Source organism: Wolbachia endosymbiont of Folsomia candida (genome assembly GCF_001931755.2).
Lineage (GTDB): Bacteria > Pseudomonadota > Alphaproteobacteria > Rickettsiales > Anaplasmataceae > Wolbachia.
This window is the reverse complement of the sequence record NZ_CP015510.2, coordinates 1,614,800-1,801,626: the sequence shown is the minus strand read 5'-3', so window position 1 is coordinate 1,801,626 and position 186,827 is coordinate 1,614,800. Positions and strand designations below refer to the sequence as shown.

Annotated in this window: 160 protein-coding genes, 4 tRNA genes and 3 pseudogenes (1 of these 167 cut by a window edge); 87 read left to right on the top strand and 80 right to left on the bottom strand. The window is 34.2% G+C overall.

From position 1 onward, the window contains the following. Positions 1 to 177 precede the first annotated feature (177 nt). The 3 genes from ASM33_RS08245 to glmS all read left to right on the top strand — a co-directional run bounded on the left by ASM33_RS08245 (position 178) and on the right by glmS (position 3,421). Complete coding sequence (locus ASM33_RS08245) at positions 178 to 933, top strand: type I glutamate--ammonia ligase (RefSeq protein WP_110409594.1); 756 nt, start codon at positions 178 to 180, stop codon at positions 931 to 933. A 185-nt stretch (positions 934 to 1,118) separates the two neighbouring features. Next, complete coding sequence (gene yajC, locus ASM33_RS08240; RefSeq protein ID WP_110409595.1) at positions 1,119 to 1,571, top strand: preprotein translocase subunit YajC; 453 nt, start codon at positions 1,119 to 1,121, stop codon at positions 1,569 to 1,571. Between the two features lie 29 nt (positions 1,572 to 1,600). Continuing rightward, positions 1,601 to 3,421: a glutamine--fructose-6-phosphate transaminase (isomerizing) gene (gene glmS, locus ASM33_RS08235; RefSeq protein WP_110409596.1), complete on the top strand. Its 1,821-nt coding sequence runs from the start codon at positions 1,601 to 1,603 to the stop codon at positions 3,419 to 3,421. Between the two features lie 52 nt (positions 3,422 to 3,473). Here glmS and ASM33_RS08230 read toward each other — a convergent pair whose 3' ends face one another. After that, the gene (locus ASM33_RS08230) at positions 3,474 to 4,460 is read right to left on the bottom strand and encodes an integrase core domain-containing protein (protein WP_157956349.1); all 987 of its coding nucleotides are present in this window, start codon (positions 4,458 to 4,460) and stop codon (positions 3,474 to 3,476) included. A gap of 100 nt (positions 4,461 to 4,560) precedes the next feature. Next, on the bottom strand, positions 4,561 to 5,736 hold the full coding sequence (locus ASM33_RS08225; protein WP_110409597.1) for an aspartate aminotransferase family protein: 1,176 nt from the start codon (positions 5,734 to 5,736) through the stop codon (positions 4,561 to 4,563). A 66-nt stretch (positions 5,737 to 5,802) separates the two neighbouring features. Here ASM33_RS08225 and ASM33_RS08220 point away from each other — a divergent pair, with 66 nt between their 5' ends. Beyond that, positions 5,803 to 7,230 (top strand): sensor histidine kinase, encoded by a 1,428-nt coding sequence (locus ASM33_RS08220; RefSeq protein ID WP_110409598.1) that lies wholly within the window; start codon positions 5,803 to 5,805, stop codon positions 7,228 to 7,230. A 97-nt stretch (positions 7,231 to 7,327) separates the two neighbouring features. Here ASM33_RS08220 and ASM33_RS08215 read toward each other — a convergent pair whose 3' ends face one another. The 5 genes from ASM33_RS08215 to ASM33_RS08200 form a co-directional block, all read right to left on the bottom strand. After that, positions 7,328 to 8,575 carry a hypothetical protein gene (locus tag ASM33_RS08215; RefSeq protein ID WP_110409599.1) on the bottom strand — a complete coding sequence of 416 codons (1,248 nt, stop codon included), beginning with the start codon at positions 8,573 to 8,575 and terminating at the stop codon, positions 7,328 to 7,330. 181 nt (positions 8,576 to 8,756) lie between these two features. Further along, positions 8,757 to 8,966 carry a hypothetical protein gene (locus ASM33_RS08450; RefSeq protein WP_157956405.1) on the bottom strand — a complete coding sequence of 70 codons (210 nt, stop codon included), beginning with the start codon at positions 8,964 to 8,966 and terminating at the stop codon, positions 8,757 to 8,759. 221 nt (positions 8,967 to 9,187) lie between these two features. Next, positions 9,188 to 9,991 (bottom strand): PAS domain-containing protein, encoded by an 804-nt coding sequence (locus ASM33_RS08210; protein ID WP_110409600.1) that lies wholly within the window; start codon positions 9,989 to 9,991, stop codon positions 9,188 to 9,190. An 82-nt stretch (positions 9,992 to 10,073) separates the two neighbouring features. Then, the gene (locus tag ASM33_RS08205) at positions 10,074 to 10,991 is read right to left on the bottom strand and encodes an FKBP-type peptidyl-prolyl cis-trans isomerase (protein WP_110409601.1); all 918 of its coding nucleotides are present in this window, start codon (positions 10,989 to 10,991) and stop codon (positions 10,074 to 10,076) included. Further along, on the bottom strand, positions 10,984 to 11,784 hold the full coding sequence (locus tag ASM33_RS08200; protein WP_110409602.1) for a polyprenyl synthetase family protein: 801 nt from the start codon (positions 11,782 to 11,784) through the stop codon (positions 10,984 to 10,986). The genes ASM33_RS08205 and ASM33_RS08200 overlap by 8 nt, the downstream gene beginning before the upstream one ends. An 83-nt stretch (positions 11,785 to 11,867) precedes the next feature. Between ASM33_RS08200 and acpP the strand changes: the two genes are divergently transcribed. From acpP to ASM33_RS08185, 3 genes are all read left to right on the top strand, one after another. Beyond that, positions 11,868 to 12,128 carry an acyl carrier protein gene (gene acpP / locus ASM33_RS08195; protein WP_110409603.1) on the top strand — a complete coding sequence of 87 codons (261 nt, stop codon included), beginning with the start codon at positions 11,868 to 11,870 and terminating at the stop codon, positions 12,126 to 12,128. A gap of 13 nt (positions 12,129 to 12,141) precedes the next feature. Continuing rightward, complete coding sequence (fabF, locus tag ASM33_RS08190; RefSeq protein WP_110409604.1) at positions 12,142 to 13,413, top strand: beta-ketoacyl-ACP synthase II; 1,272 nt, start codon at positions 12,142 to 12,144, stop codon at positions 13,411 to 13,413. 131 nt (positions 13,414 to 13,544) lie between these two features. Then, complete coding sequence (locus tag ASM33_RS08185; protein ID WP_110409605.1) at positions 13,545 to 14,345, top strand: hypothetical protein; 801 nt, start codon at positions 13,545 to 13,547, stop codon at positions 14,343 to 14,345. Between the two features lie 62 nt (positions 14,346 to 14,407). Here the strand turns inward: ASM33_RS08185 and tldD are convergent, their stop codons facing one another. Next, positions 14,408 to 15,838: a metalloprotease TldD gene (gene tldD / locus ASM33_RS08180; RefSeq protein ID WP_110409606.1), complete on the bottom strand. Its 1,431-nt coding sequence runs from the start codon at positions 15,836 to 15,838 to the stop codon at positions 14,408 to 14,410. A gap of 62 nt (positions 15,839 to 15,900) precedes the next feature. Here tldD and ASM33_RS08175 point away from each other — a divergent pair. The 5 genes from ASM33_RS08175 to ASM33_RS08160 all read left to right on the top strand — a co-directional run bounded on the left by ASM33_RS08175 (position 15,901) and on the right by ASM33_RS08160 (position 17,805). Next, positions 15,901 to 15,984, top strand: a tRNA-Leu gene (locus tag ASM33_RS08175). A gap of 43 nt (positions 15,985 to 16,027) precedes the next feature. After that, on the top strand, positions 16,028 to 16,198 hold the full coding sequence (locus ASM33_RS08445; RefSeq protein ID WP_157956404.1) for a hypothetical protein: 171 nt from the start codon (positions 16,028 to 16,030) through the stop codon (positions 16,196 to 16,198). A 39-nt stretch (positions 16,199 to 16,237) separates the two neighbouring features. Next, positions 16,238 to 16,627, top strand: a complete 390-nt coding sequence (locus tag ASM33_RS08170) for a hypothetical protein (protein WP_157956403.1) — start codon at positions 16,238 to 16,240, stop codon at positions 16,625 to 16,627. 14 nt (positions 16,628 to 16,641) lie between these two features. Then, positions 16,642 to 17,313 carry a hypothetical protein gene (locus ASM33_RS08165; protein ID WP_110409608.1) on the top strand — a complete coding sequence of 224 codons (672 nt, stop codon included), beginning with the start codon at positions 16,642 to 16,644 and terminating at the stop codon, positions 17,311 to 17,313. 93 nt (positions 17,314 to 17,406) lie between these two features. Continuing rightward, on the top strand, positions 17,407 to 17,805 hold the full coding sequence (locus ASM33_RS08160) for a hypothetical protein (protein ID WP_110409609.1): 399 nt from the start codon (positions 17,407 to 17,409) through the stop codon (positions 17,803 to 17,805). A gap of 100 nt (positions 17,806 to 17,905) precedes the next feature. Here ASM33_RS08160 and ASM33_RS08975 read toward each other — a convergent pair. Next, a pseudogene (locus ASM33_RS08975) lies at positions 17,906 to 18,873 on the bottom strand (IS110 family transposase). A 275-nt stretch (positions 18,874 to 19,148) separates the two neighbouring features. Between ASM33_RS08975 and ASM33_RS08145 the strand changes: the two are divergent. Both ASM33_RS08145 and ASM33_RS08140 read left to right on the top strand, forming a co-directional pair. Further along, entirely contained in the window at positions 19,149 to 20,135 is a 987-nt protein-coding gene (locus ASM33_RS08145; protein WP_157956349.1) for an integrase core domain-containing protein, read from the top strand. A 160-nt stretch (positions 20,136 to 20,295) separates the two neighbouring features. Next, the gene (locus ASM33_RS08140) at positions 20,296 to 23,847 is read left to right on the top strand and encodes a collagenase (RefSeq protein ID WP_110409611.1); all 3,552 of its coding nucleotides are present in this window, start codon (positions 20,296 to 20,298) and stop codon (positions 23,845 to 23,847) included. A gap of 161 nt (positions 23,848 to 24,008) precedes the next feature. On the opposite strand, the gene ASM33_RS08135 is transcribed toward ASM33_RS08140, so the two are convergent. Further along, complete coding sequence (locus ASM33_RS08135) at positions 24,009 to 25,181, bottom strand: porin (protein WP_110409612.1); 1,173 nt, start codon at positions 25,179 to 25,181, stop codon at positions 24,009 to 24,011. 158 nt (positions 25,182 to 25,339) lie between these two features. Here ASM33_RS08135 and ASM33_RS08130 point away from each other — a divergent pair, with 158 nt between their 5' ends. Further along, the gene (locus ASM33_RS08130) at positions 25,340 to 25,894 is read left to right on the top strand and encodes a GNAT family N-acetyltransferase (RefSeq protein WP_110409613.1); all 555 of its coding nucleotides are present in this window, start codon (positions 25,340 to 25,342) and stop codon (positions 25,892 to 25,894) included. On the opposite strand, the gene secD is transcribed toward ASM33_RS08130, so the two are convergent. The 4 genes from secD to ASM33_RS08110 all read right to left on the bottom strand — a co-directional run bounded on the left by secD (position 25,891) and on the right by ASM33_RS08110 (position 29,671). Beyond that, entirely contained in the window at positions 25,891 to 27,501 is a 1,611-nt protein-coding gene (secD, locus tag ASM33_RS08125) for a protein translocase subunit SecD (protein WP_110409614.1), read from the bottom strand. The genes ASM33_RS08130 and secD overlap by 4 nt on opposite strands. A gap of 79 nt (positions 27,502 to 27,580) precedes the next feature. Next, positions 27,581 to 28,219 (bottom strand): hypothetical protein, encoded by a 639-nt coding sequence (locus ASM33_RS08120; protein ID WP_110409615.1) that lies wholly within the window; start codon positions 28,217 to 28,219, stop codon positions 27,581 to 27,583. Positions 28,220 to 28,456: 237 nt separating this feature from the next. Beyond that, entirely contained in the window at positions 28,457 to 28,813 is a 357-nt protein-coding gene (locus ASM33_RS08115) for a hypothetical protein (protein WP_237342918.1), read from the bottom strand. A gap of 363 nt (positions 28,814 to 29,176) precedes the next feature. Continuing rightward, a complete protein-coding gene (locus ASM33_RS08110; protein WP_237342917.1) occupies positions 29,177 to 29,671 on the bottom strand; it encodes a hypothetical protein in 495 nt (164 codons plus the stop codon). Positions 29,672 to 29,819: 148 nt separating this feature from the next. On the opposite strand from ASM33_RS08110, the gene hemC reads away from it, so the two are divergent. The 3 genes from hemC to ASM33_RS08095 all read left to right on the top strand — a co-directional run bounded on the left by hemC (position 29,820) and on the right by ASM33_RS08095 (position 32,135). After that, entirely contained in the window at positions 29,820 to 30,698 is an 879-nt protein-coding gene (gene hemC / locus ASM33_RS08105; RefSeq protein ID WP_110409616.1) for a hydroxymethylbilane synthase, read from the top strand. Further along, on the top strand, positions 30,689 to 31,573 hold the full coding sequence (gene murB, locus ASM33_RS08100) for a UDP-N-acetylmuramate dehydrogenase (RefSeq protein WP_110409617.1): 885 nt from the start codon (positions 30,689 to 30,691) through the stop codon (positions 31,571 to 31,573). The genes hemC and murB overlap by 10 nt, the downstream gene beginning before the upstream one ends. 238 nt (positions 31,574 to 31,811) lie before the next feature. Beyond that, on the top strand, positions 31,812 to 32,135 hold the full coding sequence (locus ASM33_RS08095; RefSeq protein ID WP_110409618.1) for a hypothetical protein: 324 nt from the start codon (positions 31,812 to 31,814) through the stop codon (positions 32,133 to 32,135). Between the two features lie 51 nt (positions 32,136 to 32,186). On the opposite strand, the gene ASM33_RS08090 is transcribed toward ASM33_RS08095, so the two are convergent. The 3 genes from ASM33_RS08090 to ASM33_RS08080 are packed head-to-tail and all read right to left on the bottom strand — an operon-like array spanning position 32,187 to position 34,075. Continuing rightward, positions 32,187 to 32,516, bottom strand: a complete 330-nt coding sequence (locus ASM33_RS08090; RefSeq protein ID WP_110410543.1) for a MerR family transcriptional regulator — start codon at positions 32,514 to 32,516, stop codon at positions 32,187 to 32,189. Next, positions 32,509 to 32,829, bottom strand: a complete 321-nt coding sequence (locus ASM33_RS08085; RefSeq protein ID WP_110409619.1) for an integration host factor subunit alpha — start codon at positions 32,827 to 32,829, stop codon at positions 32,509 to 32,511. Before ASM33_RS08085 ends, ASM33_RS08090 begins: the two co-directional genes overlap by 8 nt. A gap of 49 nt (positions 32,830 to 32,878) precedes the next feature. Then, positions 32,879 to 34,075, bottom strand: coding sequence for an MFS transporter (locus ASM33_RS08080; protein WP_110409620.1), 1,197 nt, complete (start codon positions 34,073 to 34,075; stop codon positions 32,879 to 32,881). 334 nt (positions 34,076 to 34,409) lie between these two features. Between ASM33_RS08080 and ASM33_RS08075 the strand changes: the two genes are divergently transcribed. Further along, positions 34,410 to 34,847 (top strand): SH3 domain-containing protein, encoded by a 438-nt coding sequence (locus ASM33_RS08075; protein WP_110409621.1) that lies wholly within the window; start codon positions 34,410 to 34,412, stop codon positions 34,845 to 34,847. A 132-nt stretch (positions 34,848 to 34,979) separates the two neighbouring features. Next, positions 34,980 to 36,788 carry an aspartate--tRNA ligase gene (gene aspS, locus ASM33_RS08070; protein ID WP_110409622.1) on the top strand — a complete coding sequence of 603 codons (1,809 nt, stop codon included), beginning with the start codon at positions 34,980 to 34,982 and terminating at the stop codon, positions 36,786 to 36,788. 65 nt (positions 36,789 to 36,853) lie between these two features. On the opposite strand, the gene ASM33_RS08065 is transcribed toward aspS, so the two are convergent. Both ASM33_RS08065 and ASM33_RS08060 read right to left on the bottom strand, forming a co-directional pair. After that, positions 36,854 to 37,840, bottom strand: a complete 987-nt coding sequence (locus tag ASM33_RS08065; RefSeq protein ID WP_157956349.1) for an integrase core domain-containing protein — start codon at positions 37,838 to 37,840, stop codon at positions 36,854 to 36,856. A 244-nt stretch (positions 37,841 to 38,084) separates the two neighbouring features. Beyond that, positions 38,085 to 40,142, bottom strand: a complete 2,058-nt coding sequence (locus ASM33_RS08060) for a hypothetical protein (protein ID WP_157956402.1) — start codon at positions 40,140 to 40,142, stop codon at positions 38,085 to 38,087. Between the two features lie 299 nt (positions 40,143 to 40,441). Between ASM33_RS08060 and ASM33_RS08050 the strand changes: the two genes are divergently transcribed. Together ASM33_RS08050 and ASM33_RS08045 are read left to right on the top strand one after the other, a co-directional pair. After that, positions 40,442 to 41,245 (top strand): hypothetical protein, encoded by an 804-nt coding sequence (locus ASM33_RS08050; protein ID WP_110409625.1) that lies wholly within the window; start codon positions 40,442 to 40,444, stop codon positions 41,243 to 41,245. A 188-nt stretch (positions 41,246 to 41,433) separates the two neighbouring features. After that, positions 41,434 to 41,850 (top strand): hypothetical protein, encoded by a 417-nt coding sequence (locus ASM33_RS08045; RefSeq protein WP_110409626.1) that lies wholly within the window; start codon positions 41,434 to 41,436, stop codon positions 41,848 to 41,850. On the opposite strand, the gene ASM33_RS08040 is transcribed toward ASM33_RS08045, so the two are convergent. After that, positions 41,843 to 42,373: a Na+/H+ antiporter subunit E gene (locus ASM33_RS08040; protein WP_110409627.1), complete on the bottom strand. Its 531-nt coding sequence runs from the start codon at positions 42,371 to 42,373 to the stop codon at positions 41,843 to 41,845. The two genes, ASM33_RS08045 and ASM33_RS08040, sit on opposite strands and share 8 nt — an antisense overlap. 97 nt (positions 42,374 to 42,470) lie before the next feature. Between ASM33_RS08040 and smpB the strand changes: the two genes are divergently transcribed. The 5 genes from smpB (at position 42,471) to putA (ending at position 48,131) form a co-directional block, all read left to right on the top strand. Continuing rightward, entirely contained in the window at positions 42,471 to 42,920 is a 450-nt protein-coding gene (gene smpB, locus ASM33_RS08035) for an SsrA-binding protein SmpB (RefSeq protein ID WP_110409628.1), read from the top strand. Position 42,921: 1 nt separating this feature from the next. Next, positions 42,922 to 43,263, top strand: a complete 342-nt coding sequence (locus ASM33_RS08495; protein ID WP_162297613.1) for a hypothetical protein — start codon at positions 42,922 to 42,924, stop codon at positions 43,261 to 43,263. Further along, positions 43,254 to 44,042 carry a prolipoprotein diacylglyceryl transferase gene (lgt, locus tag ASM33_RS08025; protein ID WP_110409630.1) on the top strand — a complete coding sequence of 263 codons (789 nt, stop codon included), beginning with the start codon at positions 43,254 to 43,256 and terminating at the stop codon, positions 44,040 to 44,042. Before ASM33_RS08495 ends, lgt begins: the two co-directional genes overlap by 10 nt. Positions 44,043 to 44,169: 127 nt before the next feature. Further along, positions 44,170 to 44,826: a DUF4395 family protein gene (locus ASM33_RS08020; protein ID WP_110409631.1), complete on the top strand. Its 657-nt coding sequence runs from the start codon at positions 44,170 to 44,172 to the stop codon at positions 44,824 to 44,826. Between the two features lie 164 nt (positions 44,827 to 44,990). Further along, positions 44,991 to 48,131, top strand: a complete 3,141-nt coding sequence (gene putA / locus ASM33_RS08015) for a bifunctional proline dehydrogenase/L-glutamate gamma-semialdehyde dehydrogenase PutA (protein ID WP_110409632.1) — start codon at positions 44,991 to 44,993, stop codon at positions 48,129 to 48,131. Positions 48,132 to 48,247: 116 nt separating this feature from the next. Here putA and ASM33_RS08010 read toward each other — a convergent pair whose 3' ends face one another. Beyond that, positions 48,248 to 49,372: an ankyrin repeat domain-containing protein gene (locus ASM33_RS08010; protein ID WP_110409633.1), complete on the bottom strand. Its 1,125-nt coding sequence runs from the start codon at positions 49,370 to 49,372 to the stop codon at positions 48,248 to 48,250. Between the two features lie 102 nt (positions 49,373 to 49,474). Further along, entirely contained in the window at positions 49,475 to 50,305 is an 831-nt protein-coding gene (gene dapD, locus ASM33_RS08005) for a 2,3,4,5-tetrahydropyridine-2,6-dicarboxylate N-succinyltransferase (protein ID WP_110409634.1), read from the bottom strand. 63 nt (positions 50,306 to 50,368) lie between these two features. Between dapD and ASM33_RS08000 the strand changes: the two genes are divergently transcribed. Then, positions 50,369 to 50,797: a zinc-ribbon domain-containing protein gene (locus tag ASM33_RS08000; RefSeq protein ID WP_110409635.1), complete on the top strand. Its 429-nt coding sequence runs from the start codon at positions 50,369 to 50,371 to the stop codon at positions 50,795 to 50,797. A gap of 160 nt (positions 50,798 to 50,957) precedes the next feature. Here the strand turns inward: ASM33_RS08000 and ASM33_RS07995 are convergent, their stop codons facing one another. Beyond that, complete coding sequence (locus tag ASM33_RS07995; protein ID WP_110409636.1) at positions 50,958 to 51,332, bottom strand: hypothetical protein; 375 nt, start codon at positions 51,330 to 51,332, stop codon at positions 50,958 to 50,960. 300 nt (positions 51,333 to 51,632) lie between these two features. On the opposite strand from ASM33_RS07995, the gene ASM33_RS07990 reads away from it, so the two are divergent. Further along, positions 51,633 to 53,378 carry a type I secretion system permease/ATPase gene (locus tag ASM33_RS07990; RefSeq protein WP_110409637.1) on the top strand — a complete coding sequence of 582 codons (1,746 nt, stop codon included), beginning with the start codon at positions 51,633 to 51,635 and terminating at the stop codon, positions 53,376 to 53,378. Here the strand turns inward: ASM33_RS07990 and ASM33_RS08775 are convergent. Both ASM33_RS08775 and ASM33_RS07980 read right to left on the bottom strand, forming a co-directional pair. Beyond that, positions 53,375 to 54,229 carry a hypothetical protein gene (locus ASM33_RS08775; protein WP_237342916.1) on the bottom strand — a complete coding sequence of 285 codons (855 nt, stop codon included), beginning with the start codon at positions 54,227 to 54,229 and terminating at the stop codon, positions 53,375 to 53,377. The two genes, ASM33_RS07990 and ASM33_RS08775, sit on opposite strands and share 4 nt — an antisense overlap. Positions 54,230 to 54,482: 253 nt before the next feature. Beyond that, a complete protein-coding gene (locus ASM33_RS07980; RefSeq protein ID WP_110409638.1) occupies positions 54,483 to 55,061 on the bottom strand; it encodes a hypothetical protein in 579 nt (192 codons plus the stop codon). 143 nt (positions 55,062 to 55,204) lie between these two features. On the opposite strand from ASM33_RS07980, the gene ASM33_RS07975 reads away from it, so the two are divergent. Together ASM33_RS07975 and pyrE are read left to right on the top strand one after the other, a co-directional pair. Continuing rightward, a complete protein-coding gene (locus ASM33_RS07975; protein ID WP_110409639.1) occupies positions 55,205 to 56,389 on the top strand; it encodes a dicarboxylate/amino acid:cation symporter in 1,185 nt (394 codons plus the stop codon). 2 nt (positions 56,390 to 56,391) lie between these two features. Next, on the top strand, positions 56,392 to 57,006 hold the full coding sequence (gene pyrE, locus ASM33_RS07970; RefSeq protein ID WP_110409640.1) for an orotate phosphoribosyltransferase: 615 nt from the start codon (positions 56,392 to 56,394) through the stop codon (positions 57,004 to 57,006). Between the two features lie 90 nt (positions 57,007 to 57,096). Here pyrE and ASM33_RS07965 read toward each other — a convergent pair whose 3' ends face one another. Genes ASM33_RS07965 through purC form a run of 3 tightly spaced genes read right to left on the bottom strand, consistent with a single transcriptional unit; the run spans position 57,097 to position 59,614 of the window. Beyond that, entirely contained in the window at positions 57,097 to 58,203 is a 1,107-nt protein-coding gene (locus tag ASM33_RS07965; protein ID WP_110409641.1) for an FtsW/RodA/SpoVE family cell cycle protein, read from the bottom strand. Next, entirely contained in the window at positions 58,200 to 58,898 is a 699-nt protein-coding gene (gene ubiE / locus ASM33_RS07960; RefSeq protein WP_110409642.1) for a bifunctional demethylmenaquinone methyltransferase/2-methoxy-6-polyprenyl-1,4-benzoquinol methylase UbiE, read from the bottom strand. The genes ASM33_RS07965 and ubiE overlap by 4 nt, the downstream gene beginning before the upstream one ends. Next, the gene (gene purC, locus ASM33_RS07955; protein ID WP_110409643.1) at positions 58,880 to 59,614 is read right to left on the bottom strand and encodes a phosphoribosylaminoimidazolesuccinocarboxamide synthase; all 735 of its coding nucleotides are present in this window, start codon (positions 59,612 to 59,614) and stop codon (positions 58,880 to 58,882) included. The genes ubiE and purC overlap by 19 nt, the downstream gene beginning before the upstream one ends. Before the next feature lie 153 nt (positions 59,615 to 59,767). Here purC and trmD point away from each other — a divergent pair, with 153 nt between their 5' ends. Then, positions 59,768 to 60,472: a tRNA (guanosine(37)-N1)-methyltransferase TrmD gene (gene trmD, locus ASM33_RS07950; protein WP_110409644.1), complete on the top strand. Its 705-nt coding sequence runs from the start codon at positions 59,768 to 59,770 to the stop codon at positions 60,470 to 60,472. Positions 60,473 to 60,476: 4 nt separating this feature from the next. Beyond that, entirely contained in the window at positions 60,477 to 60,854 is a 378-nt protein-coding gene (gene rplS / locus ASM33_RS07945; RefSeq protein WP_110409645.1) for a 50S ribosomal protein L19, read from the top strand. Here the strand turns inward: rplS and ASM33_RS08435 are convergent. Further along, positions 60,847 to 61,056 carry a hypothetical protein gene (locus ASM33_RS08435; protein ID WP_157956400.1) on the bottom strand — a complete coding sequence of 70 codons (210 nt, stop codon included), beginning with the start codon at positions 61,054 to 61,056 and terminating at the stop codon, positions 60,847 to 60,849. The genes rplS and ASM33_RS08435 overlap by 8 nt on opposite strands. Next, positions 61,007 to 61,636: a GNAT family N-acetyltransferase gene (locus ASM33_RS07940; RefSeq protein WP_162297612.1), complete on the bottom strand. Its 630-nt coding sequence runs from the start codon at positions 61,634 to 61,636 to the stop codon at positions 61,007 to 61,009. The genes ASM33_RS08435 and ASM33_RS07940 overlap by 50 nt, the downstream gene beginning before the upstream one ends. A gap of 265 nt (positions 61,637 to 61,901) precedes the next feature. Between ASM33_RS07940 and pstA the strand changes: the two genes are divergently transcribed. The 3 genes from pstA to ASM33_RS07925 all read left to right on the top strand — a co-directional run bounded on the left by pstA (position 61,902) and on the right by ASM33_RS07925 (position 64,925). Beyond that, a complete protein-coding gene (pstA, locus tag ASM33_RS07935) occupies positions 61,902 to 63,152 on the top strand; it encodes a phosphate ABC transporter permease PstA (RefSeq protein ID WP_110409647.1) in 1,251 nt (416 codons plus the stop codon). 6 nt (positions 63,153 to 63,158) lie between these two features. After that, a complete protein-coding gene (locus tag ASM33_RS07930) occupies positions 63,159 to 63,956 on the top strand; it encodes a phosphoribosylformylglycinamidine synthase subunit PurQ (protein ID WP_110409648.1) in 798 nt (265 codons plus the stop codon). A 93-nt stretch (positions 63,957 to 64,049) separates the two neighbouring features. Then, the gene (locus ASM33_RS07925) at positions 64,050 to 64,925 is read left to right on the top strand and encodes a hypothetical protein (protein ID WP_110409649.1); all 876 of its coding nucleotides are present in this window, start codon (positions 64,050 to 64,052) and stop codon (positions 64,923 to 64,925) included. Between the two features lie 76 nt (positions 64,926 to 65,001). On the opposite strand, the gene ASM33_RS08845 is transcribed toward ASM33_RS07925, so the two are convergent. Both ASM33_RS08845 and ASM33_RS07920 read right to left on the bottom strand, forming a co-directional pair. Beyond that, positions 65,002 to 65,130 carry a hypothetical protein gene (locus ASM33_RS08845; RefSeq protein WP_257791000.1) on the bottom strand — a complete coding sequence of 43 codons (129 nt, stop codon included), beginning with the start codon at positions 65,128 to 65,130 and terminating at the stop codon, positions 65,002 to 65,004. Positions 65,131 to 65,149: 19 nt separating this feature from the next. Further along, entirely contained in the window at positions 65,150 to 66,109 is a 960-nt protein-coding gene (locus tag ASM33_RS07920; protein WP_110409214.1) for an IS5 family transposase, read from the bottom strand. Positions 66,110 to 66,401: 292 nt separating this feature from the next. On the opposite strand from ASM33_RS07920, the gene ASM33_RS07915 reads away from it, so the two are divergent. After that, entirely contained in the window at positions 66,402 to 66,848 is a 447-nt protein-coding gene (locus tag ASM33_RS07915) for a hypothetical protein (protein WP_157956399.1), read from the top strand. 42 nt (positions 66,849 to 66,890) lie between these two features. Here ASM33_RS07915 and ASM33_RS07910 read toward each other — a convergent pair whose 3' ends face one another. Continuing rightward, positions 66,891 to 67,892, bottom strand: coding sequence for an LD-carboxypeptidase (locus ASM33_RS07910; protein WP_237342980.1), 1,002 nt, complete (start codon positions 67,890 to 67,892; stop codon positions 66,891 to 66,893). Positions 67,893 to 68,039: 147 nt separating this feature from the next. Here ASM33_RS07910 and ASM33_RS07905 point away from each other — a divergent pair, with 147 nt between their 5' ends. The 4 genes from ASM33_RS07905 to uvrC are packed head-to-tail and all read left to right on the top strand — an operon-like array spanning position 68,040 to position 73,597. Next, entirely contained in the window at positions 68,040 to 68,786 is a 747-nt protein-coding gene (locus ASM33_RS07905; RefSeq protein WP_110409652.1) for a phosphatidylglycerophosphatase, read from the top strand. Positions 68,787 to 68,842: 56 nt separating this feature from the next. Then, positions 68,843 to 69,682, top strand: a complete 840-nt coding sequence (locus tag ASM33_RS07900) for a glycine--tRNA ligase subunit alpha (RefSeq protein WP_110409653.1) — start codon at positions 68,843 to 68,845, stop codon at positions 69,680 to 69,682. Between the two features lies 1 nt (position 69,683). Beyond that, positions 69,684 to 71,795, top strand: a complete 2,112-nt coding sequence (gene glyS, locus ASM33_RS07895; protein WP_110409654.1) for a glycine--tRNA ligase subunit beta — start codon at positions 69,684 to 69,686, stop codon at positions 71,793 to 71,795. Next, positions 71,780 to 73,597 carry an excinuclease ABC subunit UvrC gene (uvrC, locus tag ASM33_RS07890; protein WP_110409655.1) on the top strand — a complete coding sequence of 606 codons (1,818 nt, stop codon included), beginning with the start codon at positions 71,780 to 71,782 and terminating at the stop codon, positions 73,595 to 73,597. Before glyS ends, uvrC begins: the two co-directional genes overlap by 16 nt. A 71-nt stretch (positions 73,598 to 73,668) precedes the next feature. On the opposite strand, the gene ASM33_RS07885 is transcribed toward uvrC, so the two are convergent. Further along, complete coding sequence (locus ASM33_RS07885) at positions 73,669 to 74,532, bottom strand: hypothetical protein (RefSeq protein WP_110409656.1); 864 nt, start codon at positions 74,530 to 74,532, stop codon at positions 73,669 to 73,671. 373 nt (positions 74,533 to 74,905) lie between these two features. After that, positions 74,906 to 75,873: pseudogene (locus ASM33_RS08970) on the bottom strand (IS110 family transposase). 275 nt (positions 75,874 to 76,148) lie between these two features. On the opposite strand from ASM33_RS08970, the gene ASM33_RS07870 reads away from it, so the two are divergent. Then, positions 76,149 to 77,135 (top strand): integrase core domain-containing protein, encoded by a 987-nt coding sequence (locus ASM33_RS07870; protein WP_157956349.1) that lies wholly within the window; start codon positions 76,149 to 76,151, stop codon positions 77,133 to 77,135. A 57-nt stretch (positions 77,136 to 77,192) separates the two neighbouring features. Beyond that, on the top strand, positions 77,193 to 77,723 hold the full coding sequence (locus ASM33_RS07865; protein ID WP_110409657.1) for a hypothetical protein: 531 nt from the start codon (positions 77,193 to 77,195) through the stop codon (positions 77,721 to 77,723). A gap of 142 nt (positions 77,724 to 77,865) precedes the next feature. Here ASM33_RS07865 and ASM33_RS07860 read toward each other — a convergent pair. Together ASM33_RS07860 and ASM33_RS08430 are read right to left on the bottom strand one after the other, a co-directional pair. Next, a tRNA-His gene (locus tag ASM33_RS07860) sits at positions 77,866 to 77,941 on the bottom strand. A gap of 36 nt (positions 77,942 to 77,977) precedes the next feature. Then, positions 77,978 to 78,151, bottom strand: a complete 174-nt coding sequence (locus tag ASM33_RS08430; protein ID WP_157956398.1) for a hypothetical protein — start codon at positions 78,149 to 78,151, stop codon at positions 77,978 to 77,980. On the opposite strand from ASM33_RS08430, the gene ASM33_RS07855 reads away from it, so the two are divergent. The 3 genes from ASM33_RS07855 to ASM33_RS07845 all read left to right on the top strand — a co-directional run bounded on the left by ASM33_RS07855 (position 78,096) and on the right by ASM33_RS07845 (position 81,902). Continuing rightward, entirely contained in the window at positions 78,096 to 79,217 is a 1,122-nt protein-coding gene (locus ASM33_RS07855) for a protein-disulfide reductase DsbD family protein (protein WP_458695031.1), read from the top strand. The two genes, ASM33_RS08430 and ASM33_RS07855, sit on opposite strands and share 56 nt — an antisense overlap. 281 nt (positions 79,218 to 79,498) lie before the next feature. Next, the gene (locus ASM33_RS07850) at positions 79,499 to 80,467 is read left to right on the top strand and encodes an IS110 family RNA-guided transposase (protein WP_110409333.1); all 969 of its coding nucleotides are present in this window, start codon (positions 79,499 to 79,501) and stop codon (positions 80,465 to 80,467) included. A 310-nt stretch (positions 80,468 to 80,777) separates the two neighbouring features. Continuing rightward, on the top strand, positions 80,778 to 81,902 hold the full coding sequence (locus tag ASM33_RS07845) for an IS4 family transposase (protein ID WP_110409390.1): 1,125 nt from the start codon (positions 80,778 to 80,780) through the stop codon (positions 81,900 to 81,902). Positions 81,903 to 82,094: 192 nt separating this feature from the next. Here ASM33_RS07845 and gatA read toward each other — a convergent pair whose 3' ends face one another. Further along, complete coding sequence (gene gatA / locus ASM33_RS07840; RefSeq protein ID WP_110409659.1) at positions 82,095 to 83,555, bottom strand: Asp-tRNA(Asn)/Glu-tRNA(Gln) amidotransferase subunit GatA; 1,461 nt, start codon at positions 83,553 to 83,555, stop codon at positions 82,095 to 82,097. 171 nt (positions 83,556 to 83,726) lie between these two features. On the opposite strand from gatA, the gene ASM33_RS07835 reads away from it, so the two are divergent. Beyond that, on the top strand, positions 83,727 to 87,233 hold the full coding sequence (locus tag ASM33_RS07835; RefSeq protein ID WP_110409660.1) for a DEAD/DEAH box helicase family protein: 3,507 nt from the start codon (positions 83,727 to 83,729) through the stop codon (positions 87,231 to 87,233). A 131-nt stretch (positions 87,234 to 87,364) separates the two neighbouring features. After that, on the top strand, positions 87,365 to 88,543 hold the full coding sequence (locus ASM33_RS07830; protein WP_110409661.1) for a multidrug effflux MFS transporter: 1,179 nt from the start codon (positions 87,365 to 87,367) through the stop codon (positions 88,541 to 88,543). A 239-nt stretch (positions 88,544 to 88,782) separates the two neighbouring features. Here the strand turns inward: ASM33_RS07830 and ASM33_RS07825 are convergent, their stop codons facing one another. Then, positions 88,783 to 89,259: a hypothetical protein gene (locus ASM33_RS07825; RefSeq protein ID WP_110409662.1), complete on the bottom strand. Its 477-nt coding sequence runs from the start codon at positions 89,257 to 89,259 to the stop codon at positions 88,783 to 88,785. 218 nt (positions 89,260 to 89,477) lie between these two features. Here ASM33_RS07825 and ASM33_RS07820 point away from each other — a divergent pair, with 218 nt between their 5' ends. Together ASM33_RS07820 and ASM33_RS07815 are read left to right on the top strand one after the other, a co-directional pair. After that, complete coding sequence (locus ASM33_RS07820) at positions 89,478 to 91,076, top strand: ABC transporter permease (protein WP_110409663.1); 1,599 nt, start codon at positions 89,478 to 89,480, stop codon at positions 91,074 to 91,076. A 110-nt stretch (positions 91,077 to 91,186) separates the two neighbouring features. Continuing rightward, complete coding sequence (locus tag ASM33_RS07815; protein WP_110409664.1) at positions 91,187 to 91,948, top strand: ABC transporter permease family protein; 762 nt, start codon at positions 91,187 to 91,189, stop codon at positions 91,946 to 91,948. Between the two features lie 214 nt (positions 91,949 to 92,162). Here ASM33_RS07815 and ASM33_RS07810 read toward each other — a convergent pair whose 3' ends face one another. The 5 genes from ASM33_RS07810 to ASM33_RS07790 form a co-directional block, all read right to left on the bottom strand. Further along, entirely contained in the window at positions 92,163 to 92,762 is a 600-nt protein-coding gene (locus tag ASM33_RS07810) for a hypothetical protein (protein WP_110409665.1), read from the bottom strand. 217 nt (positions 92,763 to 92,979) lie between these two features. Then, on the bottom strand, positions 92,980 to 96,069 hold the full coding sequence (locus ASM33_RS07805; protein WP_110409666.1) for an FAD-dependent oxidoreductase: 3,090 nt from the start codon (positions 96,067 to 96,069) through the stop codon (positions 92,980 to 92,982). Between the two features lie 95 nt (positions 96,070 to 96,164). Then, a complete protein-coding gene (locus ASM33_RS07800) occupies positions 96,165 to 97,136 on the bottom strand; it encodes an RluA family pseudouridine synthase (protein ID WP_110409667.1) in 972 nt (323 codons plus the stop codon). Next, entirely contained in the window at positions 97,124 to 99,112 is a 1,989-nt protein-coding gene (locus tag ASM33_RS07795) for a hypothetical protein (protein WP_110409668.1), read from the bottom strand. The genes ASM33_RS07800 and ASM33_RS07795 overlap by 13 nt, the downstream gene beginning before the upstream one ends. Positions 99,113 to 99,147: 35 nt before the next feature. Then, the gene (locus ASM33_RS07790; protein WP_237342915.1) at positions 99,148 to 101,394 is read right to left on the bottom strand and encodes a ComEC/Rec2 family competence protein; all 2,247 of its coding nucleotides are present in this window, start codon (positions 101,392 to 101,394) and stop codon (positions 99,148 to 99,150) included. Positions 101,395 to 101,455: 61 nt separating this feature from the next. Between ASM33_RS07790 and ASM33_RS07785 the strand changes: the two genes are divergently transcribed. After that, positions 101,456 to 101,532, top strand: a tRNA-Met gene (locus ASM33_RS07785). Positions 101,533 to 101,840: 308 nt separating this feature from the next. Here the strand turns inward: ASM33_RS07785 and hemE are convergent. After that, positions 101,841 to 102,839: a uroporphyrinogen decarboxylase gene (hemE, locus tag ASM33_RS07780; protein ID WP_110409669.1), complete on the bottom strand. Its 999-nt coding sequence runs from the start codon at positions 102,837 to 102,839 to the stop codon at positions 101,841 to 101,843. Positions 102,840 to 103,260: 421 nt separating this feature from the next. Here hemE and ASM33_RS07775 point away from each other — a divergent pair, with 421 nt between their 5' ends. Continuing rightward, positions 103,261 to 104,085, top strand: a complete 825-nt coding sequence (locus ASM33_RS07775; RefSeq protein WP_110409670.1) for a transporter associated domain-containing protein — start codon at positions 103,261 to 103,263, stop codon at positions 104,083 to 104,085. Positions 104,086 to 104,169: 84 nt separating this feature from the next. Here ASM33_RS07775 and rsmA read toward each other — a convergent pair whose 3' ends face one another. Then, positions 104,170 to 104,961 carry a 16S rRNA (adenine(1518)-N(6)/adenine(1519)-N(6))-dimethyltransferase RsmA gene (rsmA, locus tag ASM33_RS07770; protein ID WP_110409671.1) on the bottom strand — a complete coding sequence of 264 codons (792 nt, stop codon included), beginning with the start codon at positions 104,959 to 104,961 and terminating at the stop codon, positions 104,170 to 104,172. A 290-nt stretch (positions 104,962 to 105,251) separates the two neighbouring features. After that, complete coding sequence (locus ASM33_RS07765; protein WP_110409672.1) at positions 105,252 to 106,220, bottom strand: IS110 family RNA-guided transposase; 969 nt, start codon at positions 106,218 to 106,220, stop codon at positions 105,252 to 105,254. Positions 106,221 to 106,683: 463 nt separating this feature from the next. Here ASM33_RS07765 and purN point away from each other — a divergent pair, with 463 nt between their 5' ends. Continuing rightward, entirely contained in the window at positions 106,684 to 107,250 is a 567-nt protein-coding gene (gene purN, locus ASM33_RS07760; protein WP_110409673.1) for a phosphoribosylglycinamide formyltransferase, read from the top strand. Between the two features lie 267 nt (positions 107,251 to 107,517). Here the strand turns inward: purN and ASM33_RS07755 are convergent, their stop codons facing one another. Beyond that, the gene (locus ASM33_RS07755) at positions 107,518 to 108,045 is read right to left on the bottom strand and encodes a hypothetical protein (protein ID WP_110409674.1); all 528 of its coding nucleotides are present in this window, start codon (positions 108,043 to 108,045) and stop codon (positions 107,518 to 107,520) included. Positions 108,046 to 108,259: 214 nt separating this feature from the next. Then, the gene (recF, locus tag ASM33_RS07750; protein WP_110409675.1) at positions 108,260 to 109,333 is read right to left on the bottom strand and encodes a DNA replication/repair protein RecF; all 1,074 of its coding nucleotides are present in this window, start codon (positions 109,331 to 109,333) and stop codon (positions 108,260 to 108,262) included. 224 nt (positions 109,334 to 109,557) lie between these two features. On the opposite strand from recF, the gene ASM33_RS07745 reads away from it, so the two are divergent. Then, positions 109,558 to 110,487: a molecular chaperone DnaJ gene (locus ASM33_RS07745; protein ID WP_110409676.1), complete on the top strand. Its 930-nt coding sequence runs from the start codon at positions 109,558 to 109,560 to the stop codon at positions 110,485 to 110,487. Here ASM33_RS07745 and ASM33_RS07740 read toward each other — a convergent pair. Together ASM33_RS07740 and ASM33_RS07735 are read right to left on the bottom strand one after the other, a co-directional pair. Beyond that, entirely contained in the window at positions 110,472 to 111,905 is a 1,434-nt protein-coding gene (locus ASM33_RS07740) for a bifunctional folylpolyglutamate synthase/dihydrofolate synthase (RefSeq protein ID WP_179947420.1), read from the bottom strand. The genes ASM33_RS07745 and ASM33_RS07740 overlap by 16 nt on opposite strands. After that, the gene (locus ASM33_RS07735; RefSeq protein ID WP_110409677.1) at positions 111,902 to 112,504 is read right to left on the bottom strand and encodes an MlaC/ttg2D family ABC transporter substrate-binding protein; all 603 of its coding nucleotides are present in this window, start codon (positions 112,502 to 112,504) and stop codon (positions 111,902 to 111,904) included. Before ASM33_RS07735 ends, ASM33_RS07740 begins: the two co-directional genes overlap by 4 nt. 116 nt (positions 112,505 to 112,620) lie before the next feature. Here ASM33_RS07735 and ASM33_RS07730 point away from each other — a divergent pair, with 116 nt between their 5' ends. Then, a complete protein-coding gene (locus ASM33_RS07730) occupies positions 112,621 to 113,133 on the top strand; it encodes a DNA-3-methyladenine glycosylase (protein WP_110409678.1) in 513 nt (170 codons plus the stop codon). 3 nt (positions 113,134 to 113,136) lie between these two features. Here ASM33_RS07730 and ASM33_RS08425 read toward each other — a convergent pair whose 3' ends face one another. From ASM33_RS08425 to ASM33_RS07720, 3 genes are all read right to left on the bottom strand, one after another. Continuing rightward, on the bottom strand, positions 113,137 to 113,301 hold the full coding sequence (locus ASM33_RS08425) for a hypothetical protein (protein WP_157956396.1): 165 nt from the start codon (positions 113,299 to 113,301) through the stop codon (positions 113,137 to 113,139). 45 nt (positions 113,302 to 113,346) lie between these two features. Next, entirely contained in the window at positions 113,347 to 114,216 is an 870-nt protein-coding gene (locus ASM33_RS07725; RefSeq protein WP_110409679.1) for a hypothetical protein, read from the bottom strand. A gap of 119 nt (positions 114,217 to 114,335) precedes the next feature. Then, positions 114,336 to 114,701 carry a glutaredoxin gene (locus ASM33_RS07720; RefSeq protein ID WP_110409680.1) on the bottom strand — a complete coding sequence of 122 codons (366 nt, stop codon included), beginning with the start codon at positions 114,699 to 114,701 and terminating at the stop codon, positions 114,336 to 114,338. Between the two features lie 69 nt (positions 114,702 to 114,770). Here ASM33_RS07720 and ribF point away from each other — a divergent pair, with 69 nt between their 5' ends. The 5 genes from ribF to ASM33_RS08555 all read left to right on the top strand — a co-directional run bounded on the left by ribF (position 114,771) and on the right by ASM33_RS08555 (position 119,194). Continuing rightward, on the top strand, positions 114,771 to 115,697 hold the full coding sequence (gene ribF, locus ASM33_RS07715) for a riboflavin biosynthesis protein RibF (protein WP_110410546.1): 927 nt from the start codon (positions 114,771 to 114,773) through the stop codon (positions 115,695 to 115,697). Beyond that, positions 115,694 to 116,164: a signal peptidase II gene (gene lspA, locus ASM33_RS07710; RefSeq protein ID WP_110409681.1), complete on the top strand. Its 471-nt coding sequence runs from the start codon at positions 115,694 to 115,696 to the stop codon at positions 116,162 to 116,164. Before ribF ends, lspA begins: the two co-directional genes overlap by 4 nt. Positions 116,165 to 116,243: 79 nt before the next feature. Then, positions 116,244 to 117,587 carry a M16 family metallopeptidase gene (locus tag ASM33_RS07705; protein ID WP_110410547.1) on the top strand — a complete coding sequence of 448 codons (1,344 nt, stop codon included), beginning with the start codon at positions 116,244 to 116,246 and terminating at the stop codon, positions 117,585 to 117,587. Beyond that, on the top strand, positions 117,574 to 118,893 hold the full coding sequence (locus tag ASM33_RS07700; RefSeq protein ID WP_110409682.1) for a M16 family metallopeptidase: 1,320 nt from the start codon (positions 117,574 to 117,576) through the stop codon (positions 118,891 to 118,893). The genes ASM33_RS07705 and ASM33_RS07700 overlap by 14 nt, the downstream gene beginning before the upstream one ends. 145 nt (positions 118,894 to 119,038) lie before the next feature. Then, positions 119,039 to 119,194 (top strand): GIY-YIG nuclease family protein, encoded by a 156-nt coding sequence (locus ASM33_RS08555; protein WP_179947419.1) that lies wholly within the window; start codon positions 119,039 to 119,041, stop codon positions 119,192 to 119,194. A 213-nt stretch (positions 119,195 to 119,407) separates the two neighbouring features. Here the strand turns inward: ASM33_RS08555 and ASM33_RS07695 are convergent, their stop codons facing one another. The 3 genes from ASM33_RS07695 to ASM33_RS07680 all read right to left on the bottom strand — a co-directional run bounded on the left by ASM33_RS07695 (position 119,408) and on the right by ASM33_RS07680 (position 123,468). Next, positions 119,408 to 120,679: a Tol-Pal system protein TolB gene (locus ASM33_RS07695; RefSeq protein WP_110409683.1), complete on the bottom strand. Its 1,272-nt coding sequence runs from the start codon at positions 120,677 to 120,679 to the stop codon at positions 119,408 to 119,410. Between the two features lie 9 nt (positions 120,680 to 120,688). Beyond that, the gene (locus ASM33_RS07690) at positions 120,689 to 122,323 is read right to left on the bottom strand and encodes a ribonuclease J (protein ID WP_110409684.1); all 1,635 of its coding nucleotides are present in this window, start codon (positions 122,321 to 122,323) and stop codon (positions 120,689 to 120,691) included. A 446-nt stretch (positions 122,324 to 122,769) separates the two neighbouring features. Beyond that, positions 122,770 to 123,468 (bottom strand): alpha/beta hydrolase, encoded by a 699-nt coding sequence (locus ASM33_RS07680; RefSeq protein ID WP_110409686.1) that lies wholly within the window; start codon positions 123,466 to 123,468, stop codon positions 122,770 to 122,772. A gap of 136 nt (positions 123,469 to 123,604) precedes the next feature. Here ASM33_RS07680 and ASM33_RS07675 point away from each other — a divergent pair, with 136 nt between their 5' ends. Further along, a complete protein-coding gene (locus tag ASM33_RS07675; RefSeq protein ID WP_110409687.1) occupies positions 123,605 to 124,780 on the top strand; it encodes a cysteine desulfurase family protein in 1,176 nt (391 codons plus the stop codon). Positions 124,781 to 124,885: 105 nt separating this feature from the next. Beyond that, the gene (locus tag ASM33_RS07670; protein ID WP_110409688.1) at positions 124,886 to 125,641 is read left to right on the top strand and encodes a hypothetical protein; all 756 of its coding nucleotides are present in this window, start codon (positions 124,886 to 124,888) and stop codon (positions 125,639 to 125,641) included. Between the two features lie 39 nt (positions 125,642 to 125,680). On the opposite strand, the gene ASM33_RS07665 is transcribed toward ASM33_RS07670, so the two are convergent. Continuing rightward, a complete protein-coding gene (locus ASM33_RS07665; protein ID WP_110409689.1) occupies positions 125,681 to 126,190 on the bottom strand; it encodes a Smr/MutS family protein in 510 nt (169 codons plus the stop codon). A gap of 96 nt (positions 126,191 to 126,286) precedes the next feature. Here ASM33_RS07665 and rlmB point away from each other — a divergent pair, with 96 nt between their 5' ends. The 7 genes from rlmB (at position 126,287) to folD (ending at position 131,615) form a co-directional block, all read left to right on the top strand. Next, on the top strand, positions 126,287 to 127,051 hold the full coding sequence (gene rlmB, locus ASM33_RS07660; protein ID WP_110409690.1) for a 23S rRNA (guanosine(2251)-2'-O)-methyltransferase RlmB: 765 nt from the start codon (positions 126,287 to 126,289) through the stop codon (positions 127,049 to 127,051). A gap of 71 nt (positions 127,052 to 127,122) precedes the next feature. Continuing rightward, complete coding sequence (locus tag ASM33_RS07655; protein WP_110409691.1) at positions 127,123 to 127,836, top strand: Bax inhibitor-1/YccA family protein; 714 nt, start codon at positions 127,123 to 127,125, stop codon at positions 127,834 to 127,836. Further along, entirely contained in the window at positions 127,837 to 128,373 is a 537-nt protein-coding gene (locus tag ASM33_RS07650) for a cytochrome c oxidase assembly protein (protein WP_110409692.1), read from the top strand. It abuts the gene before it with no gap. 131 nt (positions 128,374 to 128,504) lie between these two features. Then, positions 128,505 to 129,788 (top strand): HlyC/CorC family transporter, encoded by a 1,284-nt coding sequence (locus ASM33_RS07645; protein WP_110409693.1) that lies wholly within the window; start codon positions 128,505 to 128,507, stop codon positions 129,786 to 129,788. Positions 129,789 to 129,801: 13 nt separating this feature from the next. Further along, entirely contained in the window at positions 129,802 to 130,068 is a 267-nt protein-coding gene (locus ASM33_RS07640; protein WP_110409694.1) for a DUF2312 domain-containing protein, read from the top strand. Then, the gene (locus tag ASM33_RS07635; protein WP_110409695.1) at positions 130,061 to 130,723 is read left to right on the top strand and encodes a UbiX family flavin prenyltransferase; all 663 of its coding nucleotides are present in this window, start codon (positions 130,061 to 130,063) and stop codon (positions 130,721 to 130,723) included. The genes ASM33_RS07640 and ASM33_RS07635 overlap by 8 nt, the downstream gene beginning before the upstream one ends. Positions 130,724 to 130,727: 4 nt before the next feature. Then, positions 130,728 to 131,615, top strand: a complete 888-nt coding sequence (gene folD / locus ASM33_RS07630) for a bifunctional methylenetetrahydrofolate dehydrogenase/methenyltetrahydrofolate cyclohydrolase FolD (RefSeq protein WP_110409696.1) — start codon at positions 130,728 to 130,730, stop codon at positions 131,613 to 131,615. Between the two features lie 22 nt (positions 131,616 to 131,637). Here folD and ASM33_RS07625 read toward each other — a convergent pair whose 3' ends face one another. Further along, positions 131,638 to 132,417 (bottom strand): exodeoxyribonuclease III, encoded by a 780-nt coding sequence (locus ASM33_RS07625; protein ID WP_110409697.1) that lies wholly within the window; start codon positions 132,415 to 132,417, stop codon positions 131,638 to 131,640. Next, positions 132,417 to 133,124: a uroporphyrinogen-III synthase gene (locus ASM33_RS07620; RefSeq protein ID WP_110409698.1), complete on the bottom strand. Its 708-nt coding sequence runs from the start codon at positions 133,122 to 133,124 to the stop codon at positions 132,417 to 132,419. The genes ASM33_RS07625 and ASM33_RS07620 overlap by 1 nt, the downstream gene beginning before the upstream one ends. A 479-nt stretch (positions 133,125 to 133,603) precedes the next feature. Between ASM33_RS07620 and ASM33_RS08965 the strand changes: the two are divergent. Beyond that, positions 133,604 to 134,589, top strand: a pseudogene (locus ASM33_RS08965) (IS110 family RNA-guided transposase). A 225-nt stretch (positions 134,590 to 134,814) separates the two neighbouring features. Here the strand turns inward: ASM33_RS08965 and ASM33_RS07605 are convergent. From ASM33_RS07605 to ASM33_RS07580, 6 genes are all read right to left on the bottom strand, one after another. Beyond that, a complete protein-coding gene (locus ASM33_RS07605; protein WP_112477251.1) occupies positions 134,815 to 136,752 on the bottom strand; it encodes an FAD-dependent oxidoreductase in 1,938 nt (645 codons plus the stop codon). Positions 136,753 to 136,889: 137 nt separating this feature from the next. Further along, positions 136,890 to 139,349, bottom strand: coding sequence for an endopeptidase La (gene lon / locus ASM33_RS07600; RefSeq protein ID WP_110409701.1), 2,460 nt, complete (start codon positions 139,347 to 139,349; stop codon positions 136,890 to 136,892). A gap of 14 nt (positions 139,350 to 139,363) precedes the next feature. Continuing rightward, the gene (clpX, locus tag ASM33_RS07595) at positions 139,364 to 140,641 is read right to left on the bottom strand and encodes an ATP-dependent Clp protease ATP-binding subunit ClpX (protein WP_110409702.1); all 1,278 of its coding nucleotides are present in this window, start codon (positions 140,639 to 140,641) and stop codon (positions 139,364 to 139,366) included. Next, positions 140,641 to 141,267 (bottom strand): ATP-dependent Clp endopeptidase proteolytic subunit ClpP, encoded by a 627-nt coding sequence (gene clpP / locus ASM33_RS07590; RefSeq protein WP_110409703.1) that lies wholly within the window; start codon positions 141,265 to 141,267, stop codon positions 140,641 to 140,643. Before clpP ends, clpX begins: the two co-directional genes overlap by 1 nt. Before the next feature lie 11 nt (positions 141,268 to 141,278). Further along, a complete protein-coding gene (gene tig, locus ASM33_RS07585) occupies positions 141,279 to 142,622 on the bottom strand; it encodes a trigger factor (RefSeq protein WP_110409704.1) in 1,344 nt (447 codons plus the stop codon). Between the two features lie 156 nt (positions 142,623 to 142,778). Further along, a tRNA-Leu gene (locus ASM33_RS07580) sits at positions 142,779 to 142,860 on the bottom strand. 145 nt (positions 142,861 to 143,005) lie between these two features. On the opposite strand from ASM33_RS07580, the gene ASM33_RS07575 reads away from it, so the two are divergent. From ASM33_RS07575 to ASM33_RS07560, 4 genes are all read left to right on the top strand, one after another. After that, positions 143,006 to 143,605, top strand: coding sequence for a BON domain-containing protein (locus ASM33_RS07575; RefSeq protein WP_110409705.1), 600 nt, complete (start codon positions 143,006 to 143,008; stop codon positions 143,603 to 143,605). 363 nt (positions 143,606 to 143,968) lie between these two features. Then, positions 143,969 to 145,030, top strand: coding sequence for a glutathione synthase (gene gshB / locus ASM33_RS07570; RefSeq protein WP_110409706.1), 1,062 nt, complete (start codon positions 143,969 to 143,971; stop codon positions 145,028 to 145,030). Between the two features lie 225 nt (positions 145,031 to 145,255). Next, positions 145,256 to 147,808: an AsmA family protein gene (locus ASM33_RS07565; protein ID WP_110409707.1), complete on the top strand. Its 2,553-nt coding sequence runs from the start codon at positions 145,256 to 145,258 to the stop codon at positions 147,806 to 147,808. A 98-nt stretch (positions 147,809 to 147,906) separates the two neighbouring features. After that, complete coding sequence (locus ASM33_RS07560) at positions 147,907 to 148,593, top strand: hypothetical protein (RefSeq protein ID WP_110409708.1); 687 nt, start codon at positions 147,907 to 147,909, stop codon at positions 148,591 to 148,593. A gap of 171 nt (positions 148,594 to 148,764) precedes the next feature. Here ASM33_RS07560 and ASM33_RS07555 read toward each other — a convergent pair whose 3' ends face one another. Then, positions 148,765 to 150,015 (bottom strand): MFS transporter, encoded by a 1,251-nt coding sequence (locus ASM33_RS07555; RefSeq protein ID WP_410543255.1) that lies wholly within the window; start codon positions 150,013 to 150,015, stop codon positions 148,765 to 148,767. A 165-nt stretch (positions 150,016 to 150,180) separates the two neighbouring features. Here ASM33_RS07555 and ASM33_RS07550 point away from each other — a divergent pair, with 165 nt between their 5' ends. The 3 genes from ASM33_RS07550 to ASM33_RS07540 all read left to right on the top strand — a co-directional run bounded on the left by ASM33_RS07550 (position 150,181) and on the right by ASM33_RS07540 (position 154,048). Beyond that, a complete protein-coding gene (locus ASM33_RS07550) occupies positions 150,181 to 151,245 on the top strand; it encodes an ankyrin repeat domain-containing protein (protein WP_110409710.1) in 1,065 nt (354 codons plus the stop codon). Between the two features lie 156 nt (positions 151,246 to 151,401). Beyond that, a complete protein-coding gene (locus ASM33_RS07545) occupies positions 151,402 to 153,660 on the top strand; it encodes a hypothetical protein (protein WP_110409711.1) in 2,259 nt (752 codons plus the stop codon). A 103-nt stretch (positions 153,661 to 153,763) separates the two neighbouring features. Beyond that, positions 153,764 to 154,048 (top strand): hypothetical protein, encoded by a 285-nt coding sequence (locus tag ASM33_RS07540; protein ID WP_110409712.1) that lies wholly within the window; start codon positions 153,764 to 153,766, stop codon positions 154,046 to 154,048. Between the two features lie 28 nt (positions 154,049 to 154,076). On the opposite strand, the gene murJ is transcribed toward ASM33_RS07540, so the two are convergent. The 5 genes from murJ to ASM33_RS07515 all read right to left on the bottom strand — a co-directional run bounded on the left by murJ (position 154,077) and on the right by ASM33_RS07515 (position 159,236). After that, positions 154,077 to 155,564: a murein biosynthesis integral membrane protein MurJ gene (gene murJ / locus ASM33_RS07535; RefSeq protein ID WP_110409713.1), complete on the bottom strand. Its 1,488-nt coding sequence runs from the start codon at positions 155,562 to 155,564 to the stop codon at positions 154,077 to 154,079. A 66-nt stretch (positions 155,565 to 155,630) separates the two neighbouring features. Next, positions 155,631 to 156,824 carry a pyridoxal phosphate-dependent aminotransferase gene (locus ASM33_RS07530; RefSeq protein WP_110409714.1) on the bottom strand — a complete coding sequence of 398 codons (1,194 nt, stop codon included), beginning with the start codon at positions 156,822 to 156,824 and terminating at the stop codon, positions 155,631 to 155,633. A gap of 155 nt (positions 156,825 to 156,979) precedes the next feature. Then, positions 156,980 to 157,708, bottom strand: a complete 729-nt coding sequence (locus tag ASM33_RS07525) for an IS4 family transposase (protein ID WP_110409534.1) — start codon at positions 157,706 to 157,708, stop codon at positions 156,980 to 156,982. Beyond that, complete coding sequence (locus tag ASM33_RS07520) at positions 157,702 to 158,103, bottom strand: hypothetical protein (protein ID WP_110409715.1); 402 nt, start codon at positions 158,101 to 158,103, stop codon at positions 157,702 to 157,704. Before ASM33_RS07520 ends, ASM33_RS07525 begins: the two co-directional genes overlap by 7 nt. 308 nt (positions 158,104 to 158,411) lie before the next feature. Continuing rightward, positions 158,412 to 159,236 (bottom strand): CPBP family intramembrane glutamic endopeptidase, encoded by an 825-nt coding sequence (locus tag ASM33_RS07515; RefSeq protein ID WP_110409716.1) that lies wholly within the window; start codon positions 159,234 to 159,236, stop codon positions 158,412 to 158,414. Between the two features lie 279 nt (positions 159,237 to 159,515). Between ASM33_RS07515 and metG the strand changes: the two genes are divergently transcribed. Further along, positions 159,516 to 161,060 (top strand): methionine--tRNA ligase, encoded by a 1,545-nt coding sequence (metG, locus tag ASM33_RS07510; RefSeq protein WP_110409717.1) that lies wholly within the window; start codon positions 159,516 to 159,518, stop codon positions 161,058 to 161,060. 110 nt (positions 161,061 to 161,170) lie between these two features. Further along, entirely contained in the window at positions 161,171 to 162,157 is a 987-nt protein-coding gene (locus tag ASM33_RS07505; RefSeq protein ID WP_157956349.1) for an integrase core domain-containing protein, read from the top strand. Between the two features lie 57 nt (positions 162,158 to 162,214). Here ASM33_RS07505 and mutS read toward each other — a convergent pair whose 3' ends face one another. Then, on the bottom strand, positions 162,215 to 164,626 hold the full coding sequence (gene mutS / locus ASM33_RS07500) for a DNA mismatch repair protein MutS (protein ID WP_110409718.1): 2,412 nt from the start codon (positions 164,624 to 164,626) through the stop codon (positions 162,215 to 162,217). A 237-nt stretch (positions 164,627 to 164,863) separates the two neighbouring features. Between mutS and ASM33_RS07495 the strand changes: the two genes are divergently transcribed. Then, complete coding sequence (locus ASM33_RS07495; protein WP_110409719.1) at positions 164,864 to 165,568, top strand: hypothetical protein; 705 nt, start codon at positions 164,864 to 164,866, stop codon at positions 165,566 to 165,568. Between the two features lie 138 nt (positions 165,569 to 165,706). Here the strand turns inward: ASM33_RS07495 and ASM33_RS07490 are convergent, their stop codons facing one another. Beyond that, complete coding sequence (locus tag ASM33_RS07490) at positions 165,707 to 166,540, bottom strand: hypothetical protein (protein WP_110409720.1); 834 nt, start codon at positions 166,538 to 166,540, stop codon at positions 165,707 to 165,709. Positions 166,541 to 166,766: 226 nt separating this feature from the next. On the opposite strand from ASM33_RS07490, the gene carB reads away from it, so the two are divergent. Continuing rightward, positions 166,767 to 170,309, top strand: a complete 3,543-nt coding sequence (gene carB / locus ASM33_RS07485) for a carbamoyl-phosphate synthase large subunit (RefSeq protein ID WP_110409721.1) — start codon at positions 166,767 to 166,769, stop codon at positions 170,307 to 170,309. Positions 170,310 to 170,336: 27 nt separating this feature from the next. On the opposite strand, the gene ASM33_RS07480 is transcribed toward carB, so the two are convergent. Further along, a complete protein-coding gene (locus tag ASM33_RS07480; RefSeq protein ID WP_157956349.1) occupies positions 170,337 to 171,323 on the bottom strand; it encodes an integrase core domain-containing protein in 987 nt (328 codons plus the stop codon). Positions 171,324 to 171,487: 164 nt separating this feature from the next. On the opposite strand from ASM33_RS07480, the gene ASM33_RS07475 reads away from it, so the two are divergent. The 4 genes from ASM33_RS07475 (at position 171,488) to ASM33_RS07460 (ending at position 178,099) form a co-directional block, all read left to right on the top strand. Beyond that, positions 171,488 to 171,868 (top strand): hypothetical protein, encoded by a 381-nt coding sequence (locus tag ASM33_RS07475; RefSeq protein WP_110409722.1) that lies wholly within the window; start codon positions 171,488 to 171,490, stop codon positions 171,866 to 171,868. A 69-nt stretch (positions 171,869 to 171,937) separates the two neighbouring features. Beyond that, entirely contained in the window at positions 171,938 to 174,289 is a 2,352-nt protein-coding gene (locus ASM33_RS07470) for a VirB4 family type IV secretion/conjugal transfer ATPase (RefSeq protein ID WP_110409723.1), read from the top strand. Further along, positions 174,270 to 177,263 (top strand): hypothetical protein, encoded by a 2,994-nt coding sequence (locus ASM33_RS07465; RefSeq protein ID WP_110409724.1) that lies wholly within the window; start codon positions 174,270 to 174,272, stop codon positions 177,261 to 177,263. The genes ASM33_RS07470 and ASM33_RS07465 overlap by 20 nt, the downstream gene beginning before the upstream one ends. Before the next feature lie 95 nt (positions 177,264 to 177,358). Next, complete coding sequence (locus tag ASM33_RS07460) at positions 177,359 to 178,099, top strand: ComF family protein (protein ID WP_110409725.1); 741 nt, start codon at positions 177,359 to 177,361, stop codon at positions 178,097 to 178,099. On the opposite strand, the gene ASM33_RS07450 is transcribed toward ASM33_RS07460, so the two are convergent. The 5 genes from ASM33_RS07450 to ASM33_RS07430 form a co-directional block, all read right to left on the bottom strand. Next, a complete protein-coding gene (locus tag ASM33_RS07450; protein WP_410543254.1) occupies positions 178,089 to 179,906 on the bottom strand; it encodes a Mur ligase family protein in 1,818 nt (605 codons plus the stop codon). The two genes, ASM33_RS07460 and ASM33_RS07450, sit on opposite strands and share 11 nt — an antisense overlap. Beyond that, positions 179,875 to 181,116 (bottom strand): cystathionine beta-lyase, encoded by a 1,242-nt coding sequence (gene metC, locus ASM33_RS07445; RefSeq protein ID WP_110409726.1) that lies wholly within the window; start codon positions 181,114 to 181,116, stop codon positions 179,875 to 179,877. Before metC ends, ASM33_RS07450 begins: the two co-directional genes overlap by 32 nt. A 7-nt stretch (positions 181,117 to 181,123) precedes the next feature. Further along, positions 181,124 to 181,408 carry a BolA family protein gene (locus ASM33_RS07440; protein ID WP_110409727.1) on the bottom strand — a complete coding sequence of 95 codons (285 nt, stop codon included), beginning with the start codon at positions 181,406 to 181,408 and terminating at the stop codon, positions 181,124 to 181,126. A 240-nt stretch (positions 181,409 to 181,648) separates the two neighbouring features. Continuing rightward, positions 181,649 to 183,556 (bottom strand): molecular chaperone DnaK, encoded by a 1,908-nt coding sequence (gene dnaK / locus ASM33_RS07435; protein WP_110409728.1) that lies wholly within the window; start codon positions 183,554 to 183,556, stop codon positions 181,649 to 181,651. A gap of 252 nt (positions 183,557 to 183,808) precedes the next feature. After that, the gene (locus ASM33_RS07430) at positions 183,809 to 184,600 is read right to left on the bottom strand and encodes a hypothetical protein (RefSeq protein WP_110409729.1); all 792 of its coding nucleotides are present in this window, start codon (positions 184,598 to 184,600) and stop codon (positions 183,809 to 183,811) included. A 170-nt stretch (positions 184,601 to 184,770) separates the two neighbouring features. Between ASM33_RS07430 and ASM33_RS07425 the strand changes: the two genes are divergently transcribed. Both ASM33_RS07425 and secA read left to right on the top strand, forming a co-directional pair. Then, entirely contained in the window at positions 184,771 to 186,363 is a 1,593-nt protein-coding gene (locus ASM33_RS07425) for an ankyrin repeat domain-containing protein (protein WP_110409730.1), read from the top strand. A 101-nt stretch (positions 186,364 to 186,464) separates the two neighbouring features. Then, positions 186,465 to 186,827, top strand: the beginning of a protein-coding gene (secA, locus tag ASM33_RS07420) for a preprotein translocase subunit SecA (protein ID WP_110409731.1). It continues 2,286 nt past the right edge of the window; the window shows 363 of its 2,649 coding nt (coding positions 1–363); the start codon lies at positions 186,465 to 186,467; the stop codon falls past the right edge of the window.

The window sequence follows — 186,827 nt, the reverse complement described above, 5'->3', positions numbered from 1 at the left end:
GATCATTTTATTTCAAGAAGGTGAAAAAATTGTAAACTTCGCTTGTCGTCTAGGGTTAGAGCGTGCTGTTAAAAATAATTGTATATTCCACCTAAATAAGATGTTAAATTTATTGGGAAATAAGTAAAGTATTAATATAAATATAACTAATCTAGTATGGATTACTGAAGTAAATTTATGACTATATTAAGTAATTTAAATTATCATGTCATATTCGGCATTGAGTTAGAATTTTATATTGAAGGAATAGAAGAAGATTTATTCCTAAATAGCATTGGAGATAAAATTGTTTCACTTGGATTTTCTTGTGAGAGAGAAAGTTCTATACATCAATATGAGGTGAAAAGTGGTTGTTATAATAATCGCAACAATTTAACTAAGCATTTTGAGCTAGTAAAAGGATTGCTTTCTGAGATAGTACAAAAACTTGGTGGTAGTATCTCTTTTAAAGCAAAACCCTATTTGGATAGAGCAGGCAGCGCATTAAATGTGCATGTTAACTTAGTTGATTCAAACAACAATAATTTATTTTATAGCGATGAACATAAATATAGTGATTACCTACTTCATAGTATTGGCGGATTATGTGCAATGATGAAAAAACATATGTCAGTTTTTGCTCCAAACGATGATTCTTATTTAAGGTTTCAATATCCAGATATTCACACTCCAACTACAGTGAGCTGGGGCGTAAATAACAGAACTGCTGCGATAAGAATACCTGATTTTGCTGGCAATTTTGAGAAATGTCGCTTAGAACATCGTGTTCCTGGAGCAGATTGTAATCTTGAAAAAGTCCTTGAAGCAATAATTGAAGGCATAATTTTTGGTATAGAGAATAAAATTGCCCCACCAAGCAGAATATACGGGGTTGCATCTGATCCTCAATATAAAATGGAGAAACTACCATTGGATATTATATCAAATCAATAAATTGTAAGAATATTAGCTTTGTGTAGTGTATCTCATGTTTTACTCTTTGAATTTAAATACTTAATTATTGTATATAATTTTTAATATTACGAGTTTATCAGAGTTCTACTCTTGACATAGCATAGTATTATAATTAATACTTAAATAGATTTGCTTAAATTTATTGTTAACAATTAGGATTGAATATGTTTATTTCTGAAGTATTTGCAGCAGATGCGGCTAGTAATGCATCGAGCGTTGGTGCATCTTTTGCTAGCTTTATTCCATTGGTTTTAATATTTGCAGTGTTTTATTTTCTTATTATTCGACCACAGCATAAAAAGCTGAAAGAACACAAAAAAATTATAGATCAAATAAAACGTGGTGATATGGTCATTACCTCTGGTGGTATAGTAGGTGAAGTTATCAAGGTTGATGAAATAAATGCACAATTCGTAATAGAGATATCACCGAAAGTTGAAATAAAAGTTCTAAAATCTGCTATATCTGAAGTCTTAAATAAAAATGCAAACCAGTCCCAAAAACCAACAAGCACTCCTGTTGAAAAAGATAAAACAGAAAAGGATAATAAAAAAAACAAAGGTAAGCAAGTAGGCGGTGCAAAGGAAAAAGACAATAAAGGAAAGAAGGCTTCATAACTTAAAAATTCTTGTTTGGTGCTTTATTTGTGTGTGGAATATTAGGTGTAGTTAGTAATGGTGATTCAGTAGTACAAACTTTATTGACTGGATTACAGAAGTTGGAGTATAGAGGTTATGATTCTGCAGGCATAGCCATCATAAATAAGGAAGGTGAAATAGAAGTTAAAAAATCAGAAGGTAGAGTTGAAAAGCTCTGCAGGATCATAAATGATAGCAAAATATCCAGCAGCACAATTGGCATAGCCCATACTCGCTGGGCTACACATGGTGTCCCAACTCTTAAAAACGCTCATCCAATTCATACAAATAAGGTTGTTGTTGCTCACAATGGCATAATTGAAAATTATAACTTACTAAAAAAGGATCTAGAAGAGAGAGGAATCCTTTTTAATACTGATACTGATACTGAAGTTATACCAAACATATTGACTTTATATCTGAGTGAAGGATTGTCTCCCATTGATGCTTTGTTCAAGTGTTTGAATAATCTACACGGCTCATTTGCTTTAGTTTTATTGTTTGCAGAATATCCAGACACTTTATTTGTTGCAAAAAGAAATTTACCTTTAGCAATAGGTTATAACTGTGGTGCGGTGTTTGCTGCATCCGACTCTAATACCCTAAGTTCATTTGTGGAAAGAGTATCGCATTTGGAAAATGGTGATATTGCAGTAATAAAATTTGGTGAGGTTGAAATATACAATAATGGTATACAGGTTGAACGTAGCATAGAGAGTAATAGTCTGAACAATTTTTTAATCAGCAAAAATGGTTACTCTAGCTTTATGCTAAAAGAAATTTTCGATCAGCCATGTGCTTTAAATAACACGATAAATCAATTTTACAAAAAATATAAATCTGTTCTATTTGAAAACAAGGAATTATTTTCTGAACTTTCTCATATTACTATAATTGGATGCGGTTCATCTTATTTTGCTGGACTAATAGCTAAATATTGGCTGGAGAGTATAGCTCGCATTCGTGTCCATTTAGAAATTTCATCGGAGTTTAGGTACAGTAATGCTCACTTGGAGAAAGGAGGTGTTGGGTTATTTCTTTCTCAATCTGGAGAAACTGCAGATACTATGGAGGCATTACGTTACGCGAAATCACAAGGGCAAACTATTATCAGTATAACTAACACGCCCAGTAGTAGTATAGAAAAAATATCAGATATTGTATTACATACTCTGGCTGGACCAGAAATTGGTGTTGCCTCAACAAAAACATTCTCAAGCCAGCTCGCTATTTTAATGTGCTTTGCAGTTGAGCTTGCAAAGATAAAAGGTGTCTTAAATGAAAACAATTTAAAGCAATTAAGTAACGCTATCAATTCCATTCCTGAGTACGTTGAATATGTTTTAAACATTCAGAAAATACAATGTGTAGCAAGTAACATCTTGAAATATAACAACGTTATTTTAATTGGCAGGGGAAGTTCATATGGAGTTGCGATGGAAGGCGCTCTAAAAATAAAGGAGCTTTCATATATTAATGCCATTGGTATTGCAGCAGGAGAAATGAAGCATGGTTCAATTGCTCTGATAGACTCCACTGTACTTGTTATAGCAATTATTCCTTACGATGACTTATTTTTTAAAACGCTGTCTAACATACAAGAAATAGTTACAAGGAATGGCAAAGTAATTGCTTTCAGCGATAAGCAGGGAGAGCCATTTCTAAAAGATATTTGTGAAGACGTAGTCCAACTTCCTGAAGTTGACAGTTTTATCTCTCCTATTATTTATAATGTTGCTATGCAACTTCTTGCTTACTTCACCGCAGTTGAAAAAGGATTAGATGCTGATCACCCAAGAAATTTAGCTAAATCCGTTACGGTTGAATAGTTAGAGCTACCCCAGTACCGATTAATAACATCGTCATCCCTGTAAAGGTCAACTAATTCATTGACAAATTTTGCAAAAAGCTCAAAGGAGTAATACCTCCAAGAGCTTGATGCGGCCTGTGTTCATTGTAATAAATTAAATATCTAAACAATTCATCCTTAAATTCTTGAACGGTCTCAAACGTTGTTCCCTCAATCAAATCATCATTTAAAGTCCGCCAAAAGCGCTCTACTTTGCCATTTGTTTGTGGTCTATATGGCCTTGTATATAAATGCTTTAAGCCAATTTCAACTAACATTCTTTCAAATGGATGTCCATCCAAATTACTTCTTGATGCAAACTCTGGTCCATTGTCTGTCATTACTTCTTTGAACTGAATACTGTAACTTTGCTTTATATAATTAAAACATCTGAGCACTGCAAACATTACATTCAGACTCTGAATATTTTCTAAAACTTCTGCCCATGCTATACGGCTTGCATCGTCTATTACACACACTAAATAGTATCTTTTGCTCTCATTTATTATCATATCTTTACTCAGATAATGACAGTCTATATGTGCCAATTCTCCAGCTTTTTCCCTGATTATCTTTCTCTTCACCTCTTTTTCTTTTGTGCTCAACTTATTCATGCCGGCTCTCTTAATAATATTATATATACCAGATGGAGAAGGTGTTTTGTTGCCCAACTTTTTTGCTAGTATAGCACAAATTTCATATTTATTTATCCCTTTTTTCCGCTCCTCTATAACTGCTTTTTCTATTTCAATATCTGTTCTTCTACTTTCCCATCTTGGACCTCTTTTTCTTGGTAAAAACTCTTTTTCTAATCCGCTATTTCTATACCTATTATAATATTTACAGAATGTTTGTCTGTTGATTCCATTAGCGTGATAAAAATCGCCTACAAATCTATAAAATGGATGCTTTTTTGCCTTTGTTTGCTCATATTCTTTGATCAAAAATCTCCATTTACTTTGGTAATTTCTCTCTAAAGTTTTATCTTCTGTGTTTCTTCTCATACCTAACTCCCTCAAAAATGTTTCTTTTATCTTAACATTTTTGTCATCGAATTAGTTGACCTTTACAGGGATGACGATATTATTAATCGGTAAATCTTACTTATTTCAGCTATATCTAGCCAGAAAATTTCTCAGATAAGTATTTGCTCAAAATCTCAACGCCTGCATCAATTTCTTTTTCAGTGATAATGAGTGGTGGAAGAATTCTCACAACGTTATCAGACGTTACTCCAACTGTTAGCAATCCACGGTGACTTAACTCGTCCGCAAATTTTTTGTTATCTGTTTTCACTTTCATTCCAAGCATTAGCCCAATACCTCTCACTTCTTCTATTATTGAAAATTTTCTAGCTAGATCTTCTAACTTGCTTTTTAAGTACTTACCTCTAGCTTCAATGTTTTCTAAAAAATCGGCCTTAAGCAATTCATCAAGGACAGCATTGCCAACTGATGTTGCAAGCGGATTGCCACCAAAAGTAGAGCCGTGCATGCCAACCGCCATGTACTGAGCTGCTCTTTCAGTTGCAAGGCAAACCCCAAGTGGAAAGCCACCTCCGATTCCTTTCGCAAGAGCGCACATGTCAGGCTTCACTCCTATATTCTCATACGCAAATAATTTTCCTGTTCTACCAGCACCACATTGTACGCAATCGAAAAATAACAATATGTCATTTTCGTCGCATAATTCCCTTAATCCCTTTAGAAAGGTTTTGTCCATTACTTTAACGCCACCTTGCCCTTGTATTGGCTCTATTAATATAACACCTATACCATTTGAAATTGCTTTTTTCACGCTTTCAATATTGGGTTCAACGTTATCACACCAATCAATATAAGGGTTAAGCAATTCGGAAAAATTTCGTTTGTCATTTGCCGCACAAGTTAAAAAAGTTCTTCCATGAAATGCACCATGAAATGTCAAAATTCTGTGACGATTTTTGTTCCCTTTTCCGTTTTGATAGGCCCTAGCAATTTTTATCCCAGACTCTACAGCTTCTGATCCAGAGTTTGTAAAAAATACTGTGTCAGCAAAACTGTTAGTTATTAACCTTTTTGCAAAGTGATTAGCAGTTGGTATATTATAGGTGTTTGATATATGCCACAACTTTTCTCCCTGCGTTTTAAGAGCGCTAATTAGTTGTGGATTAGCGTGACCTAAACTATTAACAGCTATTCCAGAATGAAAATCTATGTAGCGCTTACCATCAACATCGTACAAATATACACCTTCGCCATAAGAAAAATCTATGTTAATAGGAGAATAAACTGGTAAGTTAGGAGAAATCGTCATAAAAATATGATATATTAAACTTTATTGTTAATAACATAAAAACAGCTGTTTTACAATGAGAAGGATATGTATAAGCCAAGTAAATCGATATTTTCTGTAATAAAAAAAGACGGACACGTAAGAATCGCCTTGTTACTTTTGTCAATTTTGATACTTTTATCTAGCGTTATATACTGTAACTATTCGCTAAAAAGCAACTTGCTTTCTTCTTACCGTTCCTCAAATATAAACTTAAAGACTGCACTTGAAAATAGCATATTCAAAAAATATCACTATTTGCTCATGGAAAAACACCATGTTGAATATAAAAATCTTGATTATATAAACCAATTAGTAAAATTCCGCGCTGAATTATTGCAGTTGACCGGCAAAATAAGCAATATGAGCCTAATATTGTATGATCAAAATAATAGAATTATGTTCAATAGCTTCAATAGTCAGGATGATGATTATGAACAATTACTTACAAATAATGAGATTGATAAATTATTAAATGGTCAAGAGATATTCTATACTATGGACAATAGGCTTATTTCTATTTTTCCTATCTCATATGAGAACACGATAAAACCATCGTTTTTTTTGAAGGTCTTTCGAAGCTATAACCATTCTTACGTTATGGTATATAGTCTGTTCTTAACTTCCATAAGCATATTATTAGTAATTCTAATGCTAATAATGTATTATTTAAATGCCTCTAATACTCAAATGCTAGTTAAGCAACATAAAACTAATATCGAGTTACAGCAAATAAAAGAAACATTGGAGCAAGAAAATGCAAATAAGCTAAAGTTTTTTGCAAGCGTTACGCATGAGTTACGCACACCCCTCAATGCTATTATTGGGTTTGCAGAACTGATTAAGAATGACACCTTAGATTCGATGGATAATTCACAATATAAAGAGTATGCAGACGATATATATAATGCAGGAGCGCACTTACTTAGCTTGATTAATGATGTGCTGGATTTTTCAAAAGCAGAGTCAAGTAGTTTAACGGTGGAAAAAGTAAAATTTAACCTGAATAAAATAATAGACTCATGTTTGGATATGTTACTGCCCAAGTTAAAAGAAACCGGGATCAATTTAAAAAAAGAGATACCTAATAAACAACTATTAGTTATTGCAGACCCAAAGAGAATGAAGCAAGTGATGATAAACTTATTATCAAACTCAATTAAATTCACTCCAAAAAATGGTTTGATCAGAATGGTGATTAATGAGTATACAGAGAAAAATTTATTAACTATTGAGTTTCATGACAATGGAATAGGGATAATGCAGCAGGATATATATAAAGTTATGTCTGTTTTTGGTCAAGCGGATTCAGGGTATAGAAACGAAGGAACAGGCATCGGATTACCACTCAGTAAGAAGTTAGTGGAATTAATGGGCGGAACTTTCGATATAAAAAGTGAAGCAAAACTTGGCACTACGATAACGTTGAATTTCTTTTATGAAGAACAAACCTGTGAGAACTTGATTGATTTTTAGCTTGGAGTCTAAAACCGCAGCCTCTAGCCAACTAAGCAAGAACTGCGGTTTAAATGGTAGAAGAAAAGGTAGAGATGGCTCTACCTTTTGTTGCTATTTACGATGATTTTACTGATAGGCCATTAAATTTTCCTACAAATGCACTAGAAACATCGGTATCGTCCAAGAATGAAGGGAAGAGTCCTTTAGCTTTTGTTTCAAAGTTAGCTTCATTAATGTTGTCAGCTGAGTCAGCTTTTTCAGCAATTTTAGCTTCGTTAGCACCAACACGAACTGTAAGTCCAGCAACTTCCTTCCTTAATCCATCAGTAGTAGTCTTACCCACAACACCTTCAAGATCTGTGATAGCCTGCTCATTATCAGTAACTTGCTGAGTCAATGATTTACCATTTTTAGGACCTGCTAATGTCTCTTCGGCAGTCTTCACGCGATTGCCAAGATCAGTAACTTTTCCAGATATTCCAGTATCAGTGCTCCCATCACCCATAACAGTCTTCTTAAGAGCTGTGTGACTAGTCTCGTTGATTGTCACGCGACCTTCAACAGCAGTAACTTGTGCAACTAATCCCATATTGTTCTTCGTACCATCACCATTTAATTTAACTTCGTTAGCACCCACGCGCTTTTCAAGAACTGTAACAGTAGGTGAGTTCTTAATTTTCCCCTCCAGTTCATTTGCCTTAACTAGTTCTTTAGTTGCATTATTCAGCTGATCTGTAGTAGCAAAAGCTACACCATTTACAGCATCCTTAACGGCTGTTTGAGCCATGTCTCCAACTACTGCCTTAGCTTCTTGTGTAGCTACGTCCTTAGCCATTACCTTAGCTTGATCTCCAAGTAATCTGGTGCCCTCGGCTCTAATTGCTGCCTTAGCTACATTTTCAGCTATTGTCTTAGATGCTTGATTCTGAGCTTCAGCTTCTCCCTTAGATTTCTCAGCCGCTTGAGCATATTCTCCAGCTTTTCTAGAGTGACCTTCGGCTCCTTCAGCTAATGTTTTAGCTCCTTCTATTCCCACCGCTAGTTCCTCATTCTTATACATTTGCTGATATACAGAAACAGCATGTGCTACAGAAAATGCCACTACTAAAACTAAAGATATAATCGCAGGAGCATTGGCAAAAAATCCAATAAATCCTAAAAATGCAGGTAACGCTGCAACCCCAATCGCTCCAGTAGCAATCGATATTGCCATTGCTGCCGCTATTGCACATGCAAGAGAAGAGACAACTGATACACTCATCTCTATTATAGGTGCAGTGTTTTTCCATTTTCTTATTCTTATGCTTGGTCTTGTACTTGTTTTAACTTGTTCGTTCTTATTATTTTCGTTAGGTTGTCCCATAATAAACTCTCTTTTAATATAAGGTTAATAAAAGTCGAATGTATGTTAATAAAATACGCATGTCAACATGTTTTTTAACGCTATTCTTTAAAAAGTATACATTTTTAACAAACTCTAGTAGGCTCCGTTGAATTGCCTATTGCATAGGCGTATTAAAGGTTGTATTTTGCTACCATATGACTTAATCCACTGCTGTACGAACTTCTAGTTTAATGCATATAACCGTTGATGTCATTCGGCTTTGTTTCATAGCTACAGAAAGATTTGAAGTTATTAATAAAACTTCCCCTTTTTTCGTCATCCAAGTGCATTGACACTTGGATCCAGCAAGCAAAGGTTGCATATAACACGTTGTTGGCATTGAAAATGTACAAACAGATTCTAGCGTCACGCGCTAGAATGACAAAGGCGTGTAGTATTTTTGAGCTATGCAACAAAGCCGGATGACACCCTTGGTTGATACTTAATACCAGTCCTATCGCTTTGCGAGATGTTCGTACAGTTGTGTGCTTGACACTTGGATGGCAAGAAAGGGGCTACTCGGATAGACAACTGCTTGTTTTCAAAAATTGTTTAAATATTACTGATTCTATTCGATAAGCCTTACCTATTTTAGTTATATATTGTGGAAGTGCCCTTTTGAACTATATTGCCATAAATTATTGATATATCTGATAATTTTTTCTCTGAGAGGCGCTTATTGATAGCAGAATGTATACGGTTAATTATTTTACGTGTATCATTCGCATTGCAGTTAACTAAAATGAAAAGCATTTTATTCTCATTAATATATCCTAGAAAGTCATCACTACGGCAATTTTTATGAAAATGCTCTATAACAATTTTCAGTGCATCGTGTGTATCATCGTTACTATTTAAGCCAATCACGCCTATAGCTGCATTAATTTGATATTGAAAAGCGAAGTTTAATATAACATATAGCTCTAGAACGGAGGATTCGTTGTCTGGTATATTGAACGAGTCGTGGTTTTTATATTTTTTACTCATTAGATATTTATCTCTAAATATTCCTAATTTGTGGGAAAAGCTGATATCACGTATCAATAGTTCATAATTTATCTTATTATTAGTAAATTGTGTAGTGCGGAAAACTTTTACTTTTGTCTTTACGTTTTCTCCTTTTGCATCAATTAGAGAAAAATCTATCACTTTGGGTAATATATCAAGTAAATCATGGCCATTTTCTGTATAATCCAAATAATTTTTGATATTATCAGCTGCTCTTGTACTTAAGATATCAATTAATGGTTTATTAAGTAAATTCTCGCTCTTGTATTTTAACAAATCACTTGCAGCCTGGTTTAACCCTAAAATTAACACAGTTTTTTTATCATTATCCTGGCAGATGGAAATCACAGCATCATTTTTCCTCCTTGCAGTTATGAAATCACTCATACTTTTGTTTTATATAATACATTTATAAGTATAATAAAATTATATTAAGTTTTATTTACTTGTTAATATATTTAATTAGGCATTATGGAAGCTGTTCTTCAATGTCTAAGGTTAAAGTAATGATTGAAATATCCTTCTCATTAAAATCTATGTCTTTTATTGACATATCATCAGTAATATTTAAAAGATCAGGTGGAGAAATAATAGTTCTGTTATTACCAGTTTTCATTCCTATAACCCCAAGCTCTATAGCAAGAGGTACTTTTTTATTACCTACTTTAAATTGCGCTGTTTGGTTTTTGATTATATATTTTCCGTTACTCTCACTCACACTATATTTAACCGATATTTCATCACCACATGTTACTTGCTTTCCCGACTTATTAACTAAGTCATTAAAAATCATAAGATCATTTGCTGAGTCTGGATATTGATCCTTTACTTCGATAAGTTTGACATAATAAGAATTGAAATTTGTTTTGTTGTTACTACCAGGATTGTTGATTGTAACTACACGCTCTCCTCCTTCTTTCATCCCAATTACCCCTAAACTCATCTCTTTTAGTTTGTCTTGACCTATTTCCAAAGTAACATCAGAAACTTGATTAAGGAGTGGAAGCGTTGTTGCTAGATTATTATTCTGTATTTTATACATTTGTAACAGCACTTCCTGGCCGCAGAAAGCTTTGCTACCATTACCTTCGCTAATCTCATAAAAATTTATTGCACTTTCTTCTTTTTGTTGTATTATGGCTTGCAAGTATTCTGTCAGCCCATGCTTGTGGATGTATCTATCAAGAGCTGATTCAAGCATGGGTTTCACTAGATAGTATGCTATTGTTTGTATTATACCATCATGTGTGGCATTTATTTCATAAAGCTTATCCTTTTTTTCTGGCTTATCTTTATTTATATAAACAATGGTGAAAACAAAAGCAGAGGTTAAAGTAAGAATTATTACCATGTAGATAAGCAACTGTAATGTAATTTTCCTAATCATCTTTTTTTATTTGATTTAATAAAGTATATAAGTAATCAGTATTTCCCGAAAGCATACTCAAGTTATTCAAAGCCTGTGCAAATAAGTTATCTATATAATCCTCTACTCCACTTTGACCAGCCAGATTATTTGCTTTATCTTGTTTATAATCTTCGATGTCATCCTTAGCTTGAAAAATAAGCCCTAGGTTTACTCCGTAATTATACAATGCTTTTCGGTGTTCGTTCGTAGCATCACCCATTATAGCACCTATTTCGCATGAAGCTGCAAATAGTTTTGCGGTTTTCATCAAATGGATTTTTTTTATCTTGTCAAAGTCTATGTGCTGGTTATTAATGTCTAAAATCTGCCCTCCTACCATTCCATTAGTGCCTATTGCCTGAGAGAGCACTTTTATAATTGCGCAGCATTTGGTGCTGTCTTCATTTAGCGAAGATAACACTTCAAAAGCCAGAGTTAGCAGTGCATCTCCAGCAAGAATTGCTGTTGCTTCATCGAATTTTTTGTGGCAGCTTAGCTGGCCGCGACGAGTGTCACTATTGTCCATACACGGTAAATCATCATGTATAAGGGAGTAAGTGTGGATAAATTCAATTGCTGCAGCAACTGGTATTACTTTTTCAGCTTGCACATTAAATATTTCAGATGAAGCTATAACCAAAAATGGACGTATATACTTTGCTGGTGCAAGTAACATGTAACGCATAGCTGATATAAGCTTATCCTCCTTGTTTTCTGGTAAGTGCTTATTTATTTCTGCAACAAGCAAATTTTTTATCGTTTCATTTAGCATCTTTCAAGTTTATTAATATTAATTATATTGCAAACATAAAAATTTTTTATAACATCAAATAATAGGTTATTTTTTGGTAAAAAATGAACAGCGGAGTAGCAAAAATCACTAGAGAAGATATAGAAACAAAAGTAAAAAGGATTATGTTGGAGCACATTAGTAAGGATGTAGAAAAATTCGGTAGCTCTTCGAAATTATCAGATCATGGCACAGATAGTTTGGACGCAGTTGAAATAATCATGGCAGTGGAAGAAGAATTTGGAATAGAGATTTCAGATGAAGATGCGCAGAAAATGGAAACCATGGAACAAATAGTTGAGTACATTATTAATAAAAAAGGCTAATAGTTAGTGTTAAATGAGCAGAAGAGTAGTAGTTACTGGTATTGGCTTGATCACTCCGCTAGCAGCGGACGTTAAAAATACTTGGACCAAGCTAATAGCTGGTAAGTCTGGTATAAAACCAATAAATACAGATAGATTTGATTCTTCTGATCTTGCTTGCAAGGTTGCAGGGCAAGTGCCAGTACAATCAGATGGTACTCAGCACTATTTTAATCCCATAGATTATATTTCTGAAAAAGATCTAAAAAGGACGGATCGTTTTATTCACTACGGTATTGCAGCAGCTATTCAAGCAGTAGATGATTCATTAATTTTGGAAGACCAAAATATCAATCGAGAGCGTGTTGGTGTAACTATTGGCTCTGGTATAGGTGGGCTTCCCTCAATTCAGGAAAACGTTATCACTATGCAGGAAAAGGGTCCAAGACGCGTAAGTCCATTTTTTGTTCCTGCAAGTTTAATAAACTTAATATCAGGACATGTTTCTATTAAGTATGAATTTACAGGTCCAAATGATTCTGCAGTCACAGCATGTGCAACAGGTGCGCACGCAATTATAAATTCAGCAAGAGCTATAAAACTTGATGAAGCAGATATAATGATTGCAGGGGGAGCAGAAAGTGCACTGTGTAGAGTTGGAATTGCAGGTTTTGCATCGATGAAGGCATTATCAACTAAATTTAACGATAATCCAGAAGAAGCTTCAAGACCATGGGACGAAGAACGTGATGGATTTGTCATGGGTGAAGGCGCAGGTGTTTTGGTGCTGGAAGAATATGAGCATGCAAAAAAGAGGGGAGCAAAAATATATGCTGAGCTGAATGGATATGGACTCACAGGAGATGCACATCACATAACTGCACCACACCCGGAAGGAAGAGGTGCATTTAAAGCAATGGAGCTTGCTCTTCAAAGCGCACAAATCGACTCTAACAAAATAGGGTATATAAATGCACATGGTACTTCAACACCACTTGGAGATAAAATCGAAGTAATAGCAATGAAGCAACTATTTGGTGATTACGCTTATAAAATACCAGTTTCTTCAACTAAATCCTCTATAGGGCACTTGCTTGGTGCTGCAGGAAGCGTTGAGGCAATATTCAGTATTCTTGCATTAAATAGTGGTGTTATTCCGCCGACTTTAAACTTACATAACCCATCAGAAGGGTGTGATTTAAATTTTGTACCATTTAAAGCTCAGGAGCATAAAATTCAATATGCACTTTCTAACTCATTTGGTTTTGGTGGTACCAACGCATCGCTCATTTTTGGACAAGTGTAGTTTACCTTCTTGCACTCACCAGGCTGATCAACTTCATGATCCTATTATTACGGAAATCAATTCTATATCTTTATTAATATAATATTAACACTAAAATGTTAATATATTAACTTTATTAAGGAGTAATTATCATGATAAAACATTATAGCAGTAATCCACATAAGCCAGCCAAATATTATCCTCAAGAATCCTCTTATGCACGAGGAGGTGGGCTGATCGACAATTTCTTTGGCATAAGTAAAGCAGCACAAGAGGCTGCAGAAACAGTTATGGACAAAATGGGTGACGCGTTAAAGGCATCAGCCAGAGAAGTTGGTAGAGAAGAAGCTAGAAAAATGGGCGACGAGTTAAGGGCATTAGCTAGAGAAGCTGGTAGAGAAGAAGCTAATAAAAAAGCCCATGAGATAGAAAAAACCATATTAAATTCTGTTAGTAAGACAGTAGAAAATACAGCAAAAATTGCTAGAGAGACAGCTGAAAAAGCAGTCAAAAATGTAGGGCCGGAAGTTGCAATTTTGCTGAAGCCAGGAGTAAACCTTCAGGTAGAGAAATCAGTAAAAGAGTTTTGCGCAACAAAAATTGAAAACCTAATCAAGCCTGAGATAGAAAATAAAATAAGTGAGTTTATTACTGAAGCCAGAATGGAAAAGGAAGTAAATAGCATTTTACAGTCTGTACGTATAAAAGCGCTTAGTGTTTTAGATAATCATACTCAAAGAGTAGAGAACTATTTTAACCAAGCTAAACTTAATGTTGATAAACAACTTCAATCTTTGAATGATAATGTGGAAAAATTTAAGTGCGACCTTGCAGAAACAAAGTCTGATATTTTAAAGGCTGGTGCACAAAGCTTTCATGAAAGTGCAGCGTCATTGAATGTTATGGCAGACCAGGCAACATGTGGAAGTCATCAAGATCCAATGTATTTTTAACTATAACTTAAGAGTTCTTGTATTATGCAAGAACTCTGTGAGTTTCGAAAGAAGTCTATTATTTACACCTCGGTTCCACCAACAGTTATTGAATCAACTTTAAGCGTTGGCTGACCAACTCCAACTGGTATGCTTTGTCCATCTTTTGAACATGTACCAACTCCAGGGTCTAACTTAAGATCATTGCCAATCATAGATACTTTTTTCAGCACTGTTGGACCATCACCAATTAGTGTTGCTCCCTTAACAGGTTGTGTGATTTTGCCATTTTCTATTAAATAGGCTTCTGAGGAGGAAAAAACAAATTTTCCAGATGTGATATCAACTTGTCCACCACCAAAATTTACTGCATATAGTCCTTTTTTTACACTAGATATAATTTCTTCTGGCGTATTCTTTCCAGGTAACATATAAGTGTTTGTCATACGTGGCATAATCACTTCTTTGTAACTTTCTCTTCTGCCGTTACCAGTTGGATTAACACCCATGAGTTTAGCGTTCATGTGATCCTGCATATAGCCCTTAAGAATCCCGTCTTCTATCAATACATTGTAGCCAGATGGAGTACCTTCATCATCTATGCTAATAGAACCACGTAAATTAGGCAGGGTTCCATCATCAACTACTGTGATACCACTAGCTGCTACTTGCTTACCCAAAGAATTTGAAAATGCTGAAACTTCTTTGCGATTAAAATCACCCTCGAGCCCATGACCTACAGCTTCGTGTAACAATACTCCAGGCCATCCAGAACCTAAAACAACTGTCATTTCCCCAGCTGGAGTTGGGATTGCCTCAAGATTTATCGATGCTTGCTTTAATGCTTGATTTGCGACGTCTTTCCACTTCTTCTCGGAAACAAATTCACTATAAGAGTCTCTTCCTCCATGCCCTGCAGAACCCCTTTCAATTTGACCATTTTTCTCTAAAATAACCAGCACATTAAAACGGACTAGAGGTCTTATGTCGCTTAATCTGTGTTCACCTTCTTTTATTATTTGCACAACTTGCCATTCACCACTAAGAGTTATTTTTACTTGCTTTACAGAACTATTTTTAGATCTTATATATTCATTAACTTCACTCAGTAGTTTAATTTTTGAATTTAAATCTATTTCATTGATTGGATTAACTTTTGAATATAAATTTTTTCTTTCTTCATTTAAGTTTATTGAATTTGTTTTACTCAAATCAGTTGAGTGCTTTACTATAGATGCTGCATTGCTGATTTCTTTTTCACTAATCTCAGAAGAACAAACGAAAGATGTACTATCACCACAAAAAGACCTTAAACCAAACCCCCTTCTAGTGTTTAAATCCACATGCTTTAATATATTATCATCAAAAAGCAGAGACTCTGATTGGCAAAACTCTAAAAATAGCTCACCACCATCACTGTTGCTCAAAGCACTATTGACTATCTTGTACACATTATTAATATTAACATTGTTTTGAGCAAAAAATATTTGATCTAGGTTTATATTTTCTAACATTATTTTTTAACTAAACATCGTTTAAGTATATTATTTAATTTTAACACAGTAAACTATAAAAAGCCCGGGTGGCGGAATTGGTAGACGCGCTAGCTTCAGGTGCTAGTAACTTTTAAGTTGTGGAAGTTCAAGTCTTCTCTCGGGCACTCTTAGATTAGACTTCTTTCGAAACTCGCTTGTGTGAGGCAAGTGCTAGGAGCACGCGGAGCAGAAAACCGCAGTGTATTGAACATACATGAGGATTTGAGCACCGAAGCGACAACGCAATTTCCCACAGAAGTAGAGTTTCGAAAGAAGTCTATTGCATATTTATTTCTTTCTTTAATATTATCAATAAAAAATCGACTCTTTTATAAATAAACGTTATAATAGATAATTAACATTGTAATATAATTCGATATGGAAGATTTATTAAATTTTTTTCATGATAATAATTTTTTCGAGGAAAATGCCAACTACGTAATGTGCATGGGAGATGAATGTATGGTCGCTGTTGGAAAAGACGAAAGTTCAATTTCATATAAACACTATGACGTACTTTCAGATGACGCAATACGCACAGAGACAATCTCTTTTAATGTGGAATCTCTTAAGGTATTAAAATGTGGTCACACTAACGTACCAATAAGTCCCTGGTGTAGCGCTTGGTGTGTAGTACATACCATAGATGAAAGCAAAGGCTGGTCTTATGATAGTGAAGGTAAAGTGACATTTCATGTAACATCAAGCACAAGTGGAAAAGAACCAATCACTGTGAGTATTAAAAAAATAAACTATATGATTCACTAAGAAAGTACTGTGTTATGCGTAATAAAAAAGATTGGTTAGCATATAGAAAGAAAATGCGAACTTATTTAAAACATTTAGTTACTGCATCATCTATTATTCTTCTTGCTGGGTATATAGCAACATCAGTTTTTGGTATTTCTAGCATCAGCGTATACCTTGCTATTGCTGGTGTTACAATAAGTGCAATTTCACTTGCTTTAAATGTATGGTCACTAATTGATCATTTTCAAAAGCATGATGCTAATAAGCAAATTGGAATAGAAAATAGACTTCTTTCGAATCTCACTTGTGAGAGACAAGTGCTAGGAGCACAAGAGGAAAACCGCACTGTATTGAACATACATGAGGATTTGAGCACCGAAGCGACAACGCAATTTCCCACAGAAGTAGAATGTCGAAAGAAGTCTAATACTTCAAAGCAAAAGAAAAAGTTAACAAGGATTTGTTTGGACATAGCATCCAGTGTTTCATTTTTGGTAGGAGGTGCTATACCTTTAATCTTGAGTACAGCTTCGTATGATGTTTCCATTATCTCTTTCGTTTCTACATCTTTTTTTATTGTAGGTTGTGCTGTCATGGCAGTAAATGTTGCTCTGTGGTGTACAGATAGCAAATTACAGAAAGAAGAAAACAATAACGTTCAAATTGAGCAGCATTCTTTTTCAGGAGTTGAAAAAGGGGCTTAATGACTAGATATGCTAATAAATTAATATTTTATTGACTTATATAGAAATATTGTCTATTATATTAATAGTTTAGTAATAAAAGGAGTAAGTATTATGACAGATTTTATAGATTTTTTTAATAGCCACGGTCAAGACTTTTTTAATGACGGTGATTATTACACTATATCTCAATATAGTGTAGATAATAATGGAAGTGAACACACTACTACATATTCAATGAAGTATGATACATGTGGATTAAAAGACTTGTCGTTTGGAAATTGGTCTGAAATGTCCAGTGGCGGAGAAACGCATATTATAATGTTTCTACCAGACTCTCCGGAAATGGAAGAAATTATGTGTGATAAAGAGTTGAATCATTGTGATCTCAACAACTATACATTGGATGGAGGAGCTTTATCTTTGGATGGAAAAGAGGTAACATTTAATATGATTCCAAAAGAAAACAACCCCTCTAAGGAGTTCGATACTATCAGTATTAGAAGAGTATAATAGAATAGAATTCTTTCGAAACCATGTCATCTGAGTAGCTGACTACTCAGATCCAGGAAAAAAAGATAGATCCCAGATACTGTCTTTGATGTCAAACAAATTATCCAACTAAATTACAATTAAATGGTTGATTGTTTTTAAGAATACCAAAAAAGACATGCATTAATTTTCTCATTAACGCAAGGACTATGACTTTTGGGCATTTACCTTTACTTGCTAGACGCTGACAAAATTTTTGAAAATGATTATTATGGTTTTTGACTACTATAGCTGGCATATAAAGGGCTTTTCGGACGCGCTCAGATCCTATTTTACATATGCAACTTCTCTTACTTACAGACGATCCAGATTCATAATGTCCTGGATTTAGACCAGCAAAAGCTGTAAATTGCTTAGCATTGTCAAAATTATCAACCGCTGGCATTTCTGCAATAACAGCAACAGCAGTAAGATGTCCTATACCTTTTATAGTCTTGAGGTTTTCTACCATATTTTTTAGATGTGGTAGTGATTTATATGCTCATTAATTTCTGTTTCGAGAACAATAATTTGCTCCTCTATTGCCAAAATTACCTTAGATATAGCTTCTTTGCAGCTGGAATGCATATTTTCATTTTCCAAGCGGTTCATCTGTTGCAATTTATCATTTTTTAGCGATTGCATACAACGGTAAAGATCTCTTAAATGCCTCATTTCAGGTGCAATTGGTTTCCAAAGAGCAGGTTTATTCGCAATACAAAATCTAGCTATCATAGCTGCATCTGATTTATCTGTTTTATTTCTGAGCAGCTCACTTTTGCCAAAAGCCTTGATTTGAGCCGGGTTTACTATACTAACATTATGCCCTAAATCGTGCATAAAAGTAGCCAAATCTTCCCCATACCAGCTAGTTGCCTCAAGACACAGATGAATAAGATTTGCTCCATGGCCATTGCACCAAACCACAAGCTTTGCAAAGCCATCCTGATTATTTTGAAAGACTTTGTGTCGTTTTTTATTGTCCATCAGCAAACAAACATCAAATTTCTTTTTTGAAATATCCACACCCAAAATAGCATTTACTTGCATAAAATTACCTCCAAGACTATAAATAAACTGAGAGTTTAGACTAACCTTGTAATACGGGATATAATTCCAAAGATACTGTTCAGTCTTTTAACTCTATGGGAGGGGAGCAAAATCTGGAATTCGGCCTTATTGGCGTTAGTGTCAAGTCGGCTTCACCCTTCCTGCGTGGTATTTTAGCTCTAATGCCTCACATCATAAAGATACAAGTGTTACGCACTGGGATTGTAAAGGTCAACTAATTCGATGACAAAAATGTTAAGATAAAAGAAACATTTTTGAGGGAGTTAGGTATGAGAAGAAACACAGAAGATAAAACTTTAGAGAGAAATTACCAAAGTAAATGGAGATTTTTGATCAAAGAATATGAGCAAACAAAGGCAAAAAAGCATCCATTTTATAGATTTGTAGGCGATTTTTATCACGCTAATGGAATCAACAGACAAACATTCTGTAAATATTATAATAGGTATAGAAATAGCGGATTAGAAAAAGAGTTTTTACCAAGAAAAAGAGGTCCAAGATGGGAAAGTAGAAGAACAGATATTGAAATAGAAAAAGCAGTTATAGAGGAGCGGAAAAAAGGGATAAATAAATATGAAATTTGTGCTATACTAGCAAAAAAGTTGGGCAACAAAACACCTTCTCCATCTGGTATATATAATATTATTAAGAGAGCCGGCATGAATAAGTTGAGCACAAAAGAAAAAGAGGTGAAGAGAAAGATAATCAGGGAAAAAGCTGGAGAATTGGCACATATAGACTGTCATTATCTGAGTAAAGATATGATAATAAATGAGAGCAAAAGATACTATTTAGTGTGTGTAATAGACGATGCAAGCCGTATAGCATGGGCAGAAGTTTTAGAAAATATTCAGAGTCTGAATGTAATGTTTGCAGTGCTCAGATGTTTTAATTATATAAAGCAAAGTTACAGTATTCAGTTCAAAGAAGTAATGACAGACAATGGACCAGAGTTTGCATCAAGAAGTAATTTGGATGGACATCCATTTGAAAGAATGTTAGTTGAAATTGGCTTAAAGCATTTATATACAAGGCCATATAGACCACAAACAAATGGCAAAGTAGAGCGCTTTTGGCGGACTTTAAATGATGATTTGATTGAGGGAACAACGTTTGAGACCGTTCAAGAATTTAAGGATGAATTGTTTAGATATTTAATTTATTACAATGAACACAGGCCGCATCAAGCTCTTGGAGGTATTACTCCTTTGAGCTTTTTGCAAAATTTGTCAATGAATTAGTTGACCTTTACAGATGCTTATATTTTACATTTTGCATATAAAATTAATTGCTTATACCTTTTTACTAAAATGCAAATTATACTAACGTGAAAATTCACACTTTCTTAGAAAGATCATTTTATGCTTGGTCTAAAGAGTTAACAATTTGGAGGCTAAAGCTATGGCGATCAATCGACAAGCAAATAAAGGTATAACTAAAGAAGATTATTTTAACAACAATGGCAAAGGATTCGATTCACCATATATTATAAAAATTAATGATTTGAATATTAAAGTAGAAGTCTATTCTCACAATTTAAGAGCAAGTAAAATTGCTAAAGCTGAAAGTGAGATCAGAGAAACAGCCTCTAATTTTAAAAGTGCTTTTGGGTTAGAACGCAGCGGCTCAGAACAAACATTTAAAATTTACATGTTTGATGATAAAGCTGACTACACCAACCTTGGTGGAAATGAAGATTTTGATTTCAGACTTGGTAATGAGGGTGGTAAAATTTACTACAGAGGAGAACCAGGAAAATTTGTTGAAATGTTTGTCTATCAACAAGGTGGAGTTTACAATCTTCAACATGAATTTGCACATGGGTTAACTTACTATGCTACAGGAGGTAAATCTTTGCCTACGGTATTGATGGAGGGTATTGCAGATTATTTTGAGCATCACTCCGATCATAAATTCAATTCTCAAGGGTCAAGTATTGATAGAACTGAAGGTTCAAAGCTGGATTTGAGCAAAATTTTGAATTTGGAGTATTCAGCTAACAGCGAAGAAAATAGCTTGGTATATAAAACAGGTCAAGCATTGGTAATGTATTTACAAGAAAAACATCCAAACTTGCTAAGTGATTATCTAAGCGCTTTAGGTGCAGGTGATTCAGGTAAGTCACAAAATTTCTTAAACCAAATAACGCAGCATAATGATGACTTTAAAGATTGGCTCAGTTCTAATAATACAGAAACTGCAATGAGAGAAATAAATGCTCTGCAAGTAACAAAAGGAGAATATATAGCAACTAAAAAAGAAGTAGTAGACGGGGAAATTAAAGATGTATCTTACTATAGAGCAAATATTGAAAAAATGAATGGCGATGAAGTAGGAAGTTTTTCTCCTGTAGAACACACGTCATTTCATGATGTTATTCGTGCAACTAACAAAGCAACAGGTGATCTCTTACAGATATCAAAAGGAGAGTATAGTTTTTTAAAAGTAGTAAGTACTCTCGATGGAAAGTATAAGATCACTTATTCTAATAAAGATGGAGGTGAATATAAAGATAGCCAAGAATATAAGAAGCAGGTTGTGAAATTATTATCAAAATATGATGAAAATATAAAACAAACTTACGATGATGGGTTAAAAGATCTGAATCAACAAAGGCCAGTGAAATATGCTGAAATAAATGCAGAATATCGCGAAGGAAAAATTTCTTACGAGGAATATTCAGACAAACATCGTTCAATTCCTTCTTGGTATGAGAAATCAAAAAGCTCCTTACTTGATGAGATGATAAAAACTGGTTTAAAGCAAGTAAAAGCAACCAAGGGCACTGATGCTGAGAAGATATTAGAAGAATTAATTTGTATTGATCCAAATTTGATAAGAAGTGCAAGCCATATTGATCTACAAGAAGGTAAAATATTTACTTTAAAAGCTCTTGGCCAAGGAATGGATGGAGCACTATCTTTATACGATGGCAATACAAAGCTTGGAGAATTATTAAGCGAAACTGGATTGTTTAAGCAAGTTGAAGGCAGCAATAAAGAATCTTTCTTTTTTGGAGATACATTACATGGCCTGTATGTAAAATATGATGGTGGCGCTTATATGGCAATTACAAAAGAGGGTGGTCAGTATAAAGCATCTCTTATAGATGGGAGAAAGGTTCAAAGTGATGAGTATTTTGATAAGCCTCACTTACATGAAAATGAATTGTTAAGCCCGAGTGTTAATCATATTCAACAAGAAGATCTAGAGTCTTTATTGCTTAAAGACACTGAGATTTTAGATCACAAAGATTCAAAACATGCTCAATATTCTGACGAGCAAAAGGCAAGTGGAGTAATAGTAGAAAAAGGAAGATTGTTAGACAATAAAGGAACAGATAGAACAGATGATGATGTACACGAAGCAGTTGTGAAGCAAGGAGATGAAGCGTTACATGCCTTCAAAAATATGGGGTTTTATGTGCGTGAAGAAGTTATGGATGAAGCAGGTAATGTTACTCACGAAAGCGCATTATTTATTCATGATTATGGAGCAAATGTAAGATTTCAATTCCCAAACAGTATTACTCACCTGAAATTAGTACAAAAAGGTGGGGAATATAAGCTTGTTCCAGCGACAAGAGATGGTAACGAACACCCTGAAGGTATGCCAGATATATCAGATGAGTATAGATATATTGACCCAGTGTTTGCACATGAATATGAGACGAGAGAGTATTCTCATAAACATGTAAATATAGGCCTTATAAATTTTGATAAATATAGCCCTGGTAAGCTTTTCGCTGTTAAACATGATCCAAATGATTACAGCATACAGAGAAACTCTAGCGGTGAAATAGTTCGATCAAATGGACAGGCATATTTTACTAAGGTAAAATTATTTGATGGTGATGAAGAAGTGGGCATGCTATCTAATAATTTTCATAATTTCAAAGGTAAAATATTCTTTTCTGCTGATTATAATTACAGCTATAACGATTTCTTGGCATCTGTCTCTCCTCAAGTTGAAGTGGAAGATATGGAAGATGGAAGTAAGAAAATAACTTTTGATCAGGGTAAGGGTGATATAGGTGATACTAATAGAGGGTATACAGACCATCAGAGGATATTTACAAAAGGGAAGCAAGCTGAAACCCAAAAACAACAAGTAAGTAAGGAGCAAGATAATCCAGAATATGATACGCCAGAAAGTTTCAGTTATGGCACTCCTGGTGTTATTGCACAAGTTGCTAGTGATGCTTGGAGTGGTATATCTGATTGGTGGTCAGGTAGCAAGCAGGAAGAAAAGTCTGAAGCAAAAATAGTTACAGAGAGCAAAACTCATAGCGGGCAGTCATCGTTGCGAGGCTTAGCAGGAATGAGCAGAGATGATGAAATGCAGTCTGATCAACCACAGCAAGGTTTATCAAAATCAACAAGACCAGTGGCACATAAACAAGAACAGGTGGTATTGAAAGATACAATCTTAAAAATAGAAAAGAGCCGTGATCAAGATTCAGATGGAAAGCACAAGGTAAATGTTGTTATAGATTACAATGACATAAAATCCTTGTATCACAGAGCGGAAGGAGCAGACAAGCAATCTGTCTTAAAATTTTGGCATAAATTGCATGCATCAGAATATAAGGTTGGTGTTTTACCAGAAGAAAAATACTACTTTAAAGATAGTAAATTCGTAATTCATGATAGTGATGCAAAGAAACTTGTAGTGTTACCTGCAGATAAAATATCTATCAAGATAATGAAGCTTGGAGCTGACTATGATCTTGTTATAACTAATGAGAATGGTAAAGTGATAGGCGATGTTAGTAGAGTTGATCATTTAAACTATGAATTACTGTCAGATGCAAGTGGTTTTAGCTTAGAAACATTCGATAGTATAGAGCTATCTGATCTACATAGTGAATATGACTCTTACCTAATCAGTGGCTTGGGAGGAAAAATGTTTGATTGTCCAAGTTATCATAATCATGATCACGACTTAATCTAATAAATATGTGGAGCTAACTTAGTAACGATTAATAACCTAGTCATCCCGCTGCTTGTTAGCGGGATCTACGCTGAGATACCGCGAATAAATCGCGGTATGACGTCGGGAAATCTTACTTATTTCAGCTATACATAAAGGTTGCTGCTAGAATGCAGCAACCTTTATTTGAAGGTGAATTTTAATCCGGCAAGAAACACATAACCATTGTTGCTAAATATTATTTGTGGTTCTTTTGTGTCAAATTTTACAATATCTAAATAGTATGAAGTACCCAAAACAAATGGATATTCAAGGCTTACAGCGTATGATGTTAATTCGTTTTTGCCCAAATTAGCAATCTCCCTACCACTATTGAAATATGTTAAGCTCAATTTACGAGAATCAGAATGGTAAGCAACTCCTGTATTCATATAGTATGTGTTGGTTGTTTCAGGACTAAGCTTTCTACCTGACTTACCACCATTACCATACGAGAAAATATAATTAAGATTAAAGAACTTTACGTTCAAACCGAAATTCCAGTGTAGTAGTTGATTATTACATTGACGATTAGGTGGTTCACTTTTACAGTCAGTGAAATTTTCCCTTGCAAATTCACCAGTTAAGGCAGTAGTAAAATTTATGTCATCTGACAGACTATTGTAGTAAGAAAGACCTGCGCCGATTAGGTTGTTATATCCTAAATTACTTTTCCCAGGAACATAGCTAAGTCCTAACTGAAAATTATAAAATTCAGGAGATATATAGCTTATTACCGGTTGTGCTAACTCTAATTTTAATCCATTATACTCACTATAGATATTAGGTTTTACCCAAAAAGCGTTATCTTTATCATATCCACTTCCATCAGCTTTTTTGTGCTCACCACGCAAATTTGCATAATTTGCCCAATCACCATTCACTCCTCCACCTGCTGCGTAAATCTTTGAAGTATTAATTAGCATATCCTGACTAACTAAACTTCTTTTGCCATATTCAATTGATCCAAGTCCCAGATTTTTAATGATAAAATACCACTCTTCTAGATCCAGTTTTTTTATATCGAGTGCTTTTAGATTTGCAATACTAGAAGCTCCTACTTTGACATTAAATCCCATTTGAGTGCTTGGATAAACACGTTGTAGATAAAGAAAGCGCATGTTTGAGCAACTTGAAGTCTTGTATTTAGCATCATAACCAAAAGGCCCTGTTTCATGGACATAGCCAAATTTTAAATCCATTTTTGCATCTAGTGCTGCATAAAATATTCCCTTATCAAGAATGACTCTGGCGTTAGCATTATTTTGTGAGAATAATAATAAAAGTAGTGCTATCAGGTAGTATCTTAACCGCATAAGTAATATTAAATTTGTACGAAAATGGAATTAAATTTCAGTTTAAACCTAATATAGATAAAAAACAACTGTAAAGGAATTAAACTTCTTGCATAATCAATGTATCGTAAGAGGAGAATAGAAAAGATAATAGCTTGAAAAATTTTTATGAGGAACACATGAACGAAAATATAACATTTGAACCATTAAAAGAAGAACACTTCCAGCTATTGCTCAGATGGTTAAAAACACCTCATGTGAAAAGATGGTGGGATACGGATATCAATTGGACAATAGAGCTGATTGAGAAAAGATATGGTAATTACGTAAAAGGATTTAAGCGTTTGGTGCTTGCAACGCAAGTGATTGAAAAATCCATGCATGCTTTTATTATTAATTTTAATAAGACTGCTATTGGCTATATTCAATTCTATAATAAACATGACTTTCCACCTGAGCAGGGATATGATGCTTCAGATCTTCCAGATAGCTGTGCTGCAATAGATTGGTATATTGGAGAGCTGGATTATGTAGGTAAGGGCATTGGTTCACAAGCTTTGGATATATTTTTGAATGAATTTGTCTTTAAAATTTTTGAAAACGTCTTTGTTGATTCTGAAACAGCAAATATTGGTGCGATTCGTGTTTACGAAAAAGTTGGGTTTAAAAAAATTAGGGAAGATAATAGTGTAACTTTGATGATTAAAAATAATACTAATGGTATTTTACATTAAAGAATCAATTTTTTAGGATTCACGCATAGCTCTATCAAAAGCTTTGTGACTGTGATTGCAGAAAACATCGAACATAAAATTCCTATTGATAAAGTGACGGAAAAACCTCTTATTGCTCCACTGCCAATAATAAACATTATTCCTGCAGCAATTAATGTTGTGATGTTTGAGTCCAGTATGGTTTTTATCGCATTTTTAAACCCTTCTTCAATAGCACGTTCCACTCTCTTGCCAGATTTGATTTCCTCACGAATTCGCTCAAATATTAAAACATTTGCATCAACTGCCATACCAACAGTGAGTGCAATACCAGCAATTCCAGGCAGAGTTAGAGTCGCTTCAAGCAGTGTCAGAATTAATAATATGAGAATTACATTAAAAAGTAATGCAACAGAGGCTAATAAGCCTAATTTACCGTAAATAATAATTATAAAGAAAGATACAGCTATTATAGAAATTATGGCTGCCATTTCTCCTGCTTTTATTGACTCTTCTCCGAGACTCGGACCAATATTTTTCTCTTCAATTATTTTAAGCGGCGCTGGCAGTGCTCCAGATTTTAAAAGTATTGCAAGTTCGCTTGCTTGTTTTTCAGTGAAACTGCCACTAATTTCTCCTTCTCCATTTAAAATAGGTTCACGTATCTGTGGCACAGTTAAGATTGTATTGTCCAAAACAATCGCAAAAGGTTTTCCAACGTTTTCTTTAGTGATTTTTGCGAATTTTTTACTTGCTGTGCTGTCAAATTTAAAATGTACTGCTGGTTTACCAAGAGAGCCAAATCTAACTGATGCATTAACAAGTGCATCACCACCTATTTCAGTTTTGCGAAATATTGGATAAGAATTACCTAAAGAATCTTTAAGTAAAACAGTGGTTTCATGATCTATATCCTGTATCTTAGCCACATTATTGTTCGCCAAATGGAAACTTAACTTAGCTGTTTTGCCAAGCAGAGATTTTATCTGTTCAGTATTATCCACTCCAGGCACCTGCACTAATATTTTGCTCTGTCCCTGCTTTTGCACGCTCACTTCTTTTGTTCCAAGCGTATCCAAGCGCCGCTGGACATTATTTATCGATTCTGCAGCTATTTCACTGATTAAAGAGCTTTTGTAATGAGGCTTATACGAAATGAAAATAGAAGAGTCTTTTTTACTCAGCTCTAAATTAGGATCCATTTTACTAATTAATACAGATGCTTTTTTATAGTCATCGGGGTTGCTTAATTTGACAATTACTTTTTCACCAGCCCCATCTGGTGTCATTCCAGCGCGTGATGCTGGAATCCACACCTCTTTTTTCTGGATCCCAGCTGAAATAACAGGTGATTTTGCAAGAGGTTCGTTTTGTATATCACACTTAATATTTTTTGCTAGTAACGCTTCTTTTATCTCATCAGCTAGTATACCTAATTTTTCTTTGAAGTAGAAATCTAAGTCTATATTCAGGAGTAAAGATGCTCCTCCTTTCAAATCAAGACCCAAATTTATTCTCTTTGTTGAAATAAAAAACTTATTATCAAAAAAATTTGGCAGTACCATATATAAAGACAGCAGACAAATTAGTAATACTGAAATCGATTTTACTATAAGCCTGCTGAACATAAGTTATAATTTAAAATTATAGAACTGATTGTAAACTAAATAATTATTTACTACAAGACAGAGGTGATAATAGGATATCTTATTTATTCTCACTAAATTGTATGTTCCGCATTTGGTTAATAGCAACCTCATCAATATTACAGTTTACTTTTTCTGTTGGAGAAAGGCATTTAGCTATATAATCAACTGCATTATTGGCAATCCATAGTGCTCCCAATACCGCCACAACTGTAATAGTTCCTATTGCTGCACCTTGTAACGCAGATGAACCTAAAAAAGCAGCTGAGCAACCCTTGATTAACATCGTAGAAGGAAAAACAGCATTTGCAACTGTTGCAATGCCAGCTCCTAACATAAAATTTACTCCTGCTCCTATACCAACTCCAAATGCAGTGGGAATAACAAAATTTATAACTAATTTGGTGAAATTTTTATACTCCCATAATAATTCTAAATTTTTGCATCCCGATAATGATTCGTTTGGCTTTCTTATTACAACGGAATCAACAAAGAACAGTACTGAGAATAAAGTCAATAGACAACCCAAAAATCCACCAGTCAATAAAGCAACTGCTAATGCTGAAGATGTATAACGTGCAATAATAACTGCCATACCTGATCCAAAGAATGCTCCGATTGCTCCGCAACACATAAACTTTGTAAAAAGAGACGCTTCGCTACCATGACCATGATATGGTCTATTGTCCGATACTAACATAAAATACCCCATTAATTATTAGTTAAATATCTTTACTGTACTATGCTCATTATAGAAGAGTCAACAACTGAATTGGAAATAACAAAAAATAGACATAGAATACAAACATGTGACTTGAAATGAAATATATGCTAAAAAGACAGCAGACAAATTAGTAATACTGAAATCGATCTTACTATAAGCCTGCTAAACATAAACTATAATTTAAAATTATAGAACTGATTGTAGATAAAATAGCTATAAACTACAACACAATGATGGATCGTCTTCCTTTTCCTTTGAAGAAAAGCGTTCAATTACAGGTGATATAATAAACCCTTCCACAGAGGCTGTTACAAAGAAACCTGCAAGTGGTGCTATAGCTCCTATTACTGCACCTACCAAAGCTGGTGACCCCATTGCAAGCATTACGCCAGGGAATATAGCATTTGCGGCTGCAGCAAAGCCAACTCCAATGAGACCGCTTGTAGCTGTCCAAGCGACCAGGGCAAACATTTCCTTTAAATCTGCTCTTCTACCATTTCCTTCACATAACTTTTTTAATAATGATAGTATAGAAAAAGTTAAAAAAAGTGCAGGAACTATAGAACCCAAAACTCCACCTGCGATCAAAGGTGATAAAACTCTAGAACTTAGCCAAAGACCTTATAAAGAGCCAATTACTGCCACTATTACTAATATTTCTCCTAAAGAAATCAATGCATCTTCAATGTTCTTATCCATAATAACCTCTCAATGTTTACCTAACAACTTCAATAATGGCATTAAAAATCAAAAATTGTCAAGTTGCAATAATGAGCTTGATTTATGCCTATAAGATTACTTAAAGTACGTGGAATCTATAATTATAATATTTCATACAGCAGACAAATTAGTAATACTGAAACCGATTTTACTATAAGCCTGCTGAACATAAGCTATAATTTAAAATTATAAAACTGATTGTAGGTAAAATAGCTATAAACTACAACACAATGATGGATCGTCTTCCTTTTCCTTTGAAGAAAAACGTTCAATTACAGGTGATATAATATACTCACTCACTTGGTCAGGTAGAAGGAAACCTGCAGTTGGTGCTATAGCTCCTATTATCGCGCCTACCAAAGCTGGTGACCCAATTGCAAGCATGACACCAGGAAACATAGCATTTGCGGCTGCAGCAAGACCAACTCCAATTAGACTGCTTGTAACTGTCCAAGTAACTATGTGAGTCGCACGTTTTAAAGCTATTTCTTTAAGATCTATATCACCTAACTTACTTAATGCTATAATCTGAAAAGTTGAAAAAAGTGCAGCAATTGCAAAACCCAAAATTCCACCTACAACCAAAGGTGATAAAACTCTGGAGCTAAGCAAAAGTCCTTGTAAAGAGCCAATTACTGCCCCTACTACTAACATTCCACTTAAAACAATAATAGCAACCCATGGATATTCATTATTTTGTCCATTCATAATAGCCTCATTAACACTTATCTAAATAATGCTAATATTAGCATTATAATTTAAAAATTGTCAAGATATTTAAGAATTGTCAAGTTGCAATAGTGCGCTCGATTTGGAACAATATAAATAATCAAACATATGACTTGAAATAAAATACATGCTAATAAGAATAGGAACCAGAGGAAGCGACCTTGCAATTGCCCAGGCTTTGGAGGCAAAACAGAAATTGCTGAGTTTCTTTCCTGATTTATCTACTCAAATCATTAAGATAAAAACTTCTGGGGATAAATACGCCAGTGCAAACCTTGCTGAGATAGGTGGTAAAGGGTTATTCATCAAAGAAATTGAAACTGAATTACTTGAGAATAATATAGATATAGCGGTTCACTCGCTGAAGGATATGCCTGCATTTTTTTCGAAAGATTTAACAATTCCCTGTATTTTGGAAAGGTTGAGTCCAAATGATGCATTTATTTCTCATAAGTATAATAGCCTTGAGGATTTACCACAGCAGGCCACAATTGCTACTTCTTCAATCAGAAGAAAAGTTCTGTTGCTAGAGCTGAGGCCAGATTTAAATATAGTACCACTACGTGGAAATGTAACCACTAGGCTGCAAAATCAAAATTTTGATGGAATAATTTTAGCTGAAGCTGGACTGATAAGATTAGAAAAACATCACTTAATCACAGAAGTATTATCACCAAAAATAATGCTCAGTGCAGTGGGGCAGGGAGCAATTTGCATTCAATGTAGGAAAAATGATGTAAAAGTTATCGATCTTTTAGAGAAAATTAATAATAATAAGTCTTTTATGAGAGTGAAGTCAGAACGTAGTTTTATGAAGACAGTAAATGGTTCATGTTTTACACCACTTGCAGCGTTGGCTGAATATGTGGATGAGAATATGCTCAATCTTCATTGTATGCTAGCAAATGAAAAAAACGTATACTTTACTGAGCGCACTTCTTTTGTGGAAGATGCAGAAAAAATGGGCGTAGATGCAGGATTAGAGTTGAAATCAAGATGCTTATAAGCTTACCTAAAGTACGTGGAGTCTATCGTTATAACGTTTCAATGTCTAAAATGACATGGCTCAGTGTCGGTGGGCAGGTTGACGTATTATTTAAACCAAGTGATATCGAAGACCTAACGTGCTTGATTAAAAACACTGAATTGCCAATTAGTGTGATTGGTGCAACATCTAATATAATCGTTCGAGATAGCGGTATTAGAGGAATAACAGTAAAACTAGGTAAGGAATTTGCATATATCGAGTATAAGGGTAACAACACTATTGTTGCTGGTGGAGCTGCGCTGCTCAGCAATCTTGCTTACTTTGCGGGAAATCAGCAAATTAGTGGTTTGGAGTTTTTAGCTGGAATTCCTGGAACGGTTGGTGGAGCAATAGAAATGAATGCAGGCGCATACGGCAGTGATATTGGAAGTGTTGTGCAGTCTATAAAAGCAGTAAATTTACATGATGGAAACCTATATGAATTCTTAAGTGAAGAGATGAGTTACTTTTATCGTGGACATAGCCTAAAAGGAAGTTGGATTTTCGTTGAAGCTGAGTTTAAAGGGGCAAGCTCGGAACCTGAATTGATAGCACAAAAAATGAAGGAAATTATTCACAAAAAAAATAAAAGTCAGCCAATAGCTGGAAAAACTGCTGGATGCATATTTAAAAACCCAAAAGACTATCAAGCATGGGAATTGATTGATCAATCTGGATGTCGAGAACTTGGTATAGGTGGAGCTAAAATTTCAGAGAAGCATTGCAACTTTTTATTAAACCATAATAACGCAACTGCATCTGATTTAGAGAATCTTGGCAACAAGATACAAGAAATTGTGAAAAATAAGTTCAATGTTGAGCTTGAGTGGGAGATAAGAGTCCTGGGAAGCTAAAAATAGATTACTGTTGCATCAAGCAATATGAAAGAATTTGCATAATAATAAGCTTTCCTAGATTTTTGAAAAATAAAATCAATAGCAGCGTTAATATCTAGCAAGAAAATCTGTTACCTTTTAAATCACCCAGTAAAACTTATACATAAACAACTAAGTGATAATATTTATACCAAGATTGACATATTATTAATAGCTTTGTGCTAGAATATCGATGATTATTAATTTGGTATATATTATGGTTAATAAAATAATAAAAACTCACTCTGTAAATAATGGTTATGTAAAAAATACATTAACCCTTTCAACAGAAGAAAATAGTGCAACAAATAAAGCGCAAACTCCACAATACAACCACTCTCCAGCATTTCATGGTCCCAATGCTCCAGCTGCCTATGGTTTTTGGGATGATTTCGGGAAAGAACTCTTGAATTTTGGAAACGGAATAGTAAAAGGAATAACTAGACCAGATAAGGTAATATCAGAATTACTGGGAGCTCCTACAGCTGAATCTACTAATACTCCTGACATTACATCACATATTGAAGTAACATTCTTTTAATAAGCTTCTTTATCTCTATTGTACCGCAGTTTATTCTGCGGTATTTTGTGATTACTCTTCAGCACCTACTTCATTAATTAAATAATCCCTTAAATCCTTAAGTTCTTGCAATACATTCTCTAAATACTTTCCGTCATGACTGACTTTAATATCGTTATTAAATTCCTTTTGTGCCCCTCTTATTGTGTATCCTTTATCGTATAGCATACATTTTATTTTCTTTATCACTTCTATGCATTTATGGTCATATAGCCTTCTTCCTTTACGCTTTATAGGCTCAATTTGATGAAACTGACTTTCCCAAAATCTTAAAACATGTTGTTCTAAATGTAGGTCTTCAGCAACTTCTCCAATCGTATAGAATAATTTTTCCTTATCCATTAAATCTATCATTATTTATTAATCTTTTTATATTCCCTGAAGGCTTAAAAGAAATTGAATTTCTTTCTGGAATTATCACTTTCTTTGATGTCTTTGGCACATTTCCTGGCCTTGCTTTCTTTCTCTTAACCACAAACGTCCCAAACGATTGTATTTTCACTTTTTTATCTTTTGCCAGGCTTGTTCTTATTTCATCCAATATATCCTCTATTATTGCAGCAGAGTCTCCCTTTGAAAATCCTATTTCTTGATTTATAATTTCAACTATTTTTGCTTTAGTTACTGTCATTTCTTTTAATTTAGTGTGGTCCATAATCTATAAATACCAACTATGAAAATACAATATAGCAATCAACTTGTAGTTAAGCTACTGTATTTTTAGGATATGTCTCTTTTGTTGCATAATTTAAAACGCTAGCAATTGCTAGCATTACAAATATTGCAAAAAGCGCCATCTGATGGTCTGTAAAAAGCGCTAACATTGACACTATAATTCCGCTGGCAATAAACATAAACCCATTGATGATAGACGATGATGTGCTAATGTATCTTCGTTTTACAATCTCACTACCAACTGTAAAATTGAGCATATGTCCACCTGCAGCAAATCCAAACATTAACATACAAGAGTACACTATGTTAACTGTTAAATGACTGCATAATAAAATAATAATTGAGATGCCTTGCAATGCAGCGAAAGCAGAGATTACATGCCTTCTATTTTTGAATAATTTTGAGACTCGATCTGCAATCGGTGCACCAGCTGCAAGGCCAAGCCATAATATTGCAGTTGCTGTACCAAGTTGAACAGAGTCAAGCCCTGCAGTGCTAAGTAATCTTGGAGCCCATAAGGTATTAAGTGCTAAAAATGTTCCAAAAGTGATAGCACCAACTATTGAAGTTATCCATATATCTTTTAATTTTAGTACTGTTAACATAGAATATATTACTACTTTTATAGAGCCCTTTATCGTATATTTTTTTGAATTTTTCTCTAGAAATGCGTTTGAGCGAAGAGACGTAAATATCAACGTTATTAAACCAAATAACATTATATATATAATAAGATTTTTCCAGTATACCCCCATGGAAAGTAGACCAGAGAATGATATTTGAATTACTAAAGCAGAAAGACTTGAAATTGTCTGCACAAATGAAAACATCAGTCCGAATTCAGTAATCGGAAAACATACGCTACTCACATAAGCAGCACTAACAAAACCAAATGATGCTCCAGTTGCAAGCAAGATTTGAGATAAAATTAAATAGGAAAAACTGTTACCATAGATAAGTAAAATGAATCCTAGAATCATGGTTGATAATGAAAAAAAATAAACTTTTCTAATTGAAAAAATATTGAACATTGACCCACTAAAAAATTGTAAGATAGCGAAAGTCCAAGTATATAATAAATTAGCAAGTGCAATTTGTGTAATTGTGAGCCCAAGCTCTTCTTCCAGATTGACACTTATAAAAGTATATATTATTTGCATGTTGCTAAATATAACAACTAAGTTACTAACTATCCAAATGAGCCATGCTTTAGTTCTATCTTCCATAAGGTTCTTGTGGTTACATTGTATGATACAAACTTCTAAAATCATACGCACAACTTGGCTTCTTTTGAAGCTATTTTAACCAGACTATTTGATGGATAGTATAAAAAATTACTTTGGTTACTCAACTTACCTCATTATAATAATAATAGAGGTATTTCTAGAGCTCAAAAATCTATCTCCGTCTGCGCAGGCTTTTCAATTATTTTCTTCAGTTTGAATGCAATGTATCCTATTCAGTGTGTATGGGCGCGCACATATGCTTAATCTCTGTCTCATGTGCATTGCATTCTTTCTGAGTTTTGTGGAATAGTTATGGATCAAGTTATAGGATAACATGGTTTGGAATAAGTTTATTATCATATTACTTTCATTGTTTAGTTTCAGCTTATCCGCTGGTAACTTTTCTTCAACAAAATCAAGCAAGATCAACATGAGAACAGGACCAGGATTTCACTATCCAGTCAAGTGGATATACACTTGCAAGAATCTCCCTCTTAAAGTCATAGAAGAATTTGAAAATTGGAAGAAAGTCTGTGATATAAATGAAGACTGTGGATGGATAAAAAGCAATCTGCTGAGCGATAAACCTTATGCAATGATCATGGAAGACACTTTTGGCTATAAAAAGCAGAGTGCTGATAGCAAGATCACTATGAAAATAGATAAATCTGTCATAATGAGAGTAGAAAAATGTAATGGAAAATGGTGCTTATTGTCTGCATTGAATCGCAAAGCATGGGTGCAGAAAGAGTACATATATGGAATTGACTAAGATTCAGTTATAATTTAACTTACAATTTCTGACAGTATAACTACAAGCACTATTTATTTCAGTAACAGTTTAGGCTTGTGCATAATAAGGTTTATTTCTATACTTTTTAAAGAATTTAGAGTGAAAATAAATATGAATTGCTATAAAACTCATACGTGTAATCAATTGCAAAAAAATGATGTAGGAAAGGAAGTAACACTTTCAGGATGGCTTTATCGCAAACGCGACCATGGCAATCTAATTTTTGTGGACCTTAGAGATTTTCATGGCATTACTCAGCTGGTGTTTAATAATGATAAAGATTTTTTTGATCAGATCTCAACCTTAAAGTCAGAAAGTGTCATTACTGTTAAAGGAGTAGTAACAGCCAGAACTGAAGACACAGTAAATAGCTCTATTGCAACCGGTGCAATTGAAGTGGTAGTGAGTCATTTGCATGTTGAATCAGAAGTTGAGTTTCATAGTGACGAGGAAATAGCAAAGGAAGAAAGAAGCATATTAGCAAGCATTGCAGGTGAGCAAGAATACCCGGAAAATATGAGGTTTAAGTATAGATTTATTGACCTAAGACGTGAAAAAGCCAGAAATAACATTATTCTGCGTTCACAGGTTGTTGCAGAGCTCCGGAAGCTCATGATAGAACAAGGGTTCTTAGAAATTCAAACTCCGATACTCACTGCTTCATCACCCGAAGGAGCACGTGACTATTTGGTGCCAAGCAGATTAAATCCTGGTAAGTTTTATGCATTGCCACAAGCTCCACAAATTTTTAAGCAGCTCCTTATGGTCTCTGGATTTGATAAATATTTTCAAATTGCACCATGTTTTCGTGATGAGGATGCAAGAGCTGACCGCTCTCCAGGTGAATTTTACCAACTAGACCTTGAAATGTCCTTTGTTACTCAAGAAGATATCTTTCAGATTATTGAGTCTGTTTTATATAGTGTATTTGCTAAATTTTCTAAAAAGTCTATTGAGAAAAATTTTCCACGTATTACCTATAAAGAGGCAATGCTGAAATATGGCTCTGATAAGCCAGATTTACGAAATCCACTACTCATCAGTGACGTTACAGAAATTTTTCGTGATTCAGAGTTCAACATTTTCAAAAAAAATGTCGAGTGTGGTATGGTAGTAAGAGCAATTCCGGCTCCCAAAACAGCAAAAGAACCACGTAGCTTTTTTGATAAAAAAATAGAGCATGCACAAAAAGAATTCGGTGCAAAAGGTCTTGGGTATATAACTTTTGATGATGACGGATCTGCAAAAGGGCCGATTGCTAAATTCCTTGATGAGAATAGGCTCAATCAAATTAGAGAGATGACAAATATAAAACCAGGAGACAGTGTATTTTTCACATCGGGCAAAGAAGATGAGGCGGCAACAATAGCAGGAAAAGTACGTACTCTTCTTGGATCAGAACTCAGTCTTATAGATGACAATGTCTTCAAATTTTGTTGGATTACTGATTTTCCATATTTCTTTTATGATGAAAAAAACAAAAAGATCGATTTTTTTCACAATCCATTCTCTATGCCGCACGGTGGTATGCAAGATTTAGAAGAAAAAGATCCGCTAGAGATTATTGCTTATCAATATGATTTTGTCTGCAATGGAATAGAGCTATCAAGCGGGGCAATTCGTAATAATAAGCTGGATATTATGTATAAAGCTTTTTCCATTGCAGGCTATAATAAAGAAGAAGTTGACGCAAAGTTTGGAGCGCTTGTGCGTGCATTTAGATTTGGTGTTCCACCTCACGGCGGTATAGCACCTGGGGTTGATAGAATGGTTATGCTGCTTGCAGATGAGCCAAACATTCGCGAGGTAATCTGCTTTCCGATGAATCAGCAAGGTGAAGATGTATTAATGGGTGCTCCTTCTAAAGTGGATAATGGTCATTTAAAGGAGTTGTCTTTACAGGTTATCACTCAAGAGTAGATCACTTGCATAACATTATTTTAGCAACTTAAACTACCTTAAGTTGTCATCCCTGTAAAGGTCAACTAATTCATTGACAAATTTTGCAAAAAGCTCAAAGGAGTAATACCTCCAAGAGCTTGATGCGGCCTGTGTTCATTGTAATAAATTAAATATCTAAACAATTCATCCTTAAATTCTTGAACGGTCTCAAACGTTGTTCCCTCAATCAAATCATCATTTAAAGTCCGCCAAAAGCGCTCTACTTTGCCATTTGTTTGTGGTCTATATGGCCTTGTATATAAATGCTTTAAGCCAATTTCAACTAACATTCTTTCAAATGGATGTCCATCCAAATTACTTCTTGATGCAAACTCTGGTCCATTGTCTGTCATTACTTCTTTGAACTGAATACTGTAACTTTGCTTTATATAATTAAAACATCTGAGCACTGCAAACATTACATTCAGACTCTGAATATTTTCTAAAACTTCTGCCCATGCTATACGGCTTGCATCGTCTATTACACACACTAAATAGTATCTTTTGCTCTCATTTATTATCATATCTTTACTCAAATAATGACAGTCTATATGCGCCAGTTCTCCAGCTTTTTCCCTGATTATCTTTCTCTTCACCTCTTTTTCTTTTGTGCTCAACTTATTCATGCCGGCTCTCTTAATAATATTATATATACCAGATGGAGAAGGTGTTTTGTTGCCCAACTTTTTTGCTAGTATAGCACAAATTTCATATTTATTTATCCCTTTTTTCCGCTCCTCTATAACTGCTTTTTCTATTTCAATATCTGTTCTTCTACTTTCCCATCTTGGACCTCTTTTTCTTGGTAAAAACTCTTTTTCTAATCCGCTATTTCTATACCTATTATAATATTTACAGAATGTTTGTCTGTTGATTCCATTAGCGTGATAAAAATCGCCTACAAATCTATAAAATGGATGCTTTTTTGCCTTTGTTTGCTCATATTCTTTGATCAAAAATCTCCATTTACTTTGGTAATTTCTCTCTAAAGTTTTATCTTCTGTGTTTCTTCTCATACCTAACTCCCTCAAAAATGTTTCTTTTATCTTAACATTTTTGTCATCGAATTAGTTGACCTTTACAGGATGACAGGAGGAGTGCTAATGAAATGACACCAAAGGTTGATGTTTTTGGTTTACTTTCTCGCTAAATTAGACGTTCGTACAGCTGTGGATTTATTTGCGGTATGACGTCGGGAAAGCTTACTTGTTATAGCTATATGAAAAAGTTCACGTGGAATAAAAATGAACCTTGTGGCGTGAGAACTCACATTCATTATAAACTTGACTGATAGTGTTGAGTTGAATAACTCTTTGGTTCTGTTATAAGTTGTTCTATGCCTAGCTCTTGTAAGCGCGTACTTTGACCATCATTAGCAAATATTTTCTCTAAATCAGGTCCAACAGTTTTTTCAAGATCATTTAATAATTTTTGATCATGACCATATAAATACTCAAGAGATTTCACCAAATCGTTCCACACTTGTGTATCATCAAGTAAATAACGAGCATTAATACTATTAATTCGACCTGCATGATATAAGGTTAAGGCAAATCTGAAGTTCCTGTCTATTTTTTTTGCATCAAAATTTTCATTTGTATATAAAGTAATAACATCATCGTCGCTTAATAATTTACAATCAAATATGGTATTAGCTAATTCTATATTACCCTTTATACTGTTTAGTATCTTAGCAAATTTAGCAGTAGAAGAATTATCAACAACCGATTTAGAAACATCTGGGCGTCTGGATAGTATATTGCGTACAATGTTCTCATCAGGAGAATCTAATCTACTTTGATTTTGAATTGAATTATTAGAATAACGTTGTGTAATATCAGCACCAAAGTTTCTAAAACCATCTGGATCTTTACTAAATTTATCAATTAGTGATTGCAACTCCTCAGCCGATTCAATGGAATTTATTCCACAAATAAACTGTCTTGAATTTAATAAAGAAATGCAGGAGCTATCACAAGATGGATCAAATATGTTTGGTAACTTACTTTTTATTAAAACAAGGAATTTTTCCTTATCCATGTATTTAACATCCTTATCTATCTGAAATTTAAGGCAATGACCATTCTCTGCAGCTATAAAATTAGCCGAGATTAATGAAAGTTGATCAAAAGTTACATGTTGAAGAGATTTTAAGCGCATTAGGTAGATGTGAATAGTGTAGCTATTACCACTATTTAATAATAGCGAAAATCTTTCAATATTAATAGAATTTATTTCCTCCATTTTTTTTTCATTTTCTAACAATTTTGTAAGATAAACAGATATCAAACTATTGTTATTGCTAAGTAGCATTTCCCACTTCTCAGGAGCAATAGATTCTATTGCTCTTACTGCTTTTGTGCTTTCTAACAATTTTACAAGCGCATCGTTTCGGAGATTATTGTTATTAAGTAGTATTTTCAACTTCTCAGTAGTAATAAGCCCTATTGAGCGTACTGCTTGTGTATTACGTAACAATTCGCTAAGCCCATAATTTTCTAGATTATTGCTATTAAGCAATATTCCCCACTTCTCAGTAGTAATAAGTCCTATTGCGCGTACTGCTTCTTTATTATCTAACAATCCGTTAAACCCATGAAATTCAAACTTATTGCGATTAAGTAGCATGTTTAACCTCTCAGCGTGCACAGGACTTAGTGCACGTACTGCTTGTATCTTTTCTAACAATCTTATAAAGGAATCACAATCTGTAAAATTCTTGTTATCAAGCAGGGCTTTTAACGTTTCAGCGCGCATAGAATTTATTAGATCTACCACTTTCCAGTTACTTAATAACTTTTTAATATAAAGTTTATTATCGCTGTTGAACCTACTGTTATTAAATAGCATATCCCTCTTTTTAGCATCAATAGAATTTATTGCATCAACCTGCTCTTTAGTTTTTATTGAAGATTGAATGTCAGCTAAATCTAACTCGCTTTTAGCAAGTATTTTTAGCATTTCAGAATTAATAGAAGTTGCATTTGAACATGCAAATAAATCTAAAGTCCGTGAAAAGCTTATGCCATCTTTACGTAATTCTTTAAATAGTGTTCTATTATCTTCATTAAACAGTTTCCGAACTGCAATGGTATTATTTATACTAATTGGAGTTAAGAATAGAGAAGAAAGTCCCAAAGAAATGCAAAGGGAAATACTTACTATAGGTGTAACTGTTGCTAATAGGGGAGATAATAACGAAGATAACAGTACTATAGAGATTAGAATAGCACACAAAAAAAAGATCCTAATCTTACTTTTTTTAATTAACTCTAGATGACTCTTTTCATAACTTCCCAAACTTGCTATTGTTTTACCTATATTCATATCCATACCATTTTATTTACAATGTTAATGTCAATATATAATATTTTAAGATAAAAGTCAATTGTTTACTTTATAATCATTTTAACTTAAGGTGTATGAGTGGAGCTTATACAGCGCGTCTTAAATCAACTTGATATATAGTTTTAGATTGAATCCCTATAGAGAATTTTAATAGCGAGCACCAACATAAAGAAAATATAATCTTATGGTAAGGAGAGTCAATTGCATTAATGAACTCTTTGTGCTATATTACAACAGGTATGAGTTAAAATAATTTTTAACTTTGGGTTTTTTAGGGAAGTAATGTGCTTCAAAGTACACAAAAGACAAAAAAGAGGATTGCATTTGATATAGTAACGCTTGGTTTAAGAGGAGTACTCTTGTGTATCGAGGTGTTATTGAAATTTACCTGCAATCTTACAGCAAATAATATATATAAATTACAAGTTACTGGGAATATTCTTAGATTACTTATACTTCCAGCTACCATACTTTATTTATTTGATTCAATAGACACTTTATTAAAGAATGGTCAAAACCCTAAAAAAAACGTAGAAAAAATAGAAGTTATAGCCAAAAAATTAGCAATAATTGGATTATGCCTATTCATACTAATAAATGTTAACTATCGTGCAAAATTCTTTTTTGAAGAAGTATTTATTCGCAATAAAAAAGCTAACAAAGACGATTATTATGTGCCATTGCTAGACCCGACTATAGTCCATTATCTTTTTCTGACAGCTGCAATTTTATTCTTAGTTTCAAGCATGATACAGTGTTACTCTGCATATGATAAAGCGTATGGCAGTAGTAATGGCAGCTATGAAGATAAGAAGTCTTTTTATAAAAGCGTATGTTTCTTATTGCTTGATTTAGCGATCTTTCTTACTGAAACATTGGGTTACGAATTAATGTCAGGTCGCAAGGTGCCACTCTCACCAGATGTTATATATGATTTTGAGCTACCTAATGTGCTAAATAGGATTAGAGACGTTTTTTATTTGCAATCGTCGTTTTACAGCTTAATAGAGCAACCCGGCAGCTCACTCGATAACATAGAAATCACTAGAGGTGACGGTAGTGATTTATCTCCTTCAATGCGTACTTAATGTTCAGTCTAAATTAAATATTTATTAATATATATTTTTAATAAATTAACTTTAATGTTTAATTTTAGCAATATTATGCTATTTTTAAGAAATATACTATTCTAAGTATATATTTTTGTAATTGCATTATCATTTATTTAACAAAGTATGAGTATAATTTGTTCACTGAATTAAATGGAGAAAGTTGAATGAGCAAACTACCAAATAACGCAAAAATAAGTAAATCTCAGGTTACTCAATGGGAAGCGATAAAAAATTGTGAATATGCTGACAATTGCTTATCAAAAATAGTAATTTTATATGTTATCAAGATAACTGAGCTATCAGACTTTTATACAAATGATGAACCTGAAATCAATACTATTTTAGCAAAAGTAAGCGTAACAAGTGAAAATATATCTTGCAATAAAGCTACAGCTATTGAAGTTTTGGAAGATATTTTTCCATATAAATTTAACAGCAAGAAAAAAAATAACATATCAAGATTAGAAGATTTGTACAACTACTTATACTCTATTATTGATAGCGGTATTCCAAAAGAAATGCTTGAAAGCCTTATAAAAGAATATAAGGATGCTGTTAACCTGTTTAAGACAATCACTTAGTTGAACGTAATGTTTTTAAGACTTTGTTTTCTATTTCAGAAATGCCAGTTTCAAGACTTTTATCTATCAAGCATATTGTAGACAAATACGTTTGTTTTTTGTTTTCTACGTCGATAGTTAAAGTTCCTGGGGTGATTGTCACTGAGTTGGCAAATAACGCAATGCTTTCATCATTGTGCCCTTTGCATTTCTTTAGGATGATAATTGGCTCAAGTTTGGGCTTAATTTGTAGTACCTTTTTTGTTACATAAATGCTTGATAGGATCATTTGGTACATCAGCCATGGTATATAACTTATTAGCCTATAAAATGACAGTTTGCTCGTACCATTTAAGATTTGACTTAGAGAGCTTTCAGCGTTTATCAATCGCCCAAAGACAAATAGCGTGAATACAGAAGAGGCTATCCCACACAAGATAAAAAAAGGCTCAAAATAGCCAGACAATATAGTCCATAGAGCAAATAAAGTTATAAAAGATAGAGAAAAAAACTTGATCTCTTTCCTAAAATTGAGATTTTTCATGGTCTATGATATAACTCAAATGACCCTTTAAGGAAAGATATATTATGAATTAAGTCAAAAATCCTGTAATATATAGGCTTAAAGATATCCTTCAGATATGGAAGTTATTACAGAAAATAGAAAAGCAAGATTTGAATATTTCATCTTAGAAGAGTTTGAAGCTGGTATGGTTTTATTAAGCAGTGAAGTGAAGTCACTCAGAGAAAGAAAAGCAAACATTTCTGATGCTTATGTAATTGAAAAAAATAGTGAAATATGGCTGCATAATATGCACATTGCAGAATATAAAGCTGCGAATCGAAAAAACCATAAGCCAAAAAGAGAACGCAAACTACTCTTGCATAAAAAGGAAATAAATAAATTGATTGGCCAAATTAAAACTGCTGGCATTACTGTTGTGCCACTTTCGATCTATTTTAATGACAAAGGGCTAGCAAAAACTAAAATTGCTATAGTAAAAGGAAAAAAACTTTATGATAAACGAGCAACCATAAAACAAAGAGAGTGGGATCGTGAAAAAAGCAGATTATCTAAAAATGATTTATAATATGGCTGATGCAAACCGAAATTGGCTAGATTTAAGTTTTTATCAGTACCTCTTTTTGTCATCTCAACAGCTATCCTTTGTAATCCGAGTAGCACACCTTTTGTCATCCCAGTGGCCTACCATCTTGTCATACCAGTGCTTTTTTTTCCTGTCATCCCAGTGTGTGACACTGGGATCTAGGTGTAAAAATATTTACACATTAGGCAGTGAGCAACATATTTTAGGAACATATATCAAAGGTAATATCCATGGTGAAGATAAGATGGATCCCAGTGTCACGCACTGGGATGACAGTATTCACTTGGATACAGGAATCCCATTCAAGCTAGTTATATGTCTTTAAACCCAATAATTTTCAGCATCGGTCCTGTATCTGTATACTGGTATTCTTTAGCATATGTTCTAGGTATAATATTTGCATATTGGTATTTACATAAGCTCGATAACCAAAAAATATTCACTAAGAATTTTTACGATTCATTATTAACATTTACTATTGTAGGAATTATCATTGGTGGTAGACTCGGCTATGTGTTGATATATGAACCAGGTTTTTATATAAGTGATCCTACCCAGATATTAAAGACCTGGGAAGGTGGAATGTCCTTTCATGGTGGTGCTATAGGGGTTTTGTGTGCAGTGATAATTTCATGCAAAAGACATAATATTCCTATATTTTACACACTAGACCTAGTCTCTTGCGGAATCCCTGTAGGTCTGTTTTTGGGTCGCATAGGAAATTTTATCAACGGAGAATTGTTCGGTAGGGTAACAAACATGCCGTGGGGCATGGTGTTCCCAGAAAGTGGTGATAATTTGCTACGTCATCCAAGTCAGTTGTATGAAGCATTTTCTGAGGGGTTGTTGCTCTTTATAGCTGCAAATTCACTGTTTTTTCTAACAAGGATAAGACTATTTCAAGGCGCATTAACTGGTGTTGTAGTGATGTGGTATGGAACAGCACGCTTTTTAATTGAATTTTTTCGTGAACCAGATTATCAGATTGGTTACCTATGGCTTGATTTGACTATGGGGCAACTGCTTTCGATACCTATGATTTTGCTGGGAATGATTGTATATTTAGGTGCATTAAGCTTGAAATTTAGGTGTACGGCCCAATAATTGCTCCTTTGATGGTAGCTCATTATCCATCGTACTTTGAGGCTGTATATCTATGTCCTGGTTGTCCATGATTGACTTAGTGCCGATTTTATGTTAACATTTAGTTATTTATTAAAAATTAGTAAAAATGAGTAGAACAAAAATCATAGTAGCAAGCATTATGGTTGCTCTAGCTTCAGCTGGACTCTCGGCAAGTTTATACATGTTTTATTTTGGTATGATCAATTTTTGGATCCTACCAGTTGTATCCGCAGTTTATGGTCTTTTCTGGGCTATCAACAAAGTAGCTCAAAATAGTGAAAAAGATTTTAGTCGAAGTTATGCAATTAAGCTCTATGCTGTAGCTTCAGTGATCTTTTTCCCACTTGCAGCTTTATATTTCCCATCTGTTGTGATTCAGGTATATGTATTATTAGGTATGGCAAGTTTAGCTAGCAACATATATGAACTTTATAAAGGAGAACGAAGTAAAAGTGTATTAAGTCTTATTGAAACACTCATAGAAAATCCTCAAGAATTTAGAAAAGAATTATCACTTTTAAAGCCTTCTCGTTTTGAGCAAATAGCATTCGGTGTTCTTTACATATTTGCTATGGTTGCATGTTTTACTGTCAGCTCAGACATACTTATGCTAATCTTTACTGGAATCTGTATTTTTAGTGCTATTGTTGAGTCGATAAAAGATATTGCATTACCTAAAAGCAAATTAGAAAATGTGTCAGATGAAAACGCTTTAAGCCAAGTAAATGAACTAGCATTAGCTCAAGGAGTGCAAGGTGCTTGAATGGTCAAAACCTAAATTAGCTTTACTTATTTTCTAATATGATTTATTCAGCGAAGTTATTTGCTGCACTTTCTGCTTTAATAAATAACAATTTGCTCTGCGCAAAGTTATGATATAATTCTACCATGCATATGGTGTCGAAATATTTTTGGAGATAGTGATATATGATAAGCTCTATACAAGAACCTAACGAACTTAGGAAACGTTTACAAGGATTTTATCGTACTGATGAAAAAAGTTATGTACGTTATCTTGTAGAAAAAGCAGAGCTTTCAGCTGATTCAAAAAGTAGAATTTATAATATTGCAAAGCAAGTTATTGAAAAAATCAAACACAATAAATTAAGTATTGTAGATTCCTTCATGCAGCAATACTCGCTTTCCAATGATGAAGGAATAGCATTGATGTGCCTTGCTGAATCGCTACTTAGAATACCAGATGATTATACAATAGACGAAATAATCAAAGATAAAATTGCCAATCAGGAATGGAATAAGTATCTAGGGCATTCTTCTTCATTGTTTGTCAATGCTTCTACATGGAGCTTGATGATAGGCAGCAGTATATTAAGAGATAATGAAGGTGATTCGAAGTTCTATTACGCAATTTCTAAATTACTTAAAAATTTAGGAGAGCCGATTATTCGCAAAGCAGTAAAACAAGCAATGTCTATGCTTGGTAATCATTTTGTTGTTGGAGAAACCATAGAAGAAGCTTTAAGGTATGCAAAACTAGATGACAATAGTAAGTTTTTATGCTCTTTTGATATGCTTGGCGAAGCTGCTCACACAGCTGAAGATGCAGAAGAGTATTTTAATTCATACATGCACTCAATAAAAGCTATAGGTGCGACCACTGAAGTGGATGATTGTTTTAAATCCCATGGAATTTCAATAAAATTGTCTGCTTTACACCCACGTTATGAATTTGGTCAATTTGACCGAATTGCTGGTGAGATATTTACTAAGGTTTTAGAGCTCTGTCGTGAGGCAAAAAAATATAACATTTCTCTATGCATAGACGCAGAAGAAACAGAAAGACTCGAAATGTCCTTAATCTTATTTGAACAATTGCGTCTTGATGCATCACTCTCTGAGTGGGAAGGGCTTGGCTTGGCTATACAAGCATATCAAAAACGTGCTTTATCTATCCTGGACTTTGTAGAGGATGTTGCCATTCGATCAAATCATAAAGTTATGGTTAGGCTTGTCAAAGGTGCATATTGGGATTCAGAAATCAAGCGTACGCAAGAATTGGGGTTAAATGATTACTCAGTGTTTACAAGAAAAAGCTATACTGACGTAGCTTTCCTTGCCTGTGCACAGAAGCTTTTAAGCAAGCCAAACAATTTTTACCCATGTTTTGGAACTCATAACGCCTACACTTTTGCTTCTATAATGGAGCTTGCTGATAAAAATCATCCTGGGTTTGAATTTCAACGCTTACATGGAATGGCGAAAGACTTATATGATTATGCAATGTCAGAACTTGCGACAAACCTTAGCTGTCGTGTCTATGCGCCTGTTGGTAAACATAGTGACTTACTTCCTTACCTTATAAGACGCCTTCTTGAAAATGGAGCCAATAGTTCCTTTGTTAATCAAATAAATGACCCTAACGTTAAAATTGATGAGTTAATTTCAGATCCACTGGAAAAAGCTATAAGTTTCAATTATGAATCTCATCCGGGTATTCCATTACCACAAGATATTTTGGGACCAGAAAGAAAAAATTCCTTTGGAATGGATATTAGTGATTCCGTAATAATCTCACAATTTGCAGAAGATATAAAGAGTTTTAGTGAAAAAAAATGGCAAGTTGGGCCAATAATTGACGGACAGCCACTTTTTGATGATACCAAATTTACTGAAGTGGTGAATCCTGCACATTTGGAGCATGTAATAGGAGAAGTGTCAAATGCAACAAGTGATCAAGCTTTAAATGCTCTTGAAATAGCCAATAGTGCGTTTTCTACATGGCAGAGCACTCCAGCGGAAGAACGTGCTAAACACTTGGAAAAAGCTGCAAATTTACTTGAAGAAAGAATGAAAGAGTTAATTTACATTCTGATTGTAGAAGCGGGAAAAATTTTATCTGATGCAATAGCGGAAGTAAGAGAGGCAGTGGATTTCTTACGTTACTACGCAATGATAGCAAAAAATGAACTGAGTGAATGGAAAAAACTGCCAGGTCCATCTGGTGAGGATAATTTCATTTTTTTTGAGGGTAGGGGAGTTTTCCTGTGTATATCACCATGGAATTTTCCACTTGCTATTTTTCTTGGGCAAGTTTCTGCTGCACTTGCAGCAGGTAACACGGTGCTTGCAAAACCAGCAGAGCAGACACCTATTATTGCCTATGAAGCTGTTAAAATACTACATGAAGCTGGGATACCAAAAAATGTGTTACACCTCATTCCTGGGGATGGTGGATATTTAGGTAAAACATTAGTTCCAGACAATAGAATTGCAGGAGTAGCTTTTACTGGATCAACACACACTGCTCAAATAATTAATAAAATGCTTGCAAATAGGGATGGTCCTATTGTTCCACTTATTGCTGAAACAGGAGGGCTCAATGCTATGATAGTTGATAGTTCTGCTCTTTTAGAGCAAGTGGCTATGGATGCTTTGCTTTCTGCGTTCAAGAGTAGCGGTCAGCGCTGTTCTGCCCTTAGAGTGCTGTTTATTCAAGAGGATATAGCAGAAAAGCAGATAAAAATGATATGCGGTGCGGCGCAAGAATTAAAAATTGGAGACCCCGTGGAACTTAGCACTGACATTGGTCCAATTATTGACAAGGCATCCATGGATATGTTAACTAAACATACAAAAAAAATGTCGGAGGATAAAGATTCAAATCTCTTATCTAAAGTACCTATGGATACAAATTCTCATAATGGGCACTTCTTTCCTCCATATATTTATGAAATACAAAAAATTTCACAATTAAAACAAGAAGTGTTTGGTCCTATTTTACATATTATACGTTTTAATAAGTCAAATTTGAATGAAGTTATAAATGATATAAATAGTACTGGATATGGACTCACGTTTTCTTTGCAGAGTCGTATACAAAGTCAAATTGACACTATAAGTAAAAAAATATCAGTCGGAAATGTATACATCAACCGTAATCAGATAGGTGCAGCAGTTGGCATACAACCATTTGGTGGTAGAGGACTATCTGGCACTGGGCCAAAAGCTGGCGGCCCTAATTATCTACAGCGATTTTCTACAGAAAAAGTTGTAAGTGTCAACACTACAGCATTTGGTGGTAACACCACACTTATGTGTTTGGATTGATTTGTAAATATGCCAACCAAATCTTTCGAATGCTTAAAATACAAAGCAATGGCAGAATTTTTTTGCTGCAAGACTTCCATAGAAAGCACAAAGGCCCCTTAGGGCCTTTGTATTAGTTAAAGAATTGTGCAGGGCCATGCTCGACGTAGTTCAGTCTTTATTTTATCAAGGTTGCTCATCACTTTGTTAGCTTGATGTTGTTCAGTCTTTGTGTTATCAAAGTTGTTCATCATCTGCTTAAACACACGTACTTTCAATGTTTCAGGATCATGTCTTGTTTCAACATCGTCAAAGCGTACAAAATTCATTAAAGTCATTCCTGTTCCTTTCAGCTCTTTGAAGTCATTTTCGTGTATATTAAGGAAATTTCTTATACCAGCAAAGTTTGTATCATCAAAAAGTGCAAGATTATCAGGATTACCTGGTTTATAATGTTCTGATAAGATCTTAATGAATGGCAGATGATTATGTAGAAAAATTTTTTCTTTCACATCATTAGCTTTATTAATTAACATACAAGCATATTCTGGATATTGCTCTTTTAAACTATCCGAATCATCAAACTTATTACGTACATTTTCGTTTTTCTCCCAAATGCTAATTAATTTATTAATGTTATTTTCTTGCAAAAAGTCATGTAATGGTTTATTTTCTCTTCCAAGCTTTTTGACTTCTTCCTTACATTTGTCAAAACTTTCTTTGTAGCGACTAGCGATATCACTATTATAGTCCTCCTGTTGAGAAGGATCTTTAAGTTTATTTTTTAACTCTAAATTCTCTTGGCTTACATCTAAACCAGCAACCTCTCGCTTTGCTATATGTTGTACTATGAGCTTAGCAAGCTCAAAATTACCGTCCTTAATGTGGAATTTTAGTGGTGTGTTAGCCTTATCATCATCTGTTGGAACCTCATGAGCAGAGGATATAACATTAACATACGCTCCATGATCTAGAAGTTCTTTAGCAATGTTTAAACCATTTTCATCATTATTACACAAAAAAATTGGTCTTATCATATCATTAGGATTGCCATTAGGTTTAGCCCCATGTGCTAAGAGCATTTGCACAATTTCTAAGAGATTGTCATTAACAGCAGCACAAAGCACTGTACCATATATACTATCAGTATAATAATTAACATCAGCTCCAGCTTTTATCCACCTTACAATTCGATTGACGTCACCTTCTCTAACAGCAGCAAAAAGTTGTTTATTTAGTCGTCTTTGTTCTATTCCATTCATAATTTACTCCTATAATTTCATTGATATATTCATTTAATAATTTATAATAAATTTTAAATATTTATTAAAATATTAACATATGTAAGAATAGATGTCAAATTTTTAATCTCTTAGTATTTCATTTATAGAGATTTTTGATCGTGTTTTTTCATCCACTTTTTTGACTATAACTGCACAATACGTTGAAACATTGTTTTTAGATGGAGTAGACCCTGACACTACTACAGAATAAGGTGGCACCTCGCCATAAGATATTTTGCCAGTTTCTCTATCGATAATTTTTGTTGATGCTCCAATAAACACACCCATACTGAGAACTGATCCTTCTCTTACTATAGCGCCTTCTGCTACTTCGCTACGTGCTCCAATAAAGCAATTGTCTTCTATAATAACTGGTGAAGCTTGAATAGGCTCAAGCACCCCTCCTATTCCTACTCCTCCGGAAATATGGCAATTTTTCCCTATTTGCGCGCAGCTACCAACTGTTGACCATGTGTCTATCATTGTTCCTGAACCGATATATGCACCAACGTTGATAAAGCTTGGCATTAGAACAACATTTTCACCTATGTAAGCAGATTGGCGCACAAAACACCCAGGAACCGCTCTGATTTTTGACTGGCGAAACCTTTCCTCATTCCATTCATTAAATTTATTGTTGATCTTATCAAACCACCAACTTTTCTCATGGGTATGGTTTATTATTTTGCTTTCTTCAGTTAAAAAATGTAATAATATTGCCTGTTTTATCCATGTGTGTACTACCCAATCTCCACTTGATGTTTTTTCTGCTACTCTAATTTTGCCATTATCTAACAGTTCGATTACTTCCCTGATTATTATTCTCGCTGCTTTTTTCAGGCTGCAGTCACTAAGCTTCTCTCTATTTTTCCAGATATTTTCTATATCATTCTGTATTTTTTTTAGTTCCATCTATTATATATTGATATTAAATTTACTGGTCTGTATATTGTTACTACTTTATACGTAAGTGCTATGAAAATACAATGTCATAATTGTACTAAAACTTACTTAGTAGCTCCTGACCAAATAGGTGAATCTGGAAGAAAGGTAAAGTGTACGAACTGCAACCATACATGGCATGAACACCTAAAAGAAATACCAGGTAAACCGCGTATCACTTGCATACAGGAAAAAAAAGTCAGTAACAGAAATTTTTTACAGAATTTAGTTTTCACTACTTTAGCTTTTGCAGCAGTTACAGGGTTATGCGTTATAATTGCTAATGACATTTTTCCCAGAGAAATGAATAAAATGTATAAAACAATTGCTACATATAAAGATTCAATAAGCTATAGATTAGGATATAAAAAAGAGCGGACAAGTAGCTCAAACGTAAAAAGGCTTGCTGCACAAAAATTTTATCAAGATTACCTTTTCCTGTCTAACTCAAGGTCTAGTTAATAATATTCGGATTTAGGGTTTTCTAGTCTGATTATAATGGTAATGGTTAGATGAGAAATATGTTGATCACAAGAAAAAAATAACAGACGACTTTATGAATAGTATAATTTCAAATTGATTAGAGTGTAACCCACCGCCTTATAGACGATGGGTGTTTAGTTTAAGTCCACTGATTACTTGCATTGAGATCAAGCGCTTCTACTACTTGCTCAAGCATAGATTGTACATCTTTAACTTCATCTGATAATTGATCAAGGTGATCAGTATTTTTTTCAATCAATTCATCATAATCATTGAATTTTATATTCAGTTGTGGAATTAGCTCTTTATTAATTCTTGCCGTTGCTGTGTCAGAAAGGTTTTTAACAAACTCTCTTTGTGCAACTTTATGTTTAGTGCTTTCATAGTCTTCAGGAGCAGAAGGTGCTGTAATGTCATGTACTATTAGTTTATTTGCATAAGGCGATTGTTCCTCTGAGTGCAATGCTTTTCTTAAGAGAGTGAAAAGCTCTGAATCTTTTGTAGTTTTAACCATATAAATTACCTGTAAAAATTAATAATATATATTAATTATAATATAAAATAATTAAGATTTTAACAATTAGGCTATCACATGCAACTGGTTCAAGATAATCGTTTGTGGTAATAGACCATCTTATGAGTAATCTAATAAGAAGATTTACAAAAGTAGCGTAAAAATGTAGAAATAAAATGGTTAGATAGAAATGTGTTAATAACAGAAGTAGAGCAGTAACTTAAAGTAAATTAGCTGTAGTTAATGTTTTAGTAATAAAGATCGTATACGGTGCATTAAGTAAAATCAAAGAGGAAGATTGTGGAAATTACGCCATCGGCAAAAAAAGAGCTAAAACAAAGTACACTTAAGGTCTGTATAGACAAATGTACAAGTGCATTTTGGTTTATTTTTTGGTTCAGTTCAGGGATCAATTTGTTAATGTTATTCCTGCCGCTTTATACCTCTCAGGTGCTTGATCGCGTGATATCAAGTGAAAGTGTGTCAACATTAACCATGCTTACGCTTATTACTTTAGCTGCATTTGGATGTTCTGCAATGCTTGAGACCTGTCGATATTTAGCCATGGCGAAAATAGGTGACTGGATTGACAAAACCGCAACACCAGATTTGATAGTAAGATCAATCAGATTAACATCAGTACAGAGCTCAACCTCAAGTGGTGAAGCAATACGTGATCTTGGAGTAATCAAAAATTTTATTACAGGAAATGGTATATTTTCGTTATTTGATGCTCCGTGGTCGCTTATCTACCTGATTATAATTTTCATGATACATACCTCTACAGGATTTATTGCCATTAGTGGAATTATTATATTACTTGCTATGGCTTTTTGGAATGAGCTTGCCACAAAAAGAATATTACAAGAAACAAATGAAGAGACTATACGTAACATCAATGCCATAGACGTTGCAACGAGAAATGCAGAGGTAGTTGAAGCTATGGGTATGTCTGAGTATATAGTTTCTGATTGGTGTAAAAGAAATGATCAGAACCGTGCAATGCAAGTTAAAGCACAAAATCGCTCTAATTTGATTACCGGGATAACTAAGTTTTTGCGTTCAACTTTGCAAATATCAGTAATTGGAACAGGTGCATTACTTGCAATTACAGCTCATAAAACTGCTGGTAGCATCATTGCTGCCTCAATTTTGATGGGTAGAGTATTAGCACCATTTGATGCTGCAGTTCATACCTGGAAGTTTTTAAATCAGGCTAGAATGTCATATGCAAGATTGACAAGGCTTATATTAACTTCACCGAAAAGAGATCAAACTATGGCTTTACCAGAGCCAGAAGGGAAATTAGAGTTTGATAGAGTATTTTTCACTCCTTACGGAAGTAATAAACCGACAGTAAAAGGTGTGTCATTTGTTATAGAACCAGGAGATATAGTTGGCGTGATTGGTGCTAGTGCTTCTGGTAAATCTACCATTGCAAAGCTAACTGTTGGCGTATGGAAGCCAATATCTGGTGTGGTAAGACTAGATGGTGCTGATGTATACACTTGGAATCGAGAAAATTTTGGTAATTATGTTGGCTACCTACCTCAAGACATTGAGCTATTTAACACTAGTGTCAAAGCTAATATTGCTCGAATGAAGCCAGATCCAAATCCTGAGGAGGTAATAAGAGCAGCAAAAATTGCTGGCATACATGATTTAATATTAAGCCTACCAAATGGATATGATACAACAGTAGGAGGGCCTGGCGGAGTTATACTTTCTGGCGGACAAAAGCAATTACTTGGACTTTCTAGGGCTTTTTACGGTAATACAAAACTTTTAGTACTTGATGAACCAAACGCTAACCTAGATAGCAACGGAGAGTCATGCTTAATTAATGCAATTGGCATTGCAAGAAAACAAAATACTACTACATTGATCGTAACTCATAAGCTACCTTTATTGTCAGTAGTGGATAAAGTAATTTTAATGTCCGATGGTGTCGTTTACGCTATGGGGCCAAGAGATGAAATTTTAAGCAAGCTAGTTGCTCCATCGCCAAATGCTCAAGAGGATAAACGCTCTTCAATGAACAGTTAATTCCATGAATATGTCATGTTTGACTGATTTTTTCTTGAAGAAAAGCATTCTGTTACTTTTTCCACTACAGGTGATATAATATAGCTATTTGCTTTTTCAACTGCAAATAACCCTAGTACAGGTGCTATAGCTCCTATTACCGCACCTGCTAAAATTGCTGGCCCAATACTTAACATTACACCAGGAAAAACAGCATTTGCAGTTGCGCCAAGACCTATGCCGGTTACAGCACCAAGAGAGTGCATGGAAACACAGAAGTTAATCCTGTCTTGTGTTGATTTTCCCCAAAGCATACTGGATCCAGCAAATAATATTCCAGAAATAGCACCAACAATTCCACCGATAACCAAAGGCGACAAAGCTACAGCGAAACTTAACGCAAAAACTGTACTAGCCCCTATTACAGCTCCTCCTAATACTTTTCTTTTTTGATATTCCAATTGAGTTGTAAACTCTATTCCTATTATCAATGCTGTTGCTACTAATAGTGGTGACACAACCACTATTACTGCACCTGCTAAAGCAGTTGACCACATCCCTACTACGCCTGGAAGATAAGAGGTTACAATTATACCTCCAATTATAGCACTAGCTAATGAAAAAATGCTTCCAAGAATCAACATTTCTTTGTCTTGGTCCAGATTCTTTTTCTGTGTATAAAAGTTATATAATGATATGCCCAGAACTATAATCGTGAAAAGTGCTGGTACAGCAGAACCTAAAATTCTACCTAAAGTGAGAGGCGATAAAGTTGTAAAGCTTAGCCCAAAACCTCCAATAGCCCCTATTGCAGCGCCTACTCCTATATATATTCCAAGATTCAAAAAAAGTTCTTTAGTTTCTTTACGCATATTACCCTCATTAAATGCCTAATTAATGCTAATATTAGCAATTTCATGTAAAATTGCAAATTATTTTTATTACCAGTGATTTTGCCTGATTCCTTCAGTTTGGCATATCTGGCTGATTTTCCTTTGAAGAAAAGCACTCTTTTACTTTTTCAGATGCGAACAACCCTAGTACAGGTGCTATAGCTCCTCCAAAACAATGCCAGTTACAGCACTTAGTTTCAACGCTTTAAGTTGTCTTTATCTATATTACCCTCTATTTAATTAATCTAAAATTCAAAGAATGATGAGATTGCTCAAAAACACTAGAAGGTTGTTCATCAGCACTGTCACTTAATGAACTATCGGTGTCTGAGCTATCTGTAAAATAACGTCTATATTCTCCTACAGTGTTATTATCACATTCATTTTTTGTCTTTGAGGAAGAACATTCGAGCACTTTTTTAGCTGCAGATATTAATAAATATGATGAACAAAATCCTGCTATTGGTGCTATAGCTCCTATTACTGCACCCACTAAAGCAGGTGACCACATTCCGAGCATTACACCAGGGAAAATTGTGTTTACAGCTACACCAAGGCCAACTCCTATTGCAGTACTAGTAACACAAAAGCTAGATAAAAACAAAATAGCTTCATTGTTTAGCGCACCCTTTAGCCATACGTCATAGGCAAGCCATCCGGCTACTACTATTGCAGCTATAGCACTAACAACCCCACCCATAATTAAAGGTGACGAAGCTATAAAACTTAACCCAAAGCTTTCAATAGCTCCTATTGTGGCAGCTACTCCTGCAAAAAAGCTTATACCTATAATGATTTCCTTATTTTTCATGTACTCTTTCCCTAACAACCTTTAAATAATGACAATATTAGCATTTTTATTACAATTTTACAACGTTTTTTATCGATTCGATTTCAAGATAGACTTAAGTACCATATTGACCATATAATGTTACTTTGAAGTTTTATTTTTCAATGCATAAGCTTGCAATACTCTTCTCTATAATATTTGCAGTCATTGCCTATTACTTTAATAATGAGATTATATTTGAAGTAGCAAAGCTATTCAGTGACATATTTATCAGCTTGTTAAAATTGATAAGTTTGCCTTTAGTTTTTCTTTCTATAGTTTCTACAATTTCTGGGCTCAAAGATTCAATTGAAATTAAAGTGCTGGTGAGAAAAACGCTATTTTACACTCTATTTACAACTATTATAGCTGCATTTGTTGCGTTATCCTTCTACTTATTAATAGATCCAGTAAGGAAAAATTTTATAAGCAATACTATAGAAAGTGTGAATGGCAATAACCATAGCTATTTTTCATATTTAAAGTCGCTTATTCCTTCGAATTTTGTGCAAGTTTTTCTTGAGAATAATATTATTGGTAGCATATTGATCGCTTTCTTGATGGGCGGAGCTATTATCTCGCTCTCAAGAGAAAAACAGGAGATATTACACCAAGTGTTCTCTGCACTTTTTGATGCGTTATTAAAGATCGCTCAATGGTTATTAAAATTTATTCCAATTGCTGTCTGGTCCTTTATTACGTGTTTTTTGTATGAGCTGAAAGGTGATAACGAATTCCGCAGCCTGTTATGGTATTTTGTTTGCATAATGTCTGCAAATTTTGTGCAAGCGTTTCTGATTTTACCTTTACTCATGTGGTATAAAGGCATATCACCAATTCAAACGCTGAGAGGAGTTATGCCGGCACTCACACTTGCGTTTTTTTCTAAATCATCAAGTGCAACGCTGCCAACAACCATAGACTGTGTACAGAATAAACTAAATGTACCAAAGAAGTTAACGTCCTTTATTTTACCAATATGCACAACAATTAACATGAATGCGTGCGCTGCATTTATTCTGATCACTGTGATGTTTGTTGCAGAAATGAATGGGTATACTTTTTCCTTAAGCGAAATGTTTATATGGATTTTTTTAGCTACAGGGGCTGCAATTGGTAACGCTGGAGTTCCAATGGGGTGCTATTTTATGGCAACAAGTTATCTCGTATCAATGAACATTCCTTTGCATATTATGGGTCTTATTTTGCCTCTTTATACAATAATCGATATGTTTGAAACTGCAATAAATGTGTGGTCTGATGTTTGTGTGACTCAGATAATCAATAAAGAATGTAATAATGAAAGTTAAAAATGATGTTAGACGAAAATAATCAAATAATAAAAGAATTTAAAGAAGCTGAAGCTATTTTGCAGGGTCATTTCGTGCTGTCCTCTGGGCTCCATAGTGATACGTATATACAATGCGCCAAGATTTTTGAAAATCCAATCAGAGCCATGAAAGTCTGTGCGTTATTGGTGGACAAAATAAAAAAGGAATTGGGTGATACTTTGAATTCAATAGACTTGATATTATCTCCTGCGATTGGTGGAATAATTGTGGGTTACGAGATTGGCAGACAGCTTGGAATAAGGACGATATTTTGTGAACGTGTGAGTGGCAAATTCGAACTGCGCCGCGGATTTGAAATTAAAAAAGGTGAGAAAATATTACTTGTTGAAGATGTAATCACCACAGGCAAATCTTCCCTTGAAGCAGTAAAATGCGCAGAAGATATGGGTAGTAAAGTAATTGCAGAAGCTTCTCTTATAAAAAGAAGTAGTGAAACGAAATTACCTTTTCCTGTTATACCACTTATTGAGCTAAATATTAAAAACTACAGTGCAGAACAGCTTCCAAATGAATTAAAGCAAATACCTATAACCAAGCCTGGAAGTAGGGAATATTTAAGCTCTTCTGCAGAGTAGCACTATTGCTCATCGTATGGTAAAGAAACTGGTGAGCATCGATGGAAAATCGATAGCAGGATTTTCTTGTATCCAATTTAAAGGAAATTCCTATGACATATTAATGGTACGCTCTCGAAATCCTAATTTAATAGACTGATTCCTGCTAAAAGATAGCATTATACCAAGTGTAATACTTGAAGACAGTAGGGACGATCCACCATAACTAAGGAATGGTAAAGTTATGCCGGTAGTAGGGAAAACACTGAGTGTCACACCTATGTTGATTATAAATTGTGTAATAAATTGAATTGATATACCAAAAATCACCAGTAAGTTAAATAATTCACTTTCCCTATATGCAATGTAAAGCAGCCGTATTGCAATGATCCCAAATAGTGTTAATGCAACCAAACACATAATTAAGCCAAACTCTTCTGCTAAAACAGAAAATACAAAATCTGTATGACAATCGGGAAGGAACATTTTTACACTACCTTCACCTGGTCCAACACCAGTTAAATGGCCTCTTTTAAATGCTTCCAGTGACTTTATAACTTGAAAATTATCACGTTGCGTGAAAAAAAGAAAATTATAAACTCTTTGTTTTACGTGTGGAAGATAAAAATAAGCTGCTGTAATGCCTGTTGTCACTATTCCTCCTATGCACATAAAGTATACAAATGAAATACATGCAATAAACATCAGGCCCATCCAAGAATACGTCAAGAGCATAGACATACTAAAGTCAGGCTGTAAAATCAATAACACAAAAACTAACAGAAATATTATTATTGATATCTGTACTTTAAACTTCATTTGGCTAGCTAAGATGCTTGCTATAACAACAGAAAAAAATGGCCTCATAAATTCAGATGGCTGAATCGATATTTTGAAAATATATAGCCATCTTTTTGCTCCTTTTGCTTCTGTACCAAGCATTATTACAATTATCATTAGAATTACAAATAAAGTGAAACTCATAAACGATAGATTCAGTATGGTCTTTGTGCTCAGAAAAGAAAATGTCATTAGGGTAACAAGTGAGAGAGCTATATAGATTATGTGGCGTTTTATAAAATAATCCTGTGGTAAAGAAAGACGCTGTGCAACTGCAGGACTTGCTGAATAAACAAGAATGAAGCTTATAGTTAGCAAAAAAAACACTGGTACAATGAGGTAATAGTCTAATGTTCTATACCAATGTTTAATATTCATTTTGTTCCAAAATGTAATGCTACTATTCCGTAACTCACATTATTAAACTTCACATCCTTAAAACCGACATCTTCAATTTCTTTTTTGAAATCAACCTGAGTTGGAAACTCCCTTATACTCTTCACCAAGTATTCATATGAACTTTGATCTTTAGCAATAGCGCTGCCAATTTTTGGAATTACTTTAAATGAATATAGGTCATAAATTTTGGTAAATGCCTTATTTTGATAATGCATAGGAGCAAATTCTAAACAAATGAATTTCCCATTGGGTTTTAGCACTCTATGCATCTCACTCAGGGCTTTTTTCCGATCAGAAACATTTCGAATACCAAAAGCTATGGTACAATAATCAAATTCAGAATCTGCAAATGGCAAACTCTCTGCACTTGCACACACCCAATTGAAGCTTAGTTGGTTTAAATTTATAGATTTATCACGCCCTTTGTTCAGCATATTTTGGTTTATATCGCATATCGTAATTCTGCTACTAGGACTTTTTTTTGCTATTCTTATTGCAATATCTCCAGTTCCACCTGCGACGTCTAAAATCTTAGCATTCTCAGAAAAATGTATACTACTTACCATTTGATCTTTCCAAAGCCTGTGCATGCCTAAGCTCATTATGTCATTCATTATGTCATAACGATCTGCTACGGAGTCAAATACTTCTTTAACTAACTGTGATTTATCCATAACGTGACTGATAATCTTTTTGCAACTTCTAAATATGCTTCCTTCAGATTGCCTAAATTCAAGCGAAAGACGTCTTTATCTAGCTTCTGATTAGTGTTTTTATCCCACAACCTGCAGTTATCAGGGCTGATTTCGTCAGCCAAAACGATTTCTGTGCTATCATTTATTAACCTGCCAAATTCTAACTTGAGATCAACTAAATCTATGCCTGCATTTGAGAATAAATCAATTAGAATTTCATTGATCTTTAAAGTTGTGGACTTGACCTCATCCATTTCTCTACTGGTTAGCCAACCAAAATATAGTACGTGATTTTCATTCACCATTGGGTCAGCAAGGTCGTCGTTTTTATAAAAAAACTCAATTATAGGAGATGTAAGTCTCTCTCCTTCTTTTATATTAAAACGTTTACAAAAACTTCCGGCTGCTATGTTTCTTACTACAACTTCAAGAGGTATGATTTTTAACTTTTTAACCAATTGTTCTCTTTCATTCAGAGCTTTTATAAAGTGTGTGCTAATTCCTGATTCTTGGAGCTTTTCCATGATAAAAGCGCTAATACGATTGTTAATTATCCCCTTACCTTCGATGATTTCATATTTTTCCTTATTGAAAGCTGTAACATCATCTTTGAAGTGCTGCACAACAGTTAATGAGTCTTCTGTTGCTATAATGGTTTTTGCTTTGCCTTCGTAAATGATTTTATTCGATGACATGACTAATTTAACTGTATATCATAATAAGGTTTAGATTTCTTTTCTATCATTCCAGTACGTGACACTGGGACCCGGGAGAAGTTTGTGGACCCCAGTGTCACGCGCTGAAATGACACTAAGAATTTATTATATCAACATAATTTAAAAAGATAAATGACATTTAGTGTTACAGTACTAACAATATTTCCAGAAATGTTTCCTGGGGTTTTAAACTACTCTCTTGCAGGAAAAGCATTAGAAAAAAAAATATGGGACCTTGAAGTGGTGAATATTCGTTCTTTTGCTAAGGATAAACATTTAACAGTAGATGATGTGCCATATGGAGGTGGGGCAGGAATGGTTATGCGTCCTGACGTTGTGGGTGATGCAGTAGATAGTGTACTTTCCGCTCATCAAAACACTAAATTTGTTTACATGACTCCATCTGGCAGACAGTTCAATCAGGGAATTGCAAAAGAGTTAATAGAGCTTTCTCATATAACAATATTATGTGGTCGATTTGAAGGTGTTGACCAAAGGATAATTGATGCGTATACTCCTTATGAGTTAAGTATTGGAGATTATATACTTTCTGGAGGTGAGCCAGCCGCAATGGTGGTTCTTGATGCATGCATCAGGCTTCTTCCAGGTGTAGTAAATAATACCGATAGCATTGCTGAAGAAAGTTTTAGTTATAGTGGTGGTATGCTTGAATATCCTCAATATACCAAACCTCAGCAGTGGATGGGATATAAAGGAAAGGAATATAAAGTGCCTGAGGTTCTGTTATCTGGCAATCACAAAAAAATAAGTGATTGGAGACAGAAGCAGTCTCAAGTGATAACAAAAAAGCGTCGGCCTGAATTATTAAATGGATAGATAAATGACAAATTTACTTGAAAAATTCAATAAGCAACAAATGCAAGTGTTAGCTAAGGAAATACCAGAATTTCGCCCTGGTGATGATTTGAAAATTACTTTTAGAGTAGTTGATGGTGCAAGTGAGCGTACACAGATATTTGAAGGTGTGTGTATATCAAAAAGAAATCGTGGGTTACATTCTTCCTTTGCGGTTAGAAAAGTGAGCCATGGAGAGAGTATAGTGTCTCAATTTTTTGTTTATTCTCCCGCAGTGGTTTCAGTGCAGGTGACAAGAAAAGGAAAGGTGCGTAGAGCAAAACTATATTATCTCTGCAAACTATTTGGAAAAGCTGCGAGAATCAAAGAGCGTACTACTTATATCAAAAAGAAATCTAAGTAGATATAACAGAGAGTGATATCGATTGTGTCATCTCAGAGCTTTCTCTTGTCATCCAAGTACGCCTCTTTCCTGTCATCCCAGTGCGTGACACTGGGATGACAAAGAAGAGCCTTGGATGACAGAAGAGAGGTGCACTGGGACACTTGAACCAATTATCTGGAAGAAGTGATATCCTTTTTATAATAATTGCGTGAATGACCAAATTTTTCCTGTTCATCATACTTATGCATTTTACAGGTGTTCTCAAGGATTCTTACTGATGCGGGATTGTCTGGCCTAGCTACTGCAAAAATAGAGGTGAATTTTTCTCCTTTCGGATTGTCAGATTTTTTGTTAACTCTATAGTCTCTTTGTACAACTTCGGCAACCCAGCTATTTACAACAGCTCCAACAGCTTCGCTACCATAGCCTTGCTTCCAATTTTTCTTTGCAAATAAATAAGCTAATTCTGATTGACCAACTTGTTCACCATAACCAGCTACAACTTGCCCTACAAAACTATCATCATCATTTTTTCGTACTGTAAGCGAAGAAAAGGCATCGTTTTTTTTGTACCTCTCAACCCACGTGTCTACTCTTTCTTTGGCATACTGTAAATTTTGAGTACTACCAGTTGCATAAAGTTCCATTACAGACCTATCAGACCACAGATTGTCATAGTACGTTTTTGCATCTTCTGCTGTAACAGATTCTAGGGTTAACCTTTCAGTGTCAACTCTGACATTTAATTTGTTGTTGTCATCCAGCTCAAAAGAGACGTCTGCTCTTGTTTCATTTTTCATAGAATATTCACTTAAAATAATGCTAGCTATAGCATATCTTGTTACAATTGCAATATACAAAAGATATTCCTCACTTTCTAAAAATCTGTTATATTGAATACGGTTACTAATGGCAGGGTTTTATCCTTGATCAGCTAAATAGCTTTTTACAATGCATTTAGCAGCTAATTTTTCTGTCGCTATGCCATTCCTACATCGCGCGCCACTTGCGCAATAAAAAAGAGAGTGCTTGATAAAGATGCTTTAAATGGAAAATACAAGATAAATGAGTATAAAGAAAAAATTCCTTAAGCTACTTAAGTCCAAGCGTGTACATGTTCGTATAAAAAGGAAAAATAAAAAGAACAAAGCGCTACGCTTCTGCTCTTTCATGGCACTAGTTATTTCTCTTGGTTGCCCTATATGTATACTGCTCAGTATATTAGTAAATTCATATAGTGCTTTGACGGTCACAAAAATTTTATTGCCAGTTGAAGTAAGTGATCATTTTTTTTCAATAAATAATCCTCGTGATTTGCGTCATGAATCCATTAGTTTGCTTGATAATTCTCTACGCAATGTCTTTGAAGGAACTGATTTTAAAGACAATGATGAAATTTTAAGTCGTAATTCTTACAAAGAGCTAGAGAATTTTTTTCATAATCAAACAAGAGATAGCTATAAGAATGAAGTTTGGTTCACTGCATCAAGCACAATCAATGCAATAAATAAAGGTAAGTATCTGGACATTCATTATACTAAACTGCTTGATTGGTTAAAGGAAAAAGGTAGAGTACGAAAATTTTTCAATAAGTCTTTATTCTTGAAATCTGATTCTCGTGAACCAGAAAATGCAGGAATTTTAGGAGCACTGATTGGCTCGCTAATGACAATTATAGTGTGCTTAGGATTAGCAATGCCTATAGGAATTATGTCTGGCATCTATCTTTATGAATTTATGCCTAAAAATAGGCTGATCACTAATATTATAGAAGTTAGTATCAACAACCTCGCTGCAGTTCCTTCGATAATATTTGGCGTAGTGGGTTTAACTCTCTATCTTGGTATATTTGGACTGCCACGTTCTTCGCCACTTGTTGGTGGCATGACTCTTTCATTTATGATGCTACCTAATATTATCATTGCAACAAAAAATGCTTTTGCTAACGTTCCGATTGCAATAAAAGATGCAGCGTTTGCGCTCGGCGCACCTCATATTAAAGTTATATTAGACCATTCTCTACCGATTGCATTACCGAGAATCATACATGGTGCTGTGCTTGCTATTGCAAGAATCTTAGGTGAATCTTCGCCGCTACTCATGATAGGTATGGTAGCGTTTATAGCCGATACACCAAAATCTTTTTTTGATCCTGCAACTGTTTTGCCTGTACAGATATATATATGGTCAAGCAGCCCTGAAATCGCATTTGTCGAACTTGCAGCTATCGCAATTATAGCTTTATTATTGGTATTGTTTGCGTTAAATTTAATAGCAAATTTTGTAAAAAAGAAATTTGAATTTTTTAATTTTTAATAACTCATGAAAATTATTGTTCTATATGGTTATGGCTTAAACTGCGAAAAAGAAACCGCATTTGCATTTATGGAATGCAGCAGAAAACTTGGCATCAGCAACGTGCAAGTGAAAATTGTTCACATTAATGAAATTATAGATAATCCAAGCGAATTAAAATCAAGCAACATACTCGCAATTCCAGGAGGTTTTTCTTATGGTGATGACACTGGTGCTGGTAACGCATTTTCTTTACGCATTAAAAATAATTTGTCAGAGGAATTTCAAGAATTTTTATCTGAAGACAAGCTTGTTATAGGAATATGTAATGGATGTCAGATATTAGTAAAGTTGATTCCAGAATTCTCTAATTTAGCCTTAATCCATAATGATATAGGTAATTACCAATGTCGCTGGGTAAAAGTTAAAGTGAATCACAAAAGTAATTCTGTTTGGCTAAGTGGTTTGAATGAACTATATCTTCCAATCGCCCATGGAGAAGGAAAGTTTTTTATGGATCAAAGTACTTTAGATCAATTAATCGAAAAAAATTGCACAGCATTACGTTATATAGATGATAATAGTAGCTACGCTAACCTGCAATTTCCTCATAATCCAAACGGATCAATATACGATCTGGCAGCTTTATCGGATAAAAGTGGAAGAATATTAGCTTTAATGCCTCACCCAGAAAGAGCAATGTTTTTTACTCAGCAAGACAATTGGCCTCTTGAAAAAGAGAAATGCAAACGTTCTGGAGTTGCTATACCAAAATATGGTGACGGAATGCTCATTTTTGAAAATGCATTGAAATATTTTCATTAAATCTTAAAATAATTAAATATTATGTTAAAATTAACATAATATTAATAAATATATACTAAAATATTAACCAGTATTATCAACTTGGTATGTATTATGGTTAAAACAATAAAAAAGACTTATTCTGTAGGGAATGATAAAGTAACAAGAACAATAACTCTCTCAGAAGAATCTCCTACTTCTCAATCTTCAGAATCTTATTCTCACTCTCCATATGATATTGATCGTGACATTCCTATTTTCAGATCTCCTTTAAAATCTTATTCTCACTCTCCATATAATAGTGACATGCCTGGTCCCAATCCTCCATATAGCTCTAATACTCCTGTTGGGTATGGTTTTGCTAATGACGGTATTGGTGATGGTTCTGGTATTATAAAAGGCATAGGTTTTGGTAGGTTTAGCGATCTTGGTGAGATAGATTCCTCTCAATCTCCAACATCTTATAGCTCTGATACTCCTGTTGGATATGGCTGCTTCGAGGAGTTTTTTGGTAACACCGTTCCTGAGTGGGCAAGGGGGAGATCAGCTGAACATAGACCTAATCTTGTAGGAACTGACAATCCTCTTCCCCATCAATCTCCAGCGTCTTATAGCTCTAATACTCCTGTTAAGTATGGTTTGATTGATGACACTATTCGTGCAGCTTTGGATGTGATAAAAGAAATAGGTGTTGAGAAGTTTTGTAATTCTTGCAGCTGGATGAAAATGCTGGGTATAACTACTCCTACAATTGATAAGCTTTATGGTGCTTGCGACTTGATGAAAAAAATGGGTTTTCTGGCTTCTCCTACAGCTGAATCTGGTGATCAGTCTAGTTACACTAAAGTTGGATATAATGGTATATATGGGGGAGGAAATCCTGATTCTATTATGCCTTGCACTAAAGTTGGATATGATGTTGTGTGTCCGGATGGTATATATTATAGAGTTCCTATGGTTATGCCTGATTATCCCGAAGACTACATCTGAATCTAATGATACTTCTATATATTACCATAATGAAGTAGTATCTTAATAGTTCTACTCTATTTTTTCTCTTTATAATTTACTCAATCACTACCAGGCAAATCTGGTAGTGATATATTATACTTCTTGCAAAACCATCTGTCATCCCAGTAACCCTCCTCTTGTCATCCCAGTACTTGATAGGCTTTGTTGCATAGCTAGTTGGCATCAGGTAGTATATGATAAGTTCATGAGGCTACCTGAAATTTAGCCATACCTATATCAGTAAATTTATTCAGCAAATAGCACTTGAGTAGCAGTTCCTTCTCACGATTAACCTCAGATTTATTCCTAAAACTAAACCCAAATATTTGCTTTAATCGCGAAAAGAATGCTTCTATGTAGGATCTTTTTCCATATCCTACCTCCTTTTTCCATTGCTTTATTTTCTCTATTGTATCTCCATCAAACGATCTTATTAACCTAACTGCAGTATTTCTTTGGGCCATATAATCCAAATTCTGATGCTCTACTGCATCAATTTTTGGTGGTATTTTCGTTTTTATTCTAAGCTTGTAACATTGCTGATAAATCATGGCTCTGTCATATGCACCATCTGCATATAACGTTTCTATTTTACCATAATCATTTTTCATCAGCTTACTAGCTGCCCAGTGGTCAGGATAATATAGTTCAGTGTATTTTAAATCCATAACTTTTTTGCTGCTTATATCTAACATTACATGCATTTTTCTTGCTTGTTCTCTCCCTCTGTATTGTCTCACTTCATTATTTTTTTTGTTATGGCCAGCAGTAGTGTTATAGATGCCAATACCAGTGCTATCTATAGCAATTTCAATATTTTCCATATTATTTTTATCAACCCTGTTGTCATTAATCTTAATATTCAGTTTTTTAAATCTTCTTGAGGCCTGTGAATAGCTGATGACTTGTAGGCTTTTTCCTATTTGCTCGAGGTATCCTTTTATAAATCCTACCGTTTGCCTCAGGCCAATCCTAAATAGATAAGTTATTATATGAACTAAAATCACAACTTTATCGGTGTAAATATTATTGCCACCTGCTACTTTTGGTCTATTTTCGTGCCAATTTTCAATGGCGTCGTTGATGTAATGAAAAATATTTCCCCTTTCTTGAAGAAATTTGTTATATTCACTTTGGTTACTGACTTTCATTTTGACTGGCATATTTTTCCTTTGGCGGTTAAATGGCCATTTTATAATGAATTTAGTCAGTAACTTCCAGCTTTTTTCTCCCTAGCTATGCAACAAAGCCTACTTGATACTGGGATCCAGCAAGAAAATAGGTGGATTCCAGCGTCACGCGCTGGAATGACATCGAACCAAGATGCTCATTTTTGAAAATGCACTGAAATATTTTTGCTAAATCTTAAAATAATTAAATATTATGTTAAAGTTAACATAATATTAATAAATATATATTAAAATATTAACTAATATTGTCAGTTTGGTATGTATTATGGTAAAAAGAATGTCAAAGACTTATTCTGTAGAGAATGGTCACGAAAAAAAAGAAGTAACCTTCTCAATAGAAGAACCTCTTCCTTCTCAATCTCCAACGTCTTATAGCTCTGATACTCCTGTTGGATATGCATGGATGTTTGGTTGGTTCGAAAAGTCTCTTTTTGATGAAATTGCTAATAAGTGGGAGAATTTATTTGCACATAGACCTAATCTTGTAGGGACTGACATTCCTCTTCCTTCTCAATCTCCAACGTCTTATAGAAAAGAAGCTAGTGTCTGTAGGGATGAATGTAAAGGCCCTTATGTGGAGTGTCTAGAAGCATGTAATCGTGATAAGGATTGTGAGGACTACTGTAAAGCAAAGGTTTCTGGTTGTATGAGATCATGTTTACAGAATAGAGATGAGCCTAATGATGCCCCTGTGGATTATTATAGCGAATAATGTTTTAATAATTCTTACTCTGTTTTTTATCTTATAATTTATTTAATCACTGCCAGGTTTGCCTGGTAGTGATATATTCTGCACATCCATAAAAAACAAACCTTCTTTTTCACCTTGAACGCTGATAACAGTATGAGTATTAAGTGGTAAAGGATCATTTATATGCCCATGGCCTATTCCTTGAATTGTGAATACTGGAAAATCAACACTTTTTGCGAACCTATCTTTTACAATTTCAACTAGATTATCATTACCTGATTTAATAAAATCACCAAAGATTACAGCACATATTCCACCCAAAACATTTGCTTGTCTTAAGTGATCTAAACTGCGCTCTATTGCATATGGATAGGCTCCTATATCCTCTAAAAATAGAATTTTACCTTTTGCATTTATTTGCCAAGTAGTTCCTATACTATTTTCAACTAGAGTTAAATTACCGCCAACGATTTTGGACTCTAATCTACCATTTTTTATTTTTGTACCATTACTAATCATCTTTAAATTATCAAATCTAATAGAATTTTGATGGCCAATCATTAATTCTTTTAATTTTTGAACAGAACTTTTGGCAACGGAGTCATTCACTATCATCTCAAGCATAGTACCATGAAGAGTTTGCCAATCGTATTTAACTTGTAGATAAATATGTAAAGCAGTTATATCGCTATAGCCTATAAGAATTTTTTTGTTTTTAGCGATCTTTTCTTTTTTATCATTGGATAGTCTTTCCAGGTAGGGAATCAATCGAGAAGCACCCTTTCCTCCTTTGATACACCAGATTATTTTACTATCATCGGTTAGTGCATCAACTAAGTCATTCGCTCTAAATTCATCAGAATTTGAATAAAATGGATTGTCATTACTGTATATTTTATTTGAGATATGAGCATTGAGGTCCAGAGATTCTACATAACTTTTGATATTAATCAGCTCTGAATCTTTTCCCTTACAAGAAGGTGCAATAATATCCACTTTGTCTGTTGCATAACTATATTGGTTAGCACACAAAATGAAAGTAAAATATAAAAGGCGAATGATCAAGAGATGCATAAAAAACTATTATGACGAAAGCAATTATAATGCATAATATAGAACTTGTTTCTCAAAAGCGAGTTTCATAAAGAGAGCTATTGATAAGTTGATTATAATAAAGTATTATCAACACTATTGTTAAAGCATGTGGTGAGTATGGGGATTTTTTCAACAATTTTAGGAAGGATGCTTGGTAAAATCTTTCCTGCCAAAACAGTAAGCTCTTTTTTAGGAGTAGGGTATTTACCAGGTTGGCAGAATTACTGGGCTTCTTTTTTTATATTATTTATTGTCGATATGATACTGCTTCTTACATATGGGGGTGAGTATCTATTATATAAAATGCCAGGCTCTGGAATAGTTGTAGCTGCTATTTTTACAAAATTAGCAGTGGTTATGTTGGCTATACAAGTGATTGCAATATTTATTTTTCACGCTCAGGACCCTTCAGCAAATAGCGGTGAAAATATAGTGATACATCTGGCGTCAGGACAAGTGCTGACCGTAGCGCTTTCAATGCCAGCAATAATGTCAATTTATTATACTGTGAGTAAACTTTATGGAGGTATATGTAAAGAAATACTACAATGCCCTTTTTGGTTTAACGATTTGATGCATTGCGTCTTTTTTCTTATGGTACCTTACGTATTTTTTAATATCGTAGAAGTGATAAAGCCATGGCCAATAGGTACAATCCAGCTTGGCTATAACAATGCAATATCAATAACATTTGAAGGGATTTTCCACGTGTTTTATGCAGCAATTTTACTGTATCTAACAGCATTTATATTTTGCGATTTAACTATGCATAATGCTATTGTCCTAAATAACAGTATAATCCAGCATGTACAAGAAAACTCAGAGGTTCTTAGTAATTATTTACATAATGTTATTAAAAAATAAACATTGAATATTCTTTGTTTATTTATATATTTAGTATAAAAGAGTGTACGATTTGCGTGAATTTACAAAGCATAATAAAAGAGTTACAGGATTTTTGGTCTAGTCAGGGGTGTACAATACTTCACCCATATACATCTGAAGTTGGCGCTGGAACACTCCATCCCGCCACAATTATGTCATCAATTGACACAAAACCAACAAAAATTGCATATGTGCAACCAGTAATCAGACCTGCAGATGGTCGCTATGGTGATAATCCTAATCGATTATACCAACATCATCAATACCAAGTTATAATAAAACCATCTGGTAACAACCTGCAGGAAGTCTATTTAGATAGCCTAAAAGTTCTTGGGGTATCAACGGAAAAATATGATATCAAATTTGTTGAAGATGACTGGGAAAATCCGAGTGTTGGCGCATCAGGGCTTGGTTGGGAAGTTACATGCAATGGAATGGAAGTAACGCAACTTACTTATATACAGCAGGTTGGAGGGATTGAATGCCACATGATTCCCGGGGAAATTGCATATGGACTAGAGCGTTTGGCAATGTGCATACAAGATGTAGATGATGTTTACGATATAGTTTGGAGTGATAACGGTGTAACTTATGGAGATATTTTTAAACAAAGGGAATATGAGTTTTCTTGTCTGGCCCTGGATTATTATGATACTAAAGTAGTATATCAACAATTTGAAGATACAGAAAAATTATGTAAGTTTCTTATCGCAAAAGAGCTACCAGTAGCAGCTTATGACCAGTGTATCAAAACTAGTCACCTACTTAACCTGCTCGATGCAAGAGGTGTGCTTGGTGTAAATGAGCGTACAGCGTATATTGGCAGAGTGAGAGAGATGACAAAAAAGTGTTGTGAATTATACATGAGTAAATAGGATGCAGTTATTATTTGAATGTCTTTCAGAAGAAATACCATCAAGAATGCAGAACTCAGCTGCAACTCAGGTTAAAAGTTATATTACCAACGCTTTTAATAAAAATAGTGTAAAATTTACATCAATAGAGGTTTTCATAACGGCACGTCGCATAACTCTATTTGTCGATAATATAAATGCTTTAGAGCTAAAAGATTTTAACAGTGAAATTAAAGGACCAAATGTTAATGCGCAAGAAAGTGCTATCGAAGGATTTCTAAGAAAAAATCAGAAAAATAAGGCGGATTTGCTCGTTCGCAAAGTAAATAACGAGGATTTTTATTTCATCAAAAGGGAGAGCTGCTCATTTAACATCAAAGAGTTCCTCAAAAACCAACTAGAAGAAATGTTAAAAAATTTCTCTTGGCCAAAAAGTATGAGGTGGGGTGAAAGAAAAGAAAGATGGATTAGACCAATTAGAAGTATTTTATGCATTTTGGATGGTGAGGTAATACCTGTATCTTTCGCTGGAATTACAGCATCTAATGTAACATATGGCCATCGATTCCTCGCAAATGATGGAGAATTGACTATCAAAGAACCTAAAGATTACTTTGCACTACTAGAAAAAAACAATGTAATTCTTCAGGTTGATAAAAGAAAACAATTTATATTGGATCAAATCAACAAATTTACAAAAGAGCAAGGTTTAGAGCTTGAAAAAAATGATTACTTATTAAATGAATTAACAGGGCTTATAGAATGGCCAATAGTGCTATTTGGTAAAGTAAATCAGGAAAAATCATTTGGGTTACCAAATGAAGTAATACTTAGTATAATTAACACACAGCAAAAATATCTTGCACTAAGTAAAGGGAAGGAAATTTTATATTTTGTAACTGTTGTTAATGTGAGCAACGATAAAGTTGTTAAAGGGCATGAAAAAATATTAGAAGCACGTCTTGCTGATGCACAATTTTTAATATCGCATGATAAAAAATGTAACTTAGATTATTATGTCAAAAAATTAGATTCGATATTATTTCATGCTTCGCTTGGCAGCGTTGGAGAAAAAGTAAAGCGCATTACAGCTTTGTCAAAATATATAGCTATATGCATTCCAGGTGCATCACTAATTAAAGTTGAGCGTGCTGCGTGTTTGGCAAAAGCTGATTTGGCAACATCAATAGTAAGGGAATTTCCAGAGCTACAAGGAGTAATGTGTGGGTATTATGGTGCTTATTTTCAAGAAGATAAGGAAGTAGTAGAAGCTGTTACTGAGCATTATAAGCCAATAGGACAAGAGCAAGAATGTCCTAAATCTCCATTAACAATTGCTGTATCCATTGCTGACAAAATAGACAGCTTAACTGGTTTAATTGCAGCAGGTGAAAAGATCTCCGGCTCCTATGATCAATTCGGTTTGCGGAGAATAGCTATTGGTATAATTAGAGTAACGCTTGAAAATAATTTACGCATTCCAATCAAGCTATTGATAGATAAGGCAGTGTCTTTGTATCCAAGGAGTGTATTTAGCAAAGATACAACGTTAGTTGATCAGGTCAATAAACTAAATAGAAAGCAAATTGCGGAAAAAGTATTCGAGTTTTGCTTAGAAAGGTTTAGAGTTATCTTAAAAAACAAGGAGATAAAGCAGGATATCATAGATTCTATACTCCTTCAAAACGGTGTTAGTGACTTATTAACAGCAGAAGAGCAAATCACAATACTGGACCGCTGCCTTGATACAACAGAAGGCGATCAGATACTCAGCGTATATAAAAGGGTTAGCAACATAGTAAATAAAGCAGAAAAAGGTGATAATATCACTTATAGCACATCTTACAGTAAAAGATTTTTAATCGAAGATGAGGAAATTGCACTATCAACTTATGCTATAACTGCCAATGAAAACATTAAACAGGCAACAAAAAATAACCATTTTAATGCAGCACTTGGCGAACTCGCTGGTTTTGCTCCGCTTATTAATCAATTTATGGACGCTGTAAAAATCAATTGTGATTCTAATGAACTAAGAAAAAATAGGTTGTCTTTACTTGCAAGTGTTGTTTCTATATTTCACTCAGTAGCAGATTTTAGCCTCATACAAGTCAAGCAATGGGCTATGTCATAAACGTTCAGGCAATAGAAGAGCAAATCAAATTATCTCCACAATCTTGTGGTGTGTACAAAATGATTGGGGATAAGAATAAGGCTTTATACGTTGGCAAAGCAAAAAAATTGAAATCTAGGTTATCTAGTTACCTTCAATTTGAAAATCTTTCTGAGCGAATCAGAGTCATGCTTTCACAAGTAATCAAAGTTGAGATCTTTATAACTGAAAACGAAATTGAAGCCTTGCTTCTTGAATCACAGTTAATAAAGTCGCTCAAACCTACTTATAATATTGTACTTACAGATGGAAAATCTTACCCATATATAACAATTTCCAAACACGTTTATCCAAGGATAGCAAAATATAGAGGCAAATTTAAGAAGGACGAATTTTACTACTATGGGCCATTCCCTTCTGCTGCTGCTGTTAAGAACACTATATTGTCGTTGCAAAAAGCTTTTCTCCTCAGAGTCTGTTCAGATCAATATTTTTCCTCAACAAAAAGACCATGTATTGAATATCAAATTAAGCGCTGTTCAGCGCCATGCGTAAATAAAATCACAAAAGAGGATTATTGCCAATCAATGAAACAAGCACAAGATACACTGCTTGGAAGGAATAAGGAAGTGCAAAAACAGTTACTTTCCACAATGGAAAAGTGTAGTAGTGAAATGAATTATGAACTTGCTGCTGTATACAGAGATAGGGTAAAATTCCTTCAACAAATTCAGATGAAAGCTGTTGACTTCTCTTTTGAGGAAGATGCAGATTTCTTTAGTATTGCACGTGAAGAAGATTTAGCGTGCATTAATGTGTTGTCATTTAGAAATAAATGTAACTATGGAAGCGTTCCTTACTTTGTTGAAAACTGCGGCGATCATTCAAATAATGAAATTTTATCCACCTTTTTGGTCAATTTATATAATCCAATTAACATACCACAAGATAAAATTTACGTTCCTGATTTTGTTACGGATAATGAAATCATAGAACAAGCTCTGCAAAAAATTACGCACAAATCAATAAAGGTTCTGCACACAAAGAGTAACGAAGAGCGTGATTTATTAAAATTTGTTTACAATAACTCTCAGCATAGTTTAGAGCAGAAGCTTATAGAGTATAAAAATAATCTAGAAAAACTTGAAGATCTTAGCAAAATCTTCTCATTATCTAATATTCCAAAACGTATCGAAGTTTATGATAACAGCCATATATCTGGAAACCAGCAAGTTGGTGTAATGGTTGTTGCAGGGCAGGAAGGCCTATTAAAAAGTGAATATAGAAAATTTACTATTAAAGAGGAAATTTCAGCTGACGATTATAAGATGATGAAAGAAGTGCTGACCAGACGTTTCTCCGGCAAGATAAAAGACATAATACCAGACTTTCTACTGATTGATGGTGGTCCTGGACATGTCTCTATAGTGCAAGATGTGCTGCAAACGTTAAATATTAATGTTCCTTTTGCTTGCATGGCAAAAGGCCCTGATCGCAACACAGGAAATGAAAGATTTTATATGCCAAATAGAGAAGAATTTAGTCTGGAAAATGACAGTAAAGTTATGCTTTACTTACAATCGTTACGTAATGAAGCTCACCGCTTTGCAATAACTACGCACAGAAAAAAACGCGACAAGCAATTTATAGTTTCAAGCTTAAGCAAAATACCAGGTATTGGTAACAAAAGAAAAAAAGCATTAATGTCTTATTTTGGTTCAGTAGAAAATATGAGCAAAGCTTCTCTAGCTGAGATTCAAAATGTATCTGGGATCAGTAAAGGTTTAGCAGAAATTATCTTAAAACATGTGAATGGACGATAGATCCCAGTGCCAAGGCACTGGGATAACAAGACTAGGACAATGACATGAGTAGTTGATACGTTACCTTTTTTTTACTTATGACACGCAGCGCAAACTTTATGTTCTTGTGTTGCTACACCTATTAGATTTGTTAAAGGCGGTTGTGAAACTTTTAATGTTTCTGAATTTTTTTGTAATTGTGACCCTAACGCTTCATGTAAAGGTTTTGCTTCATACTGCCGTCCTACTCTAACATTATTTGCAGCCAATTGTTCTGGAGTAACACCCTTACCCTCAACAAGTTCCACACGACCATTATCATGAATATTAATTTTAATGTTACATTCCTTTCCTTCAACATACCACTTAAGAGTCATTTGATACGACCCATTGGCTACTTCATAAATTTTTACTCCATTTTCATCAATCCGTAAACGTATTCCTCTTGTGTTACTTTTATCAGGCAGACAAAATGTAATTGTTCTTACATTGTATCTTTTGCAGACATCACCATTTAGAAGATCTGTCATGTTTATTTCTTTTGCATTATCACTGAGTACAACTCTTATGACAGGTTTAACGCTATTATCTTCATTTTTGCTTTCTTTGACTTTTATAGATTTCGCAGTATTGTTTTTTATATTTTTTGATATCTCTTCTTTAATTTGTTCAACAACTTTGCCTATAATCTCCTTACCGTTATACTTATTCTCTTCAGCAGTGTACCTATACATACCATCACTGTTCTTATGAATATGAGGTTTTGTGCTTACTTTGTTAGTGGTATTAGTAGAAGGATTATTCTGTGATATAAAGAAATTCTTCCATTTTTCTTCATCATCAAGATTAACACATTTGCATTCCTCTGTTTGTGAAGTTTTTAAAACAGCTGCAGAAGCTGATTCAATATTGGTATTTACCTCAGAAATTAAAGATATACTTTCACTACCTATCATATATGCCCCCTATGTATAACATGTAGCTGTTAGCATATCATTATCAGTTCGCTAGTCAACAGACTTGAAGAAATATATTTTTAGTATTTTGGATTGTATAGCTATGATAATTCGACGTCATACCGCGAATAAATCCACAACTGTACGAACGTCTAATTTAGCGAGAAAGTAAACCAAAAACATCAACCTTTGGTGTCATTTCATTAGCACTCCTCCTGTCATCCGGCTTTGTTGCATCGCTTAAAAATACTACACGTTTTTGTCATTCCAGCGCGTGACGCTAGAATCCATTTCCGTATTTTCAATGCCAACGACGTATTATATGCAACCTTCGCTTGCTAGATCCCAGATACTGTCTTTGATGTCAAACAAATTATCCAACTAAATTACAATTAAATGGTTGATTGTTTTTAAGAATACCAAAAAAGACATGCATTAATTTTCTCATTAACGCAAGGACTATGACTTTTGGGCATTTACCTTTACTTGCTAGACGCTGACAAAATTTTTGAAAATGATTATTATGGTTTTTGACTACTATAGCTGGCATATAAAGGGCTTTTCGGACGCGCTCAGATCCTATTTTACATATGCAACTTCTCTTACTTACAGACGATCCAGATTCATAATGTCCTGGATTTAGGCCAGCAAAAGCTGTAAATTGCTTAGCATTGTCAAAATTATCAACCGCTGGCATTTCTGCAATAACAGCAACAGCAGTAAGATGTCCTATACCTTTTATAGTCTTGAGGTTTTCTACCATATTTTTTAGATGTGGTAGTGATTTATATGCTCATTAATTTCTGTTTCGAGAACAATAATTTGCTCCTCTATTGCCAAAATTACCTTAGATATAGCTTCTTTGCAGCTGGAATGCATATTTTCATTTTCCAAGCGGTTCATCTGTTGCAATTTATCATTTTTTAGCGATTGCATACAACGGTAAAGATCTCTTAAATGCCTCATTTCAGGTGCAATTGGTTTCCAAAGAGCAGGTTTATTCGCAATACAAAATCTAGCTATCATAGCTGCATCTGATTTATCTGTTTTATTTCTGAGCAGCTCACTTTTGCCAAAAGCCTTGATTTGAGCCGGGTTTACTATACTAACATTATGCCCTAAATCATGCATAAAAGTAGCCAAATCTTCCCCATACCAGCTAGTTGCCTCAAGACACAGATGAATAAGATTTGCTCCATGGCCATTGCACCAAACCACAAGCTTTGCAAAGCCATCCTGATTATTTTGAAAGACTTTGTGTCGTTTTTTATTGTCCATCAGCAAACAAACATCAAATTTCTTTTTTGAAATATCCACACCCAAAATAGCATTTACTTGCATAAAATTACCTCCAAGACTATAAATAAACTGAGAGTTTAGACTAACCTTGTAATACGGGATATAATTCCAAAGATACTGTTCTGTCTTTTAACTCTATGGGAGGGGAGCAAAATCTGGAATTCGGCCTTATTGGCGTTAGTGTCAAGTCGGCTTCACCCTTCCTGCGTGGTATTTTAGCTCTAATGCCTCACATCATAAAGATACAAGTGTCACGCACTGGGATTGTAAAGGTCAACTAATTCGATGACAAAAATGTTAAGATAAAAGAAACATTTTTGAGGGAGTTAGGTATGAGAAGAAACACAGAAGATAAAACTTTAGAGAGAAATTACCAAAGTAAATGGAGATTTTTGATCAAAGAATATGAGCAAACAAAGGCAAAAAAGCATCCATTTTATAGATTTGTAGGCGATTTTTATCACGCTAATGGAATCAACAGACAAACATTCTGTAAATATTATAATAGGTATAGAAATAGCGGATTAGAAAAAGAGTTTTTACCAAGAAAAAGAGGTCCAAGATGGGAAAGCAGAAGAACAGATATTGAAATAGAAAAAGCAGTTATAGAGGAGCGGAAAAAAGGGATAAATAAATATGAAATTTGTGCTATACTAGCAAAAAAGTTGGGCAACAAAACACCTTCTCCATCTGGTATATATAATATTATTAAGAGAGCCGGCATGAATAAGTTGAGCACAAAAGAAAAAGAGGTGAAGAGAAAGATAATCAGGGAAAAAGCTGGAGAATTGGCACATATAGACTGTCATTATTTGAGTAAAGATATGATAATAAATGAGAGCAAAAGATACTATTTAGTGTGTGTAATAGACGATGCAAGCCGTATAGCATGGGCAGAAGTTTTAGAAAATATTCAGAGTCTGAATGTAATGTTTGCAGTGCTCAGATGTTTTAATTATATAAAGCAAAGTTACAGTATTCAGTTCAAAGAAGTAATGACAGACAATGGACCAGAGTTTGCATCAAGAAGTAATTTGGATGGACATCCATTTGAAAGAATGTTAGTTGAAATTGGCTTAAAGCATTTATATACAAGGCCATATAGACCACAAACAAATGGCAAAGTAGAGCGCTTTTGGCGGACTTTAAATGATGATTTGATTGAGGGAACAACGTTTGAGACCGTTCAAGAATTTAAGGATGAATTGTTTAGATATTTAATTTATTACAATGAACACAGGCCGCATCAAGCTCTTGGAGGTATTACTCCTTTGAGCTTTTTGCAAAATTTGTCAATGAATTAGTTGACCTTTACAACTTTATCTTATAATAATTTCATAGTTATTTTTTAAAGGATTATTATGGCACGCAATTTCCCACGATCAGATATGAAACAAAATGCGCTTGTAAATACGCCTCGCTTTCCAGTATTAAATAAAAAAGGAGAAGCAAGTACTTACTTTCATGATGAGTCTGATGAATATGGAGAAGAAGATATTGAACAAGGCCTTCGCGTGAAACACGATCCAAGAGAAGGAGAAGCAAGCACCTACAGTCCGTATCATTCTCATTGGCACCATGATCCTGATTATGATAATAGTTTTGATTGCAACTTCTGCCAGGATGATATTAAGAATGGTAATGAGCCCTCTCCTGGGCGTACATGGTTGGAAGAATCGCATGAAGAAGGAGAAGCAAGTACTTACCGTTCACATGCTCAACGTCCACATGCTCACCCTGGCGGTCCGTACCATTGTAAAAAACGCCATTATGATGATGAAGGAGAAGAAAGTACTTACGTTTCTGGTTTCGAGATTAGTTCTGTTCTTATATTAACCCAAATGGATGATGAGACGGCTGCTGATCGTACAATAACCATAACTTTTGATTAGAAAGCAATAGAAAAGCCAAGAAAATAGGATAAACTCAGGAAATATTTGAAAATTAAATGAGGTTACCGATACTAATCTCATATAAGACTGCAATTGCTTCTGGATTTTTTAATAGTCCAGAAGTTGCAAATAAATCTTCGCATGGGGCGAACGACCAGGATTGAACTGGCGACATTCAGTACCACAAACTGACGCTCTACCAACTGAGCTACGCCCGCCACATATAAAAATTTTTAACATACTAGTGCAAATAGTCAATTGATTATTTCAGCCAACTCCTTTACTCTAAGCTCTGGTGTGGTTTGCATTATAGTAATGGAATTTCTAATAAATTTAGCATTTGCATTCATTGGCGGTGTGATACTCAATTGTATGCCTTGCGTTTTTCCAGTTCTTTCTCTCAAAGCAATAGCAATACTGAATGACACAAAAGACCCAATTAAATTAAGATTAAATGGTATAACCTACACCCTTGGAGTATTGACTAGCATGTTGATATTATCCTTAGTGTTACTCACGTTACGTAATATAGGCTATTCAGTGGGCTGGGGTTTTCATATGCAGTCCCCTATTTTTGTACTAATATTACTATATGTAATGTTTGCAATAGGCTTATGCTTTTGTGGCTTATATGACATTCCTCTAATATTTTCTCACTCTGGCAGAATGAATAGCAGTTTTTTTGTTGGAATGCTTGCAACACTGGTTGCAACTCCATGCACTGTGCCTTTTATGGCACCAGCTATAGGCTTTGCTCTTACTCAGTCATCAACACTTTCTGTCGGCATTTTTTTATCCCTAGGCTTTGGGATATCGTTTCCTTATTTGATTATATCATTTTTTCCAACTACGCTAAAGTTCCTACCAAAACCTGGGAGGTGGATGGAAACACTTAAACATTCTTTATCATTTCCTATATTTTTATCCGCTATTTGGTTGTTTTGGGTATTAATTAAAGAGTCAAGCACAGGAATGGTATTATCCACACTTACTGGGCTGTTAATTCTAACGTTTAGTATATGGATATGGAATTTTTTTAATAATATCAAAGCATTAACAAAATTTTCTCTCTTTGCACTATTACTATCACTCAATCTGCTACCATTCATTTTATTTGAAATAACACAGAAAGCTATTTTACAAAGTGATTTACAAGCAAATAAAAAAATAAATTTTTCTCAAGAAGAGCTGAGTAGGTTGACTAGTGGTGGACAGTCAGTTTTTGTAGCAATTAGTGCTGATTGGTGCTTAACTTGTAAATTCAATGAGGTTACATTAAATTCAGAGCCTGTACAGCAACTTCTTAAAGCTCACAATGTAATATACATGGAAGGTGATTGGACAAATCAAAACAAAGAGATAGCTGATTATATAATAAAATTTAAAAGAGGCGGTATTCCTTTGTATGTTCTATATACTGGAGGCCAAGAAGGAAAAGTTTTACCACAGATTCTGAGTAAGGATTTACTAGAGTATGAGCTTGAAGTTCGCTAGGCATGAAGTTTTTAGACTTCTTTCGAAACTATTTTGCACATAACAAAATCAAATTGTCATCCCAGTGCGTGACACTTGTATCTTTATGATGTGAGGCATTAGAGCTAAAATACCACGCAGGGAGGGTGAAGCCGACTTGACACTAACGCCAATAAGGCCGAATTCCAGATTTTGCTCCCCTCCCATAGAGTTAAAAGACTGAACAGTATCTTTGGAATTATATCCCGTATTACAAGGTTAGTCTAAACTCTCAGTTTATTTATAGTCTTGGAGGTAATTTTATGCAAGTAAATGCTATTTTGGGTGTGGATATTTCAAAAAAGAAATTTGATGTTTGTTTGCTGATGGACAATAAAAAACGACACAAAGTCTTTCAAAATAATCAGGATGGCTTTGCAAAGCTTGTGGTTTGGTGCAATGGCCATGGAGCAAATCTTATTCATCTGTGTCTTGAGGCAACTAGCTGGTATGGGGAAGATTTGGCTACTTTTATGCACGATTTAGGGCATAATGTTAGTATAGTAAACCCGGCTCAAATCAAGGCTTTTGGCAAAAGTGAGCTGCTCAGAAATAAAACAGATAAATCAGATGCAGCTATGATAGCTAGATTTTGTATCGCTAATAAACCTGCTCTTTGGAAACCAATTGCACCTGAAATGAGGCATTTAAGAGATCTTTACCGTTGTATGCAATCGCTAAAAAATGATAAATTGCAACAGATGAACCGCTTGGAAAATGAAAATATGCATTCCAGCTGCAAAGAAGCTATATCTAAGGTAATTTTGGCAATAGAGGAGCAAATTATTGTTCTCGAAACAGAAATTAATGAGCATATAAATCACTATCCACATCTAAAAAATATGGTAGAAAACCTCAAGACTATAAAAGGTATAGGACATCTTACTGCTGTTGCTGTTATTGCAGAAATGCCAGCGGCTGATAATTTTGACAATGCTAAGCAATTTACAGCTTTTGCTGGTCTAAATCCAGGACATTATGAATCTGGATCGTCTGTAAGTAAGAGAAGTTGCATATGTAAAATAGGATCTGAGCGCGTCCGAAAAGCCCTTTATATGCCAGCTATAGTAGTCAAAAACCATAATAATCATTTTCAAAAATTTTGTCAGCGTCTAGCAAGTAAAGGTAAATGCCCAAAAGTCATAGTCCTTGCGTTAATGAGAAAATTAATGCATGTCTTTTTTGGTATTCTTAAAAACAATCAACCATTTAATTGTAATTTAGTTGGATAATTTGTTTGACATCAAAGACAGTATCTGGGATCCATTTTGCGTGTAATTCTACTATAGTGTTATGCTTTGATGTAATTTTTGATGTTTATCCACTGTATTAATTTGCGAACAAAGTTGGCTTTGTTGCATCGCTCAAAAATACTACACGCCTTTGTCATTCTAGCGCGTGACGCTAGAATCTATTTATATATTTTCAATGCCAACAACGTATTATATGCAACCTTCGCTTGCTAGATCCCAGTGTCGATGCACACAACTGTACGAACGTCTAATTTAGCGATAAGATAGGAAAAAAATTAGGGTGTGAAGTGTGTTTTATTACAAAGAAATAATATCAAAATTGCCGAAAGCAGTGTTAGATGAAATAGGCAAAGCGGTTGGCGTTGATTACAAAGTGGGCAAACTTACGGGAGAAAATATATTTAATTTACTGCTGTACAGCATATTGGAGAAAAACGAGCTGAGCTTGCGGACTATCGAGGAAAATTATCGTCGGATGTTTTGCCTGAATACGCGCCATTCATCGGTGGCAAGCCGCTTAAAAACGATACCAATTAAGTACTTCGAAAGAATTTTTTCGTTCGTTTTACAAAGTTTTTGTAACCAAAAAGACCAAGAAAAGCTATTAATTATAGATTCCACAACCCTGCAGTTATCGAGCAAATTACTGCAATCTGCAATACCATGGCGTGGTGGTGCAAAGAATATGGTAAAGTGCACCGTTGCCACTGACGGCAGGTTTGCAAAGTTGCTGAACTTGTATACTCAAGCCAAGGGCTCCTCTGACAGCACATCGTTCCGGGAAATGATTTTAAATCACGGTCAAGAGTCGATTTGCATATTTGATCGAGGACTGCAAAAACGTGCAACTTTCGAGGAGTTTATAGATAAAGGCATACATTTTATCACACGTGGCAACGATAATATTCGTTATCAAATTGTGCGTATCCACGGAAAAGTTGCAGGCATGCAGACTGGAACGCTTGAGCTAATGGAAGATGTAGTAGTCAGGCTGGGGCAAAAAGGTTCAAGATTTTTGTCGTTTGAAATCAGGCTAATTAAAGCGCAAAATCGACAGAATGGCGAAGTTCTCACATTTTTGACTAATATTTATGAAATGTCTGCTGAAGAAGTCTGCGCTCTTTACAAAAGGCGCTGGTCAATAGAAGTTTTCTTCAAATTTATCAAGCAGGAGCTCAACACGAAGCATTTTCTTGGACATAGCAAAAACACAATTTTGGTCACACTATACATGATTCTTATTGCTTCGGTTTTATTAACAGAATACAGAAAACGCAGCGAAATCAAGAGTTATAAGTTTGCAAGGAGAGCTTTTATGAATGAACTCAGGCTTGAAATCCTAAAACCTGTCATTGAATATTGTGGTGGAAACCCAGAAAAAGTCTACGATTATTACCTTTTTCACTTTCCATAACAAACGTTCGTACACTTGTGTGTCGATGCACTGGGATGACGAAAAAAGGGAAAGTTTTATTAATAATTTCAAATCTTTGCGTAGCGATGCAACAAAGCCGGATGACACCATTTTTCGCATTTTTGCCTTCAAATTTGCAATGTTCGTGCAGTTGTGTGTCACGCACTGGGATGACAGAGTTTCAAAAAAAGTCTATTCAATTATTCTACCACAATTTTGCTCTATAACATTTGCTACGTTTAATATTCCAGATTCATCATAATAATTTCCAATTACTTGTAAGCCAAGCGGTAAGCCTTCATTAGAGAGTCCAACAGGAACCGAAATTGCAGGTAATCCAGCTAGACTTGCAGGTACAGTGAATACATCATTAATACACATCATAAGAGGATCTGGTTTTTCGTTTAAACCAAAAGCTTCTGTTGGAGCAGATGGAACGAGTATGTAATCTATTTTTTCAAACGCTTTTATGAAGTCATTGCGGATTAATGCCCTGATGCACTGTGCTTTTTCATAATATTCATTGTAATGGCCTGAAGAAAGTGCATAAGAACCAATTAAAATCCTTCTTTTTACCTCTTTACCAAAGCCCTCTGCCCTTGTTAACGAATACATATCTTCAAGCGTGTCAGCATCAACCCTAAACCCATAACGCACGCCATCATAACGAGCAAGATTAGATGATGTTTCAGCAGAACAAATTAGATAATAGACTGGAATTGCATATTTAGTATGTGGCAGTGTGATTTCAACAACCTCAGCTCCATTTTCTTTTAAATAAGAAGCAACTTTTTCCCAATGGAGAACAATTTCATCTGAGATTCCATCCATTCTATATTCTTTTGGTATACCGATACGCTTACCTTTGATATCGCTATTTATAAAATTGGAAAATTTAGGTACTGGCCTTTCACTTGATGTTGAATCTTTTTTATCATAGCCAGAGATGGCTTCCAGCATTAATGCAGCATCAGAAACAGAACGTGTAATCACCCCTGCTTGGTCAAGAGAACTAGCAAATGCAATCATACCAAAACGTGAGCATCTTCCATACGTTGGTTTTACCCCAACCACTCCACAATAAGCTGCTGGTTGACGTACAGAACCACCAGTATCGCTTCCGAGCGTTCCAGCACATAAAAATCCTGCAACAGCTGCGGCGGAACCACCAGATGATCCACCAGGTACAACTTTTTCTCCATCACTTTTTCTGAGCCATACGTTTTCAACAGGGCCAAAATAACTATTCGTATTTGCAGAACCCATAGCAAATTCATCCATATTAAGCTTGCCAAGCATTACTGCACCACTTCGCAAAAGCGAATCAGAAACCGTAGATTCATAAGTTGGTACGAAATTTTCTAGCATTTTTGAAGCTGCTGTTGTTTTGATTCCTTTAGTGCAGAATAAATCTTTAACACCAACTGGTATACCCATAAGTGGTGAAATTAAATCACCATTTTGCTTAGAGAGCTGCTCATCTGCAGCCTTTGCAGCCTCAATTGCTATTTCTGGAGTTTTCGTTATAAACGCATTCAATTTTTCATTTTCAACTGCATTGATATGCGCTTCTATAAGTTCCACAGCGGAAAAATTCTTCTTTTTGAGCCCCTCATGCATCTGCACAATGCTTAATTTTTGTAGTTCGTTCATCAATTTTTAACTATTCAAAGAGGTTAATTGTAGCAACGATGCGGCAAAAAATCTATACATTTATATCTACAGAATTTCTTAAGTACTGATAATTCATTAATCAAAATTGACAAATGTTAAAATATTAGCTATAATTACTATATATACTAATTGTACTAAGGAGATAGTGATATGACGAATAGACCAAACCCAACTCCACTAGAAGCTGCAAAAAATGTATACAATAGTTACTTGCTTCTACACAAACTTAACGAACTTAAAGTTAATGATGGAAAGTCATTCAATGATGTAATTTTAAAAGCAATAAATGAAAGCAAAGAACAAGTAGAATTTAAAGTAGAAGGTAAAAAATATCAAATTAAGATTACCAAAAAAGGCGTTCACTATAAACTGGAAGTTTTAGGTCAGCATACTAAACCAGAAGTTAAGGATGTACTGAGCTATACTGGTGAGGAAATCATAGGTCTATGGGCTAAAAGTGAAGTTTCTTTCGAGAAAGATACGAATAATGTGGCATTTGCTGTTGGTTTGCGCGATGAAGCTAGATTGCAAGATTTAAAAGTAGGTGGGCTAGGTAAAAAAGTTCCATTTAATTTGCGTTTTGCAAACTTTTATAAAGTTATAGAAATATTAGAAGACGAATCAAAGACATTAAAGGAAAGATTGAGGTTGGCAAATAATATAGCAACAGGTTCAGGGAAAACTGGTGATATAGCACTTTTAAAGCTTTGGGCTTATCTTACAGACACTCCGTGCATAACTATGGTTCCCGATCATTTGATAGATCAATCTAATAATTTTGATAAAGAATTTTTACCTGATGAAGTTGTAGTAAAATTCGCTAAATCTTTTACTGAGCAAAATACTAGATTTGCAACTACAACATTTACTGAAGCGTTAGAGAAGCAATGGAATCTGTTCAACAATACATATGGTAAAAATAACAATGAACCAGCATTATTCATTGTGGATGAACCTACAAAACTGAAGGCAAATGTCGTGCAAATGGTCCGTGCAATTTATATAGCACTCTATAATCTTATTGCTATTTTTAGTGCTACACCAAATGCATTCTTGAGTAAAGAATTTCAGATACCAGAACAAAACCAAATTTTACTTTCTCCAAAAGAAAGAACAGCACTTAGAATTGGGAAGATACCTATATTTTATGTTGCTAATGGAATATATTCTATGTGTCACAATAATACTCACTCAAGAGGATATGTTGGACCAGAAGAGCAGTACATTCAAAAATATGAAAATACACACACAAATCTAGATGGTTCTAAAAAGAACAATCAAGATCTCAAAAAAAGTATAAATGCAGCACAAGATAATCAAGAAAAATCACAATTATTCTTGAGATTCATTGACAAAACTTTAGATAGTAAGGCCTACAAGGTAACACTAATCGCTTCTGAAAAAAAATATCATAATAGAGATGATTATATTACAAACATTGTTGAAGCGATAACTGGCACTAAGAGACTTAATGATGTTTTAACTAAAGATAATCTAGAGTTGGAGCGTAGAGGATCAGAGCGTAAAGAATCATTTTTTACTTCCATAAGGAAATTAAATACTGGACTAAGTGATGAAGAAATCAAATCTTTTATTGAAGAAAACTTAGACACCAGAGTTGGTGGAGAATTACTTGCATCAACAAAACTCCGTAACATAATTGATATTTTTAATGAGTACAGGAAGAGTGGTAAAGCATTTAATAAAAATGAAATAAGTGAGTTTATCGAAAACAAGTATGGTATTACTAATACTAGTAGTACTAATTTCAAATCAGAATTAACAGACATTATATGGGAATTAGGTGATATTTATAGAAATAACCCTAAACTTCAAGAAAATTTTGATCGTAACTATAGAGGAGATAAAAAGCTTCATGATAATATTTTTTCAAAATCAAAAAGGGATACAATCAAAAAGTTTTGTGAAAAAGATGTCATTATTTCTTATTTTGATAGAAAATTCAGACGTTTTAATGCTGAAGGGATAGAAACTATAGAAAATTTATCTAAAGATGATAAAGACAATGTACTGAACTTTGTTAAAGCAGGCTTTGTACCAAAAATTATTTCTAAAGAACTTGCAATGGGAATTGATGCTCCAATTGATTACGGTGTGTTACTTGCGCCAGAGCCCTCTGAAATACTGAGTCCAGATTTTTGGCTACAGTTTACAGGAAGAGTTGGAAGGGATCCAAATAGAAAAGGTAAGTGCTACGTTGATTTTTACATAGCAGAACAAGAGTATGTTAATTTGAAATATAAAAAAGAACTATCTAATGTACAAAAACAATATAACCCTAAGTATGGTAGAATAACTTCAGCATACCCAGATAGCATACCTAAAGAATATAGAGATTTTCCAATTGTACCAACAAAGTTAACTATATCTGGTGCAGACTATAGACTTGTAGATAAAAAATATATGCACTATGAAACTCCAATGTATTTAAACCTTGAGAACATCAGTACATTATCAGGAAAAGGTTTTTTTGATGCAATGGAAAGAGGGAATGAAAAATATTATAATGATGAAATCAATATTTATTCCATATATGCGTCATTAATGAGTGAAAATATTCATAGCACTTTCAGACAATTTTTGCGTAAAGATGGTGCTGTACTTACAAATGAAGATGGTAATTTGTGTTACCATGATAAGGATTCTACAAAACGGCCAATTTCTTCAAAAGTTTTCTATGATTCAATCTTTCAATCTATAAAAGATACGCTAAGTGTAATAAATACTCATTTTAATTATGACAAGGAAAGAGTATTGAAAGTTTTTTACAACGCATTATTGATGCAAGAATGTCACAAATTTGTAGACATTACACATAACGATATCATAGAAGATAAATATTTTCACTCTTCAAAACATTATCTTCCACAACTACCCTTACAAAGTATAATGGCATTCATTTATCAAGAGCTAGCAAGCGCCATGAAAAATGAAATGGCGGTAAAAGGTAGCAATGCAATTCCAAAATACTCCGATGATATGTCATTAGAAGATTGGGCACATTACATAGTGCATACAAAACCTATGAGCTTTGAGAATCTAGTTAAAGCCGACCCTAACTCAAATGCTCCAATTTTCATGGAACAAAAAGAAAGATCTCAGCGAAAGAATGTTTCTGTGCATAATGCAAGTGCGAAACTATCTAACACAACTGGCTCTTCAGTTCCAGCAAAAGCTCCAGATGCTAAAGCTAGCACTGGTGGCCAACAAAAAGTTGGTTTTGCTAACACTATACAAAATAAACCAACACATCAAGTTAGTGAACCTTTCATGACTGGTCCAACAGTTTCATTAGAGGATCCTTCTACTACAAATGAGTCACCACAACAAACTAGCACAAAGAAAAAAGTGATGTATGGTTTTATGGCAGTTTCTCCATTTTTAGCAGTAGGAATTTATACAGCAATCGTTTTTCTAGGATCTACTGGTTTAGCTTTTAATCCTGCTGTAGCTGCTAGCATATTTATCGGGGTTGCATTAGCTGCTATTGCATTATTTGGAATAATAAAAGTATGCGAAAAAGTAAGTAGAGAGAAGCAAGAAAATCCAGATATTGATACATGTACTACAATTGAAGATATTGGGACTCCTGAAAATTTGACTGATAAAACTCAAGATTGTCCAGTTGGAGCTTGATAGTTCGAAAGAAGCTTATTTGTCAGTCAAATTAGTATACTAGTGAAAAAAATACATTATAATTAAACCTCTTTGATCAAGTAAATCATTAAGTGGCAATAGCGCTTTCACAAAATATTATCTCTCTTATCATGATACTATCTGTTGCAGTTGTTGATATGGCTACTGATTTGTATTCAGTGGCATTACCAAATATTGCAAGTTATTTTAACGTGGAAGGTAGCATAGCACAGCTTACAATTAGTTTTAATTTGGTAGGGCTTGCAATATCAGGATTAATCTATGGGCCATTATCAGACCATTATGGTAGGCGCCCAATAATGTTAGTCGGTATGACAATTTTTACTTTAGCAAGCATAATATGCTACTTAGCTGATAATATTGTATTTTTTATATTCATTCGCTTCATACAAGGAATGGGAGCTGGCGTTGCAGGCGTTGTAGGATATGCAGCAATAAGAGATATGTATTCAGGTAGCGACTACTCAAGAGTAATTTCAAAATTGAATATGGTTGTAGCGCTTTCACCTGGAATAGCACCAGTAATAGGGAGTTATGCAATATCACATGGGTATAGTTGGAATTTTCTGTTCCTTATTATGTCATTAACAGCAATCATTATGCTAGGTCTGATTTACTTCAAATTACAAGAAACATTAATTGTAAATAAAAATAAAACTAGTATCAGCCTTGTGATTACTAATATTTTCAAGCAATATATTCAAATCTCTAGAAATTACCGTTTTCTTGGATTCTCCGCTATTCACGGGTTAACTTTTATGTGGCTTTGGGCATACATTGCTAACTATCCGTTCATATTTGAATCTATGGGTGTTGAAGTGCAATATTTTGGGTATCTCATATCAATTATCGTTATATTTTATATAATTGGAACTCTCATTAACAGAAGATATGTACCGAAAATAGGAATTAGTAAGATGTTGATAATAGGTTTGGTGTTGCCAATAATATCCGATAGTTTAGTTCTGTATTTTTATTTCATAAATAAATTAAATGTGTTCACTCTTCAAGCTGCATGGATTCCAAGCAATATCGGTCTTGCATTAATAATAAGCAACAACGTCACCTCTGCTTTAGAAACGATTAAAAATATAGGGCTTGGTAGCGCTGTCATTTCATTTTGCAACATGGCATTTGGAGCTATCGGAATCTACATAGTAGGAAAATTTTTTCACTATGGTATTTTGTCAAATCTACTCTTGACAATTTCATGTTCTATCATTGCAATCCTCATATACAGCTTGCTCAAATACAATGAGGTATCCATTCAGGTGAATGGAAAAAAGTGAGTAGACAAGATATGTTAAAAAAATAATAGATCTTGGTCTACTTACTAAGACTACATATGTATAGCTAAGATAAATAAGGTTTACCTAATAGAATCAGTAATATTTAAACAATTTTTGAAAACAAGCAGTTGTCATTCCAGCGCGTGACGCTGGAATCCAGGAATTTCCTTTAAACTGGATCCTAGACCCAAATCATAGGATGACAAAAAAATGATAAACCTTACCTATTTTAGCTATATCTATAATAGATCAAAATCTGGTGCTAAAGGTTCATTATATGTTCCACAACCTTCCTGATCACAAGAGTGATAAGGTGGTACGTGATATTCATGTGCACTTGCAGAACATTCACTGAGTAATTCTTTACCATCACCTGTAAGAGTAAAGTTATCTATTTTAACCATGGTATTAATATTCTTACCAGTAAGAACGAATTTTCCATTTTCAAATTCTATAAAAAAATCTTTTATACCATAATCGCCAGGCCAACCTTCAATTCGTAGATATTCATCAGTTGTATCCCAGAAAAATCCAGGAGAAACTTCCTCAATATATTTCATATGAGTCTGGTCAACTTCAGCAATTACAGTACCCTTATCATCAGTTATACGCAAATGATAGCGATATTCTGTAGTGTTCAGATTTCCACCATCACCAGAAGAACTAGATCCCAATTGTTCCCCCTTTTCAAATTTATATCCTTTGCATTTATTCATACATATTCCTATGTTTATTAATTAGTAGTAATATAATGTGTTTTTAACATAAATCAATGATAAATTGACTATTTTTATTAAAAATTTGACTCCAACATGAATTAAAAAGTAACACATAAAACCAATAAGATAGCATGCATTTGGACAATGATTCTGAATTACTGGATATCTTCAGTGTTTACATATAACATTTTGATATTAACTATAGAGTTCAATTAATGTTTTTAAGAATATTTAAAAATGTATTCTTATTTTTAGTAAGTATATTATTCGTCTGCCCAATATTATCGTTAATATCGATTTTATTTACAGATACAGCAAACTCTGATTGGGTAATCAGTACGCTTTTTCCTGAATATATACTGAATACGTTAATTTTGATGATAGGAGTGGGTGGAATATCGTTTGTGTTTGGAGTAATTCCAGCTTGGCTTACCACATTTTTTTCATTTCCTGGTCGCAGAATTTTTGAGATTGCTTTATTTTTTCCTATCTCGATTCCAGGATATATAATATCATTCGTTTATGTAAATACTCTTGAGTTTTCAGGTCCAGTGCAAAGCTCTTTAAGAGAATTTTTTCAATGGAGCAAAGGTGATTATTGGTTTCCGGAAATAAAGTCCCTAAGTGGTGGAATACTAGTAATGGGCTTTAGTTTATACCCATACGTTTACATATTAGTTCGCTCAAATCTTAAGAATGTTAGCAACTCCGTTACGATTGCATCGACACTTGGGTTTTCATCATTGCGCAGTTTGTTTTCTGTCATAATACCATCTATACGCCCGTCAATTATAGCCGGATTGTCATTAGTTCTCATGGAGGTAATCACGGATTTTGGCACACCACAGTTTCTTGCTATAGATACTTTTACAACAGGAATATACCGTACGTGGTTTTTACTGCATGACAAATATTTAACTACTATTTTGGCAGTTGGGGAATTGGTTTTCGTCGTAATGCTAATATCCCTTGAAAAAAGCCTGCAAAAAAAAGGAATATCCTATTCATCAATCAATACCAATTCAGACTATCACAGTAAACGTAATATAAATGGCACTATACCATTAATCTTTACTTACATTATGTGTATATTACCAATACTCATAGGTTTTATCCTGCCAATTATTCCGCTGATATATTGGAGCGTAGAAAAGGGATTTTTCATATACGATACAAGATTCTATAATATAATAGCAAATAGCGTGAGTTTATCATTTATCACTGCGTTGATCTCTATTAGCATTGCAATAGTAATTGGATACACAGCACGTAAAAATAAAATAATCAGAAACATAGCACGCATCATTTCTCTTGGCTATGCAATTCCAAATGCAATCATTGCCATCAGCATAATAATATTTTTAAGCAAAATATCCTCCTTCGTTACCCAGCATGTTGTAGAAATTAGTTTGGTGGGGACTATAGGTGCCTTAGTTTATTCATATTTATTTCGTTTTTTTGCGATATCATTTAAGGCAGTAGAATCAGGCCTCAAAAAAACACCGAATGAAATTGAATGGACTGCATATACTATGGGTCATGGCCCTATTTCCACATGCCTGAATATTCATATCCCTCTCATCAAGAAAAGCATTCTATCAGGATTCTTGCTTGTATTTATTGATACCATAAAGGAGCTCACAGCAACATTAATCATAAGGCCATTTAATTTTGAAACTATATCAACAAGAATATATGAGCTTGTAAGTGATGAGCGTTACAGAGAAGCAGCACCGTTTTCACTAATAATAGTTGCAATAGGTTTGATTTCCACAATCGTGCTCTTTAAACTTGATGACGAGAGCAAAAAGTAAATTTCTTTTTTAAGTATTGATCTATTTATCATATTACCTAAAAATTTAATTGAAGTATTAAATTATATATCTTATATTAAAATATTAACAATTAGCTTTAAGTTGAAAATATGGGATATAGTCAGTTAACAGAAAAACAGAAAGAGTTATATAAAGAGTTACATGCTGCAATAGATAAAAATGAAGATGTTAGTGATATATTAAAATTAGAAAACAGTAGAAATATGAGCTCTATTCTTGTTGGTTATAATGGTCGTAGAAGTCTGCTATTTTATGCTTGTCTTGCTAAAAATAAGCATAACGCTAATAAAATAATAGATTTTGCAAAACAAGAGAATATTCTTGAGAGCTTGCTTGAAAAGCGCTTGGGTGATGATCTCGCAAAAGAATTATCTGGAAAAGATGGTGATAAGTATACATATATTAATAAAACTATTATTTCCGCGATAAATCAAGAACAAAAAATACGCAGAGCAGATTCATGTGTGATGTTTACACTAACTTTATGTGTTTTGGTAGGAGGAGTAGGGCTCATTATTAGTGGAATAATAAGTAAAATTGACCCACGTTCGGAAATTGGGTTAATTGTACTTGTTTGTAGCGCCTGTATAATTGTGAGTAGTATGCTTCTAGGATGTGTTTTTGCTCTTATTGCTGGTTATATTGAAGAAAAACTAAAACCTTCTGTTGAAGGAGTTCGCAAAGCACTCACAGATGAGCAAAACTTGCAACCACAAAACGCTCCTTCTACTGAGGAACAAAAGGTTCAAAAAGGTAAGCATGATGAAAACACACAGCAATCACCAGAGAGTGGTATGCCAGAAATAGTTGGCGTTGAGATAGTGGCAAATGTTCTTACCCAGGAAACTTAAACACCTGAGAGATGATAGGTTATATATATGCTACCAGCCTGGTGAGAAGCTAAAGCTTTCTAATTTTATTATTATTTAAAAAATAGTTACCTAACAGACCAATTCTTCATATTCAATTCATACATGCAATCAATAAGGTTAAATTATTATATATAAGCATTAAAAAATGTTTATATATAATTTAGAAATCAAAACTCAAGACTACATGCCAGCATTAAAAATTATAACGTATCCCAATTTCCGTGATTCCTTCTATAACTGACATATCAAAGCGTCCACCTGTGGTAAAACCAAGCGCAAAAATTATCTGCGGAGTGAATGCATAATCAACACCGAACTCCAGTTTATATGGAACATGACTCAATATCTTTCTTGCTAGAGAGTCAGATGGTTCATTGTTCGCATTAGTATGTTCATCTTGTGTCGATTGTGCAGTACTGTCGCTTTTATTTATGTGAAGATAGTGAAAATATCCCCCTAAACCTCCACTAAAGTACATAGTAACAGGATCAATATCTAAGAAATCAGGATAATAACGGTAGTTTATCAAAAAACGAGCTCTTATATTCTCCAATGTGTGAATATCACTGTTAATCTCAAGTTCAAGTTTAGAGTTTTTTCGATCATTATAACCAATAAGAAAGCTAGGACGAACACTCAAGCCACCATTGTATTTATCATCAACGTATCCACCTCTAACGTATCCTCCACCAACGTTTAAACCTACATAGTATTTATTTTCTGAATCAGCTGAATCAACGGCACCTGCTAAAGATGAAGTAAATAATGCAGCTAAAGTGAAGAATTTCTTCATTTTTATGTAACTCCCTATATAAAAAATATATATAATGTATAAATATACATGTTTTATATTAAAAATAACATAACTATTAAGTTAGATTATATAAAATTTATCATTAGGCAAATGATTTTTCACAAGAAACATTGTTCGTATATTAGCGCCCAGGCTGTGGTACATGATAAGTTACGAGTAAATATTAACCGATCTAATTAAATAATTAACTTTATTGTTAATTGGTATTGGTAGGGCTGCCAGTTGGGCCCATAAGAATTATTTGCTCGCCTTCTTTTAGATATTTACATAAATTACTGGAACCACCAGTTTCGAGCACAATAGTGGAGATTATTCCTTTTTCTTTATCTACTTCAGTACCTGTTACAGCTATACCTTCCATAGCAAAACTTGTACTATTAGCTTTCTCACCGTTAACTTCAAAGTTTTGTAATCTAAAGAATTGTCCAGGCTGGAAATTCCTCGCTGCAAGTGGCGCTTTAATCACTATTTCTACCACTTTATTGGTTAAATACTGAACCTTTATGACTTTTGCAGTAAATTGCTCTTTTATTTTGTTGAAAAACTCTTCGTTAATTTGGACCGGCGTCATCCGAGTAGCTGACACTGGGATCTGCACATTTTTTTCCTCCTGGATCCCAGTATCAAGTACTGGGATGACATGGAAAGGTCGATTAACCTCACTTAAGAGCTGAGAAATAATAGGATAACCATTCTTGACACTTGCCATAGCTTTCACAACACTGCCACTATATGAAGGATGTAAGTCACCAAAAAAGCTGATTGCTTTGTTGCCTTGCTTGTATACTAATATTCTATCTTTATCCTCCATTTTAGGGGAGAAAATTTGATCTACTTCCTTTCCTGACGAATCCAAATGAGTAAAATATCCTTTATTCAATTTAAAATGTTCCTTATCTTCAGTTGCAATAACAGTATTTGGCTCAGTACCTGCTGCTATGAAAATAGAACGTGCTTTTATACATTTTACTTCACCGGATTTATTGCCTGCTAGCTTCAATGATTCAGTGTGATTATATTTATCTGTCAGGATTTCAACTGGTTCTAAATTTTCGATAAAGTGAATTCCTTCTGATAACGCATTTTGCACCTCTTCACTATTTAATCGATAACTTGGAGAATCTTTCAACTCTTTTCTATATATAACTTTTACTCCCCCCCAGTTTTGCATTAACTCTAATATTTTCGGTTCTTCCCCACTTTCTTTTGCAATCTTGTACTCTTCTCTAATTAATTTAGCATGTGATATAAACTCATTTGCAATCTCGCGCTCTTCATCTGTCCAATCTTTTTCAACATAATTCTTTCCGTGTTTATCTACCAGTATTGCGTACCGATAAAGAAATTTTTCTACTTGCATTGGGTAATACGCTAAAGCTTCAGTAGCAGTGTCAATTGCAGTAAGTCCTGCTCCTATTACAACTACTGGCATGCGGACTTGCAGGTTTGCTATGGAATCAAATTTAAGAGCACCTGTCAGCTGCAGTGACATCAAAAAGTCAGATGCCATACGCACTCCACGAGCTAGCATGTTCTTTATTTTTATCGTTTTAGGTTTGCCAGAGCCAAGCGCCAAGGCGATGTGATCAAAGCCTAAATTGAAGCTACCTTTCGCGGTAATTGTGCTACCAAAACGAATTCCTCCATAAAGTGCAAAATTTTTACGTCTTTCTAGCAATAATCTGATAATTTTTAAGTAATTCTTGTCCCATCTAGATGTAATTCCATATTCTGCCACTCCACCAAATCCACCAGCCGTGCGTTCACTTAATTTCTCATACTGAAAGTTTTTAATCGGCTGAAAATCGTCAATTAAAGGCTCAATTTTTAGTCCATCAATCGCAACAACATTATGTCCGTCACTTAATAAATGATGAGCCAAATTAAAGCCTGCAGGGCCTTGCCCCACAATTAGAACATTTTTTCCAGTATTTTCTTTTGGCAATGGACGCTGAAAATTTAAAGGATTCCAACGGCTAAGCAGAGAATATATTTCAAATCCATACGGTAAGCTGAGCACGTCATCCAAAGTTCTTGTTTCAATCATTGGTACATTCACAGGCTCCTGCTTTTGATATATGCACGAATTCATGCAATCATTGCATATCCTATGCCCTGTTGCTGCACATAAGGGGTTATCTATCATCACGATTGCAAGGCTTGCTATGCTGTACCCCTCACTTTTCACCATATTCATTTCTGATATTTTCTGCTCTAGTGGGCAGCCGTGTAGTTCAACGTTAAGTGGGGATTTTTTGAAAATATTGTCATTATTCAATGTACTCCTTGCGCATCCATCTGTTATTTCAGTATACCCACCTGTCATCTGAGTACATTCCTTTGTCATCCCAGCACACCCAGTTGTCATCCCAGTGCTTGACACTGGGATCCATTCTTTTTCTCTAGATTCCAGCGTCACGCGCTGGAATGACACCGACTTGTCTAATAATCCTTTTGAACAACTATCCTTGTTTTGTTTATGACAGAATATGCAGTAGTGAGCGTTATCTAGTGCTTTTTCCAAACTAGGTTTTTCACTTGTTAGATCAAAACCATAACGTCTTTTTATTTCATTTGAACACAGTACTTCTATACCATTCACTTCTTTTTTAGAAAGTGGTATTAGGTTTTCGTGGTCAATTTTTTTGTGTGTACTAAACAGTATTGATGTCATTTTTTGTTTCTGGATCCCAGTGTCAAGCACTGGGATGACAGAGAGATTTTCATTTTTAACTCTCCACGCTGCATATTGCGCTGCAAGTTCTACTTCCTCTTTGTGATTCTCTTTGTCCTCAAACCAATGTATAACCTGCTTGGCAAAGTTTTGTTCAGTTATTGGCAAAGTAAGAAAATGACTCAGTTTATTAGTAACATAATCAATATCTATGCTTGCCACATCAGCATATTTCTTCAATGCATAGCGCTGAACAAATAACCTTTTGCATTTATACACTGCAGCAAAGTCATTATGTTTTTTCTTTAGCTCCTCTATTTCTTTTTCGATGTTGAAAAGTTTTGCAATAAACTCATCAAGTAAATATGAGAGGTCTATTATTAACTGGCTATCTGTCATCTGACTGGATTCCAGTGTCACGCACCGGGATGACACTTTGGATAAGATCTGGGATGACAGAGAAGAGGGAGCTGCCTTTTCCCTTTTCTCAATTAACGAATAAAATAAATCTTCATCACATGATTTAATGTAATTCAAAAATATTTCGTCTAATTTTATTAACCCGTCACGGGCATATAGATCCAAAAATGAGCTGTTAAAATTTAGTTGCATTATAGCATTATACAATAGATCTTATATGTTGAAATCATGTTCTTACAAATTAAAATAAGGATCACAAACGAAGAGGAAAATCTTACCTTGGTTAGCTATATATTTTCACACTCGCTGATTAAAATTTCAATATCTTGTGGTAAATCAGAATTAAACTCTATGTATTCTTTACTTTTTGGATGGTATAATCCCAGTTTATAAGCATGCAGTGCTTGCCTATTGAAATTACGAATGAAACTAGAATTTTTAGTATATTTCATACTTTTACTACTATTTTTACCATAAACTTGATCACCAACTATAGAATGCCCTATGTGGCTCATATGTACTCGAATTTGGTGTGTCCTACCTGTCTCTAAAACACATTTTACCAGACTTGCTGGCCCTATAATCTTTTGTACAAAATAATGAGTGATCGCTGATTTACCTATGGTTTTTGTTACACACATCATTTCTTTATTATTACGCTTTGGAGCAATGTTAGTTTTTATAGTCCCATGCTGAGTAGATAATACTCCCCACACTACTGCTAAATATTCCCGCTTTATTTCACGATTTGCAAGTAATGTTGATAAAAAACTATGGGAATCCTCATTTTTTGCAATCACCATCAATCCGCTAGTATCTTTATCAAGTCTATGAACAATTCCTGGCCTTGCATGGTCATATGGAACTTTTCCAAGATGTGCAATAACTGCATTCAAAAGTGTATCATTGCTTGTTCCGTTACCTGGATGAACTGTTAGTCCACTTTGTTTATTCAGTACTATGATATCTTCGTCTTCATGAATTATATCAAGTTTTATATCGTGATTAGACTCAATTGAGATAGGACTGCTAGGTAAAAGAAGATGTACAGTGTACTCCTCACCTGGTTTTACTACGTGATTGTTGTTAATTATTGGGTAATCAAGTAGTCTTACTTGCTTGTTCTGTATCAATTTTTGAGCCTTGCTCCGTGATATATTACACTTTTCAGCTATATAGCTATCTAATCTTAATTTTTCTTCATTATTATCAACTATTAAGGTTGTTACTGAATGATCTATAGTAACTACCCTGCACACGGCACTGCAACTGCAAATCCCGCTTGAATATTTGAATCTACAAAAAATGTAGTATTAGGTTGAACTTGAAGGTTACCTTGTCTATCAATATAACAAGTTGTCTCAGAACCATCTTTCCAGTGAATTATTATTTTATTATCAAAATTTCTCAGCGTTGTACCAATTTTGCCGTGCTCACTCTCTCCTTCCAGTTTTATAGATTTTAACACATACTTAAAAAACTCTCTTGGTTCGCCATAAATTTTTTCTCTCCATTCTTTTTGTTTAGGAAGTTCTTTGAGTCCATTTTCTAATCCTTCCTGTTGCTCCGCTAATTCGTCACTTTCTTTTTGTAATTTCAAACGTTTAACTTCTCTACGTTGCTCTTTTACTTGTGTTTCTAGTGGATCAGCAGCATTTTCACTTTCAAAACTAACGCCACTATCACGGCTACTACCGGATCCATTTTTCCTTATCAACTCTTGCAATGTTGTAAGTTCTGTTCGTACTGGCCCAAGTTTAGCTTGGATGATATCATTTATTTCTTTATTTACTTCTGCTCTATCTTTTTCACTCCAAGTTTGACACTCAGAAAAAACATCTTCCGTAGAATTCTCTAAAGAATCGTCACTATCACTACCTATAGTAGTACCGGACTGTTCATTACTTGCAGCATGATTATTATTACCTTCAGCAGTACTAGACTGTCTATTATTTCCAGTAGGAGAAAGTGCAAAAAGCCAACTTCCAACTCCCCTAGGCTGAATTTGATTAAGCTTTGCTGCTAATTCATCTCTTAATTCTTTTAACGACACATCTATACTGTTACTAATATCTTTCAAACATTGAGTTATTTCTTTATTAGCATTTTTCTTAACCTCCTCTACATCTTTTTTTATTTTTATCTCTAAATTATCAAGTAAAATCTTTATATTTTTTCCCATGCCATCAAGCGTTTTTTCAATATTAGCATCTGCAGAGTTTAAAAACTTATCAATCGATGTTTTACTTTCATTTAAGAATTTATCAAGTGACGCAATCATTTTACTACTAAAATCAGTCAACTTCTCTCTAAACAAGTTAATAATCTCGCCTGTGAAATTAGTTAAATGCTTATCAAGTAATCTTTCCAATCGAGATAATGGATCAGTTTTTTCTTGATCTTCTGCCTTTTTTTCCATTACTGATATAATTTTATCTCCTGTAAATGGAACAAAAATATTGACAATAGGATAAGGATTTGGATTATCAAATTTCAATATGGTATTGTGTTTATTATTTGTCTCATTATTCCTTAATTTATTTAATGTTACCCATATACCAGCAATAACAATAGCACTTATTACTACAATGATAACCCATTCTTCCCAACCTAAAACATTAGCAAAGCTAAATCCACTTTGCACAAGTGCACCAATTATAATCGCTCCACCAATTATATATGGTATAGTGAGAAGAATAATCTTATTTCTATTCTCTTGTTCTTGATTTTTTAATATTCCACTTTGCTCTTCAGAAATTGGTAAAACTATTGAAAAATTTTCTTTTTTATGACCTATAAGGCTTAAATCTGGAATAATCTCTATTCTTAATGCGCTTTCAGCAATCTCGCTTATTTCACCTGGTTTTCCACCTCTGATTTTTACATCTATTGAACTTTCTTCCTTTATCTCCTTCTTATTCATATACTTCATAAAAAGGGAGGCTAATAAAATGGATCCAAAAATAACACAAACAAGAGCATAAACCGACATTAGCTTTGGATTAAGAATAGCTGTAATAAAGTCTAAGTTATTAGGTGTTATTATTGCTGCCGCAATATAAGCTGCAGAAAACTGAATCCAAGAATTTACAGCTAATGTAGGTATAGTATTATTTACAGAATACCTTCTCAAAAAACGCCATGCTGCAGTAAATAAACCAACAGCATCATCTATCTTGCCTACATTATGATTTACATAAAATTTAAAAGGATCTCCTTGAGTACCTGCATGCATAAACTTTCTCGCATTTGAATTTAATTAATTATATATTAATAACGGCGTAAAGTCAAACTTTTTAACTTATGCCAAGGCCTATTAGAGCGGACTCTTTTAATATTTATGTTACTATTTGTTAACCAAATTGAGTGTGTACCGTACCATTCTAGATCAGCATATTTGATAATAGGTCTTTTACATAACCATTGTTTTAGTGAAAGATCATCCCCCATGCTCGGTGTCATTCCAGCGCGTGACGCTGGAATCCATCTATTTTTTTTCTGGATCCCAGTGTCAAGCACTGGGATGACAGGGAAAAGCGCTGAAATGACAGGAGATAGTTTTGAAATTACAAAGGGTTTTTCAAGAGGTACACTATAATTTGGATAGTCGAATTCACTTAACTGAATTATTAGGTCAACATTATTACAATTTTGCGAGATATCTTCTGCTTTATAAGCAAGCAGCACTAACTTATTATTCCCATTATTATATATGCATCCATAATCACCGCAGTTTAGTCTTTTGTCTGAATTGTTATATTTTGTATGACTCAAAATTTGGTCCTGTCCGTTTTGCTTTGCCCATGTTTTTACGACAAAATTCCTATTTTTTCTTGTAAGAGAATAGAGTAGGTTGTCACTCTCTTTCACAGCACTATTATCGCTACTTATTAAAATATCAGGAGTTTTATATGTAGCACTAAAACAAATACCAAACGCAATCAAGAGAATTCCGAAAAAGCGCCAATTTCTTTCCCACAAGCACAGCCATAACAATCCCAAGGTTATTATAATAATTGATGCAGCAGGAAAAGTTTGAATAGGTAGCACCAAATATTTAAGATCAGCTATTAAGTTTGTTATATGCAAAACACCATCAATTGGACGTTCTATAATAGGCACTATAACCCACTGAATATTTAGCGGAATGAGAAAAACATAAATTATTCCAAGCGGAATAATGATTAATGTTACTATTGGTATAGCAACTAGATTCGTAATAATACCACTAATCGAAAAATAGTTGAAGTTGTATATTGTATATGGCACAGTTGCCAAACTTGCTATTATTGAGCTGATAATAATTGATACAAAATATCTTATCACTTTTATCTTGAATAATTTATTAGCATTAATTTGGTAACTAGAAATTAGTGCGAGCACAGCAGAAAATGACATCTGAAAACCAGGCTTTAAAATTGCTTCTGGTTCTACTGCTAGTATCACTGAAGCAGCAAATGCAATTGCAATTAAACCTCGATATTTCCTCTCTATCATTGTTGCAGTGAGCACTAAAATTACCATAATATACGCACGCTGAGCAGAAATTTGCATTCCTGTGATTAGCAAATAAAATGTGGTGGGAAAAATTGTGAGAAATGCCGATATCTTTTTAGTATTATACTTAAGGGTTAAAGTTTCAGATATTGCAAAGAGATTACGAAATACAAGAAAAAATAGACCAGCAACAAATGATAAATGTAAACCAGATATAGCAAACAAATGTGCAATACCTGAATCACGTATTGCATCCATAGTTTTTTGGTCTATTCCATCTTTTTTGCCAATTAGTAATGCAGAGGTTATATCCGCGTGTGGTTTTTTACTATTTTGTTGTAGATTTTCATAAATATACTGACGGAAAGATTCTATATATTCCTGAAATTTTCTGCTCTCAGCTTTTTTATGCAAAATAATTTTACTCGTTGCAAAACCTGTAGCACTTATTTTTTGATAATAAGCTATCCTTGCAAAATCGTATGCGTATTCAGAAGGTGCGATTTTTAGTGGAAAAAGCTTTGCTGACAACGCTACTTGATCACCTATTTTAATATCCTTTTCTACTTCAGTCCTCACAGATATTCTGATGTTATCCAATTTTACACTCGTGTTTTGTATTTCATAAAGCAGAAGTTGTTTATACAGACCCTTATCATTTATATCCTTTACGGTAGCAGTAATATCCTTCACATATCTTTCTTTATGAAGGGTTTTAGTATCTACTAAAGCTGTTCTTAATTTACCTGCTGTAAACCCTATTAGCACTGCTATTAAAGCAATAGATAGTATTGCATACTTTCGATGCAATACTGCAATCAAGGTTAATAGAGGCAGAGATAATAGGAAAGTTGATATAACAGAAATGAAGCTAGGCTCAAAGCTTAAAGAAAAGTAGATTAAAATCCCTGTACATTGAAAAATAGGAAACCATAATATCAAATTATATTTTTCATTTTGTATATTATTTCGTGCATAATTAATTATCACACTAAAAAAAGCCAATAAATATGCGTACATATTGGTATTTTGTCCTTGTGTTTTAACACAATTATAAATATAATAACTTAACAGACAACGACGCGGGGTGGAGCAGCTCGGTAGCTCGTCAGGCTCATAACCTGAAGGTCGTAGGTTCAAATCCTACCCCCGCAACCAGTTGATCTATGTCACATAAAATTCACATTTTGGTAATATTCTGCAGACCATCCCACTGCTGTATTTATGCATTTATAATAACACAAATCATAAATAAAAAAACAATAGACTTCTTGCAAAACCACCTGTCATCCAAATGCTCGTTTCTCGTCATTCCAGTGCTACGACACTGCAACCTAGAGTTAACTAAGAATGATTTACCAATTAATAACATCGTCATCTCACTGCTTGTTAGCGGGATCTATGATGAGATACCGCGAATAAATCGCGGCATGATGTTTGGAAGTCTTACTTATGTAAGCTATACATCAGTAGCTCTTTACCAGATCCACCAACGCAGCGATATTTTCAACTGGAGTGTCAGGAAGCACACCATGACCAAGATTAAATATGAAAGGCAAATCTCTAAAGCAATTCATTATACGCTTTGCCTCTTCAAGTGCTTCTTTCTTGTTATAAGCTAAAAGGTTAGGGTTAAGATTGCCCTGCAGAGGGATTTTTAGATGTTCCTTTGCCCACTCTACTGAAACGTCATAATCTATACTTACCGCAGATACACCTGTTTGTTCGCAGTAATCTTTGTAAAGTTTTCCAGCAGATCTTGGAAAACCTATTATTGGAAAATCATGAAACTTAGCCCTTATTGCTGAAACAATTTTTTTTGTTGGTTCTATAACATAATCTTTGAATAATGGCTCTGATAACGCACCAGCATTACTATCAAATAGCTGAATTATATCTGCACCAAACTCTATCTGTTTTATCAAGTAAGCAATCGTTGCTTCTGTAATGATTTCAATTACTTTCTTTAAATCTGATGTTGAAAAATTTAGCACTTTAGAAAAAGTTTTACTGCTTCCACCTTCTATAATGTAGGATGCCACTGTCCATGGTCCTCCAGCAAATCCTATAAGAGACTTTTCTTTTGGCAGTTGATTTCTGACCTTTTTTATAGCGTTTAAAATTGGCAGGGTTTTAGTTTCAATTTCTTGCGGGATTTTTAATTCTTTAGAACTCTCTATAGATTTTATTATTGGACCCACACCGCGTATAAAGTTTACATCACAACCTAAAACATCAGCTATGATTAGAATATCTGAAAAAATTATCGCCGCATCCATATCAAATCTTTTTATTGGTTGCAACGTTAATTCTGTTATCAAATCTGTGTTGTAGCACATTTCTATGAAATCTTTCATGTTTTCCACTGCTTTGCGGTATTCAGGAAGAGACCTGCCAGCCTGACGCATCAGCCAAATTGGTGTTTTTTTGCCCGGCCTACATTCTTTAATAATTTTGACTATCACTTTTTTGTTATTTTGAAATCTATTTAATCTATTCTTTTATATATCTAAAGTATAGTAGTAATAGTAGTTCCATCAATAACTTGTTATTAACTTAAAATTTGATTAAAATATGCGTGAATTGGTTTGTGAATAAATATGTTAGTAACTTTCATATACTATTGATTTTCTCTTGTAATTTATGTGTATAAGTAAAATGTTTAGTATGTTAGTTATTTTTTGTTATGGAAAGTAATTAGCTATTATAAATTGTTATATAATTATGTATATGTCGGTGAAAAGATTGTGGAGCAATTGTGAGTATCTTATATCAACAGATAATTCACAAATTAATTTGACATTATTCACACACTTATTAAACATTTAATAACAGTTTTTTTGATAAACCTGATCTGAAAGTATTTTTGTCATTACAGGAAGTAATTTGAGTAAAAAAAAGTCTTTAATGGAGAAAATAGCATGTAGAGTTTTTCTGATGCTTTTTAAAAAATTTCCTTTGTTGAAAAGATGTGCAACTGAAGCCTTAATGAAGGATTTGCCAGATCTTAACATATTTAACAGCCTACTGAAATTTCATGATTGCGGTATAATTGATATAATGACTCCGCGTACAGAAATATGTGCAGTTGATATTGAATCAAGCGAACATGAGATAATAAAGAAGGTGAAAAATACCTGCCATACTAAAATACCAATTTATAAAAATAATTTTGATAACGTAATAGGATTTTTTTATGTAAAAGATATTATTTTTGGTGAGGGTAAAAGTTTTAACCTGAAGAGCATTATACAAAGTGTAATATTTGTGCCGCCATCGATGAGGACTACTAATCTTTTTATAAGAATGAAATCTTCTAAGTCATATTTAGCTATTGTGCTGGATGAATATGGTGGAACTGATGGTTTAATTTCGATGACTGACCTTATAGAAGAAATAATACCAAATGTTGATAGTGAAAACGAAACAAATTCGGAATATACCATTACTAAATTGCCTCAAAATAAATTTGAAGTGTCAGCAAGGGCTCTTATAAAGGATATAGAGGAGGATCTAAAAATAGAATTACGAAGCCCTGAAGAAGACTATGCTACTCTTGGCGGTTTAATTCTTTCTATTGCTGGTAAAGTGCCTTCTATAGATGAGGTTATTAAATATAAAAACGGTGTAAAATTTATAATCAAAGATGCAAATGAACGTTACATTAATAAAATAATATTAGATTTAAGTGATTATAAAAGCTCAGTTTAGCTTTTTTATTAATCTTATATATCCAAAACAAGTAGGATTTACCATTTTTTCTATCATCCTAATGAATTAGTTGACCTTTACATGTTAGTAATACATGAAGTTTGCCAACAAACAAAATTGTTCAACTGTTAAATTTTCTGGGCGTTCATTCCCACTTAATTTAGCCTTTTCAAGGATTGCTTCAGTGTTATTTGTTATGCTTTGCAAGCTATTTCTTAGCATCTTTCGTCTCTGAGCAAAAACAGTGCGTGTTAATTTGGTTAAAGTGTCTAAATTTACTTGGAACCTCTGAGCAGGTAAAGGATTTACTGTAATCACAGAGGAGTGCACTTTTGGTTCTGGGAAAAATTCTTTAGGTTCAAGGTCAAATCCTTTTTTCATATCGCATAATAGCTGACTTAGTACTGATATGGACCCATAATCTTTAGAATTAGGTTTTGCTGTAATGCGATCTGCCACCTCTTTCTGGAACATTAATGTTAAACTCGTAAAAAATTTTATTTTGTTTAACCACTTTAAGAATAATGCTACTGAGATATTGTAAGGCAAGTTGGCAATAACTTTGGCCGGACTCTCTATTAACTCTTCTTCTATAACATGAAGCGCATCTGCCTCAATAATTCTATACTTTTCTTGATGCTTATTCATCAATTGATCGTGATGTTTCACTAAATTGCTATCCTTTTCTATAGATAGTAAAGACTTTGGATTACGTGCCAATATTTCACTTGTTAATGCACCATATCCAGGCCCAACTTCAATAATATTAAAATTTTCCAAATTACCAGCCAAATCAACTATTTTTTTTGTTATCTCACTTGATAAAAGAAAATTTTGTCCTAGGCTCTTTTTCGGTTTTAATAAAAATTTTTTCATATTTTTAATTATGCAGTATTTTGAGGTTGAGGATACATGAGAGTAATTTAGTGTAACTAATATAAATAAGGTTTACCATTTTTCTGTCATCCTATGACTTGGGTCTAGGATCCAGTGTAAAAAAATCCCTGGATCCCAGTGGGCTTTGTTGCATAGCTCAAAAATACTACACGCCTTTGTCATTCTAGCGCGTGACGCTAGAATCTATTTGTATATATTCAATGCTAATAACGTATTATATGCAACCTTCGCTTGCTAGATCCCAGATACTGTCTTTGATGTCAAACAAATTATCCAACTAAATTACAATTAAATGGTTGATTGTTTTTAAGAATACCAAAAAAGACATGCATTAATTTTCTCATTAACGCAAGGACTATGACTTTTGGGCATTTACCTTTACTTGCTAGACGCTGACAAAATTTTTGAAAATGATTATTATGGTTTTTGACTACTATAGCTGGCATATAAAGGGCTTTTCGGACGCGCTCAGATCCTATTTTACATATGCAACTTCTCTTACTTACAGACGATCCAGATTCATAATGTCCTGGATTTAGACCAGCAAAAGCTGTAAATTGCTTAGCATTGTCAAAATTATCAACCGCTGGCATTTCTGCAATAACAGCAACAGCAGTAAGATGTCCTATACCTTTTATAGTCTTGAGGTTTTCTACCATATTTTTTAGATGTGGATAGTGATTTATATGCTCATTAATTTCTGTTTCGAGAACAATAATTTGCTCCTCTATTGCCAAAATTACCTTAGATATAGCTTCTTTGCAGCTGGAATGCATATTTTCATTTTCCAAGCGGTTCATCTGTTGCAATTTATCATTTTTTAGCGATTGCATACAACGGTAAAGATCTCTTAAATGCCTCATTTCAGGTGCAATTGGTTTCCAAAGAGCAGGTTTATTAGCGATACAAAATCTAGCTATCATAGCTGCATCTGATTTATCTGTTTTATTTCTGAGCAGCTCATTTTTGCCAAAAGCCTTGATTTGAGCCGGGTTTACTATACTAACATTATGCCCTAAATCGTGCATAAAAGTAGCCAAATCTTCCCCATACCAGCTAGTTGCCTCAAGACACAGATGAATAAGATTTGCTCCATGGCCATTGCACCAAACCACAAGCTTTGCAAAGCCATCCTGATTATTTTGAAAGACTTTGTGTCGTTTTTTATTGTCCATCAGCAAACAAACATCAAATTTCTTTTTTGAAATATCCACACCCAAAATAGCATTTACTTGCATAAAATTACCTCCAAGACTATAAATAAACTGAGAGTTTAGACTAACCTTGTAATACGGGATATAATTCCAAAGATACTGTTCAGTCTTTTAACTCTATGGGAGGGGAGCAAAATCTGGAATTCGGCCTTATTGGCGTTAGTGTCAAGTCGGCTTCACCCTTCCTGCGTGGTATTTTAGCTCTAATGCCTCACATCATAAAGATACAAGTGTCACGCACTGGGATGACAAGAAAATGGCTACTTGGATGACAGGATGAGGAGCATTCGGATGATACCAATAGTTGATACTTAACACAAGACCTATCGCTTTACGGGATGTTCGTACAGTTGTGGAAGAAATTGCGGTATGAAGTCGGGAAAGCTTATCTGTGTTAGCTATATCATTGTCTTGAATAATATTATTCAAATTGAGTTGTTTTGTTAGTATTAACTCTTAAAATAAATTCTAAATTAACTGTGCTATAATGAAAAAGATTAAACTAGGAATACTAATTTCAGGTAGAGGATCAAACATGCAAGCATTAATTGAGGCGTGTAAAGGTCAAGATTTTCCCGCAAAAATTGCATGCGTTGTAACAAATAACAGTGAAGCGGCTGGTTTAAAATTAGCAAAACAAGCTGGCATTTCAGCATTTGTTGTTAAAGATAGGCCACTTGATGCCGATAAAATTCACGAAATACTCACTGAGCATAAGGTTGATTTAATTTGCCTTGCAGGGTTCATGAGAATTTTAAAAGCTGATTTCTTAAGTAAGTGGAATAATAAGATCATAAACATCCACCCTTCTTTGCTTCCGTCTTTTCAAGGACTAAACGCTCAAGAGCAAGCTCTAAAAGCAGGGGTGAAAATTACAGGTTGTACTGTACATTACGTCATTCCTGAAGTTGATGCTGGCACTATAATTAGCCAAACTGCTGTGCAAGTGCTGCCCGATGATGATATTCATAGCCTCTCAGAGCGTATTCTAACTGAAGAGCATAAGTGTTATATCGAAGCAGTAAGGTTAATAGCAAAAGGTATGACTCAATAGACCTCGTGCATAGCCCTATTTCTGAAGGCAATTTTGTCGTCGAAGCTCGCCTGCGCTCCTCAAATACATTCGAGTATTCTGTGGTACTCATCTTCACTTCTCCTAAAAATTCCTCATCACAAACAGGTTCTGCAAGAGGTCTAATAAACTACCTTACAACTCTACAAACGTTACAACTTTGAATGCAAAAGTGCGCAAAATGATGTCATCCCTGTAAAAGTCACTCACTGGGATGACAATAGAAGTGCTACTCAAGCAACAGTTGAGCTACGCAGCTTGACATCCAACCGAAGAACAACATTCATTTATTTTCGCAACTATAGGGGATATGATACGTTGCTTTACAGGATCTTTTGCAACTACTGCTATGGTTCCTATTGCAGCACCTGTTAAGGCTGCTGGTGCCATTACAACCATTGCACCAGGAATGAGTGCGCATATACCTGCAGCAAAACCGACACAAGCTGCAGCAATAACACACATTGTCAATACATCTTTAAGAAGCCCTTTCAAAGCATCTTTGATAAATAAATCATTAGCAAGTTTAACAGCTTCAGGATTAACATTCGGATGTTCTTGCATCATTTTATCGAAGGCTTTACTCTCCTTATAATATTCATATGCAGTAAATAATATTATAGGAACAGCAGCAATAATTGCTCCCATAAGTAAAGGTGACAAAGGTAGACAACTTAGTCCCAAACCTATAGCACTTCCCATTATCAAACCTGTTGGTATTCTCTTACCATAATATATTGAATATTCTTTTAAACGTTCTTTAGTTTCTTGTTTCATATAATCTCCTTAATATTTAATTAATACTTTGATATTATCATTTCTACTCTAGGTTGTCAAGCTATCTGCCCATAAAGCCATTGCTGTCATCCAATATTTGAATGGCACAGGTATGTATCTAACGTCTTTTTGTCTTGAGGTTTATTTGTAAGGTTTCGTATTATCTCTCATATATCATCATTACACTTTGCAATTGTATGCTTAGCAATTTTCACTATAGCAGATCAAAAAACTTAAAAGAAGTACTGTAATCATTAAAATTGTCTTTATTGACATCAGTTATCCAAGTTTGACATTGAATACTGAGCACCTCCTCAATTAATGCTTTTCTGTAGTGCTTATCCAGATGAGACATTATATCGTCCAGCAAAAGAAGTGGTGCTTTATTGTGATGAATACACCTTGCTTTTACACTGGACAAGATAATGGAAAGCAGTAACAACTTTTGCTCTCCTGTAGAGCACAGGTTTATTGGCACATCTCTTTTTTGACAAAGAACCTGAAAGTTGTCATTATGCACACCGAAATTTACTCTACCAGTTAAAGAGTCTTTGTATCTATTTTGCTTTAGACGACTCTGACAATCTTCTATAGTATCATGCGAATTTAGCTGGCTATTGAACTTTAAATTTGCCTTCGGGAAAGATTCAGTTGAATTGTTATTAATTGTATCTTGTAATATCTTTAGAACAGATAACCGCATGTATAAAATGTTAACTGCATTAATAGCCATTACACTTTCGAGACTAAAGAGCCAATTTTCATCTAGAATATTTTCTCTTAAAAGTTTGCTCCTTTCACGCTTAGCTTTTCTATATTGCATGTAGCAGCAAGTGTAATCTTCTTCAAATAGTGAGGCTATACGATCTAAAAACTTCAGCCTATCACTTGGAGAATTAAGCAGTATCTGATCCATTTGCGGAATCAGCCAAATTACATTAGATATTTTGTATATAGAAGAATGATTTGGTTGCGTTTTCCCATCAATCTGAATCAGTTTCTTGTTAAAACTCTTTGCGATGCCAATAGAGTTAAAATTCGCTCCATTAAAAAAATCATAATGAACTGCCCAATCTTTATTACTGAATCTATTTTGCATTTCACTCGCTTTTGCTTTTTTCATCCCATTGCTCTTAGCAAGCAAAGAGATTGCTTCAAGTATATTGGTTTTTCCAATACCATTTTTACCAATTATGAGAGCTGAGTGATCGTCTGAGTTCAATTCAAAATCTGAATGGTTACGAAAATTATATAATTTCAACTTTTTTATGTAGCAGTGAGTAACCATTATCTTTCTATATTATACTCAATAGGCTTTTTGTATAACTGTTTTTTGAGAAAAATGGGTTAATAAAAAGCTTAGCGAAAATTCTCCACAGCAAGATCTCTAGCTAGAAACAACAAACCACAGATTAGTATGGTTTTTATATTTGGGTAGAGTCTTTTGATGGAATAGTTGACTTAATTTGGCATATATACCATACTAAACATAGGTTAATTTGTGGGTGTTATATGGGCTATAAACTAAGCAAAAAAGAATTTAATTATTATTCACCACAATTTACAGGGTTACGTATTAGCAAAGAAAGCATTGTAGGTTGTAATTACTTGGAAGCATCAAAACTAATACATCAACAATATAAAAGGTTAGCGTCTGAATTTCATTCAGATAAAACAAAAGGAAGTGATGAGCCAATGAAGGCAATTAACAGATATAAGACAGAGCTTTTAAAATACATTAAGCCGTTAAGCAATGGAGCAGGCTTAATTGTTGCATGGGAAACTCAAAGGTACATGCAGCTAGCTCAACAAAATCAGATAAATGGAAACGATAAGCGCACAAAGTATTACTCTATTTTTGGTTTAGTAAATTTATTCTTAGGAATCTCATTACTAGCATCATACATTTACTTAGCAATTAAATTATTTAAGGCTGCTAATTTTACTACTACACCTGGGATCTTATTTAGTGCTAGCTTAATCGTAACTGTTGCCTCTTTTATGTTAAGTATATATCTCATTTCCTCCGTAATAAAAAAAGTTGTGGATTTACAAAACCCTGCACAAGGACAAGGTGAAAATTTAACGCCAGAAGACATAGAAGAAGCGCTACAAAAAGAAATGTCTGAATACAAGTTTTCAATTTTCGTTTCTCAATATACACCTTACCTTTCTTGTGCTTTATTAGTGGCTGGTTTGGGATTACAATATCAATCTGGTTGTATGGACAGCAAGGTGCTTGTTGGACTCGCTGCGGTATTAGGGTGTATGTTAATAGCGAAGTTAGCAATTGAAATTTATGAAAGAAAAGTTCTAGAAGTTGTCAAAACTGAAGGCATAGGTCCTGAGCAAAGAGTGCCTCTAGCGATGTTAACCGAACATCCAAGCAGTAGTATAAATCCAGATGGTACTTTTCACGTCTCAGCTCATGGAGTGGTTTGATTATTCTCCATAGCGAGGTCTCTAGCTAGAAATAACGAACCACAGATTAGTATGGTTTTTATATTTGGGATAGGGGCTTTTAATATGTGGTTTGATATGGCATCGCCAATTGATTCACATTGAGCGACTTTTATCCCTATATCATCGGCTTTTTCTTTAATCAAACTTGTATTTGTTGCATTGGGTTCTGATTTTACACAAACTGCACACAATAGTTTTATGTAAGGCTTTAAATGTTTCAAAAATTCTTCTACATTTCTGTTACGAGTAACGCCAAAAATTGCATAAACACCTTCAGCAAAATTATCCCTTACCCATTCAGATAAGACCCTAGCGCCATCATTGTTGTGTGCACCATCCAAAAATAGTTTCCAGCCTTTTGGTAATAAAGAAATTAATTTCCCTTCTCTTATGTGCTCCAGCCTTGCAGGCCAATAAGTATGCTGCAAACCTGAAACAATATCCTCTTCTCCAATATCAAATCCATATTTCCCACTCAAAATACTACATGCTGCAATAGCATTTCCTGAATTAATCACCTGATGATCACCCTTTAAAGATGGCAAAGGAAGCTCTATTGATTGAGCAGAAGTTTGGAAAATCATTCGAGCTGGTGTCATTCCAGCGCGTGACGCTGGAATCCATATATCTTTTTCCTGGATCCCAGTATCAAGTACTGGGATGACAGATGATCGTTTGGTAACAGATGGTCCTTTTGCAACAGATGGTTGTTTAATAACAGATAGCTGTTTACTGCAATTCCACTCAAACCCCCCTCTATACAAAGGGGATTTTTTATCTATTGAATGGGACTCTAGTACATTCATTATAGATGTTTCTTGAGGTGCTATTACACAAGAAACATTGGGTTTCATTATTCCAGCTTTTTCACCTGCTATAATTTCTATAGTAGGGCCAAGATATTCAGTATGGTCCAGTGCAATGGAAGTGATAATTGTTAAAATCGGATTATCTATAACATTTGTTGCATCAAGCCTGCCACCCATGCCAGACTCAATCAAGCTAATATCGGCTTTATGACGAGAAAAAGCTAAAAAAGCTGAAATCGTTGCAGCTTCAAATAAAGTGATAGGCTGCTCTGCAACTGCTGCACGGCATTCTTCTAACAAGCTATATAGCTCATCATCATCAATATAGCTACCGGCTACCACTATCCTCTCGTTAAAATTTACTAAATGAGGGGAAGTGTATGTGTGCACCTTATACCCTGCTGCTTGCATTATATATCTTATAAATGAAAGCGTTGAGCCCTTTCCATTAGTTCCAGCTATGTGAACTACAGGTGGCATTTTTTTCTCTGGGTTACCTAATTTACTTAAGAAACTTTTCATGCGGTCAAGAGAAAAGTCTTTTGGCCTGCTACCAAGTGGTTTAGGCCAATGGGGCATGTATATCATAGATCATTATTGCACTTTAATTCTTCTATCACATCTGCTATTCCGTATGTATCAATTTTTTCACTAAATTGAGAGCGCTGATTAATAGAAATACTTACACCACTCATGACAACATCACTTATTAGAAATAAATTGTCATTTTCAGCAACTTTAAAATCAATATTTGTGAACTCTTCATCACCGTAAGAAAACCTTGTGCTCACCAAACAAGTTTGATCGTCACTTGCTCTTGCACTCATTATTGTCATTTCACTATCATTCATATATTTATATAAGATCTGAGTACAAAGACGTGTAAGATACACCTCATACTCTCTTAAAAAATCTTCCTTTTCTTTCTGCTTAGCTAAAGACCAATGTTTTCCTATAACGAATCGCGATATCCCTTTTAGGTTAACATTATCTCGGATCACGCCCTGAAGAGTTTCATATACGTATTCTCGGTTTTTTTTATTTTTCTTTATAGATATGTTATCAACTTGTTGCTTCATGGCACGCACAAAAGTTTTGTGGCCTGCACAGCCAGCTGGTTCCTTTGTGTAAGCACTTGAAGAAGTAATGACAAAAATAATAATAACTAAGATTTTTATAACATTCATAAGGTATATTTTATTGACCATAGTATATCAAATCCCAAATTTAATAAAGGTTATTAGTTTTATCTCTCGTTTTTTGTGGCATAAGCTATATTTAGACGTACAAACTTATGTTATTAATGAACAACGATATAATATTGCCAAGAGATTTTTATAAGCGTCCCACATTAATTGTAGCTGGAGAGTTGCTCGGGAAAACTCTCAAATTTTCTAACTTTAGTGGGATCATAACAGAAGTTGAAGCTTACATAGGAATGGATGATCCAGCTTGTCATGCAGCAAGGGGCTATACTAAGCGAACCTCAGTTATGTTTGGTATGCCAGGGTTTTCATATGTGTATTTTATATATGGAATGTATTACTGTTTAAATATTGTAACAGAAGAAGAAGGATTTCCAGCAGCAGTATTAATACGTGGAGCGAAACTTGTTGAACCACTTGAAGCAAATTTAAATGGCCCAGGAATATTGTGCAAAAGGTTAAGTATTACAAAAGAACATAATGAGCAAGATTTAACCATAAATCATGAATTTTGTGTTTACAAATCTCACTTCAAACCAAATTATATTTGCACTCCAAGAGTAGGGATTAGCAAAGGCCAAGAGAAATTTTGGCGGTTTAAGGTGGTATAAAGATTACATATGCAATTTATTAGACTTCTTTCGAAACTCTACTTCTGTGGGCAATTGTGTTGTCACTCCGGTACTCAAATCCTCATGTATGTCTAATACACTCTGGTTTTCCGCTCCGTGTGCTCCTAGCACTTGCCTCTCATAAGCGAGTTTCGAAAGAAGTCTCATTAGATATATATACAGACGTTAATTTAGAGCCCTCCTCATAACGTCTTAGTGGAACTTAACAAGTTTATCTATAGTTTTAGTGATAATTCTTGGAGTATCCGGAGAAACTTCTGAGCTCAGCCTATTTAATTGCTCTATAGCACACTTACTATCTTCACTTGCTATAAAATCATATAAAATATTTTCTATGCCCTTAGTAATATTTTCATGCTTTCTCAGAGGATGGTTATGTGGATACCTATTTATGGTCTTTATACTAGAGTATTCAACAAAGGCCTGATCTTTAAATGCAAGTTGTCTGAGCCGCTCTTTAAGCTTTTCTTCTTCCTCGTTCGCTAATAAGCAGGATTTTATCAGTAAGCTTACAATCGAATTTATAGTTTGTTGTATTGCAGAATGCACTACAACTTCAATATCACTTTCTTTTACTACACAATCATACATACTCTTTTCGCTCTTTAGTAGCTCCATAAATGTTTTACTATTTTGCGAATTCAGTTCTAAATTATCTGCGCTCATAGGAGTGATGATAAAAGTATTCTTATTTACTCTGATGTTAAACTGTGGAGAGCCTTCAAAAAAGGAAAATGCCAGATCTTTAGACTCAAGTGTGCTCCATGCAACAAAAAGAGCTTGTGCTATAACGCTGCTTGGAACATTCATTCCATGTTTGCTTAAGTGATGTAATATATTTTCAACATCATGATATGTAAAGTTTGTATCTTTTAGCAATTCAACAATCTCTATCTCATTATGTTGTTTATAACCTATCTTCACTTCTTCTGTGAAAAGTGTCCTAGCTGCTATATGTTTATCAAGAACTGTGAAAATCTTGATGAAATTTTCTAAATCTTGTTTGTTAACTAATTCAATAGTAATCAAATTTCTACTATTGATTGAAATATTTTTTATCATTTTTTCCTCATCTAAAAAAATTTACTAAATGAATTGTATTTTTAATTCGTTAAGTTTTTCTTAAAGTGAGCATACTGATTCTTTGTTCGCGCATTACGCGATAAAAATTAAGATAAAAACTACATCAAATCGTCATCTGAGATAGGATATTCTCCACATTCATGATATTCCATATCATTGTGTGGATTAGTTGTTAGACCAAGTTTATTATAACTATCACTTAACATATCATCCAATTTTCCTTCCCTTTCAAGATCCATCAATTTGTCGCTTCCTGCAATGTGATCTATATAGTTGCCATTTTCATCAGCAATAAAGATCTGAGGTACTGTTCTAACATTATACGTTGATTTTATGACATTAAATGAATCTGAATTTTTAAGCACATCAATTTCTTCATACTTCACACCTTTTTTATCTAGTAAATCCTTTGCCCTTATGCAGTATGGACAGCCCTTTTTTACATATATAACAACATTTTTCACGATTTATCTCCGCAGTTTATTAAATTATAGTTATTATATATAAAAAATATGTATAAAACATCAAGTTCTATGAAAATTATTTATGATTCTGAGCAAGGGATAGGAAGTAATATAGTATTAACCTTCGGAAATTTCGATGGAGTTCATTTAGGTCATACACTTGCAATTTCTACTGTAAAAAAGATAGCACAAGAAAAAGGATTGTCTTCTGCAGTTTTAACTTTTGAGCCTCACCCATCAACTGTTTTAGCTAACAAAAATAACTTTAGATTGATAGAGCCAGAGCAAAAAAAGGAGCTAATCAGCAGCTATGGTGTTGATTATTTATACATTATTAATTTCAATGAAGATTTTTCTCAAATTAGCTGTGATGACTTTATCAGTAAGATTTTGATAGGCAGGTATAATGCTAAACACATAATTGTTGGTGATAATTGTACTTTTGGCCATAAACGATCAGGCAACATACTGACTCTAAAGAAATATTCAGAAATGTATGGGTACTCTCTGACTAAATTGGAACCATTGATTATTGATGATAAAATTTGCTCTTCTTCGTCAATTAGAGAATATGTACAAACAGGTGGAATAGAAGTTGCTAATAAATTGCTTGGCAGACCTTATCAAGTTTCTGGTATCGTAACAAAAGGGGCTTGTAGAGGTAGAGAAATAGGATTTCCAACTATAAATATTCCTATAGAAGATTGTATGATAAAACCAAAATTTGGTACATATTATGCAAGGGTGGCACTTTCTGATGATAATTGGCTATATGGAGTAGTCAATGTCGGCATGAGACCTACATTCAAAGATCTAAAAAAACCCATAATAGAAATGCATATATTTGACTTCAATCAAGATTTGTACGACCGTAAAGTCAAGATACAACTTTTAAAATTCATAAGGCCAGAAAAAAAATTCCATAGCGTGGATGAATTAACAAAGCAAATAAATTATGATATACTTAATGTTTATCAGCTAAAGGCAGATTTATGAGAAAATTATGCTTCATTATTATACTAATCATGGTATTAACTGATCAGGCGAGCAAGCTATACATCAATTCATTGATTGATGAAGAGGGATTTATTGAAATTTGTAGTTTTATAAAGTTAGTTGAAGTTTGGAATGCTGGCATTAGTTTTGGGATGTTTAGCACTTTACCATATAGTGACATCCTTTTTTCTATATTTTCAATACTAATAACTGGTGTACTTGCATATTTAATATACAAGTCAAATGATAAATTAACCTGCCTTGGTTTTTCTTTTATGATTGGCGGAGCAGTCGGAAATGTGGTTGATAGGATCTATTGGGGAGCTGTATATGACTTCATATATTTTCATATTGATGATTGGTATTGGCCAGCTTTCAATCTAGCCGATGTATATATAGTATCTGGAGCTTTTATCATGCTATATAAATCTTGGGATGATATGCGTCTTGCTAAACAAAGTAGCTAGAAGTTATTTATTAATAAATATTTAGTATACTGAGCTTCACTAATTGCATATTATAATTGTTACGATATAGGTTAAAATGATGCTTAATAAGTTTTTTAAATTCCTTTTATTCGCTGTAATTTCTTTCAGTTACTCAGCTTTGTTGAAGGCTTCTGATATAAAGCAAAATATCAAACATGCTAAACTGAGTAATGGTTTGGATGTTTACGTTGTTCCCAATCACCGGATTCCAGCTGTTTTACATGCAGTAATATATAAAGTTGGAGGAATGGATGATCCTATTGGTAAAGCAGGGTTGGCCCACTATTTTGAACATTTAATGTTTGAAACTACAGGAAAATTCACAAACATAGAATCCACTATGAGCAGCATCGGAGCTAAATTCAACGCATTCACCACTAAAGAATATACCTGTTATTACGAGTTAGTTCTCAAAAAAGACTTATCCCTGGCAATGGAAGTTGAAGCAGATAGAATGGGTAACTTTAATGTTACTCAGGACAAAGTAGACAGAGAAAAAAATATAGTATTAGAAGAAAGGAAGATGAGATATGATAATCATCCTAATCGTTTGCTATGGGAAGAAATGAATAGTGCATTTTACCGTACTGGTTATGGCAGGTCTGTTATTGGATGGGAAAGCGACATCAAAACTTATAATCAAGATGATATAGCAAAATTTCATGACAATTATTATCACCCAGGCAATGCAATGTTACTGATTGTTGGTGATATGCAATTTGATGAAGCAGTGAAGCTAGCAAAAGAAAAATATGGTGACATTAAATCTAAACCAGTAATTAGGCATTATCCAAATCACGAGCCAATTCATAATGCTAGTATGGCATTAACTGTTAGAAGCGCTCAGGTAAAAGAACCAGTTTTATATTTTCGCTACCCAGTGCCTTTGTTTGATCATATACATGAAGCTTTTACTGTTGATTTGGCAGTTGATATTTTAGGTAGTGGCAAATCCAGTAAATTATACAATGATTTAGTGCTAGAGAAAGAAATAGCAGTAGAAGTGGATGCTCATTATCACGGGTTGACTTTTACTGATGGTTATATTGATATTGAAATAATACCAAAAAGCGGTGTCGATTTAGACACTGTTGAAAGGGAATTAGAAAATGCTATTAATGGCTTCATGTCTGATGGAATAACTAGTGAAGAATTACAAAGCTCAAAATATAGATATAAAGCAGCACAATTTGATAACTTGTCCAGCTTACAGAACATAGCATTTTTTTATGGTTCGCAGCTAGCACTTGGTGTTCCACTTGATGAAATAGATATTTCATATAGCAAAATAGATGCTGTTAATTTAGATGACACAAACAATAAAATTCGTACTATTTTTTCTGCTAAGAAGTTAATTGGTCGTTTGTTGCCAGAAGGAGGTAATAGTGATGAGGGTAAGTAAAGTTATATTTTTATTTTTTTTATGCTTCAGTTTTAATTTACAAGCAGGTAGCGAACTAAATATAGAGGAAGTTGTTACAAGCAAGGGATTTAAGTTTCTATTCGTTGAAAATCATGACCTGCCAAAAGTTTCGATAAATATCTCATTCAAAGATGCAGGTTATGTGTATGAAAATTCAGAAAAACAGGGCCTAAGCTGGTTTACTTCTCTTGTAATTCAAGAAGGAGCTGGAAAGAACGATGCTAAAAGCTTTGCAAAAAAGCTTGAAGATAAAGGAATAAGGCTGCATTTTAACGCTGATCTAGAAAGTTTTGGGACGTCATTAGAGACTTTGTCTGAAAATTTAGAAGAAGGGATTTCACTATTAACTGATGCTATAATACGTCCTAAAGTTGATTCAGAAGGTTTAAGTAGGGTTTTAGAAATTGCCAAGGTTAATTTTAGTAATCTCGAAAAAAACCCTTATATGCTTGGTGGAAAAGCATTAGATGAATTACTATTTAAAAAGCATCCTTATTCAAAGAGTGTATATGGGACTCTGGATACTATAACAAATATTACTAGGGATGATGTTTTGGCATATGCAAAGCGCAATTTTGCTAAAGACAACATAGTAATAAGTGTTGTTGGCTGCATAAAAAAAGAAGAAATGATGAATTTATTAGATAAATATTTATCTAAATTGCCATCAAAAAGGTCGAAAGTTAAAAAAATACCTATAAAAAATGATTTTGGTTCTGCAGAAAATGGGCATATTTTTATGGATATACCACAGAGCGTAATATTTTTTGCTCAAAAGGGAATAGCTTATGAGGATCCTAATTACTATAATGCTAGTGTCCTAATTAATGCACTTGGTGGTATGGGACTGAATTCAGTGCTGATGAAAGAACTAAGGCAAAATCTTGGAATTACTTATGGTATTAGCGCCTCTATGGCCAGTTACACGCATGCAAATATTATAGCTGGAGGTTTAAGTACCGATTTCTCCACTGCAAGTCAATCCATATCGGCGATAAGAGATACATTGAGCAGGATAAAAAAGGAAGGAATTGATGAACAATTATTTAAAGATACAAAAATCAGTATAGTAAATAATTTTATCTTTTCCCTATCTAATAACGCAAACACATCAGCACTTTTGGATAGTATGCAGGTACGTAACCGCGATATTAATCGTCTAAATAATTTTGCAAGTCTCATTAATGACGTAAAGCTAGAAGAAGTAAACGAACTTGCTAGTTCGTTACTAGATCCTGAAGGTTTATTTTTTGTTGAAGTTGGAAAAAATACTTACAATAAGTAATATTTCTTATTGGTTCATGTCATTCGAGTAGCTGACACAGAGCTGTACGAACATCCCGTAAAACGATAAGATGGGTGCTAAATATCAACCACTGGTGTCATCCCAGTGCTCCGACACTGGGATCCAGTAAGTTTATTCATTATATATGAGAAACTATTATATTTATGTAACTGCAAGTGAGCGTAACGGTACTTCATATATAGGTATAACATCAAATCTAATTAAGCAAATTTGGAAACTTGGTTTGATTGAAGAAGAAAACCAAGATAGGAAAAGTTTATATGATGAAATTATTAAGTAAGAAGACTAGATTCCAGTGTCACGCACTGGAATGACAACACGATTATACGCATTAAACTAGAAGTTCGTACAGTTGTGCGTCACGCACTGGAATGACAAAAACGTGTAGTGTTTTTGAGCGATGCAACAAAGCCGTATGACAGTAAGAGGACTACTCGGATAACAGATGGTTTTGCAAGAAGTCTAGTTTTCTGGTTGATTTTTGAAGCTTATGTTAAAAATAAGACCAATCTGCTAAAGAAGCGTTTGTTGGAGTAGAAACCATTTTTTGATTTTTACTCACTAAATCTACTAAATACAATTTAGAATTATTAAATGATTCTGTTTTTGTAAAAATGATTTCTCTACTATTTGGCAACCACGCTGGAGATTCAATCTTATGTCCTTCTGAAAGCAAACGTTCTTCCTTGCCATTTGGCTTCATAACCCCTATATAAAATTTCCCTGATTGAGTTTTTGTAAAGGCTATTAGATCACCTTTTGGTGACCAAACAGGTGTGGCATATCTTCCACTCCCAAAGCTAATTCTTTTAGGTTTTTTGTTTTTTTTAGTAAAATCAATAATGTACAGTTGCTGACTTCCACTCATATCAGAGCTAAAAACCATATATTTTTGATCTGGAGAAAATGAAGGAGAGGTGCTGATAGCTGAGTTTGTGGTGATTTTTTTTGTACGCTTACTATTTAAATCTAAAGATAATATATTAGTTTCACCACCCAATGAGTGGGAGATTAAAAGAGATTTACCATCAGGAGCAAATCTTGGAGCAGAAATGACCCCTTCAAATGCACTAATGACTGATTCAGTGTTGTGTTTTAAATTTCTCAGTATTATATAGCTTTTTCCATTTGAATATGAGATATAAACAACGCTTTTTCCATTTGGTGAAAACCTAGGTGTTGATACAAATTTATCGCCGTTTGTTAAATATTTTATATTACTTCCATCTTGATTCATAACAGCGATTTTACGTACAGATTTGTCATTGCTATCTTTTTCTTCAGCAATATACGTGATTTTTGTGTTAAAGTGCCCTTTCTCACCAGTCAATCTATCATGTATCGCATCTGAAATACGATGACCAATTTTTCTCCAGTCTTTTGCTGGAAAGATGATTAAGTCATTAAGTAACTCTCTTTTTGTAAAAGTATCTAGTAAACGAAATGATAACTCTAATGCGTTACCAGATATTTCATTTAACTCTACTGTAAGTAGTGTATCACTCTTCCAAGATTTGGATGATCTGATTTCAGTTTCTACACCTCTCTTTACATTAAATACGCCACAATTAGATAAATTTGTCTCAATTATTTTTGTGATACTTTTGATTAATTCACTTTCCAGATCCGTTTTACATGCACACTGAGATATCACAAGACTAATGTTATCAACACTATTTTTTTTTATATCAACATATAAAGCAGCTTTTGCAAAATAAGGAATAAATAACGAAATAAGTAATACTAGCTGAACGAATAGCTTCATTCTTTCATTTTATACCTGTTCTATTTGAACCTCCACTATAGGTCTTTTTAGTAAATATTCCTTTAAGATACCAAATATTGAGCTTTCAATCTTACTTTTAATTTTTTTCGTCTCCTGTAAGCTAAATGCTGCTTCAACTTTCTTGATTATTTCTTTTACAATAGCTGTATCTTCTATTACTTCAAAAACACCAGGTGCAAAGACTTTAGGCCTTACTAATAATTTATTTCTTTTGTCCACAATTGCTGTAACTACAATTACTCCAGCATCTCTCATTCTTGCGCGCATTTTTATAACACTGCTTTCTGGATGACGTAGCAACATGCCATCAATACCGAAGTATTCCACGTCAACTGAATCAACTATTTCTCCGTTCTCCAAATTTACAGCGTCACCTGGTGCAATCATTATTGCTTTTGGTACACCACACTCTTTAGCAAATTTTACGTGTGCCTGCGTGTGAATATACTCACCGTGTACAGGAATAGACATTCTCGGCTTTATTAAAGAGTACATTTCCTTTATTTCTTCTCGTGTTGGGTGCCCAGAAGCGTGGACATGCTCTGTTTTTTCAGTAACAACTTCTACTCCCATCTCAATAAAAGAATTGAGCATATTATGTGCACGAGTTTCATTTCCAGGAATGATTTTTGATGAAAAAATCATTGTGTCACCTTGATGCATTTTAAAGGATTGATGACTCTTATTAGCAAGTCTTGCAGTTGCTGCCAGTGGCTCTCCTTGACAACCAGTGCAGAGCAGCACCAGTTTGTCCCTTGGATAATTCTCTGCTTCTTTTGCTTCTAAAAACTCAGGACAATCGCTTAAATAACCGCTATCTTGTGCAACTTTTACTATTCTCCACAATGATCTGCCAAGCAAAACCACTTTTCTATTTAGTGCTTGTGCGGCTTTAGCTATAGTTTCAATACGTGCTACATTTGAAGCAAATAGTGACACGGCAACCAATTTTTTAGATCGCTTGATTACGTTATAAATATTATTATAAACTCCACCTTCTGACTCAGGATGATGTTTGCTTAATATATTTGTTGAATCACATACTGTTGCAAGTAGATCACCTTTATCACCAATTTCTTTCAAACGCTTAATATTAGAAGTGAGACCAACCACTGGCTCAGGGTCAAATTTCCAATCGCCTGTATGCAGCGCACTACCGACTTCAGTGCTAATTAATATTGAATTTGCCTCTGGAACTGAGTGAGTAATATTTATGAACTCCACAGTAAATGGACCCAAATCTATAGTGCCATTTATATCTACCTCTTTTACAGGCACTTTACCATCGAGCCGAAATTCCTTTAGCTTCTCCTTCAGGAAATTGACCGTAAACTGCGTTGTAAATATTGGGCACTGAAGCTCTTCCCACAGATGTGGAACTGCGCCGCAGTGATCTTCATGTGCATGTGTAATTATTATCCCAAGCAAATCTTTTTTTCTTTGAGCGATAAAATCTACATCAGCGATTAACAGGTCAACGCCTGGCATGGTTTCATCTGCAAAACCAATACCAAGGTCGATCATAATCCACTTGCCTTGGTAATGATACAGGCTAACATTCATCCCAATTCTTCCTACTCCACCAAGTGGGAGAAATAAAAATTCATTTTTGTTTATATTCATTAATCTTAAACTATTAAAATTTGAGGATAGCAAAACTTCTGTTTTAAATAAAGGGATTTATTGTTTTGTTTAATTTTGAGGGCCAAATTTAAAGAACATTAAGCCTACTGCAAAAGTAAGGGAGCATATGTTAAATAATGTATAACAGTGTCTGCTACTTGGATAACAGGAAGATTGCACTCAGATTACAAGTAATGGATTTGTATTACACAAATTGTTCAGACTATCTATTGTTAACTTTGTACTTATTTAACCAATGGTCATTAACAGAGTATAACTCACAAGAAATACTTTCACTACTTTTGATACAAGGGCTTTTTAACCTGCGTTGACCACGACAACCCACTTGTAATGTAAGGGCAGCTAAAACAGATAATAATAATAATTTCTTAAACATGATAAAACCTTTTTATTTATATTATGCTCATTTCTATTGTTTGTAAAGGTTAAGCATATTCTTTTACTCTCATTTCGTTTTCAACTTTTTGAGATGAAGTAGCTGTGTTATTCATACGTAGTTTTATGTAATCATCTATGATTTGAGCAACTTCTTCCTCTTTATCACGGAGAAAGTGATTAGTGTCGTCTATTACGTGATATTCCATATGACGACTTTTTACCGAACTTATTAACCTATTTGCTAGCTCTGTTACGTCACTTTCCTCTGAAATTGTGTCATTACTACTTTGTATTATAAGTCCAGGCACTGGGCAAGGAGAGAGAAAAGAAAAGTCATACTTAGTTGCTGGAGGAGAAAGAGCAACAAACCCAACTACCTCCGGGCGACGCATCGTCAATTGCATAGCTACCCATGCTCCAAAAGAAAAACCGACCACCCAAATTGGAACGTTGCTAGAATTATGTTCTTGAATCCAATCAATAGCTACTGCAGCATCAGTTAGCTCACCTATACCTTTGTCAAAAGTGCCAGTTGACTTTCCTACACCACGAAAGTTAATTTTCAATACAGAGAAGTCATTGTCAATAAAAGATGTACATATGCTGTGTATCATTTTATGATCCATATTACCGCCATATTGAGGATGATGATGCAAAACCAATACAACCGGTGCATCAGGATTTTTGCTCTGGCTATACTCTCCTTCTATCTTCTCTGTTGTATTATTCAAAAAAACTTCTACCATGGCGACCCCTTAATTAAAAACATATTTGACATCCAATATATAACTAGCTAGCGTAACTTACACATACAGTTGTTTATTAATTATGTATTAATTTTACTGTTTTTGCAATAAATTTTTTGATCTAGCAAATGCACTGATGGTTATCATTGACGGTAAAGTAACAGATAAACTCTCAATATCCCCTTTAGAATATCAAGGTGACGACTACGTATACGCTGACTACAATGCAACTGCTCCACTCAGTAGCAATGCAAAAAAAAGAATACTTGAAGTCTTATCAAAGCAAATCTTGAATCCATCTTCGCTACACAAAAAAGGACAGGAAGCAAGAAAAATCCTTCAAGACGCAAGAGATGATGTACGTCGCTTTATCGGCGTTTCAAACGACAAAGAAATAGTTTTTACTTCTGGCGCAACTGAAGCAAATAACCTTGTTATGAAGGGAATAAAAGGCTATCAACACGTAATTTCAGCTATAGAGCATCCTTCAATCCTTAGTTCTGCACATAATCCCAATATAATACCAGTAAATCAGGATGGAGTTGTTGATCTTGTAGAGCTAGAAAAGATTCTCAGCGCGCTTAAAGGAAATAAAGTACTTGTCTCAGTGATGATGGCAAATAATGAAACTGGAGTTATACAACCAATTAAAAAGATAGTGGAAATAGCCCATAAATTCGGTGCAATATGCCACACTGATGCTGCTCAAAGCATTGGAAAAATTGAAGTGAACATGCAAGACTTAGGAGCAGATTTGCTAACTTTATCTGCCCACAAATTTGGCGGTATGGTGGGGAGCGGAGTTTTGATATTTGATAAGAAGTTGAAAATAGAGCCTATAATTTCCGGTGGTGGGCAAGAAAGAGGATTGCGCGGAGGTACAGAGAATGTTGTTGCAATTGCAGGGCTCTCTGCTGCACTTCATGATATTCCAGATCTTCTATTGAAAATGAATAAGATAAAAGAGCTACGTGATCATTTAGAATCGGAATTATTGAGTATTTCTAATGACATAAAAATCTTTGGTAAAAACTCCGAGAGGTTACCAAATACTAGTTTCATCTGTATGCAAGGAATAAAAAGCGATGTTCAGCTTATGCATTTTGATTTGAATAATATTGCAGTCAGCAACGGCTCTGCATGCTCTTCTGGCACAGTTGAACCCTCTCATGTGTTACTTGCAATGGGAGCCACAAAGAGCCAAGCAGAATGTTCAATTCGAGTTAGTATAGGCCCCAAAACTAAGTCACAAGATATAAAAAAAATAGTAGATTGTTGGTGCTCAATTTATAAAAAAAATATCACAATTTAAATATCTTTATTTATTTTGAGTAATTTTTTTTTATTAAAAAAAGAGTATTGACATGTCAGTTTTACATGATATCTTCATATTATTAATTATTTAATAAGATAAGTTATGTTTTCAATAAGTGAAGAAACAAAAATAAAACGAAGAAACAGGTGGCTTAATGGATTTAATATTGGCAGAGGAACAGCAATAGGCCTTATAGTTCTTTCATCTTCGATATTAATGGGTGGAGCATTTACGGTGTTATTATCAGATGGAGGTAAAATTACACAATGGGCAAAGTTAATTCCAGAATGGATGCAGTTTATTGAAATAAAGGATGTAACAATACTGAGTGAAATGACTCCTGAAATTAATTTTATATTTTATGCTGCATTAATCTTTGCAATAGTAGCTACCATTATCACTATATGCATGCTCTGCATGATGCACACAAGTGCTAAAGAGGTAGGTGAAAATAATTGTAAATCAGGAATTTTAGATTCATTAAACAAAAAGGAAAATCAAACTATTTCATGGTTAGATGGAAAAGGTACACCTAAAGATCCAGTTTACGTAGTACTAAAGGAAGAATATCCTAATGGTTGTGTAGTACAAAGTAAAATGGGGAAGAAAATAATGACACTAACACGCCCCGTAGAGGCAAATGGTGGAGGTTATGAATATGAAGTTGTTAAATATCAAAATACCGCAAAACCTGAAATAACACAAGATGGTTGTCGAGCAGATTTCTTCAAGAAAGGAGATACTAGAGAGGACGTTACAGTATATAGTTTCGGTCCCGATACACTGATCGAATTAAGTGGTTTAGTATTTGACCCACATCAAAAACAGCCAAAAGAAAGAAACAGAAGCGCTGCATAGAACTGATACTGGTGTAAATTTAGGTAGATTCGCTACAACTTATATGGTGGGTTCGAGCTGATCTCTATTTCTCCTTAATAAAACATAAAAAGCCCCTTTGCCGCCATGCTCTTTTGTGGCTTGTTGGTGATATAAAACCATATGCTGAATTTTTGTGTCATTTAACCATTTATATAAATTATTTTTTATAGCCCCTGTTTTGTTTGTTACATTACCATATCCAGTGATTACCAATAAACACCTGTTACCTGCTTGATAATTTTTAATTACAAAATCTATCAATTTATAATAAGCGTCCTCTACATTATAGCCATGTAAATCTAATCTATCGCTTATAAAATATTTGCCCTTATCAATTTTTGATTTTGTATTATAGTCAAGACAAGACTGCATGCTAGCGTTGCTAGTATTAAAAAAATTTTCTTCTAAAGCAAAAGTTCCTTTATTGACCACAGATTTTATATTTATTTTATGATCAATTTTTAAGGTAACTTTCCCACACTTTAGTGGCTTAACATTTTTTTGCCAATTGAGTTCATCATCCTGCATAAAAGCATTAATTGAAGTGTATAATTTTACAGCAATACTTAAGTATAGTAAAATATTGCTTACTATATAAGATATAATATTAGCTTAAGTAGCACGATGAAATCACAAAAAACTACCGAAAATTTTTGGTTATACGGAAGGCACACTTGTATATCAGCATTAAAAAATAAAAATAGGCAATGCATAGAACTGTTAGTAACAGAAAATTTCCACAAAGAACATGAAAAGGAAATTAGAGAATGCACAAATGACAGAAAGATTAAAGCTCAAATAGTCGAAAATAAAATATTTGATAGCATTTTGCCCAAAGGCGTTAATCATCAAGGGATTGCTTTAAAAGTTTTACCTATTTCTAGCAATTTAGAAATTGAAGAAGTCGCTGAAAATGGAGATGAAAGTTCCACTATTGTAATTCTAGATCAAGTCACAGATACACATAATATAGGGTCGATTTTAAGAACTGCGGCCTGTTTTAATGTTAATGCATTGGTTTTACCTCGTGATCATTCACCTGGCGAAAATGCATCTATCGCAAAAGCAGCTAGTGGTGCACTAGACATTTTACCCCTAGTCTACGTTACAAATATAGTAAACACCATGAAATATTTAAAGAAAGCTGGCTATTGGTGTTATGGTTTTGATTGTAACACTGGCGAGGATATAGATGAAACAAAGAGTTTTGGTCAAAAAAGAGTTATAGTCTTTGGGTCTGAAGAAAAAGGAATGCGAAGGCTAGTAAAAGAAAACTGTGATCATCTTTTAAAAATACCAATATCAAATGCAATAGGCAGTTTAAATGTTTCAAATGCAGCAGCAATAGGCCTATATTCTGTTTATATTAAAACAAATGCTAGCGCGTAGCATAAAAACACTTGATAAAAATGTAATTTTACACTATAATGTCTTAAATAATGGACAAAAGGAGTTATATTATGTCTTACATGAGAAATGAACAAGATGTCCGCTCTCAAGGCGCTTATTACAGTGCTGGACTCAGAAGCTATCTGACTAAAGTATATAATTACATGGCTTTAGCCTTAGGTGTTACAGGAATTGTTGCATTTCTAACGGTATTTTCTGGTCTTCATCAGGTAATTCACTCTAATACCGTTCTATTGTATGCAGTAATGCTTTCTCCACTTGCGCTAGTGTTTTTTGTATACCCTAGAATTCTACAACTTAGTGTTCAGTCTGCATTCACCATATTTTTTGCGTTTGCAGTATTAATTGGAATGTCTTCATCCTATATTTTTGTAACTTATACTGCAGAAAGTATAGCAAGAGCATTTTTCATTACATCAATCATGTTCGGCTCTATGGCTTTGTATGGTAATACCACAAAAAGAGATCTTACAAGTATGGGATCTTTCTTGATGATGGGAGTTTGGGGATTGTTTATAGCATTCATAGTAAATCTATTCCTTAGAAGTGGTCCACTCGATTTTGCAATATCATTTATATCAGTGATAGTGTTTACTTTAAAAACTGCATCTGACGCTCAAAGAATCAAAGATGTTTATTATAGGAATAATGACGGCTCAGAAGCTGCTGCTACTAAGCTAGCAATACTCGGTGCAACTAGTCTTTATCTAGACTTTATCAATATATTCCTCAGTTTGCTCAGGTTACTTAATAGTAGAGATTAAATGTTCTCCTTTTTAAGGAGGGGTGATAAGAATTCTATAGTTTTCTTTTTAGTATCTTTAGTTTTTTTAATGGTGTGTCTTACATATGCATCAGTACCCTTATACAGGATTTTCTGTAAAGCCACTGGATATGGCGGAACAACAAAACAGGTAACTAAAGCGATAACAAATGTAACTAATCAAAAAATCAGGGTATATTTTAATGCTGACATCATGCCTGATCTACCCTGGGAATTTAACCAAGAAACTAACTATATGGATGTAAACATAGGGGAACAAAACTTAGCTTTTTATTATGCAAAAAGTCTCTCTGATCAGCCTTCATTTGGAATGGCGGTGTACAATGTTACACCTTTTAAAGCAGGTAAATATTTTAACAAAATTGCATGTTTTTGCTTTAATGAACAAATGCTACTGCCGAAACAAAAAGCGGCTATGCCTGTCTCTTTTTATATAGACCCTGATATACTGCTTGATCAGAATACAAAAGATTTAGATCAAATAACGCTATCTTATACGTTTTTTAAGCTTAAATGATAAACGTTTATAACCACCATATTATTTCAGAAATCGTATGGTATCACTTGATATTAAACTTCAAACTTGCAACTGGTTCTTGTAACATATAAGATTAGCTTTGTTTTTTGTCAAAATAACGTCGTACTTCAATGAATTTGGTATTAGTTTCAGTATTATTAGTAATTTTTATTTTACTGGCTTTGTCGTTTTTATTTTCAGGAGCAGAAATAGGTTTAACCTCAATTAGCCGTTCTCGAATTAATAAGCTAAAACTAGATGGTAACACAAGGGCTAAGATAATAGACCGCTTGTTAAATCGAAAAGAATTAACAATAGGCACAATATTGCTCGGTAACACAGTTATCAATATTACTTGTTCCGCGTTATTTACAGCAATGTTTATAAATCTTTTTGGAAATGAGAGCATCTTTTTATCAACAATTATCATGACATTTTGCATTTTACTGTTCTGTGAAGTGTTACCAAAGACTTACGCCATTCAGAATCCTGAAAAATTTGCATCGTTTTCTGCTTACTTTTTACTGTTTTTCGTGAAGATTTTTTCTCCACTTACGTTAGGTATTCAATTTATTGTCAATCTCATCCTAAAATTATGCGGACTACATAGAGATAAAGAAGTGATATCTGCAGCAGATGCAATGCGTAATATGATTACTTTGCATCGCAGTGAAGGAACTATGCTACAACAGGACTTAGATATGTTAAACAGCATACTTGATTTAGCTGAAACAGATATATCGCAAATTATGACCCATAGGAAAAATTTGTTTTCTATTGATATAAATTTAAATAAAGAGGATTTGATAAGAGAAATTTTAACTAGCAGTCACAGTAGAATTCCTTTGTGGCAAAAAGAGCCAGAGGATATTATCGGTGTAATTCACGTGAAAGATCTAATAAATGCCTTGCGCGCAAAAAATAATAAAACGGAGGAGGTTGATATTACTCAAGTGATGTCGAAGCCTTGGTTCATACCAGAAAGTACACTGCTCAGCGTGCAACTTCACAATTTTCGTAAAAATAGGAAGCACTTTGCACTTGTTATTGATGAGTATGGTGCATTACAGGGAATCGTAACCCTTGAGGATATATTAGAAGAAATTGTTGGGGATATTTCTGATGAGCATGATTTGATTACAGAAAATTCCATCAAGAAAATATCTGATAATCTGTATAACATAGAAGGAGAAACCCCAATTAGAGACATCAATAGGCAGTTACATTGGAATCTTCCTAATGAAGAAGCTTCAACTTTAGCTGGTATGATTGTGAATGAAATAGAGCGTATTCCTGAAGAAAGTGAGGAGTTTTCTATGTATGGTTTTCACTTTAAGATTTTAAAAAAAGATAAAAATGTTATTACTATTGTTGAAGTGCAAGTAAAAATTGATAATACTGATAAGAGCAGTTAATTAGTGGAGTTTTATGGAAGACACAGTTAAAGTAACATCCGAAGAGCTGAGAGGATACATAGAGAGGATTGAAAAGCTTGAAGAAGAGAAGAAGGAGGTACAGGATCATATTCGCGATGTATACCTGAAAGCAGCAGATGAAGGCTGGGATACAAAAGTTATGAAACAAATCATCAAGCTAAGAAAGATGGATGACGATGACAGGGAAGAGCAAGAAATATTGCTTGATACATATAAACGTGCACTTGGAATGAGCTGCGAAGAAGAATTACGTGAATAGTAGAATTGTAATTGGAATAAGCGGTGCATCTGGCTCTATTTACGGTGTGCGTATTTTAGAAGCATTAAGAAATATTAATAGATCTCTTGTCTCTGTCATCCCAGTGCTTGACACTGGGATCCAGGGAAAAAGAAATATAGATTCCAGCGTCACGCGCTGGAATGACAGCAATCAGGGTTATGAAACTCATTTAGTAATCAGTAGTGCTGGAAAAATAACTCTAGCTCATGAAATTCCAGAAAAACTTGAAGATATTACATCGCTTGCGGACTTTTATTACTCTGAGGAAAAAATAGGAGAAAAGATAGCAAGTGGTGCTTTTAAAACTTTGGGGATGATTATCGCTCCATGCTCTATGAAAACAATGTCTGAAATTGCGTCTGGTGTTACTTCCAACTTATTGACAAGAGCTGCAGATGTAACACTTAAAGAAAGAAGAAAGCTAGTACTAATGGTGCGGGAAACCCCACTACACCTTGGGCATTTGCGTAATATGTTAAAGTTGACAGAGATGGGAGCAATTATTGCTCCGCCAGTGCCATCATTTTATACCAAACCAAAATCATTGAATGATATAATTGACCATTCCGTTGGGAAAGTATTGGATTTATTTGATATCAAATGCCCTAATTTCAAAGAGTGGCAGGGAGTGTAGCAAAGTGACAATTATTATTGACGGTAAAAAAATAGCGAATGATCTCTGCGAGGAGTTATCGAAAAAAATTGATACTTTAAAAAAAGAGCACAATATTTTCCCATGCCTTAAAGTGATCCTTGTTGGTGAAAATCCGGCAAGTCAGGTCTATGTTCGTAATAAACAAAAGAAAGCAGAGTCAATAGGAATAGAATCTGAAACTATTTTTTTATCTGGCACGATATCAGAAGATCAGTTGATTGGAAAAATCAATGAATTGAATAATGATCCATCTGTACATGGCATTTTAGTGCAACTGCCTTTGCCAAATCACATTAATGCAAGCAGAGTAGTTAACTCAGTAAGTGTGGCAAAAGATGTAGATGGATTTCATAATGAAAATGTTGGCAGATTAGTTAAGGGTGAAAAAAATTGTCTTATACCGTGTACTCCGAGGGGTGCTTTATATTTGATTAAATCAATTGAAGCAAACCTTTTTGGTAAAAATGCAGTAGTGATTGGTAGGTCAAACATCGTTGGCAAACCAATGTTTCATCTACTATTGCAAGAGGACTGTACTGTGACTATTTTACATTCAAGAAGCAAAAACTTAGCTGAACATTGCTCTAAAGCAGATATAGTAGTTGCGGCAGTGGGCAAACCAAATTTCGTTCAAGCAGACTGGATAAAAAACGATGCAATAGTAATTGATGTTGGCATAAATAGTGTGCAAATAGATGGCAAAAGCAAGCTTGTAGGTGATGTTGATTTTGAGGGAGCAAAAGAAAAAGCTAAGGCTATTACTCCAGTGCCAGGTGGTGTTGGCCCAATGACAATTGCATTTCTGATGATAAACACTTTCACTGCTGCTTGTCTGCAGAATGGATGTAAGCTTGATGATTTCGGTGGCTAAATTTTTCTTTAGCGGGAATTGATTATTTTATAATACACACAACTGGCGTATGATCGGATGGGTTTTCTAATTTGCGCAATCTATCATCTATATAGCATGTTTCTAATTTATCTACAGCTTGCGGCGATAGAAGCATGTGGTCTATTCTCATTCCCTGATTGTTTCTTAATGAGTTACCTTGATAATTCCACCAGCTAAATTGTTGTAAATTTGGATGGGATATTCTGAATGCGTCTTTAAATCCAAGATTCAAAATCGCTCTTAGTTTTTCACGTTCCTTTATATGAAAACACACTTGACCATTCAGCAAGTTTGGATCAAAGACGTCAATTTCATCCGGTGCAACATTGTAATCACCAGAGATAACAATCAGCTCTTCATCTTTTAACAAATTGCTCATTCTTTTATAGAGGCTATCAAAAAATTTGAGCTTGTATTCAAATGCATGAGAGTCAGGGCTTTGACCATTTGGAACGTAAACACTCCCTACCCTTATGTTCTGGTTATTGTGTTTTATCACGCACTCTATGTAACGCGCTTCATTATGATCTTCTACAACATCAACCTTAAATGTTTCTAGTATAGGATATCTGGATAGTACACAAACACCATTTCTTGCAACTTGTCCATAGATGGAATATTCATATTTTAATTCCTCTATCTCTGCATAAGGAAATTGCTCTTCAGTGCACTTTATTTCTTGCAACAAAATTATGTCTATCTGACTATCAACTATAAAATTACAAAGCTGAACGGCTCTTTTGCGTATAGAATTTACGTTCCAAGTTGCAATCTTTAGCATCAAGAATCCTTATTAATTATATCAACTAAGCTCTCTTGACTTGGTAACCTGGATGTTATAATTTTTTTCCATTTGATTGATTTTAAACTATCAGTAATGTTTTTACTCATAGTATACGCAGTTATATTGCTTGTTACATGAGACAGCCCACTTTTTAAGATCAATGAACAGAATATCCTTGCTGTCTGCGCAGAAAAGAAAGCCACGCTATCAATCTTACCATCCAGCAGCAAATTTTTACACCTATTAGTGAGACTCTTTTTGATAATTGTCTTATATAGTATAACTTCTCTTACATGGAAATTTTCATCAGATAGCCTTTTTTTTAAATCACACGATACTTCTTGTCCTCTAATATATAGAAATCTAATTTCACTTGAGTAATGAACTTTTATAAATGCAACTAAGCCATCAACATTACTATCTGCTGATAGTATGTGAGAAAAACCTAAATCTTTTGCAATTTGCATAGTTGAATTACCAACCGTGATAATCGAAAGATCGTCTACTTTGCATATATGGCTGAAAGCCTTTACACTATTTTTGCTTGTGGATATCACCACATCAAATTCATCCGCAGATATATCAGGATGCAGATACTTTATTGTGAATATTGGCTCTATACATACCTTGTATCCATATCTTTTCAGCGCACTTCTTGTTTCCAATGAGTCTAACAAAGGCCTTGTTAATAAAATAGACTTCATTTCAATCCACTAAAGCTCTTTTTATAGATAATACTGAATATATATGAACTACTAAACAAAAATTTTACTTTTAAGAAAGTTGCATTTTCTTATGACCATTTTGTAGAAAGCTTTGGATATCCATAGAGCTATAACAAGTAAGATTTCCCTACGTCATACCGCGAATAAATCCACAGCTGTACGCACGTCTAATTTAGCGAGAAAGTAAACCAAAAACATCAACCTTTGGTGTCATTTCATTAGCACTCCTCCTGTCATCCCAGTGCGTGACACTTGTATCTTTATGATGTGAGGCATTAGAGCTAAAATACCACGCAGGAAGGGTGAAGCCGACTTGACACTAACGCCAATAAGGCCGAATTCCAGATTTTGCTCCCCTCCCATAGAGTTAAAAGACTGAATAGTATCTTTGGAATTATATCCCGTATTACAAGGTTAGTCTAAACTCTCAGTTTATTTATAGTCTTGGAGGTAATTTTATGCAAGTAAATGCTATTTTGGGTGTGGATATTTCAAAAAAGAAATTTGATGTTTGTTTGCTGATGGACAATAAAAAACGACACAAAGTCTTTCAAAATAATCAGGATGGCTTTGCAAAGCTTGTGGTTTGGTGCAATGGCCATGGAGCAAATCTTATTCATCTGTGTCTTGAGGCAACTAGCTGGTATGGGGAAGATTTGGCTACTTTTATGCACGATTTAGGGCATAATGTTAGTATAGTAAACCCGGCTCAAATCAAGGCTTTTGGCAAAAGTGAGCTGCTCAGAAATAAAACAGATAAATCAGATGCAGCTATGATAGCTAGATTTTGTATCGCTAATAAACCTGCTCTTTGGAAACCAATTGCACCTGAAATGAGGCATTTAAGAGATCTTTACCGTTGTATGCAATCGCTAAAAAATGATAAATTGCAACAAATGATAAATTGCAACAGATGAACCGCTTGGAAAATGAAAATATGCATTCCAGCTGCAAAGAAGCTATATCTAAGGTAATTTTGGCAATAGAGGAGCAAATTATTGTTCTCGAAACAGAAATTAATGAGCATATAAATCACTATCCACATCTAAAAAATATGGTAGAAAACCTCAAGACTATAAAAGGTATAGGACATCTTACTGCTGTTGCTGTTATTGCAGAAATGCCAGCGGTTGATAATTTTGACAATGCTAAGCAATTTACAGCTTTTGCTGGCCTAAATCCAGGGCATTATGAATCTGGATCGTCAGTAAGTAAGAGAAGTTGCATATGTAAAATAGGATCTGAGCGCGTCCGAAAAGCCCTTTATATGCCAGCTATAGTAGTCAAAAACCATAATAATCATTTTCAAAAATTTTGTCAGCGTCTAGCAAGTAAAGGTAAATGCCCAAAAGTCATAGTCCTTGCGTTAATGAGAAAATTAATGCATGTCTTTTTTGGTATTCTTAAAAACAATCAACCATTTAATTGTAATTTAGTTGGATAATTTGTTTGACATCAAAGACAGTATCTGGGATCCATTTTGCAGTACAACTTCGCTAAAAACACAGTGTTTTAGTATGAAGTAAGCTATTTTTATTGTTTATCTAATCTGTTACCCATCATGCTTGTATTTGTTTGCTAGCACAGCAATTAAGGGCTGGATTCCAGCGTCACGCGCTGGAATGACACCAAAGGTTGATGTTTTTAGTTTGCTTTCTCGTTGGAGAGTTTATCTATTAGGTGAATCAGCTTTTGCCTTGGCATTTTCCACATCAGTCATAGAATCAATCGTACTTGACGTATAGTATTCTGGCTCTAATTCTCGAACTTGACCGTTTTCTAAAATGGCTTTTTCTTTCAACGTTGGAGGTTCACTCTGCTTTATAGTATTCTTGATTAAGTTTATAACAAAATTTAGCTCAACATCACTTTTTATAAAAGATCCTATTTTTTCTACAAGCGTATTTATTGAGTTTATCTTATCTTCAACAGAGCATGTGTTATCTTCACATATATTTGTTAACTTGTTTAATAATTCATTTTTTTTAAGATTATTATTACTAAAAATATTAGTGATAAATTCTCTGACTTTTTTGATACATTTATAAAAGAAGCTCCTTATTTTGCCTAGTAAAGTTTTACTTTCCGTTTCTTTATGTGGTTGTTTATACTCATTGAGTAACTTTGCAACGAAATCTATTGTTTTCTTTTTATCTACATTCTGATCTAATATACCACATCCTTTTAAGATTTTAAAATATCCAAGAAATGATTCATAGTTTTGCGAATATAATAACTTTACATATGCTTTTTCTTTCATACTCTCACTAACTGCAGCAGAAGGGCCAGTGAATCCACTTATTAGTCGTGCTAAAAAATTGTATCGAACGTTCTTACGTTTATTGCCTTTTATTTCATTTTTTATATCCCTATCTCTTTCTAGTTCAAACTCCTCTAATACAGTTTTCCAGTTATCCAGTCTGTTATTGAGCTTTTCTAACTCCCCACTAACATGTGTTCTTCCAATTCCAAAAAATCCAGTCAGCTTTTCTGTTTTATGGTTTGTTAAGCAATAATGAAAGCAACCATGGCGCATTGCCTTAGTGACTACTAAATATGAATTTCTTCCTTTAGCTTTATGTACTTCTATCGGATTCAGATGTGGATTATCTCGTTTAAACTGTTTTATAACTTCCTTATCACTCAAAACTTGTTCTTCAGTACCTTGATGATAGTTTGATAATGCTACAAAGAACTTTAGAGCATGCTCTAATCCTAAGTTCAAAGATCTAAAAAATGCCAAATGAACTGCTGCATCACCCAAGCAAATATAATTATCATTACTTCTTTTTTTAGCATAGCCACAATCTATTTCTATTTTTTTCACCACTACACTACTTAGATCCACTTCCCACCCCTTCAGCACAAGTGTTGATATAATAGAAGAGATTGGATGAAGGATTTCGTCTGGCACTTGATCAGCAGTCTGAAAAGGTTTTAAAGGGTTTTGATTGATTTTGGGGTAATTTTTATCAAACGCACGTGCTAGCTCGTCGCTTATAAAAACTGGAATTGTTACATTAGTAATTTCGTCCTCACTTTGACTTGCAACAATATCCGCAAGCTTTATATCCCCAACATTTTTCATCACTTGATGTAAAGCAGTAGGCTTAACATTCTTTGCTTTGAAGTTAATGTACATTGCATGTTGAAGTGGAATGGTCACCATGTTATCTTCATCACCATCAAATGCGTTAGTCCTGAGCTTACTTTTTGCTCCAGTACAATCCAGTATTATTGGGTCTGAATCTTTATGTTTCTCATATACTTCTTCAAAAGAATTTACTTCTTTTCTTATATATTGAGCCTCGAGTGATACCGCTTGTGCTTTTAATCTTTCTTCTAAATCTTTTATAACTATTTTATTGTCACTCTCACCTAAACTCTTGTTTATCTCATTAAAAAAGTTGTCATCTATTCCCAATGTTTTCAATACTTCATGCGCCTTTTGAAAAAAACCGGGTTCTATTTTTACGTTAATGCTTCTTGTAAATTTCTCACGCTTTTCATAAACAGTAACTGGTATACCAAGCTGTGAAATTAGCGCTGCCATAAACGCTCCAACTGGACCTGAACCTACTATAATTACACGATTAACACTAGACATTGCTTCTACTTCCTAACTTTCTTAATCAATATTATTATAACATAGATATTAACTTATTATATATTAATTAACTCTTAAGATAGATCTAATATTTATTGCTTTTTTAATTGACTTCTAACGTCGCTGCTTAGCAGGTGCTAATGCTTTAGAGTGTCTGACAAAGGAAGCGTATCTTCTTTATTTTCTATTGAGGAAGGCGTGTTACTTTGCTTCTCACCCTCAATCGGAGAAGGTGGGTGGATTAAAGCAATTTTTATGACTTCATCAACATTCTTAGCAAAAACTACATTAAGTCCTTCTTTAATATTTGCTGGGATATCTTGCATATCTTTTTCATTTTCGCTGGGTATAATAACAGTTTTGATTGCTCCCCTGAGCGCTGCAAGCAACTTCTCTCTCAAACCACCAATAGCTAAGATTCTACCGCGCAAGGTTACTTCACCTGTCATAGCTACACTTTTGTTAACTGGTATATTAGTCATAAGGGAAACAATGGACGTGCATACCGCACCACCAGCAGAAGGCCCATCTTTTGGTACAGCACCTTCCGGTACGTGCAAATGTATATCATTGTTTTGAAATTTTTCAGGCTTTATGCCAAAAAACAAGCAATTTGATCGAATATAACTATATGCAGCCTTTATAGATTCCTGCATAACCTCTCCAAGCTTTCCTGTATATTTTATTTCTCCTTTTCCTGGAATTATGACTGATTCTATCATTAAAATATCACCGCCTGTCTCAGTGTAAGCAAGTCCAGTTACTACCCCGACTAGATTCTCATTTTCTGCAATACCGAAGGTATGTTTACGCACTCCCAAATAGTCTTGTAAATTGTCATCTCCTACAGATATGGTTTTACTTTTCTCTGTCAATATTTCTTTAACTGCCTTCCTCATGAGCTTCGCAAGCTCTCTTTCCATACTACGTACACCACTTTCACGTGTGTATAAGCGTATCAATTTATATAATGCATCACTAGTTACACTCCACTCCTTCTGATGTAAACCATGCTCCTTTTTTAACTTGGGAATAAGGTGATGTGAAGCAATATTAATTTTTTCATCTTCAGTATACCCAGACAATTGTATAATTTCCATCCTATCACGCAAAGCATGTGGTAAATTTAAGCTATTCGCTGTAGCTACAAACATTACACTTGAAAGGTCAAATTCAACTTCTAAATAATGATCAGTAAAGTGTTTATTATGCTCAGTATCCAAAACCTCAAGCAATGCAGATGCAGGATCTCCACGTGAATCAGCACCCATCTTATCTATTTCATCAAGCAAAAAAAGTGGATTACATGAATTAGCTTTCTTCATGTGCTGAATGATTTTGCCAGGCATTGACCCAATATAAGTTTTTCTATGTCCGCGTATCTCAGATTCGTCTCGTACGCCACCAAGAGATATACGAACAAAATCTCTTCCCACCGCTTTTGCTATAGATTTTGCCAGAGAAGTTTTACCAACCCCTGGAGGTCCAACTAAGCAAAGGATAGGGCCTTTTATCTCTTTTACTCTTTTTAGCACTGCCAAAAATTCTATTATTCTATCTTTTACTTTCTCTATACCATAATGGTTTTCATCCAAGATTTTTTTTGCGGCATTTAAATTAATCTTTGTATCTTTATATTTCCCCCATGGTAAATCAAGAAGCCAATGTAAGTAGCTAGAGATAACTGTAGCCTCAGGTGAAATAGGATTCATCTTTTTGTATCTTTTCAAATCGGCCATAGCTTTCTCTCTTGCTTCCTGAGAAAGTTGTGTTTCGTTTATTTTTTTCTCGAATTCATTGAGTACATTCCCTTCATCACCATTCTCAAACTCACCTAACTCCTTCTGTATAGCTTTCAATTGCTCGTTTAGGTAATAAACTTTCTGAGTGCTTTCAACTTGGGACTTAATTGTTTTGTATAAACGATTTTGTGCGTTCAAAATGCTTATTTCTCTTTCAATAAAAGAAAAAACTTTTTTTAAACGGTCTTTTAAGCCATAAGCTTCAAGTATGCTTTGCTTATCTGATATCTTTATATTTAAATATGAAGCAATGGTATCTACAAGTTGATCAATTTCTTTTATTTGATCAATAGGATTAATAACAACCTCAGGCTGGTTTTTTTTGTTTAGCTTACACCAACTATCAAATGCATCTATAACAGACCGTCTCAAAGCTTCTAAATCAACATTATCTTCAGCATCATTTTCTTCATATTGATAATGATTGTCTAATTCCACCCTAGCTTGTAACAAAGCATGAGAACTAATATATTCTACTACTCTCCCCCTACTTACCCCTTGTACTACAACCTTTACTGCATTATCAGGTAATTTTATCAACGGCTGTATAATGTTTGCTAGCACACCTACTTCATAAAGATCTTCTGGCTCAGGGTTGTCGATAGAACCGTCGCGTTGTGCAACAAGAAAAATCTCCTTTAATGGATTACCGCTTACCGCATACTCCAGTGCATTAATAGATTTTTCTCTACCTATGAATAAAGGTACCACTATGTTTGGAAAGATCACTAAATCTCTTAATGGTAATACAGGTAACGGGACAGCATTAGGTGTCACAGCACGTTCAGTGTTCATATATATGCCTCAAATTAATCATTAACTGTCATAATATTGCTCTTATTATTATGATTAACTGTTGCTTTTCCTAATTCTACCATTTTCTTAGTGAGTACTATGGTACTACCTTCAAATTCTCCATTTCCAGCTGCATACATAACGTCAAGCAAAAGCGACTCTAGAATAGCACGCAACATTCTTGCACCTGTTTTATAACTTATAGCTTTTTCAGCAATAGCTGATATCGCTTCATCTGAAAATTCAAGATTTACTTTGCTAAATGCAAGCAATGCTTTGTATTGCTTTGTTAGGGCGTTCCTTGGTTCTGCCAATACATGTATTAAATCTTCATGACTTAATTCATCTAAAACAGCAGTTATCGGAACTCGCCCTACGAATTCAGGTATTAACCCGAATTTAATTAAATCTTCAGGTTGAACTTCATGTAAAACATTTTTCTTCTTTTTATCTTTAGCATGGCTTATATCTGCTCCAAAGCCTACCGATGTTCCCTTTTTCCTTGCTTCAATAATTTTATCTAGTCCTTCAAAAGCTCCTCCACAAATGAAAAGTATTTTACTAGTGTCTACTTGTATAAACTCTTGTTGAGGGTGTTTTCGCCCACCTTGTGGTGGAACATAAGCAACCGTACCCTCCATAATCTTAAGTAGGGCTTGTTGCACCCCCTCTCCGGAAACATCACGGGTAATTGAAGTGCTTTCAGACTTTCTTGTTATCTTGTCTATTTCATCTATAAATACTATGCCTCGCTGTGCCTTTGTAACATCATAATTTGCAGCTTGTAACAGACGCGACAATACGCTTTCCACGTCATCACCAACATAACCTGCTTCAGTTAAAGTTGTTGCATCAGCCATAGCGAATGGCACATCTGAAACTTTAGCAAGTGTTTTTGCTAATAAAGTCTTACCAGAACCAGTGGGACCAATAAGCATTATATTTGATTTCTCAATTTCAATATCACTTATAGCATTAAATTGTACCATGGATTGACAATGATTGTGCATAGCCACAGACAGAACATGTTTAGCATGCTCTTGTCCTATAACGTGTTTACTAAGAAAATTTTTTATGTCCTCAGGCTTCTTTAGCAATAGTTTCATATCAGATATATGATCTGAACTAAAGGATCTACCTTTTTCTTGGCCTATTGCTCTATGAGATAATTCTATGCACTCATTACAAATAAATACCTTTAAATCATCTGAAGAGTTAGTAATTAATTTATCTACTTCATCTTGTGCTTTATTACAAAAAGAACAGTAGTGTAAATCATTATTATTATCCATTAATCTACCTTTTCTTTGACCTTATCTCCTTCAACCGTAATATCCGTACGCTCGGCTATAACCCTATCAATCAAACCAAGTTCCATTGCTTCTATAGGATCCAAAAATTTATCTCTTTCCATCATTGCTTCAATCTTCTTTAGTGAGTGCCCAGTATGTTTTTCATAAATTTGATTTAGCTTTTTCTTAATTCGCAAAATTTCCTTAGCATGTATTTCTATATCAGTTGCTTGACCTTGATAACCACCAGATGGTTGATGTATCATGATCCTTGAGTGTGGTAGAGAATAACGTTTGCCTTTTGTGCCCGCTGCAAGTAACAAAGAGCCCATAGATGCAGCTTGACCTATGCATAAAGTTGAAATGTCTGGTCTTATGTACTGCATTGTATCATAGATCGACAAACCGGCAGTTACAACACCACCTGGTGAGTTAATATACATGTAAATGTCTTTATCAGGATTTTCTGATTCTAGGAATAAAAGTTGTGCTACTATTACGCTAGCCATGTGATCCTCAACAGGACCAGTGACAAAAATTATTCTTTCTTTTACAAGTCTTGAATAAATGTCATAAGCACGTTCGCCGCGACTAGTTTGTTCAACTACCATTGGTATAAGAGTCATGAATTTTCCTATTAAATATTATCAAATAATTCTTTTAATTCTTTCACAGAAACAACCTGCTCTTCTTTGTTAACTTTTTCTAGTATGTAATCTGTAACTTTATATTCAAGTGCTTGCCCTCTAACTAACTCTTGAAATTGTCTGTCTGACTTAAAATGTTTAAGTACTGTATCAAATTGTACATCTCTACTCACATATTGATTTACAATGACATTCAAAATGTCATTTTGAGTTAATGATATTTTATGATCTGTGCTGAATTTCATAAATAACATCGCAAGCTTTACACGTTTTTCAGCTTCTTTGTTAGAGTTATCTTGAGCACCCAACTCTCTTTCCACTCTCTGCTGTTCCTGTTTTACTATATCTGTAGGTAAATCGAAGCTATAATTAGCATCCAGATAATCAAACAGCTCTTTTTTCACTAAAAGATCTGTCATTTCTATGCACTGATTACCAATCATTTTCTTTGCATGATCTATGAGTAAAGAATAACCTTCAAATCCCATAACTTTAGCCACTTCGTCTTCATTTTCAAAATCTTTTACAACTTTAATATCATTAACACGAACAGAAAAATCAGATTCCTGTCCTGCAAGGGAAATTACTTGATAATCTTCAGGAAATTTCAACTGAAAGCTTTTCTCTTCCCCCTTTTTCATACCAGTTAACTGATCTTCAAAACCATTAATAAATGTTCCAGATCCTAAATTAACGACAAAATCCTTGCTACTTCCACCCTTGAAAAGCTTGCCCCTAATCCGCCCTTCAAAATCAATTGCAAGTTTATCCCCTGTTTTTGCTTGATAAGAAGCATCATCAACAGAAACGAAATTAGGAAATTTTTCTTTGATGGAATCAATAAATTCTTTTGTATCTTCGTCTTCAATTTTTGCTTCAATTTTCTTTAGATTTATTTTTTCAAGATCTATCGCTGGTACTTCCGGCATAGACTCAAAAGATAATTTATATACGAAATCACCCTCGTCATTTTCTTTATCTAAATCTGGCAATGATGTCACATCAACTTTTGGATAAATGTGAGATTCAACCTTAACTTTTTTTATCAAATCATCTGAACAATGATCAATTGCATTATTCACGACATATTGTAAAGCTTCATTTTGATAATTTTTAACAACAAGGTCATAAGGCATCTTACCAGCTCTAAATCCAGGTGATGCTGCATTTTCTGCTATCTCCTGTAATCTGGAATTTACCTTTTGTTTTATATAGTCATTACTGACTGTAATTTCATATTCATGTTTCAGCTTATCTACACTAAGCTCTTTATAAGTATATATGCTGCTTGATGTATCTACTTCAACTGCATTTTGAGATATATTATTAGACATTACAATCCACTTATTAATATTTTAATTATATCTTAACAAAGTCATTTTACCAGAATTAAAGTTAAATACAATCATTAAGAACCGTTTTTTCTATAAGCAAAAGTGTATTTAGTGATTATAAATTTTTCCTTAAAACATAAGCCACATGACCTTAAGTGCGGATAGAGGGACTTGAACCCCCACGAGCAAGCTCACCAGGACCTAAACCTGGCACGTCTACCAATTCCGCCATATCCGCGAAATTTTCTAACTCAGTAAGCCAATTATATGCATCATATTAAAAATATTCAAGGTTTAAAGCCCTATTTAATTTCTAGTATTTACACAACCCAAAAAGCTTATTAACATTTTTTAATGAAAGCTCTATGCCCTGGAAATCAATAATGCGATTAATAACAAGCTTCTTACTCATAATTTTTCTGATTACACAAAGTGGTTGTACGAGCCTGATAATAGGTGGGGTGATAGCTACAGCGACAGCAACGGCTGTAACAATGCAACAAGATAAATCCTTGGGTAATATTATTGATGATACAACCATGGTAATCAGAATTAATAAAGGGCTTTTAAAACATGGTCTATTTTCCTCCATAAAAGTTAAAGTAAGTGAAGGGAGGGTGTTGCTTATAGGAAACGTTGATACTCCTGAAAAGCAGCTTACAGCAGAAAAAATAGCTTGGCAGCAAAAAGAAATAAAAGAAGTAATAAATGAAATAAGAGTTACACCAATTAACATGAACTCTATATTAGACACTACTGCAGATGGTATGATAACGGCGGAAATAACAACAAGACTTCTTGGAAAAAGAAATATAAAATCAATTAATTATAGTGTTAACACGGTAGACAGAGTTGTTTATTTGATGGGCATAGCGCAAAACAAAGCGGAATTAAAAGCTGTAATAGCAATTGCAAGAAAGATAAATGGAGTGAAGCAAGTTGTAAGTTATGTGCGGTATAGGCATAGTAAATTACGTCATTAGGTAGAATGAATTGAGTGTTGGTGTCGGTCATCCACATTTGTCATACAAGTGGCCCGTCTATTGTCATCTCTGTATCCTTCTCCTGTCATCCCAGTGCGTGACACTGGGATCTAAGTTTATGGAAAATTGTTATATTTATATACTTGCAATGGAAAATCGATTTAATTGAACAAGAAAACCAAGATAGGAAAGATTTATATGATGAAATTATTAACTAGATTCCAGTGTCGGAGCACTGGAATGACACCATCCTCTTATGCAATGGGCAACAGATTCTCGGAACATATAATATACATGATAAAAATAAGATGGATCCAATTGTCACACTACTTGCATGACACCGTCCTCAGTGAGGGAATATAAATGAAAATTGCTTTTCAAATGGATGAGAGTATAAACTTTGAGGTTGATACTACATTTGCACTAATAAAGGAAGCACAAAGGAGAGATCATTCTATCTATATATACACTCCTAATAATTTAGCACTAAAATTGAATCAACCAATGGTGAAACCGATATCGGTGTCATTCCAGCGCGTGACGCTGGAATCTAGAGGGAACAGGAATATTGATCCGAGTAGTCAAGCTATTCAGATGACGGGAGAGAATTCTGGAATGACAGATGGTTGTCCAATTGCTCTAGCTCAGAAAGTCACAGTTGATCATTCTGGATTCATTTCTAAAGAAGATGTGGCAATCAACTTGAACGAAATGGATATTATATTTATCAGACAAGATCCACCATTTGATATGCGCTATATCACAACAACCTATATCTTAGAAAAAACTAGTGCACTCATAATCAATAATCCAACAGAAATAAGAAATTATCCTGAAAAGTTAATAACTTCGCTGTTTCCAGAATTAATTCCACCAACTCTGATCACTGAAAACATATCAATGATTAAAGATTTTTACTGCAATTATAAGGATATTATCCTGAAGCCATTGTATAGCTATGGTGGAAATGATGTAATAAGAATACAAGATGAAAGTAGCATTCAAGTGGTAGTGGATCTCATGATAGCAAAATATGAATGCCCATTAATTGCACAATCGTTCTGCAAAGATATAGAGAAAGATAAAAGAATATTGTTACTAAATGGTGAACCAATTGGTGTAATGAAACGAGTTCCAAAAGTGAGTGGGGAAATCAGAACAAACGTAAGACTTGGTGCAAGTTTTGAACAAGCTCAAATGAGTGATAGAGATAATGAAATATGTAGCAAAATTGGTCCTGAGTTAAAGAAAAGAGGGCTAATATTTGTTGGTATAGACATTATGGGTGATTTCCTGCTTGAAATTAACACAACTTCACCCACTGGAGTGGTTTATATCAATAAATTATACAATAAATCACTAGAAAAAGACCTCTGGGATGCGTTTGAAGAAAAAGCACAAAGAAAAGCAATAGATCTCGTGTGAAAAACACTAAAAAGCGTATAAAATGAAAAATATTTCCTCTTTTTTCCAAAAATTGTTATATTCACCTTTGTTACTGATTCTTATTTTTTGTAACATATTTACCATTAATTGGTTAAATGCCTACTTTGTAATGAATTTTGTCAGTAGCTACTAGTTTTTATAGCTGTGATTGAGCAAATCTATTCCTGTGTAAGAGCACTGGGGTTATACCATAAGAGATCTATTATGAAACTTTCTTTATATACTGCATTATCAATCTCGCTGCTAATTATTCTCATGCACGTTGCGGCAATTTTTAAGGACTGGAGTGGCTACAAAGGATATATTATACAGGAATTAGAGGAAACATATGATGCTAAGATACGTATTGGTGGAAAAGTTGAAGTTTCATTAATTACTCCAAAGCTTACTATTCATAATGTTTATATACAATATAACCAAAACAAAGAGCAAAAGTTATCAGATTTAATTAATGTAAGTAAAATCGAAGTAAGGCCGTCACTCTTATCGTTATTTTTATTTTCACTACAGCCAAAGTCAATTACCTTGCTTGGCATGAAAAGCAATAAAGAAAATTTATTTAACGTCATGAGTGCAAAAACCAATAGCAGAATAGTTGATGTAGCAATAAGAGACAGTCAAATAAGCTTAAAGAATAATTTTGCTGATTATGACAATGTTGTGAATATAAAAGAGATTGTTGTAAAAAAAAATAGACAATTATTTGGTGAAATAAAGATAGGCAATGATTATTATGATTTTTCAGGGAAAATTAACATCACAAAAAAGAATGTAAATATTAATGTTGAGTCAAATTTTATAAATTTACTATTTACAGGTAAAAGAAATAAAGAAGACCTTCAGGGTAATTTAACACTCATGGTTAATAATAATTCGGATTCCATAAGTAATTTGGTGAGAGCTGCTAATCTTAACTTCCTTTCTCATATTATTCCTAGTGAAGATATCAAGATATCATCGAATATCAGCATCAATGAAAACGAATTTGCAGTAAATGATTTAGAAATTAATTCCAAAAGTATTGAGGCCAGCGGTAAAATACAAAATAATAGAAAGGATGGTCACACTAATGTCAATATTGGCTTCAGCAAGGTTGATTTAGATTTCATACACAGTGACTCAAAAAAAACAACGGATTTAAAGGAATTTCTAGAATGTTTTAGAGAAGTTGTGCCAAAGAATTTGAGCTTAAATTTTAATATGGAAGCTTCTAATATTAATTACCAAAAAAAAGTATTAGATAACTTTCATGCTGTACTAAAATTTGCTGATGGAAAAATAAAAGTTAATACGCTTCTTAAATTTCCTGGAATTAATAATATATCTTACTTATCAGGAAAGGTCTCAAATAATAATACCCTATCTGAATTCAACGGTGATTTGCTAGTTGAAGGAAATGATTTCGGGTCGTTCATTTTATGTTTTTTTCCTTCTATAAAGATGGAGGAGAGTCAGAAAAATCAATTCATGTTGCGTTCTAAATTACACTTTGCGCCAAGAATATTATCTATCTCGGAAATTAAATTACTAAATGACAAAGAATTTTTGGAAGGGTCAATTAAAATAAGTCACACAAAGAAACACAATGTGATTGATGGTGGGTTTAGCGTACATAATCTTAATACAGATAAATATAATTATTCATTATTTAGCAGTTTATCTAAGATAGAATGGCTAAAAAATTTGAAATACGACGGCAACATAAAGATAAGTGTTAATGACTTTACATTGAATAATACGAAAATTAAAGGCTTAGACTTTTTACTCAATATAGAAAAAGGTAAGTTAAATGCAGATAAAATAAAGCTATATGGAGATGATTTCAATGTAGCTGGTAATGCAAAAATATTAATGGATCAAAAATACACAAAACCGCTGTTGGACGTTAATCTTACTGGCAGTAAATTTAATGGAAATATTTTTAAAATACCGAATCTACTAGAGAAAAAAATAAATTCAAGAAACGAGATAAATCAAATTGGGTGGTCAACAGAACAATTTAATTTTTTGGATAATAAAGTAGACTTTGATGCAAATGTACAAGTCAATATCGCAGAATTTAAAACTGAGCAAAGTATTTTGAAGGACTTTAATCTTGATGCGATGATGAGAAACAACACTATTACTATCAGACAGGTAAATTACTCACTAGAACATGGACAAGTGTTTTTTCAGGGTTATTTAAGATCAAATTCAATGTATACAAAATTTTTTATTGCAAATTTGGATACTAAAAGGATTGGTAATGTTATAGGAATTGACAATGTAAATGGTCAGGTAAGCTTAAGTGGTACAATCAAGACTCAAGGCAAAAGCTTTCATGATTGGGCAAATAGTTTATCAGGAGATGTAAATTTACAAACGCAAGGAATAGAATTTACTAATGTGGATTTCAATTCATTTATCACTAATTTGCTAAGCAGTAAGAATAAATCTGAAATTTCCAAATTTGCTCATGTTGATATATACAATGGGCAGACGTTTTTTGAAAATGTTAGCGGAAAAGCAAATATTAGCAATGGCACATGTTCAATTAGTTTACAATTCGGAATTGATCAAGCATCAGGGTCAATCTCTTCAAATTTAACCTTATCTAACTTCGCTTTAATTTCTATATTCAGGTTCTTTTTCATTCCTCCAGATCAAAGTAGCCCAATATATGTAGACATGCATTTGGACGGTCCTCTTTGGCGCCCTAAGATGAATTTTGACATAGAGCAAATATTCATTACTTTGGTTGGAAAACGGAACAGTTAACTTTATTAATTACTTAACTATAAAATTAAAGTAATGCTTGACGCTTCATTAATATTAGGTTAAGATATTAGTATTATTCTAATATATAGGTAGAAAAGATGGTTAATATATTAAGAAGACCTAATCATTTTGAAGGATCATATCCTGAAGATAAACAGGTCATAAAAAATTACGATACTGAACCTTTTGAAGAAATTTCTGATGAAGAATTGAAAGCAGTCAATACTGAAGTTTTTGAAGAAATTCGTGATGAAGAAGGATACAAAGGATTCACTGGCATCAATGATTACAGTACAAACATTCCTGAAATTGACTATGTGATTTCCACATCAGGAGCAATTTACGATACTTTTATGAAATCTGCATTATTATGCGGTGAGTATACAGGTGAGTATCTACCATGGGGTCTAAAAGCTATTTCTAACGCAATAAAATTTACAGAAGAAGCAAATATAAAGGTAAATGGTACAACTATAAATGTGCAAAAAACTATTTCAAGCTTTTTTGGGCGTGATATAAGTTTTATTCAACAAGCTTGTGATAAAACTCATGATGCAATTGAGCCTACTTGCAAGAAAATGAAAGTGTATTGTTTTGACAGAATAGTCGGTGCTGCATACAAACAAGGTAAATGTATAGATGAATCTCCTCAAGAATATGATGACGAACTCAAAGAACTCGTCGATGACAAAGAGCTAAATGAAATTCGTGCTGAACCTGATACAAATGTAAGCAATACAAACACTACTCAACAGCTAGGATTTTTTTCTCGTTTTTTTGCTTAAGAAAATACAAATAAATGCCATGAATCACCAAAGACTCTTGGCATTTATTCAGCAATAAGCAATAGACCTCTGCATAGCGCTCTTAATATCAAGAAATACCATTCTAAAAACAGCATAGAATAAATATGAAATTCAAATAAGTAACAAAAGCAAGAAGTTTATTGTAAAACCTCACCAGTCGAATTTTTTATCTTGTGGTTTTATTTGCAATATTGCCACTAGACTGATTAATAGACAAAATATTATGTAGAGCCCAGCTGCAAAATTGATTTGAGGAAATTGGATGGTGAGCCAAATGCATATCATAGAAGTAAACCCTCCATGGAGCGCAAAAGAGATATTGCGCGATAGACTAACACCACTAAATCTAACACTTGTAGGAAATAGCTCAGACGTTACTATTCCTATGGGATTTATACCTCTTTCCAATATTGAAAGAGCCATTACACTGAGCATAATCGCAAGATAACTTTTATAGTAATATGCAATAGATAACATAGGACAACATAGTATCATTGTAATCACTATAAACACGATTGTAGTGCGCTCTTTCCCAACTTTATCAGCTAAAATTCCAAGTGCGATTGAAGATATCGGCATTAATATGCTGGTTATAATAGACACAATCTCGTTGATATATGTTGTTACGTACACTTCCATTGATACTATCTCTTTTGCAAGTGTTCGAAGGAATACAGCAAATCCAACAACGACGTTCACAGGAACCGATATCAACACAGCAAGTATAAGAGCCCTCTTGTAGTGCTTTACGAGTTCTATTATTGGCAAATCAGTTTTTTTCTCCTTTTGATTTGCCTCATACACTGGAGTTTCTCCCAATATATATATACTATATGCACTAATTATTCCCAAAAAAGCTGAAAAAACAAACGGGAGTCTCCAACCCCATGCGTTGAAGTCAGTAGTTTTTTTGCAGATGATTACTATCACTGCGGAAAGCAAAATACCAATAGAGCGACCAAAACCTATTATTCCAAAAAACATTCCTAATTTTTTTTTCTTATTAGATAAATGCTCTATGAGATAAACAGAACTGCCTCCTTGTTCAGCGCCAAGTGCAATCCCTTGTGTAACATGAATTGCAAGGAGTAATATAGTAGAAACTATACCAACTTGATCATAACTTGGAATAAATGCAACTAGACTTGATGGTATCGATATTAGTAAAATGGCAATCGGCAATGCTATTCTTCTTCCATACCTGTCCCCAACGTGACCAAATATGAAAGCACCAAACGGCCTTGCCATAGCACCTAGCCCTGCTATGCCGAATAATTGCAATATGTTGTGATAGACATCTTTTGCAAAAAAAAACTCCCTGCTGATTATGTTAACCAAATCAATAAAGAGCATATGATCATACCATATTGCGATTCTGCAGAATATGTTTGAGATCAACACCTTTGCTTGGCGATTCAGCACTAGAGATTTATAAATTATTTACTTATTTAATTCTGACTACTTTTTAGAATTTAGTAAACTGATTCATCTTATACACTGAGCTGTAGTTGACTTTTTTCCATAATACATGATAATTAAATATTGTGAAGGTTAGAGGTAAAATTAATGTTTTGGGAAAGAATATTACGTGATGTTGATGTTTATGCGGATTATCATCAAAATGATATAATAAAAAGAATAAAAGAGGGGTTGCAAGAACATCGTGAATATACAGAGTGGAAGAAGCATCACTTTAATGTGAATCATAAATTCGATTTTGGGCAAACACTACTACATTTGGCCACCATGTACAACTGCCAGAAACTAGTAAATGCCCTATTAAAAATAGAAGATATAGATGTTAATATAGTTGAAGGACGTGGTAGTACTCCTCTGCATTATGCTTGCATTGGTCACAATGTAGAGGTAGTAAATTCTCTGCTAAAAAGGCAAGACGTAGACGTGAATGTAGTGGATAATGATAGATATGCTCCTCTACATCGAGCTATTAGCGGTAATAATATAAAGATAATAAATTCTCTGTTAGAGAGAAAAGATATAGATATCAACATAGCAGATGAACATGGAAATACTCTTCCACATGTAACTGCTAAATTTGGAAATGCAGAAACAGTTACAACTTTACTCAAAACAAAAAAAATAGGTGCTAATGCCATAGATAAGGATGGATGTACTCTTTTGCATTCAGCCGTTCAGTATGGAAATGTAGAAGCAATAAACGTGCTAGTGCACGCAGGTGCAGATGTTAATGCCATAGATAAAAATGGTTCAACTTCTCTACATTATGCCGCTAAGGATAATGAAAGAAAGATTATAAGTATTCTAATGCTAAAGGGAGCAGACCCTTCATCAAAAGATAAAAATGGTAACACTCCAATAGATCTTAACAAAAATGGATATATAAAACAGCTTGTAGAGAAGAAGGCAGTTATAAAAGGTCTTATTGCTGGTTGTTCAACTGCAATATCATGTTCTGCTATAGCAGCAGTACTCTTTACAACTGATGCTGTTGCATCTGAATCACTAAATATACCAAGAGCAATAGTTATAGTTGCAACATTAGCATTTGGAGCTAGCGGTGTTACATATGGTGTATTAAAACCCAGTACTAAGATTGATGGAGCAGAAGAAGTACAAAATGTGAATGGGAATGGGCAGAACGTAGCATAGGAAGCAATGGATTTATGTACGTGGTACGAAAATTGAAAAAATTAGAGTGATAGTTTAAATGAAATAAATTTATCGCGCGTAGGTTTTGTTGAGATTGACAATTGCTAAGATGTTAGGTAATATCATTACATATGTTATTATTCAATAGGACAGAATATGAAAACAAGTCATGATAATCAAAAAGAGAAATACACTCAAGAAGAATGGAATAGATTTGTTGAGACAAAATGGGATAAATTTATTGATATACAAAAGAAGGAATATAATAGAGATGGGATACTTAATGAAATAGAGAAAACGCGTTCAAGAGAACGTGAGGCATTTCAAGATGTTCCATCCAAGCATGTGATTCCACCAATCTTAAACAAGCACCTAAAAGACAATGTTGTTATTCACTCAAGTAATGAATTTAAAGAAACAGCTGGCCCTAGTACTAATGATGCAAAAACTGTAACCTATAAAGATAGCACGTGCAATGGTACCAGATTTGTAGAAAAACTTCAGTCTCTGGAAGAAACAGTTACAGAAGTTATTGCAGGTATTTTTTATCATAATGTACTGCTTTATGATAGATCACCTGTATTCACGTTAGTAAAAAATCCTGGATGCGAAACTCACCCACTAGCACTAAAATCGAAATTTCTAGATAATTTTGTTACATTGTGTGAATATATGCATGAAAAAAAGGCAGAAAAACTCTTACATCTGGTATGTAAAAAACTTAGTAATGAAGATGGGCAAAATGAGTTAGCAGTATACATGGCTACTTCCCTTTACACTGTAGGAGAATTGAAAGGCTTCATTAAGAAATTCCAAAAAAAAATGAAAGAACCTGAAGAATTTCTTGATAATATTCTGGAAAAGTTAAGTGATGAGCATATTATAGAATATTTAAACAAAGAATACGCTGAAGGAAAGCTGGATAAAAATAAATATGATGGGCTTAAAGAAGATCCTGAATATACCGAATTGCAAGGATTGCTTGAATTGAAAGATATATTAGTCCAAATATTTGAACAGTGTAAAAATATGGAGAGAGAGGCTGTATATGAATTGCTCTCTTGGCCTTTGCAAATTTATATTAAAGAAACAGATAATAAAAGAAAAGAATTACTAGGATCATTAAATTCTTGGAGTGAGAAACACTATCAAAATGGGCCTTTGATAAAAAAAACAAAGGAAGAAATTAGAGAATTAACTTTATTATACAAATCACTTAATACAATTCCTGCTAGGCTTAATACCGAGGAATTTAATAAAAAATTTCTAGCTGAAATAACAAAAGAAATCAAGAAAGCGAAAGGCATCAAAGAGGAGTTGATTAATTGTATAAATCAAGAGCTTAATGAAGAGGTAAGTGGTATTGAAAAAATTATAACCTCTATGATGCTGTTAGGTTACTATGACTTGCATGGTGGAAACATAGGTGTTATGGGTATTAAATGTGAAGATGGCAATAAGATAGCTAAAGAGGTATATGGAAAAGTAGACATGACTTCTTCGTTTGATAACTTAGAATATACAAATTATCTTCAGTATATAGAAAGCTTTGAATACATGATTAATCCTGAGGTTAAAGATGGTTACAATACGGAATGGCGTACTGTTGTTAATTACATCAAATTAAGTGAGGAAATAAAGGAAGCGACTGGTCCAGCCATTCAAAATATTGAGTATGTTGAGTCTCTAATACATAGAGCTTTATTTTATGAAAAGCCATTACTTAGGACAAAAAAAGAGTTAGATCTGGTAACCGAGTTAGCAGAGGCAATAATCAAACAAGCAGGTTTACTAAGACAATTTGCAAATAGTGAAGAATTTTGGAATTTGAAAGATTATATTGCTTCTGGTTATAAGAATTATATAGCTTGGGCAGTAGATAACGATAAAAAAATTCAAGGTCAAGATCCAATAACTTACGTAATGGACAATAATTTACTTGACTCCTTAATCTGGAAATTAAAAAGTCAAGACAATGATAAAAGAGAAGAATATTTCAACTGGCTCAAAGCAAATACACATAATACGTTTGTCCAAAAATGGTTAGAGCAATATTCTCTTGTTAATCTAGATAGCTTTCAAGATCATAATGATTGTATCAAGTATTGTAATAACGTAAATGTACAAAGAGAAGGCTATGATCAACCTCTAAAAAATAAAGATAAAAGTATAATTAAAAGGCTTACTGAAGCAGTTAAAGCTAACTTAAATTATAATTCACCACAAAATGAACAACGCAGAAGATGGCCTATAGTAGAAGTTACAAGCCCTGCTATTGATACACCAGAAGAAGATCCAAAAAAGCCTGCAGAACAAGTGGAAAAGCCTAACCAAAATGTCGAACAAGCAGCTCCAAGCAGTACTATTGATCTATCTGCAATAGATACTAAAACAACCTGTAACAGGAAACGGTGAGAAGAAGCAGCCCAGAGCACCAATACGTAATCATGTTGCTCCTTCAGAACTAGAAAAGAAAAAGGTAAGTTTTGCAGATGATGTAAAAACGCAGAAGGAACCATTGAACCAGCAAGCAAAATCCAAAAACAACAGCAACCACCATTATATATTCATTGGTGCAGCAGTTGGTTCAGTTATAGGTTTAGCTTTAGGATCAGGGCTAGCATGTATGATAGGAATTACTACTTTAAGTCCAATCGCTACTGTATCAATATTTATTGGAGCTGCTGTTGCTGGTGCTTTGCTTGGAGCTGGAGTAGGTTGTTGTGTAAGTAGATGTTTTGATAAGCCTAATGTGGAAAATATAGAAGCAGTAAGAGAGGAGGCATGTGCTACAGTATTATGAAGCTGTTTGTTGTGCATTTAGATTACATTTATATATGTTTAAACTTTCCTCTAAGTATTAAATAAAAAGTGCTAAAATATGTAACGATACTAAAAATTATTAAAGTTGCTAAATAAACAACACGAACAAGCATTTTATCGAAAAACAACACTGCAGATAAGGAATTAAAACCATAAAGCGCTATTGACATAACTATTGTAGATATGAAAATTTTTATAATATTTAATAATAGCGTTCTGCTCACTCTATACGTTCTATTTATTTTTAAATAACTAATAAGCAAAATAGAGTTTATCCAAGTGGAAATAGAAGTAGCAATTGCAATTCCTGTGTGTTGATAGTTACTCATTAACAAAAAATTCAGTACAACATTAATTCCAAGGCATATTAATGAGAATATAGTTGGTATTTTCAGGCTGCCTTTAGCAAAAAAGGTTGGTAGTAGCACTTTATTTATAATAAATGCTGGTAATGAAAGAGAAAATGCTATTAGCGCTGAAGCGGTCTGCTGTACAGCATAGAGATCAAATTGACCATAGGAGAAAAGCGTAACTAAAATTATATCAGGGATAATGATAAAAGCAGCAGTTATTGGCATAATTAATATTAACCCAATATTCAGAGCATTATTTTGTATTTTGATTATGCTTTCAGTATCATTCACCTGCTTTGAAATTAATGGTAGAAGCACTGTACCGATTGCAGTACCAATCACTCCCTGTGGCAATTGATTTAACCTGTCAGCATAATATATATAAGATACTGCATTTGGTATAAAACTTGCCATGATTGTGTCAATCCACACACTTATTTGCATTACACAATTGTTGACAGTTGCAGGTATAACGCGCTTAAAAAATAACTTTACTTTGTCACTCAATTCTAAACTAAAAGAAAAAATTGCCTTTAACTTGTATGCACTAAACATTATCAAAAGTAGCTGTAAAATTCCTCCTATCAGCACAGCTATAGAAAGGTTGTGCGCAGGAGTTTCAATGTAAGGTAAAAATAAACTAATAATCAAACAGAGGTTCAAAATAATTGGTGCAATCGCTGTTGAGGCAAAATGCTGATTTACTTGCAACATCCCTCCAATAAGAGATGCTACTGAAACAAAAATTATATAAGGCAGCATAATTCTTGAAAGAGTAACAGTAAGAGCAAATTTGCTTTGATCAAATCCAGGAGTAAAAACTTGAACCATATAAGGCAAGGAAATTTGCATAATAAGGCAAAAAATCACCAGGATAATGAGCGTGATAGATATTACACTACTTGCAAAGTTAAACGCCTTTTTTTCATCATGCGATTCTGCTGAATACAACGGTATGAATGATGTGGTAAATGCCCCTTCCGCAAAAAATGCACGAAATAGATTGGCAAAACGAAATGAAGAAAAAAATATATCCGCAAGAGAAGTTGCACCGATGACTGTAGCAATGAATACGTCCCTTATTAAACCTGAAATCCTTGAAATGGCAGTAAAAAAACTAAATGTGAAAATACTCTTAAACATTCTTCAATTTTTGCCGCTCTTGATAGCAAGAATCAGCATATTTTATGCTATCTTTCTTTTGCATATCTATTTCAACTCCTCACATGCCTTAATAATGCTACTGCATCCAATTTCCAATTGTTCCTCCGATGTTGCATAAGAAATTCTAATAAAATTTTCCATACCAAAAGCAATTCCTGGAACTACAGCGACTAAATGATCTTCTAGCAAATATTCAGCAAAATCTAAATCATTATTTATTATTTTGCCATTTTTTGTTTTCTTGCCTGACAAACCTTCGCATGAAATGAATAAATAAAATGCACCCTGTGGGACTATTACTGACAATCCAGGAGCGGAGTTTAGCTTTTCCACCATGAAATCTCTACGACTTTTAAAAATCTCCGTTCTTTCTTTTAAAAAACTATGGTCACCATTTAGTGCTTCAACTGCTGCTGCTTGGGCTATTGAATTTGGGTTAGAAGTGCTTTGAGATTGCAGTGTAGAGATAGCTTTTACTACATCACTTCTACCAGCAACATACCCTATCCTCCAACCTGTCATTGCGTAGGCTTTCGACACTCCATTAACTACAAAAACCCTGTCATAAAGTTTTGGCTCAACCTGAGCAATGGTAAAAAACTTTTCGCCATATATTATATGTTCATAAATGTCATCTGTAACGATATTTACATGTGGATGTGCAAGTAATACCTCTGATATGCTTTTCAATTCGTCATACGCATATACTGCACCTGCAGGGTTATTTGGTGAATTGAGAATCAACCATTTAGTTTTTTTTGTTATCTTGCTTTTCAACAATTCTGGTGTTAGTTTAAAATTTTGTTTGCACTCAGCAATAACTGATACACCACCAAAAAGGTTAACCATATCAATATACGAAACCCAGTATGGAGCTGGAATAATAACCTCATCTCCAGAATTAATTGTTGCCATAAATAAATTAAACAAGACCTGTTTAGCACCAGTGCCGACACAAATCTGGTTTGCTGTGTACTCAAGATTATTATCTCTTTTTAACTTATTGATTATTGCATCTTTCAGTTCACGTGTTCCATCAACAGCAGTGTATTTAGTTTTTCCTTCATTTATTGCCTGAATAGCCGCCTTTTTTATATGATCTGGAGTGTCAAAATCTGGCTCCCCTGCAGCTAAAACACAGATTTGTTTCCCCTCGCTTTTTAATTTATTTGCCTTATCGGTTACAGCAATTGTAGGCGACGGTTTTATTAATGACATTCTTTCTGCTAGGTCCGACATAATCTCAATTTTAAGCTAAATTCAGATGATAAACTCTGCACAATAAAAAAGCTAGGGTTTTATAAATTGTATAAGCAATAGAGTAAGTAGGGTGTCATGCAAGTAGTCCTTCTCTTGTCATCCCAGTGCGTGACACACAAGTGTACGAACGTTTGTTATGGAAAGTGAAAAAGGTAATAATCGTAGACTTTTTCTGGGTTTCCACCACAATATTCAATGACAGGTTTTAGGATTTCAAGCCTGAGTTCATTCATAAAAGCTCTCCTTGCAAACTTATAACTCTTGATTTCGCTGCGTTTTCTGTATTCTGTTAATAAAACCGAAGCAATAAGAATCATGTATAGTGTGACCAAAATTGTGTTTTTGCTATGTCCAAGAAAATGCTTCGTGTTGAGCTCCTGCTTGATAAATTTGAAGAAAACTTCTATTGACCAGCGCCTTTTGTAAAGAGCGCAGACTTCTTCAGCAGACATTTCATAAATATTAGTCAAAAATGTGAGAACTTCGCCATTCTGTCGATTTTGCGCTTTAATTAGCCTGATTTCAAACGACAAAAATCTTGAACCTTTTTGCCCCAGCCTGACTACTACATCTTCCATTAGCTCAAGCGTTCCAGTCTGCATGCCTGCAACTTTTCCGTGGATACGCACAATTTGATAACGAATATTATCGTTGCCACGTGTGATAAAATGTATGCCTTTATCTATAAACTCCTCGAAAGTTGCACGTTTTTGCAGTCCTCGATCAAATATGCAAATCGACTCTTGACCGTGATTTAAAATCATTTCCCGGAACGATGTGCTGTCAGAGGAGCCCTTGGCTTGAGTATACAAGTTCAGCAACTTTGCAAACCTGCCGTCAGTGGCAACGGTGCACTTTACCATATTCTTTGCACCACCACGCCATGGTATGCAGATTGCAGTAATTTGCTCGATAACTGCAGGGTTGTGGAATCTATAATTAATAGCTTTTCTTGGTCTTTTTGGTTACAAAAACTTTGTAAAACGAACGAAAAAATTCTTTCGAAGTACTTAATTGGTATCGTTTTTAAGCGGCTTGCCACCGATGAATGGCGCGTATTCAGGCAAAACATCCGACGATAATTTTCCTCGATAGTCCGCAAGCTCAGCTCGTTTTTCTCCAATATGCTGTACAGCAGTAAATTAAATATATTTTCTCCCGTAAGTTTGCCCACTTTGTAATCAACGCCAACCGCTTTGCCTATTTCATCTAACACTGCTTTCGGCAATTTTGATATTATTTCTTTGTAATAAAACACACTTCACACCCTAATTTTTTTCCTATCTTATCGCTAAATTAGACGTTCGTACAGTTGTGTGCGTGACACTGGGATCTAGGTTTTATGGAAAATTGTTATATTTATATACTTGCAGTGGAAAATCGATTTAATTGCAAGAAAAAATCAAGATTAATATGATTTGTATTGCGAAATTAAGAGAGATCCCAGTGTCACGCACTGGGATGACAGAAAGGAAACACAGGGATTACAAAAGAATTGTGATGGAATGACAAAAAGTAGGCTACTTTTGGATAACAACTGACGCGAATTGCCCTCGAAATTTTATGCTACGAATCACTCAAACGATGTCCTCGAACTTTATCAAACCAAATAACACCAACTCCAACGATTAGATAAGAGATTGCTAGCGATACCAGGCCATATACTGTCATATAATTTGGTACTGGAAGAGTCATTGTAGTAAATAACATCGGAATAGTCTGACATATATAATTTGTTGTTGCATGAAGAATAGTTACTGGCCAGATCGAATTATCCTTTTCAAATAACCATGTGAACAGTAGAGAAGCTGAGCAAGCGGAAGCCATAAAAACAAAAGCTACAGAAAGAGTAAGTCCATCTTTCCAAAGCATCGGACCCACAGCTTGCCAGAGTGGCATATGCCATAATCCCCAAATAAAACCTATAACAATTGCTCTTGCATAAAAATTCGGTATTTTGGTCTTAAGCTTTTTTAGCAGGTAGCTGCGCCAACCAATCTCTTCACCAAGAGATGTAATAATTAGCATCACAAAATTAGATAGCAATATAAATAATAACATTACCGCGCTGAAGTCTTTTATTTTTTCTAATGTGTACTCTACTTCCCACGGAAGCTCTAACAGATAATAAATAAGTAAAACAATGATACTATTGATCAAATACAAAGTTACTATAGGAATTATAAAACCTAGAAAACAGTTTCTCAGTGAACTACGTTTAAAAAGATCTCTTATCTTTTCTTTGTTATAAATTGTTAAACCCATTGCAACCGTAGCTGGAATAAATGTTGCTATGGATATTACATATTGATTACCACTCCAAGCTACTATGCACGTTAGTACATATGTAATTATAACGAATAATATACAATTAATAGTGGTTGAGTTCATATGTACCCCTAAATTCCTTTTTCGCATTATTGATATTTATTTAAAAGTTGTCAATAGAATGCGTATTCAGGTATGAATAGAGTATTTTTTCCTTTTGAATTACTATTAGTAATTGAATTTTTGTATAAATTTTCTTTCATCACTGTTTGTCATCGAATTATGTGACCTTTACCTTCAAAGCTGTAACATTAATAATGTTCTATTTATATTGATCCAAACAAAAATTCTCTCTACAACTGCTTGATCTTTTGGTAGAATACCATAAAACAAACCCCTAATATGAGTTTTACGACGAAGCAGTGTGAAAATCTTTATATTACAACACCAATATATTACGTAAATGATAAGCCACATATTGGTCATGCATATACTTCTCTTATTTGTGATGTGGTTGCAAGATTCATGAAATTAGCTGGCAAAAGTGTCAAATTTACTACTGGCACAGATGAGCATGGACAAAAGATTGAAAAAGCAGCTAAAACAAAGGGAATGCATCCAAAAGAGTTTACAGATGAAGTAAGCATTTCGTTTAAAGAATTAGCTGAATTCATGAATTTTCAATATGATGATTTTATTCGTACCACAGAAAAGCGTCATGAAAAAGCAGTGATAGCTCTGTGGAATAGACTGGAAGAAAGAGAACAAATATATTTAGACTCCTATTCAGGTTGGTATTCAATTCGTGATGAAGCATTTTACCAAGAATCAGAATTAATAGATGGAAAAGCACCAACAGGCGCTGAAGTTGAATGGGTAAAAGAAGAGAGTTATTTTTTCCGATTATCAAGTTGGCAAGATAAATTGCTCAAACTATATGAAGATCAGCCGAATTTTATTTTTCCAGAGAGTAGAAAAAATGAAGTTATATCGTTTGTAAAGTCAGGACTTACTGATCTATCAATCTCTCGCACTAGTTTTAACTGGGGAATTCAAGTGCCTGGTAATGATAAACATGTAATTTATGTGTGGATAGACGCGTTAACTAACTACATTACGTCAGTGAATTTCCCAAATATTGAAGACAATGAATATAAGCAATTTTGGGCAAATGATGATTGCCTCAGTGTTCATGTTATTGGCAAAGATATATTACGCTTTCATGCTGTCTATTGGCCAGCAATTCTGCTTGCTGCGGACTTGCCATTGCCAAAACAAATTGCAGTTCATGGTTGGTGGCTGAATGAGGGAGAGAAAATATCTAAATCTCTTGGAAATGTCATAGACCCAATTAGTCTGGCTGCAGAGTTTGGTGTTGACCAACTACGTTATTTTCTTCTTAGAGAAGCAAGTTTTGGTCAAGATGGCAACTTCAGTAAGAAAAATATGATCAGTAGAATAAACTCAGAACTTGCGAATAACATAGGTAATTTAGTACAAAGGACAATTTCATTTTTACACAAGCAATGCTCTGGTATTGTTCCAACAGTTGATCAGAATTTACTTAAAGGTAATGAGAATTTACCGAATTGCAAAGCTATACTTGATCAAGTGATGAACCATCTGTCCAAGTATGAATTCAATCATATTATACTTTTAATTATCAACATCTCCTCTGAAGCCAATGCATACATAGACAAAAGTGCTCCTTGGAAATTAAGTAAAACTGATAAAGATCTTATGAATTTGGTGACTTATAAATTATTGGAATATGTAAGAATAATTGGCATTTTGTTACAGCCAATAGTTCCAAAATCGGCAGAAATGATACTAAATCAACTGCAAATTCCAAAAGAACAACGTAATTTAGAGTCTTTATGTGATATGCACATAAACTCAGGTGTTACACTGCCTGAGCCTAGGCCAATTTTCTTAAGGTTTGATTGAGTATCCATCAGATAGTCTATTTTTTACGGTATAGCTGAAATAAGTAAGATTTCCCGACTGTAAAGGTCAACTAATTCGATGACAAAAATGTTAAGATAAAAGAAACATTTTTGAGGGAGTTAGGTATGAGAAGAAACACAGAAGATAAAACTTTAGAGAGAAATTACCAAAGTAAATGGAGATTTTTGATCAAAGAATATGAGCAAACAAAGGCAAAAAAGCATCCATTTTATAGATTTGTAGGCGATTTTTATCACGCTAATGGAATCAACAGACAAACATTCTGTAAATATTATAATAGGTATAGAAATAGCGGATTAGAAAAAGAGTTTTTACCAAGAAAAAGAGGTCCAAGATGGGAAAGTAGAAGAACAGATATTGAAATAGAAAAAGCAGTTATAGAGGAGCGGAAAAAAGGGATAAATAAATATGAAATTTGTGCTATACTAGCAAAAAAGTTGGGCAACAAAACACCTTCTCCATCTGGTATATATAATATTATTAAGAGAGCCGGCATGAATAAGTTGAGCACAAAAGAAAAAGAGGTGAAGAGAAAGATAATCAGGGAAAAAGCTGGAGAATTGGCACATATAGACTGTCATTATTTGAGTAAAGATATGATAATAAATGAGAGCAAAAGATACTATTTAGTGTGTGTAATAGACGATGCAAGCCGTATAGCATGGGCAGAAGTTTTAGAAAATATTCAGAGTCTGAATGTAATGTTTGCAGTGCTCAGATGTTTTAATTATATAAAGCAAAGTTACAGTATTCAGTTCAAAGAAGTAATGACAGACAATGGACCAGAGTTTGCATCAAGAAGTAATTTGGATGGACATCCATTTGAAAGAATGTTAGTTGAAATTGGCTTAAAGCATTTATATACAAGGCCATATAGACCACAAACAAATGGAAAAGTAGAGCGCTTTTGGCGGACTTTAAATGATGATTTGATTGAGGGAACAACGTTTGAGACCGTTCAAGAATTTAAGGATGAATTGTTTAGATATTTAATTTATTACAATGAACACAGGCCGCATCAAGCTCTTGGAGGTATTACTCCTTTGAGCTTTTTGCAAAATTTGTCAATGAATTAGTTGACCTTTACAGGGATGACAATGGAAGGGCTACTTGGATGATAATTGCTTGGAAAATTAAATCTTTAGCTCCTCGAATACTTCGCTTGCTCTATTTAAAACAGAGTCAGGAAAGCCAGCAAGTTTTGCCACGTGTATTCCATATGACTCATCTGCAATTCCTTCGATTATTTCGTGCAAAAAGATAACTTCTCCGTTCCACTCTTTTATTTTTACGCAAAAGCATTTCACATTCTCCAAGTATTCGCTCACTTTAGTTAGTTCGTGGTAATGAGTTGCAAAAATTGCTCTGGACTTATTTACATTATGAATATGCTCAATTACTGCTTGAGCAATGGAAAGGCCATCGTATACTCCTGTGCCTCTACCAATTTCGTCAAGTATGACTAAAGAGCGATCTGTTGCATGATTGACTATTGTTGCTGTTTCAATCATCTCTACCATGAAAGTGGAATGGCCGGCTGCTATATTATCAGTTGCACCGACTCTGCTGAATACCTTGTCAATTACTCCAATATGTGCACTTTCTGCAGGTACAAATGATCCCATGTGTGCTAGAATCGCAATTAAAGCGTTTTGCCTTAAAAAAGTGCTTTTTCCAGCCATATTAGGGCCAGTGATTAAATGGATACCAGCTAAATTGATGCTGTTTGCAATGAATTTGTTATTAGCTTCAACTACTGGATGTCTTCCACTCAAGATGCTGAACTCTTTACTGTCATCAATGGTAGGCTTTACATAGTTATTTTGTACCGCAAGTTCTGCAAATGCAATTCTGATATCAAGTTTTGCTAAAGCATTTGCAGCAATGGCAATTTTTTCAGATTCTTCGGCAATTTTACTGCATAATTCAGCAAAAATTTTTATTTCCAAGTTAATTGCAGCGTCACGTGCAGTAAGAATTTTACTTTCAAGCTCTTTTAACTCGGTAGTAGTATAACGGAAACTATTTGCTAAGCTTTGCCTGTGAATGAATATATCTGAAGTCACTTTGTGATTTGCTGAAACCTCAACGTAGTAACCCAGTATATTATTATGCAATATTTTGAGGGCTGCAATGCCGGTCAGATCTCGATAAGACTCACGGAGTTTAGTTATCAGCTTATTACTGTTATTTAATATATAAGATAACTCAGATAATTCCGAATCATATTTTGGATTGATGAACCCTCCCTCTTTTATATTACCTACATTATTGTCAAACACAGCGCTACTTAGAAGCTCAAACAGATTTTTGTGATCACCCAGGTTTTTGTGTATGAGGCTAAGTTCACCATCATTTGATTTTAACTGAGATAAAAATTCAAATAGCTCTAAAATCTTTCCGAGACCTGTTTTCAATAAGTTTATATCCTTTGGTGAGCCGCGTTCTAGCATTAAACGCGATAGCGATCGTTCAATATCTGGAATATTGGACAATATTTCCCGTATTTTCTTGCGTGATTCATGGTTATTTACGAAAAATTGTACAGTATTTAGTCTGAGATTAATTGCTTTAGGACAAACAAGAGGTGATGCAAGCATTTGCTTGAGCAGGCGTCCACCTGGTGCTGTTACTGTGTGATCAATAACTGAGATTAGCGAACCTTTCTTTTCACCAGATTGAGTTGAAAATAACTCAAGATTTCTCCTTGCTGAAGCATCAATTAGCATGAAATTTTGCTGCTTGTATGTTTTTGGAAGCTCAAGCATTGGAACCGAGCCCCTCTGCGTAGCCCTAATATATTCAAGTAGTGCACCACATGCCATTATTTCCACTTTACTGAAATTTCCTATCACTCCAAGCTCTCTGACTTTATAAAACTCGCATAAAGTTCTATGAGACTTGTTATATTCAAAAAAGCTTTGTGCATGCTGCGTAACTGATATTTTATAATTTTTTAAAATTGATCTAATTTTTTCATTCTCGGTAAGCTTTTCAGAGATCAATAACTCTCTTGGTGAAATGCGTAATAAATCACTATCCAGAGTGTTTAAATTTGTTACAGTGTGGAAAAACTTTCCAGTTGATAATTCAAGCCATCCAATAGCATATTCATCATCTTTCTCAACTATAGACGCCAAATAATTATTGCTTTTATCCTCTAATAATGATTCTTCGATAATTGTGCCTGGTGTTACAATTCGCACTACATCGCGCTTTACTATTGATTTATAGCCTCTCTTTTTTGCTTCATCTGCAGTTTCGAGTTGATCACAAACTGCAACTTTAAACCCTAAGTCTATTAGCTTATGCAAGTAAGATTCACTGCTATGTGCAGGAACTCCACACATCGGTATCTCCTGCCCATTTGAATTACCCCTCTTGGTTAGCACTATGTTTAATAATTTTGCAGCTTTAATAGCATCTTCAAAGAATAATTCATAAAAATCTCCCAACCTATAAAACAGCAGATGATCCTTATATTGAGCTTTTAGACTTAAATATTGCTCCATTACAGGAGTATTCCTTTCCTTAACAAAATTCATAATATTTTAAATATATGCTACATTAGTAATAAATTAATTGTCGTAGTATTATAGAGTATATTATATGCGTATATGTGAGTAGAACTAAATTTATCAAGTTTAAAATAGGTAAGCCTTGTTTGTCTTGGTTGTAAGAGTTTTATATATAGTTAAGTAAAAGCAATATACTTGAATTAATATAGTTATAATATATTTGATATACAATGCTCTGTGTTATTAATTATGGAGTAATATATTATGACAATAAAAAATGTATCATTAGCATTGAAGAATATTAAGCAGCATAATTTCAAAGATTTTAATCCCTCTGATTCATCGCAAAATAAGCTAAATGTTGAATTGCAAAATGGTGCAAAGTGTCATTTTGATGGTAATAGTTTAGGTTGTGCATATAGTGCTAAAAGCAATAATCCGTTTAAACAGCAAGTTGATGATCCAAGCAAAGACTATAGATTTATAGATGAAATAAAAATAGAAAATCTTGCATTGAAATCTATAGAAACTAGTGTTAAGTGCGATAAAGAAGATGTAGAAGACCTAGAAACTGAGTGTGAATATGGAATAAGTTCAAGCTGTGAAAAATTGGAAAAATGTTCAGGAAAGATAATTAGATTTGAAGGTGGAGAAAATACAAGAGTAAATTATACTGCAGAGTATCCAACATATTCAGATGCAAAGGGAAGTGTAAGTATATTTAGTAACGCAGGAGAATATGCTATAAATATGCAAAATATTAGTGTTGGCAAAGGTAATTTTTATTCTTCCGACCATTACAAAGTAGGAACACAGTCAATTATGAAGTTTGATGAAAATAGCTCTTTCCATATTGAAAATAAAGGCTTTGGTGCTTTGGGCAGTCAGTTAGATCTAGGTATAGGAGCTGTGTCATATTACACAGAACCATATGCTGCGCAGCATGATTTAGAGATTAGTATTATATAAGAAAACAATTTTGCTCTTGTAAGATTTTACAAGAATCAAGGATTGTAGATCCCCAACAAAGTAAAAGGTGGCGATGGTAGTTTAACCGAATTAATAAATAAAAAGGAATAAGCTACCATAACTTAAAAGGTGCGTTTATTAGCAACTCCTACGTTTTAGTGTAGTTTTTTCTACACTAACTTCTCCTACACGAGATTCAAAATCATATTTTCTTTTCTTTGCCGAATCTACTCTTAGATCAAGAGGTTGTTCTGCTTTTCTTTTCTTTGTCGACTCCACTCTTAGATCAAGAGGCTGTTCTGCGTTATAACTTGATTGTACACCAGTATTCATGTCAGCTTGTCCTGAAGTCTCGGGTTGTTGTCCACTTGGCCTTTCAGCATACGTTATAACGGAAGGACGAGGAGGTTGGTCAATATTACGTTTTCTTTTCTTTGTCGACTTCACTCTTGGATCAAGAGGCTGGTCATCAGGTTCGTTTAACAGTGAAGTTAATAGAGGGTAATTGCTTCGTTGCAGAGGTTGATTATCTTTTTTTGGATTGATAGGATGTGGGGTTAATTTCACTAAATTCTCACTACCACTCGGCGTACCTCTGCGGTAACATAAGAAAGTATCTTCACCAATCTTCTCAATTTTGAAAGGCATAACATACCCAGTATTACACATTAAAGATTGATATTCATTAATAAATTTAATAATTTCATCATCATTTCTACCATTATTCCTAAATAATCTTGCAATCACACCTGGCTTCATTTTGTCTCTGAAGAACTTAATTAAATTTTCTAATCCAGGAAGATTCTCACCTTTATCATTAGTATAGGACTTTACCAAATGAATTAAGTCATCAGGTAACTTTATCAAATCTTCCAAGGCATCATTACGATTGACAATATCACGAAGCTTTTTGTGAAGCTTATTTATACTATTTTTTTCTAAAAATTGCATATACTCTTTACTTAGCACCATTATTAACTCCTATATTATGTATAATTAATTTATTAATATATAATATAATTAAATAAAGGATATCTGTAAAGAAAATCTTTTATAGACAAACATCGGCACTGTGAACAAAATTCCAGTTTCAGTTACTTGGACAATAAGAAATTATAGCTGAGGCTTGTAGTCAATAAGAATTCACATACATACGAAAGACTGATAACATTACTTAAATAGAAATGTTATTATAATTATGCCAAAACGCACGGATATAAAATCTATATTAGTAATAGGAGCAGGACCAATAGTTATAGGTCAAGCATGTGAATTTGATTATTCAGGAACTCAGAGCTGTAAAGTATTAAAAAGTGAAGGCTATAAAGTTATTTTAGTGAATTCAAATCCCGCAACTATAATGACAGACCCTGAATTTTCTGATGTCACTTATATTGAGCCTGTGCTACCTGAAATCATAGAAAAAATCATAATTAAAGAAAGACCAGATGCAATATTGCCAACAATGGGCGGGCAAACAGCCCTCAATTGTGCAATGAAACTTGCAGATAATGGTGTGCTGGATACGTATGGTGTAAAACTAATCGGTGTAAATAGAGAGGCAATTAAAAAAGCGGAAGATAGAGAATTATTTCGCCAATCCATGGATAAAATAGGGCTGAAATACCCCAAAAGTATCATTATAAAAAATCAGGAACAAATAAAAGAAGCTTTAGATTACGTTGGATTACCTGCAATTATCCGCTCATCATTCACCCTTGGCGGTGCAGGTAGCGGTATAGCATATAATAAAGAGGAATTTTTTAACATTGCAGAAAGTGCCTTAAAAATTTCGCCAATAAATGAAATTCAGATAGATGAATCAATTATCGGTTGGAAAGAATATGAAATGGAAGTCATCCGTGATTGTAAAGATAACTGCATAATAGTGTGTTCAATAGAAAATGTTGATCCAATGGGAGTCCACACTGGGGATAGTATCACTGTTGCACCTGCTTTGACTTTGCGCGATGCAGAATATCAACAAATGAGAAATGCATCTATAGCAGTGCTGAGGGAAATTGGTGTTAGTGCAGGTGGTGCAAATGTTCAGTTTGCAGTGAATCCTAAAGAAGATGGAAGCCTCGTTGTCATTGAAATGAATCCAAGAGTGTCTCGCTCTTCTGCACTTGCTTCGAAAGCCACAGGCTATCCTATCGCAAAAATTGCAACTAAGCTTGCTATTGGCTATTCACTTGATGAAATACGTAATGACTGCGCTCCAATAATACCAGCAGCATTTGAGCCAGTGATTGATTATATCGTCACTAAAATCCCTCGATTTGAGTTTGAAAAATTTAAGGGAACGAACTGTGAATTATCAACTTCCATGAAATCAGTTGGGGAAGTGATGTCGATAGGCCGCACTTTTAATGAGTCGCTGCAGAAAGCTTTCCGCTCACTTGAAACTGGCCTTATTGGACTTGATGAAGTGTTTCCTCAAAACACTGATATTGATCACATAAAGTCTCAATTAGCGAAGTTGCTGCCAAATAGGTTGTTAATTGCTGCTGATGCAATGCGTCATGGAATTAGCATAGAAGAAATAAACTTAATTACAGGTTATGATTTGTGGTTTTTACAAAATATACAGCAAATTATCTTAGCTGAGCAAAAAATCAAGGAAAACGGCCTCCCTGAGACAGCATATGAAATGTTGGAGCTGAAAAAGATGGGGTTTTCGGATGCTAGGCTTGCAAAATTAAGCAACTGGATCCCAGTGTCACGCACTGGGATGACATCGGAGGGTTCTGGGATGACACCAGACAGGAGTGCTGATCCTTTCCCTATCATCCCAGATCCCTCCAACATCATACAAGAGTCCTCCTCCAACCTCATTCCAGAGCCTTCTCATGTCATCCCAGTGCGTGACACTGGGATCTATGGAAAAAATGAGCGATCAACCACTGGAATAACATCAGAGCAAATTCATGAAATAAGAAAAAAATTCGGCATCAAGCAAGTTTATAAACGTGTAGACACCTGTGCTGCTGAATTTGAATCTAGCACTGCTTATATGTATGGATGTTATGAAGGTAACACAATGGTGTCATTCCAGCGCGTGACGCTGGAATCCAGTAACAAAGAAGAATGGATCCCAGTGTCAAGCACTGGGATGACATTGAAGGATCCTGGTGTGACAAGAGAGAGTATTGGAATAACAGATGGAATGGAATGCGAAGCGAATGTTTCCGACCGAAAAAAAGTCGTAATTTTAGGCAGCGGCCCAAACAGAATTGGTCAAGGAATAGAGTTTGACTATGCATGCGTGCATGCAGTTTCTGCTGCCAAAGAAATGGGATATGAAACAATAATGATTAACTGTAATCCTGAAACTGTTTCAACTGATTATGATACTGCTGATCGCCTGTATTTTGCACCACTCATTGCAGAGGATGTTCTGGAAATACTAAATAAAGAGCAAGAAAATGGGACACTGATTGGGGTGATAGTACAAATCGGTGGGCAAACGCCTTTGAAGTTAGCAAAAGTGCTGAATGAACGAGGTTTTAATATTTTGGGCACCTCTTTTGACTCTATAGATCTTGCAGAAGATCGTATGAGGTTTAAAAATCTTGCTCTGCAGTTGAATTTAAAACAACCTGAAAATTCTATCTGTCATTCCACTGAAGAAGCATTGATAAATGCAGAAAAAGTTGGGTTTCCATTAGTGGTCAGACCATCCTATGTCTTAGGTGGTCAGTCTATGTCGATTCGGCATGATATTGATAGCTTTAAAGAGTACGTACTTGAGCAAACTAAAATTTTTGAACACGGGTCTCTGCTTCTTGATAAATTTTTAGTTAATGCAGTTGAGGTTGACGTTGATGCTATATGCGACGGAGAAAAGGTTTTCATTGCAGCGGTTATGGAGCATATTGAAGAGGCGGGAATTCATTCTGGTGATTCAACATGTTCAATACCGACAAACACATTAAGTAGCGAAATTATAGAAGAGATCAAGCTACAAACAGAAAGAATAGCTCTTACGTTAGAAGTAAAAGGTCTCATAAACATTCAGTTTGCTGTGCAAGAGAGTAACGTATATATACTTGAAGTAAATTTAAGGGCTAGCCGAACCGTTCCTTTTATTTCCAAAGTAATCAACGTTCCGATTGCCAAGCTTGCTACACAGGTTATTTTGGGTGAAAAATTGAGTCAGAAAAACAAACCTTTCGATCACTTTGCAGTTAAAGCTGCTGTTTTTCCATTTACCCGCTTTGCAGGAGTTGATACTTTGCTTGGTCCTGAAATGAAATCAACAGGGGAAGTGATGGGTATTGACTTATCATTTGAAGCTGCACTTGCAAAAGCGCACATGGCTGCAGGATATAAGTTACCAACAGAAGGGGCAGCGCTGATTTCAGTAAAAGATGATGATAAGGAGTACATATTGCCAGTTGCAGAAATGTTAAAAGAGCTGGGTTTTAAAATATATGCAACCAAAGGTACTGCTTTATATTTAAACAATAATGGCATTGCTGCAAAAGCTATAAATAAAGTGAGAGAAGGCAGGCCGCACATAGTTGACATGATAAAAGACGGGAAAATAAATTTAGTAATCAACACTTCAAAGGGTGTAAAATCAGTATCAGATAGCAAAGATATCAGGAGAGCTGCTATTTTACAAAATATAGCTTACAGTACTACAGCTTCTGGAAGCAAAGCATTAGTGCTTGCAATCCAGTATATAAAAAATAGCAAGCTGGAAGTTACGCCTTTACAAGAATATTCCAGATAAGGATCTCGTCATCCCTGTAAAGGTCAACTAATTCATTGACAAATTTTGCAAAAAGCTCAAAGGAGTAATACCTCCAAGAGCTTGATGCGGCCTGTGTTCATTGTAATAAATTAAATATCTAAACAATTCATCCTTAAATTCTTGAACGGTCTCAAACGTTGTTCCCTCAATCAAATCATCATTTAAAGTCCGCCAAAAGCGCTCTACTTTTCCATTTGTTTGTGGTCTATATGGCCTTGTATATAAATGCTTTAAGCCAATTTCAACTAACATTCTTTCAAATGGATGTCCATCCAAATTACTTCTTGATGCAAACTCTGGTCCATTGTCTGTCATTACTTCTTTGAACTGAATACTGTAACTTTGCTTTATATAATTAAAACATCTGAGCACTGCAAACATTACATTCAGACTCTGAATATTTTCTAAAACTTCTGCCCATGCTATACGGCTTGCATCGTCTATTACACACACTAAATAGTATCTTTTGCTCTCATTTATTATCATATCTTTACTCAAATAATGACAGTCTATATGTGCCAATTCTCCAGCTTTTTCCCTGATTATCTTTCTCTTCACCTCTTTTTCTTTTGTGCTCAACTTATTCATGCCGGCTCTCTTAATAATATTATATATACCAGATGGAGAAGGTGTTTTGTTGCCCAACTTTTTTGCTAGTATAGCACAAATTTCATATTTATTTATCCCTTTTTTCCGCTCCTCTATAACTGCTTTTTCTATTTCAATATCTGTTCTTCTACTTTCCCATCTTGGACCTCTTTTTCTTGGTAAAAACTCTTTTTCTAATCCGCTATTTCTATACCTATTATAATATTTACAGAATGTTTGTCTGTTGATTCCATTAGCGTGATAAAAATCGCCTACAAATCTATAAAATGGATGCTTTTTTGCCTTTGTTTGCTCATATTCTTTGATCAAAAATCTCCATTTACTTTGGTAATTTCTCTCTAAAGTTTTATCTTCTGTGTTTCTTCTCATACCTAACTCCCTCAAAAATGTTTCTTTTATCTTAACATTTTTGTCATCGAATTAGTTGACCTTTACAATATTAAAAAACACTTAAATATAAGTTACTGTTGGTGGATAGGTGAATTAAGCTATTGTCTATTGATGTAAAAGCTGTTATAATTTAAAAGTATTTTAGAGGTATTTAGTTGATGCATATTCAATTGAATAAAATTTTCGTTCTCATAGTCATGTTGAGTTTTATTTTTGTGCCATATCCTGGCCAAGCAGATTCTGTGGGTGACGAGCTAAAAGATATACAAGAGACTGTAAAAAACTTTATTTCTTCATTTTCAGTCAAAGACACTGTAGAAAATATGACCCCTTCAACAATTATAGGGATTTGTATTGCCATGGTGGTACTTGCAATAGTGTTCAGGGGCCTAATCTTTTTTGCAATAATGTTTGGTATACTGATCATGATGTTTGGTAGTGCAGACAAAGCAACAGATTATTTCAAAGAAAAGTTCAATTTTGCACAAGATTTGAAGTCTATTGTTCCAGAGCCGAAAAAGGCTGAAAAAAGCGATTAAGTAGTATTTATAGTATTTTTATGTTTTTTAATTATCTTTAGTGAATACACATGATCACATATATGTTGTATGGAAATAAAAGCGCCAGCAATTAATCATAAGCTTGAAAAGAAAAATAATTCAGCATTACTAGAAAGTATTGATTTAGATTTTATTCCTTATGCTTGCCACTATAATGAAGAAACTATACTCACTAAGCAGGGAGAATTATTAAAAATAATCAAATTAGAGGATTATTCTTCTGCTGACAACTACAGCGACCTTAGAACTGAAATTAGAAAGAGTATATCAAAAAATATTAATAGCTTATATTTCACTGTTTGGATTCATACTATTAGAAAGCGTAATAAACTCAGTTTACAGTGGAACAATACTGGAGATTTTTCTGATAAGCTACATTCAACATGGTTCAACAAACTAACTGACAGTAAATTAAAGTACATAAATGAACTTTATGTCGTAATATTGCTTAGCGATTTTGGTGAATCTATTAATAACTCATTATTTTTCAAAAACATAAAAAATAAACACAAGTTATCTTTAGAAAAAAGACATCATGATCTAAAAGAGGTAACTGACTTAATTCAAAGCGATCTAGAGCCTTTTGGAGCTAAAAAACTTGGTCTAAGGTTTCATGAAGGTAAAATATACTCTGAAATGATAGAGTTTCTACATTATATTGTGACATTAACACATAAAGATTATCCAATAGATGAAAAAGACCTGTCGCAATATGTTAGAAATTTTAAAATAGCATTTGGTTTCAATGCGTTTCAAACAATATTTGAAGATCAACAGAAATTTGGGTCTATCTTCAGTATAAAGGAATACAGAGAAGTTACTTTGGGCAATATCGATAGGTGCTTACAGCTTAATTCTGAGCTTGTTATCACAGAAATAATGATCTTTACTAGCAATAACAAAGCAGTAAAAGAATTCAAAAAACAAATTAATATGCTGGAAATTAGTGAAAGCAATACCTTACTCCAAAATTCAGGGATGACAGAAATAATGGAGCTTGAAAAGACTTCTGGTATAGACTTCTGCCAACAGAAAATTATTTTTACAATATTTGCAGATAATAGGGCTATGTTGGCTGAGAATGTTAGTGATTTTTCTTCCATAATGGCGTTAATTGGCTTAATGATGTTCAGGACTGATTTACATATGGAGACTCATTTTTGGGCACAACTTCCAGGTAATTTTACTTTCATTACACAACCGAAAAATATATTAATAAAGTATGCTTGCAGTTTTGCAATGTTGCATGATGTTACATCAGGAACATTAAAAGGTGGAAGATGGAAAGAAGCAGTAACAGTTTTTTTCTCAAAAGTAGGGAACCCTTACTTCTTTAATTTTCATGGAAAAAAAAGAAATGGCCACACTACAATACTCGGTGCTCCAAATTCAGGCAGAACTTCACTTATTAACTTTCTACTGTCGGAGGCAAGAAAGTTTAATCCAAGAATTGTTATCCTAGACAATACTGGAAAATCGATAATTTTCACTAAAGCAGTGAGCGGTAAATATTATATAATTGATCCAAAATATAAAGACAAAAGCCTGAAGTTTAATCCATTAAACATTGAAGATAACCCTACTAGCCGCAATATGCTGTTTGAATTGATAAAAAGAATGGTAGCCGATACTTCAATAGAAATAGAAGAGAAGATAAAAAAAATTGTAGACTCTATATTCACAATACCAAGGGAATCACGTTCCATTTCACAAATCTCTGAAGTACTTCTCCTTTTAGGAGGAAACATAAATAAGTGGTGTGGTGATGGAGAGTTCGCTTATTTGTTTCAAGATGGTGATGAGTCAGATGTTGACTGGATGACAAAAATTATATCCCTCAATACAGCAAACCTTACAAAACAAAAAGAATGCATGTCAGTGATACTTTACTATTTTTTATATTCTTTTGAGTCAAAATGTGACGGCTCACCTGCGATACTTGTTTTGGACGAAGCATGGGAGATAAGTAATATTTTTTCTACAGAAAAAGAGTTTGATGATTGGATGCAAAGAATGACGGAATTAAATGTTGCGGTAATATTAAGCACAGAGAACTTAAACCTAGCATTTGCAAGCAGATTTACTCAATATCTAGACAAACATATAGATACAAGAATTTTGATGCCGAATATCAATGCAAATAGACTCTATATGAAAGCATTTTCTTTATCTAAAGAGGAGCTGAACATAATCCTACAGACACCAACACAGGAAGGTTTATTTTTAATAAAGCAATATAAAGGGTTAGTGACATTGAATTTGGATTTAAAGGATATGCAGGAAATACATGTGCTCTCTGCTAATAAAGAAACTATAAAATATATGTATGAAGCAATAAAAGAAAAAGGAGAAGAAGTGAATGGTTGGTTACCGGTGTTTTATGAGAAATGTAAAGCTTAGTTTTTTATTGATATTCTTTTTGATCTTTGGTCTTTCGTACCAGGGGTATGCTGACTGTCCACCTTTTGTAGAAAGCAATACTGGAGCTGAATCTGGAGGTAAAAAGGTTTTGGATGGGTTTTTAGCGATTATCACTTTTGGTACTAAGGGTGGTTTTGCCGTTGATGAAAAATTATATCAATACATTCACGTCAAAGCAATAAAAGCTCAAGGAGTTGATGGTTATTTTAATCCAAAAATTGAAGTATGTAATTATGAGAAAAATAATTGTCATCAGTTATATAGTGGAGTATCTTGCCACAAAATATATGGAACACAAGGTTCTGGAGCTGGTGTTTCTGCAATGACTTTTATTGATTGGGAAGGAAATAAGACATCCATTGGTGCACAAATGGGAGAAGGCCTTGAATGGGAATGGGCAGATGGTGTCACTGATGAAGAGAAAAAGAAATTTGCTAATTCTCCTAAGATATGTGCTTGCAGCCAAAAAGGATCTTGTATGAGTGGTGTTTCTGTAACTTTTTCTAGATTGTTTGAAGGAGCAAATATTTTCAGTCTTGATGGAATGGAAAAAGTTTGCGATACATGTACATGGGGCAGCAGGGGAAAGCAAAAAGTCAAGTGTGCTCCAGTTCCTCTTGCACCTGGCCCACCTCCATTCTGTGAACAACTTGGAATGTCACCTCCACAAGTTAGGGTTGTCCCTATAACAAATAACGATAATGATTATTTCAATCCTAAAGTTAAGGTGTTAATTGGCGATTTAAAAGATGAAAACGGAAAAATTGGAAAAAGATTAGATTTTCCTAAAGAGTATAAAAAAGATAAACCTGAAACTAAAGATAAACTTGCAACTAAAGAGTTCTCTATTTCAGATGAAAAGAGCACCACATATTATTTCAAAACCTATAAAGAAAAAGATAAGCTATGTACCGAGTATTATGGAACTGAAAGAATAGATGAAAAAAATTTGCAATTCAGTCGTTGTTTTCCTGCACCACCCGTTCCAGAACCTGAAATAGTCGAAATAGTAAAAGACCCGTTTGGAAACCCAAGCAATACGTTAAAGATAAAAATAAAGATGAGTAAAGAAACTTGTACGAGACAGGCACGAGGAGATTACAGTGGTGATTCTTGTACTTTTAACGTTAATAACTCTGTAAAGTATATTGGCCATCTGTCATTAAAAGTAGTAAAGCCAACAATAGTAGAAAAAACAGATGATAGCAGTGATGATAAAAGTGGCCATAAAGAAATTGATAAGATTCTAAAAAAGATACTAAATCAAAACAAAGATAAAGATTTTAAAATTTTGCAAAAATACGGTTATGTGCCTGATATTCAGGTAGGATGTGCTGGTAGCATAGATGATAAAGATTTTTCTGACCTTAAAGATTTTAATGAAGAAAAAATAAAAGAGTGTAAATTGGACAGCTTAGGACAGCCAGAAATAGAAGTAAAATATAAAGACGATCCTAAGAGCAAAATGCTTTGCTTTTCTGGCTGGAAAGCAGAACCAGAAGAGTTTGTTCTTGAAAGAGAAGATAAAGTAATATCACTAAGGAAAATTGGCACAAGCTATGCTAGATATAATACTGTTTACTCAAAGGAATCAAATCAATCTTATTACTTTCCATGTACTAAAACAGATGACTTATTGACAAAGCCTCAGAGTCAATTAGATGAAATGATATTCAATAAACGTGGATACGTTTCCATTCCTGAGGAAAATAAGAAGAGGGATAATTGCATTGTAACAGAAACCAAGAAAATAGATGAAACACAGGACTGCACCAAATGTAAAATAGCATATAAACTAGTGGATGCCGAGCATAAGAAAGGATGTAAACAAGGCGATGACGAAGACAATTACGGTTGCATGTGTTTTAATAATGTATGTGAACGTTCAACACAATATATAAAAAATGATAACACACCTTTTTACTTACGAGTTTCACAGAAAACAGATGGTACAGTTGAAAAACTTGAAGTACCAACTAAAGCAAATAGAGCAGAAGTTTTTTATGCTGATAAACTATGTAGGTTTGATTTAGAAGGCTTAAAAGAGAGATTGCGAGATATAATAAAGAGACAGCTCGAGAGTAAGAGGCTTCAATTATTGGATGAAAGTAAAACGCCTTCTGAAGACCCAGGCCAGAATAGTTATACAGGTAATTTATCAAAATATGATTATGTTGAAATAGAAGCATGGGGAGGTGGTGAAGCAGGTCATATAAGCGGCAAAGCGACGTCTACGGAAGATAGACAAGGAATGCCTGGAGATTATGTAAAAGCTAAATTAAAAATTGATCCTAGCTACCCTATAATTCGAGTAAAAGTTACAGAGGGTGGTGGTGGACAAGAAAGCTATAAGTCAAATAAAGATGGAGGGCCAACTATAATAGAAATGTGTAACTCTTCAGGGTCAGACTGTAAAACATTAGTCACAGTTGCAGGTGGTGGTAATTACCGGACATATGGCGGAGAAAAATATGACAAGACAGAAATTCATAGAGAAGACTTAAAATTAGAAGCAAAAATTGTAAGAGCAGAAAATTTGAAGTCTACTGAAGATAATAAAATACCATATATAAAAGATGGTAAAATAGATTATGAACCAGTAAGAGAATGCAATAACTCAAGGAGAATCATACCTGGTGCAGGTGGCTGCATTAATAAAAGCGGCAAAAAGTATAGTAAAGGTGCTCCTGGTTACGCAATTATTAGGCCTATACTGAATGCAATTGCTAATGAAAAAATAGATGTAATTAATAGCGCTATTGATGAGATCATAGATAATCCAAACATCCTAATTAGTGATAATTCTTCGACAATAGGGCTTAGCGATGATTCTCTGGTAAATCAGCTTATTAATGATTCTTTGATAAAGAAGTTTGATTCTAAGATAATGGACACAATTAAAAAAGAAATTGAAAAAGAATTGTTAGGACAAGATACGTCTAAAGATAATTAGACCCACTACATGTTTTTTCATCCAGAATTAGGGTTCATAGTACAAATTCATTAAATTGTCATGCAATTTAATGAATATATTATACAATCTTAACTATGAGTCTTTTGCTAATTAAAAAAGCTACCAATCTTATATTCCCAAACGTATGCGTAAGTTGTGAATGCATTATTGATAAAAACCACGATTTATGTAGTGAGTGCAATAAAAAGATCAACTTTTTAACCAAGCATTACTGCAATGTTTGTGGTGCAGTGATTGCAAATAATATTTACACATGCGGCAAGTGCATTATCAATCCACCACCATTTAAAGTATTAAGGTCGGTTTTTGCTTACGATCAACATAGTAAGAATATGATTATAAATTTTAAATTTTTTGATAATCTGAATTATGTCAAAACCTATGCAAAATGGATGTACCAAAGTCACAAGGATATATTTCAGAATGCAGAAATTCTGATGCCTATACCACTACATAAATTCCGTTTATTTAAACGTAAATACAATCAAGCAGCGCTGCTTACGAAAGAACTTAGCAAGTTATCTAATCTATTTTACACGCCTTTTGCAATAAAACGTCTCCGCCACACTACTCCTCAGGCTGGTCTTTCACTTAAACAGCGTGAAAAAAACTTGAAAAAAGCTTTTAGTATGGAAAGTAAAGAAATTATAAGAGACAAGGTTGTGATACTTATTGATGATGTTGTAACAACTGGAGCAACTGCACGATCCTGCTCTCAGGAAATTTTAAATTCCGGTGCAAAAGAAGTGAGAGTTTTGTCGCTTGCAAGAACTGTGAATGATTGTGAAGTCACTAACATATCATTCAAGGAATAGTTTTACTCCTAATAACCTCAACATCACTAAAGTCAAATGTTTTACTTCCTATAATTTGAAATTTCTCATCTCCTTTGCCTGCAACTAGCAGTATCATATCTTCATTACAAGCGATATCTATGCCTTGCTCTATAGCTTTTTTTCTATCTCCTGTTTCCAGTGCATCAGGACAATACAATAAAATATCGTGACGAATTTTGGCTGGATCTTCATCGCGCGGATTGTCATCAGTAACTATTACTCTGTCTGCGTACATTTGTGCTATTTTACCCATTGCTGAGCGTTTTGTCTGATCGCGATTACCTCCACATCCAAATACCAGGACTATTTTTTTATTAAAGTGCCATTTCAAGGACAGCAAAGATTGTTTCAGCGCATTTGGAGTGTGAGCGTAATCTACAAACACAAAAGCAGACCTCTTGCATAACTCAATTTCTGATGGCAATTTTGTTGTCGAAGCTTGTCTACGCTCCTCAAATACATTCGAGTATTCTGCGGTGCTCGTCTGCACTGCTCCTAAAAATTTCTCATCACAAACATGTTCTGCAAAAGGTCTAGTGTTAATTTTCTCCATCCTTCCTGGTGGAGAAACAAGCTTCTCTATACATATTTCTTCATAATGTACTCCAGATGAGATAACTATACCAATTGCACATAATAGATTATACGCTTGGAATTCTCCAAAAACTGGAAAAAATGCATTGTAAATCTTGTCATCAATTTTAATTGTAAGGTGCTGTCCATCGGGAGTGGGTGTTTGTTTTAATAAAGTAATATTAGAACCTTTTTTACCGTAGGTGATAACTTCACCGCTACGTTTTTCAGCTATTTTAAGCAATTCGCTGTATTCATCTATATCTGCATTTAGTATTACCGTTTCTCCTTCTGGTAAAACTTCAGCAAATAACCTTTTTTTGGCCTCTAAATACTCGCTGACATTTTTGTGATAATCCAGATGATCCTGCGAGAAATTAGTAAATGCCGCAGCACTTAGTTTTAACCCATGAATTCTATATTGATCAATTCCATGACTTGAAGCCTCTAAAGCTAGATGTTCTACGTTTTTACTATTGATATCACGCAACGTGGCATAGATGTCTTCTGCATCTGGAGTTGTAAGATTATTGTGATTATCTTTCCTATCGTTATTGATATATGTCCCGAGCGTTCCAATAGACGCTGCATTATAGCCAGCGTTTTGCCAGATTTGACGACAGAATTCTACTACTGAGGTTTTACCATTTGTACCTGTGACGGCTGCAGTATATTTTGGATGTTTGAATTGATAAAATCTGCTGACTATTTCGCTGTATATTTCTTGAGGGTTTGGGTGAAAGATATAGATTCGAGTGTCACGCACTGGAATGACGCCAAGGTGGTCTGTATCTTCTGTCACCTCAGTGCTTGAGGTTTTTGTCATCCGAGTAGCTGACACTGGGATCCAGGAAGAAAATGCATTGTCACGTGTTAGAATGATGCCAAGGCTTGAAGTTTCTGTCATCCCAGTACTTGATACTGGGATCCATCTTTTTTTTTCCTGGATTCCAGTGTCACGCACTGGAATGACACCAAAAAATGACATCGAGAGGTGATCAGACACAGAGACAAAAAGATAGCCTTCCTTAACTCTTTTGGGGTTGCATGTAACACCTTTGATTTCAATGTTAAAGTCAATAGAACAGCTTGGTGTCATTCCAGTGCGTAACACTGGAATCCATGCATTTTCTTCCTGGATCCCAGTATCAGTTACTCGGATGACTTGGGGTTGTACGATATTATGCAATAACTCTTTCAGCTTCACAGTCAGTTTTTCTATCTTTAAATTCCATACATGGCAGCCTTGCTAGTGCGTCATTAAGATCGGAAATTAAATCCTCAGGATCTTCTAGTCCACAGAATATTCGAACGCAACTTCCACCATAATCAGATTTTATTACGGACCTTGTCATGGATTTTGGGTCTATCGGTAATATCAAGCTGTCACACCCACCCCAAGAGGCACCTATGCCAAAAATTTTCATGTGGTCAACCATATAGCTGAGTTCTGCACACGAATATTCTCTATCCAGTATTATGCTAAATACACTACTTGCTCCCTTAAAATAATTTTTCCATAATTTGTGTTGATGGTGGGAAGGTAATGCAGGATATAAAACACAGCTAACCTTTGGATGTGTTTCAAGCCACTTTGCTACTCTAATTGCTGTACTTTTGTGTTGTTCCATACGTATATGCAGGGTTCTCAGCCCCCTATGCGCAAGGTAACAGTCGTGCGATTGGACGGTTACTCCATAATTTTTGTAACTTTCATAAAGCAATTTAAAAACTTCGCCTTCAGCAATCATAGCTCCCATCAGCAAATCTGAATGACCTGCCAAATATTTTGTAACAGCATAAAGCGCAACATCAATTCCATAATCAAGAGGCTTAAATAACAAAGGTGTTGCCCATGAATTATCGCACACAGTTATTATTCCATGTTTTTTAGCAACATTTACTATATGTTTTATATCAGAAATTTCAAACGTTACAGAGCCAGGAGTTTCTATCATTATCAATGAAGTATTATCCTGAATAAAACTAGTTATATCTTGCGTTGGATCATAAAAAGTTACTTCTACTCCCCTTTTTGGCAACTCATTTTCAGCGAATCTCTTGAGCCTGTAATAACTGTTATCTTGAATTAAAACATGAGAACCAGCTTTACTGAAAGTCAAAATGGCAAAAGTAAGTGCAAATAGCCCGGAAGGATAAATCAACGCTTGTCCCCTACCCTCAATTTCAGCAAGTGCATTTGAAAGATAATGAACTGTAGGAGTACCAACATTACTATAGCTGTAATCCCTAACAACGCCATCATTTATCACATCATATATACTTTCTCCATTTGCTGCATTTAAGTAGTCCTTGTAACTTGGAAACAACAAGGTAGAAGAATGATAAACTGGTGGGTTCATAGAACCTTTATAGTCCTTAAATTTTCTTCCTGCTTTAACTAATAAAGACTCTTCTTTCACATTTTTATTATTTATTTTTTAAATTATACTCATTTTGCGTATATAAATGAAGAGAAATCGCATGTATGAGCTTTATCTCGCTCTTTAACAGTTCATAAATTAACTTATGCCTTTTGAGAGAGCTCATTCCAGCAAAATCGTCAGATATTAATATTAATTTGATGTGTGAAGGTAATGTGGAAGACGAAGCAAAATAATGGTCAGCATGCTTTGCTGATTCATCGATAATGTTAATAGAAATCACACCTATTGCACCGCGTATTTTTTCTTCTATTGTCTTGATAATATTCATAACGATTTCTTTCTCCTGTCATCCAAGTAGCGGACACTGGGATCCATCTTTTTCTTTATTAAGACATTGCTTTAACATATGCTCTCAGAATCTGTTGTTCACCACACAATTTGCAAAGATTTTTATACCTGGATCCCAGTGTCTGGGCACTGGGATGACAAGAAAAAAGCACTTGGATGACACCTGATAGCGCTGGGATGACAAGAGTAGGGCTACCTGGATGACAAGAAAAGTGATCAACTACTTATTCTCTTCTTTGTTATCTACATCCTGGTAATCAGAGTCTACAACTTTTTCTTCCTCATTTGCTGTTGATGAGCCATCACCTTGTTGCTGCTCTGATGCTTGATACATGGCTTCCCCAAGCTTCATAGAGATTTGAGAAAGGTTAGTAACTTTTTGCTGAATTGAATCAGCATCATCAATATTATCAGACTTGCGAGCTTCTTTTAGCTCATTCAGTGCATTTTCAATAGCAGCTTTAGCTTCTGGTGACACTTTATCACCAAATTCTGCCAGAGACTTTTCTGTAGAATGAGCTAAACTATCAGCCTGGTTCTTGACTTCAATGAACTTTTTACGTTTTTTATCTTCTGGTCCTTTTGCTTCAGCCTCTTTCACCATTTGATTTATTTCAGCATCAGATAATCCACCTGAAGATTGAATACGTATTTTTTGTTCTTTACCAGTAGCTTTATCCTTCGCAGAAACATGCGCTATTCCATTTGCATCTATGTCAAACTCGACTTCAATTTGCGGCACTCCACGTGGAGCTGGAGGTATTCCTTCCAAAGTGAATTCCCCTAACAATTTATTATCTACTGCCAGTTCTCTTTCACCTTGATGCACCTTAATTGTCACAGCTGTTTGACTATCTGATGCAGTTGAAAACACCTGAGATTTCTTAGTAGGAATTGTAGTGTTACGATCAATAAGTTTAGTAAACACTCCTCCTAAAGTCTCAATACCAAGAGAAAGTGGTGTTACGTCAAGTAATAACACATCTCTTACATCACCTTGAATGATCCCAGCTTGTATGGCAGCTCCAATTGCTACAACTTCATCAGGATTTACTCCTCTATGTGGATCTTTACCGAAGAATTCTTTAACTTTTTCTATTACTTTTGGCATACGTGTCATGCCACCGACTAGCACTACCTCTCCGATTTTATCAGCAGATAAGCCCGCATCTTCAAGGGCCTTTTTACAAGGAGCCATAGTTCTTTCAATTAAAGCATTTACTAAACTTTCAAGTTTTGCTCTGGTCAATTTCATATTTAAATGTTTAGGACCACTCGCATCCGCTGTAATAAATGGAAGATTGATTTCTGTTTCCATTGTGCTTGATAATTCAATTTTCGCTTTTTCAGCAGCTTCTTTGACTCTCTGCATAGCCATTGGATCATTCTTTAAATCAATCCCATTGCTTTTCTTAAATTCATCAAGTAAATGATTCACTATTGCATTATCAAAATCTTCACCACCAAGTTGAGTGTCACCATTTGTAGCTTTTACTTCGAAAACTCCATCACCAATTTCAAGGACTGAAACGTCAAATGTACCACCACCCAAGTCATAGACCACTATTGTGTGTCCATGTTTCTTATCAAGTCCATAAGCAAGCGCTGCAGCAGTAGGTTCATTCACAATCCTCAGCACATTTAATCCAGCAATTTTTCCTGCATCTTTTGTTGCTTGGCGTTGAGAATCATTGAAATATGCAGGCACCGTTATTACCGCATCTTTTACTTCTTCTCCAAGGTAAGCTTCTGCTGCTTCTTTCAGATTTTGCAATATAAACGCACCAATTTGACTAGGAGAGTATTCTTTACCATCAGTTGTTTTAATCCATGCATCACCACTTTTTGCTCCAAATATCGTATATGGCACCTGTAAATTTTTCATTTCAGGATCACTATACTGACGTCCTATCAACCTTTTGGTAGCAAAAAAGGTTTTCTCTGCATTAGTTGTTGCTTGTCTTTTCGCTGGAAAGCCTACCAATCTTTCTCCAGATGAAGTAAATGCAACTATAGATGGAGTGGTTCTTGCTCCTTCTTTATTTTCTATTACTTTTGTATCTTTGCCATGCATTATTGCAACACAAGAATTTGTTGTTCCGAGATCTATACCTATTGCTCTTCCCATAATAAATACTCCCTATTATAAATATTAATCTGATGTTAGAATATATAGGTACAGAACTAATTAATTACAAGCCTCATATTAGAAATACTGCACTACGGTTGGTAAATTTTTAGATAAGCAGCGTTTACGCCTGTCATAGCAGTCTGGGGCAAATAATCCTCTGTACCAGATCACACCACAAGAAATATATGCATAGCTAATATTGATACAAAACATTCAGCTATTTACTAAATAAATAGATAAAAATCCCGTTTATAATTCTGATATTGTTACACCATCACAACTATTATGAGTAAGACCATTTATGCTTTCATGATGAATATCTTCAAGTTCAGGGATAGGTTGGCTAAACAATTTTTCAACCTGCAGCATTAGTAATACAGCACTATATATTATGCTAATTGTTACACCTACATTAAAGTTGTAGACTATACCATTGCCTAAATTTATTGGTATGTTGGGAAGGTCCATATGGTCAACTATAAATCCCACTAAACCCAATGAAAAAGTTAATGTGCTAATCATGAGTGATTTTCTACACTCGACATACTTATCAGTACCTTTGCTATCCTGGTACTTTTTAATTGCATAATAATAACTTATAGGTTCTGCAATGAACAAGAATAGAACTGTTGATACTAATCTTATGTGATCAACTGCACCATCCGCAAACAAATGGATAATTTTTGTTTGCATCAACAGCCCTATTGTACTACTTACTAGGTTGGCTGACTTACCTATAATTTTTGCTAATTGTCTTTTTTTGGGATCCTTATAATCCTCTATCAAGCTTTGCAAGGTAAATGTAGAATGGGCAACATATAGAATAGACGTTGGCAGCTTTATAAACCGAGCAATGCTCCGCGTCAGAATTATATTTGATCTATTATTATCAATAAATTCGGAGCAAAATTGTAGTGAAATTTTACACAGTAGAATTGTTAATCCAGTTGATACACAGATGATTCTTCTATAATTATGACGATAAGCATAACTAACCTTTTGTGGGAGTGTATTTAGCTCTTTTTTTGTGCTGCTTAGCATAAAATAATTAATAAAGTGTTAATCTCCCTGTTATTTTACTACATAAAAGTCTTAAAGAAAAGCCTTTTGGTATGAAACATCTCAAATAAAGTTAAGAAGTTAATAATTGACTTTTTCATAAAATTATATAATAATTATATAATATAGATTTTACAACGAAGGAGAGACATATGAGTAGTTCTGAATTATTTGATAATTTAATACAAGCAATAGAAGAAGGGAAAGGTGTTGCTGATATATTAAAAGGTAAGAGTGAGGAAGAGATAAAAGAAGCTATTCTATACATGAAAGGAGATGTAACAGTAGAGAGTGCTATAAATTTCTCAGAGAGTAGTGTTACTTCACCGCTTGTTCGTAATAGTCTTGTCGAAATTGTGACGTCAGGAAATAAGATGATGTCGGATTTGTACAATGGCAAATGCTTTTATTCGCCACTTGTATATGCTATACATAAGGGAAATATTACAGCTATCGATGATATTTTAAAGTATGCCAAAGATAATAACTTTCTAAAGGAACTTTTTGCTGCAAAAGTAACTATAGAACATAGCTTCATACAAGCTGGCAAGACAACTTACACACCACTAACTTACGCTATAGCCAAAAAAAATGATGAAGCTGTTAAACTTATTTTACAATATGCCAAAGTTAATGAATTGCTAAAAGAAGCTCTTAATGAACAATATACTACAACTTCTTCATTAAGGGAGGAAATTCATAATGCACTTACTTTTGCTATATCTGTAGGAAATGAGGAAGCTTATATCAATATTTTAGAACGCGCTAAAGATGCTGAAATGCTAAAGGAAATCCTTACTTCAAAAGTGACTGTAAAATCCATCGTAGGTGATGTTAAAAAATTAACACCACTTGAGTGTGCCATAGATTGCAAAGATGATAGAGCTATCAAGTGCATTCTACTTTATGCTAAAAAAAATGACTTGTTGAAGGTAGTCTTAAATGATGCAGCAAATGATTTATACAAAGCTGTTACTCATGGAAATAAAGCAAAAATAGTCAAGTTCTATCATCTTCTAAACGAACCAGGCATTGCTCAACAAGTGTTTAAAGCAGGTGTATTCAAGTATATATTTACTCAAAAAGAAGCAAATGAACTAGCTGAACAAATTAATAAAGGACAATATGAAGAAGCAATAAATGCAATTCGGAAAAGACAAGTACTTATCTCGAGTGCTGCTGGTATTGCAACGATAGCTATTGCAGTTGGTTTGGCTGCTGGTGCAATTTTAGGAGGCATTGCAATGGGCCTAACCGTTGTCACTTGTTCCCTTGCCTCTATTTCAATGTTTGCTGTGTTCATGAATGGTATGTATGTTATTAACTCAATGAGAATACCTGGGGAGAAAATTATAATAGAAGCTGTTGGTATTGTTTTAAGTATTGCTTTAATAGCTATATGTTTAGCTGCCATAATAGTGGCATTCCTATCAGGCGGTGTGGCTGTTTTACCTGTTGCTATAGCGGGAGCTGCGATGGCTATAGGACTTATGGTAGGAATTACAACTATTTGCAAGGCAATATATCATGGGCTTAATAAAATTGAATTCCCTGATCATGAACTTGGTACTGAAAAAACACCTGACCTCAATAAATCAAATGACAGCGATGTTCCTGACCATGAATCTGATATTAAAGAAGGACCTGACGATAAGGTGACTCAAATAAAATTAGAGAAAGGAATAGGTATAGAAGAAGAAGGCGTAGGCAACGGTGGTATTGCTGTACAATCTATTGCTGTATAAAACTATAACAAGGAGTATGACCTATACCTTTATCCAATATGTCATTGCTGTAACTCGTGTTTAGTAATATAATCTCGTATTAAGTTGATATCACTTAATTTATGCTAGATTCTTCGCTAATTTTGACAACTATTCTTATATCTTTGATTTTAACGTTATCATTCCTTTTTATAAAAAAAATATTTGGGTCAGCAAACAAGAAAATAATAAAATCCTTCAGAAAGATTGTTGAGAAAATAAACGCATTAGAGCAAGAAATGCAGAGCTTATCGGATCAAGAGCTGCTTGGTAAAACTGCAGAATTTAAGCAAGAGTTAAAAAACGGGAAAACATTAAATGCCCTCCTTGTGCCTGCATTTGCAGTTGTGCGTGAAGCCTCAAGAAGATTTCTGAACATGAGGCACTTTGATATGCAGCTAATTGGTGGAATGGTGCTACATAATGGCATGATATCAGAGATGAAA

Excerpts from the sequence above, each read along its gene's own strand:
- ASM33_RS08040 (WP_110409627.1), bottom strand. The coding sequence starts at position 42,373 with ATGAAAAATCTCAATTTTAGGAAAGAGATCAAGTTTTTTTCTCTATCT.
- ASM33_RS08110 (WP_237342917.1), bottom strand. The coding sequence starts at position 29,671 with ATGAATGGACAAAATAATGAATATCCATGGGTTGCTATTATTGTTTTA.
- ASM33_RS07495 (WP_110409719.1), top strand. The coding sequence starts at position 164,864 with ATGACAATAAAAAATGTATCATTAGCATTGAAGAATATTAAGCAGCAT.
- rsmA (WP_110409671.1), bottom strand. The coding sequence starts at position 104,961 with ATGAAAAAATTTTTATTAAAACCGAAAAAGAGCCTAGGACAAAATTTT.
- ASM33_RS07915 (WP_157956399.1), top strand. The coding sequence starts at position 66,402 with ATGGTAAAAAGAATGTCAAAGACTTATTCTGTAGAGAATGGTCACGAA.
- murB (WP_110409617.1), top strand. The coding sequence starts at position 30,689 with ATGCTTATAAGCTTACCTAAAGTACGTGGAGTCTATCGTTATAACGTT.
- ASM33_RS08140 (WP_110409611.1), top strand. The coding sequence starts at position 20,296 with ATGGCGATCAATCGACAAGCAAATAAAGGTATAACTAAAGAAGATTAT.
- dnaK (WP_110409728.1), bottom strand. The coding sequence starts at position 183,556 with ATGGGAAGAGCAATAGGTATAGATCTCGGAACAACAAATTCTTGTGTT.
- ASM33_RS08555 (WP_179947419.1), top strand. The coding sequence starts at position 119,039 with ATGAGAAACTATTATATTTATGTAACTGCAAGTGAGCGTAACGGTACT.
- ASM33_RS08020 (WP_110409631.1), top strand. The coding sequence starts at position 44,170 with ATGAGTAGAACAAAAATCATAGTAGCAAGCATTATGGTTGCTCTAGCT.
- trmD (WP_110409644.1), top strand. The coding sequence starts at position 59,768 with ATGACATTTAGTGTTACAGTACTAACAATATTTCCAGAAATGTTTCCT.
- ASM33_RS07650 (WP_110409692.1), top strand. The coding sequence starts at position 127,837 with ATGTTCTCCTTTTTAAGGAGGGGTGATAAGAATTCTATAGTTTTCTTT.
- ASM33_RS08185 (WP_110409605.1), top strand. The coding sequence starts at position 13,545 with ATGATAAAACATTATAGCAGTAATCCACATAAGCCAGCCAAATATTAT.
- ASM33_RS07810 (WP_110409665.1), bottom strand. The coding sequence starts at position 92,762 with ATGAAGAAATTCTTCACTTTAGCTGCATTATTTACTTCATCTTTAGCA.
- ASM33_RS08200 (WP_110409602.1), bottom strand. The coding sequence starts at position 11,784 with ATGCTAAATGAAACGATAAAAAATTTGCTTGTTGCAGAAATAAATAAG.
- ASM33_RS07475 (WP_110409722.1), top strand. The coding sequence starts at position 171,488 with ATGCATATTCAATTGAATAAAATTTTCGTTCTCATAGTCATGTTGAGT.
- putA (WP_110409632.1), top strand. The coding sequence starts at position 44,991 with ATGATAAGCTCTATACAAGAACCTAACGAACTTAGGAAACGTTTACAA.
- ASM33_RS07440 (WP_110409727.1), bottom strand. The coding sequence starts at position 181,408 with ATGAATATTATCAAGACAATAGAAGAAAAAATACGCGGTGCAATAGGT.
- ASM33_RS07620 (WP_110409698.1), bottom strand. The coding sequence starts at position 133,124 with ATGAAGTCTATTTTATTAACAAGGCCTTTGTTAGACTCATTGGAAACA.
- ASM33_RS07795 (WP_110409668.1), bottom strand. The coding sequence starts at position 99,112 with ATGCATGCAGGTACTCAAGGAGATCCTTTTAAATTTTATGTAAATCAT.
- ASM33_RS07820 (WP_110409663.1), top strand. The coding sequence starts at position 89,478 with ATGTTTTTAAGAATATTTAAAAATGTATTCTTATTTTTAGTAAGTATA.
- ASM33_RS07975 (WP_110409639.1), top strand. The coding sequence starts at position 55,205 with ATGCATAAGCTTGCAATACTCTTCTCTATAATATTTGCAGTCATTGCC.
- ASM33_RS07490 (WP_110409720.1), bottom strand. The coding sequence starts at position 166,540 with ATGGTGCTAAGTAAAGAGTATATGCAATTTTTAGAAAAAAATAGTATA.
- ASM33_RS07675 (WP_110409687.1), top strand. The coding sequence starts at position 123,605 with ATGGTTATCATTGACGGTAAAGTAACAGATAAACTCTCAATATCCCCT.
- ASM33_RS07940 (WP_162297612.1), bottom strand. The coding sequence starts at position 61,636 with ATGAAAAATGAAACAAGAGCAGACGTCTCTTTTGAGCTGGATGACAAC.
- mutS (WP_110409718.1), bottom strand. The coding sequence starts at position 164,626 with ATGAATTTTGTTAAGGAAAGGAATACTCCTGTAATGGAGCAATATTTA.
- dapD (WP_110409634.1), bottom strand. The coding sequence starts at position 50,305 with ATGGAACTAAAAAAAATACAGAATGATATAGAAAATATCTGGAAAAAT.
- aspS (WP_110409622.1), top strand. The coding sequence starts at position 34,980 with ATGAATTGCTATAAAACTCATACGTGTAATCAATTGCAAAAAAATGAT.
- gatA (WP_110409659.1), bottom strand. The coding sequence starts at position 83,555 with ATGAACGAACTACAAAAATTAAGCATTGTGCAGATGCATGAGGGGCTC.
- clpX (WP_110409702.1), bottom strand. The coding sequence starts at position 140,641 with ATGGATAATAATAATGATTTACACTACTGTTCTTTTTGTAATAAAGCA.
- ASM33_RS08845 (WP_257791000.1), bottom strand. The coding sequence starts at position 65,130 with ATGCCAACTAGCTATGCAACAAAGCCTATCAAGTACTGGGATGACAAG.
- ASM33_RS08160 (WP_110409609.1), top strand. The coding sequence starts at position 17,407 with ATGACAGATTTTATAGATTTTTTTAATAGCCACGGTCAAGACTTTTTT.
- ASM33_RS07930 (WP_110409648.1), top strand. The coding sequence starts at position 63,159 with ATGAAAATTATTGTTCTATATGGTTATGGCTTAAACTGCGAAAAAGAA.
- ASM33_RS07545 (WP_110409711.1), top strand. The coding sequence starts at position 151,402 with ATGAAAACAAGTCATGATAATCAAAAAGAGAAATACACTCAAGAAGAA.
- ASM33_RS07745 (WP_110409676.1), top strand. The coding sequence starts at position 109,558 with ATGGGCTATAAACTAAGCAAAAAAGAATTTAATTATTATTCACCACAA.
- pyrE (WP_110409640.1), top strand. The coding sequence starts at position 56,392 with ATGATGTTAGACGAAAATAATCAAATAATAAAAGAATTTAAAGAAGCT.
- glyS (WP_110409654.1), top strand. The coding sequence starts at position 69,684 with ATGCAGTTATTATTTGAATGTCTTTCAGAAGAAATACCATCAAGAATG.
- ASM33_RS07920 (WP_110409214.1), bottom strand. The coding sequence starts at position 66,109 with ATGCCAGTCAAAATGAAAGTCAGTAACCAAAGTGAATATAACAAATTT.
- ASM33_RS07965 (WP_110409641.1), bottom strand. The coding sequence starts at position 58,203 with ATGAATATTAAACATTGGTATAGAACATTAGACTATTACCTCATTGTA.
- purN (WP_110409673.1), top strand. The coding sequence starts at position 106,684 with ATGAAAAAGATTAAACTAGGAATACTAATTTCAGGTAGAGGATCAAAC.
- ASM33_RS07815 (WP_110409664.1), top strand. The coding sequence starts at position 91,187 with ATGGGATATAGTCAGTTAACAGAAAAACAGAAAGAGTTATATAAAGAG.
- ASM33_RS07640 (WP_110409694.1), top strand. The coding sequence starts at position 129,802 with ATGGAAGACACAGTTAAAGTAACATCCGAAGAGCTGAGAGGATACATA.
- ASM33_RS08205 (WP_110409601.1), bottom strand. The coding sequence starts at position 10,991 with ATGATTAGGAAAATTACATTACAGTTGCTTATCTACATGGTAATAATT.
- recF (WP_110409675.1), bottom strand. The coding sequence starts at position 109,333 with ATGGTTACTCACTGCTACATAAAAAAGTTGAAATTATATAATTTTCGT.
- clpP (WP_110409703.1), bottom strand. The coding sequence starts at position 141,267 with ATGACTCTTATACCAATGGTAGTTGAACAAACTAGTCGCGGCGAACGT.
- tldD (WP_110409606.1), bottom strand. The coding sequence starts at position 15,838 with ATGTTAGAAAATATAAACCTAGATCAAATATTTTTTGCTCAAAACAAT.
- ASM33_RS07470 (WP_110409723.1), top strand. The coding sequence starts at position 171,938 with ATGGAAATAAAAGCGCCAGCAATTAATCATAAGCTTGAAAAGAAAAAT.
- ASM33_RS08425 (WP_157956396.1), bottom strand. The coding sequence starts at position 113,301 with ATGAGACTTCTTTCGAAACTCGCTTATGAGAGGCAAGTGCTAGGAGCA.
- smpB (WP_110409628.1), top strand. The coding sequence starts at position 42,471 with ATGGAAGTTATTACAGAAAATAGAAAAGCAAGATTTGAATATTTCATC.
- purC (WP_110409643.1), bottom strand. The coding sequence starts at position 59,614 with ATGTCATCGAATAAAATCATTTACGAAGGCAAAGCAAAAACCATTATA.
- ASM33_RS07765 (WP_110409672.1), bottom strand. The coding sequence starts at position 106,220 with ATGCAAGTAAATGCTATTTTGGGTGTGGATATTTCAAAAAAGAAATTT.
- uvrC (WP_110409655.1), top strand. The coding sequence starts at position 71,780 with ATGGGCTATGTCATAAACGTTCAGGCAATAGAAGAGCAAATCAAATTA.
- ASM33_RS07790 (WP_237342915.1), bottom strand. The coding sequence starts at position 101,394 with ATGTACGCATATTTATTGGCTTTTTTTAGTGTGATAATTAATTATGCA.
- ribF (WP_110410546.1), top strand. The coding sequence starts at position 114,771 with ATGAAAATTATTTATGATTCTGAGCAAGGGATAGGAAGTAATATAGTA.
- ASM33_RS08060 (WP_157956402.1), bottom strand. The coding sequence starts at position 40,142 with ATGGATATGAATATAGGTAAAACAATAGCAAGTTTGGGAAGTTATGAA.
- ubiE (WP_110409642.1), bottom strand. The coding sequence starts at position 58,898 with ATGGATAAATCACAGTTAGTTAAAGAAGTATTTGACTCCGTAGCAGAT.
- ASM33_RS07625 (WP_110409697.1), bottom strand. The coding sequence starts at position 132,417 with ATGCTAAAGATTGCAACTTGGAACGTAAATTCTATACGCAAAAGAGCC.
- ASM33_RS07430 (WP_110409729.1), bottom strand. The coding sequence starts at position 184,600 with ATGCTAAGCAGCACAAAAAAAGAGCTAAATACACTCCCACAAAAGGTT.
- ASM33_RS07905 (WP_110409652.1), top strand. The coding sequence starts at position 68,040 with ATGGGGATTTTTTCAACAATTTTAGGAAGGATGCTTGGTAAAATCTTT.
- ASM33_RS07735 (WP_110409677.1), bottom strand. The coding sequence starts at position 112,504 with ATGAATGTTATAAAAATCTTAGTTATTATTATTTTTGTCATTACTTCT.
- ASM33_RS07825 (WP_110409662.1), bottom strand. The coding sequence starts at position 89,259 with ATGAATAAATGCAAAGGATATAAATTTGAAAAGGGGGAACAATTGGGA.
- ASM33_RS07655 (WP_110409691.1), top strand. The coding sequence starts at position 127,123 with ATGTCTTACATGAGAAATGAACAAGATGTCCGCTCTCAAGGCGCTTAT.
- ASM33_RS07575 (WP_110409705.1), top strand. The coding sequence starts at position 143,006 with ATGCGATTAATAACAAGCTTCTTACTCATAATTTTTCTGATTACACAA.
- ASM33_RS07835 (WP_110409660.1), top strand. The coding sequence starts at position 83,727 with ATGACGAATAGACCAAACCCAACTCCACTAGAAGCTGCAAAAAATGTA.
- ASM33_RS07740 (WP_179947420.1), bottom strand. The coding sequence starts at position 111,905 with ATGATATACATGCCCCATTGGCCTAAACCACTTGGTAGCAGGCCAAAA.
- ASM33_RS07525 (WP_110409534.1), bottom strand. The coding sequence starts at position 157,708 with ATGGTAAAGTGCACCGTTGCCACTGACGGCAGGTTTGCAAAGTTGCTG.
- ASM33_RS07515 (WP_110409716.1), bottom strand. The coding sequence starts at position 159,236 with ATGAACTCAACCACTATTAATTGTATATTATTCGTTATAATTACATAT.
- ASM33_RS08120 (WP_110409615.1), bottom strand. The coding sequence starts at position 28,219 with ATGTTAGTATCGGACAATAGACCATATCATGGTCATGGTAGCGAAGCG.
- metG (WP_110409717.1), top strand. The coding sequence starts at position 159,516 with ATGAGTTTTACGACGAAGCAGTGTGAAAATCTTTATATTACAACACCA.
- ASM33_RS07805 (WP_110409666.1), bottom strand. The coding sequence starts at position 96,069 with ATGCAACTAAATTTTAACAGCTCATTTTTGGATCTATATGCCCGTGAC.
- rplS (WP_110409645.1), top strand. The coding sequence starts at position 60,477 with ATGACAAATTTACTTGAAAAATTCAATAAGCAACAAATGCAAGTGTTA.
- pstA (WP_110409647.1), top strand. The coding sequence starts at position 61,902 with ATGAGTATAAAGAAAAAATTCCTTAAGCTACTTAAGTCCAAGCGTGTA.
- secD (WP_110409614.1), bottom strand. The coding sequence starts at position 27,501 with ATGTTCAGCAGGCTTATAGTAAAATCGATTTCAGTATTACTAATTTGT.
- ASM33_RS07690 (WP_110409684.1), bottom strand. The coding sequence starts at position 122,323 with ATGAATATAAACAAAAATGAATTTTTATTTCTCCCACTTGGTGGAGTA.
- ASM33_RS08075 (WP_110409621.1), top strand. The coding sequence starts at position 34,410 with ATGGTTTGGAATAAGTTTATTATCATATTACTTTCATTGTTTAGTTTC.
- murJ (WP_110409713.1), bottom strand. The coding sequence starts at position 155,564 with ATGTTTAAGAGTATTTTCACATTTAGTTTTTTTACTGCCATTTCAAGG.
- ASM33_RS08225 (WP_110409597.1), bottom strand. The coding sequence starts at position 5,736 with ATGACGATTTCTCCTAACTTACCAGTTTATTCTCCTATTAACATAGAT.
- ASM33_RS08045 (WP_110409626.1), top strand. The coding sequence starts at position 41,434 with ATGAGCAAACTACCAAATAACGCAAAAATAAGTAAATCTCAGGTTACT.
- ASM33_RS08130 (WP_110409613.1), top strand. The coding sequence starts at position 25,340 with ATGAACGAAAATATAACATTTGAACCATTAAAAGAAGAACACTTCCAG.
- acpP (WP_110409603.1), top strand. The coding sequence starts at position 11,868 with ATGAACAGCGGAGTAGCAAAAATCACTAGAGAAGATATAGAAACAAAA.
- ASM33_RS08090 (WP_110410543.1), bottom strand. The coding sequence starts at position 32,516 with ATGGATAAGGAAAAATTATTCTATACGATTGGAGAAGTTGCTGAAGAC.
- ASM33_RS08245 (WP_110409594.1), top strand. The coding sequence starts at position 178 with ATGACTATATTAAGTAATTTAAATTATCATGTCATATTCGGCATTGAG.
- ASM33_RS07425 (WP_110409730.1), top strand. The coding sequence starts at position 184,771 with ATGAGTAGTTCTGAATTATTTGATAATTTAATACAAGCAATAGAAGAA.
- ASM33_RS07695 (WP_110409683.1), bottom strand. The coding sequence starts at position 120,679 with ATGAAGCTATTCGTTCAGCTAGTATTACTTATTTCGTTATTTATTCCT.
- ASM33_RS07560 (WP_110409708.1), top strand. The coding sequence starts at position 147,907 with ATGGTTAATATATTAAGAAGACCTAATCATTTTGAAGGATCATATCCT.
- ASM33_RS07665 (WP_110409689.1), bottom strand. The coding sequence starts at position 126,190 with ATGCAGGATGATGAACTCAATTGGCAAAAAAATGTTAAGCCACTAAAG.
- ASM33_RS07980 (WP_110409638.1), bottom strand. The coding sequence starts at position 55,061 with ATGAAAAATAAGGAAATCATTATAGGTATAAGCTTTTTTGCAGGAGTA.
- ASM33_RS07565 (WP_110409707.1), top strand. The coding sequence starts at position 145,256 with ATGAAACTTTCTTTATATACTGCATTATCAATCTCGCTGCTAATTATT.
- lon (WP_110409701.1), bottom strand. The coding sequence starts at position 139,349 with ATGAACACTGAACGTGCTGTGACACCTAATGCTGTCCCGTTACCTGTA.
- ASM33_RS07460 (WP_110409725.1), top strand. The coding sequence starts at position 177,359 with ATGAGTCTTTTGCTAATTAAAAAAGCTACCAATCTTATATTCCCAAAC.
- ASM33_RS07705 (WP_110410547.1), top strand. The coding sequence starts at position 116,244 with ATGCTTAATAAGTTTTTTAAATTCCTTTTATTCGCTGTAATTTCTTTC.
- ASM33_RS08170 (WP_157956403.1), top strand. The coding sequence starts at position 16,238 with ATGGAAGATTTATTAAATTTTTTTCATGATAATAATTTTTTCGAGGAA.
- carB (WP_110409721.1), top strand. The coding sequence starts at position 166,767 with ATGCCAAAACGCACGGATATAAAATCTATATTAGTAATAGGAGCAGGA.
- ASM33_RS07530 (WP_110409714.1), bottom strand. The coding sequence starts at position 156,824 with ATGTCGGACCTAGCAGAAAGAATGTCATTAATAAAACCGTCGCCTACA.
- ASM33_RS07885 (WP_110409656.1), bottom strand. The coding sequence starts at position 74,532 with ATGATAGGTAGTGAAAGTATATCTTTAATTTCTGAGGTAAATACCAAT.
- rlmB (WP_110409690.1), top strand. The coding sequence starts at position 126,287 with ATGAAATCACAAAAAACTACCGAAAATTTTTGGTTATACGGAAGGCAC.
- ASM33_RS08210 (WP_110409600.1), bottom strand. The coding sequence starts at position 9,991 with ATGAGTGATTTCATAACTGCAAGGAGGAAAAATGATGCTGTGATTTCC.
- ASM33_RS07755 (WP_110409674.1), bottom strand. The coding sequence starts at position 108,045 with ATGAAACAAGAAACTAAAGAACGTTTAAAAGAATATTCAATATATTAT.
- ASM33_RS08165 (WP_110409608.1), top strand. The coding sequence starts at position 16,642 with ATGCGTAATAAAAAAGATTGGTTAGCATATAGAAAGAAAATGCGAACT.
- ASM33_RS07680 (WP_110409686.1), bottom strand. The coding sequence starts at position 123,468 with ATGGTAGAAGTTTTTTTGAATAATACAACAGAGAAGATAGAAGGAGAG.
- ASM33_RS07855 (WP_458695031.1), top strand. The coding sequence starts at position 78,096 with ATGCCTTGCGTTTTTCCAGTTCTTTCTCTCAAAGCAATAGCAATACTG.
- ASM33_RS08135 (WP_110409612.1), bottom strand. The coding sequence starts at position 25,181 with ATGCGGTTAAGATACTACCTGATAGCACTACTTTTATTATTATTCTCA.
- tig (WP_110409704.1), bottom strand. The coding sequence starts at position 142,622 with ATGTCTAATAATATATCTCAAAATGCAGTTGAAGTAGATACATCAAGC.
- ASM33_RS08220 (WP_110409598.1), top strand. The coding sequence starts at position 5,803 with ATGTATAAGCCAAGTAAATCGATATTTTCTGTAATAAAAAAAGACGGA.
- ASM33_RS08095 (WP_110409618.1), top strand. The coding sequence starts at position 31,812 with ATGGTTAATAAAATAATAAAAACTCACTCTGTAAATAATGGTTATGTA.
- ASM33_RS07995 (WP_110409636.1), bottom strand. The coding sequence starts at position 51,332 with ATGGTTAAAACTACAAAAGATTCAGAGCTTTTCACTCTCTTAAGAAAA.
- ASM33_RS08000 (WP_110409635.1), top strand. The coding sequence starts at position 50,369 with ATGAAAATACAATGTCATAATTGTACTAAAACTTACTTAGTAGCTCCT.
- ASM33_RS07550 (WP_110409710.1), top strand. The coding sequence starts at position 150,181 with ATGTTTTGGGAAAGAATATTACGTGATGTTGATGTTTATGCGGATTAT.
- ASM33_RS08495 (WP_162297613.1), top strand. The coding sequence starts at position 42,922 with ATGGCTGATGCAAACCGAAATTGGCTAGATTTAAGTTTTTATCAGTAC.
- ASM33_RS08085 (WP_110409619.1), bottom strand. The coding sequence starts at position 32,829 with ATGGACCACACTAAATTAAAAGAAATGACAGTAACTAAAGCAAAAATA.
- ASM33_RS07700 (WP_110409682.1), top strand. The coding sequence starts at position 117,574 with ATGAGGGTAAGTAAAGTTATATTTTTATTTTTTTTATGCTTCAGTTTT.
- lspA (WP_110409681.1), top strand. The coding sequence starts at position 115,694 with ATGAGAAAATTATGCTTCATTATTATACTAATCATGGTATTAACTGAT.
- hemC (WP_110409616.1), top strand. The coding sequence starts at position 29,820 with ATGCTAATAAGAATAGGAACCAGAGGAAGCGACCTTGCAATTGCCCAG.
- fabF (WP_110409604.1), top strand. The coding sequence starts at position 12,142 with ATGAGCAGAAGAGTAGTAGTTACTGGTATTGGCTTGATCACTCCGCTA.
- ASM33_RS07670 (WP_110409688.1), top strand. The coding sequence starts at position 124,886 with ATGTTTTCAATAAGTGAAGAAACAAAAATAAAACGAAGAAACAGGTGG.
- ASM33_RS08215 (WP_110409599.1), bottom strand. The coding sequence starts at position 8,575 with ATGGGACAACCTAACGAAAATAATAAGAACGAACAAGTTAAAACAAGT.
- gshB (WP_110409706.1), top strand. The coding sequence starts at position 143,969 with ATGAAAATTGCTTTTCAAATGGATGAGAGTATAAACTTTGAGGTTGAT.
- ASM33_RS07865 (WP_110409657.1), top strand. The coding sequence starts at position 77,193 with ATGGCACGCAATTTCCCACGATCAGATATGAAACAAAATGCGCTTGTA.
- yajC (WP_110409595.1), top strand. The coding sequence starts at position 1,119 with ATGTTTATTTCTGAAGTATTTGCAGCAGATGCGGCTAGTAATGCATCG.
- ASM33_RS07850 (WP_110409333.1), top strand. The coding sequence starts at position 79,499 with ATGCAAGTAAATGCTATTTTGGGTGTGGATATTTCAAAAAAGAAATTT.
- ASM33_RS08775 (WP_237342916.1), bottom strand. The coding sequence starts at position 54,229 with ATGCGTAAAGAAACTAAAGAACTTTTTTTGAATCTTGGAATATATATA.
- ASM33_RS07645 (WP_110409693.1), top strand. The coding sequence starts at position 128,505 with ATGAATTTGGTATTAGTTTCAGTATTATTAGTAATTTTTATTTTACTG.
- ASM33_RS08080 (WP_110409620.1), bottom strand. The coding sequence starts at position 34,075 with ATGGAAGATAGAACTAAAGCATGGCTCATTTGGATAGTTAGTAACTTA.
- ASM33_RS08010 (WP_110409633.1), bottom strand. The coding sequence starts at position 49,372 with ATGAATGGAATAGAACAAAGACGACTAAATAAACAACTTTTTGCTGCT.
- ASM33_RS07605 (WP_112477251.1), bottom strand. The coding sequence starts at position 136,752 with ATGTCTAGTGTTAATCGTGTAATTATAGTAGGTTCAGGTCCAGTTGGA.
- ASM33_RS07925 (WP_110409649.1), top strand. The coding sequence starts at position 64,050 with ATGGTTAAAACAATAAAAAAGACTTATTCTGTAGGGAATGATAAAGTA.
- ASM33_RS07830 (WP_110409661.1), top strand. The coding sequence starts at position 87,365 with ATGATACTATCTGTTGCAGTTGTTGATATGGCTACTGATTTGTATTCA.
- lgt (WP_110409630.1), top strand. The coding sequence starts at position 43,254 with ATGTCTTTAAACCCAATAATTTTCAGCATCGGTCCTGTATCTGTATAC.
- ASM33_RS07465 (WP_110409724.1), top strand. The coding sequence starts at position 174,270 with ATGAGAAATGTAAAGCTTAGTTTTTTATTGATATTCTTTTTGATCTTT.
- ASM33_RS07725 (WP_110409679.1), bottom strand. The coding sequence starts at position 114,216 with ATGATAAAAAATATTTCAATCAATAGTAGAAATTTGATTACTATTGAA.
- ASM33_RS07730 (WP_110409678.1), top strand. The coding sequence starts at position 112,621 with ATGAACAACGATATAATATTGCCAAGAGATTTTTATAAGCGTCCCACA.